Below are 228901 nucleotides of genomic sequence, written 5' to 3'. Positions count from 1 at the left end.
TCGCGGCCGCGTCCTCCAGGGCCTTCCCGTGCGTGGCGAGGAAACCCCGCTGCTCGTCGGAGCCGGGTTCGGCGGCCCCGGCCAGGGTGAGCGCCTGGTCGGCGACGTCGTTCAGGCGCGAGATCTCCGCGTTGCCCGCGCGCAGCCGCGCCCCGGCGTCACGCGCGTCGGTCTCCGCCGCCGCCAGTGCGTCCCGCAGGGCCTGGATGACGTCGGTCGAGGTGTCGACGCCGAGCGCCGGGCCGTCTTCGGTCAATCGACGCGCGCCTTCGCGTTGGTCGAGCCACCGGTCGTCGGCACCGCGTTGCGCCTGGGCGACCGCCTGTTCGGCGGTGCGCCACGCCTCGGCGGCGTCCTTCACCGCGTCCTGGGCCCGGCTCAGCGTGTCCGGCAGCTTCGCCTTCAGGAACGCTTCGACATCGGCGTCGGTCATCCGCACCAGCGCCGACGACGGCACCTTCACCTCGACCGCCGCGGTCCGCCCGCCGCCGAGGTCGGCGACCACGCGGTACTCGACGTCGAAGCCGACCAGCCCGGTGCGGCCCTTCGGCTTGCCGGTCACCGACCGGTCGCCGGCGGACGTCGACGACGTCGGGTCGGTGCTCGCGTCGGGCGAGCGGGTGTCGAGGCCGCCCCACGAGTGCGCGTTCTGCCCGGGGTCGGTGACCCCGCCGCCGCCGAGGTTGTGCTGCTGCTCGGAACTCGACGAGGCCTTGGCCTCGCCGGTGAAGGTCGCCGTCTCGGTCGCCGAGTGCTCCAGTTTCACGCTGTCGCTCAGCCCGGCGAGCTTCGGGTTGACGACCCGCGCGTAGACCTTGACCGTGCCGTGGCCGTTGCGCAGCACGGCGGCTTCGTGCAGCTCAGGGACGTCGAGCGGGCCCTTGACCAGGTCGGGCAGGTTCGCCTGGAGCATCTCGTTGGTGACGGCGGACGCGAGCGTGGTGTTGCCGATCAGGCCGTCACGCGCGCCGGCGGTCCGCAGGGCCTGCCGGGCGGCCGCGCGCACCTCGGCGGCACCGCGCAGGCCCTCGGTCGTCGCCGACGCCGGCAGCGCGCCGTGCCCGCCGTCCTGCCAGGTCTTCAGGTCGGCGTCGGTGAAGGTCTTGACGTTGGTCGCCGCCGCGTTGTGGTCCTTCGGCGCGGCCCCGGTGGTGATCTTCTGGTCGTCGGCGGCCGCCCGGACGACGAGGTCGGTGTCCTGCGAGGTGACCGGGAACGTCCTGTCGCCGCGCGTGACGACCAGGTCGAACGTCACCTTCGCCCGGTACCGCACCGCGGGCCCGCTCGAGGACGCCGTCTTCGACGTCGTCTTCGTGCCGGTGGCGGTCGTCTGGTCGGTCTTGGTGCGGGTCCCGGACACTCCCTTGTAGACACCGTCGTAACCGCTGACCTTCGCGTGGCTGTCGGTGAAGAGGCCGCGCCCGGCGCCGCGGAACTGGCCGCCGTAGGACGAGCCGTGGCCCGCGTTCTCCTTGGCCGTCGCGGTCGCGCTGACGGCGTGGTCGATCTCGCTGCCGTCGTGCGCCACGTCCAGGAACTCGGTCTCGGTGACGCGGGCCTTGAGCAGCACCTGGTAGGTGTCGGTGGTGACGACGCCCGGGTCGTGCAGGACGAGCGGCACGCCGCCGTCGAGCGCACCATCCACAAGGGACGTGACGCTCTCCGGTGACGCCGCGTCCAGCATCCGCTGCAGGTTGTTCATCGAGTCGTCCAAAACGGACTTCGGCAGCAGCCGGTCGCCGGTCTTGCCGAGGGTCGCGCGCGCATCCCGGATGAGTCCACTGAGGTCCGGCGCGTCCTCGACGACGGCCGCGCCCAGCGCACTCGACGTGCCGCCGACCAGGGCGGGCGCGGTGAGCGTGCCGGGCGCCGGGGTGCGCGGCTCGACCGACGGGAGCAGGCCCTGCTCGCGGGCCTGGTCCTCGGTCATCCGGACGAACACCGCGCCCGGCAGCTTCACGTCGGCCCCGGCCCGCGACTTGCCGCCGTTGACCACGCTCTCCTGCCGCGTCTCGGCGACGAGCCGCACGTCGGCGTCGTACTGCACCAGCACGGTCCGGCTGTCGGACGGCGCGCGGCGGACGTGGTCGACGCTCGCGCTCAGCTCGGCCGACGTGCCCTTCGTGCGGCTCCACGGGCTCCACTTGGCCGAGGTGTACAGCTGACCTTGGCCGTGCGGGTCGCTGCCGTCGGCCCGGATGGTCATGCCGAACTGGGCGTTCGCCTCGACGGCCTGCTTGCGGGACTTCTCGTACCCCGCTTTGGTACCGCCGGCGAACGTCGTGTCGCTGCCGCCCGCTTCGGAGGTCATGACGAGCTTCGGGTTGCTCAGCTCGACGTTCATCCCGAGCCCGCCGACGCGGTCGGCGACGCGACGTTCGTAGCGGAACCCGCCCGAGCGCGCACCCTGACGAAGGAACCGCGGGAGGCCGGAGCGGAACGTCTGCGGCGAGAACATCCGGTCGATCCGCTTGCGGGCCTCGCCGCCGGGCAGGCCGAGGACGCCGTCGCCGCCCGCGGCGCGGCCGAGCTGCCGGACCGCTTCGTCACGCAGGGCTTCAGTGTTCGCGACGGCTTCGACGTGCAGGAACTTCGGCGCGGGCGGCCGGTCGGCCCCGAGCAGGGCGTCGAGTTTGGGCGCGGTCTCCAGGTCGACGGCCGTGGGTTTGCCGGGCGCGAACCGCGTCGGATCCGTCTTCGGCGCCGAGCCGTCGCTGACCCAGAGGTCGACCTGACCGGCGATCTTCGGCAGGCCGTCGCCGGTCTTGGCCACTATGGACACTCGCGGCGTCTGGCGGAACGGCGATCCCGGCGTCAGCTTCTTCACCCACGGGCGGTGGCGGGTGTGGCTGGTGATCTCGACCTCGAACTCGACGTCGTGCTCGAACACCTGCGCGTCCGGGCTGCCGCCGATACCGGTGGTGGTCGTGGTGGTGGGGCCGCCGGAGTTCTTCCAGGTCGTGGTGTCGGAGTACTGCACCGGCGTGACGGTCGGGCTGATGCCGAGCGACGTCAGCGGCGTCGTCTTCGGGATCATCATCCGGCCTTCGAGCCCGACACTCCAGCCCTTCTCCGTCGTCGTGCTGCTGCTCAAGGTGGGCGACGTCGCGGTGCTGCCCTTGACCGACCGGCCGGTGGCCTGCCCGAGGTGCCGGCCCGGCGACAGCTTCGCCTTGACCGTGACGCTCAGGTACTCGTCGGTGAACAGGCCGCGCCGCTTGAGCTGCGTCGACACGCCCGGCCCGAGCAGATCGTCCATTTTGGACCGTAGCGCGGCCGGCGAGAAGGTCGCGGTGATCTTGCGGAGGTTGCCCAGCCGTTCGGCGGTGTCGGCGCCGGAGCCCTTCGAGACGTCGCGCTGGAGCTTGTCGAAGCGCGGCAGGAACTTCGCGAAGCCCGGGCGTTCGCGCAGGGTGTTCTCGATCTGGGCCTGGACCTTCGTCGCGGGAGTGAAGGTGCCCGCGCGGACGTGCCCAGCCGCCGCGGCCGCGGCGAGGTACGGCGGCTCGAACCGCTTCTCCCCCGGCGTGACCTTGTCGCGCGTGCCGTCCGGCACCGGCAGGCCCTGCGCCTTCGCCTCCGGCAGTCCCATCCGGACATACGCGGTGGCCGGCACCGTGATGGTCTCGCCGCTCGACGTCGTCACCGCGAGGTCCACGGTCACCTTGTAGAGTCCGATGTCCCCCTTGGCGTTCAGGTTGGTCTTGGTGGTGACGCTCGTGCCGCTCTGCGACGTCTGCGTGACCTTGGCCGACGCGCTCGCGCTGACGCCGGCGACCCCGCCGACGGCGCCGGGGATGTAGGCCCCGCCGCCGAAGATCCCGTTGACGTCACCGCCGGACTTCGAGGCCGCCGACGTGCTCCCACCGGCGACGGCGGAGTCCGTGAGCTTCACCTCGGAGTCGCCGGGCACGGTGCCGAGCAGCTCGACGCCGGTCGGCTTGGCTCGCAGCTCGACGGCCTCGCGGTAGGAGCCGTGCGGGCTGGCCAGGTCGTTCGACACCACCGGTGAGCCGGACAGCGCGGTGCCGAGCACCTGCCGCAGGCCGCCACCGCTGACGAACTCGCGCAGCGCCGAGCGGCCCGGCGCGCCGAACTTCGTCACCGACGGGTGCAGTTTGCCGCTGACCTGGTCGAAGAACGCCTGCTCGTCGAGGAGCACGGCTTCCGGCGCGAGGAACTCGACGCGCTCGGCCCAGTCGTCGCGCGGGGTGGCGTCCTTGGTTTCGTGGGTCTCCAGGCCGGCGAGATCGGTGGGCACCAGGAGCCGGACGCTGCCGTCCACTTCGGACCCGGTCTGCCCGCCGGTCTGGGTGGTCACGGTGATCCGGTACTTCACCGGGACGTCGGCGTTCCGCAGGTCACCGGCCGAGCGGATGACCCGCTGCTCGGTGCCGGTGCTGGTCGAGGTGTGCTCGACGGCGGGCGACGCGAGCTGCGCCGACGCGCCGACCGAGGCATAAGGCCCGGCGGGGAACAGCCAGAACACCGACGTCCCGACGCTGCCCGTCGTCGTGTCGGCGTTCGGGTCGCCGTGCGTGGTCTCGTGCTTGTTCGTGACGTCGCCGGCCGCGGGCGTCGCGTCGGTGATCTGGTCCGCGGCGACGGAGGCCAGGTCCGGTTCGGCCTGGACGCGGACCTCGAACCACTTCTCCCCCACCCGCACCATCGACGCCTTGCCCGCGCCGAGGAACGACTCGAAGCCGCCGCCCTTGAGCGAACCGGTGATGGCGTCGACACCCTCGGGCCGGCCGTCGGCCAGCGGGCTCAGCAGCTGCTCGATCCGCGTGCCGACCTCGTCGGCGCCGCGGACGTCGACCGGGGCGAGGGCGCCGAGCGCGCGGCCGTCGCGCGCGTACTCCGGCAGCCGGGCCCGGAGCGGCCGGGTGTCGGGCGCGTCGTCGACCAGGACGTCGTCGCGGTGCGCCGGGTCCCAGCCGGCGATGAGCCGGTCGAAGAACTCAGCGCGCTGCGGGGCGTGCTGCCGCAGGTGATCCGGGTCCATGAAGTAGTACTTGGCCGTCTCGGCCATGTCCTCGTGGACGTTGGTCGCGCCGTACTTGCTGATCGGGCGTTCGCCGGCGAACGCCGGGTAGCCGTCGGCGTCCCAGTGTCCGGTGTGGACGTTGAACTCGGCCTGGCTTCCCTTCACCGCCTTGAAGATCCGCTCGGCGGCCTTGCCGGACAGCTCGTTCTCGAGCCGGGTGAAGACGTCCGGGTGGGCTTCGGTCAGCCCGTTCACGAACTCCGAGCGGCGCGGCGAGCGCGTCGCGAATCCACTCGGGTCCAGCAGGTGGGACTTGAGGGCGGCCTTGAAGTCGGCGACGTCGTCGCGGATCTTGGGGTCGGCCGGCGGTTCGCCGCCGGGCTCGCGGTGCGGCGAGCCGTCGGCGTTCCAGCTGCCGACGTGCTTGCTGTAGTCGTCGAGGGCGTAGGAGAGCAGGCCGTGGGCGAGTTCGTGGGTGACCGTGCCCTCGATGCCGCGGTGGCCGCCGCCGAACTCCCTGTTGATCACGCCCATCGCGTAGAGGTTCACGGTCCCGTGCGAGGCGAGGTACTCCGCGCGGGCCGTCGGCGCGATCTGGCCGCGTTCGACGCCGAACGACACGGCCGCGAAGTGCCGGACCTCCTGCTCGGCGTGCGCGCGGCTCGAGTGCGCCCGGCGCTCACCGAGGATCGGGGCGTAGTGCTTCAGGGCGTCGTCGATCGCGCGCGTCTCGTTTTCGCTGAACTCACGCGGCTTGACGCGGGCCAGCACGGTCGGCTTGGCCTGCGGGTTCGTGTCGTGGACGGCGCGGACGCCGCGGGCCGGGTCGCGGTCGGTGCCGTCGGGGCCAGGATCGGTGTCCCCCACCAGCACGGTGCCGTCGTGCACCGCGTCGTCGAACAGCTTCGCCAGTTCCTGGTACTTCTGCTCGTACGGCGTCTTCCCGCCGTCGCGGGGGTCGTTCGAGTAGGCGAACCGGTGCTCGCCGGGGACCCGGACGTGGTCGCCACCCTCGACGGCCAGGCCGGTCAGCTTGTCGTAGCCGTCCTGGACCTCGCCGGTGGTGTCGTTGACGAACTTCGCCTGCGGGCTGTAGGAGGAGAAGTCCGCCTGGTAGTACTGGTGGAACTCGCGGAACAGGTCGCGCACGTCGGACGCGTTCGGCGTGCGGCCGTCCGGCGTCTTGGCCCTGTGGGCGAGAGCTTTGACGAACGTGTGAACGTCCGTTGCGGACACACCCATGTCGCGGAAGTAGAAGCCGAACGGGTCGGAGTCGACGAACGCCCGCGCGATCTCGAAGTCGCGCTTGGACGCCCAGAGTCCTTCGTGGCGGTTCATGTGCTGGACCGCGCCGCGGTGTTCCGGCTCGCGGTCGTGGCTGACCTGGGCGTCGCCGTACTGGTTCTTGGAGTTCACCTTGTCCGCGTCGTGGAACAGGATCGCCTTCGCGATCGCGTCCCGCGACACGAACCGGCCGGCGTCCGGCTGCCCCTGGGTCAGGGTGAGGTACTGGTTGAGCACCATCTGGGCGTGCTCGCCGAAGGTGTTCGGCTTCGTCTGGCCCGGCGCGCGGTCCGGGCGGCCGTCGGCCTGCGGCTTGACGGTCTCGGCGAACTTGCGCGCCAGCGTGCCGCCGGAGTCCACATCGGACACAAGCTGGTCGACGATCTTCTTGGCGGACTCCGGTTTCGGGTCCGCCAGCGCGTCCTCGATCGTCGAAGCCAGGGCGTGACCCGCGGTCTGGTGCCGGGCGAACACGGCCGGATCGTTCTTCTGGGTGTAGCCGCGGGTGTGCTCGGCCTGCCAGCGGCCGAACTCGTTCGCGAACGGCGTGCCGTCGATGCCGTCGTCGGTCAGGTCGGTTTCGCGGGTGTCGAAGTCGGCCTTGATCCGGCGTTCGTCGGTGGCGATGGCCGAGCCGATCTCGGCCTGGGTCGCGAAGTCGGGCAGCCGGTCCATGAAGGCGTCGGCGTCTTCGTGGGTGACGGGGTCGAACCGGGCGTTGTGCAGCAGGTCCGGGTCGCGGACCTCCGGGCCGACGGCGTTCGCGAGGTTCTTCCGGAAACCGGGGTCGGCGAGCTTGCCCGCGTTCTTGCGGCCGAGTTCCTTGGCGAGGGCGTCGGCGACGTCGTTCTGCTTGGCCTGGAAGTGGGCGCGCAGGGCGTCGGCGTCAAGGCCGACCAACGACGTCTTCGTGACCGGGTGCATCGCCTTCGGGACGACCTGGGCCTTGAGCTGCGCGGCGAAGACGTCCGGAGCGATGGTGACACCCGGCTTGGCGAGCAGCTTCTTGAGGCCGGCGTTCTTGCCGAGGTCGTCGGCGATCCCCTTGGTGAACGCCTCGGCGCGCGGACCGCTGAGGTAGCCGCGTTTGCCCTGCTTGAGGCCGTCGAGCTGGGTGCCCCGGGTGCCCTTGAGCGCGTCGAAGTGCTCGCGGACGGTCTGGTGGACGATCTTCGCGACGTCCGGTCCGAACGTCCCGGTGTCGCCGAGTTCGCTGGTCAGCCGGTCGGTGACGGCCTTGGTGACGACGTCCGCGGCCTTCGCCGCCACCTGCGGGTCGGTGGTCATCGCGGCGCGGATGTTGTCGAGGGTGTCACGCCGGGCGTCGCCCATCGCCTCGGCCAGGACCTGGTTCGGCAGCTTCAGGCTGTCCTTGACCTCGCCGAGAACGGCGTCCTTCAGCTCCTTCGAACCCACGGGGACGCCGTCGGGAGCGTGCTGCCGGACGGCCGTGTCGATCGCCGCGCCGATCCCGTCGGAGAGCTGCCCGACGGTGGCGCGCCCGGGGCCGTGGGTGTTGAGGAAGACGTTCATGTCCTCGGTGCGGCGCGCCTTGCTGTCCGGGCTCGCGTGCCCGGTGACGTCCGGGATGCTGTCGCCGGCCGGGGTGAAGAACAGGTCGGGCGAGTTCTTCCAGGTGTGGTAGTGGTTTCCGAGCGTCCGGGCGAGGCCGCGCAGCGCGGCGGGGTCGTTGCGGAAGTACTTGCGGCCGTCCGGCGTCCAGCTGAACCACGGGTCGTTCTCGCGCCCGAGGGCGGCGGAGTCGAAGTCCGGGCTGATGCCGAGCCGGTGGTAGAGGTCGGCGAGGTCCTCCTGCCGGCCCGCGACGTCGGGCATCTGCCGGTCGTGCCCGCCCGGGGTGTACGTGACGAGCGAGCCCTTGAGCGCTTGCTGCTGGAGCGCGTCGAAGTCTTTGCCCCGCAAGCCGAACTGGTTGGTGTCGCCGTTCTGGTCGACGTTCATCGAGAGGCTGTTGCCCTGGGAGTGCGCCTCGACGGTGGCCTGCTCGCTGACCTTCGTGAACGTGTCGAGCGGCACGAGGAACGACCGCAGGACCGGCTGCATCCCGGGTTTGCGGTTGACGTCGTGCTCGTACTTCGCCGTCCACTGTAGAGCCCGCAAGGGCCGTCCGCCGCCGACCCAGAAGACTTTCGAACCCTCTTTGCCGTCACCGCTGAACGGATGGACGTGGCCGTCGGCGTCCTGATGAACGTCCTTGAACTCCGAGCCGCGCGCGGCCGGCGTCAGGATCGCGGTGTAGAGACGGACGTGGTGCTGCCCCTTGACCGTCTCGATCTCGAACTCGCCACGGTGCACGACCTTGCGGCCTTCTTCCGTGCGCAGCACGGTCGAGCCGGGATAGCTCACATGTGGACGTCCGATGTGGACGTTTTCCTTGGTACCGAGATAAGCAGGCTTCCCGTCCACAGTGGTCTGGATGATGTGGACCGGGCGGCCGGTCTCCGGGCCATGACTGGTCCAGTTTCCCCGGCTGTCGAGCACGTGGACGTGAACATCGGCGGCCTCGGCGAGCGTGTCGAGGTTCGTTTCGTTCTTGTTGCCATCGAGAGCGGCAGTGATCCGGGCGTGCTCGTTGGGCGCGTTGTCGGACAGACTGGCGGCGACGGCCTCACGGAAGTTGTCGTGCGGCGTGTCCCCGCCGACGAGCACGGGATCCATGCCGTGCACGCCGAGAACGGTGTGCTGCGGCGGCGGCAGAACACGTCGATCGAGCACCTGCCCGGAATGCGGATCGTCCACGGTCACCGTGTTGACGGTGATGGGCGCCCTGGCCGGACTGTGGTGATTCGACGGCGACTTCGCTTGCCCTGACGGGGGTTCGGAACGCGGGGTGAACGTGACGCCGGGGTCGCCGAGATGATGGTCGTGAATCGTCGCGGTGTCGGAGATCTCCTGGATCTTGGCGAGGTTCTGCTCGGTGAGCGTCGAGTCGGCCCAGGCGTCCGGCCCCATCACGCCGGGCTGGTCGTCGCGGTGGAACAGCAGCCGATCGTCGTGGTAGCCCTCGCCGAGGCCGAGGTAGTGCATGACCTCGTGGGTGAGCCCGGTCTTGGCGTCGTGGACATCCCAGTGGGTCTGATCGGTCGGCCGGGCTCCATCCACTGTGGAGTCGTGCACGTCGACCGGCACGCCGCGGCCGCGGTCACTCTGCCAGTCGCCGTCGACCGGCCCTTGCGGAGTCCGGACGTCGACGGTGACGTGCAGCTGGTCGCCACCGGGCAGGCGGTTGCCCTGGTTGACGGTGGCGTCGAGGTGCTTTTGGAGGTCCTTCGCGAGCTGGGCGCGGGCTTCGGGCGTCACCGAGCCGGAGTTCGAGGTCAGGTCGAGCGGGACGGTGAAGTCCTGGACCCAGCCACCATCCTCGGTCTCGTAGCGGCGGACGTCGTAGCGAATCTGGGTGATGGTGCCGTCGAGTTCGCCGTCCTTGAGGCCGTCGCCTTCGAACTGCTGCGAGATGGACTTGGCAGGATCAAAGCGCTCGGAGACCAGCCGTGCAGGCGGAGCGGAGTCCCGACGGCGGGTGTCGGTTGTCTTCTTGGTCTCCGATGTGGACTGTCCGACGTGGACCTTCGGCGGTGCGTGGGACGGGCTCTGGTGGCCGGTCGGCGCAGGCAGATTGACGGCATTCTCGGCCCCTGGATCGCCGTTCGCACTGATGACCGGGTTCTTCGCGCCATCCTTGGTGGCCGCACCCGCTTCGGACGTGACAAAGCGGGGCACAGAATCAGTCTTGATCGCCGAGGGCGGCACAACCGGGCGAGGCTGCGCCGTGCCGGCACCACTCTTGCTCGCACCGGGACCTACATCGCTCGGCCCAGTCCCGGTCACCGACCGGAGACCACCCTTGGTAGGCCCGGTCTCAAAACCGGCCTTGGCCGACCCGACCCCGAGGGCCGGCCGCGGACCGTCCTTGGCCGTCCCGGTCACCGCCCCACCCGGCTCAGCCCCGACGACCGGCTCGGGAACAGGCTTGACACTCCCCATCGCCGAGGCCGGGTCGACACCGGTCTTGGCCGATCCTGTCGCCGCGGGGCCGGCATTCGCCGGTCCATTCCCGGTGACCGGCCGGGCATCGCCCTCGACCGGTCCAGAGCCCGTGATCGACCCGGAGTCGACCTTCGCCGGTCCATTCCCACTGACCGGCCGGACATCACCCTCGACCGGTCCAGAGCCAGTCGTCGACTCGGGCTTGACCGGCCCGGCGGCCGCCGTCGGATGTGCATCGGCCTTCACCGGTCCAGGACCGGTTGACGGGTTGGGGCTGCTCTGGGCCGGCCCGGTTCCCGTAGCCGGCTCGGAGCTGGTCTGGGCCGTCCCAGACCCGGGACCGACCTCGGCAGCTCCGACATCGGGGGTCGGGTGGGCGTTGGCCGCGGAAACACCGTCGGTCGCCGGTCCGGTGTTCGGCTGTTGAAGGCTTGATGTGAGGCCCGGCGTCGGCGAGCCTGCCGCAGCCACCCCGCCGATGCTTCCCGCCACCGACGGCGGCGCGGGTGTGGAGGAATGAGCGTCCGGTGGGGTGAGTCCCGGCAGTCCGCTTTCGGTGGTGGTCGGGCGCCCGTGCGAAGGACCGGGTGCGGGATTGCCGCCCGCGGTGTTGTTCACCCCGGTTCTGGGCGTGCCGGCTCCTGGCGGGTTTGATGTCGTACTGGAGGCGTTGCTCCCCGGGCTGCCCGTGGCGGAGGAGTTCGTGCCGGTGCTTCCGGTACCGGGAGCGCTGAAATTCGAGTTGCCGTTCGCGGACATGGTGGTGCCAGTGCCACTCGTACCCGGAGCACCGAAACGTGAATTGTCGGTCGCGGACAGGTTCGTGCCGGTACCACTCGTACCCAGTCCGGAACCGGGAGCACCGTAGCTGCCCGTGGCAGGCAGGTTCGTGCCTGCGCTGTTAGCACCCGGGCCGGTACCGGAAGCGGTGATACCCGAGTTGCCGGTGGTTGCCGGGGTAGTACCTGCGCTGTTCGCGTCCGGGCCGCTACCGGGAGCGGAGATACTCGAGTTGCCCGTGGCCGGCGGGTTCGTGCCCGCGCTGTTCGCACCCGGGCCGGAAGCGGTGATACCCGAATTGCCGGTGGTTGCCGGGGTAGCACCTGCGCTGTTCGCGTCCGGGCCGCTACCGGGAGCGGTGATACCCGAGTTGCCCGTGGCCGGCGAGCTCGGGCCTGCGCTGTTCGTACCCAGGCCGGTACCGGAAGCGGTGATACCCGAATTGCCGGTCGCTCCGGTACCGGCGGACGTGCCCGGCCCCGTGGCACCCGGGTCGGTGGCAGTCTGCGGTGCCGTGCTCGAAGTGCCGTTCTGGTCTTGCGAGCCACTGCCGCCGGTGCTGCCCGGGGCTTCGACGGGCGTCACCGCGCTGGAACCGTTCGGGCCCAGGCCGGACGGGTTGCCCGTAACCGGGTTCACCGAACCGTTTGTGCTGGTGCCCGTGTTCTGGCCGGCACCGGTTGCTTGGCTCGTCGAGCCGGTGCCGGTCGTACCGGGTCCTTGGCCCACAGAGCCGGTGCCCGTTCCTTGACTGGCGGCGGGGGCGGGCCCTGGGGAAGGTGCGGTCGCACCCTGCTCGACCGCACCTTCCGTACCCGGGCCGGAACCGCCCGGCGCCGACGGGACGCCCGTGCCGGAGCCCACCACTCCGGTCGAGCCCGGGCCGCCCGGCGAGGTGCCGGAACCGGACGAGCCCACACCCCCGGACGGCCCAGAACCACCCGTCTCCGCACCGGTACCCGTCGAGTCCGTTCCGGTTCCCACACCCGAACCGCTCGTGCCGACGCCGGAATCGGACCCGCCCGCTCCCTGCCCCACCCCGGCTGAGCCGGACGCACCTGGACCGGAGCCGATCCCACCCGAACCGGCCTGACCCGGGTTGGCGCCGGCCCCACTCGCGCTGGACTGATCCGAACCCGCGCCGGTCGAGCCAGGTTGACCCGAACCCGCACCAGCCGTACCGAGCTGACCCGAACCCGCATCGGACGAACCGAGCTGACCAGCCCCAGAGCCGATCCCACCCGCGCCGGCACCTGCTCCGCTCGAACCAGGCGCACCGGAACCGGTATCGGCTCCAGGACCGGAGCCTGTCCCACTCGAAGGAGACGCACCCATCCCCGCCGAACCAGTCCCCGCTCCGCCGGTACCAGGCGCACCCGAACCGGACCCGCCGGTTCCGGTACCCGTCCCTCCCGGAGCGGGGCCACCGACACCAACCGCACCCGGGCTGTTCCCGGACCCGCCCGAACCAGAGCCGCCCGTCCCGGAACCGGCCCCGCCCAGAGCCGGGCCGCCTGTCCCCGAACCCGCCCCGCCCGAACCCGGACCACCCGTCCCGCCCGAACCCGGACCACCCGAACCCGGACCGCCGCTTCCCGAACCGGACCCACCGGAACCCGAGCCCGGCGCCGGCGGTGCGTCGATCGGACCGATGTTCCCCTTGTCGAACCCCACGTCCCCGACGTCCTTGGGCCCAGCCCCTTCAGCCCCCGGCCCGCCCCCGGTCAGCTTGTCGTGCAGCGACTCCCCCGCGTGGTGCGCCCCGTGCGTCGCCGCGCCGCTCAAGCCGCCGTTCAGCGCGCCCCAGCCCAGGCTGTCCAGGTCGCCGCCGAAGGCTGCCGCTCCCGTCAGGCCGACCACCACCTCCGTCGCGGCCTCGTTTCCCGCCTCGCCCCAGACGTTCTTCGAGAACTTCGTGCCGAACTTGCCGTCGACCTTGCCGAGACCGTTGCCCGCCACGTGTGCGAACGCGCCGCCGACCGCGCCCAGTGCCGCCGACTGGCCGATCGACTTCCAGTCGAACCCGTTGCGGTTGCCCTGCGCGATCTGGATGAACTGCGCCAGCATGTCTTCCGCGACCTCTTCGGCCGCCTCCTGCGCCGCCTCGCGGGCGATGCGGGCCAGCAGGCTCGTCAGGCGCTGGACGAGCGTGCGCTGCACCGTCACCACCGCGGTCCGGCCGGCCGCCATGATCTCCGGGACCAGCGGCGCCGTGAACGGGTTCGTCAACGCCCACAACACTTCCGCGGCCGTCACGGCGATCGAGATCAGCATGCCGTACTTGGCGTTCTCGACGTTCAACGCTTGCTCTCGCAGCGACGCCGCCTGCGCCCGCGCGCGCTGGACGTAGTCCGCGCCCAACGTGCTCAGGTTGCGCGAGAAGTCCGAGAAGTTCTGCTGGACGTCGCCGCCGACGTTCGCCGTCACGTGCTGCGACAGCTGGTTGAAACCCTGGCCCGCCGCCGCGATGTCGCGCGCGACCTGGTCCCACTCCGCGGCCAGCTCGCGCAGCTTGTCCTCGTCGCCCTGCGGCCAGGCGTCACCCGCGATGATGTAGAAGATCCAGTTCAGGCTGGGATCCACCATCAGGCTCATCGCGAGCAACCTCCCCGGACTACGAAGAAGCCGGCGGCTTCGAGACGTCTTCCTGCAGTTGCAGGAAGTTCTTCTGCAGGTCCCGCGCCATGTCGAAGGCGCCCTGGTCGGCTTCGCGGAACGAGCCGGCCATGTCGTGGATCGCGTCCGACGTGCCGTCGACGGCCTTCGCCCACAGCCGGACGCCGTCGCGGATCTCCGCCACCGCCTTCATGTGCGTCTGGGCGAAGGCGTTGCCGTTCTTGTCGTGGCCCGCCGCCTCGGAGACGCGCCCGGAACTGCCGAGCGCCTGGATGCGCTGCGTCAGCGCCTCCAGCTCGGTCGCCTTCTCGCGGTAGCCGTTGCGGCCCGTGTCGAGCCCGTCGGCGTCCACGAAGAACTGATCAGTCATCCTCGGTCCCTCCTTCGAATCCCGGCACGCGGGCGGCGAACAACGCTTCGACGTCGACCTTCCCGGCCATCAGGTCCCGCGCGGAGAACCCCGGCGGCAGCATCGGCGCGAGCTGTTCGGCCGACGCGTCGATCGCCTGCTGCCGCGCCTGCGCGATGGTCCGGACGATCACCCCGGCCAGCTCGGCCGGCGCCATCCGCTTGTACGCGCTGGTCGGGAACGTCAGCTCGGTGACCTCACCGGTGCGCCCGACGGTCGCGGTCACCTCGCGGCGCGCGGACGTCGCCGTGCCGGTGGCCTCGTCGATCCGCTCCTTCGTCGCGGTGAGGTTCTCGCGCTGCCGCTGGTACGCGCCGAGCGCGTCCTCCAGCATCTTCTCGTAGGGCGATGCCATGACTCCTCCTTCAGCCGACCGAAGCCAGACCCTGCCCGAGCGCCAGGGGTTCGACGTCCGGCGGGCGGACGCCGCGCAGGTCCGCCGCCGCCAGCGTGCGGGACGCGGCCGTCGCCGACAGCGTGCGGGCGAGTTCGTGCGCGGCGTGCACCGTGCGTTCCGACGCCGCCGCCAGCTCGTGCGCCAGCGCGTCGCGGACGGCGTCCGGCACTTCGTGACCGCCGCGGACCAGCAGCCGCACGGCGATCTCGCCGAGTTCGTCCACTGTGTACTTCCCCAGCTCCCAGACCGCCGGGAACCGGTCACGCAGCGACGGCACCAGCCCGGCCAGCGTCCGGACGCGCCGCGGTTCGGCGGTCAGCACGACGACCGGATCGGCGGGCCGTCGTCCGACCGCTTCCGCCAGTGCTTCAAGGACTTCGTGGCCCGGAGTGTGCACAGTGGACTCCCACTCGCCGTCCAGGTCGAGCACGAGGACACCGCCGCTCGCGTCGTCCAGCGCGGTGCGGACCAGGTGCTCGGCCTGTCCCGGCCAGCGCGGCATCAGGTCCTCCGCGACCGACCGCCGGACGAGCTGCCCGACGCCGACGAGACCCAGTTCGGCGAGCCCCCGCGCGTACAGCCGGGCGAACTCCGCCCGGCCCGAGCCGCGCTCGCCGCTGAGCACGACGTTGGCTTCCTGGCCGAGCGGCTGACGGCCGTGCTTGAGCCCGCCGAGCCGGACCAGCAGGCGCTCGGCGTGCTCCCGCACCGCCTTCTGGCCGACGAGTTTGCGCAGCCGGTGCACGCTGGTCGCCGCGCCGACGGCGGCGGCCGGATCGGTGCCCACCGACACCGCGGCCTGGGCCGCCGCGGGCAGGTTCGCCAGCTCGGCGTGCAGGTCCTCGGCCGTCAGCCGGTTGAGCTCCGAGTCCTTCGACGGCGGCTGCAGCGCCAGGCGCGACGCCTGGTTGTTCACCATGGCCTCGAACAGCTTCCGCGCGACGCGGCCGTTGCCGAACGTCGAGTTCTTCGGCACCCGCTCGAAGTACTCGCGCAGCGTCGTCATCGCGTCGTCGGTCAGCTCGTAGTAGTGCTTGCGGGTCAGGCCGGTGGTGATGGTGACCAGCTCGTCGACGCTGTAGTTCGGGAACTCGATGGTCCGGGTGAACCGCGACGCCAGCCCGGGGTTGGACTCGAGGAAGACGTCCATCTGCTCGGAGTAGCCCGCGACGATCACGACGAGCGAGTCGCGCTGGTCCTCCATGATCTTCATCAGCGCGTCGATGGCCTCCTGGCCGAAGTCCGGCCCGGAGCCGCCGGAGCCCGCCGACAGCGTGTACGCCTCGTCGATGAACAGGACGCCGCCGATGGCCTTCTCGACGACCTCGGTGGTCTTGATCGCCGTCGAGCCGATGTACTGGCCGACGAGGTCCTGCCGCGCGACCTCGACCATGTGACCCTTGGACAGGATGCCCAGCTCCGCCAGGACCGTGCCGTAGAGCCGCGCGACCGTCGTCTTACCGGTGCCGGGAGGGCCCGCGAAGACCAGGTGCCGGCTCATCGGCGGCATCGGCAGCCCCATCCGCTCCCGCATCTGGGACATCCGGATGAGGTTGATCAGGCCGGTGACCTCTTTCTTCACCCCGGCCAGGCCGACCAGCGACTCCAGCTCGCCGAGCGGGCCGTCGAGCACCTCGCCCGAGGCGTCGCTCGTGCTCGGTTCGACGGTCTCCGCTTGCGGTGGCTCCCGGACGGGTTCGCTCGTCACACCGTCCACTTCGCACTCGGTGAGCGTCACGTTCGCGCCGTCGTCGGACGAGACGCCGTTGTGCACGCGGCAGCGCGACGCGGTGAGCGTGGCGCCGGCCTCGACCACGATTTCGTCGGCGATCTCGCAGTCCTGCAGCTCGGCCGTGCCGGTGACCCGGACGCCGCTCCCCCGCACGTGGAGGTCGGTTCCGGTCAGCCAGGACGATTCGGTGACCTCGACGGCGATCTCGCGTCCGGTTTCGACGGACGCGTCGGTGAGGTCCACTCGCGACTGTCCGGAAAGGACGATGCCGTGGCCCGCGAGCCGCAGCCCGGCGATCCGGACCTTCGCGTCGGCGGTGACGAGCACGCCGGTCTGGGTCGCGCCCCGGATCGTCGCGCGCTCGAAGTTCGGCGTCGCTTCACCGTCGGCCAGGATGATGACGGGTGAGTCCTCGAACGTGCAGTCCACGAAGTGCGGCGACGCGTTGCCGGTGACCTGAACGGCGTTGCGTTCCGCGCCGGCGAAGACACATTCGCGCAGCACCGGCGCGGCCGACGCGGCGACGTGCACGGCCTGCATCGGCGCCGACAGGAACCGGGAGTCCACAACGGACACCCGGCCTTCACTGGTCAGGTACAGGTCGACGTTCGCGCTGTCGCGCACGGTCAGGCCGGTGATGGTGGCGCGGCCTTGCTGTTCGACGACCATCGCGGGCTTCTCGGCGCCGGTGATCTCGCACTGCTCGACCACCGCGACGGCTTCGCCGTTCACGCAGACGCCGTTGCCCTTCGGCTGCCGCACCGCGCACCGGCGCAGCACGACCGACCCGACCTCGGCGACGACCACGCCCGATGACGCGGTGCCGGTGATTTCGGTGTCCTCGATGGTGCTCTGCGCCGGCGACGCGACGACGATCCCGGCGCCGGCGGTGCTGGTGACGGCGCAGCCGCGCAGGGCGAGGGACCCCTGGAGGCGCGCGAGGAGCGTCGCCCAGGAGGCGCCGGTGACGCGGCAGCCGTCGAGTGCGGCCTCGCCGCGCACGACGTCGACCGCGACGAGCTTGTCGTCCTGCCCGGTGAGGGTGAAGCCGCGCAGCTGGACGGCCTCGGCGTTGGCCACGAGCACGCTGCCTTCACGCGCGACGATCTCGACGTCGCCTTCGGCGACCAGGGAGACCATGCGGTCGACGACGAGGCTCTCCTCGTAGCGTCCGGAGTGGACGGTGATCGTGGCGCCGTTCTGAGCCTGCGCCAGCGCGGCGCCGATCGTGGGGTAGGCACCTTCTCCGCCGACCGTGAGCACCTGTCGGTTCATCAGTTCCGCCTCTCCCTCACACCAGCCCCGGCACGACGCCGAACCGCCCGGCGGCCGCCGTCGCGATCGGTTCGCGGCCGTCCGTCTCGGCCCACACCTCGAGTTCGCGCCGCAGCGACTCGAGCGCCAGTTCGTCGAGCGAGATCCGGTCGGCGGCGACGCGGCCGGTCTCATCCACCTCGCTCACGGTCAGTTCCCGCAGCAGCACGAGCCCGCGCTGGGTGGCGGTGGGCTCGGTGATCTCGAGGACCTTGAAGCTGGTGCCGGGCACGAAGAGCGCCCGGTTGGCGACGCCTTCGGCCGGCTCCAGCAGCTTCGTCCGCCGGGCGGTGACCGACCAGACGAGGATGTCCGTGTCACCGTCCGAAGCGGACATCGGAGTGGTCATGGCGTGCAGGAAACCCCACTCGGTGAGCACTTTCCGGCTCCGGTAGAGCGCCCACTGCCCGGCGGTCGGGCTGGTGGCGAAGCTCGCGGGCCCCCGGTGCGAGGGCAGCCGCCCGAGCCCGGCGACCACGCAGCGCGCGATGGGCACGTGCGGCCCGTTGCGCCCGGCCCGCAGCCCGGCGTCGATGGCCGCGCCCTTGGCCGAGAGGTAGAGCTGCACGGCAACGGCATCGGTGAGCACATCGGCAGGCGACGCGGCGAGCGCACCCTGGAAGCCGGGGTGCTCGGAGAGGATCCGCGCGGCGGCGTTGGACATCAGGCCGTACTCGGCACCGAGGGACTTCCGAAGCCACTCACGTTCCTTGTCGACGCCCCGCTTGGGCAGCAGAGCGGTCGCCTCGGCGGCGGGGGTCGGCTGGAGCCGAGCATGGTTGGTACCGCCGTCCGCGACCTCGAGGGGCGAACCCGCGGACGGCGGGGTCTGGGGAGTGTCCGCTTCCTGGCCGAGCTGAGTGGTTCCGCCCTGGGCAGCGGCGGGCGGGGTGGCGCTGACCGAGGTGCTGAGAACTGCAGCGGGCGGAACTGCCGGCGGAGGGGTTGTGGGACCGCCGGTTGCGGTGGGTCCACCAGGGACTCCCACCGGCGGGGTCGCGGGGGGCGGGGTCGCGGAACCGGTGGCGGTGCCGGATCCGCCGAAAGCCGCTGCCGGGGACGGTCCGGCGGGGAGATCCACGGCCGGACCACCGTGGACGCCGACCGGCGGAACCGCGGGAGGCGGCAGGGTCGCGGGGCCACCAGAGACCATGGAACCGGCCGCGGCCTCGCGGAGGCCAGCGGGCGGAACCGCCGGTGGCGGGAGGGGCGCAGGGTCGGTGGCGGCCGGTCGAGCGACCTCGGCCAGGGCTTCGGGCTCCGGGTCGATCGCAGTGGCGGAGTCGGGCGCCGGACCGTCCACACCGGCGGACGGCGGGGTGGCCGGACCACGAGAAGCGCCAGTCGCGGGACCAGTCACGCCAGCGGGCGGCAGGGTGACCGAGCTTGCCGAGCTGATCGCCGGACCATCCACGCCGACGGGCCGAACTGCCGGGGACGGAGTGGCCGGCCCCTCGGGAGCGCGGGTCGCCGGACCATCCACGCCGATCGGCGGAACCGCCGGCGGCGGGGTTGCCGGGCCACGCGATGTGAACGACTCAGGCTGGGCAGCGCCGGTTGCCGGGGCCTCCATGCCGGCAGGCGACGGAGTGGCCGCACCTGTCGAAGTGACCGCGGGCGGCGGCAGGGTGAGCGGGCCGCCGGAAACCGCCGCGGCACCCTTGTCCGCGGCAGAAGCGATGGCCGGGCCGGCAGAGACCGTCGATGCGTCGGCGGGCGAGGCGATCACCGGGCCGGCCGAAGTGCGCGACGGCGCCTTGACCGCCTCCGTTGCTCGCTCCTCCGCCGCCAGTGCCGGGATCCGGGGCGGCGCTGCCGTCGTGATGGTCACCGGGGCCAGCGATGCCGCGATCACCGCGCCCGGGTCCAGGCGCTCCGAGATGGTCAACAGCGGGGCCTCCGCCGGGGACGTGCCGCCCACTCGGGCCGGGGCCACCGCCGGGGGGACTGCGGCGGCAGGAGGCGACGCCGGGGCTTCGATCTCCGCCATCGCGCGCCGCGGGATCGTCACCCGGGCTCGCTCTGCCAGCAGCGCTGCCGCGGGGAGGATGCGGCTGATGCGGCGGGTGTGTTCGTCCAGTCTCGCCAGGACGTCCTCCGCCAGCAGGCGCATGCGCTCGACCGCGTCCGCGCCCTCCTCCGGGACGTCGTACGTCAGGTTGTGCACCGACGTGTCCAGCGTGACCTCGCGCAGCGCTTCCGCCGTCGGGCCGGCTGACGGCGGGCGCAGCAGCAGGCCCGACTGGACGACCTCCAGCACCGCGTCCGGCGAGTACCAGTAGACGGCGGGCTCGATCTCCTTCAGGCCCTCGATCGGCAGGCGGTGGTCCAGCATCCGGGGCATCGGCTGCTGCGGGACGTACGCCAGCTCGCGGGCGAACGTCGCCCAGCCGAGACCGCCGTCGTAGAGCACCGTCCAGACGTCGAGGTCGTGCGGGGTGCCGATCGGGAGTCCGCTGTAGAAACCGACTTCGCGGCCCAGCAGGTCGGCGATGGCCTGCCCCAGCGTCGTCCCGGACGGCACCGACATCGGGCCGTACTGGACGAAGCGGGCCTTGTGGCGCACCGGTTCCGGCAGGCGCATCCACAGGCGCGCCGCGTCGTCCATCGTCAAGGGCGGGCAGCCCGGGCAGCCCAGGACGATCGTCATCGTGTCCGGCAGCGCCGGCAGCCCGCGGATCAACGCCGAACGGTGGTAGCCGAGCTGGCGGTCGAAGCCCACCGGGCGGATCCAGAGGCCGCCCGGCAGCGGCTCGGCCACGCCGCGGGAGCTCGTCGACGTCAGTTCCGCCGTGACACCCGAGTCCCATGACGGACGCGGGAAGCGCTTCGCCTCCCACTTCGGCGGCCGGCCGGGCTGGAAGCGGACCCAGCCGCTACCACGTCCACTGTGGACGAACAGGGCGCCGCCCGCGCTCGGGATCACCGAGCCGTCCGGGGCCAGCACCGGACGGCCGATCCGCTCGGCCAGCCACTGCCCCGCCAGTGCCGACGTCTCCCGCGAGCGCCCGCCGATGACGAGACGCACTCCGCGACGACGCCGCGGCAGTGCCTTCGCCACCGATTCCCACAGGGAGATCGGCGAGTCCACCGGCAGGTCGACGACGACGAGGTCGTGCTCGGAGTCGGCGGCGACGCCCAGCGCGAGCGCCTGCGCCTCCTCCGTCATCCCGGCGGCGGGGTGGACGACCAGGGCGTTGCCGACCGTCTGCCGGTTCAGGTCGGTTTCCGGGCCGCCGCGGCGGCGCACCAGCGAGAGATCCATGGTGACGCTCCTTTCAGGCTCGGCGGACCGGGGGCGGCGTCGCCTGGACGGCGTGCCCGGTGTGGTGGGCGATCAGGCCGAACACGAAGAACCCCAGCACGATCAGTACCGCCAGCGCCGCGCCGACCAGCAGGCCGGTCCAGGTGCGCTTGGCGGGCACGTCGAGGTGGCTCGCGTCGCCGAGCACGAGGGCCGAGGTCATCCGTCCAATCAGGAACGAATACGCCTCGACGTGGTCCTTTTGCGTCTGCACCATGGTTTCAGCCCGTCAGTCCGATGGCCCACGCGTACGTCCCGAACAGCTGCAGCAGGATCGGGAGGATCGCGACGGCGCTCAACGTCTCCAGCCAGTTGGCCAGGTGACCCCAGATCGGCAGCAGCCGCCGTGGCGGGGGCCGCAGCATCGCCAGCACCAGCAGGAAGAACACCAGCACCACCCCGGCCGCGGCCGCGCCGCGCCAATCCGGGGTCAGCGGTTCGATCAGCGAGAACGTCAGCAGCACCAACCCGAGCGCGCCGGCGACGGCCAGCGGCACTCGCTGCCACGCGCCCAGCAGGCTGCGCGAGCGCATCAGCACCGCCGCCGCGAGCAGGCCGGCCAGGATGCCGGGGAACAGGCCTTGGCCGACCAGGAAAGGGAAGGAGCACGCGAACATGACGGCCGAGGTGACGCAGGCGATCGTGAGGTAGCCGTCGGCGTACGCGGTCTGCGCGACCATCTTCGCCGCCGGCGCGGGCTCGATGTCGTACTGCAGTTCGTCGGCCGTGCGGGGCAGCTGCGGGCCGCGGATGCGGGCGAACCGGATGCCGATCCGGGGCGCGAACACCAGCAGTCCGATGAGGACGGCCGAGACCAGCGCCGCCGACTGCACCGGCGAGAACTCCGGGCCGTAGTGCAGCCACAGGGTGATCGCGCCGGCCGCGGAAGTGGCCACGACCGTGCCGAACGGGACGAACGGCGTGACCGGCGCCCACGCGGCCCGGCCGCCGAGCATCAGGCCGCCCGCCAGACCGGAAGCCAGGCAGCCGGACAGCAGGGGCGCGGTCTGCAGGTCGAACGCCGGCCCGAGGCCCGCGACGGCGATCGCTCCCGCCACGAACGCGAACCCGCAGCCGCCCAGGCCCAGCAGCGTGATCAGCGCCGTGTCCTCGGACCGGACGCCCGAGCCGACGGCCGCGACCAGCAGGCCCAGCGCCACGACGGCGCAGCCGATGGCGGACAGGCCCAGCGCGCCCGGGTAGAGCAGCACCCGGGCCAGCACCAGCAGGCCGGCGATGGCGAAGCCGAGGAACAGGAACCGGTTGAACTCGGGCTTCCAGCGGCCGGACTGGCGGCTGACGGCGGTGGCCATGCCGTCGGCGATGTCGTCGAAGTCCAGTTCCGGCAACGGGTCCAGCCGGGGGCGGAGGTGGAACTCCTCCCCCTCCTTCCAGTCGAGCGACTCCGGCGTGCCCGCCGGGTCGAGCGGCGCCTCGCCGAGGCGCTGCAGCACCCACGAGTCGCCGAGGTCCTCGTGGCCGCCGGTGTGCCGCAGCAGCACCGGCAGCAGGCTCGTCACCGGGACACCCATCGGCACGGCCAGGTCGGCGCGCCCTTGCGGGCCGTGCACGGTGACCCGGCACAGCTCGCCCTGCTGCATGGCGGTCAACGTCCGCTCCCTTCGAGAGTGCCGAATGTGCTGCCGACGAGCTGGTCGGGACCGGGGACGAACCCGGTCTGGACGAGCTTGACGCCGCGGCGGGTGACGAGCTGGGCGCGGCCGGCCGGCAGCTTGCGCGGCGCGGCCTCGCCGAGGAACTTGCCTTCCTCCTTGGGGTAGGAGAAGACGACGCCGGGGCTGCCCAGCTCCCACAGCCGGCGGATCACCGGGTCGCTCAGCGCGCGCATCGCGCCCGACGTGCTGCGCGCGACGACCAGGTGCATGCCGATGTAGGCGCCCTGCGCGAGCAGCGACAGCAGCGGCTCGAGCGGCGAGCCCATGCCGCCGGTGAGCAGCTGGTAGTCGTCGACGACGAGGAACAGCCGGGGGCCGGTCCACCAGTCGCGGCGCTTGAGCCGGTCGGCCGTGACGCTCTGGTCCGGCACCCGCGGCGAGAGCGACACCCCGGTCTGGGTCGCGAGTTCCTGCAGCGCCTCGGTCGTCGTCGCGTAGCCGACGCGGTAGGCCTCCGGGACCTCGGCGTCGAGCTGACGGCTCGGGTCGGCGAGCACGATCTTCGCCTCGCCCGGCCCGTACCGCGCCAGCACCGAGCGCAGCACCAGCCGCAGCATGTTGGTCTTGCCGGTCTCGTTGTCGCCGAACACCAGCAGGTGCGGCGTGGCGCGGAAGTCGTGCCACACCGGCAGCAGCCGCTGCTCGTCCTGGCCCAGGGCCAGCCGCAGGTCGCCGTCGGGGCGGGGCAGCTCGGACAGCGGCAACGTCGCGGGCAGCAGCCGCACGGCCGGCGCGCGGCGGCCCGGCCAGAACGTGTGCACCTCTTCGGCGACGGCCTTGGTCGCCGCGGCGAGGTCGTCCGTGGCGGCGCTGCCGTCCATCCGGGGCAGGCCGGCGAGGAAGTGCAGGCCGTCCGGGGTCAGGCCGCGGCCGGGCTGGCTCGGCACGGTCTTCGCCTTGCGGGAGCCGATCTCCGACTCCATCGGGTCGCCCAGGCGCAGCTCGAACCGGGTCTGCAGCAGGTCGCGCAGGTACGGGCGGATCTCCGACCAGCGCGTCGACGCGATCACGACGTGGATGCCGAACGAGAGGCCGCGCGAGGCGAGCTCGCCGATCTTCTGCTCCAGCTCGGAGTAGTCATTCTTGAGCGAGTACCAGCCGTCGACGACCAGGAAGACGTCACCGAAGGCGTCCTCGACCTGGCCCCGGCGACGCAGCTGGCGGTAGACGTCCATCGACTCGACGCCGCGTTCGGAGAAGATGTTCTCGCGGTGCTCCATGATCTGCGAGATCTCTTCGATGGTCCGCACGACGCGGTCGCGCTCGAGGCGGGTGGCGACCGAGCCGACGTGCGGCAGGCCGCTGATCGACATGATCCCGCCGCCGCCGAAGTCCAGCCCGTAGAACTGGACCTCCGCCGGCGTGTGCGTCATGGCCAGGGCCAGCACCAGGGTCCGCAGCAGCGTCGACTTGCCGGTCTGCGGGCCGCCGACGACCGCGACGTGCCCGGCCGCGCCGGACAGGTCGGCCGACAACAGCTCGCGGACCTGCTCGAACGGCCGGTCGATCATGCCCAGCGGCACCCGCAGGCGGCCCAGCTGGGCCGGGTCCTGCACGCTCATGCCGCGCACGGCGTCCGGCAGCACGCCCGGCAGGAGCGCGTCCAGGCTCGGCGACTCGGCCAGCGGCGGCAGCCACACCTGACGCGCCGCCGGGCCCGCGCCGGTGAGCCGCTCGACGAAGGCGTCCGCCAGGGTCGGCCCGCTCGGCGCGGTTTCGAGGACTTCCTGGGCGGTCTTCTCGGCGGTGGGGTCCGGCTCGTCGTCGCGGACGATGAACCGGGTCGGCCGGGTCCGGGTGAAGAACGGGACGACCTCGGCACCCGCGCGGGCGACGTCGCTCGCGCCGTCACCGCCGCCGGCCGGGACCGGGCCGGAGACGTAAGCGGCCTTGAAGCGCACCAGGTTCGTCGTGTCGATCTTGAGGTAGCCGTTGCCCGGTTCGGACGGCAGCTCGTACGCGTTGCCGACGCCGATGACGCTGCGGGACTCCATCGAAGAGAACGTCCGCAGCGCGATCCGGTACGACAGGTGACCCTCGACGCGGTGGATGCGGCCTTCGTCCAGCCGCTGCGACGCGAGCAGCAGGTGGACGCCGAGGCTGCGCCCCAGCCGGCCGACCGAGACGAACAGCTCCATGAACTCCGGCTTGGCGCTCAGCAGCTCGGAGAACTCGTCGACGACCAGGAAAAGCGTCGGCATCGGCGGCAGCTGCTCGCCGGCCGCGCGGGCCTTCTCGTACTCGAACAGCGACGGGTGCCCGCTCGCGCGCAGCTGCTCCTGGCGGCGCACCATCTCGCCGTTGAGCGAGTCCTGCATCCGGTCGACCAGCGGCAGCTCGTCGGCCAGGTTGGTGATCATCGCCGAGGTGTGCGGCAGCCGGTCCATGCCGAGGAACGTCGCGCCGCCCTTGAAGTCGACGAGGACGAAGTTGAGGATCTCCGACGAGTGCGTCGCGGCCAGGCCGAGGACCAGGGTGCGCAGCAGCTCGGACTTGCCCGAGCCGGTGGCGCCGATGAGCATGCCGTGCGGGCCCATGCCGCCCTGCGCGGACTCCTTGAGGTCCAGCTCGACGATCTCGCCGTCCTCGGTGACGCCGATCGGCACCGACATCCGCGCCCGCTGCACGGCGCGCGGACGCCACTGCGCCGGGATGTCGAAGCTGTGGACGTCGCGGATGCCGAGCAGCGCGGTCAGCCCGAAGTCGCTCTCGAGGGGCTGTTCGGTGATCTCCAGGGTGCCGCTGGTGCGCTTCGGCGACAGCAGCCGGGCCAGGCCCTCGATCTGCGTCACGGACAGCTCGTCGCGGATCGCGGACCCGACGCCGGTGCCGGCCGGGAACTCGACGCGATCGTCCTTCGTGGTCAGTCGCAGCACCTTGGGGCCACCGGGAAGCGCGCCGGTGACGTCCAGCAGCACGACGTTGCGCAAGCCCGCGCCCAGCAGCCGCGACGACTCGGGGATCATGGCCAGGTGCGCGACGATCACCACGAACGGTTCGGTCGTGGTCGGGCCGACGGCCTTGTCGTGGTCGTCGCGGTCGGCGACGTCCGGGCCGAGGACGTCCATCAGGTCGTCGTGGTCGGCGGCCAGCAGCCGCAGCGGGCCGGCCGGGTCGCGCAGGGTGGCGTGCTGGTTGTGCGGCAGCCACTTCACCCAGTCCCACTGGGACTGCGCGGCTTCGGTGGTGAGCACGGCGATCCGCAGCTCGTCCGGCGAGTGGAACACGACCAGCTGCGCCAGCATCGCCCGCACCAGGCTCGCGGCGGCCTCGGGGTCGCCGTCGAACTCGACGCTGGTGAAGCTGCGCAGGCCGACCGCCGTCGGGATGCCCGAGAGCGACCGGTAGGTCTCGGTGAAGCGGCGCAGGGAGATCGCCGACAGCGGTTCGAGGTCCTCGATCGGTTTGGTGACCGGCGGGACCAGTTCGAGGGCCGACTGCTGCGAGCCGAGGCCGATGCGGACGCGGCCGAAGTCGTCGTGGCTGACGCGCCGCTCCCACAACCGGCGGCCCATCGACAGCGACCACAGCGAGTCCGGCGACGGGTTGTTCCACGCCACGGCGCGGCGCTGCTGCTCGGCCGTCGCCCGGGCCCGGGTGCGGACCTGGGCGATGTAACGCAGGTAGTCACGGCGTTCGGCGCGCATCTTGCGCTTGCGCTCCCCCACCGCGCGGGTGAGCTGGCCGACGCTCATGGCCATCATGGACAGGCCCATGCCGCCGCCGAGGACGTAGGTCATCGGCGAGCTGCCGCCGACACCGGAGAACGACAGCACCATCACCATCGACCCGATGCCCATCGGCAGCATCATGAGCAGCGAGTTGAAGTCCCGCGCCGCCGGTTCGGCGAGCACGGGCGGCTCCTGCAGCTCTTCCTGGCCTTCGGGCAGTTCGGGGCCGGACGCGCGCGGGCCGCGCTTGACGGTTTCCGTGCTCACTCCAGCACCCCCGAAGGCCGGCTCGCGGGACGGCCCCACGCGGAGTCGTCCTGGCTCAGCAGGTCCGCCATGGTGCGTTCTTCCTCTTCAGGCTCTTCTTCGGGTTCCGGCTCGGGGGCCTCGGCTTCGGTGTCGAGGGCCGGGCCGTCACCGCAGGTCGGCAGTTCGTCCGGAATGGACTCGCCGTCGCCGACCCGGATCCGCCGATACGTCTCCCGCGGCTCGTCTTCGGTGGGCCGCCACGGCTCGTCACTGCGTTCGACGAGGTCCGTGCTGACGTCCACTTCGGACTCACCGGCCGGCGCGACCGCCCCGAACGGGAGGAGGCCGGGCAGGAACTCGGCGGTGCCGACGTCCCAGGCGGAGGTGTCTTCGCTCGACTCGACGGGCCGCACGACGGAGATCCGCACGTCGTCGTCGTGATCGTCCGATGTGGACTTTCCGACGGGCGCGGTGCCCCAGCCACTGACCGGCACGGCCGTCGCCCAGCCACGCGGGGTGCCGGCGCCCGGGTCGGGTTCGCCGGGGGTGTCAGCGGTGGCCCAGGCCGAGCTGTCGCCGCCGAGCAGACCGGCGGAGTCGGGACGTTCCGCGGTGGCGCCGTTGTCGGGCGGGGTCATCGGCGGCGGCATCATCGGCATCGCGGGCACGCCCGGACCGGCGGCGGCAGGCGCCTCCGGGGTCCGGGGCGCGTCGACGCGCGGGGCGGCCGGGATCCCGCCGCCCACACCACCGGGCGGGGCGGGGTGAGACCACGAGGCCGCGCCCGGCGCCGGGGTCTCGCCGACCGAGGTCGGGTCGCCGGTCCCGCTGGGGGTGTCCGGCGTCCAGGCCGCGTCCACGCTCCCGAGCAGACCGGCCGAGTCCGGCCGCTCCGCTCCCGGCGGGTTCGCGCCACCGCCCATGCCGCCCGGAGGCGTCATCGGCATCCCCGGCGCCGCCGGTGTCGAGTCCCCGGTGGACGGTGCCGCCCACGAAGCCGGCGACGACCACGAGGCCGCCCCCAGGGCCGGAGTCTCGCCGACCGAGGTCGGGTCGCCGACGCCGGTGGGGGCGTCCGGCGTCCACGGCGCGTCGATGCCGCCGAGCAGGCCCGCCGCATCCGGGCGCTCGGCGCCCGTCGGGTTCGCGCCGCCGCCCATGCCGCCCGGCGGCATCATCGGCATGCCCGAACCCGGAAACGCTTGCTGCTGCGGAGAATTCGCCGACGACAGGCCGCCCGGCGCCTGCAACTGGCTCGCGTCGAGGCCCTTGACGCCGCCCGGGTCGACGGCGTCCGCACCGCCGATCCCGCCCAGGTCACCGGCACCGCCGACGTCCGACGGCGGCGCCGACCAGGAGGCCGACTGCAGCGCGGGAGTCTCGCCGAACGAACTCGGGTCGCCGAGACCGTCCGGCACGTCCGCCGTCCACGGCGCGTCCACGCCGCCCAGCAGACCGGCCGAGTCCGGCCGTTCCGCACCGGTGGGGTTCATGCCGCCACCCATGCCACCCGGCGGCATCATCGGCATCCCCGAACCCGGCATGCCCTGCTGCTGACCACCATTCGACGACGAAAGACCGCCCGGCGCCTGCAACTGACTCGGGTCCAGGCCCTTGATGCCACCCGGATCGGAAACGCCGGCACCGAGGTCGCCGAGGCCACCGACATCGCCCGCTCCGCCCGCGCCCCCGACGTCACCCGGAGGCGCCGACCACGAAGCCGACTCCAGTGCCGGGGTCTCGCCGAACGAACTCGGGTCGCCCAGGCCGTCCGGCAGCGCCGAATCCCAAGGCGCGTCGACGCCGCCCAGCAGACCCGCCGAGTCCGGCCGCTCCGAGCCCGCGGGGTTCATGCCCCCGCCCATGCCACCCGGCGGCATCATTGGCATCCCCGAACCCGGCATGCCCTGCTGCTGACCACCATTCGACGACGAAAGACCGCCGGGCGCCTGCAACTGACTCGGGTCCAGGCCCCTGATGCCACCGGGATCAAGAGCGCCGGCACCGACGTCGCCGACGCCACCCGCGCCGCCGACGTCACCGGCACCGCCCGCGCCCCCGACGTCACCCGGAGGCGCCGACCAGGAAGCCGACTTCAACGCCGGGGCGTCGGTCAGCGCGCTGGGGTCGCCGAGGCCGTCGGGCAGGCTGCTGGTCCACGGCTTGTCGACGCCGCCGAGCAGGCCGGCCGAGTCCGGGCGCTCCGAGCCGGCGGGGTTCATCCCGCCGCCCATGCCGCCCGGCGGCATCATCGGCATGCCACCGCCCATCGGCGAGGTGAAACCGCCGCCCGCCTTGGGGTCCTGCAGCGACGACGGCACGTCGGCCGGGTTGAGGGCGTTCGCGCCCAGGCCGTTGAGACCACCGGCTCCCGGCGGGGTGCCCAGCGCCGGCGACTTCAGGTCGCCGAGGCCGTTGAGACCACCCGCGCCACCGCCCGCACCGACGTCACCCGGTGCCGAGTCGAACGAGGGCGACTTGATGTCACCCAGGCCACCGGCGCCCACGTCGCCCGGCGGGCTGTCGAGCGCGGGCGGCTTGATGTCGCCGAGGCCGCCGGCCTTCTGGTCGTCCTTGCCCCCGGCACCGGACGGCGGCGGGGTCAGGTTCGGCGAGGTCAACGGCGGCAGGGCGCCACCGCCCGCGCCGACGTCACCGGGCGGGCCGTCGAGCGAAGGCGGGTTGATGTCCCCGAGATCACCGGGGCCACCGGTGCCGCTGTCGCCGCCCGCGCCGGGCGGCGGCGCGACGGCGAGGTTCTGGAACGGCGGGGGTGTGCCCCCGCCGTCCCCGCCCAGGCCGGAGTCACCGCCGGGTGGCGGCGGGATTTCGGCGCTGGACAACGGCGGCGGAGTACCGCCGCCACCGCCACCACCCGTGTCGCCGGGCGGGGGCGGGAGTTCGGGAGGCGGCACGTCGCCACCGCCACCACCACCGGAACCGCCGGGCGGCGGCGGGATGGCGGGCGGGGGCGGCGCGTCCGCGGGAGGCGGGATGTCCGGGGGCGGCGGGGCCTCGGGCGGCGGAGGCGGCGGCGGGACGTCCACGGGCGGCGGGGTCGCCGGCGGCGGCGCGGTGTAGCTGGCGACGGAGAACGAGTGGTACTTGCCGGACAGCTGGTTGCCGACCTGGCGCATGTCGTTCGTCATCATCTCGACGGCGTCGGGGAACTGCGAGATGTACGCGCGCCCGTCGTTGAGCACCTTGCCGCGCGCGATGACCTGCTGGGCGTAGTAGGAGTCGATGTAGCGCAGGGTGTTCTGCGCCCACTGCAGGTACGCGGCCGAGTTGGCCAGCTGGTTCGGGATGTTGCGGCCGCCGCTGCTGCCGTCGCTGATCTGGTGGACGAGGCCTTGGAACTTCGAGGCCATGTCGTTCATCATGCCCTTGAAGTTGGTCGCCGCCGTGCCCTTCCACGGGCCGTCCTCCCCGGCGAGCGCCTCGACCTGCTTCTGGACGGCCTCCGCGACGACGGCGAGGCTCATCTGCGTCGTCTGGAACACGCCGGCGGCGGCTTGCAGGGACTGCCAGTTCACGTTTCCGTAGGCCTGGTCGGCCTGGTCCTGGCCGGGCGCCATCGACCCGCCGCCGAGGATGGCGGCTTCGATCTGCTTCCAGGTCAGGCCGTCGAAGTCCTTGCCGGGGTCGCCGGTGGAGTTCGTCGGCGTGTTGCTGGAATCCGGCCAGACGCCGTTGTCGTCCTGGGTGAACCCGTGGGTGTTGTTGTCGTCGCCCATCGTCCCTCGCTCGCCCGTCCCTGGTTCGCCTCAGCCCGCCGAAACCCGCCCGCGATCAGTGCTGTTTGGACCCCGCGCCGGTGATCTCCGAGCTCAGCTGCCCGAAGTACTGGTTGTAGGCGTCGGTCGTCATCTTGTTGGCCTCGTCGGCGGAGTCGTAGGCGTTGGCCGCCTTGTCGACCGCGTCCGCCGCGTCGTGCATCGCCGTGATGAGGTCCTGCACGGTGGTGCGGGTCGAGTCGCGCAGGCCGCCCTCGCCGACGATCGGCTGGATGAGCTTGTCGTGCGCGGTGGCGAACACGCCCGGCTTGATGTTCACGGTGTCGAGCTGGCCCGGCAGCTTGGACAACGGGCCGTCGGCGAGCGTGCGCAGGTTCTGCGCGAACGTGTGCATCGCCTGGGTGTTCACCGCGGTGACGCCCTTGCCGGGGTGGTCCGCGCCGCCCGGGACCGGCGGTGCGGTGGAGACGTCACCGACCGGGATGTAGACGTTGCCCTGGTCGCCCGGGTCCTGGTGGCCGGGGCTGGTGAACGCGCCCTCGGTCGACGGCGGGGTGTCGCTGTGCTGGTTGTTCGGGTTCGCGATCTGGGCGGTTTCGAAGACCACCGGGTCGAAAGCCATGGCGGGAGGAGTCCTTTCCGGTCTGTCGCGTTCGGACGAACCGGCCGGGGCGCGGCGGCTGACTGCCGTGCCCCGGCCGGAGCGCGGGAGACTCAGCGCTGCGCGAACCGCGTCGCGTTGGCGCTCTCGGTGCTCGACGTGCCCTCGTTGACGGTCGCCAGCGTGCGGCCGGCGGCGTCGAGCGACTGCGGGAGCGTCAGCGCCTGCTGGCGGCACCACTCGTAGGTCGACTGGAACTCGTCGGCCGCGCTGCCGAGCCAGTGCTCGCGCTGCGCGGTGATGGTGCGGTTCATCTGGTCGAGCAGCTCGGTGATCTGCTGCGACTGCTGCTGCGCACGCCCGACCGTGGCTTCCATCTGCGCGAAGCTGATGGTGAACTGACCCAGAGCCATGGGTTTCCTTTCCTGAAGAGGGAGTCCGGTCAGAAGCCGGGGAGGCCGCCGATGGTCGCGGCCTGCTGGCGCACGTTCGAGGTGTTGTCCTCGTCCTGGCGGTCGTAGTCGTTCGCGCCGGTCGTGACGTGCTGGGAAAGCGTGTTCAGCCGGTCGACGATCGTCTGCACGGTGCGGTCGAACGTGCCCATCGCCTCGTGGAAGACCACGGCCGCGTCCGAGCGCCAGGTGCCCAGCAGCTCCTGCATCGTGGAGTCCACCTGGCGGTTCACGCCCGTGATGCCCTGGCCGGTGTCGGTGATGGTGCTAGCGCCTTGGCGCATGATCCCGGTGTCTACCTTGGCGCCGTTCTGAGCCGCCATTTTCGCCTCCTCGAATCCGTTGTTCTGCCCTGCCTCAACGGGGTCGGGCCGCCTCCGTCCACAAAGGAGTTCCGCGGGCCCCGGCATCGCCCCGCCCGGCACTCTCGACGCCGGAAGACGTGAAAGCCTGACGGAGACAGCACGGTGATCGTATGGATGATTTCCGAAGGGCGCGCGACGCGGTTCCCTTAAGGACACACAGGCGCGAACGGTCGGGCAGAACCGGACATTCGCGGTCACCACCCAGGAGAACGGCCCCGAAAGCCGGTCGCGGCGCCGGATGGCTGCCCCTCCGGCCACGAATGTCTGCCCGCGAACGCCCGGCGCGCGGGCGGGCAACCCTACTAAAGTCGCGGATTCATTCCACCGGTGAGGAATAAACGCGCCGGAGCCGTGTACGAATACGCGACTTGTCCGGTGTGGACATTCTTATTTCTTCGGTGCCGAAGCGGATTTGGTGCGGTACCGCATCACTCATCCGGGGGATGCCGCGAAGACGAAACCACCCCGGTCTCCGCGGAGACCGGGGTGGTGGACGAACGGGCACTCAGACGCGGCTGAAGAGCTTCCGGGCCCGGCGGCGCACCGGCAGCCGCCCCGCGACGGCGTCCTCGAGCAGGGCGCCGACCGTCTCGCGGGCGCACGCCCGGTTCGCCCCGATGCCGCCGGACGGCCCGCGCTTGATCCAGCCCGCGACGTAGGTGCCCGGGTGACCCTCGACGCGGCCCTCGACGTTCGGCACGGTCCCCGTCGCCTCGTCGAACGGCAGGCCCGGCACACCGGTGCCGCGGAACCCGGCGGCCCGGACGACCCGGCCCGCGCCGATCTCGACGTCACCCTCGACGCCGGTGACGCGCACGCCGCGGACCTCGGTGTCGCCGGTGACCGCGACTGGCGCCGAATGGAACCGCAGGACGATGCGGCGGCGGTCCTCCGGCGGCGGCGTGGACCAGTCCACGGACTCCCGCGGCAAGCCACGCAGCAGGGCCGCCTTGCCCTCCCCCTGGTCGATGGCCGCCGCGACGCGCGGGTCGTGCGTGTCGACCACGAGGTCGACGCCGGCGCGCTCGGCGAGGGCCAGCAGCTCGGGGCGCGTGTAGGCGGCGGTCTCCGGGCCGCGGCGGGCGAGCAGCACGACCTCGCGCACCTTGCTCGACCGCAGCCGGGCCAGCGCGGCCGGGGCGATCTCCGTGCCCACCAGGGTCTCGGGGTCGGCCGTGAGGATGCGGGCGATGTCGAGGGCGACGTTGCCGGTGCCGACGACGGCCACCCGCTCGGCCGAGAGGTCGACGGCGCCGGGGGCGATGTCCGGGTGGCCGTTGTACCAGCCGACGACGGTCGCCGCGGCCAGGCTGCCGGGCAGGTCCTCCCCCGGGACGCCGAGGGCCCGGGCCGCCGTGGCCCCGACCGCGTAGACCACCGCGTCGTGCCGCGAAGCCAGCTCCGCCGCGGTAACGTCGCGGCCGACCTCGGTGCCGAGGCGCAGCCGCAACCGCGGGTGGTCGTGGAACCGCGCGAACGTCTCGCCGATCTTCTTCGTCGACGGGTGGTCGGGCGCGACGCCGAAGCGGATCAGGCCGCCGGCCACCGGCAGGCGGTCGACCAGGGTGACCCGGGCGTTCGTGTGCAGCAGCAGGTCCTCGACGGCGTACATGCCGGCCGGGCCGCTGCCGACGACCGCGACGTCCAGCGGCGCGAAGTCGCTCGGGAGCACCCGGGTGAACGCCGGCTGCGCCCAGCGGTGGAAGTTGGGCGCGGCGCTCGCCCCGGCCAGCACGTCCTGGCCCGCGTAGTACCCGGCGTTGATCTCCTCGTAGGCCCGCAGCGGCCCGGTGAGGTCGCCGGCCGGGAAGATCGCGTCGACCGGGCACGCGTCGGCGCAGGCACCGCAGTCGATGCAGGTGGCCGGGTCGACGTAGAGCATCTCGGTGCGGCCGAAGTCCGGCTCGTCCGGTGTCGGGTGGATGCAGTTGACCGGGCAGACCGACACGCAGGAGGCGTCGGCGCAGCAGGTCTGCGTGATCGCGAAGGCCATCTCGTCAGATCAGGTTCGCGCGCTTGTAGAACCACAGCGCCGGCTTGGTCAGCAGCCCGGCGGAGTGGAGGAACTCCATCAGCCCGGAGCAGCTCGAGCGCAGCATCGACTTGTGGTGCTGGTTGGCCTTCGCCTCGCGCCGGGCGCGCTCGCCGTCCAGCCCGGCGTTCTCGTAGACCTGGTGGTTCACCATGCTGGTGACGATGAAGAACGACGCGATCGCGACGACCAGCGCGTTGACCTGCCGCCGCACCCAGCCGGCACCTTCGAGCCGCTGACGGGTTTCTTCGCGGGCGAACTTCATGTGCCGCGACTCTTCGACGACGTGGATGTTGTTGATGGTCCGGACGAACGGGACGACCCGCTCGTCCCGCATCCAGTCGCGCTGCATGACGTCGAGGACCTCTTCGGCGACGAGGATCGCCGCGTAGGCGGCCTCGCCGGTCGCGGTCGCCTTGAAGATCCGGCCGGCCTCGACGACGAACCGGCGCGGTCGGTAAGCGGGCGCACCCAGCTTCGCCGCGCCGCGGGCGAACATGATCGAGTGCCGGCACTCGTCGGCGATCTCGGTCAGCGCCCACTGGAACGCGGGATCGGTCGGGTCCTTGGCGTAGAAGTCCCGCAGGATCATCTGCTGCAGGATCATCTCGAACCAGATCCCGGTGCTCGCCACCGACGCCGCCTCGTGGCGGGTCAGCTCGCGCTGCTGCTCCGGGGTCATCTCGTCCCAGTAGGACGTCCCGTAGAGCGTGCTCCACTCGGGGCTGGCGCCGTGGAAGTCCTTGTCGAGCGGCGTCTCCCAGTCGACCTCCTTGACGGGGTCGTACGAGAGCTGCTCCGACGAGTCCAGCAGCCGCCGCGCGATGGTCTCGCGGTCCGACACCTCCGGCTCGCGTTCGCTGATGCTCGTCATGGCTGACCTCCTCGTCAGGGTGTTACCGCAGTTTACTGTTACCAACCGTAACACATAGATGTTCCAGTGCACACCCGTCCTCGGAGTCAGCGTTCGCGGAACTCGCTGGGTGGCGCGCCGAGCAGGCGGTGGAACATCGTGGTGAATGCGCCCGGCCCCGCGTAGCCGAGGTCCGCGGCCACCTCGGCCACCGGCGCACCCGCCGCGAGCAGCGGCAACGCGTGCAGCACGCAGGCGCGACGCCGCCACGGCGCGAGGCCGAGCCCGGTCTCGGCGCGGAACCGGCGGTGCAGCGTCCGCTCGGCGACGTGCAGCCGGGCCGCCCAGGCCGCCGGCCGGACGTCGACGCGCGGTGCGGCGAGGAAGTCCTGGCACAGCCGGCGCAGCTCCGGGTCGGCCGGCAACGGCAGGTCGAGCGGCAGCGGCGCGGCCCGGCGCAGTTCGTGCAGGGCCAGCTGCAGCAGGACGGCGTCACGCCCGCAGGCGGCGTAGCGCGGTTCGACGTCGACCGCCTCCCGCAGCAGCTCGCGCAGCAACGGCGTCACCTCGACGACCCGGCAGCGGGCCGGGAACCACGGCACCGCACGGGGTTCGACGTACAGGCTGCGCGTGCTGACGCCGGCCATCCGGACCGCGTGCGGCGTGCCGGCGGGGATCAGCACGGCCCGGTGCGGCGGGACGGTCCACGCACCGTCGGCCGTCTCGACGCGCATCGAGCCGGTGACGCCGTAGAGCACCTGGGCCCGGCGGTGGCGGTGCTCGGCGAGCACGTGCCGGGGCGGGTAGTCGGTGCCGATGGCGACGACGTCGCGGTCGAGGTCGTCCACGGTGTCGATGTGGGTGTTGCGCACACCGTCGAGCCTAAGTGGCCGGAACTCGGAGGAACGTGGCCGATCATCGAATGCCCGCCAGGCTCGTCCGGCCTAGCGTTCCGGTACGTGCTCCTCTTCGGATTGGGCGTCCTCAGCGGCGTCACCACCGCGCTCTTCGGGTTCGGCGGCGGGTTCGTGACGGTCCCGGTGGTCTACGCCGTGGCCACGACCGGCCCGGCCGCGATGCACGTCGCGGTCGGGACGTCCGCGGTGGTGATGCTGGTCAACTCGCTCGGCGCGACGATCACGGTCGTGCGCGCCGGCCGGCTGCACCGCGCGTACGTCTGGCCGCTGGCCGCGTTCATCGCCGTCGGCGCGGGCCTCGGCGCGCTGGCCGCGACGAGCGTCCCGGACGGCGTGCTGCACGCGCTGTTCGCCGCGTACCTGGCCCTGACCATTCTGGACGGTGTCCTGCGGCGCGGGTTCCTCGGCGGCGGGTCTTCCCGCCCGCTGAGCCGGGCCACCGTCACGGCCGGCGGGGTCGGAATCGGCGCGGTGGCGGGGTTCCTGGGCGTCGGCGGCAGTGTCCTGACGGTGCCACTGCTGCGACGGCGCGGCCTGCCGATGAGCGACGCGACGGCGCTGGCCAACCCGCTCAGCCTGCCGGTGGCCGCGGCCGCGACGGCCGTCTACCTGGCCGCACCGGGGCCCGCGGCGATCGACCCGGCCGCGGCGGCGCTCCTGCTGGCCGGGTCCCTGCCGACGATCGCGCTGCTGCGGCGGTGGTCCCCGGACATCCCGGACCACGCGCACGCCGTGGCCTACCTCGGGCTGCTGGGAGCGGCACTGATCACCGTCCTGGCGTGAGCCCGGCGCGCCTTGCCTCGCCCGGCGGCGCTCCGGTGTACAGTCGTTCACTCAATCGTGTGGCGAACGGCAGGAACCGGTGACCCTCCACCCTGACTCTCCAGCCGGGCCGTTCGGCTCCGGGCTGCTCGGGCCCCTCGACCAGGACGTCCCCACGCTGCGGCGGCGCGTCCAGCTGCTGCTCACCGGGACGCTGATCGCCACCAACGTCATCGGCGCGCTGGTCGTGGTCGGCCTCGCGGCCCTGCTCATGCCCGCCCCGGGCCTGTCCGGCGACCTCGTCCGGGTGACAGCGGTCGCGGTGCCCGCCTACGTCGTGTCCGCGGTGGTCGTCGGCGCGCTCTGGGGCACCCGCGGCGCGCTGCGGACGCTGCGCTGGGCCGCCGACGGCCGCCGCCCGACCGACGCCGAACGCGCCGCCAGCCTGCGCGTCCCACTGCGGCTCACGCTGATGCAGGCGGTGCTGTGGGGCGTCGCGACGGTGGTGTTCGCCGGGCTGGCCGCGCTGTTTCAGCCGCACGTCGCGCTGACCGTGTTCCTGGTGGTCGCCTTCGCGAGCGTGGTAGTCTGCGCGATCGCGTACCTCTTCGGCGAGTTCGCGCTGCGGCCGTACGCGGCCCGCGCACTGGCGGGCACGACGCCGGCGCGGCCGGTCAGCGGCGGCGTCAACCTGCGGATGCTGCTGTTCTGGTGCCTGGGCACCGGAGTGCCGGTCGCCGGGCTCGTGGTCACGGCGGTGCTGGCGTGGGTCCGCGGCGACGTCTCGACCACGAAGCTGGCCGTCTCGGTGATCGCGTTGGGGCTGGTCGTGCTGTGCTTCGGCCTGCTGGTCACGGTGTTCACCGCCCGCGCGGTCGTCAACCCGATCCGGTCGGTCCAGGACGCGCTGGCCCGGGTGCGGGCGGGCGAGTTCGACGGCGAGATCCCGGTCTACGACGGTACCGAGCTGGGCCTGCTGCAGGCCGGGTTCAACGGGATGGCCGCCGGGCTGCGGGAACGCGAGCGGATGCGGGACCTGTTCGGCCGGCACGTCGGGCACGAGGTCGCGGTCGAGGCCATGCGGGCGCCCGCGGAGCTGGGCGGGACGGTGCGCACGGTGTCGGTGCTGTTCGTCGACCTGGTCGGGTCGACGGCGCTGGCCGCGAGCCGCCCGCCCGAGGAGGTCGTCGGCCTGCTCAACCGGTTCTTCGCGGTGGTGGTCGACGAGGTGGACCGCAACCACGGCCTGGTGAACAAGTTCGTCGGCGACGCGGTCCTGGCGATCTTCGGCGCGCCGACGGTCTTGGCCGACCACGCGACCTGCGCCCTGGCGGCGGCCCGCGCGATCGCGGCCCGGCTGGCGACGGAGGTCCCGGACTGCCCGGCGGGCATCGGCGTGGCCACGGGCGACGCGGTGGCGGGCAACGTCGGGGACCCACGCCGTTTCGAGTACACGGTGATCGGCGACCCGGTCAACGAAGCGGCGCGGCTGACGGAGCTGGCGAAGAACGTCGACGGCCGCTTGCTGGCCTCGTGGACGGCGGTGGAGTCGGCGGGCTCGGCGGAGTCGGACCATTGGCAGGCGACGGAGGAGGTCACCCTGCGCGGCCGCACCCGGCCGACCACGCTGGCCACCCCGCGCACCTGACACCCGCCTTGCGCGTGAGGCGCCCGAAGTCCGTGAATGCCACATTGAGGGACACTAGGTCTCTCGATGTGGCATTCACGGACTTCCTTGCACCGGAGCCGAAAGTGCGGGTGGGCGGTCAGGCGGGTGGGCCCAGCCAGGTTGTCAGGGCTTCGCGGAGGCCTTCCGGATCCGGGCCGACGGCGGCCCAGGCCATGTGGCCGTCCGGGCGGATCAGAGCTGCCAGCTTCTGGTCCGGGAACGCCAGCGGGGTCGCCGTCACCAGCTCGACCCGGCTTTCCCAGCCCGCCGCCGCCTCCGCCGCGCCCGTGCCGGTGTCCAGCAGCACCGCGCGGCCGGAGCGGAAGTGCGGGGCCAGCGTCGTTCCGTCGGACAGGGGCAGGTCCGGCACGCGGTGGCCGATCAGCGGGAAGTCGCCCGGCAGGTCGTAGTGCTGCCAGCCGCCGCCGATCTTCGAGACGACGTACGTGGCGCCGTCCTGGGTGTCGAGCAGGTCCGCCAGCACTTCGCGCAACGCGTCCGCGCGCGGGCCGCGTGGGGTGCTCAGCGCCGTCTGCGCCATGCTCCAGCGCTGCACCCACTCGCCGATCGGGTGCCGCTCGGCGGTGTAGGTGTCCAGCAACGCGTCCGGGGCCACGCCGCGCGCGACGAGCGCGAGTTTCCAGCCCAGGTTGACCGCGTCACCGAGGCCCAGGTTCATGCCCTGCCCGCCGGCCGGCGAGTGCACGTGGGCCGCGTCGCCGCACAGCAGTACCCGGCCGCGCCGGTACGTCTCGGCCTGGCGGGTCGTGTCGGCGTAACGGGTGGCGACGTGCAGCCGCGTGACCCGGACGTCGGTGCCGCTCACCCGCCGCAGGCTGGCTTGGATCTCCTCCGCCGTCACCGGCGCGTCGCGGTCGGGCACGACCTCGTACTCGACGGTGTGCACCCGCGGCGGGCCGGAGCCGTCGTCCCAGCCACCGACCACATAGGACCCGTGCTCACCCGCTTGCCAGCCGTCCGCGACGAGCTTGCCCGGGTCGTCCAGGTCCACAATGGCCTGACGGCCGGTGAACACCGGATCCACGCCGGGGAAGTCGATCCCCGCCAGCCGCCGCACGGTGCTGCGGCCGCCGTCGGCGCCGACCAGCCAGCCGGTCCGGATCGGACGTCCGATGTGGACGGTCACACCGTCCGCATCGGACTCGAACGCGGTCAGCGAGACCCCGCGCTGCACCTCGACACCCAGTTCCGCGGCCCGCCGCTCGAAGATCGCCTCCAGGTCACCCTGGGCGATCACCCCGGCGCCGAGGAACTCCTCGCCGGGGCCGGGCGGGCGGAGCCGGTCGACGCGGATGCCGATCCCGGCGAAGTGGCCGACGAAGACGTCCGGCCGCTCCCCCGTGTCGCCGGGTTCGACCTCGGGCAGCCCGGCGCCCCCGCCGAGCCACATCGCGGCCGCGCGCTCGACTTCGGGCAGCAGGCCGCGCAGGTGCAGCGCGTGCACCGACGGCGCGTTGACCGCCCGGGCCCCCATCGACCCGAACCGCGAGCGCGGCGGCTCCGTCTCACGCTCGACGACCAGCACCCGGGCGCCGCCCAGGCGCAGCTCACAGGCCAGCAGCAGGCCGACCGGGCCGGCGCCCGCGACCACCACGTCGTAGTCCATCTTTCCCCCTTGAGAACCCGGCAACACCGTTCCCGGTATCGCCACCGTAGCGAACTGGGTACAGTGTTCGCAATATCCGAGGAGGTCTCGTGCCGGCGACCGACCGCCCGCCGCTCTGGCTGCGTCCCGAACACGGGACACGCGGGCCGAAACCGGCCCACACCCGCCGCGACGTCGCCGCCGCCGGCATCAGGATCGCCGACGCCGAAGGACTCGACGCCGTTTCGATGCGGCGGATCGCCGCCGAGCTGGGCACCGGGACCACGTCGCTCTACCGGTACGTGTCCAAAAAGGACGACATCCTGCAGCTGATGGGCGACGAGGTGACCGGCGAGCTGCGCGGCACCGTGCTGCCCGGGGGCTGGCGGGACGCCCTGCGCGTCATCGCCCGGTCGATGCGCGCGACGGCCCTGCGGCACCCGTGGTTCCCCGCGCTGGCCTCGGGCCGGCCGAACCACGGGCCGAACAGCCTGTGGTGGACGGAACTGACGTTCTCGGCGTTCGACGGCCTCGACCTCGGCACCGACGAGCTGCTCGCCAACCTCGGCACGCTCTCGTCGTTCGTCCTGGGCCACGTGCTGAGCGAACTGGGCGACCAGGAGGCGGCGCGGCTCTCGGGGCTCAGCCACGAGCAGTGGATGGAGCGCGAAGGCGAGTACGGCCCGATGATCGCGAGCAGCGGGCAGTACCCGCGGTTCACCCGGGTGATGGTCGAAGCCGAGACGCCGCACGCCGCCGACCGCCGGGACCGGTGGTTCGAGGCGGGCCTGGAGCGGGTGCTCGCGGGCATCGCCGCCCACCTGCCCTGACGACGCTCACACCGGCAGGACGCTCATGGGCGCCGGCGGCGGCAACGGCACCCCGGCGTGCTCGGCCCGGAACGAGTTCAGCAGGTAGGCGACGAGCCGCCGCGACGCCGTGCGCGTGGCCGCCGGGGAGTCCGTCGTCACCCCGTCGTTGGCCATGAGCACCAGCGCCAGGTCGGTGATCGCGAAGTCGGCTCGCAGCTCGCCCGCCGCCTTCGCGCGGTCGATCAGCTCGGTGACGCGGCCCAGCGCGCGTTCCGCGGCGACGTCGGCCGGGAACGCCGTCGCGACGGCGGCGCTGAACCCGCGGTCGCACGCCTGCATCTCCCCGACCTTCTCGACGAGCGTGACGAACCCCCGCCACGGGTCCGGGTCGGCCAGCGCGTCGTCCACGACCGAGACGCACGTGTCGAACTGGTGCGAGAACACCTCGTCGACCAGCGCTTCCTTCGTCGGGAAGCGGCGGTACAGCGTGGCCATCCCGACGCCGGCGTGCCGGGCGACGGCGGCCATCGGCACGTCGAGGCCCCGGCGCGCGAAGAGGTCGTGGGCCACCTCGACGATGCGCTCGCGGTTGAGCCGGGCGTCCCGCCGCAGCGCCGGGTGAGAAGGGTCCGCACTCATGTTTCTCACTTTACGCCAAGCGGACAGGTCTCTCCTCTTGCGCGGCTACGGTGGCGGACAAGGAAAAGGAGGTCCGATGAGGACGAACGGCCGGCTGGTCGAACGCGCGGTCGGCGGGGTCAACCGCCGGGTGCTGGCCCTGCGCTCGTCACGCCGCTGGGGCGCGGCGGTGCGGCGGCACCTGACGATCGTGACGTACACGGGACGGCGCTCGGGCCGCACGTTCACCATCCCGGTGGGCTACCGGCGCACGGGCGACGAGGTCGAGATCGGCGTCCGCATCCCGGGCCGGAAGAACTGGTGGCGCAACTTCACCGGCGAAGGCGGCCCGATCTCGGTGGAGCTGGACGGCACCGACCGCACCGGACACGCGATCGCCCACCAGGACGCGAAAGGCGCCGTGACGGTCACGGTGCGGCTGGAGCCGTAAGGGAATTGCGGTTGCCCGGGTGACGAGAGCGGAACTGGACCACACACGTGATCGGCTGAGGGTCACGGTTCCGGATCGGACCCCCGCAGGGATCCCGGGTGCGCTTTCGCATCCGGGTCCCGGCGGGTCTTGAGCAGGCTGGCCACCGTGACCACGGCGAGGATGCCGAGGATCACGCCGAGGCTGAGCGGGGTGGGGATCTCCGGGAAGCCCTCGTCGATGTCGACGTGCGCCCAGTGCAGGATCAGCTTCACACCGATGAACGCGAGGATCACCGAGAGCCCGGTCGAGAGGTACACGAGCCGGTCGAGCAGGCCCTTGACCAGGAAGTACAGCGCGCGCAGGCCCAGCAGCGCGAAGGCGTTCGCGGTGAACACGAGGTACGGCTCGTCGGTGACGCCGAAGACCGCCGGGATCGAGTCCAGGGCGAACAGCAGGTCGACGCCGCCGATCGCGACGAGCACCACGACGAGCGGGGTCACCAGCCGGCGGCCCGCGACCTTGGTCGTCAGCCGGCCGCCGTCGTAGTCGTCCGACAGCGGCAGCACCCGGCGGGCGGTGCGGACCACGACGTTGTTCTCGACGTCGTGGTCCTCGTCACGGTGGCGGAACAGCTGCACGGCGGTGTAGATCAGCAGCAGGCCGAACAGCAGGAACATGAAGGTGAACAGCGACAGCAGGGTCGCCCCGACGACGATGAAGATCCCGCGCAGCACCAGGGCCAGCACGATGCCGAAGGTGAGCACCTTGTGCTGGTGCTCCTCCGGGACGGCGAACGTGGTCATGATGATGACGAACACGAACAGGTTGTCGACCGACAGGCTCTTCTCGACGATGTAGCCGGCGAAGTACTCGGTGCCGAACTCGCCGCCGTGCGCCAGGGTCACCCACACCCCGAACACGACCGCGACGAGGATGTAGCCGACCGACCACGCGACGGCCTCGCGGAACCCGACCTTGTGCGGCCGGACCGCGGCGAGCACCAGGTCCAGCGCGAGCAGCCCGAGGATGACGGCCAGGGTGACCAGCCAGGTGCCGACCCCGATGTCCATTTCGTCCCCCGCTTCCGTTGTCACCGATAGTAGGGACATTTCCGCGTCCGCGCACGTGGAGTCCACAGTGGACGGAAGCTGGGACCGCGCGATTCCGGGTATCCTTCGCACCGGGGACGAGAGCGAAACGAGGTGCGCGGTGTCCGTGGGCGAGCGGATCCCGGAGGGGGTCGACATCAAGCTGCCCAGCGCGGCCCGGGTCTACGACTGGCTGCTCGGCGGCAGCCACAACTTCGACGCCGACCGCGTCGTCGGCGAACGGGTGATGGCCGTCCTGCCGTCGGGCCGGCAGGTGGCCGCGTCCAACCGGGCCTTCCTGCGCCGCGCCGTGCGGTACATGCTCGACCGGGGTATCACGCAGTTCCTCGACCTGGGGTCCGGCATCCCCACGGTCGGCAACGTGCACGAGGTCGCACAGGCCCTGGACCCCGCGTGCCGGGTGGTCTACGTGGACTACGACGAGGTCGCCGTCGCCCACAGCCGGCTCATCCTCGAGGGCAACCGCGATGCCGTCGTGGTCGAGGCGGACCTGTGCCGCCCGCGGACCGTGCTGGCCGACCCGGACGTGCGGGCGCTGCTGGACTTCGACCGGCCGATCGGGCTGCTCATGGTGGCGGTGTTCCACTTCGTCCCGGACGACCTGCGCCCGGCGGAGATCGTCGCCGACTACCGCGCGGCGCTGCCGCCGGGCAGCTTCGTCGCGCTGTCGCACCTGACGGCCGACCACGCGCCGCGCGAGATGGCGGCGGTCGCGGACGCGATGCGCCACAGCCGGGACCCGATGTACTTCCGCCCCTACAGCGACGTCGCGGCCCTGTTCGACGGGCTGGAGCTGGTCGAGCCGGGCGTGGTGAGCGCCCCGCTCTGGCACCCGGAACCGGGCATCCGCGACGCCGAACCGGACGACGTCTACGCCGGCGTGGGCCGCAAGCCCTAGCGCGCCCGCTCGGCGTCGGTCACTTCCTCGACCTCGTCGGCGTCCATCGCCTTCGTGTCGCGCGGCGGCAGGAACGGCTCGTCCTCGCTCTCCTGGCCGCCTTCGATGCCGCGGCCGCGGGCGAGCTCGGCGTCCAGCTCGGCGCCGAGCAGCACCGCGAGGTTGGAGATCCACAACCACACCAGGAACACGATGATCCCGGCCAGTGAGCCGTAGGTCTTGTTGTAGGAACCGAAGTTCGCGACGTACAACGCGAACCCGGCCGACGCCGCCACCCACAGCACGACCGCCAGCAGCCCGCCCGGGGTCAGCCACTTGAAGCCCGGCTGCCGCACGTTGGGGCCCGCCCAGTACAGCAGCGCGAACGTCAGGCTGATCAGGACCGCGATCACCGGCCACTTCGCGATCTCCCACACCTGCACCCCGGTCGGCCCGAGCCCGACGAGGTCGCCGAGGCGCCGCGCGATCGTGCCCGTCGCCACGACGCCCAGCGCGCACGCGGCCAGCAGCGCCACGAGGCCGATCGTCAGCCCGAGCCGCAGCGGCAGGACCTTCCACAGTGGACGGCCCTCCGGCATGCCGTAGATCGCGTTGCCCGCCCGCATGAACGCGCCGACGTACCCGGACGCCGACCACAGCGCGCCGAGCAGCCCGAGCACCGCCACCGGGCCGGCGAGGCTGCGCGAACCGGACAGCTCCTTGATCGCGCCGACGAGGATTTCCCGCCCCTGGCCCGGAACGACCTGGTTGATGTTGTCGATCACGGTCTGCGTCGGGCCGGGGCCGAGCAGGCCCAGCAACGCCGTCAGGACCACCAGGCCGGGGAAGATCGAGAGCACGCCGTAGTAGGTGAGCGCGGCCGCCCAGTCGGTGAGGTTGTCCCGGCCGAACTGCCGGACCGTGCGCCTGAGCACTTCCCACCACGAACGCCGCGACAACTCCGTCGGGCCGTCCGGTTGCTTCCGTCGTCCTGCGCGCACCCGGCACCAGCTCCTGCCTCGTCGCCGCGAGGTTTACCCGATCGGGGCGAGGAGAAACCCGGACGGGTGACTCAGCCGTCCTTGCGGGCGTCGTAGGCCTCGTTCGCCGCCATCACGTCCGGCATCTGGCCTTCGACGTCGTGGATCAGGTTCACCAGCAGCGTCGCGGTGCGCCGGCCGCGCGGGGTGAGGCTGTACTCGACCTTCGGCGGGATGGTCGGCTGGGCTTCGCGCAGCACGAAGCCGTCGCGCTCCAGGGCCTGCAGGGTCTGGGCCAGCATCTTCTCGCTGACGCCGGTGACGCGGCGGCGCAGCGCGTTGAACCGGAACGTGCCGTCGTAGAGCGCGGCCATCGCGAGGATCCCCCAGCGCCCGGTGATGTGCTCGAGCGTGGACCGGGACGTGCACGCCTGCGCGAACACGTCGAACACCACCTGCCCGTGCTCGTCGACCCACTCCGGCGCTTCCGTCATGCCCCCACGGTACCGGGCAGACAGCACAATCCCCAGTGACGGTACTCACCATCGGTTTGCACTTCCTGAAAGTTAGTACACTCTCAAGGTAAGCAACCGACCTGAGGAGTTACGCATGATCGTGGTCACCGGCGCCACCGGACATCTCGGCCGCCTGGTCGTGGACGGCCTGCTCGAGAAGACCTCGCCCGATCAGGTCGTCGCCGCGGTGCGCGACCCGCGGAAGGCCGACGACCTCGCCGCCCGCGGCGTGCAGGTCCGCGAGGCCGACTACGACCGGCCCGAGACCCTCACGGCGGCCTTCGCGGGTGCGGAGAAGGTCCTGCTGATCTCCAGCAGCACGCCCGGCCAGCGGCTCGCGCAGCACCAGGCCGTCATCGACGCCGCCCGCGAGGCCGGCGTGCGCCACCTCGGCTACACGAGCGTCCTGTACGCCGACACGACGAAGATCTTCGTCGCGCCCGACCACAAGGCGACCGAGCGGCTGATCCACGAGGCGGGCATCCCGTTCACCGTCCTGCGCAACGGCTGGTACACCGAGAACTACGCGGCGACGGTGCAGCAGGCCCTGTCCACCGGCTCGTTCGCGGGCAGCGCGGGCGACGGCCGTCTCGGCGCCGTCCCCCGGCTCGACTTCGCACAGGCGGCGGTCGCCGTCCTGACCGAAGACGGCCACGCCGGGAAGACGTACGAGCTGGCGGGCGACAACACATGGAGCTACGCCGACTTCGCCGCGGCGATCACCGAGGCGTCCGGGACTTCCGTGACGTACCAGGACGTCCCGCCGGAGGAGCACCGGAAGCTCCTCGTCGCGGCGGGCCTGCCCGACCCGGTGGCCGACATGCTGACCGACGCCGACCGCGGCATCCGCGAAGGCGAACTGACCACCACGAGCGGCGACCTGAGCACGCTGATCGGCCGCCCGACGACCCCGTTGGCCGACGCGGTCGCGGCCCTCGTCAAGGGCTGAGCCCCTGGACGGCGGTGCGGGCGTGGCCGTAGGAGACACCTACCGGCCACGCCGCGCCCGGTCACCGGCTTGGGCCGCGCCCACCGGTGCCGATCAGCCTGAACCGGGCCGGTCGCCGGATGCGCGGCGCAGAGCAAGCCGCGCCGGTTCACCGGCAGTCGAACCCGTTGGCACGCCACTCCACCAAAGCGGATGCCAATTCGCGCGCATTTAAAACCGTTGCCACGGAAGCAAAACAGCCATCCGGCGACACGGACCGTCAGTCCGTCGAACCGGCGGCGACGAGCCGCCTGGTCGTGAGCCACCGGTCCGCCAGGGCCGCGAGCACGGCCAGGCCGGTGATCGCCGCCGCTCCCAGCAGCAACGCTCGGCCGCCGAGGCCGCTCGCCGTGCCGGCGAGGGCCGCTCCCACCGCCGCCATCGCGACCTTCAGCCCGGCGCTCGTCACGAACACCTGGGCCTGCGCGCCCGCCGGGGCATAAGCGCTGCGGGAGGCCAGCGTCGCGGTGAAGGACGTCGCGTTCGCCACGCCCAGCGCGGCGAACCCCGCGACCGCGAGGCCGTACCCCGGCGCCAGTGCGCACACCGCCGTCACCACGGCCATCGCGGCGAACAGCCGGACCGCCTGCACCTCGGGTTCGCCGCGCAACGGCCACACCGTCACCAGTGCCGAGCCCAGGAGGCTGCCCGCGCCGTAGGCCACGGTCAGCGCGGCGCCCGCGGTCGCCGTGCCGTGCAGGTCCCGGCCGAACGCGACGGCGACCACCGGCAGCGCGCCCAGCTCGACCGCGCCCAGCAGCGTCAGCACCGTGACGCGGCGCAGCGGCGGGCGCGTCACCAGCATCCCGAGCCCGGCGCGCAGGCCCAGGGCTTCACGGGGCGTCCGCCCGGTGCCGAGCGGCAACGTCAGTGCCAGGCCGGCCGCGACCAGGGCCGCGGTCGCCAGCCCGAGCAGCGCGTCGACGGGGCCGGTCACCCCGGCGAGCCCGGCCGTCGCCGCGGGGCCGAGGGTGCCGCCGATCCCGTAGGACAACGCGTCCCAGCCCTGCCGGCGCCGGTTCGGGCCGAGGTCGTCGAGCACGCTGCTCAGCCCGCCGGTCAGCAGCGGCCCGCAGCACCCGGCGACGGCCACCAGCGGCACCGTCACGACCAGCGACGTCCGGCCGAGCGCCAGCGCGCCTGCGGCCAGGGCCAGACCGTAGACCAGGTAGGACGCCGCCAGCAGCCGCCGGGGCTCGCGGGCCCGGTCCAGCCGGGCCGCCAGCCACGGCCCGAGCAGGTGCGGCGCGTTGAGCGCGGCGACGAGCAGGCCGCCCACCGCCGCCGGTTGGTGCTGGTCGGCGGCGAGCAGCACCAGCCCGACCGTGGCGCCGCTGTCGGCCCCGCGGACCAGCACCGCCGCCGTCAGGTACCGCGCCAAGCCGGACATCACACCCCCGTCACCCCCTTGACTGGTGACGCCACCTTGTCAGAGAGGTGCGTCACCGGTCAATATGGTGACGTGTTCACCTTCCTCAGCGGCCGGCCCAGCCTGGACCTGACGACGACCCTGCAGGTCCGCCACCACGAGCACCCCCGCGAGCTGCTCACAGCCCCCGGGGACGTCACGCGCTGGCTGGCCGAGGCGGGCTACTCCCCCGCCGCCGTCGACGACGCCGGGCTGCGCCGGACCGTCGACCTCCGCGAGGTCGTCAACCGCTTGTGCCGCACCGCGAACCACGCCGACCGGGCCCGGCTCAACGACTTCGCGGCCGGGCCGCCGTTGGTACCGCGGTGGACCGGGACGGCGGTCGAGTACCGCGGCGACATGGACCAGGCGTTGTCCTCGCTCGCCCGCGACGCCATCGACCTGCTCGCCGGCCCGCACGCCGACCGGATCCGCGAATGCGCGCACCCCGACTGCAGCCGCCTGTTCCTCGACGCGTCGCACGCGGGACGTCGCCGGTGGTGCGGCATGACGACCTGCGGGACCAAGACGAAGTCGGCGAACTACCGGCGTCGCAGGAGCGCGGAAGTCACCTGATGCGCAGCTTCCGCATCAGCTTCAGCCCGGAAAGCATGCTCTGGACGTACTTCTCGTGGTCCTGGCCCGGCTTCGGCCCCATGACCTGCTTCTTGAGCACGGCCAGGTTCTGCACGTCGGTGTACTTGAGCAGGCCCTGATCGCCGTGGCGGGCGCCGACGCCGGAGTTCTTCACCCCGCCCGACGGCGTTCCCTTGGCGGCGAACGCGGTGGCGAGGATGTCGTTGATGTTGACGTTGCCCGATTCCAGGCGCGCGGCGACGGCCCGGGCGGCGTCGAGGTCACTGCCCCAGACCGAGGCGTTGAGGCCGTAGTCGGTGTCGTTGGCCAGCGCCACGGCTTCGTCGACCGTGCCGTACTCGTGCAGCGCCACAACGGGTCCGAAGGTTTCGGTGACGCCGCAGAGCATGTCCTTCGTGACGCCTTCGAGGATCGTCGGCTCGAAGAACGCCGGGCCGAGATCGGGCCGCGGCTTGCCGCCGCAGAGCACCGTGGCGCCCTTCGAGACGGCGTCGTCGACGTGCTCCTTGACGCGGCGCATGTGGTCCACGGACACCAGCGAGCCCATGTCGGGGCCGAAGTCGTAGGCCGCGCGGACGTCGAGAGCCTGCGTCTTGGCCACGAACGCCTTCGTGAACTCGGCGTAGCGGGACTCCGGCAGGTAGATCCGCTCGATGTGCATGCAGATCTGGCCGGTGTTGCCGAACGCGCCGAAGATCGCGCCCTGCGCGGCTTCCGCGAGGTCGGCGTCGTCGAGCACGATCATCGGGTTCTTGCCGCCGAGCTCGAGGCAACAGCCGATGAGATTGCGCCCGGCCCGCTCGCCGATCACCCGGCCGGTGGCCGTGGAGCCGGTGAACATCACGTAGTCGGCGTGGTCGATCAGTGTCGGGCCGACGTCCGGGCCCTCGCCGCACACCACCTGGAACAACCCCTTCGGCAGGCCGGCTTCCTCCAGCAGCTGGATGCCGTAGAGCGGCGAAAGGGCCGTCTTGTTGTCGGGCTTCAGCACGACGGCGTTGCCGGCCATCAGCGCCGGCACGGCGTCGGAAATGCCGGTGGCGAACGGGAAGTTCCACGGCGCGATGATGCCGACGACGCCCTTGGGCTGCCGGATCTCGGTCGACGTCGTCAGCAGCGGCACCGGCCCGCCGCGCTTGGTCGGCGCCAGCAGCTTCGCGGCCCGCCGGAGGTAGTGGCTCATCACCATCGCCGGGTCGCAGGTCTCCTCGATCGCCATCCGTCGGTTCTTGCCGCTCTCGGCCTGGATGAGGTCGGTGACGATCCGCGCCTGGTCGACGAAGAGCGTGTGCGCCCGCTTGAACACCGCGAGCCGCTGCTTGAGCGGGGTGGCGGCCCACTTGCGCTGCGCCTCGCGCGCGACGGCGAACGCCCGTTCGATGTCGGCCGGCGCCGACTGCGGCAGCTCGACGAGCGTCTCGCCGGTGTAGACCTCGGTCAGCTTCCAAGTCGCGCCGGAGGTGCCCGGCACGCGGGCCACGAGCCCCTTCAGGAACGCGTCCGTCGCCGACGCCGGCCGGGTGATCCCGAGCGGGGTGAGGGTCATGGTCGCACTTCCCGTCAGTTGCCGGAGAGGACGAGGTGCGCGCCCATCTCGCCGATCATGATGCTGGGGGCGTTCGTGTTGCCGCCGGTGATCGACGGCATGATCGAGGCGTCGCAGACCCGCAGCGCCTCGACGCCGCGGACCTTGAGGTCGGGGCCGACGACCGCGAGCTCGTCGACGCCCATCCGGCAGGTGCCGACGCCGTGGTAGACCGACGTCGCGCGGTTGAGGATGGCGTCGCGCAGGGCCTGGCCCGTCAGCGCCGGGCCCGGGTGGATCTCTTCCTTGACCGCGCCGTTGAACGCCTTCGACGCGAAGATCTCGCGCGCCAGCTCCGAACCCTCGCCGAGCACCTCGAGGTCGGCCGGGTCGGCGAGGTACTGGGGGTCGATCAGCGGGGCGGCGGCAGGATCCGCCGACGCCAGCCGCAGCGTGCCGCGGCTCTTCGGGTAGATCAGCGTCGTGAGCACGGTGAGCGCGGTGCGCTTGTCGACGTCGTGCCGGATCGGCGCGTCCTGGTTCGGCGAGACGTACGCCCACGGCAGCAGGTGCAGCTGGAGGTCGGGCACCGCGTCGGCCTGGGACGTCTTGAGGAACGCGACCGCCTCGAACACCGAGTTCGCGAGGAAGGTCGTCCCGGGCCGGAGCAGCTCCTTGACCAGGCCGCGCGCGAAGTAGGCCGGCGTGCCGGAGTTGCGGCTCGACGTCACGTGGAAGGTCAGCGCGTGGAACATGTGGTCGTGCAGGTTGTCGCCGACCGGCAGGTCCGCGACGACGTCGATGCCGTGCTCCCGGAGGTGCTCGGCGTGGCCGACGCCCGACAGCATGAGGAGCTGCGCGGACCCGACGAACCCGGCGGAGAGGACGACCTCCTTGCCGGCGCGGATCGTGCGCTGGGTGCCGTCGGCGTCGACGACCTCGACGCCGGTCGCGCGGCCGTTCTCGATGACGACCTTCTTGGCCAGCACGCCGGACTGCAGCTGCAGCGTCGGGGCCGCGAGGTGGTGGAGGTAGCCGCGCGAGGCGCTGTAGCGCAGGCCGTCGGCGGCGTTCTGCTGCATCCGGCTGACGCCTTCCTGCGACTCGCCGTTGTAGTCGTCGAGGATCTTGCAGCCGACGGTGTCGGCGGTGGCCTGGATGAACTGCAGGGCGCCCTCTTCGGGACTCTTGTTGCGGGTGACCCGGATCGGCCCGCCCGCGCCCCGGAACGCGTTCTCGCCGTCTTCGAAGTCTTCCATCCGCTTGTACGCGGCGTTGACGCTGTCGGCGTCCCAGCCGGTGTTGCCCTCGGCGGCCCAGGAGTCGAAGTTGGCGCGGTTGCCGCGGACGTAGACCATGCCGTTGATGGAGCTGGAGCCGCCGACGACCTTGCCCCGCGGCACCGGCATCCGGCGGTCGAGGGCGTGCTTCTGCGGCACCGAGTAGTAGCCCCAGTCGAAGGGTTTCTTGAGCTGGGGCACGGCATGCAGGGGTCCGACGAGGCCCGGTTTCTTGAGCAGCAGCTTCTCGTCGGTCTTGCCGGCTTCGAGCACGATCACGCTCGCGCCCGACGCCGCCAGCCGCCCAGCGATCGCGGCCCCCGAACTCCCCGACCCGACGACCACGTAGTCGGCTTCGTCGCCGCGCGGCGCCTTGTTCGCCATGTCCGCTCCTCGGTCCGGCCCGCCACCCAGAAACTATAACCTGTTCTAGTTCTGGCGTCACCGTATAGCGTTCGCCCACGACGCGCAATGTCCCCCCGGGCCCCTGGTGGGGCGCGATCGGCCGGACCACGGCTCGCGCACGTCCACGACGAGGGCGTCCACCACGCCGTGAGGTTGATCCATTCCGCCTCTCGGACCGGGCCGGCGCGCTGACTTCCCTTCATGGTGCGCTCTCTGCTCTGCCTGGCCCTGCTCGCCGGGGCCACGTGCCCGGCGCCCTGCGGACCGCCGGGGTCGGCCGCCCGGTCACGCCGGACGCCGTCGACGTCGGGGTGTCCGAAGAGCGTGACGACACCTTGCACACCGTCGCCGGCGAGCTCCTCGGCCAGGTCAGGTTCTGACTTCCCCGGCATGGTCCCGGCTGTCGTAGCGCCAGAACGGCCGCACGCTCAGCGCCCCGGCGACGACCACGACGACGCAGAGCAGCGCCGCCCCCGACCAGGCGATCGTCAACGTCGTCGCGGCGGCCATGGCGCCCGCCCGGACGTCGCCCAGGCGCGGGCCGCCCGAGACCACGACCGTGTAGACGCCCTGGAGCCGGCCGCGCATCCGGTCCGGCACGTAGGTCTGCAGGATCGTCTGCCGGTAGACGACGCTGACCAGGTCGGCCGCCCCGGCGAGGACCAGCAGCGCGACGGCGGCCCAGAGGCTGTGCACGAACCCCGCGGCGGCAACGGCGGCCGCCCAGCAGGCGACGGCGCACGTCAGCGCGACGCCTTGCCGGCGCACCCGGCCGATCCACCCGCTCAGCGAGCCGGCCAGGATCGAGCCGACGGCGATCGCCGAATACAGCGGGCCGACGCCGCCGTGGAACCGGGTGGCGGCGGCCTGCGGGAACAGCGCCTCCGGCATCGCCAGCGCCATCGCGGCGATGTCGACGGCGAACGACATCAGCAGGACCGGGTTCCCGCCGAGGAACCGCAGGCCTTCGAGCACCGATCGCAGGCCGGGACGCCCGGCCGGGGCCGCCGACGGGAAGGACGGCAGGCGGAAGGCCGCGTACAACGCCGCCGCGAACAGCACGGCGTCGGCGCCGTAAGCCCAGCCGAAGCCGCCCGGAAGTCCGATGAGGACACCCGCGACGAGCGGCCCCACCACCTGACCGACGCTGCCGGCCGTGTAGTTCAGCGCGTTGGCCGCGGGGATGTACTCGGCGGGCACCAGCAGCGGCACCATCGCGCTGCGGACGGACGCGGAGACGGCGAACCCGCCCGACTGGACGGCGACCAGCGCGAGGATCAGCGCCGGCGACCGCACCCCCAGGACGCTCTGGGCCAGCAGCGCGAGCGTCACGACCCACGTGACGAGTGACGTCAGCAGGTACAGCTTCCGCCGGTCGACGGCGTCGGCGACCGCGCCGCCGTAGAGGCCGAACACGACGATCGGGACGAACCCGACCAGGCCGCCGAGCCCGACGACCAGCGACGACCGCGTCAGCGCGTACAGCTGCACCGGGACGGCGACCGCGGTGACGGTCATGCCGATGACGGCGGTGCTCTGCCCGAGGAACGTCCGCCGGAACGCGGGCACGGCCAGCGGCCGGGTGTCCGCGACGACGCTGCGCAGGCGGTCCCGGAACCGGGGCGGCACGACAGGGGTCATCCCTCCACGATGGTCGGCATCCACCCGGCAGACTTCCGATAAACTGCCACCTCGTGTCGCAAACCCGCCATCGGCACCACCCGGGTGAGGTCATCACCCGGCACCGGCACGAGGAGCACCAGCTCATCTACGTGAGCAGCGGGGTCCTCGCCGTCCACACCGACCACGGGACGTGGGCCGCCGGCGCCCACCGCGCCGCCTGGATTCCCGCCCGCACCTGGCACGAGCACCGCGTCCACGGGCACGCCGAGGTCCACACCCTCGCCTTCGCGACGCAGGAAGCGCTGCTCCCCGGCGATTCGCCCACGGTCATCGCCGTTTCCGGGCTGCTGCGCGAACTGCTGATCGCCGCCACCGAACCCGGCCTGGCGCCGGGCGAGGCACGCCGGCTGCGGGCCGTGATCCACGACCGCGTCCGCCGCGCCCACGTCGCCCCGCTGACGCTCCCCCGCGCCCGCGACCCCCGGCTGGCCCACGCCTGCCGGCTGGTGACCGACGACCTCGCGAGCCCGCGGACCATCACCTGGCTCGCCCGTCAGGTCGGCGCGAGCGACCGTCACCTCGCGCGGCTCTTCCGCGGCGAGTTCGGCACGACGTACCCCCAGTGGCGCACCACCACCCGGGTCTTCCAGGCCATGCTCGAGCTCACCGCGGGAAGCACCGTCACGGAGACCGCGCACCGCTGCGGCTGGGCCACCACCAGCGCCTTCGTCGACACCTTCACCCGGACCATGGGCCAGACCCCCGGCACCTACCGCGCCGCGGCCGCCGGCGGTTAGCGGCTACTTGGTGCCGTACGCGCCGGCGTCCAGGTCCTCGACGAGGGTCGGCCCGGTGGGCGTCCAGCCGAGCAGCTCGCGCGTCTGCGTGCTGGTCGCGGCGAGGTCCATGGCGAAGAAGCCGCCGATCCAGCCGTAGTGGTCCTGGACGTCCCCGGCCGCGATGGAGGCGACGGGCAGGTCGTACGCGCGGCCGATGGCCTCCGCGATCTCGCGCGTCGGCACGCCTTCTTCGGCGACGGCGTGCAGGCGGCTGCCCGCGGGCGCCTTCTCCAGGCCGAGGACGGTCATCCGGGCGGCGTCGGTCACGTGCACGGCGGCCCAGCGGTTGGTCCCGTCGCCGGGGTAGCCGGAAACGCCCTTCTCCCGGGCGATCGCGGTGAGGACCGCGATGAACCCGTGGTCGGCGGTGCCGTGGACGGTCGGCGAGAACCGCAGGCTCACCGGGTGCACGCCGCGGCCGGCGAACTCGAGCGCGAGGTTCTCACTGCCGCCGCGCGGGCTTTCCAGGCCGTGGAACGGGGACGCGTCGGCCTCGGTGGCGGGCCGGCCCTGGGTGAGCGCGGCGATCCCCGACGCCAGCAGGAACGGGCGGCCGGTGCCGGCGAGCGCGTCGCCGATGGTCTGGACGGCGCCCCGTTCGGCCGCGCTCGACACGGCCGGGTTCGCGAAGTCGTGCTTGTTGGCCAGGTGGATGACGGCTTCGGCGGCCTCGGCGCCGGCCCGGATGCCGTCGAGGTCGTCGAGGTCGCCGCGGCGGACCCGGACGCCCTTGGCTTCGAGGGCCGCGGCGGAGGCGTCGGACCGGGCGAGCCCGGTGACCTCGTGGCCGGTGGCGAGCAGTTCGTCGACGACGGCGGAGCCGATCCAGCCGGAGGCTCCGGTGACGAAAACGCGCATGAGGTGTAACTCCCTCTGTGGTCGAACTCGATGTCAGCGACTGACGTCGGTGACTGACATCAACGTACTCCCGAAGTCAGTCGCTGTCATCACCTAGACTCGACGGCATGGTGCGTTGGGAACCGGGAACCCCGGAGCGGCTGCAGCGGGCCGCGCTCGAGCTGTTCGCCACCCGCGGGTTCGAAGAGACGACGGCGGCGGAGATCGCCCAGTCCGTCGGCCTGACCGAGCGCACGTTCTTCCGCCACTTCGCCGACAAGCGCGAGGCGCTCTTCCACGGGCAGGAGCTGTTCGCGCAGGCGTTCCTCAGCGGCATGGAGGCCGCGCCGCCGGACGCGTCGCCGATCGAGGTCGTCGCCGGCGCACTGCAGTCCGCGTCCACCTTCTTCCCGGACGAGCGCCGGCCGCACTCCCGCACCCGCCAGTCCGTCATCGACCGGAATCCCGCGCTGCAGGAACGGGAACTGCACAAGATGGCCGTCCTCGCCACCACGCTCGCCGACGCCTTCCGCGCGCGGGGCGTCGCCGATCCGGCGGCCTCGCTGGCCGGGCAGTCGGTCACCGCGGTGTTCGGGATCGCGTTCACGCAGTGGATCCGCGACGGCGAGGAGCGGTCGCTGGCCGACATCGCCGACGACGTCTTGGCCGAACTGCGCGCCCTGACCAGCGCGAGCCCCACGCCGGCGGGCTAACCCCGCGCCACGGCCCCCGAGATCAGCAGGGCGAGGCCGTGTTCCAGGGAGGCGGCCAGGTCGATCCGCAGCTCGGCGAGCGCCGGGTCCGTCGCGTACGCGGCGAGCGTGCTGGCCGAGGGCCGGCAGTGCGTCGAGAGGCCACCGGCCAGGATCATGGCCAGCAGGCACACCTGCTTCGCCGCGGCCCCGACCTCCGGCACGTGCCGGGCGAAGAGCTCGACCATGGCGTCGAGGCTCGCGAGCGCGGATCGCTTGTAGCGCACGACGACGTCGACGGAGACGTTGTGCTCCAGGACACCGGCCTGCGCGCTGATGAGGTCGCACAGCACGGTGCGCCCGGCCAGCGAATTCGCCACGATCGCCGCCAGCCGGTCACCGCGCTCCCGCACGGACCGGCCGGGATCGACGCCGGCGGCCAGCTCGGCCGCCACGTCGGGCAGCCAGTCCCCCAGTGCCTGGTCCAGCAGCTCGAACAGCACGGCCTCGCGGGATTCGAAGTACCGCAGCACGTTCGACTTGGCCAGCCCGACCCGGCGGCTGAGCTCGTTGAGGCTCACCTCGGCCACCGGCATCTCGTCGAGCATCACCAGCGCCGTGTCGAGGATCTTGCGGCGCCGTTCCTCCCGCTGCTCCGCGCTGCGCGCCCGCTGGAACGTCATGCGACACAGGGTAACCGTCTTGCACCCGGAGTTAAAGACCGGCAGTCTCTTGACAATAGACCGACGGTTCTTTAACGTCGGAGACATAACAGACCGCCGGTCCGCAAGGGCCGAACCCGAAGGAGCGACCGACATGGCCGAACACTGGACCGCCCGCGACGTCCCGGACCAGACGGGCCGCGTGGCCGTCGTGACCGGCGCCAACACCGGCCTCGGCTTCGAGACCGCCCAGGTGCTCGCCGAGCGCGGCGCGTCGGTGGTGCTGGCCGTCCGCGACGTCGAAAAGGGCAAGCAGGCGGCGGCCCGCTTCGGCGCCGGCGCCGACGTCACCGTGCAGGAGCTGGACCTGGCGTCACTGGAGTCGGTGCGCACCGCCGCGGCCGAGCTGCACACGGCGTTGCCGAAGATCGACCTGCTGATCAACAACGCCGGCGTGATGTACCCGCCGCGGCAGACCACCCGCGAAGGCTTCGAGCTGCAGTTCGGCACGAACCACCTCGGGCACTTCGCGCTCACCGGCCTGCTGCTGGACCTCCTGCTGCCGGTCCCCGGTTCGCGGGTCGTGGCGGTCGCCAGCATCGCCCACCGCCTCCGCGCCGCGATCCACTTCGACGACCTGCAGTGGGAGAACTCCTACGACCGCGTCGCGGCCTACGGCCAGTCCAAGCTCGCCAACCTGCTGTTCGGGTACGAGCTGCAGCGCCGGCTCGCGCCGCACGGCACCACGGCCGCCCTCGCCGCCCACCCGGGCGTCGCCCGCACCGAGCTGATGCGCAACTCCCCCGCCGCCCTCCGCGGGGTCTTCGCCGCGGTCGCGCCCCTGTTCACCCAGGACTCGGCGCGGGGCTCGCTGCCGATCCTGCGTGCCGCCACCGACCCCGGCGCCCTCGGCGGCCAGTACTACGGACCCGACGGGCTGGGCGGCTACCGCGGCGACCCGGAGGTCGTCGCCTCGAGCCCGCAGTCCCACGACCTGGCGCTTCAGCGGCGTCTGTGGCAGGTTTCGGAGGAGCTCACGGCCGTCGAGTACCCCGTCGGGTGACCCCTACCCGGTGAATTCATCTCGCACGAGGGTATTTCTACCCTCACGGTTGTAACGAGTCCCGGTGCCGCAGCGACTGTCCAGTATCGCGCGGGAAGGCTGGGGTGCCGATGAGCGAACGTCGAGCTCGGCGGGTCGATGTGGCCGCTCAGCCACGTCATGTCAGTCTCGATCCGGACCCGGACGCGGAGTTCGAGTACACCGGGATCGTGCTCCGGCGCGAGCTGGACGGCGCACCGGCCGAGGAGACCTGGCTGCCGGTCGGCGACGAGCCCAGCGAAGAGGACGACGAGCGGCTCATCGCCGCGCTGCACGACGCCTGGCTGTGGACGACCGAGTCCGAACGCGATCCGGTGACCATGCCGGAGTAGCACCCTCTAAGCTGGACGGGTACTCAACTTTTTGACTACCCGAGGTGCGATGTGAGCAGCAGCTTCCGGCAGGCCGTCGAGGCACGTGATCCCGAGGCCATGGCGGCCGCGCTGGCGCCGGAGGTGGTGTTCCGGAGCCCGGTGGCGTTCCGGCCGTACCCGGGCAAGGCGATCACCGCCGCGATCCTGCGCGGCGTGCTCCGGGTGTTCGAGGACTTCCGGTACGTCCGGGAGCTCGACGGTGGCGGGGGCCGGGACCACGCCCTCGTCTTCGAGGCCCGGATCGGCGACACCGCGGTCGAGGGCTGCGATTTCCTGCACCTGGACGAGAACGGCCTGATCGACGAGTTCACGGTGATGGTGCGCCCGCTCTCGGCCGCCCAGGCGCTCTCGGCCGCGATGGCCGCACAGTTCGAGCAGATCCAGCGCGAGGCCGTCGGCGCCTAGTCAATTCGTTGACTAGCTCACGGAGGGGAACCCGGTGGCACTGCGGAACGCGCTGATGGCCGCGCTGCTCGAAGGCGAGGCGTCGGGCTACGACCTCGCGAAGGTGTTCGACGCGTCCGTGGCGAACTTCTGGATGGCCACCCCGCAGCAGCTCTACCGCGAACTGGACCGGATGGCGGCCGCCGGCCTGGTGCACGCCCGGGTCGTCCACCAGGAACGACGCCCCGACAAGCGCCTGTTCTCGCTGACCGAAGCCGGCCGGGAGGCGTTGCACGAGTTCACGGCCGCTCCACCCCGCCCCGGCACGATCCGCGACGAGCTGATGGTGCAGGTCCAGGCCGTGGATGCGGGCGACGAACCGGCCGTCCGAACCGCACTCGAGGAGCGGGCGACCGCGGCGGAGGCGAAGATCGCCCGCTACGAGAAGCTCCGCACACGCCTGCTGGACGGCCGCTTCGAAGACGACTACCTGGTGGAGGCGGAGCGGATCGGACCGTACCTGACGCTGATGCGCGGCTTGTCATTCGAGCACGAGAACCTCCGCTGGTGCCGGCAGGCCCTCCGCACCCTGGACCTCCGCACGCAGGTGAGGCAACCGACAAAACCCTGACCACACGACGGTTTCGTTGCGCGCCTTCCAGCCGCGGTGTTGGCCACTCCGGACGCGAAGTTGGCCGCTCCGGTTGCCGAGTTGGCCGCTCCAGTCGCCGAGTTGGCCACTCCGGACGCCGTCTTGGCCGCTTGGCCGCTCCGGTTGCCGTGTTGGCCACTCCGGTTGCCGTGTCGGCCGCGCGGGTCACCGTGTTAGCCCTTCTGTCACCGTGTCGGCCGCTCCGGTTGCCGTGTCGGCCCTTCCGGTCGCCGTGTCGGCCGCTTCGGATGCCGCGTTGACCACCCCGGCGACCGAGTTGCCATCTGCGGCCGAGGTGGCTGTTCGCAGCCGACGGCCCTACCGCCAACAGCAAACACGCTGACCGGAGCGGCCAACACGACCAACGGCGAGCCCGGGCGCAGGCCCACTCTATTGATTCTGTACCTACTAGTATGTACAGTGCGACCTATGGGGACGAGAGACCAGCTGATCGACAGCACCCGGGAACTGTTGTGGGAACGCGGTTACGTGGGCACCAGCCCCAAAGCCATCCAGCAGCGCGCGGGTGCCGGGCAGGGCAGCATGTACCACCACTTCGCCGGCAAGCGGGAGCTGGCGCTGGCCGCCGTGCGGCGTAGTGCCGATGAGCTGCTCGCCGCGGCCGACGCTCAGCTGCGCGGGCCCGGGACCGCCGTCGAACGGGTCACCGCGTACCTGCGTCGTGAGCGCGAAGTGCTGCGGGGCTGCCCCATCGGCCGGCTCACGCAGGATCCCGACATCGTGGCCGACCCGCAGCTGCGGGCTCCGGTCGACGAAACCCTCACTCTCCTGCAAGCCAAACTCGCCGCGGTCCTCGACGAAGGCCGGGCCGCGCAAGAACTGCCTGCCGCGCTGGACACCGCCGCGCTCGCCGCCACCATCGTCGCCGTGCTGCAGGGCGGGTACGTGCTGGCTCGCGCCGCCGCCGCACCCGGACCGTTCGACCAAGCCGTCTCCGGCGTCCTTTCGCTGCTCGCCGCCCACACCCGTTGAACCTGGGGAGTTCCCGTGCACGTCCGTCACGTTCCGTCCGCCACCGCCGCCGCGCCCGCCGACGTCATCACCGGCAGTGCTTGGGTCACCTCGCTCGCCGTCCCCGAAGGGCCGTCTCGCACCCAGGTCGACCGCGTGCAGTTCGCCCCCGGTGCGCGTACGCGCTGGCACCGGCACCCGCTCGGCCAGGTGCTCGTCGTCACCGAAGGCACCGGCTACGTCCAGCGCCGGGGCGGTCCGGCCCAGCTGATCCGGCCCGGCGACACCGTCCGCGTCGCTCCTGGCGAATGGCACTGGCACGGTGCCACCGACACCACGTCGATGACGCACCTCGCCATCGAGGAACTCCCCGAAGACGGGACCACGGCGGAGTTCGCCGAACCGGTGAGCGCCGCCGAACCCGTGGCCGTCCCGGCCGAGCCCGTCACGCGCACGCTCGTGCTGGAGCAGCGGCTCCCCGAACCGCGCGTGGTCGACTACGTCGAGCTGCGCCGCATCACCATCGCGCCGGACTTCGGCACCGGGCTGCACGTCCACAATGGACCCGTCTTCGGCAGCATCGAAACCGGTTCGGCCGTCTACCAGATCGACGGCGAGCCGGAATCGGTGCTCACGCCCGGGGACGTCTTCTACGAGCCCGAAGCGGCCCGCATCGCGCGCTTCGACGCGCAGGGGGACGGCGTCACCTTCCTGGCCTGCTTCCCCGTCGGGCCGGGCGAAACCCCCAGCCTGACCCCGCTCGAGAGCTGACCCGACGAACGGCGGGCCCGCACCCGGCTGCCGGTATACAACCGGGCGAAACACCCGTTAGCCTCCGCGCGTGAGGATCATGAGTGCGCTGCTCACCGCGTTGCTGGCCACCGGCGTCGTCGCCCCGATCTCCGCGGCGGCGCCGGATCCCGCCCACGCGGATCCGGCGCCCTGGGCCGGCCCGCTCAGCACCCGCGGCCGCTACATCGTCGACGCGGCGGGCAACCGGTTCAAGCTGAAGGCCGCCAACTGGCACGGCGCGAGCGGCACCTGGACCGGGTCGGGCGACGTCGGCGATCCGGCCAACCACCACGCCGGCGAGATCGCCTACCAGACGCCGCTCGGGCTCGACCGCGCGTCGATCGACACCGTCATCGACGGGCTCGCGCAGCTGGGCCTCACCAGCGTGCGGCTGCAGTTCTCCAACGCGATGATCCACGACGCGACGCCGGTGCCCGACCTGCCGGCCAACCCGGACCTGCGCGGCAAGACGCCACTGCAGGTCTACGACCGCGTCGTCGAGCGGCTGACCGCGCGCGGGTTCGCCGTGATCCTCAACAACCACACCACGACGTCGCGCTGGTGCTGCGGTCTCGACGGCAACGAGCGCTGGAACACCGCGCAGACCGAGCAGCAGTGGCAGGACGACTGGCTGTTCATGGCGCGGCGCTACGCCGCGAACAAGCGGGTGGCCGGCGCCGACCTGTACAACGAGGTCCGCCGCAACACCTTCGACGACCCCAACTGGGGCTGGGGCAACGACAAGGACTGGCAGCGCGCGAGCCAGCAGGTCGCCGACCGCATCCTGACCGAGGCGAACCCGGACCTGCTGATGATCGTCGAGGGCATCAACTGGACCGGCCTGCCGATCGACGGCTTCGCGCACGGCCGGCCCACCCTCGAACCCGCCCGGACGCTGTCGCACACGCTCGTGGACTCCGGGAAGCTGGTCTATTCGGCGCACTTCTACGGCTACACCGGGCCGAACCACTCCGGCGCGACCGGCATCGGCGAAACCCACGACCCGCGTTACCGCGACCTGTCACCCCAGGAGCTGCGCGACACCCTGTACCGGCAGGCGTTCTTCGTCGAGCAGGACACCGGCAAGCACTACACCGCGCCGCTGTGGATCAGCGAGTTCGGCGAGGGCCGCAACACCACCGACCCGGCGTCCCGCGCGTTCTTCGAGACCTTCGTGAACTACCTCGCCGAGACCGACACGGACTTCGCCTACTGGCCCGCGGTCGGCTTCCAGACCGGTGGCACGGGCGACGGCTGGTCGCTGCTCGCGTGGGACAGCGCCGGGAACCGCATCGACGTGCTCGACGGCCGGGACTGGCGCGGCCCGGCGTGGCAGCGGCTGGTGGGCGCGCCGTCGCGCACCGGCCCGATCCCGCAGGCCGGCCGCTGGTCGATGCTGAACCTGGACTACGGCGACTTCCAGGAGTCCCGCGCGGTCCGCGCGCTGCCGGACTGGAATCCCGGCGCGCGCAAGGGCGTCTGCCCCGACGGCCAGCGCCTCACCGGTCTCGCCCACACCGGCAACCGCGGCCTGTGCGCGGGCACGCTCCCGGTGCCGTCCGGGTACGCGGCAGTCCGCGACGAGTCCTTTGTGGACACGGACTGGGCGTCCGGTTACACCAAGCTGCAGTGCCCGGCCGTCCACGCGGTGGTCGGCTACAGCGTGCAGGGTGCGGCGGTCTCGGCCGTGCTGTGCGGCAAGTCGGCGACCCCGCTGGGCCGCACCGGCCGCACGGTCTGGTTCGACCGCGGCGACAACCGCCCGGCCGGCGACCTCGGGGGCGACTTCGCCTCGGGCAGCTACAAGGGCCAGTGCGCCCCGGGCGAGTACGTCGCCGGGGTGGCCTACACCGGCCGCGTCGGCTCGAACCGGACGCCGGACGCGCTGCTCTGCCGCTCCTGAACCGGGGCCGGCTCAGTCGCCGTCGGGCACCGGTACCGGCTGCGCGTGCGGCGGCCGGAGGACGGCCCAGACGATCTTCCCGCCGGACTGCCGGGGTGACCAGCCCGCGGCGTGCGCGAGGTGCGCGACGAGCGGAAGCCCGCTGCGCGGCTCCGGCGACCTCTTGCCGGCCCGGGGCAGCGACACCGGACGCACGTCGTCGTCGGCGACCGCGACGGTGAGCCGGCCCAGCCGCAGCTCCAACCGCAACCGCGCCGGCGAATGCGCGTGTTCGGCGGCGTTCGCCACGAGCTCCCCCGCCACCGTGACCGCCGGCTCCCCCAGTGCGTCGATGTCCCAGTTGCCGCAGGTGTCGGTGACGAACGGCGCCGCCGCGCCCACACTGCGCGGTGAGGACGGCAACCACAGTTCCGTGCGGCGACGCGGCGGCGGGTCACCCAGCCCGGCCAGGGCGTCGAGCACGGTGGGCCGGACCGTCACGAAGCGCCGCATCGGGCCGTGCCGCGCCAGGGCCGCGTGCGCCGAGCCCGGGACGACCACCAGCGCCACCGTCGACCACTGCGAGATCCGCAGCCACACGGCGACGAAGACACTGGTCAGGTGATCCTTGGTGATCACGAGTGCCTCGAGGTCGACGATCACCGCACGGGGCTGGTCGGCCGCGCACTTGAGCAGCGCGTCACGCAGCACCCCGTAGGTGCTGACGTCCAGTACCCCGGACGGGCGAATGATCGTCGTCCCTTGCCACTCGGACAGTTCCCAGTCGAGCGGGCTGTCCGCTTGCATGCCGTAGCTCGCCGCCTTGTCTTGGTAGAGCCCGGAACGCACACCGTCCGTCCGTGCTTGACAGCTCGGATCAGAGGTGTGGAAACAACAACCGTACGTGGCCGCCAGCCGTCCGTGACTGCGAACGCTGCGGATTCACTCGATTCAGTGGTTGCAATTCTTGAATGCGTCTTTCTGTAGCGCCCGGGCGGCACCAATGGGCGTAATCCGGTGGATGCCGCTCGGTAGGCTGCCGGAATGGGGTTCGGCGAGCGAGCACGCAGAGTGCGGGACGGCCGGCTGGCCCACGGTCAGCGCGTCGCGGCACTGTGTTCGTGCGTGCGCCTCTACCACCCGATCGGCCACCGGGCGACGTTGAGCTTCCTCGCCGAGCTCGCCGGCCCGTACCAGCGGCACGAGCGGGCCCTCCTGGATGCGCTGGCGGCGCTGGAAGCCGGCCGGGCGCAGTGGCGTAGCGCCGGTGCCGCCTATGCGGACTCGCGCGTGAAGCAGAAACGGCTCGGCCGCCGGGTGCCCACCGATTCGCCGCCGGGCAAGACCGGCCACTGGTACGCGGCGACCCCGGACCTGTCACGCCGCGCGGCCGTGCACGCGCTGAAGCTGTGGGAGCAGGACCACGCCTCGGCGGACGAGGAGACGCGTTCCCTGGTGCGCCAGAGCGTCGCCACCGGCGGCCGCCTCACCGGCGAGCAGCTGGACACCGTGCTGCGCCGCCGGACCCGGGACGAGCCCGGCGACGTCCGCTGGCCGATGACCCTCATGGCGTCCGCGGCCGGTGCACACCGGTTCGGCGCGAACTAGGAAACGTCCGTCAGCCGGAGGTGTGGCCGGCCTGCTTCTGGTTCATCTGGTGCGGGGCGGAAAGCCAGTCGTGCTGTTCGAGGCGCGCGTCGACCGGTTCTTCTCCGCGCCGCAGGGCTTCGATGTAGGCGCGGTCGGCGGCGAGGCGGCCCGCCACCTCGGCGCCCTCGGCGACGGCGCCGTGCCCGGGGACCACGACGTCGACCCGCCGGGACGCCTCGGCCAGCCGGTCGAGGCCCGCCTCGTAGGCGTTCAGCTGGTCGGGGCGGCGGGGGTCGAGCAGCGGGATCAGCACGTCGGAGAGCATGTCGCCGGCGAGCAGGACGCCGCGGTCGGCGAGCAGGATCGCGGCGTGGCCGATGGTGTGCGCCTGGTGCTCGAGGATCTCGCCCGGCACCGGGCCGCCGTCCGCGGGCAGCGGGGTGAGGAGCCCGATCAGCTCGAGCGGGATGCCCGTGGCGCTCTCCTCCGCCATCTTCTGCGCCCGCTCGCGCGCTTCACCCGCGACCTGGGCGCCGGCGGCGGTGGCGTAGCGCGGGACATCGCCGAAGCGGGAGTGCCAGAGCAGGTGGTCCCAGTGGGGGTGGGTCGAGAACCCGGCGACCACCGGCACGCCGAGCGCGTCCACGTCGTCGGCGAGCTGGTTCAGGTCGGCGCCGTCGATGCCCGGATCGACCAGGACCAGCCCGGTGTCCCCGCGCACGACGACGGCGTTGCTCCAGACCCACTCGCTCTGCCGGACCCAGACCCCGTCGGCCACCTGCTTCAGCATCGGGCCACTTTGCCAGATGTCCCCGGCCGGCGCGAGAAGCGACACCCGTCGGCGGTGGCAAACTGCCGGGGTGGACCTGGACGAAGTGCGCGTAGGGCTGGTGGACCGGTTCGGTCCCGGGGCCGCGGGGTGGCTCGCCGACGTCCCCGCCCTCGCGGCCCGGCTGGCCGCCCGGTGGGGCCTCGAGCTCGGTGAGGTGTTCGCGAGCGGCGCCGCGTCCGTCGTCCTGCGCTGCCGCCGGCCGGACGGGACACCCGCGGTGCTCAAGCTCAGTCCGGATCGGACACTGCTGACCAAGCAGGCGGAGATGCTGCGCGTGTTCGCGGCCTCGGGCCGGGTGCCGGCCGTGCTGGCCACCGACCCGCGGGCCGGGGCCATGGTGCTGGAGGAGATCCGGCCCGGCACCGAGGCCGAAGACCTGCCGCAGACGGCACTGCCCCGGTTGTGGGGCGAGTTGCTCGCCGCGCTGCACGCCGTGGCCCCGCCCGCGGACTGGCCGTGGGACCTGCGCGGCCGGTTCGACGAGTCCTTCGCCCGGATCGGCCGGAAACTGGCCGACCCGGCGATCGGCGCCCGGATCGGCCAGGCCACCTGGCACCGCGCGATCCGGCGTTGCGAGGCACTGCTGGACACGCAGGACACCGTCGTGTTGCTGCACGGCGACCTGCACCTCGGCAACGCCCTGGACGGCGGCCCGTCGCGGGGTCTGGTCGCGATCGACCCGAAGGCGTGCCTCGGCGATCCGTGCTTCGACGCCGTGGACTACGTGGTCGCCGGCGCCGGGCTCGAGGGGGTCGAGACCCGGTGCCGGCGGGTGGCGGCCGCGTGCGGGCTCGACGGCGACCGGCTCTACGCGTGGAGCCGCGTGGTCGCGCCGATGTTCGCGATCGCGCACCTCACCCACGACGGTCCGGAGCCGGTGATCGACGAGCTGCTCGCCTTGACCCGGTGAACCGGGCCGGTCAGAAGCCGGGGAACACGCGGCGCAGGTCGTCGAGCGTGACGCCGCCCTCGACGGTGACGCCCTTGTCGTAGGGCGCCTTGAGCCGGCCGTTGATCAGCCGGACGAACGCCTCCGCCGGCCCGTCGAACGTCGCGGTCGGCGCCTCCAGGTGATCCACCAGGGTGACGGCGTCGTCGATCACCAGCGCGCCGCCGGGGACCGCGACCGACACCGGGTCCGCGAGCTCGGCCGGCTTCGCGAGGAAGCCCAGCAGGAAGCCCACCGGCCCGGACAGGAGCTCGACGAGCACCTCGGCCGAGCCGGGGTCCACGCCGGTGTCCGGCTCGAAGGCGACGCGCACGTCCCACGAGTGGTTGGCCACCTCGTTGAACCGCATGCCCAGCGCGGTCAGCAGCGGGACCGGCTCCGGCCAGAAGCCGAGGTCGACGGTCAGCGACGAGCGCTGCTCGGGCGTGAGCGCCTCGACCGTGTCGAGCCAGCGGGCGTTGTGCTCCAGGAAGCCCTCGGCCTGCGCGCGCGGCGCGGACGCGTCCCAGCGGGCCCAGATCGTCTGGTTGTCTTCGGCCGCCACGGTCTCCCCGGCGGCGCGGGCGATGGGTGCGCGGCCGATCTCCGCGCCGCTGCCGAGGTGGGACAGCGCCTGGGCGACGGTCCACTCGGAGGCACCGCTGGTGGTGGCGAGCTGGTCGTCGGTGAGGCCGCCGACGAGGCCGGCGAGCGTGTCGTGCTCGGAGCGGAGGGCGGCGATGGTGCGGTCCACGAGTTGACTCATGCCACGCTCAACTCCCGAGGGGACGTGTGTGTTCCACTGATCACCGTTTCCGGTGAGGAAGCGCCGCTCGCCCGAGGAGGACGCGTGACAACGGGACGTGTGCTGGTGGTCGGACTCGATCCGGCCAAGCTCGACGGCTGGGACCCGGCGCCGGTCCAGGCGGCGATCGCCCGCGGCCGGGCGCGCTTCGTAGAGCACGGTGTCGAGGCCGACTGGTGCCTGCTGACGCTCGACGGCGACGCCGAAGAAACGCTCGTGACCGCGCTGACCGCCGCAGACTACGGCTGCGTGGTGATCGGGGGCGGCATCCGCACCCACGAACCGTTGCTCGGGTTCTTCGAGAGGGTGATCAACCTGGTCCGGCGGCACACACCCGGCGCGGCCATCGCCTTCGACAGCACCCCCGAGGACTGCGTCGACGCCGCGCTGCGGTGGCTGTGATGCGCGGGGAGGTCAGTGCCGATCGGCCGGCTGGCGGTCGCGTTCGGCCAGCAGGATCGGGCGGACCTTGCGCATCCGCAGGCGCGTGTAGGCGATCATCGCCACCAGCACCGCGATCAACGGCACCTGCGACAGCAGCAGCGAGTCCGTGATCTCCGCCGGTGCGAAGCTGTAGACGATGATCACCCGCAGCACCGCGTCCAGCAGGAAGCCTGCGCCCCACACCAGCGTCACGGCGCGGATCGCCGTACGGAAGGGCTCGGACACCGCCCAGCTGCGGTCGTAGGCCTCGGCCACTCGCGGGTCGCCCCGGGTGGCGAACGGCTTTCCGGCCTCGAACACCAGCGGGCGGCCCACGAACAGGCTGCCCAGCGCGTACACCCCGGCCACGCCGACGTAGAACGCCGGCTTCAGCAGCAGCACCCGCGGGTCGTCGCTGACGAACAGCAGGACCACCGACAGCGCCACCTCGATCACCACCAGGATGCCGAAGCCGTCGAGCTTGCCCCGGCGCACGGTCGTGATGATCGCGTTCACCATCGTGGCCAGGCCGCCGATGCCCAGCGCCCAGAACGGGCTGAGCCCGGCCACCGTGTGCAGCAGCCAGTAGGCCACTATCGGCAGCACCAGGTCCAGCGCGAACGGTGCCAGTACGCGGATTCTCCCCTTCATCGGTTCTCCCCCGTTTTCACTCCGGCGGCCTGGTTGCTGCGGCGCACCACGGCCGTGGCGTACTCCCGCATTTCCGTTTCGTACGCGGCGATCGCGGCCAGCGGATCATCGCCCGCCAGCGCCGCCGCCAGCAACGCCGCGTCCCGCAGCGCCGTGTTCGCGCCGACCCCGCCCGACGGTGGCATCACGTGGATCGCGTCGCCGAGCACGGTGATCCGCCCGGCCGGCCATTCGGGGACCGGTGGCGACGTCCGGATCGGCGTGCGGAACGTCGCGGGCACGTCGGCGTGATCCACGATCCGCACCAGCTCCGGGTGCCAGCCCCGGACGACGTCCTGCGCGAACCGGTGCAGCGCAGCGGGTTCCCGCTCCTGCGGCGCCGCGCCGACCACCGCCCACATCAGGTAGTCGGCCACCGGGGTCAGCTCCGGCGGGAAGACCGGGGTGCGCGCCCGGAACGTGGCGAGGGCCAGCGTCGCCCGGCCGCCGGCCACCGCGGTGAAGCCGTCGAAGAACCGGGCGGGCAGGTCCGGCAACGCGGCCAGGGGCGTCCGGCCGTAGACGCAGCGCAGCCCGGTGTCGATCGGCGCGCTGCCGGGGGCGACCGCCACCCGGACCGCGGAGTGCACGCCGTCGGCGCCGACCAGCACGTCGCCGCGGACCTCACCGCCGTCGGCGAACCGGACGCGCACGCCGTGCTCGTCCTGGTCCGCCCCGGTCACCTTGTGTCCGAAGTGGACGTCCTGCTCGAGTCCGGTGAACAGGATCTGGCGCAGGGTCCGGCGGTTGACGGCACTGTGCTCGCCGCCGCTGCCGACGTCGAACGTCGAGAGCACGGTCAGGTCGGTGCCGAGCGTGCTGATCCGGCCCGCGCCCGGCACCGACGACGTCGCCAGGTAACGCCGGTACAGGTGCTCGGGCAGGCAGCGGCGCAGCGCTTCGCCGCCGTGGCCGTCGATGTGGATCCGGTAGCCCTGGTCGCGTTCGCCGAGGTCCGGGTCGCGCTCGAAGACGCTCACCCGCACCCCCGCCGCGCGCAGTCCCTGGGCGAGGCACAGGCCGCCGACGCCGGCCCCGGCGATCAGCACGCGCACGTCACTCGCCCCCGGTCCGCTGCTGCCACGGCCGGCCACCGGGCCGCTGGGTGCGGCGCTTGGCCTCGTCGACCGAGGTCTCGAGCCGGGTGAGCAGGCGCCCGAGCGTCCGCACGTCTTCGGCGTCCCACCCGGCCATGAAGTCGGCGAACCGGTCCAGCCCGATCCGGGTCAACGCGCGGACCTCGTCCCAGCCGGCCTCGGTGAGCGAGATCAGGCAGGAGCGCCGGTCGGCCGGATCGGCCTCGACCGCGATGAGGCCGTCGTCCTCCAGCGACCGCGTCTGCCGGGTGATCGACGACGGGTACAGATCGAGCTCGGCGGCCAGCTCGGACGGCCGCACCTGCTGCTTGACGGCCGCCTGCTGCAGGATCGCCTGCCGGGTCGGATCGACGGCCTTGTTCTGCGCGCGGCGCACCGCCTGGCCGATCCGCATCAGCGGGTAGACGACCTGCTCGAGGTCCTCGTAGTCGTGGGGCATGACCCCACCGTGCACTATTTGCGCCACGCAAACAAGTGGTTCGCGAGAAGTTCAGGGATGACCCTGATCTTTCGTCAACGCTTCAGGGCACCCGCAAGGCTTCGATCTCGGCGTCGCTCAGCAGTGCTCCGACCAGGGACGGCGGGCCGGCGACCTTGGTGGCCCACAGGTCGTAGTCGGTGCAGAGGCACCACGAGCGGTCCTCGGCCCAGAGGTTGGACGGGCTGAAGCCGACCTCGGAATCGTCGTACAAGCTCTCGGCGTCACCCAGCGTCCCCGCCCGCACGTGACGATGCTCGAAGTCGGTCGCCCCGAGCGTCAGCGGGCTGTAGTAGGCCAGGCAGCGGGTGTTCGGGCCCGCGGGACCGTGTTCGGCGAGGATGCCGATCAGCCGCGTCCAGGTCTCGCGGTCCAGGCTGCCCTCGGCAGGCGGGATGATGCCGAGCGGCCAGCTGCCGGCCTTCCTGACCGAGGGGAAACAGCGGTACGACGGCAGCAGCCCCTCGGGGACGACGGGGTCGCCGGTGCGCTGCGCGAGTTCCGCCCAGCGCAGCCGTCGCCAGCCGGCGCCGGGGTGCTCGGCGCGACCCAGTCCGCCGCCGGTGGCCACGCTCCCGGTTTCGATGTCGACGCCGCCGATCACGCGCGGCCGGGCAGTGCCGTCCGCGAGCCGCGCTTGGCGGTACTCGTCGTACGACGTCTCGCCCGGCCCTCGCTCGTGCTCGTACATCGCGTTGAGCACCCACGCCGCGTCGGGCATCGCCGGCGGCATGAACCCGGTCAGGCCGTCGCCGCACCTCTCCCGCAACCAGTCGGTGGTGCCGGACGGGGCGAGCGGCCATGGGTTCGCGTCCTCGGGCACACGGTCACCCTACGGCCGGTCCACCGGGCGGAGGCACGCCGGCCGGGCCTCACTCGTCGGCGAGGCCGTCGATCTGCCAGCCGGCCGGGGCCAGGTCACGGCGGGCGCGTTCCAGGCACTCCAGGTGCGGCTCGGCCTCGGCCCGCGGTGCGTCGTCCGCGGCGCCGGCTCGGCGAGACCCGTTCACGACCTCCGGCATCCGGCACCCCTTTTCGTTGCCCGGCAAGGCCTTCCGATCACAGCACAGAGCACCGTAGCGCCCGGGTCTCACTATGAGACAGGGGGTACTGGCGCCGGCGTCGCCTGTTTAGCTATAGTGCTAGTCACCTAGTTAAATGGAGTTGCCGATGATCGAATTCCACCTGGACGCCCGGTCGGGCCTGTCCCCCTACCAGCAGCTGGTCCAGCAGGTGCGGCACGCGCTGCGCCTGGGCCTGCTGAACGAGGGAGACCAGCTCCCGAAGGTCAAGGACGTGGTCGCGGGCCTCGCGATCAACCCCAACACCGTGCTGAAGGCCTACCGGGAGCTGGAGCACGACGGCCTCGTCTCGGCGCGGCCCGGCGTCGGCACGTTCGTGACGGCGACGCTCGGCAACGGCGTGTCGTTCGCGGCGATCGGGCCGCTGCGCCGCGACCTCAACCGCTGGCTCTCCCAGGCCCGCAAGGCCGGTCTCGACGAAGAGAGCATCGAGGCCCTGTTGATGTCCACGTTTCGCGACTCCGCAAGAGAGGACATAGCGTGACCGTCCTGCGCGCCCAGGGACTGGGCAAGAAGTACAAGCGCGAGTGGGCGTTGACCGGCTGCACGCTCGAGATCGAGGCCGGCCACGTCACCGGGCTCGTCGGCCCCAACGGCGCCGGCAAGTCGACCCTGCTGAACATCGCCGCCGGCATGCTCGAGCCGACCACCGGCACGATCGAGGTGTGCGGCGGGGTGCCCGGTAGCGGGCCCGACCAGCTGGCCAAGGTCGGGTACGTCGCCCAGAACACGCCCGTCTACCCGGGCCTGTCGATCGACGAGCACCTGCGGTTCGGCGCCCACCTCAACCCGCGCTGGGACGCCGCGCTCGCGACGAAGCGGATCGAACGGCTCGGCCTGGACCCGAAACAGCCCGCGGGCAAGCTGTCCGGCGGCCAGCGCGCCCAGCTGGCGCTCACCCTCGGCCTCGCGAAGCGTCCCGAACTGCTGTTGCTCGACGAGCCGGTCGCGGCGCTCGACCCGTTGGCGCGCCGGGAGTTCCTGCAGGTCCTGATGGAGGCGGTCGCGGAGGACGGGCTGTCGGTCGTGATGTCCTCGCACCTGGTCAACGACCTCGAACGGGTCTGCGACCACCTCGTCGTGCTGGTGGCGTCCCAGGTCCGGGTGATGGGTGACGTCGACGAGCTGCTCGCCACGCACCACCGCCTGTCCGGGCCGCTGCGCGACGTCGAGACCCTGCCCGCGGACCAGCACGTCGTCTCCGCGACGCACACCGACCGCCAGACCACGGTGCTCGTCCGCACCGAAGCGCCCATTCTCGATCCCGTGTGGACGGTCGGGCAGCTCAGCCTGGAGGACCTCGTCCTCGAGTACATGAGCAACCCGGCCGCCGCCCGTCCCGCCCTGGAGGTGCTCCGATGACCTGGTTGGCCTGGCGCCAGATCCGCGTCCCCGCGCTGGCGGTGTTCGCCGCGCTGCTCCTGATCGCCGTGATCCTCGCGATCACCGGCCCGGACCTGGTGGGCCGCACGAACTTCTCGGACCAGGACACGCTGTTCGGCGGCACGATCCTCGCGCTGTACCTGCTGCCCGCGGTCATCGGCCTGTTCTGGGGCGCGCCGATGATCACCCGCGAGCTGGAGCACGGCACGCACAACCTGGTCTGGAACCAGACGATCACCCGCAAGCGGTGGCTCACGACCAAGCTGCTGGTCGGGGTGCCGGCCGCGATGGTGGCGGCCGGGGTGCTGAGCCTGGCGGTCACGTGGTGGGCGTCCCCGATCGACGCGCTCGCGAGCTCGGCGACCAACGGCGAAACGCTGTCCCGCATCTCGCCGGTGGTGTTCGCCGCGCGCGGCGTCGTCCCGGTCGGGTACGCGGTCTTCGCACTCGTCCTCGGTGTCGCCGTCGGGATGGTGCTGCGGCGGACCGTCGCGGCCATGGCCGTCACCCTCGTCGTGCTCGCCGCCGTGCTGCTCGCCGTCCCCCTGTACGTGCGCCCGTACCTCCTGCCCGCGGTGCAGCAGGACGTCTCGATCGGGAACTCGGCCATCAGGAACATCAGCGGGAACGGCGACGGGGTGATCGAGGAGATCGGGGTGGAGACCCCGGCCGGCGTCTGGCTGCTGGCCGACGAAACCGTGGACCCGGCCGGGAACGTCGTCACGCCGCTGCCCGACTTCGTGCAGAACTGCGTGCCGAAGCCGGGCGACCGGGGCGGCCCACCGGACCCGCGCGGCGTCGACGCCTGCATGGCCCAGCTGGACACCCGGGGCTACCACCAGCGCCTGACCTACCAGCCGGGCTCCCGGTTCTGGCCGCTGCAGTGGCTCGAACTGGCGTTGCTCCTCGCCGTGTCGGCGTTGCTCACCTGGTTCTGCTACCGGCGCATCCGCCACCTGTCCTGATCCGATCCCGCTGGGGGAACCATGCGCACACTCGTTGTCGCCACCGCGTTGGGTCTCGCGTTGTCCGCGACACCCGCCGCGGCGAGCACGACACCGCACCTGCCCAGACCGACCGGGTCGCAACCGGTCGGTGTCGCCTCACTGTCGCTTGTGGACACTTCACGGCCGGATCCCTGGGTGCCGTCGGTGCCCTACCGGGAGCTGATGGTCTCCGTCTTCTACCCGGCGGCCTCGGCGCACGGGCCGGCGAAGCCGTACATGACGCCGCTGGAGTCCGAACGCAACCTCGAACGGGAGGGCATTCCCGGCCTGCCGCTGGACGCCCTGAGCACCGTGCGGACCAACGCCGTCGTCGACGCGCCGGCGGCCGGGCGGCGCCACAGCCTGCCGATGGTCGTGCTGTCACCGGGCTGGACCCAGCCCCGGGCCGTGCTCAGCGGCCTGGCCGAGGACCTGGCGAGCCACGGCTACGTCGTCACCGTCATCGACCACACCTACGAGAACCGCGCCACCACCTTCCCCGACGGCCACGTCACCGGCTGCGCCGCCTGCGACGTCGACGACCAGCCGGGGATCTGGGAGAAGGTGGCGGCGACACGGTCGGCCGACACGTCGTTCGTGCTGGACGCGCTGATCGGCCCGCACCCGAAGTGGCGTGGCAGCGCGCTGATCGACCCGCAGCGGGTCGGCATGGCCGGGCACTCCGCCGGCGGCGCCAACACCCTGCAGGCGATGCTCGCCGACCCGCGCGTCCGGGCCGGGATCGACATCGACGGCTCGACCCACGTCCCGCTGCCCGCGTCCGGGCTGTCCCGGCCGGTCCTGTTCCTGGGCAGCATGGACGACTACACCCCGGGCACGCCGAACCCGTACGACGACTGGGAAACCGACTGGCCGCACCTGACCGGCTGGAAGCGCTGGCTCATGGTGTCGGGCACGGTGCACAGCTCGTTCACCGACCTCGGCGTGCTGGCCGATCAGCTGGGCGTCGACATCGGCGCGTCGATCGAGGGGACCCGCGCGCTGGCGATCACGCGGGCCTACGCCGGGGCGTTCTTCGAGCAGCACCTGCGCTGCCGGCCCCAGCCCCTGCTGGCCGCGCCGTCGCCCGCCTACCCGGAGGTGAGTTTCATCCGCTGACGGGGAGCGAGGGCCGGCCCCGGGCCTGGGGGCCGGGGCCGGCCCTGGCGGAGCTCAGCCGCCCAGCGCCGGGCCGAGCCAGCGGCGGACGAGCGCACGCAGCTCGTCGTCGGTGGGGGCGGGGGTCGAGGGGTACTGCAGGAACGACAGGAACAACCGCATCAGGATCTCGGCCAGGCCCTGGAGGTCGTCGTCGGTTTCGACGCCGGCCGCGGCCCAGTCGACCGGGACGTTGCGCAGGATCCCCGCCCCGGCCGAGAAGGCGAGCTGCGAGGTGACGCCGGCGGTGAAGTACTCGCCTTCGCCCGCCTGCAGGAGCAGGCCGAGGTAGGGCTCGCCCGGGACCGTCCGGACGGCGAACACCACCGCCTCCACGGCGGCTTCGGCGGCGGTCCCGAACGAGGCCAGGTGCCGCGCCATCCGCCCGGCGAACTCCTCGACGCCGGCCAGGCCCACGGCGCGGAGGATGTCCTTCAGGCCCGGGAAGTAGCGGTAGACGGTCTGCCTCGTCACCCCGGCCTCGGCGGCGACGTCGGAGAGGCTGGTCTTGGCGAGCCCGGCCCGGTCGAGGCACGCCGTCGCCGCTTCGACGATGCGGCGGCGTGCCTCGTCTTCGGTGCCGGGCGGGTTGCCCCGCCAGCCGTGGTACCCCATGCGGTCCATCTTCCCCGAGCCGGAAGCCTCAGCCGGGAGCAGGTCGGCGGGCGCGGTGGAGCGCGGTCAGCAGCAGGCCGGCCGCGGCGAAGCAGCCGAGCGCGTAGAGCCCGCTGCCGATCGGGGTGCCGTCGCCGGTGACGCCGCCGGTCGCGGCGAAGTACGCCGGCAGCGCGCGGATCCAGCACACGGCCAGGCCGCCCAGGTAGACGGCGGGGTAGATCCGGACGAAGGCGGACAGGGGCTCGGGCTTCCCCCGGCTTCTGAAGACGATCCAGGCGCCCGCCGCCCAGAGCAGGGCCAGCTCGACGCCGAGCACCCAGGCCTGCGCGGTGACGTTCCCGGTGAACAGGCTCGACGGGAGGCCGCCGAGCGCCATCGTCAACGGCGTCAGGACACCGGCCACCAGCACCCGCCACGCCAGCGGCCACCCGCGTCGCGGGCCGGTGCCGGCCAGCCGGACGACGAGGTAGGTCAGGCCGCCCATCGAGACCGAGGCGAACAGCAGCATGCTGGTCATCGGCACCGACGCCAGCGCGGGGTGGTTGACGAGGTCGTTGCCCGGGTTCCACGCCCACCACCTCAGCTGCGGGCCGAGCTGGTCGAAGACCTCGTAGAACAGCTGGCACACGAACGCGACGGCCACCGACGCGAGCAGCGGGCCGCGGCGCCGGAAGACGCCGAGCGAGCGCACCACTTCGTAGGCGAGCTGGCTGATCACCGGGTAGAACGCGACGATGTAGAGCGGCAGCCGGTCCCCCATGAGCTGCACGGTGAACAGGTTGTGGGCGAAGATGAAGCCGTACACCTCATCGAGGCCGAACCACTCCGGGAAGTACAGCGGCGGTTCCGTCACGAAGAGGTAGACCAGCGAAGCCCACCACAGCGCCAGGTTGACCGGGTCGCCGGCGCGGTACCGGCGCAGCGCGTGCACCAGCGCGAACACGGCGCCGCCGACGATGAGCACCTCCAGCAGCGGCATCGTCGGATCGGCGAGGTCCCAGGGCGCGCGGACCGAGACCACCGGGGCGACGTCGTGGCAGTCGAAACCGAGGGTGCGGGTGACGGCCTCGGCGTCCGGTCCGCAGCCGTCGCTCACCGGGCGCCGGCCGGTGCCGCGGCCGGCGAGTAGTCCGTGGCCGGCGGCTCGGCCTGGGGGTCGAACCCGAAGGGCACCCGGTGCCGCCCCAGCGCGGCGCGGAGGCGGTAGCGCACGAGCCCGGCGAGCACCCGCGGGTTCCGCAGCATCTCCCCCAGCGACTCGTCGAGGTTGAACACCTTGGCGAAGTGCTCGTCGACCACTTCGTACTCCCGGGCGGCCCCGACGATGAGGCTGAACGCGGGCGCGGACAACGCCGCGACGATGCGCCGCCGCCACTCCGGCGGTTTCTCCGTGCCGGCCGCGCACGCGTAACCCTGGTCCCGCGCCATGGCCAGGGACCACGGCACGCCGAGCAGCTTGCGCTGCGCGGCCAGGAACCTCGGCACGAACCCGGCGTCGAGCGCTCCGGCGCGGGAAAGGTGCTCGCGCAGCAGCAAAGCCGAGCCCGCCGCGGAGCTGATGCCCTGCGCGTAGAACGGGTTGAACGCGCAGATCGAGTCCCCGACGGACACCAGCCCCCGCGGCGGACCGGGCAGCCGGTCGTAACGGCGCCACTTGTTGCCCGTCGAGCGCGTCAGGTGCACTTCCGAGGTGGGTGCGCACCGGTCCATCGCGGCGGCGAACAACGGCGTCCGCACGCGGCGCGCCGTCTCGACGAAGGCGTCGGTGGTGCGCGGCATCTCGAGCCCCCACGAACCCATGCACGCGATGACGCGGTCGCCTTCGATCGGGAAGAAGTTGACCAGGAAGTCGTGCTCGGCGGGGTGTTCGCCCTGGTCCGGCGTCGGCATGATCACCAGGTGCTGCCACCACCACGACGCGGGCCGTTCGGTGGGCAGGTCGTACCAGCGTGAGGTGTAGGTGACCTTGGCGTCGAGCGTCCGCGCCTCGACCTCGGGCCAGCCCGCCGCCACCAGCCACGCGCTGACCGAGGAGCCGCGGCCGAGCGCGTCGACCACGAGGTCGGCGGGCTCCTCGCCGCCATCGGCGGTGACGACACCGGTGATCGCACCGTCGCGGGTGGTCAGGCCGCTCACGGTGACGCCTTCGCGGACGACGACGTTGGCCAGGCCGCGCACCTTGTCGCGCAGCACGCGTTCGATGAGGATCCGCGAGCTGTAGATCATCGTCATCGCGCTGCGCTTGCGGGCCGACCAGCCCGCGCCGTCGAGGTAGGCGGCGTCCAGGGACGGCATCAGGTGCAGTCCCCCAGCGGCGACGAGGTCGTCCTCGAAGCCGGGGAACAGTGCCCCGATCGCGCGCCGGCCCGAGTTCAGCAGGAAGTGCGGGTGCTTGCTCTGCGGCACGCCCCGGCGGTGCTCGGCCTCGGCGGGCAGCTCGTCGCGTTCCAGCACCAGCACCTGGTCGAAGTAGGGGGCGAGCGCCCCGGCGCTGCACAGACCGGCGGCGCTGCCGCCGAGGACGACGGCCGTCTTGCCGAGCCGCATGCGGATCAACTCCCAGCGTCATTCATACAGATGGACGTCGAATGTATGAATGACGCCGGGTGCGTGTCAAGGAAGCTCGACGTCGCGGTAGAAGCGCAGCATCGCGTCCGCGAGCCGCCCGGGTGCCGCCATGGCCACGTAGTGCCCGACACCGTCGAGCGTCACGGTCGTCACGTCCGTGGCGACCTGACGCATCGTCGACGGCAGGAACTCGCCCGGCCGGCCGCTGACGGTGAGCACCGGGATCCCGAGCTTCTCTTTCGCCAGCTCACGGATCTCGTCGCCTTCGCGGAGCATCGACCGGTAGAGGCCGCTCGCGCCCCGGAACGCGCCGGGCCGCTTGTAGGTGCGGGCGAGCTCGTCGATGTCGGCGTCGGTGAACGCGTCCGGCGTGGCGTTGAGCGCGGGAATGGCGTACCCGGCGAGGAATTCCCGTTCGCGCCCGGCCAGCAGCAGCTCGGGGATCCCGGGCGCGACGAGCACGCCGATGTGCCAGGCACCGCCGTGGGTGACGTCGGCCAGCGCCTCGACGCCGAACCCGGGCAGGCCGGTCTCGATGGCCGCGTAGCTGCGCACCAGCTCCGGACGCGTGGCAGCGAGCCGGAACGTCGTGCCGCCACTGACGTCCTGCCCGGTCAGGTGGACGGGGCCGAGGTCCAGTTCCGTGATCAGGGCGGCCAGGTCGTTCGCGGCGGTGACGCTGTCGTGGTCGTCGCCCGCGACGTCGGAGTCGCCGAAGCCGCGCAGGTCGACCGCGAACACCCGATGGTGCGCGGCGAGCAGCGGGATCAGTTTGTGGAAGACCCACCAGGACTCGGGGAAGCCGTGCACCAGGAGGACGGGCGAACCGGTCGCCCCCGCGGTGACGTAGTGCAGTTCGGTGCCGTTGACGTTCACGCGGTGGTGGTCGACGCCGGGGAGGTTCATGGGACTCCTTCATTGATGGACAAGCTGCTTGTCCAAGCTACCGATAGACAAGGCGCTTGTCCATGGTGCCGGCTGTCTATGCTCTGCCCATGGAGCGATCCTCGGGTGCCGAGCTGGCGCTCCTGCTGCTGCGCGGGTTCCGGTCGATGGTGGACGACGTCTCGATGGAGCTGGCCGACCACGGGCACCCGAAGGTCCGCCCCGCCGACGAGTTCGCCCTGCGCGCGGTCGACAACGGCGCCGACACGGCGTCGGAGCTGGCCCGGCACCTGTCGGTCACCAAGCAGGCGGCGGCCCAGCGGATCGCCATCCTGGAGGACCTGGGCTACGTCGAGCGCGAAGCCGACCAGGCCGACGCCCGCCGCAAGCGCCTGCGGGTCACGCCCCACGGCCACGAGATGATGCGCATCGGCGGCACCCTGTTGGACGAGGTCCGCAACCGCTGGGCGGCGGAGATCGGCCCGGCCGAGCTGGCGGCCCTCGAAGCGCACCTGACCCGGCTCACCGCGGGAACGACCCCGGTCGTCGACGCACCCGAGTAGCGCCCGGACACCGCGGCGACAGAGTTGTATCGCTGGACGGAACGAACTCCGGCTTGCGCGCGAAAGTGCTACGATTACGCCCGAAATCGTTCCTGTCAGCGAAACGATCCGGAATTCGAGGTCTCTCGGCTTGGCCGTCAACAGTACCGCCGGGCGCAAGCCCGCCGCCGCGTCGGACAACACTGGTACCGAGGCCGCCGCGCGGGTGGCCGATGTGTTGCTGCTCTTCACCGGTGGGCCCCGGTACCTGGGCGTCAGCGCTATCAGCCGCGAGCTGGACCTCTCCAAGGCCGTCGTCTACCGGATCCTGCAGTCGCTCGTCTCGCGCGAGATGCTCGCCACCGATCCCGGCGTCGCCGGTTACCGGCTCGGGCCCGCGGCCGTCGCTCTTGGGGCGAGTGCTCTGCGCCGGTTCGACGCGCGTGTTGCCGCCACACCCGTGCTGCGGCGGCTGCGTGAGGAGACCGGGGAAACCACCACGTTGTCCGGACTGGTCGGTGACGAACGGGTGTACCTCGACCAGTTCGAGAGCCCGCGTGAGATCAAGATGACCGTGGAACTGGGCCGGCGGTTCCCGCTGCACGCCGGTTCTTCCGGCAAGGTGATCCTCGCGTCGCTGGCCGAAGACCGCCGGGAAGCGTTGCTGCACCGGGAACTTCCCGCGCTGACCGAGCACACGATCACCACCGCCGAGCAGCTGCGCGAAGCCCTCGCCGAGGTGGCCCGTGACGGCGTCGCCGTGTCGCTCGGCGAACGGCAGCCCGGCGCGGGGTCCGTCGCCGCTCCCCTGTTCGGGCCGGACGGTGAGGTGCACGGCTCCATCAGCATCTGCGGCCCGCAGTACCGCTTCACCCCCGACGCCGTGAGCCGCTACCGCGACCTCGTGCGCGAAGCCGCGGCGGAGATCCGGCAGAGCTGGGCCTGGCTGCAGGAGTCCGGCGGCCGGTAGGGAAACCCACCGGCCGCCCCCGATCACCTGCCGCGCTTGAGGTAGCGGCCCACCGGGTCGCCGGTGATCTTGCCGTCGGCGAACACGTGGTTTCCCCGGACGAACGTGTCGGTCACCTTCGCCGTCATGTCGAAGCCCTCGAACGGCGTGTACTCCTGCGTCGACTCCGACTCCGCCGCGCGCACCGTCCAGCGGACGTCCGGGTCGACCAGCGCGAAGTCGGCGTCGAAGCCCTCGGCGATCGTGCCCTTGTTCAGCAGGCCGTAGCGGCGTGCGGGGTTCTGCGACGTCAGCTGCGCGATCCGCTGCAGCGAAAGGCCCCGCTTCGTGCCCTCCCCGACCAGGCCGGGCAGCAGGTACTCGGCACCGCCGAAACCGGACTTCGCCAGGAAGACGTCCTCACGGTCCGAACCGAACTTCAGCTCGTCGCGGCAGCACGCGTGGTCGCTGACCACCCAGTCGACGTCGCCGGCCAGCACGTGCCGCCACAGTGCCTCGACGTCGTCGCGCTCGCGCAGCGGTGGGTTGACCTTGCCGCCGATGCCCGACGCGGTGTCGACGTCGGCCAGCAGGTGCCCGATCGTCACCTCGCGCCGGAAGTCGATGTGCGGGAACGCCTTCCCCATCGTCAGCGCGGCCGACAACGCCTTCTCCGACGACAGGTGCAGCAGGTTGATGTTGGGCAGCCCGGTCTCGTGCGCCAGGTAGGACGCAATGGTGACGGCCAGGCCTTCGGAGTGCGGCGGCCGCGACGCGCTGTAGGCCCGCAGGCCCGACAGGGAACCGTCCTGCTCCACCAGTTTCGTGTAGGCCGTCATGATCTCCGCCGTCTCGCAGTGTAGCGAGAGCGACAGGTGCGGCGCGTACTCCGTCAGCACTTCGCGCGCCTGCTGGACCCCGCGCATCACGAACTCGAAGTGCGCGATGTCGTAGCGCTCGTCCGGCGGGATCATCAGGAAGTCGCTCTGGCTGGTGGAGCGCCCGTGCAGGCCGTGGCTGCCGTAGAACATGAAGATCTTGAACGACGTGACGCCGAATTCCTCGACCAGGTAAGGGATCTCGGAGATGTGCTGCGAGCTCATCGGCGCGAGGTGGAAGGCGTAGTCGACGTAGGCGTTGCCCTCGGACGCGCTGAGCACCTCGGGGAAGAAGTCGCGGTAGCTGCCGCCCTTGTTCAGGTAGTACTGGCCGGTGCGCATGTACGTCAGCGACGTCGTGACGCCGCCCTGCGCGCTCGCGCGGCTCTCGGGGCGCGTGTCGGTGGCCAGCTCGTTGTAGATGCCCCAGTGCTGGTGCGCGTCGACGACGCCGGGGAAGGCCAGCAGCCCGCGGCCGTCGACGACCTGGGCGGCGTCGGCCGCGGGCTGGTCCGGCGCCACGCGCGTGATCGTGCCGTCGTTCACGGCGATGTCCAGCAGTTCCGGCTCGGCCCCGTCGGCGTCGTCGGGCCGCACGACCCGGACGTTCTTCACGAGCAGTTCCGTCGTTGCCATGTCTCTCCTCAGCTTGCGGGGTCGTTGGTTCGGCGCCGGGCGACGTCGCCGGCGGCCAGGTAGGCCAGCCCGAAGGCGGGCAGCAGGCCGTTGCCAGGCAGGTAGCCGGCGGCGCCGTGGCCGGAGATGCTCGCCGCGGCGCCGCCGGCGGCGTACAGCCCGGGGATCGGGCGGTCCTGGGGGTCGACGACGGTGGCGTGCTCGTCGACCAGCAGCCCGCCCTGGGTGTGGAACAGCGCGGGCACGACGCGCACCGCGGCGTAGCGGCCCGACAGCGGACGCTCCCAGTTCGTGCGGCCGTGCTCGTCGTCGCGTTCGCCGCGGGCGATCGCGGCCGCGGTGGTGAGTTCTTCGGCCAGCGCGTCCGGCGGCAGACCGGTTGCTTCGCCAGCCCGGCGACGTCGTCGGCCCAGACCAGCGCGCCGGAGGCGACCGTGTCCCGGAAGTCCTGGAACGGCTGGCACTGCTCGAAGATCGTCTCGTCGAGCACGATCCAGCCGGTCGAGCCCGGACGCGCGGCCAGCTCGGCGGCGTACTCGGAGTAGCCGCGGGTCTCGTTGCCGAAGCGGCGGCCTTCGAGGTCGACCAGGATCGCGCCGTGGATGATCGTCGCCCAGCCGACGAGCGTGCCCGCGTTGGCCGCGACGGCGCCGTGGCCCTGGTACGCGTCGAGGAACCCGTTGGCGGCGCCCAGTTTTTCGCCGATGCGCAACGCGTCGCCGAGCGACTGGTCACTCCCCTGGTACAGCGCCCCCGCGATCTCCGGCAGGTGCCGTTCGACGAGGTCCGCGTCGGCGCCGAAGCCGTTGGTGGCCAGCAACACCGCCCGGGTCGGGATCTCCTCCTCGGTCCCGTCCGGGTACCGGACGACGACCGCGCGCACACCGTCCACATCGGACAGGACGTCGGTCAGCCGGGCGGGCGCGAGCAGCTCGACGTTCTCGTGCTCGGTCGCGCGCCGGGCGAGGTGGTCGATGACGCCGGAGCCGTGCCGGCCCGGGATCGAGTGGCAACGGGGTACGGCGTGGCCGGGGTAGTTGAAGTCCGTGACCAGCGACAACGGCAGCCCGGCGGAGTCCGCGAGCCACTCGACCAGCGGGGCGCTCACCTCGGCCAGCGTCCGGGCCAGCCGTGGGTCGGCCTGCCCGTGCGTCTTGGCCATGATGTCGGCGACGAACTTCTCGGGTGAGTCGTCCACGCCCTCCGACGCTTGCCAGCGGGACCCGGCGCCGGGGAACATCGCCGTGGACATCGAGGTGTTGTTGCCCCGCCGGAAGTGCTCACTCGCCTCGACCACGAGGACGGAGAGCCCGAGTTCGGCCGCGCGCAGGGCCCCGGCGAGCCCGCCGCCCGCACCGGCGACGACGAGGTCGGGTCCGTCGGTCACGGCTGCTCCTCGACGGCCAGCAGCCGCATCGCCAGCGCCGTCGGGTCGACGATCCGCGCGGGCAGGTCGGCGGGCTCGACGTCGACGGCCGAGCAGCCGTTGATCACCGCCGTCGCCCCCAGGCCGGCCAGCTCGCGCACGGCCGTCCCGAGCGCCGCGTTCCACGTCTCGGTCTCGGCGATCGCGGAGAACGGCAGGTCCAGCACGCGGATCCCGGCGAGGTACTCGGTCAGCCGGTAGGCGGCGATGCGCTTCGAGAACTCCCCGGCGATCGCTTCGTTGCGCACGACCGCGCCGAACCGCACGCCCTTCGCGGCGAGGTAGGTGGCCGACAGCTTGAGCAGGCCGTGCACCGGCAACGCGGGTTCGGCGACGGCGTCGGGTACCGCGGGGTCCAGCACGCAGTCCGGGAAGGCCAGGTCCCAGCCGTCACCGGCGGTCGCGAGCACGGCGGCGACGGCGTTCTCCGAGACGCGCATGGACGCGTCCGTGTCCAGGGTCTTCGGCGCTGCCGGGCCGACGTCCCGCAGCTCGATCTCCAGGCCCGGCGGTGCGAGCCGGTCGTACCGCTCCTGGCGCCGCCGGATCTCCTCGGGCGGCAGGTGGATGGGCGTCACCGCGAGGGCACGCATCAGCTCAGCTCCTTCTCGTCGGTCCCGGCCAGCTCGCGCAGCGCCGCGCCGACGCGGGGCAGGCCGGGCAGGTCGCGCCCCAGCGCCGCGGCCTGTTCCACGACGTGCGCGGGCAGCCAGGACTCGAGCAGATCGGCCAGGTCGGGCTCGGTCAGCGGGTGGTGGTCGGCGTCGCCGACCGGGTTGGGCACCTCGCGGGTGAGCGAGGCGCCGTCGTCGAAGGCGATGGTCACGCGGGCGGCGCGCTCGTCCGGGAGCCGTGCGGTGAGGTCGGCCGCCTCGACCAGGCGTACGCGGCTCGCCAGGGCCCGCACGTCGGCGTCGTCCAGCGGGCTGGTCGGCCCGACCTCGCCGGTCAGTGCCGCGGTCGCGACCACGAACGGCGTGGAGAACATCGCCGAGAGCCGGTTGGACCAATCCACATCGGACAGTCCGACGCCCAGGACGTAGGTCTCCACCAGGACGTGCGTGATCCCGTCGGCCCGGAACGCCGGATGCGCGCGCAGGTCGAGCACGGCGTCGGCGGCGGGGTGGGTGAACGAGCACGACGCGTGGCGCTTGAAGTAACCGCGCGAGATGTCCCAGCGCGTGCCGAGGTCCGCGGTCAGCTCGGCCGGTTCGAACTCGCCGAGCACCGTGCCGAGCGAGAGCGCGGCCGTGCCGGTGGTGCGGGCCATCCCGGCCACGGCCATCCGTACGGCGGCGAGCCCGGACGTCGCCGAGGCGCCGAGCCACGCGTTGCGCACCGGGTTGCCCTGCGTCGCCGAGTCGAAGTGCCCGGCGATGCCCATTCCGGCCGCGGTGTCGATCGCGGCCGCGACCGCGCCGGGCGGGAGGCCGAGCAGCCGGGCACACCCGGCCGCCGCGCCGGGGACGCCCCAGCTGCCGTGCGGGTGCGCGCCCGCGCGCAAGGTGGTCGCGCGGCCGAACCGCGCGGCGACCTCGTAGGCGGCCAGCAGCGCCGCCGCCGTGTCCGCGCCGGTGCTGTCCAGTTCGGCCGCCAGTGCCAGCACCGCGGGGAAGCCGTGGGCGGCGGGATGGCCCTTGGCGTACTTGTGGCCCTCGTCCAGCTCCAGCGAGACGAGCGCCACGGCGTTGAGCCAGGCCGCCGCGTCCGTCGTCACCAGCCGGCCGCCGCCGATCAGCGGCGCCGGTCCGGGAGGCGCGTTCCAGGCGCCGGCCAGCGCCCGCTGTTCCGGCAGAGAAGCACCCAATGCGGTGACGCCGACGACGTCGAACAGGACGAGGGAAAGCCGGTCCAGCACCGCGGCCGGGACGCCCGTGACGTCCAGTTCGGACACCCACGCGCCGAGGTCCGCGGTGGCGGAAGCCGCTCGTTCACGTTTCACAGTCCCAGGTACGCCTTCCTGACCCGGTTGTCGCCGGCGAGCGCGGCGCCGGTGCCCTCCAGCACCGTCGATCCGCTCTCCAGCACGTACGCCCGATCGGCGATGGCCAGCGCCTGCTTCGCGTTCTGCTCGACCAGCAGCACCGCCACCCCGCTGTCCCGGATCCGCCGTACCGCCTCCAGTACGGTCCAGGTCAGTTTCGGCGAAAGCCCGGTCGACGGCTCGTCGAGCATCAGCAGCCGCGGCCCAGCCATCAGCGCGCGGCCGATCGCGAGCATCTGCTGCTGCCCGCCGCTGAACGTCTGCGCGGTCTGCGTCCGGCGCTCGGCGAGCACCGGGAACAGCTCGTAGACCTCGGCCAGCGAGGTCGCGGCCTGCGCGGGCGTGCGGGTCCACGCGCCCATCCGCAGGTTCTCCTCGACGGTCAGCGTGCCGAACAGCGCCCGGTCCTCGGGCACGTGCACCAGGCCGTCGCGCACCAGCTGGTCCGGACGGCGCCCGGCGGTCGGCGTGCCGTCGAGCGTGATCGTGCCCGACAGCGGCTTGAGCTGGCCGCAGATGCTGCGCAGGGTCGTGGTCTTGCCGGCGCCGTTCGCGCCGACGAGCGCGACGATCTCGCCGGCGTCGAGGCGCAGGTCGACGTCGTGCAGGATCCGCATCCGGCCGTACCCGGCGCACACCTTCTCAAGCGTCAGCATGGGTCGGCTCCTCACCCAGGTAGGCGTCGATGACCCGGGGGTCGCTGGTGACCTCGGCGGGCGAGCCGACGGCCAGCACGCGGCCCTGGTCGAGCACGAGCACCCGGTCGGCCAGCCGCATCACCGCGGCCATGATGTGCTCGATGAACACCAGCGTGACGCCCTCCTGCTCACGCAGGCCGGCGAGCAGGTCGAGCACCGGTTCGCGCTCGGCCGGGACCAGCCCGGCGAGCACCTCGTCGAGCAGCAGGACCTTCGGCCGGGTCGCCAGCGCACGAGCCAGTTCGAGGCGCTTGAGCCCGGCGGTCGGCAGGTCGGTCGCGGCGCGGTGGGCCCACGGCCCGAGCCCCACCCGCTCGACGACGTCCAGGGAGTGCTCCCGCAGCGCCTTGGCGCTCAGCCGGTGGTGCTGCGCGGCGAGGCTGACGTTCTGCGCCACCGTCATGCTCGCGAACGGCCGCATCAGCTGGAACGTGCGGACCATCCCGGCGCGGGCGATCCGGTCGGGCGCGTGGCCGGTGACGTCGTCGCCCGCCAGCCGCACCCGCCCGGTGTCCGGCGGCAGCGCTCCGGAGATCACGTTGAACAGCGTGGTCTTGCCCGCGCCGTTGGGCCCGATGACGCCGAGGATCTCGCCCTCGGCGACGTCGACGTCCACATCGGACAGTGCGTGCACCCCGCGGAACGCCTTGCCGACGCCGCTCACCTCGACGATGCTCATCGTCGCCACCTCGCAGCGAGAGTTCCGACGATCCCCTTGGGCAGCAGCCGCACGATGAGGATCACGAGCACGGCGTACAGCACGACGTCCAGGCCGCTGCGGCCCTGCAGGAAGTCCAGGAACCCCGGTGGCGTGCGCAGCAGGGTCGCGGTGACGTCGGTGAGCGAGCCGATGATGATCGCGCCGACCACCGGGCCCCACACCGTGCCGATGCCGCCGATGACGACGGGCACGATCGCCTGGATCGAGATGGCCGAGCCGAACCCGAGATCGGGGTTCACGAACAGGTAGTACTGCGTGTAGAACGCGCCCGCCACGGCGGTGATCGCGGCCGACAGCGCGACCGTCATCAGCTTGTGCCGCAACACCGGGGCGCCCAGGGACGCCGCCGCCAGCTCGTCGTCGCGGATCGCCGTGACGTACCGGCCGGCGCGGGAGTGCAGGAAGCCGATGCTGATCGCGACCGCCGCCCCGGCCAGGAAGAGCGCCACCCAGAAGTAGGCGGGCGAGTCGGCCGGGAACTGGATCTGCCACAACGACGAGCCCTGGATCAGCGGCACGCTGTAGCCGACGGACTTGTTGGCGAACGCGCTGCTCGTGACGATCAGCCGCAGCATCTCCGCGAATGCGAAGGTGGCCAGCGCGAAGTACGCGCCTTGCAGCTTGTAGCGGAAGGAGAAGTAGCCGATGACCACCGCGACCGCGGCGGCCACCGCCATCCCGGCCAGCATCCCGATCCACGGCGACACGTTGTGCTTCACCAGCAGGTACGCGCTGGTGTAAGCGCCCAGGCCGAAGTAGGCGGCGTGGCCGAAGCTGAACATCCCGCCGAAGCCGCTCATGATGTTCCAGCCGACGGCCATCAGCAGGAAGATCAGGATCCGCACGGCGACGGCGCCCTGCGCGGCGGGCAGGATCAGCGGCAGCGGGATCGCGACCACCACGAGGACGGCGAGGATCGCGAACTGCCGGTTCTGCGGCCGCAACGGCGGTGCTTTGACGACGTCCGCGTTGCTCGGTGGGGCGATCGTGATGGTCATGCTCGCCTCCCGAACAAACCTTGCGGGCGGAGGAAGAGCACCAGCACGAAGACCACGAACACGCCGAGCAGGGAGCTCTGGCCACCGAGGTAGATCGTCGTGAGCTGCTCGACCAGCCCGATCAGCAGGCCGCCGACGAGCGCGCCCGCGACGTTGCCCATGCCGCCGAGCACCACGACGACGAACGCCGTGATGGTGAACTGGTCCCCCAGCGTCGGCGTCACGGTCACGAGCGGGCCGGCGAGCACGGCCGCGGCACCCGCGCACGCCGTGCCGATCGCGAAGGTCAGCGTGTGCATCCGGCGGACGTTGATGCCGACCAGTGCCGCGCCCGGCGCGTTCGCGGCGACCGCGCGGATCGCCGTGCCCAGCCGGGTGCGCCGCAGGAGCCAGTACAACAGCCCGCCGAGCACGACGGCGCCGAGGAACGCGTACAGCCGCGAGCCCGCGACCACCGCGCCCAGCAACGGGAACTGGAAGTCGCCGGGCAGCGTGATGGTCTTGGGCTCGGCGCCGAAGAACATCTGCAGCCCGTTCTCCAGCAGCAGCGACAGGCCGAGCGTGATCAGCAGCTGGTTCTCCAGCGACCGGCCGCCCGCCCCGGACAGCAGCCCGCGGTGCACGGCCGCGCCGAGCAGGAACAGCACCGGGACGGCCACGACGATCGTGAGGTACGGGTGCAGTCCGGTCGCTTGCACCATGCCGAAGGAGATGAACATCGCGACCGCGAGGAACGCGCCGTGGGCGAAGTTCACGATGTCGAGCACGCCGAAGATCAGCGTAAGCCCCATCGCGATCAGGCCGTAGAGCCCGCCGGTCAGGATGCCGGTGACCACCGACTGCCAGACGACCAGGCCGCTGCCGGACTGCAGCAGCGCGACGACGACCGCGAGCACGAGGATCGCGGCGACGATGCCGGCGCGGCGGAGGAAACCCTTGCGCTCCTTCGATTTCCGGTCGGGAGGTGCGGTTTCGGGGACGACGGGCGCCCCGGTGTCGAGTTCGGTCATGGGCGCCACGCCACCCTGTAGTCGGGCCGGGATTCGGCTTTTTCGGGGGGATAGACCTGCTGGACGCGCCCGTCCCGGACCTGCATCAGCACCGGGAAGGCGTTGCGGTTGTCACCGTTGGGGGCGAACTCGATCTGCCCGCGACCGACGGTCAGCGGCGCGACCTGGGCGGCGGCGATCGCGTCCCGGACCTTCTCCGGGTCGGTGCTGCCGGCCTGCTCGACGCCGTGCGCGATGACCTGGACGGCGTCGTAGGACAGGACCGCGCCGGTGCGCATCGGGTCGCCGTACTGCTGCTGGTACTTCTCGCGCAGCGCGACGGTCTCGGGATTGGTCGCGTCGTAGTGGTAGTTGGCGCTGAAGTAGAGGTTGCCGAGCGCGGCCGCGTCGGCGACGAACTTCGGCTGGTCGTACGCGCCGTTCGAGACGCCCCAGACCGCGTTGAGATCCGGTTTCACCGAGGCGATCGCCTTGGCCGCCAGCAGGCTGTCGCGGTAGTAGCCGGCGACGGCCAGCACGTCCGCGCCGGACGCCTTGACCTGGGTGATCTGCGCGGTCAGGTCGCTGACGGTGGTGGCGTCGTAACTGATGTTCGGCCCGACGCCGATGCCGAGCTGCTTCGCGGCCGCGGTGAAGGCGTCGGCCGCGCCGGTGCCGAAGTCGCTCTGCTCGTGCAGGAACGCGACCTTGCGGACGGGCTTCCCGGCCTGCTCCGAAACCGCTTTCAGGTACTGCGCGGCGGCCGTCGCGATCGCGTTGCTGCCCGGCTGGACGCGGAACGAGTACTGGTAGCCGTGGGCGAAGATCGCGTCGGACGCGGTCACGTCCATCACGAACGGCACCCGGTTGCGTTCGGCCACGACGGCGACGTTGGTGCTCACGGCGCTCTGGTAGGTGCCGACCAGGCTCACCGCGCCGGCCGAGATCAGCCGCTGCGCCTCACTCTGGCCGATGTCGGCCTTGCCCTGGGTGTCGCCGGTGACCAGCTCGACCTTGCGGCCGCCGAGCGAGGAGATGCCGCCGGCGGCGTTGATCGCGTCGACCGCCAGCTGCGCGCCGCGGCGCATCTGCAGGCCGTCGACCGCGTTCGAGCCGCTGACCGGGTGCAGCGCGCCGATCTTCACCGGGCCCTCGTCCCGCCCCGCGGCCGCGCCGCCGGCCCCCATCGGCGCCGAGCCCCCGCACCCGGTCGCGAGCAGGGCGCACGCGCCGAGCGTCGCGACGAGTTTTCGTGCGGACATGTCACCTCTTCCCACTGGAAGGGCTGCCGTTCCGCTAAGCGAAACGCCAGATTTGTTATCGGTCATCGTGACACCCGGCCCGACGTCAGGTCAACATCTGCGCATAACTTGACGTACGCGCATGATCAGTGCGAACTTGGGGAACACGGAGAGACGTCACCACGAAACACGACGTTCACAGTTGTTCCCCCCGGCGAAACGGGCACCCACTCCCGGGCCGTCGGACGAGAAAGGCAGGTACGCCCCATGACGGGCGCTTTGTCAGGGATCCGGGTGCTCGACACCGCCACCCTGTTCGCCGGCCCGCTGGCCGCGACGCTGCTGGGCGACTTCGGCGCCGAGGTGATCAAGATCGAGCACCCGAAGGGCGACCCGGTCCGCAGCCACGGCGCGCAGCGCGACGGCGTCGGCCTCTGGTGGAAGATGCTCGGCCGCGGCAAGAAGGCGATCACCCTCTACCTCGGCTCCCCCGAGGGCCAGGAGATCTTCAAGAAACTGGTCGCCGACGCCGACGTCGTCGTGGAGAACTTCCGCCCGGGCACGCTGGAGCGCTGGGGCCTCGGGTACGACGTGCTGCGCGAGATCAACCCCGGCCTGGTGCTCACGCGCGTGACCGGGTTCGGCCAGGTCGGCCCGTACGCGAAGCGCCCCGGCTTCGGCACGCTCGCCGAGGCGATGAGCGGGTTCGCCGCGATCACCGGCGAGCCCGACGGCCCGCCGACCCTGCCGCCGTTCGGCCTGGCCGACGGCATCGCCGCGCTGACCACCGCCTACGCCGTGCTGACCGCGCTGCGGGCCCGGGATCAGACGGGCCGCGGGCAGGTCGTCGACCTCGCCATCATCGAGCCCATCCTCACCCTGCTCGGGCCGCAGATCATCGCCTACGACCAGCTCGGCACGCTGCAGCCGCGCACCGGCAACCGGTCCACGAACAACGCGCCGCGCAACACCTACCGCACCCGCGACGGCAGCTGGGTGGCCATCTCCACCAGCGCCCAGTCGATCGCCGAGCGCGTGATGCGGCTGGTCGGGCGCCCGGAGCTGATCGACGAGCCGTGGTTCGCCAGCGGCTCGGAGCGCGCGCAGCACGCCGACCTGCTCGACGACGCCGTCGGCTCGTGGATCGCCGACCGCGACCGCGACGACGTCGTCCAGGCGTTCGAACAGGCCCAGGCCGCCGTCGCGCCGATCTACACCGCCGCCGACGTCATGGCCGACCCGCAGTTCGCCGCGCTGAACAGCATCGCCACCGTCGAGGACGACGAGCTGGGGCCGGTGAAGATGCAGAACGTGCTGTTCCGGCTGTCGGAGACACCCGGGCACCTCACCACGGCCGGGGCGCCGCTCGGCGCGCACACCGCCGAAGTCCTCGGGCGCTACGGCCTGGGCGAGCCGGAACTGGCCGCCCTGCGCGAAAAAGGCGTCATCAAGTGATCCGCAGCTGGCTCTACGTCCCGGGCGACCGGCCGGACCGGATCACGAAGGCTCTGGCCGGCCCGGCGGACGCCGTCATCATCGACATCGAGGACGCCGTCGCCGCGGCCGCGAAGGACGGCGCCCGGCGGAACGCGCTGGCCGCGCTGGGCGACGGCGCGACCGCGTTCGTCCGGATCAACGCGCCGGGCACCGACGCCGGCGAGGCCGACATCGCGGCGCTGGCTCCGCTGGCCCCGGCCGGGGTGCGGGTGCCCAAGTGCGAGGACCCGGGCGAGCTGCGCCGCGTCGCCGACGCGCTCGGCGTGCCGGTGTACCCGGTGCTGGAATCGGCGCTGGGCGTCGAGAACGCGCTGGTCATCGCCACCGCGCACCCGCTCGTCGCCGGGATCTCCCTCGGTGAGGCCGACCTGGCCGCGGACCTGCGCGTCGCCGGCGGGGACGCGCTGACCTGGCCGCGGTCCCGGGTGGTCGTCGCCGCGCGGGCGGCCGGGCTGCCGAGCCCGGTGCAGAGCGTCTGGACCGCTGTGCGCGACCTCGACGGCCTGCGCGCGAGCACCGAAGCCGGGCGGCGGGCCGGGTTCTTCGGACGCTCGGTGATCCACCCAACCCAGATTCCCGTGGTGCACCAGGCTTTCGCGCCCGATCCGGCCGAGACGGCGTGGGCACGCGAGTTGCTCTCGTCGGCCGGCTCGGCCGCCTGGATCGACCACAACGGACAGTTCGTCGACGCCGCGATCGTGGCGCGCGCCCGGTGGGTGCTCGCGCTCGCGGAGGCGGAAGAAAAGGAAGGCCAGCACTCATGACACGACCCCAGGATCCGCTGCTGTCGGCGATCGCCGGCGGGGTCCGGCTGATCGAGCTCGGGCAGCCGTTCTTCACCGGCATGCCCTGCTCGCCGAACCACCCCGGGTTCCGGATGACGCTGATCCGCCGTCACGGCGACATGCGCCGCCCGGACGGCGGGTCGGCCGCCAACGAGATCATCGTGACCGGCGGGCACGTCGGCACCCACATCGACGCGCTCTCGCACGTCAGCCACGACGGCAAGCTCCACGGCGACGTCGATGCGGCCGAAGCCCAGCAAGGCGGCGTGTTCCGCACGCACGGCGCGGAGAACCTGCCCGGCCTGCTGCGGCGCGCGGTGCTGCTGGACGTCGCCGCGGTGCACGACGTCCCCACGCTGGAACCGGGGTACGGCGTCACGGCCGACGACCTGGACGCGGCCGCGAAGCTGGCCGGCACCGAACCCGGCGCCGGCGACGTCGCGCTGATCCGCACCGGCTGGGCGCGGAACTTCGACGACGCGACGACGTACCTGGGCAAGGAGACCGGTGTCCCCGGCGCGACGACGTCGGCGGCGGAGTGGCTGGCGGCACGCGGTGTCGTCGCGACCGGCGCGGACACGACCGCCTACGAGCAGATCCCGGCCGGGGCCGGGCACGCCGTGCTGCCGGTGCACCGGATCCTGCTCGTGGAGTCGGGCATCTTCATCCTGGAGCACCTGAACCTGGAGGCCGTCGCGGCCGAAGGCCTTCACGAGTTCGTGTTCGTGCTGGCGCCGCTGCGGATCGTCGGCGGCACCGGCTCCCCCGTGCGTCCCCTCGCGGCGGTGACGGCGTGAGCGCGACGATCGTCCAGCAGCTGGCCGCGTTCGCGACGTCGGTGCGGGCCAAGGGCCTGCCGCCGGAGCTGCGGGACGACGCCGCGCGGCGCGTCCTCGACGTCCTCGGCAACAGCCTGGCCGCGACGTCGGAGCGTCCCGCGGCGGCCGTCGGCGCGCTGGTCAGGGAGTGGGGCGGCACCGGCCGGGCGACGGCGATCGGCACCGGCGACCGGCTGCCGGAACCGAGCGCGGCGCTGCTGAACGGCACCCTCGCGCACTCGCTCGACTTCGACGACACGCACCTGCCGTCGGTGCTGCACCCGTCGGCGACGGTGGTGCCGGCCGCGCTGGCCGTCGCGGAGTCCCGCGGGGCGACCGGAGCCCAGCTGCTCGACGCGATCGGCGTCGGCGTCGAGATCACGGTCCGGCTCGGGATGGCGGGCTACGACGAGGAACTGGGCAACTCCGTCTTCTTCGAACGCGGCCTGCACGCGACGGCGATCTGCGGTGCCCTCGGCGCGGCGGCGGCCGCGGCGATGCTGTCCGATGTGGACGCTTCTGGCATTGCCGACGCGCTTGGCATCGCGGCCAGCATGGGCTCGGGCCTGCTGGAGGCGAACCGCACGGGCGGCACGGTGAAACGCATCCACTGCGGCTGGGCCGCCCACGGCGCCGTGACGGCGGCCGGCATGGCCCGTCACGGCATCACCGGCCCGCCGACCGTCCTCGAAGGACGGTTCGGCCTGCTGCAGGCGTTCTGCGGCGACCAGTCCGATGTGGACGCGATCGTCGACGGCCTCGGCGAGCGCTGGGAGCTGCCGGGGATCTTCTTCAAGCCGTACCCCTGCAACCACTTCACCCACGCGGGCATCGACGCGGCCCGGCGCCTGCGTTCGCTGGGTGTCGACCCGGCGGAGATCGTCGCTCTGGAGCTGGGCGCGCCGACGTCGGTGCTGCGCACGATCGCCGAGCCGCGCGCGGACAAGATCCGCCCGAAGTCGGGTTACCACGCGGCGTTCTCGGGCCCGTACACGGTCGCGGCGGGCCTGCTGGGCGGCGGCGGCCTGGGCGTCTTCCACGACGACTTCACCGACGAGGCCGCGGCGGATCCGGCGCGCCTGGCCCTGGCGGCGAAGGTGACGTGCGTCCCGGACGCGAGGTGCGACGAGATCTTCCCCCACCAGTTCCCGGCGGTCCTCCGGGTACGCCTGCGCGACGGCCGTGAGCTGGAGGAGCGGGTCGACGCCAACCGCGGCGGCCCGCAAAACCCGCTGTCGGCGGAAGAGCTGGCCACGAAGTTCCGCCTGAACGCGGCCCGAGTGCTCCCCACAGAGGTCAGCACGCGCGTCACCGAACTGACGTACGGCCTGGCCGAGCTGGCCGACCTCGGCGAGCTGACCGCACTCCTGCGCACCTGACGGTCGTGAGTGTTCAGGGCGGTTCTAACCGCCCTGAACACTCACGACGGGTCTGGGTCAGCGCCAGCCGAGCGCCGGGGCCACGTGAGTGAGGATGCTCTCCAGCACGTGGGCGTTGCACTGCGCACTAAGCAGCAGCAACACCTCTCTCCAACCTACCCGGCAGCAGTTAGTTCTTGTTAAGCGCCTTCACCTTCTGCAAGAGAGCTTCCTGGCTCTTCCTGCTCCGCACGTCGTCTTTCCGGAGGCTCCGACCTTCGGAGAGCACGGTCCGGAACAGATCGGCCGTAAGCTCCGCAGCCAATGCAATCGCACCTTCGATCTCATCAGAAAACTTCTTCTCGACCACTCGAAAGCTAAGCCTCTTCGGCCTCGCCAGCCTACTGGCCACAGCATCGATGTCTCCCGCCTCAAATAGCGGAATAAGTTCCGGGTTTACGAGCGCCGAAGCCATCATCGAAAGATGATACTTGGCAGCCTTCAACGTCGTCGACTCCGGAGTTCGAGCAAAGTACCTATCAATACGATAGATGATCCATGCTGCATAATAGTAGGTCTCTTCAGGACGCTCCCCCCATACAAATGCGTCCTCAACCTCAAGATCCTTCGGCGATCCGATAGCACGTGACGACTCCCCGAAAAGCGTAGCCGCGACAGCGCGATTCAATTCAGGTGTTGTCACCACACGCGTTCGAGCGAATTCAAGTGCCGCACCACGATTCTGACGTTCATAACGCAGCCCGTCCGCGCCCGACTGAGCAAAGTACTCTTCAACATTCTTCGCCACCTGCGAGCTGGCCTGTATATCCGAAGACCCGATCGCGGTCTGAAGGTTAGTCGCAATCGAAACGCTCGTTCGAACACCCGAATCGTTCGAACTCACAATCTTGACGGGAACCCACAGATCCAACATCAACTGAGGGAAATTCTTCACCTCTTCAGTTTCAGCCCACCGGATAAGCTGATGGCTCGTCTGCCCGCCGTTGACAATCTGATAGCCCGAGATGAAAAATCTGTCCCCGAGTCCACGGAGTTCGGTCGCAATGATCGTCAAACCATTGTTCAAAAAGGGAAAGTGCTCACGCTCCGCCGACCGCAGAGTCCCCATAATTCGACTATTGACTGAGTTTTGAGCACCGAGATCGAGGCGAACATTGTCGTCGAATATGCCAGAACGGACATCGCCGGAGTCATCCTTGAGAAGTTTCAAGAGTTCACTTGCGGACACCAACCCTATATAAGCTTCACTCACCCTGTCCGTTGCCGGGATTGTTTGACGCTTCTCGAAGTTGAATTGAACGTTCTGAGGCCCGTGGCGTTCCTTTTGTTTGGCGGCGAGTTCCTCGTACCCATGAGTGCGGAGCTTGAAATCTTCAGAGTAGGCCCCAATCTCTCGAATACGCCCTATCGCCTCCGTGACCTGAAGTTCAGCTTGTGCACTCCTACCGTCGTTGGAACTGGTCGTGACATAGTAAAGCTCGCATGGAATTCGACTATCCTGAAACTTGTCACCACTCTCGGCGATTCGGTCAATCAGGATTGCCACGTCAACCAATCGCGGAGGAAGTTTTAAACTCTTGGGCTTCATCGCATACTTTGTCACGGCCTCGACGCCATGCAGGAACTTCGCGATCAGTTTCGAATCATATGACTCACTCGTCTTCGCTTGGATGAAGATCACTTTCGCGGAGTTCGCCCCCTGCTCCGCGATGAGTTCGTCAATCTCTTCTGGCTCAAAGACGATCCTGCCGTTGACAACTACCGCGGCGATGTCGATACCCTCATCGCTACCACCGCCGAGAACTGAACGCTCAATCAGTTCCACGTCGTCGCCCACGTACTGGAACAGGTAGTTTGCCGCGACGTATCGTTCGAACTGCTCAGCCTCGGTTCCGCCGAAGCCGAAGTTTCGCGAGAACTTCACGACGCGCTTGCTTGTGAGGGTGTGCATCTACTCTCTTCCTCAAAGGCCGGCGGGGAAGCGGTTCAGCTCGAACCACTCGGCAGGGCCAAGGTGCACCCGACCTTGACCCTACCGTGACCGCAACCGGTTAGAGGTACATCAATCGATGAACGCCACCGGCGCCGTCCAACCTGCAGCGCGTGCTCAGCGCCAGCCGAGCGCCGGGGCCACGTGGGTCAGGATGCTTTCCAGCACGTGGGCGTTGTAGTCGACGCCGAGCTGGTTCGGGATGGTCAGCAGCAGCGTGTCCGCGGCCTGGACGGCTTCGTCCTCCTTCAGCTCGCGGATCAGCTCGTCCGGCTCGGCGGCGTACGAGCGGCCGAAGATCGCGCGGGTGTTCTCGTCGATCATGCCGACCTGGTCACGGGAGTTCCGGTCACGGCCGAAGTAGGCGCGGTCCAGGTCGTTCGTCAGCGCGAAGATGCTGCGGCTGACCGACACCCGCGGCTCCCGCGCGTGGCCGGCTTCCTTCCACGCTTCGCGGTAGACCTCGATCTGCTTGCGCTGCTGGACGTGCAGCGGCTCGCCCGTCTCATCGTCCTTCAGCGTGGAGCTCTGCAGGTTCATGCCCAGCTTCGCGGCCCAGACGGCCGTCGCGTTGGAGCTCGAGCCCCACCAGATGCGCTCGCGCAGGCCCTCGGAGTGCGGCTCGAGCCGCAGCAGGCCCGGCGGGTTGGCGAACATCGGGCGCGGGTTCGGCTGCGCGAACCCCTCGCCTTCGAGCAGCTTGAGGAAGACCTCGACGCGCTCCCGGGCCATGTCGGCTTCGGTCTCGCCCTCGGCCGGGGCGTAGCCGAAGTAGCGCCAGCCCTCGATCACCTGCTCGGGGGATCCCCGGCTCACGCCGAGCTGCAGCCGGCCGCGCGAGATGAGGTCGGCCGCGCCGGCGTCCTCGACCATGTACAGCGGGTTCTCGTAGCGCATGTCGATCACGCCGGTGCCGATCTCGATCTTCGACGTCCGCGCGCCGATCGCCGAGAGCAGCGGGAACGGGCTGCCCGCCTGCCGCGCGAAGTGGTGCACGCGGAAGTACGCGCCGTCGACGCCCAGCTCCTCGGCCGCGACCGCCAGGTCGATCGACTGGTGCAGGAAGTCGGCGGCCGACCGGGTCTCGGAGTGCGCGCTCGCCGACCAGTGGCCGAACGAGAGGAAACCAATCTTCTTCACGCACGTCCCAGCGTCCGGGGGCCCGGTTTGATTCCCCCGGGTAACCTGCGTCGCATGACTCGTGACGCCGAGACCCGCGCCCGGATCGAGGAGCACTGGACGGCCTCCGAGCACGGGGACGTCGACACCGAGCACGCGATCTACGCCGTCGACGCGGTCCTGGACTACCCCCAGTCCGGCGAGCGTTTCCGGGGCCGCGCCAAGATCCAGGCGCAACGCGGCGGCCACCCGGCCGAACGGCACTTCGCCATCGGCCGGATCTCCGGTGGCGGCGACTTCTGGGTGAGCGAGTGCGTGATCACCTACGACGGCGCGGCCACCCATTCGGTGAGCGTCATGGAGTTCACCGACGGGTTCGTGACGCACGAGACCCAGTACTTCGCCGACCCGTTCCCGGCGTCACCCGCCCGGGCCGAGCTGGCCGAGCCCATCCCGGGCCGCGGCTGACGAACGGGCCCGGACGTGGGCGCGTTCGCCCTGCGGTCCGAACAGGACGAGGGTCTCGACGGCCCGGCCGTCGGCCGAGCCGAGCCAGTGCGGCAGCGCCGTGTCGAACTCGGCGGCCTCGCCGGCGGGCAGGACCAGGTCGCGGTCGCCGAGCACCAGCCGCAGCCGGCCGTCGAGGACGTAGACCCACTCGTAGCCGCCGTGCGTCTGCGGTGCCGGCTCGGCGGGTTCGCCGCGAGCCGGGATGAGCATCTTGAACGCCTGCAGCCCGCCGGCCCGGCGGGTCAGCGGCACGAACGTCATGCCGTGGCGGCGGATCGGCCGCAGGTGGATCCGCGGGTCGCCGGTGCGGGGCGCGCCGACCAGGTCGTCCAGCGGGACGCCGTAGGTGCGCGCCAGCGGCAGGAGCAGCTCCAGGGTGGGCCGGCGGCCGCCGCTTTCCAGCCGGGACAACGTGCTCTCCGAGATCCCGGTCGCCGCCGTCAGGTCGGCCAGGGTGAACCCGCGTTGCCGGCGCAGCACCCGCAGCCGCGGGCCGACCGCGTCCAGGACCTCGTCGTCGATGTCGGCCATGATCGCCATCTTGCCGGAACGGCAAGTTTTCGTGCTCCCGGCGGTACCGCCGGGTGACGGTGGTGGCATGAACGTACGTTTCTGGGACGACCACTACCGGACCCCGCAGGCGGACCGGGTGAACCCGCTGCTCGCCGAGATCGCCGGCTCGCTGCCCACCGGTGACGCGCTGGACCTGGGCTGCGGCGCCGGCGGCGACACGCTCTGGCTGGCCCGCCGGGGGTGGCGGGTGACGGCCGTCGACCTGTCCGGCGTCGCCGTCGAATCCCTGCGGGACCGGGCCGAAGGCCTGCCCGTGACGGCGGTGCGCGTCGACCTGGCCGACGCGTTCCCCGAGGGCACTTTCGACCTCGTTTCCGCGCAGTACCTGCACACGCCGTTCCCGCTGCCGCGTGAGCGGGTGCTGCGCCGGGCCGCCGAAGCGCTGCGGCCCGGCGGACGGCTGCTGGTCGTCGACCACGGGTCCGCCGCGCCGTGGTCGTGGAGCCGTGAGGCGGGCGTCCGGACCACGCTCGACCTCGACCCGGCGCGGTGGGCGGTCGAGCGCGCGGACAGTCCCGAGCGCCTGGCGACCGGGCCCGCCGGCGAGACCGCGACCGTCACCGACCACGTGCTGCTCGTCCGGCGGACGCGATGACGCGCGACGCCGGGCCACCGGCCACCGGGGCCGCGGAAGTCCAGGTGCTGGTGGGTTTCCTCGACTACCTGCGCGCCGCCGTCGCCGCCAAGGCCGAGGGCGTGCCCGAGCCGCAGGTCCGCTCCCCCGGCGTCGCGTCGGGCACGAACCTGCTCGGCCTGGTCAAGCACCTCACGCACGTCGAGGCCCACTGGCTGCTCGGCGTCGCCGTCACGAACTGGCCGGCGACCTTCCGGCCGAAGCCGGCCGAAACCGCCGAGGAGATCCTCGCCGCCTACCGCGCGACCACGGCACGGGCGAACGCGGTGATCGCCGGCTGGGACGACCTCGGTGCGCCGGGGCCGCGCCGCGCGTCACGGCGCTGGACGTTGACCCATCTGGTCGAAGAGACCGCCCGCCACGCAGGGCACGCGGACATCCTCCGGGAACTCACCGACGGCACGACCGGCCGGTGAGCCTTGTGGCCCGGACCACACCACCCCTACGGTCGGAAACTCACCGGCAACACTGGAGGGTCCCGTGCGGGTGTTCGGCGCAGTCCTGATGGTGAGCGCGCTCCTGCTGTCCGGGGCCGCCACGGCGGACGCGAGCCCGTCACCGATCACCTGGGGCGCCTGCCCCGACGACCCGGACAGCCCCACGCCACCGGACGGCGAGTGCGGCACGCTGCGGGTGCCGCTGGACTGGAACCGGCCCCACGGCCCGTCGATCGACCTCGCGGTGGCCCGGCACCGGGCCACCGACCCGGCGCACCGGATCGGGGTGCTGCTGGCCGACGCCGGTGGTCCCGGTTCGTCGGGCGCGGAGTTCGCGCTGTCGGCCGGCTACTTCGGCCCCGAGGTCCGGGCCCGGTTCGACACCGTGGGCCTCGACCTGCGGGGCACCGGCCGCAGCTCGTTCATCCGGTGCGAGGACCCGGCCGCCCCGCCGGGTGACGAGCCCGCGAACCGGGCGGAGTTCGACGCCCTGCGCCGGTACAACCGGCAGGTGACCGCCGACTGCCGCGCCGCCAACCTGCCGGTCTTCGACCACGCCGACACCGCCGTCAACGCCCAGGACCTGGACGCCCTCCGCCGCGCACTCGGCGAGGACAAGATCAGCTTCCACGGCATCTCCTACGGCACGCTGCTCGGCCAGCAGTACGCCGAGAAGTACGGCGAACACGTCCGCGCGCTGGTCCTGGACAGCTCCATCGACCACAGCGTCGACCTCCGGCACTTCGCGGGCGACCGGGCCGCCGCGGCGGACGAGCTGTTCGGGCAGTTCGCCGCGTGGTGCGAGCGGACGCCGGACTGCGCGCTGCACGGCCAGGACGTCCGGGCGACCTGGGAACGGGCCTTCGCCGCCGCCGGAACGGAAGTGCGCGACCGGGTGTTCGCGGACATGCGCGGCCCGGACTGGGCCGACGCGGCGCAGGTGATCGCCGACGCCGCCGCCGGCCAGGCACCGGTGACGGCTCGGTTCGAGTACAACTACCGGTTCCTGCGCCTGGCCGTCGTGTGCCAGGACTTCGACCTGCGGATCCGGGATTTCGGGCAGTACACGGCGATGCGTGCCGAAGAGCTGCGCCGGGGGCCGATCATGCGCGGCAGCCTGACGAGCCACGAAGAGGCGACCGCGTGCCTCGGCGTCCCCGGCCCGCCCGCGAACCCGCCGCACCGGCTGGACCTCGCGCGGGCGCCCCGGGTCCTGCTGCTGAACGCCCGCTACGACCCGGCGACGCCGTACGCTTGGGCCCGCGACATCCACCGCCAAGCGCCGGCGAACACCACGCTGGTGACCTACGAAGGCTCGGGCCACGGCGTCTACCCGCGCAACACCTGCACTCGGTCGGTGACGGACGACTACCTGCTGACGCTGAAGGCGCCGCGGCACGACGTCAGCTGCCCGGCCTGATCGGTCACTCCGGGCGGCAGGCGTGGTCGCACGGCGCCTCGGCGTTCGCGATGACGGTGTCGAGCTTGTCCCGGGCCCGCGCCAGCTCGGTCAGCTGCCGGTCGATGCGCTCCCGTTCGGCGACGAGCATGGCGAGCGCCTCGGGCGTCGTCTTCCCGGTCTCGACGCACGGCAGGATCGTGAGGATCGACTTGCTGGACAGCCCCGCGGCGTAGAACTGCTGGATCAGCCAGACCAGGTCGGCCCCGCGGTCGGAGTAGTGGCGGTGGCCGCCGGAGCTGCGTTCCGGCACGAGCAGGCCCTGCTCCTCGTAGTACCGCAAGGCCCGGACGCTCACGCCCGCCTTCGCGGCCAGTTCCCCGATCCGCATCGCCGTTCCCTCCCGGAGTGATCTGTCGCACTCGACGTTGAACCTCACGTCCACGTGAGGTTCTAGCGTAACAGGGAACCTCACGAAGGAGAGCGATTCCTGTGACGCACACCCTGTCCCGCCCGCTCGTGCTCGGCGACCTCACCGTCCCGAACCGCGTCGCGATGGCGCCGATGACCCGCGCGCAGTCACCCGGCGGCGTACCGACCGAGCAGCTCGCCGCCTACTACGCCCGGCGCGCGGCCGGCGGCACCGGGCTGATCATCACCGAAGCCAGCTACGTCGGGCACCCGTCGTCCGGCGAGCACGACCAGGTGTCACGCCTCTACGGCGACGCGGCCCTGGCCGGCTGGACCCGGGTCGTCGACGCCGTCCACCAGGCCGGCGGCGTGATCTTTCCGCAGCTCCAGCACGTCGGGATGACCCGCAAGGGGGCCGCGGTGCCGCACCCGGACGCTCCCGCGATCGGCCCGTCCGGCGTGCCCGTGTCCGGGGACGGCAGCCCCGGCGAGCCGGGCCGGACGATGACGCGGGGCGACATCGACGACGTCGTCCGGGCGTTCGCCGAGGCCGCCGTCACCGCCGAACGGCTCGGCTTCGACGGCGTCGAACTGCACGGCGCCCACGGCTACCTGATCGACCAGTTCCTCTGGTCGGGCACCAACCACCGCACCGACGCCTACGGCGGCGACCTGCGCGCCCGGACCCGGTTCGCCGCCGAGGTCGTCGGCGAGATCCGCCGCGCGGTGTCCCCCGGTTTCCCGATCGTCGTGCGGCTGTCCCAGTGGAAGATGAACGACTTCACCGCCCGGATCGCCGAGAGCCCCGAGGAGTTCGGCGTCATCCTCGGCGCGCTGGCCGACGCGGGAGCGGACGCCTTCCACGCGTCGACCCGCCGCTACTGGCAGCCGGCCTTCGACGGCTCCGACCTCAACCTCGCGGGCTGGGCCAAGAAGCTGACCGGCAAACCGGCCATCACGGTCGGCTCGATCGGCCTGGACACCGAGTTCACGTCGAGCGCCTCGGCGTCCCCGACCGGCATCAAGGACGTCCTGCACCGCTTGGAGGCCGACGAGTTCGACATGATCGCCGTCGGCCGCCCGTTGCTGGGGGACCCGGAGTGGGCGACGAAGATCGTGACCGGCCGCGAGGAGGCCATCACGCCGTTCTCGCCGGCGGCGCTGGGCGTGCTGCACTAGCCGACGCAGGTTGTTTCGCGGACGCTGCCGCTGCCGAGCGCCCGGCTCCGCGCGCTCGGGTTCGGTCGCCGAGCCGGGCGTGCTGCATCAGCCGACAGGCGCCCCGATGGTGGTGAAGGTGTTGAGCGTGCCGAGCCCGTCCTTCCGGCCGCGGCGGCCGGTGAGCGCTTGGTTGCGCGCGTCCGGGTTCGGTGCCGCCGAGGTGATCATCGGCGGGCCGATCGGGTCCTCGGTCTCCGAGAACGTGTTCTCGTGCATGGTGTTCTCCCCTTCGAAGTGACCTTCAGGAACGCCTCGGACACGGGCGGCCCCGCGGCGTCGAGCGTGCGGCGCTAGTCGGCGCGCAGGCTGATGGTCGGCCAGGTGGTGAGTGTGCCGAGCCCGTCGTTGCGGGTCCGCCAACCGGCGAGCGCCTGGTTGCGGGCGTCCGCGTTCGGCCCCACTGGGCCGATCACCGGCGGGCCGACCGGGTCCTCGGTCTCCGTGACTGCGTTCTCGTGCATGACGTCTCGCCTTCTCGGCCGATGCTCAGTCGGTGCGCACGCTGATGGTGGTGGTTTGGATGAGCGTGCCGAGGCCGTCCTTGCGAACCCGGCGGCCGGTGAGGGCCTGGTTGCGCGCATCCGCGCTGGGCAGCCCCGAGGTGATCATCGGCGGGCCGATCGGGTCTTCGAACTCCGGGACCGTGTTCTCGTGCATGACGTCTCGCCTTCTCGGCCGATGCTCAGTCGGTGCGCACGCTGACGGTGGTGGTGGTGATGATGAGCGTGCCGAGGCCGTCCTTCCGGCCGCGGCGGCCGGTGAGGGCCTGGTTGCGCGCATCCGCGCCGGGCAGCCCCGAGTTGATCATCGGCGGGCCGATCGAGTCTTCGAACTCCGGGACCGTGTTCTCGTGCATGACGTCCTGCCCTTCCGGGGTCGCGATCAGGAACGTCTCGCACACGCCTGCGGGCCGCGGGCGGTTGAGCCGCACAGCAAGGCCGCACCCGGATGGCGTAAACGCGGGTCGGCGCGCCGAGGGGGAGGGAGCGCGCCGACCCGCGGGCACGACGCTACCGAGTACCGGCGCCGTCCGCGCGCTGTTCGGCCAATTTCGTGGTCCGGAGCCGCTTCGGCTCCTTGTTCGGGAAGTGGATCAGGTCAGCGCAGCGGCTCGAGCGCCTTCGCCAGCGGCTCGAGCACGGCCGGGGTGTGCGGCGGCGGCAGGTAGACGATCGCCAGGTCGAGGCCGGCTTCGCCGAGCGCTTCGGCTTCGGCGGCGACCTTGGCGTAGTCGGCGTCCGGGCCGAGCCGGACGTGCGAGGACAGCGTGATCTCGCCCGGGTCGCGGCCGATGTCCGCGCAGTGGCGGTGCAGCACCTCGCGCTTGTGGGCGAACTCTTCGGGCGTGCCGCCGACGAAGTTCCAGTGCTGGGCGTACTTCGCGGCGGTGCGCAGGGTGCGCTTCTCGCCGCTGCCGCCGATGCAGATGGGCGGGTGCGGCCGCTGCACGCCCTTCGGCTCGTTGCGCGCGTCGGTCAGCTGGTAGTACTGCCCCTGGAACGTCGTGGTCTCCTGGGTCAGCAGCCCGACGAGCACCTCGCAGCCCTCCTCGAACCGGTCGCTGCGCTCCTTGACCGTGCCGAGCTCCATGCCGTACGCGCCGGACTCCTCCTCGTTCCAGCCCGCGCCGATGCCGATCTCCAGCCGGCCGCCGGAGACGATGTCGAGCGTCGCGGCCATGTTCGCGAGCAGCGCGGGGTGGCGGTAGTGGATCCCGCTGACCAGCGTGCCCAGCCGCAGCCGCTTCGTCGCCTGCGCGAGCGCGGTGAGCGTGACCCACCCTTCCAGGCACGGACCGGTCGAATCGGAGAAAATGGGATAGAAGTGGTCGAACGTCCAGCCGGACTCGAACAGCTCGATCTCATCGGCGGCCTGCCACACGGCGAGCATGTCCGCCCAGACGGTGTTCTGGGGCGAGGTCTTGATGGCGAATCGCATGATCACGAGCGTAACCCTGGAGTTCCTCCAGGGCGGGTCATCGCGGGCGGTCACAGCCGATGCAGCGGTAGCCGTGCCCGATGAACGCCAGGATCCCCGCGACGACGATGCCACCGACGGCCCAGACCCCGGCCTCGAAGACGTGGGCAGGATGCGGGACACCGCCGTGCGCCGCGGCGAGCACACCGCTGCCGATGACGGCTTTCGCAATGGCTCCTTCGTCGCTGTCGCCAGTGCCGGATTGCGGAGCCACGGAAACGGCGGTTGATACACCGGCGTCAGACCAGGTCACGGCTTTTTGTCGGACCCCGTCGCTAGGCTCCGTCGCGTGACGACGGGGGACGCCGGGTACGGCGACATCGCGAAGGACATGGCCGCGGCGCTGCGTGCGGGCGCGGGTGAGCTGTGGTCGGCTGCCATCCTGCAGCTGCGCCACACGGGTGGCTCGGTTTCGTGCACCGCGTGGAGTGATGTGCGGGAGAGCCTGCGCGTCGACTACACGTCGATCGCGCGGCGGCTGTTCGAACGGCCACCGGCGGTGCTGGAGGTCAGACTGGCCGCCGGCGGCGAGTACGTCTTCACGGCGCGGCCGGACATCGCGGCCGTGTCGCCCGGGCGGCTGGTGTTCGACGAGGCGTTCCGCTACCCCGGGCACCCCCTGCCCGGCCTGCCCCGGCCCGCGGTGCCGACCGGAGCGCCGACGGACCCGGCGGTGCTCGCCGAGGTCACCCGGCTCGCCGGGGAGTTCGCCGAGCTGTACGCCGGGATCAAGGGCACTCCCCCGCCGTGGCCGCCCGGGCGCACCGAGGCGGACCTGGCCGCCGCCGAGGCGCGGATCGGCGTCCGGCTGCCCGAAGACCTGCGCGCGCTGTACCTGCTGGCGGACGGCGACCCGGACGAGACCGGGCTGCTGAGCCCGTACTCCTACGACTCCCTCGACCAGCTCGTCGGCAACTACACCGAAGGTGATCCGGGTTCGTACGGCTGGGAAGACGACGTGGAGGACGACGGCGTCGTGTTCGAGACGGTACCGTTCGGCCGGGTGAAACGCCTGTCCCGCAACGACTCGTGGGTCACCTTCGGCGGCGACCGCGCGATGAACTACCTCGCGGTCGACCTCGACCCGGCCGAGCGGGGCCACGCCGGCCAGGTCCTCGAGTACGGCCGGGACATCTACGGCCCGCTGCGGTACGTGTCGGCGTCGCTCACCGCGATGCTCACCGAGGTCGTGGAGACGCTGCGGGCCGGGAAGTACGAGGATCCGGGTGAGCAGTACCTGTTCGCCGAAACCAGCCTCCGCGACGGCGGGGAACGCTCCTACAGCGAGGTCATCTCCAGGGCGTCGGAGCTGAGCCTGCCCGCGGTGGTGGCCGGGCTGCGCGATCCGGAGCTGGTCCAGGAGGTCTACCTCAACGACCCCGCCGACACCGACCTCGCGGTGTTCGAGCCGCTGACGTCGCTGCGAATGCTCAAGGTCAACCGCGCGGCGGCGGTGACCCCGTCGATCGGCGGGCTCGGGGCCCTGGAGTCGCTGCGGATCAGCGGCGGCCGCGTCGACCTCGGTGTCCTGGCCGGGCACCCGGTGCTGTGGGACCTCCAGCTGGCGGAGATCCGGTTGCCGCTCGACCTCGCGGTGCTGACCACCCTGCCCCGCCTGACCCGGCTCAACCTGTCCGGCTCGGCGGTGCCGGACCTGGGCCAGGTCTGCGACCTGCCGGAGTTGCGCGTGCTCAAACTGGACGGCGACCAGGTGCGCCGCCTGCTCGACGCGGGCCGCCCGCTGCCCCGGCTCGCCGCGCTGCTCGTCACCGGCCGCACGACGCTGCCGGAGATGGCCGAACTGCGCGAAGCCTTCGGTGGCGGCGACTCGACGGGAGAAGTCATCGAGATCTCCGCCGTCCTGTCCTGAGTGGACGGACACCTGCCGGTGCCCGCCCACCCGGGGAACAGAGCCGATCAGCTGTGCGACACGGTCAGCCCGTAGAAGGCGACCTTCGCACCCTTCGTCGTGCTGTCCGAAGAGGACTGGTTGTAGGAACCGGCCTTGAAGTACTGCTTGTACGCCTTGAACGACGACGGGATGCTGTAGTGCGTGGTGCTACCGTTCACCGTCAGGTCGATCGTGTTGCCGCCGGAGATGCCGATCGTGTAGGTCCACGTCTTGCCGATGGCCACGTGACCGACGGTGTGCGCGGTCTGGCCGCCGTCGGGCGAGTTCTCCGTGCCCAGCACGATGTCGCCGTTCGAGTGGTAGTACAGCTCGAGCAGCGGCTTCGTCGACGAACCACCGGTGCCGAGGTGGACCTGGCCGACGCAGACGTTGGACGTCACCGACACCACGCGCAGGGTGGCGCTCAGCTTGTGCGACCCGCTCAACGACCAGTTCGCCGCGGAGCCGCTCTTGTTCATCTCACGCAGCTCGGATCGCGCGTAATTCGAGTTGGGTGTGGTGACGCCTTTTTCCGGCGCCCAGAATGTCATCGCGCCATCGCGCGTGTCGGTGTAGAAGTAGGAGTCCTGGAATCCGTTCGAGCCCTGCAGCCGGGACGACGAGATCGTCGTCGGCGAACCCGGTGAACCCACCGGCTCCTGCAGCTGCCAGGTCGAGAGGTCGAAGTTGCCACCGGGGGCAACTCCCGGGTTGGCCATGGGGGCCAACGCGATTCCGCTGACTTCGGCACTGGGGAATGCCTCGGCGGAAATCGCGGTCCCGGCCAGCAATGCCGGGATCGCGAGAAAGGTGAGCATAGCGCGCACACGCATGGTGGCGTCCTTTCACGGCGAGCAGCGAAGCGGGGAGAGGACTTCGCTCACTCATTTGTTCACGTATGTGTTTGTTCACGTATGTGAATAAATGCGTTTCCGAAAAGAGAGTAACGATGAAGGAGATTAAGTTCGGTGTTGCTCGCTGTCAAGGTGAGGTTCACATTGAGTGGGACACTCACTTCCCGCGGTGGACGCAGAGCGGGCCGGTGCGGGGCAGCGCGATGCGCGCGCGGAAGGCCCGCGCGACCGGGCCGTCCGGCACCGGCGCCGTCCACGTGTAGCCCGGCGCGCGGAAGAGGGCGGCGCTCACCAGCGTGCGCCCGTACCCGAGACGGCGGTGGGCGGCCTCGACGTGGACGTAGTCCAGTGTGGCCGTGCGGCACGGCGAACACGACGTGAGCGACGCCGTGCCGGTGGCCCGCCCGTCGAGGCGCAGTTCGATCTTCCCCGTCGCCGACCCGGCGGCCGGCGGGACCGCGACGAGGACCAGGCCGTCCTGCGGCGCGGCGCCCGGCGCGTGCTGGACCTTGACGTCGAGGTGCGCCCACTCGGCGAGCCGGCGTTCGCCCGGATCGGGCGCCTCCTGCTTGCGGCAGGTTTCGCAGAGCGTGGTGTGCAGCCGGTAGCGGGGGCTGTGGCTCTTGATCATCCCGAACAGCGCGAGGTAGTGGCCGCGCAGGCACACCACCGGCGGCGCCGCGGTCGCCGGGCGCACGGGGAGGAGCTCGCCGTACTCGCCGCGCGTCCCGGACGCCGGCCCGCCGACGGTCGCCCGGCTCACCGGAAGTCACGCGACGGCCCGGTCGCCATCGAGAGGTCGAGCCGTTCCAGCCGGTCCGCGACGAGCGTGACGACGCCTTCGGCCGCCTGCACCTGCCCGCGGACCAGCAACGCCGCACTCGTGCGCGCGACGAGGCGCTGCCGGTTCCAGAGTCCGGGTGAGACGAGGACGTTGGCCATGCCGGTCTCGTCTTCGAGGTTGAAGAACGTGATCCCGCCCGCGGTCGCCGGCCGCTGCCGGTGGGTCACCGCTCCCCCGACCCACACGCGCGTCCCGTCCTTCGCCCGCGTCAGGTCGGCGACCGTCAACGCGCCCCGCTTGTCGAGGTACTCACGCAGGTACTGCACGGGGTGGCTGTCCGGCGAGACGCTGGTGGCCCACAGGTCGGCCGCGGTGACCTCGAACCGGGTCATCCCGGGCAGGGCGGGCGCGTCCAGGCCGGGCGCGAGGCCGGGCAGGTGCCCGGGCCGGGTCGCGGCGGCGGCCCCCGCGGCCCACAGCGCCTGGCGCCGATCGAGGGTGAAGCCGCTGAACGCGCCGGCCGTGGCCAGGGCTTCGACGGCGGTCTTCTTCAGCTGGACGCGGCGGGTGAGGTCACCGATCGACGCGAACGGCCCGTGCGCGTCGCGCTCGGCGACGATCGCTTCGGCGACGTCGTCACCGAGGTGGCGGACGCCGGCGAGCCCGAGCCGGAGCGCGACGGCGCCGGTGCTGTCGGCGTCGGGTTCGAGGGTGGCGTGGGCGAGGCTGGCGTTGATGTCCGGTTCCCGCACCAGGACGCCGTGGCGGCGGGCGTCGGCGACCAGGGACTGCGGGCTGTAGAAGCCCATCGGCTGCGCGCGCAGCAACCCCGCGCAGAACGCGGCCGGGTAGTAGAGCTTGAACCACGCGCTCGCGTAGACCAGCAACGCGAACGACATCGAGTGCGCCTCGGGGAAGCCGTAACCGGAGAACGCGTGGATCTGCTCGAAGATCCGCGTCGCCAGCTCGCGGTCCAGGCCGTTGGCCTCGCACCCGGCGAAGAACCGCGCCATCAGCGCGTGCATCCTCGCGCTGGATCGCTTGGCCCCCATGGCCCGGCGCAGCTGGTCGGCCTCGGCGCCGGTGAAGGACGCGACGTCGACGGCCATCTGCATCACCTGCTCCTGGAACAACGGCACGCCCAGCGTCCGGTCCAAGCTGCCGGCCAGCAGCGGGTGCGCGTGCTGCCACTGCTCCTCACCGCGCCGGCGCCGGATGTAGGGGTGCACTGAGCCGCCCTGGATCGGGCCGGGCCGGATCAACGCGACCTCGACGACCAGGTCGTAGAACTTGCGCGGCCGCAACCGCGGCAACGTCGCCAGCTGCGCACGCGACTCCACCTGGAACACCCCGACCGCGTCGGCTTCGCAGAGCATGTCGTAGACGCCCGGATCGGCCAGATCAAGCTTGCCGATGTCCACAGTGGACTCGTGGTGTTCGGTGACGAGGTCGATCATGTAGTGCAACGCCGACAGCATCCCGAGGCCGAGCAGGTCGAACTTCACCAGGCCGACGCTGGTGCAGTCGTCCTTGTCCCACTGCAGGATGCTGCGGTCGGCCATCGTCGCCCACTCCACCGGGACCACTTCGGACACCGGCTGCTTCGAGATCACCATCCCGCCGGAGTGGATGCCGAGGTGACGCGGGAAGTCCTCGAGCCGCGCGGCCAGGTCGAGGACGTCGTCGGGGATGTCGCCCGCAGCTTGCTGTTTCGTGGCGGCGACGCCGCCCCAGCGATCGACGAGCTTGCCGTAGGCGTCCTGCTGCCCGACGCTGTGGCCGAGGGCTTTCGCGGCGTCGCGGATCGCCGACGGCGCCCGGTAGGTGATGACGTTCGCGACCTGCGCGGCGTGGAAGCGGCCGTGTTTCTCGTAGACGTACTGGATGGCTTCCTCGCGGCGGTCGGACTCGATGTCGATGTCGATGTCCGGCGGCCCGTCGCGCTCCGGCGCCAGGAACCGCTCGAACAGCAGGTTCCACTTCACCGGGTCCGCGTGGCAGATCCCCAGCGCGTAGCAGACCGCGCTGTTGGCGGCGGATCCCCGGCCCTGGCACAGGATGTTCGCCTCGCGGCAGAACCGGACGATGTCCCACACCACCAGGAAGTAGCCCGGGAACTCGAGCTGCTTGATGACGTCCAGCTCGTGGTCGAGCTGGGCGTAGGCCTTCGGGTTGTCCTCACGGCGCCCGTAGCGCGTGATCGCGCCGGCCCAGGTCAGGTCGCACAGGAAGGACATCTCGTCGTGGCCGGGCGGGACGTCGAACGGCGGCAGGTCCGGCGCGACGACCTGCAGGTCGAACGCCACTTCGACGCCGAGCAGGGCAGCCCGCCCGACCGCGCCGGGGTACCGGTGCTCGAAACGGCGTCGCTGCTCGGCCCCGGACCGCAGGAACGCCTGCCCCGACGGCGGCCGCCACCCGTCCAGCTCCTCGGCCGACCGGCGGGCGCGGACCGCGGCCACCATCTCGGCCACGACGGCGTCGTCCGGGCGGGCGTAGTGCGCGTTGTTCGACACGATCGTCGGCAACCGCAGGTCGGCGGCCATTTCGGCGAGGACGTCGTTGGCGGCCGAGTCGTGCGGGAGCCGCTGGTCGATCAGCTCGACGGCGACGTGCCCGCGCCCGAACCAGCCGGCCAGCCGGGTCAGCTCGGCGCGCGCGGCCGCGGGGCCACGCTCGGCGAGGGCGCGGCGGACGGCGCCTTTGCGGCAGCCGCTCAGGACCACGACGTGCCCGGCCAGCTCGTCGACCAGCTCCTCGACGTCGTAGACCGGGCGGCCCTTCTCGCCGCCGGCCAGCTGCGCGCGGGAGATCACCCGGCAGAGCCGGTGGTAACCCTCCTGCTGCCGCGCGATCACGAGCAGGTGCGACCCGGCCGGGTCCGGCTCACCCCCTTGCGGTGCCGGGAGGTCGAGCGACAGCTCGGCGCCGAAGCCGACGCGGACGCCGAGTTCGCGGGCGGCGTCGTTGAACCGGACCGCGCCGTACATCCCGTCGTGGTCGGTCAGGACGAGGGCGTCCAGTTCGAGGCGGGCGGCCTCCTCGACGAGCGTCTCGGGGTGGGAGGCGCCGTCGAGGAAGCTGAAGTTGGAGTGAACGTGCAGTTCCGCGTACGGCGCCCGGAGCCGCTCGCCGCCGTCGTCGCGGCCGCGGCGGTTGCGCAGGTCGTCCGGCGCTCCGGCGTAGCCGTCCCGCTTGCGCGACCACGCGGGCGAGTCGCTGCCGTCCCCCGGGAAGGGGGCACGACCGGACGCGACCCGCTCGACCTCGGACCACGGCACGTTCGGGTTGTTGAACGCCAACGCCAGCTCCCCACGACACGAGTTCGCTGCGGGGAAGTCAGCGACTACTGTTCGAACACACGTACGACTCTCGCCCTTGATCCTGGGCCGGGGAGGGCGCGCTGTCAACCCGGCGTGACATCGATAACCGCAGGTAGACGGTCCGGTGAGGGCTGTGGTCGAGGGCGTCGGGGCGCTGTTACGCTGAGTTCGCGACCGCCCTCACCGGTGGCCGCGCGGCGGTGGGGCCCGCCGTACCCGAACCGCGGCGATCCGCCGCCAACGGTCCCTGCCTGAACCACGCCGTACGAGGCCGCCCTCGTGCCCCGATCAGGTAGGAGCCTGCCCGCCGTGCCCCACTCCGAGCCCGCTTCCCCGCAGCGGCGCCGTCACCTCCAGACCGTCGCCGTCGTCGCGGCCGGCGGAGTGCTCGGCGCCTGCGCCCGCTACGGCGCCACCCTGCTGTGGCCCACCGCGTCCGGCGGGTTCCCGTGGACGACGTTCTGGATCAACGTCACCGGCTGCGCGGCCATGGGCGTCCTGATGGCGGTCATCACCGCGATGCCGGCGGCCCACCCGCTGGTGCGGCCGTTCCTCGGCACCGGCGTCCTGGGCGGCTACACGACGTTCTCCACCTACGCGGTCGACGCCGAGCACCTGCTCGACGGCGGCCACGCCCCGACCGCCCTGCTCTACCTCGTGGCCACGGTCATCGCGGCCGTCGCCGCGGTGTGGGCGACGGGCGCGCTCACCCGCCGCGCCCTGAGCCTTGGGAGCCGCTCGTGAACTGGCTCATGGTCATCGCCGGCGCCCTGGTCGGCGCCCCGCTGCGCTACTTGACCGACCGCGCGGTCCAGGCCCGCCATGACACCGGCTTCCCGTGGGGCACCTTCACGGTGAACCTCATCGCCTGCACGGTGCTCGGCTTCCTGACCGGCGCCGCCACCGCGACGACCGTGCCCCAGCCGCTGCAGCACCTGATCGGCCCGGGGTTGTGCGCCACGCTCAGCACCTATTCGACGTTCTCCTACGAAACGCTCCGGCTGGCCGAAACGGGGGCGAGGTTCTCCGCCGCCGCGAACGTCATCGCGAGCGTGTTCGCCGGACTGGGCGCGGCTTACCTCGGCACGGCGGTGGCCCAGGCGGTGTTCGGGTGAGTCAGTCGTAGCTGCCCTCGACCGTCCACTGTGGAGTACCGCCGACGGTGACGGTCAGCAGCAGGGCGACCTCGTCGGTCTCGTCCTCGACCACCACCTGCAGCCGCGCCAGGCGGCGGCCTCGGGTCGTCAGCGCCGGGTGGTGCAGCCAGGGGCCGGCCCAGGCGAGCACCGGCCGCGGTGATCGGCCCTCGACGGCGACGGTTGCCGGTGGGCCGGTCAGCTCGCCGCGATCGGTGCAGGCGACGACGGCGCCGCGGTCGTCCAGTACCCGGGCCGGGTGGGCGGCGAGGACGGCCGGCGACGGTGCCGGCAGCCGTCCCGGCCAGGGCGCGTCCGGCGAAACCGGCGTCCGCGGGTCGCCCCACGGGATGAGCCGCACGCGCTCGGCGGGGCCGCGGCCGCCGTCCAGCAGCGGGGTGACGACGGCGTCCGGGCCGAGCAGGCCCTGGATCCGGACCAGCGCGCGGGCCGCGCGTTCGGCCGCGTCGGCGTCGCGGCCCATCGACCCGAGCTGCAGCTGCAACGCCTGCCCGCCGACGACCTCCTCCGGGTCGAGGCGCAGCCGGACGATCCCGGCGGTGGGCCGGCCGTCGCGGGCGGTGAGCCAGCCTTCGCACTGCCACCGCACGCGGTCCGCCGTCGCCCGCGCGGTCAGCGGCTCGGCGCAGCGCCAGACGCGGACCCGTTCCTCGCCCGCCTCCGTCACCGCCACGATCGCCAGCCGCGTGCACGCCATCCCGTGCCGCGCCAGCCCGGTGAAGAACCGCTCCCCCAGCGTCTTCGCGACGAACGCGGCTTCGTCGACGCGTTCCAGCGGGTGCTCGAACTCCTCGGTGATCGACAGCTCCGGCGGCAGGGCCCGCCGCAACGGCGGCCGCTCCGACAGCCCGCGCGCCAGCCGGTGCGCGGTGATCGCGTCGCGCGGGAAGCGGCCCGCGACGTCCCGTTCGGTCAGCGCGGCGAACGCGCCGAGCGTCCGCAGTCCGAGCCGCTTGAGCAGGCCGACCAGCTCGGCGCGGTCGTCGCCGGGCTGGTTCAGCTCGGCGATCGACAGCGGCGCCAGGAACCCGGCCGCCCCGCCGGCCGGCACGAGCGCGGAGCGGCGGGCGGCCAGCGTCGCGGCGAAGAGGCCGTCGGCGATCCCGACCTGGCACTCCACGCCGGCGTTCGCCGACACCTCGTCGAGCAGCAGCTCGGCCAGGGCTTCCTCGCCGCCGAAGTACCCGGCCGCGCCGGTGACGGGCACCGCGACGATCCCCGGCCGCACGACCTCCACACCCACGGCCTGCCCCTCGACGGCGGCGGCGACCGGCTCGAACAGCCGCGCGTCCCGTTCCGGATCGTGCTGGTGCACCGCGAGATCCGGGCAGCGGGACTGCGCGTCGCGACGCCGCATCCCCCGCACGACACCGTGTTGCCGCGCGACCGCGGAACAGGCGACGACCCGGTTGGCGGAGAACACCGCGGCCGGCGCGAGGGGCGGCGTCCCCGCGACGGCCCCGGCGGCGACGACCGGCCAGTCCGGGCACCACAGCACCAGCAACCGCGGCGCGTCACTCACCCGGCTGCCACAGGAACGCCGCGACCCGACCCCGAGCGGCGCCCGCGACCGTCGAACCGCCGCGCACCAGCCCGGTCGGGACGCCATCCGGCCGAGCGGCCTGGCCGCGCGGCCGGTGTCCGAGCCTCGCCGCCCCACTCGCCGAGCGGCCTAGGTGCGCGCGATCGCTTGGCCACCAAAGAAATCCCGCAAACGGCCCGGCCGCCCCGGCGACCACCTGACCGCGGCAGCGCGTCACTCACCGCGCACTTCCTTGGCCGCCGACGAAACCCCGCACCGACCGCACCGCTCACCCGGTCACCTCGACCAACCGCCGTCCGGCCGGGGGGTCGCCCGGCGCGACCGCGCCTCCGGGGCCCGGCAGTTGCAGCGCCACCGTCTGCGGGCGGGCCGCCGCGCCGCGGCCTTGGCTGGTCGCCATGATGTCGCGTGCCCGTAGGTGGCCGTGGCCGTCCGTGGTGGCTCCTCGCCAATGGCGCCGGGAGACGCGCAGTTCCAGGTCCACGCCCGGCCAGGGGCCGGCCGCCAGCAGGACCGCGCCCCGGTTGCGGACCCGGCCCGCCAGGCGCCGGGCCACCTGGGGCTGGACGCCGCGGGCGACCACCGGGCCGACCACCACCAGGTCGAACCCGTCCACCAGGGCCGACAGCACCGCGACCACCTCGGCGCCGGGGCGGGGCACCAGCGCGATCCGGTCGAGGTCGACGCCGAGTTCCGCGGCCGCCGCCAGGCCCAGGTCCGGCAGCCCGGCCACCGCCGCCCACGAGCCGGCCCGCGTCGCCTCGGCCAGGAGCGCCAGCACCAGTGACGTCGACCCCGCGACCGACACCGTGCTGCCGCGCCGCAAGCCGCCGGCCGGGAACAGGCCGGCGAGCGCCGGGGTCAGCGGCAGAGATCCACCCGTATGGGTGACGTCCGAATGCGGCTCGCGCAGCTGCGAAGCCACCCGGACGCCGGGGATGGACGTGAGCGCTTCCGGTACCGCCACCGCCGCTCACCTCCAGCACCACGAACCCGTACCGGAGACACCCGCAAGGGACCCGCGGGCGAACCCAGGACTACTATCGAACACCTGTTCGCATCCTGCGAGACGGCAGCGGCCACTGTCAAGTCGAACGCGTCAAGAGAGCCTCTCGGCCCACTCCCCGACCGTCGCGACGTCGCCGCGGCGGGCGAAGAGCTGGGTGACGAGGGTGTCGTGCAGCTCGGGGCTGGGGTCGACGCACGCGTCGGACAGCACCGTGACGCCGTAGTCGAGGTCGGCGGCCTGCAGCGCGGTGGACAGGACGATGCCGCTGGTGGCGATCCCGGCCAGGACGAGGTGGCCGATGTCCTGGGCGCCGAGGATCTGGTGCAGGTTGTTGCCGGCGAACGCGCTGACGCGGTTCTTGTACACGACGATCTCGCCGTCGAGGGGCGCGACGCCGGGGTGGATGGCCGCGCCCTCGTCGGCCGCGGTGTACCGGCCGGCGGGCACGGCGCCGAACATCCGGTTGCGCGGGTGGACGTCGGCGTGGTCCGGCCGCAGCCGGAGCGCGACGTGGATCACCGGGACGTCGTGACCGCGCGCCGTCTCCAGCGCCCGCGCGGCGCGCGGCAGGTAGCCGTCCGGGACGCGCGCGAGGTGGGTGTTCTGGAGGTCCATGGCGAGCAGGGCGGTGCGGGACAAGGTCGTGCCTTTCGTTCCGGACAAGGGGATTCAGACGTGGCGCAGGCCGCGGTCGGCGACCGTGAGCAGCAGGAACAGGACGCCGGCGGCGAGCATCACCCAGGCCAGGGTGTGCATGCCCGCGGTACTCGCGTGCGGGCCGAAGGCCACCGCCGTCGTGGCGGAGGCGACCATCGAACCGACGTAGGCGAAGGTGCGCAGCAGCCCGGCCGACGAGCCGGTGCGCTCGGGATCGGCCTGGTGGTACACGGAGTTCTGCAGCGCCAGGCTGACCGCGCCCTGCGGGATGCCGAAGACCACGGCGATCAGCAGCAGCATCCACAGTGGACTCTCGCCGGTGAGCACCAGCATCAGCACGCAGGCGGCGATCTGCGCCAGCGCGCCGAGCAGGAGCTTTCCCCGCACGCCCCGGCGCCGTCCGGTGGTGATCGAAATGACGATCGCCACCAGGAACATCGGGATCTGCACCAGCCCGGCGTAGAACGGCGAGAGCCCGAAGCCCTCCTCCGTCCACTGCGTGAAGCCGTAGAGGAAGGCGTAGGAGACGATGTAGGCGACCAGCGCGCGCCCGTAAGTGACCAGCAGCGGCGCGTTGCCGCCCAGCACCCGCAGGTCGATGAACGGGATCGCGGCCCGCAGCTCCCGCACGGCGAAGGCGGCGCCGGCCGCGACGGCGATCAGCAGCAGGTACCAGCTGCTGGGCCGCAGGTTCATCAGGAACAACAGCAGCGCCACCAGCGTCACGGCGAACAGGCCCATGCCCGGCAGGTCGAGCCGGGCGGTCCAGCGTTCCCGGGTGGACGTCTCCCGCGCGCGGGGCAGCCGCAGCAGGCCCAGCACGACCGCCGCCGCGGCCAGCGGCACGTTGAGCGCGAAGGTGGCGCGCCAGCCGCCGAGGCCGATCAGCAGGCCGCCCAGCAGCGGGCCGATGACGGCGATGGTCTGGTTGGCCACGGCCAGCGCCGTCAGCACGCCGGCGGGGTTGTCCTCCCCCGTGCGCTCGGCTTCGCTGCGCAGCAACGCCATCGCGGCCGGGTAGCCGGCGCACGTGCCGAAGCCGAGCAGCACCCGCGACGCGATCAGCACGCCGAGGCCCGGGGCCACGGTCCCGATGACACCCGCGACGCCGACCAGGCTCGTGCTGATCAGGAAGAGCTTGCGCGGGCCGAAGATGTCGATCAGCCGGCCCACGATCGGCTGGCCGAGCGCCGTGGCCAGGTACAGGGCCGAGACGAGCCACGCGGTCTGCGAGGGCGGGGCGCCGAGCGCCGCGCCGATCGGGACGAGCGCGACGGCCATGATCGTGGAGTTGACGGGGTTCAGGATGGAACCCAGCAGCATCGGCGGGATCAGCCCGCGGTCGAAGCCGGTTTTAGTGGCTTCCGGTGCCCGGTCGTCCGTGGTCCGGTCAGCCGTGGTCCGGTCAGCCGTGGTCCGGTCACTCATGGACGAGCCGATCCAGCACGGCCATCGCGGCCAGGACGGTCTGCCGTTCCTCCTCCGTGCACTCCTCCTGCAGCCTCGCGGCGAGCCACTCGCCACGAGCCTGCCGGCCCGCATCGACGTGCCGGCGCCCCTTGGCCGTGACGGTGACCAGCAGGCGGCGGCCGTCCCGGGGATCCGGCCGCCGCTTGACGAGGCCGAGGTCGAGCAGCGCGGCGACCGTCGAGGTCATCGACTGGTGCCGCACCCCGTCGGCCGCGGCGAGGTCGCTGGTGGTGCGGCCGTCGCTGTCGGCCAGCCTGGTCAGCACCGTGGCCTGCGACAGCGTGACGTCACCGGGATCCGAGGCACCGGCGATGCCCCGCCGCAGCCGCCGGATGACGGCGCGGACCCGCTGTGACGCCTCGACGGCCGACGGAGACAGTTGATCACCCATGCCCGTCACCGTAACCGCGGCGGCAAGAAATGTACAGTCAGACTGTACAGTTACCTGTATGTCTCGTCGGTCACACCGGCGGCCCGAACCGTGCCCCGCGTGATCGGAGACGTGATTCGCGTGATCGGAGACGGAACTCGTGAGTTCCGGCCCCCATCACGCGAGTTACGTGCTCAAGCACGCGGGTCACGTGCCTGAGCACGTGAGTTACGGGTCAGACCACGGTGAAGGTTGACGTCAGGGTGGCGGCCGAGCTGGTGCCGACGTAGACCTCGATCTTGCCCGGCTCCACCCGGAACTTGGCCGCGTTGTCGTAGAAGCCGACGTCTTCGGGGGTGAGGGTGAACGAGACCGTCGTCGACGCGCCCGCGGCCAGGGTCACCCGCTGGAAGCCGCGCAGCCGGCGGACGGGCTGGACGATCGAGGCGACCGGGTCGCGCACGTACAGCTGGACGACCTCGTCGCCGGCGCGGCCGCCCGTGTTGGTCACCTTGGCGCTCACCTGGACGCGGCCGCCGCGGGCCGGCAGCCGGGTGTCCGACAGGCGCAGGCCGTCGACGCGGAACGTCGTGTACGACAGGCCGAAACCGAACTCGTAGAGCGGGCCGGACTCCAGGTCGAGGTACTTGGACGTGTACTTGTTCGCCGGGTCGGCCGGGCGGCCGGTGTTCTCGTGGTTGTAGTAGATCGGGATCTGCCCGACCGCGCGCGGGAAGCTCACCGGCAGCTTGCCGCCCGGGTTGACGGTGCCGAACAGGACGTCCGCGACCGCGTGGCCGCCCTGCACGCCCGGCGCCCACGCCTCGAGGATGGCGGGCGCGTTGTCGTGCAGGTACGGGATCGTCAGCGGCCGGCCGTTGACCAGCACCACCACGAACGGCTTCCCGGTGTCCTTGATCGCGGCCACCAGCTGCTGCTGGACGCCGGGGAGGTCGATGGTGCTGCGCGCGGCCGCTTCACCGCTCATCGCGGCCGTCTCGCCGACGACCACGACGGTGACGTCGGCCGCGCGGGCCGCCTGTTGCGCGGCGGCGAACCCGCTGGTGTCGGTGCCCTCGACGGCGCAGCCGGCGGTGAACGTCACCGCCGCCCCGGGCGCCGCCGCCTTGATCCCGTCGACCACGGTCACCGGCGGTGTCGTGGCCGCGCCGGTGCCGAGGCCCGACCAGGTGCCGTTGAGGTCGTAGGTCGCGTTGCCCAGCGGGCCGACGACGGCGACCGAGCCGACGGTCTTGGCCAGCGGCAGCACCAGCCCGTCGTTCTTGAGCAGCACCATGCACCGCCCGGCCGCCTGGCGCGACGCCGCGAGTGCGGCCGGCGACGGCGCCTTGACCTCGACGGCCTCGTCGGCGTACGGCCGTTCGAACAGGCCCAGCTTGACCTTGACCAGCAGGATCCGGCGGACGGCGTCGTCGATCTGGTCGCGTGTGATCCGCCGCTGCGCCAGCAATTGCTGGCCGTACTGCACGTAGTTCGTGCTGACCATCTCCATGTCGACACCGGCCGGCAGCGCGGCCGCCGCGGCGTCGGCGCCGTCCCCGGCGAGCCCGTGCAGGATCAGCTCCTGGACGCCGGTGTAGTCGCTGACGACGAACCCGCGGAAGCCGTAGGCGCTCTTGAGGACGTCGTGCAGGACGTAACCGTTGCCGTGCGCGGGGACGCCGCTGATGGTGTTGAAACTGGCCATCGCCGTCGCCACGCCGGCTTCGACGGACGCCTTGAACGGCGGGAGGTAGAAGTTGTGCAGCCGCTGCAGCGAGACGTCGACGGTGTTGTAGTCGCGCCCGCCTTCGGCCCCGCCGTAGGCGACGAAGTGCTTGGCGCAGGCGGCGAGGCGGTCCGGCGACGAGTAGTCGTCACCCTGGTAGCCGCGGACCTTCGAGACGGCGAGTTTCGTGGCCAGGTAAGGGTCTTCGCCGTACCCCTCGGCGATGCGGCCCCAGCGCGGCTCGTGGGTGACGTCCATCATCGGCGCGTACGTCCAGTGGATGCCGCTGCGCCGGGCCTCCTTCGCCGACACCGACGCGTCGGCGCCCGCCACGGCGGGGTCGAAGCTCGAACCCTGGGCCAGCGGGATCGGGAAGTTGGTGGTGTACCCGTGGATGACGTCCAGGCCGAAGATCAGCGGGATGCGCAGGCGCGTCCGCTCGACGGCGATGTGCTGCAGCGCGTTGAGCTTCGCCGCGCCGACCACCGAGAAGACGCCGCCGAGCCGGCCGGTCGCCAGCGCCGTGCGCGCGTCGTTCTCGTTGCCGAGCAGCTGCAGCTGGCCGAGCTTCTCGGCGAGGGTCATCTTCTTGAGCAGGCCCTCGACCCGGTCGTCGCGCTCCGGCTTGGCGGCCACGGGATCGGCGGCGGCGGGTGGCGCGAGCAGGCCGCTCGACGCGACACCACTGGCGGCGAGGAGGCCGCCGACCCCGGCGAGCAGGCTGCGCCGGTTCACTCCGTCTGTCGTGGTCGGACGATCGGTCTGTTCCATGGCGGGGACCCTTTCGCGAGCGAAACCGGCCAATCAGGATAGACACGTTCCCGCCCGCCCGGGCGCGTCAATTCGGCCGGTCGCCGCGACCGCGGGTCAGGCGATCCAGACCGTCTTGGCGTTGACGAACGTCCGCGGCCCGAACGACGCCAGTTCCCGGCCGTACCCGGAGTTCTTGGCGCCGCCGAACGGGACTTCCGGCGTGGACTGGGTGAACTCGTTGAGGTACATCATCCCGGTCTCGACCTCGGTCACGAACCGCTCCTGCTCCCCCGGGTCCGCCGTCCACGCGCTGCCGCCGAGCCCGAACGGCGAGTCGTTGGCGACGCGGATGGCGTCGTCGACGTCGCGGACCGCCCAGATCAGCGCCACCGGGCCGAAGAACTCCTCGTGGTGGCCCGGCGAGCCGTCCGGGATGTCGGCCAGCACGGTCGGCGGGTAGTAGTGGCCCGGGCCGTCGAGGGGTTTCCCGCCGGTGAGCAGCCGCGCGCCGGCCCGGACGGTGTCGCTCACCTGCTGGTGGATCGTCTCGACGGCGTCGGCCGACGACAGCGGGCCGAGGTCGGTGTCGTCCTTCATCGGGTCGCCGACCGTCAGCGCCGCCATCTTCTCGGTGAACTTCCGGGTGAACTCCTCGGCGACGTCCTCGTGGACGATGAACCGCTTGGCGTTGACGCAGGACTGGCCGTTGTTCAGCGTCCGCGAGCCGACGCCGGCTTCGACGGCTTTGTCCAGGTCCGCCGAGGGCATCACGATGAAGGCGTCGGCGCCGCCCAGTTCGAGCACGCTCGCCTTGACGTTGCGGCCCGCGGCGGCCCCGACCTCACGGCCCGCCGGCTCGCTGCCGGTCAGCGTCACCGCGCGGACGCGCTCGTCGCCGATCACGGCCTCGATCGCCGAGGACGGCACGAGCAGCGTCTGGAACACGCCCTCGGGGAAACCGGCGCGGCGCAGGACGTCTTCGATCGCCAACGCGCACTGCGGGACGTTCGACGCGTGCTTGAGCAGGCCCACGTTGCCCGCCACCAGCGCCGGCGCGGCGAACCGGAAGACCTGCCAGTACGGGAAGTTCCACGGCATCACGGCGAGCACCGGCCCGAGCGGCTCGTACCGGGTGAAGACCTTCGCGCCCTCGACCGGCCAGGGTTCGTCGGCGAGCATCTCCGCGCCGTGGTCGGCGTACCAGCGGCACCCCTTCGCCGACTTCTGCACCTCGGCGACGGCGGCGACGTGGGTCTTCCCCATCTCGAGCGTCGCGAGGCGGCCCAGCTCGTCCGCCTCGGCCTCGAGGATGTCCGCGGCCCGGCGCAGCAACGCGGCGCGATCGCCGGGCGACGTCCTCCGGTAGGCGCGGAAGGCCTCCGCGGCGAGCGCCAGCTTGCCGTCCAGCTGCTCCTCGGTGAGCGCGTCGAACTCCCGGACCCGCTCGCCCGTCGCCGGGTTGACCGTCGCGATGGCCACAGTGCACTCCTCGCTCGTCGAAAGATCGTCGCTTCCGCGTACCCAGGCGGGGAACGCCGGAAACGCCGGTCACCCGGCGTGGTCCTGGGCCGATTGGCCCAGCCTCGAGCGGGTACCCGGGCGGGATCCACGACGGAAGGACGTCATGACGGAACCACTGCGAGTCCTCGCCCTCGGCTGCACGCTCAAGCCGTCGCCCGCCGCGTCGAGCAGCGACCTGATCGCCGGGCAGCTGCTCGACCTGTTCCGCGGTCACGGCGCGACCGGCGAGCTGGTGCGGGTCGTCGACCACGACGTCAAGCCCGGGGTCGAGGCCGACATGGGCGACGGCGACGCGTGGCCGGCGCTGCGCCGCAAGGTCCACGACGCCGACATCCTGCTCGTCGCCACCCCGACCTGGATGGGGCACATGTCCAGCGTCGCCCAGCGCGTCCTGGAGCGCCTCGACGCCGAACTGTCCGAAACGGACGATCAGGGCCGGCCCGGGATGTTCGGCAAGGTCGCGGTGGCGGCCGTGGTCGGCAACGAGGACGGCGCCCACAAGATCATCGCCGACCTGTTCCAGGCCCTGAACGACACCGGCTTCAGCGTTCCCGCCCAGGGCGGCACCTACTGGAACGGCGAGGCCATGCGGGGTGGCGACTACAACGACCTCGACGAGACCCCCGAAGCCGTCGCGTCGGCCAACGCGACGCTGGTGCGCAACGCCGTCCACCTCGCGCACCTGCTCCGCGAACGGCAGTACCCGGCGGCCTGACCGGCGTTACCCGGTGACCCCGGTGACCCCGGTGACCCCGACGGTGCCCAGCACCGCCAGCCACTCCCGGGCGGCGGCGAGGCTGGGCTGCACCTGCAGGAGGTGGTCCAGCCCGAGCACGGCGATCGGGCGCAGGACCGCGCGCTGGTCGCTGACGAGCACGCACGGGATGCCGGCCGCGTGGGCGTCGGCCGAGGTCGTGAGCAGCACGCGCAGGACGCGGGCCGAGCAGAAGGCCACCCGGCTCAGGTCGATGACCAGCGCCCGCGGCCGCAGGGCGACCTCGTCGGCGAGGCGGCCGAGCAGGTGCTCGGCGACGGCGCCGTCGAGATCACCGGTCGCGGCCACGACCGTCGAGTCGTGGGTGGTCGTCACGGTGAGCGTCGAAGTGCTGCGGTGGAAGCGGTCCAGGGGATCGCGCATGATGGCTGTCACCTCCGTGGCGGACGGCGACTCCGCGGACCGAGCCGTCGCCGCGAGGCCGGTGCGGGGGCACCGGCGAATGGGACAACGGCTACTCGGCTGAACCGCGGACACCCGGGATGTACCCGGATCGGGTGAACTTCAAGCATCACGGACGCCCGGGCAGCGGCACCGCCCACACGACCCGGGTGCCGCCCTCGGCCGGGCGTTCCACCCGGAAGGACCCGCCCGCTTCCGCCGCGCGCTGCCCGAGGTTGCGCAACCCGCTGCGCGCCACGGCTTCCGGCATCCCGATCCCGGTGTCCGAGACCTCGACGACCAGGTCGCCGTCCAGGGACACGGTGATCGTCAGCTCGGCGGCGCGCGCGTGCCGCAGGACGTTGCTGACGGCTTCGCGGACGACGGCCTCCGCGTGCTCGGCCAAGGCCGCGGGCACCCGGTCGAACGCGCCCGACAACCGCACGGTGGTGCGGATCGCGGAGTCGGCCGTCGTGTCGGTGATGGCGTCCTGCAGCCGCGCCCGCAGGCCGCGCACGGCGCCCGGTTCGGCGTGCAGGTCGAAGATCGCGCCGCGGATCTCCTCGATGACGTCCTGGAGCTGGTCGATGTGCTGGGTGAGCCGGACGACGACCGCGGGCGAGTCCGTGCGGCGGCGGGTGCCCTCGATGCCGAGGCCGACCGCGAACAGCCGCTGGATGACCTGGTCGTGCAGGTCGCGGGCGATCCGGTCGCGGTCGACGACGACGTCGAGCTCGCGGCGTGCGGCCTGGCTCTCGGCGTCGCGCAGGGCGAGGGCGGCCTGGTCGGCGAAGGCGGAGACGATCTGGAGCTCGTGCTCGTCGAACGCCGCCGCCCCGGGCGCGCGGATCGCCAGGAGCACCCCGGCGGTGGACTCCCCCGACCGCAGCCGCACCGCCAGCGCCGGCCCGAGGTCGACGCCCAGGCCGTCGGCCAGGTCGAACGCCAGGCTCGGCACGCTGCGCGGCACGTGGTCGGCCAGCACCGCACCGGACGTCGACCCGTCGAGCGGGATCCGGCGGCCGGTCAGGGCGTCGGCGTCCGGGCCGGCGCACACCGTGACGACCAGGGCGCCGCCGACGTCGGCGGGCAGCGCGATGAGCGCGTCGTCGGCGCCGGTGAGCTCGACCGCCCGGCTCGCGATCAGGCGCAGCACCTCGTGGACGTCGGTGCCGCCCAGCAGCTCGGCGGCGATCTCCCCGGTGGCCTCCAGCCACCGCTGCCGGCTGCGGGTCTGCTCGTGGAGCCGCGCGTTGTCGACGGCGATCCCGGCCGCCGCCGCGAGCGCCACGATCGCCCGTTCGTCGTCGGCGGTGAACGGCCGCTCGCCGCTCAGGTACAGCCGGCCGAGCACCTCGCCGCGGACGAGGAGGGGGACGCCGAGGAAGGTGCGCATCGCCGGGTGCCCCGGCGGGAACCCGGCGGCGCCCAGGTCGGCCCGGCGCACCGGATCCCGGCCGGCCACGAGCGCGCCGAGCAGGCCATGACCGGCAGGCGGCGGGCCGATCCGGACGCGGGTGGCGTCGTCGACGCCGGTGACGGCGAACCCGGTCGTCCGGCCGTCCTCGTCGAGCAGGGCGAGAGCGCCGTACCGGGCGTCGACCAGCCCGGCCGCGGCCGCCACGATCCGGCGCAGCGTGGTCTCGAGCTCCAGCCCGGCGGAGAACGCGAGGACGGCCGCCGGCAGCGCGGCCATCCGGTCCCGGCCCGACACACTTCGTTCGGGCATGCCCCCACCCTCGCACAGCCACCGGGACCGCGACGGGATCCGGCCGAACCGCAACCGACGACCTTCGCCCGGCCGCCGGAGGCCGTTCGGCACTTGGCCCGCCCCCGGCCGTGGCGGACGGTGTGCGGGAAGCGTCATCCCGGGTACCCACAAGTTCGGAGCCGTCCATGAAGACCGGTGTCATGCCCGTCGGGCACCTCAGCGCCAGCCAGGTGCGATCCGTCCTGCTCTCGGCGACGGCTCCCCCGCCGCTGCGGAACTCCCGGCCCTGGCGGTTCCAGTGCACCCCGGACTCCATCGAGCTGTACGCGAACCCGCTCACCGGCAACGACAGCGACCAGCGCGAGCGGCTCCTGGACTGCGGCGCGGCCCTGCTGAACCTCCGGCTGGCGATCAAGGCGCAGGGCAGCCACGCCGACGTGCGGCTGTTCCCCACCGCCGGCCGGCCCGAGCTGCTCGCCATCGTGCGGCCGCACGGGTACGAGACGATCTCCCCGCACGACGAGGAGCTCGTGACGGCCATCGCCGACCGGCACAGCAACCGCCGTCCGTTCACCGCCGCCGTCGTGCCGTCATCGGTGCAGCGGCAGCTGCGCCGCGGCGCCGAGATGGAACGCGCGTGGCTGGCCACCGTCACCGCCGACCAGGTGCCGCAGCTGCGCGAGATCATGCGCCGCTCGGAGCTCCCGCCGGCGACGCCCGGGCCCGGCAGCGGGACGGACCTCGACGTCGAACCCGAGCGGCTGGTCGTGGTCATCGGCTCGCTGCACGACACCGCGCTCGCCCGGCTGCAGGCCGGCCAGGCCATGCAGCGGGTGCTGCTGACGGCCACCGCCGCCGGGATCTCGGCGTCGCTGTCCTCGCAGCCGATGGCGGCGCCGGCTACCCGGCGCGAACTGCGGCAGCTGATCGGCGGCGGGCTCTGGCCCCAGATCATGCTGCGCCTCGGCCACGGCACCGCCGTGCCGGTGTCCGCGCAGGCGCTGCTCGAAGACGTCGTGATCAGCGACGAGCACCCGTTCGCCGCTAGCCGCCCGGACGGCGCTGCGCGCCGTGAAGCCCGGTGACGAGCACCGCGGCCTGGGACCGCCGCTCCAGCCCCAGTTTCGCCAGCAGCCGGGACACGTAGTTCTTGACGGTCTTCTCCGCCAGGAACATCCGCTCGGCGATCTGCCGGTTGGTCAGGCTCTCCCCGAGCAGGTCCAGCAGGACGAGTTCCTGCTCGCTCAACCCGGCCAGCGGGCCCGGTTTCCCGGTCGTGGCCCGCAGTTCGGCGACGAGCGCGGCGACCGCCCGGCCGTCCAGCAGCGTCTCGCCCGACCCGACCCGGCGGATGGCGTCGACCAGCTGCAGCCCCTTCACGTCCTTGATCACGTACCCCTCGGCCCCGGCGAGGACCGCGTCGACCATGGAATCCGCGTCGGTGAAGGAAGTCAGCATCAGGCACCGCAGGCCGGGCAGCGCCGTGCGCAGGTCCCGGCAGAGCTCGACGCCGTTGCCGTCGGGCAGCCGGACGTCGAGCACCGCCACGTCCGGGCGCAGCGCGGGGATCCTGGCCAGCGCTTCGGCGACGGAAGAGGCCTGCCCCACGACGGTGAGGTCCGGTTCGTCGTCGACGAGCTCGGCGACGCCGCGCCGCACGAGCTCGTGGTCGTCGACCAGGAAGACGGTGATGACGGGCCGGTCGTGCCGAGTGCGGTCATCCACCGCCCCAGGCTACGCCCGCGCGCCGAACGACCCCGGAAGAAAGGGTCCCGCGACTCTAGGCCGCGCGCCGCGCGGGGGAAACGCTGGAGCTATGACACAGATCCAGCACAGGCCTGATCACCAGCTCAAGACCGCGGTGACCGATGAGCTCGCCTGGACTCCCAGCGTCAACGCCGAAGAGATCGGCGTGGCCGTCACCGACGGCGTCGCGACCCTCTCGGGACACGTCGGCACGTACCCGGAGAAGGAAGAGGCCCTGCGCGCGGCCACCCGCGTCCACGGCGTGACCACGACCGCGGACAAGATCCAGGTGCGCCACGGCACGGACATCCCGGAGGACGCGGACCTCGCCCGGGAGGCCATGATCGTGTTCGACCGCCGCACCGTCGTCGTGCCGAAGGAATCGGTGCAGGTCGAGGTGCGCGACCAGGTCATCACCCTGCGCGGCTCGGTCGACTGGCAGTACCAGCGCGAAGCCGCCCGCCGCGCGGTCTCCTCGCTCCCCGGGATCAGCGGGGTGCGGAACCTGATCACCCTGAAGGCGTCGACGTCGATCTCGCCGGCCGACATCAAGCTGAAGATCACCGCGGCGCTGGCCCGCCACGCGCCGGGCTTCGCGCAGCACGTCGAGGTCGGCATCGACGACGGCCAGGTCACCCTGACCGGCGAGGTGCTCACCCCCGCCGAACGCCGGTCGGCCGAGCAGACCGCCTGGTTCGCCCCCGGCGTCACGTCGGTCGACAACCAGGTGAAGCTCTCGGGCTAGCGGGAACCGATCGCGGCCGGCCGGCCCCCGGGACTCCGCAGTGTTCTGTGCGAAAAGGACAGAGCACTGTGGACCCGGGCCGTTCGTTCAGCGGGCCAGTTCGTTCAGCGGGCCGGGAAGCCGAGCAGTACCTCGGGCCGGCCCGGGAGGAGACGCCATGACCACCGCGACCCCACCGGCGCGCGCCCTGCTCCCCGACGGCGAGATCGCCTGGGTGCGCAAGCTGGAAGCCGCCGACACCGCGGCCGTCCTCGCGCTGCGGGCCCGGCTCGCCGACCGCGACCGGCACCTCCGGTTCTTCGGCCTCGGCGCGACCGGGCTGACCGGCCTCGCGGCGCAGCTGTCCCGCAACGCCGGGGTCGGGCACACCGCGATGGGCTGCTTCCTGCACTCCCGGCTGGCCGGCGTCGCCCGCTACGACATCCTGGCCGACTCCGCCGAGGCGGCGGTCGTCCTGGTCGTCGACGGCGGCGCGCGGGCGCTCGGCGTGGCGACCCTGCTGCTCGAACAGCTCGTCGTCGCGGCGGAGCACGAAGGCGTCCGCGCCCTCGTCGTCGACGTCGGCGCGGAGAACGCGAAGCTGCTCGGCGTCTTCGCGGCCCTGGGCATCCCGTGCCGGCCCGGTACTCCGGTCACGGAGACCGAGCCGGCCGGCTGAGGCCCTCGTCAGTCGGTCTTGGGGGCCTCCGGGTCAGCGTCGAGGCGTGCGTGCAGTCGTTCACGGATCTCGTCCGGGGTGTAGGCGCGCCGCCGGCGCTCCTGCCGGGCGACGACCACTCCGGTCGCGGCCACTCCGACGAGCCCGGCCAGGCCCACTGTCTTCCACCAGCGCATCGGCCTAGGCTACTGCCCGTGCCGGGCACCGAGCTGGATCTCGACGAAGCAGTAGCCGTGACGCGCACCGGCGACCTCTGGTTGTTCCGCGGGTCATCGGCGGCCGACCGCACCATCCGCGTGGTCACCAACAGCCCGGTCAACCACGTCGGCATGGCCGTGGTGATCGAGGACCTGCCGCCGCTGATGTGGCACGCGGAGCTGGGCCGGTCGCTGCCCGACGTCTGGTCGGGCACGCACCAGCGGGGTGCCCAGCTGCACGACCTGAGCCGGGCGGTGCAGGTGTGGGCGGAGAAGTACCACCAGCGGGTCTGGCTGCGCCAGCTCGTCCACCCGGTCACCGCGGAGATGGAGGACGCGGCCCTGCGCACGGTCGCCCGCCTCGACGGCACGCCGTTCCCCTCGACCGCGCGCCTCGCGTCGCGCTGGCTGGGCGGCCGGGTGCCGTCCTGGAAGCGGGAGGGCCGGGAGCCGCGGGAGGTCGACCTCGAGTCGGGGTACTGCGCGGAGATCGTCGCGGTCACGTACGAGGCGATGGGCCTGCTGCCCAAGGGCCGCCGCCCCAACTGGTACGACCCGGGCCGCTTCTGGAGCGGCGACCACCTGGAACTCGACGACGGCGCCGAACTGGGCGACGAGATCGCGGTGCGCCTTCCGGGCTGATCGTCCCTTGTGGACTCAGCGTGGGACTTCCGTCGGCAGCCGCGGTTCGCGGTGCAGCAGCTCCAGCGCCTCCGTCTCGGCCACCGCGCCGAACTTCCGGTAGCTGTTGCGCACCGCGTGCACCCACGCCGGCGTCCGGAGGCAGACCACCTGGTCCACCTCGCGGGCGAGCCGGTCGAGGACGCGGGCCGGGGCGACCGGGACGGCCAGCACGATGCGGCCGGCCTGGCGGGCGCGCAGGACGCGGATCGCCGTGTGGGCGGTCGTGCCGGTGGCGGCGCCGTCGTCGGCGAGGACGACCGTGCGGCCGGCGATCGGGGCCGGGGCCACGGTGTGGCGGTAGACGGCGACCTGCCGGGCCAGCTCGGACCGCGCGCCGCCGGCCAGGCGGGTCAGCTCGTCGGCGGTGACGTCGAACCGTTTGATGGCGTCGTGGTCCGAGACGAGCAGGCCGCCTTCGCCGACCGCGCCGAGGGTGGTCGCCGGGGGGCCGTCGTACTCGATCCGGCGCGTCAGCAGGATGTCCAGGGGCGCGCCGAGGACGTCGGCGATCTCGCCGCCGACCACCAGCCCGCCCGCGGACAGGCCGAGGACCACGGCCGGGTGCCCGCGCAGCGGGCGCAGCAGGAGAGCCAGTCGCTCGCCGGCTTCCCGGCGATCACGGAACCGCATGGCCACTCCCGTCGAAGGCTGGTCCCAGCATCACCCGGCGGGCCCCGGCGCACGAGGGCCGTTGGTCACCGGGGCGCGCCGCGTTCGGCACCCGGCGGACCGACGCGGGGCGAGGACCGCCGGTGCCGTGTAGCGTGGGTGGCGTCCGAGAGCACCTCGTGCGCGGGTGGTCGAGCCCGTGCCGTCCTCGGCTCACCAGCCCCGGCCGGCGAACCGGCCCGGAAGGTTCCACAATGGACAGTCACAGCCCCGACGAGCCCGTCCGGCCGGGCGCGCTCGTCAAACCCCAGGACGAGCGGTACGGCGGCCTGTTCCTCGAACCGCTGTCGCCGCCGCCCGGTGACGAGGAGCCGATCAGCGACGATGATCAGCCTTCGCCGGGGCCAGCACGAGCCGCGGGTCGAGGTCGTGGTCGGCCAAAGCCCGGGCGACGTCGCTGAGCCGGCGGTTGTTGCGGCGGGCGTAACCGCGCAGGGCCGCGAACGCCGCGTCCATGCCCAGCTGCCCGCTGATGGCGAGCACCCCTTTCGCCTGTTCGATGATCACCCGGCTGTTCAACGCGGTCTGCAGCTGCTCGGACAGGATCTCGCCCTGGCGCAGGGCGCGTTCGTGCAGGATGCCGATGGTCGCGGTGTCGGCCATCCCCTGCGCCAGCGCCACGTCGTCCGCCGACAGCTCGCCCGGCTGGGGCCCGAAGAGGTTCAGCGCCCCGATCGTGTGCTTGCGCAGCCGCAGGGGCAGCGCGTGCACCGACGCGAAGCCCTCCCGGGCCGCTTCTGCCGCGAACCGCGGCCAGCGCGCCGCCTGCGCGGCGATGTCGGCCACCAGCACCGGTGCGCTGCCGGTGAAGCAGTCGACGCACGGTCCTTCGTCGATGTTGAGCTGGAACAGTTCGAGCAGGCGCGCCTGCTCGGTGGACGACGCGAGCACCTGCAGGCCACCGCGCTCGTCCACGAGCGTCAGCCCCGCGGCCGTGATGTCGAGCAGATCCACGCATTCCACCACCATCGTGTGCAGCAGATCCGCGACGTCGTAGTCGTCGACCAGCGTGTCGGCCAGCGCGACGAACGCCCGGATCACCTGCCGTTCACGGTCGGGCATCTCCACCATCTCCTCGTATGCCGGCGGTCACCAGGGTGCTCCTCACCGGAACTCCCCGTCCAATCCCAGCCGCCCGGTCACGACGTCGGCGGTGACGTCGAGCAGGGGCCGGCCGTGCCCGAACGCGTAGGACCGCAGCCGGGCCAGCGCCGCGGAAGCGGGCAGGTCGAAGTACGCGATGAGCATGCCGGTGGCCTGGTGCACCTCCCGGTGGCGCATCCCCGCCCCCGCCATCCACCGGCCGTCCCCGTCGAGCCAGCGGTCGCCACCGGCCTGCAGCCCGGACAGGGCGAGCGCGGCGACGTCGGCGACCTGCAGGGCCGTCGACAGTTCGCCGGGCAGCAGGGAACCCGGGGTCGTGCGGTAGGTGTCGAGGGTCGCCACCCGGACGGCCCCGATCTGCACCGGGAAGGTGAACAGCGCGGCCACCGGGTGCGTGCCGGCCTCGGCGGCGAACGTCGGCCACGCGGGCGGCAGCCCGGCCGCGAGATCCGGCACCAGGACCGGCCCGCCGACGGCGTACGCCTCGAAACACGGCCCCTCGCCGAGGGAGAACTGCAGTTCCGCCAACGCGGCGCTCACGGCGTCACTGGCGTAGACGACTTCCCGGTGCCCGGCGTCGACGGTCACCGACACGGCGGCGCCGTCCACCGGCAGCAGCCGCACGCAGGCCCGGCACACCCGGCCGACGACGTCGACCCCGGAACCGCTGCCGTGCTCGCGCAACGCGGCCAGCACTCCGGCGCGCAGCACCTCGACCTCAGCCACCGCGCACCACCCGCGGTGCCCCGTCCGGGTCCGGCATAGCGTCCTTTCCGTGCGTGAGTCCACTGAGGACGGTCAGCTCCGGGTGGTCAGGTAGGGGCCGGGATCGCCGCCGGCGCGGGCGCCGCTGTCGAGCCAGCGGCGGAAGCCGCGGCCGTCACGGCGTTCGATCTCGTCGAGGAACTCCTGCCGCCGTTGCACGACCAGGCGGCGCGCCGGCTCGTCGGTGGCCAGGACCAGCTGGTAGTAACTGCGCCGCCAGGCCACGCACAGCTCCTCCGTGCCCATGTCGGCGACCAGCGTCGACGACGCGGGGAGCGTGACCGCCGCGAGGACGTCGTGCGGGTTCGCGACCGGCGTCGCGCGCGCCCGTCGCCGGTGGTGGTTCCCGGCCCACAGCCCGGAGACGGCGAACAGGAGCAGTGCGGCCGTTGTGAGGCCGCCGCCGAACGCGGCCAGCATCCCGGCGACCACCAGGCACACCGTGACGAACGTGGCCGCGGCGGCCCCGCCCAGCGGCAGGTCGGGCCCGTGCGTCCCGACCTGGCGGCCGCGCCGCAGCCGAGGCGCGGCGACCGCTACGAGGATCCCGGCGCCGAGCCCCACCAGGCTCCAGCCGATCAGGGCGTCCGCCGAGGTGTGCGCCGCGCCGATCACGGCCAGGACGCAGACCGGGGCGAGCAGGACCACCCCTGCCACGCGTGCCACCATGGTGCGCCTCGCCGTCCGGGTCGGACGCGGGCCGGCGGGCCCGCGCCGCGGAAACCACGATGCCGGGGTCCGGGGCGTCGACCTCACTATAGCCCCGGGAGCAGCGGGAAACCGGGCCGAGCGACCCGGGCCGCGACCGGACTGCGGTTTCCCGGACCCGGCCGAAAGCCCGGCTGAACAACAAAAGCCCGCCGCCCTGCCCCGCGACGGCCGGCCAGGACGACGACGGCCCCCGGGCGGTGAACCACTCGGCTGGCCGAACCCCACCGGCGCCGGCGCCCCTACGCTGGGAAGAACCGCGCCCCGGACCCCGGCGACCGATGGCGGTGCGCCGCTCGCGCACCGGGAGTGAAAGCGGGCACCGGTGGACGACGAGCAGACCGATCCGCACCCGGCGGGGAGCGCGCACCGGGCCTGGCCCACACGTCACGGCGGTGGCTACCCGCTCGGCTGGCACGTCCGCTACCGGTTCCGCGGCCGCGTGGGCCGCGCGCGGTCCGCCTCGTGCGCGACACCGGTGTGGCACGAGCGGCTCGGGACCGTCGCCGGGCGCAGCCTGCGCGACGAGCACACCAGCACCACCTGGGTGCCGGTCCGCCCGCAGGGCTCCGCCACCGACACGCCGGTCAGCCTGGTCCGGGCCACCGACATCCTCGACGCGCGCCCGCCCGGTCCCGCCGACCGGGACCGGACCTGAGCTCCCACCCGTTCGCCGGCCCAGCCCGCCCGCGCGGAGGACTACATTGGCGGGTCCGGGTGCCGGTGCACAGCCGGCGGCCCGGAACCGCCCCGGCCCCCGGCGGCCGGCACCCACGTGGCCGACCGAAGGGGCCCGCAATGACAGGAACACCGGACGCGATGACCGCGGATCCGTTCAACCTCGACGACGGGCAACGGCGCCGGGCCGCCCGCGTGGTCGCGTCGAAGGCGCACGACGCCGCCGACTGCGGGCTGCTGCTCGCCGTCCTCGGCCTCAGCCCCGCCGACGGCCTCCCCGCGGTGGACGTCCCGGCGCAGGCGACGGAACCGACGCACCTCCTCGGCCGGCGGCCGCACACCGCACAGCCGAGGAGGCGGTGAGCGGACGCCTTCGTCCGGTCATCGCGGCGCCGCGATCGCCGCGGCCCGGGACGCGTGGACGACCAGGCGTTCGTGCATCCTGGTGAGCTCCAAGGGCCGCCACGTCGCGCGGGTCGTCGAGACCAGCCGCAGGTCGGTGGCCGGTCCGGCCCGGTGGTGCGCGTCGAGCAGCACCTCCAGCCCGGCGGTGTTCAGGAACCGGACGAAGGACAGGTCCACGACGATCCGCCGCGGTGTCCGGGCGAGGGCCTCGTCGAGGGCGTGCCGGAGCATGGGCGCGGTGCTGAGGTCGACTTCGCCGACCACGGCGACGACCAGCGTCCAGCCGGACCGCTCCACGGTGATCGCCAGGTCGTGGTAACGCGGCACCGGCGGCTCACCGCCACCGGAGGCGGTGAAGACCGCGTGGATGACACTGTGTCCGTCACGGTCGCCACGGTTTCCGGGGACCGGCGGCGACGCCGGTGCGGATTCCGGCAGCGGACGGCGGGGGCGGGGGAAGTCGAAGACGTTGGGTTTCACGATCGGAGCTCCTGACCGGCCGCTCCGGTGCTCACCGCGGCCGCCTTCGGTGGGTTCGTCGCGAGGCGGGGACTGGGCGCTCCGGCGCTGGTACGGCTGAATCATACCCCGCGACCGGGCGCGGAGGAGTCCTTTGAGGACAGTCGACCGTGGTGACCGACGCCCGCCACGCACGATCCGGATCGGCTCGGGGCGTCCTCTCGACGGCCCGCCGCTCCCGGTCCATCGTCCGCACCGGGTCCGGCGGCGCCCAGGGTCACGCCGGGCTGCCCCGGACCTCGGCTCCGCAGTCACCCCACGCGGGCCACCGGCGCACTGTCCCTTGTGGACAGTGCGAAGCGTCGGCCGTCACCGGGGAACCGGGGCGTGCTCCGCGCTCCGCTCCCCCGCCGCCGGGCCGGTCACCGGTTCCGTCAGCAGGCCCGCCAGCTCGTCGACGACGGCGGTGAGGCCGCCGGCGGCCGCGGTCGCGCGTTGCCGGGCGGCGCCGCCGGCCAGCACCGGGGGCAGCAGCGCGTCGACCGCCAGGACGTCCCCGGTGTCCTCCAGTGCCGGGCGGACCCGGCGCAGCAGGGCCGCCAGCAGCGTGCGGGCGGGCACCCGGCGGCCGCCGATCGTGTCGATCCCGTGCCCGTGGATGCCGTAGCGGGCGGCCGACCACAGGGCGCCGGCGGCGAGCTGGCCGTCGACCTCCGGGGCTTCGCGGCCGAGGGAGAGGTCGTCGAGCGCGGCGCGGACCAGGCCGCGGACGAGGGCGGCCTGCAGCAGCGCCCCGTCCGGCGACGCCGCGACGTCGGCGACCCGGACCTCGACCGTCGCGTACCGCGGTGAGGGCCGGGCCGCCCAGAACGTCATGCGCTCGTCGACCAGGACACCGCAATCGACGAGCTGGTCCAGGCACCGCTCGTAACCGGCGAAATCACCGAACCGCGGCGGCACCCCGCCGCCGGGGAACCGGGCCTGGTCGATCGTCCGCCAGCTCGCGTACCCGGTGTCGCGGCCGTGGTGGAACGGCGAGTTCGCGGACAGCGCCAGCAGCGTCGGCAGCCACGGGCGGAGGTGGTCGACCACCGCGACGGCCAGGTCGCCGCCGGGCACGCCGACGTGGACGTGACAGCCGCAGGCCTCGTAGTCCGCGAACGCTCCCTGGTAGGTCCGGGCGACGAGCCGGTACCGGTCGTCGCCGGTGGACAGCACGGGCGGCGGCCCGGCCAGGACCGGCGTGCCGACGCCGACCGCGGCCACCCCTTCCGCCGCCGCCGCGCGCGCGAGCGAGGCGCGGCTCGTGACCAGTGACCGGGCCGCGTCGGCCAGGCTCGTCAGCACCGGGGTGACCGCCTCGACCTGGGACTCGTACAGCTCCGGCTTGATCCCGCCGGCGTCGCCGTCCAGCCGGGCGAGCACCGCGGCCGCCGTCGGCACGGGACGCCGTGACCCCGTGTCGACGACCAGGAACTCCTCCTCGACGCCGATCGTGGTGCCCGGGCCGCGGGCGGTCATCGGGCGCCCGCCGGTTGGGCGCCGGCGCGCCGGGGTACCCGCCGCCGATGGAACACCAACCCGCCCCGGCGACCATCACGCCCTACGAAGACGGGCCGCTGCTGGTCCGCGGCGACGTCGAAATCCGGTCTCAGGACGGCGAAGTCCTGCGCCCCGGCGGCACCGTCGTCGCCCTGTGCCGGTGCGGCCGCTCGGCCGTGAAACCGTTCTGCGACGGGACGCACAAGGTGCCCAGCCGCGGAAAGTGACCTCACGCCGCACCGGAGAGCGCGCGGGTGCGCAGGCTCGGTGACCCGGCCGCCCAGCGCTCCAGCAGCCGCGCCCCGAACTCGGCCTCCACCGCCAGCGCGCACGCGGCCCCGAACAGGACGTCCCCGGCGGCCTCCGGGTGCTCCGCGACGTAGCTGCCGCACAGGTCGTGGGCCGCGATCTGCTCGTGCACCGCGTCGGCCTCGACGTGCTCGTCGAAGAAGCGGGTCGCCACCGGGTCACCGCCGAGGCGGCGCAACCCGTTGCCGTAGCGGCGGTTCGGCAGCGACGACGTCATCTCGAACGCCGCGAGGTGCCCGAGCGCGGCGCCGAGCCAGCGCCGGTTCATCCCGAACAGGGACATCAGGTTGCTCACCGCCAGCGTGACGGCCGGCACGTCGTCGACGAAGTGGCCGTAGGTGTCGTCCAGTCCCAGTGACCGCATGGTCGTGCGGAACAGCTCCGAATGCATGCGTTCCACGCGCCCGCCGCCGTACTCGTCGGCCTGGATCTCGACCAGCGCGGCCTTCGCCCGCCCGCTGAGGCGCGGGATGGCCCAGCTGTGCGGGTCGGCCTCCTTGAGGTGGTACACCGACCGGTGCGCGACGAACTCGCCGAACTGCGCGGCGGAGGCCTTGCGCTGCAAGAACTTCGCCAGCGGCGGACCGTCGTCGGCGGCGACCAGCCGGGCCAGCGCGCGCGGGACGCCGGCCGGGTCGGTGGCGACCGGCTCGACGAGCTCGGTCAGCCCGGTGAGCCACCGACTTTCGAGGTCTTTCCGGAGGGCGTGGAGCGCGAGCCCGCCGTCCTGGTCCGGTTCGAGGTCGTCGAAGCCGCGGTAGCCGAGCTCGTAACAGATCCACAGGGACAGCTGCAGGTCCTCGTCGTGCACGGCCGGCTGGGCGGGCCCGTGGTCGAGGTCCTCGGCCGGGGTCGCGCCGCGCAGGAGGCGGACGACCTCCTCGCTGACGGGCCCCCGGGTGGCGGGCAGGCGCATCGGACCTCCAGATAGGTTCAGGAAATCTCCGGATACCCCGTGATCGCGCACCCCACGCCTCGGGGCGCCGACCGGACGTGAGTGTCGAGGACCACAGTATTTAGCTAACCTAGTTAGTAACTTCTTCAGTAGTCTTCTTGTCATGACTTCCTGGCACGTCGACGCCCCGGGCGTGGGCAACGCGGTGATGGAGCGCCTCCAAGAGGTGGGCGCGCTGACACGCGTCATCGAGAAACGGCTCAGCGGCGCCCTGGGCGTCAACCCCACGGACCTCGCGGCGATGGAGCACCTCGCCGGCGAAGGCCCCTTGACCGCGAAGGAGCTCGCGGACCGGCTGCGGGTCTCGACCGCGGCGAGCACACACATCGTGGACCGGCTCGAGCAGGCCGGGCACATCACCCGCCGCCCGCACGCCACCGACCGCCGCAAGGTGCTCATCGAGCCCGTGCCGGAGTCGACGACGCGGATCTTCGGGCACCTGCACCCGCTGCTCAGCGGCGTCGAGGACCTCGTCGGGGCGCTGAGCCCCGGCGAACGGGACGTCGTCGAGAACTTCCTGGCCGGTGTCGTCCGGATCTACACCGGGACCGCCGATTCCCTGGGGAGCACCGCATGACCGGGAAGAAGACGATGTGGTGGCTGCTGGCCACGGTCCTCGTCGTCGAGCTGATGGACCTGCTCGACTCGACGATCGTCAACGTGGCGGGCCCGGCGCTGGAACGCTCCCTCGGGGCGAGCCCGGTCGGGCTGCAGTGGGTGATCGGCGGGTACGCCCTGACGCTCGGCGCCGGGCTCGTGCTCGGCGGGCGGCTCGGCGACCGGTACGGCAGGCGGCCGATGTTCCTCGCCGGTCTCGCGGCCTTCGCGCTCGCGTCGCTGCTGTGCGCGCTCGCGCCGAGCACCGGGCTGCTGATCACCTTCCGGCTGGTCCAGGGCGTGGCCGGGGCGATGATGCTGCCGCAGGGGCTGGGGATCCTGCGGGACAACCTCACGCCCCGCGACCTGACCAAGGCCCTCGCCGTCTTCGGCCCGGTGCTCGGGCTCGGCGGTGTGCTGGGCCCGGTGCTGGGCGGCGCGCTCGTCGACTGGGACCTGTTCGGCCTCGGCTGGCGGCTGGTGTTCCTGGTCAACGTGCCGATCGGGCTCGCGGCGTTCGTGCTGGCCCGGCGGCTGGTGCCCCGCGGCGGCCGGACCCGGGGCCTGCGGGTGGACGTCGCCGGGGCCGCGCTCGTCGCCGGGGCCTCCGCGCTGCTGGTCCTGCCGCTCAACGAGGGCCAGTCGTCGGGGTGGCCACTGTGGACGTGGCTTTCCCTGGCCGCCGCGGCGCTCGGCTACGTCGCGTTCGCCCGGTGGCAACGCCGGATCGTGCGCCGGGACCGCACTCCCCTGGTCACCCCGACGCTGTTCGGGAAGTCCGCTTTCACCGTCGGGCTGGTCGCGATCGCGCTGTTCTTCGGCGGGCTGATCGGCACCCAGCTGGTGCTGACGTTCTTCCTGCAGCTCGGCGAGGGCTTCACCGCCGGGCAGGCCGGGCTGGGCAACCTCCCGATCGCGCTGGGCACCGCCGTCGGCGGCGGCATCAGCGGCGGGCTGCTGGCGGCCAAGCTCGGTCGGCGCGTCCTGCAGGCCGGGGCGGTCGTCCAGCTGGCCGGGGTCGCCTGGCTGTGGTTCGCCCTGGCCGGCGACGGCGCCTTCACGATCTGGCGGATCGTGCCGGGCAGCGTCGTCACCGGAATCGGCGCGGGCATCGTGATCGCGGCGGTCTTCACCACGGTCCTCGGCGCGGTCGCCGACGACGAGGTCGGCTCCGCCTCCGGCGTGCTCTCGGCGGTCCAGTCGATCGGCGGCTCGGTCGGCGTAGCGGTGTTCAGCACGGTGTTCTTCGCCGGCGCCGTGGCCGGCCGGGTGACCGAGAGCTTCCGCGACGCCCTCGTGGTCCAGGCGCTGGTCATCGGGCTGTTTCTGCTGATCTCCCCGCTGTTCCCCCGCCGGGCCCGCCCCGACGAGGCCGAGCTGCCCGCCGAGCCCGCCGAGGTCGTCGCCCCCTGAACCAGGCTGCCGTGTGCCTCAGCTTGCCACGATCCTCCAGAACGTTTCGCGTTCGCGCGCGCTCAGCGGCACCCTCGGCACGTCGGCGTCCGGGCGTGGGAGCGGGACGACGGTGCCGAGGTCGTACGGCCCGGCCGGGGGTGTCAGCACCCAGCCGAACGCGGTGAAGGCCCTCGCGAAGGCCCGGAGGATGCGCATGGCGACCCCTTTCCCGCCGGCAAGCCGGATGCGGGTCATTGTCGGCGCGGCGGCGGGCGCCGGACAGGCCGTCCACATCCTGAACGCGCGTGCGGCCGGGTTCCGGAGCCGATACCTGTGGAAGGGAACGAAAAGGGGGGTTCATGACCAGCCTGCACCTCGCGGTGGAACTCGACGGCGACGGCGCGCGGGTGTCTCCGCGCGCACTGGCCGACGCCGTCACCGCCGCCGAATCCAGCGGCTTCACGCTGGTCACCTTCGACGACTCGCCGCTCCCGCCCGGCGGCGGTTTCCGGCTCGACGCCACCGGCCGCGCCGCCTACGTCTCGACCCTGACCGACCGAGCCGGGCTCGCGGCGACGGCGAACGTCACGACGGCCGAGCCGTTCCACCTGGCCGCCCAGCTCGCGAGCCTCGACCACGCTTCCCGCGGCCGCGCCGCCTGGATCGTCGCCGCGGACGGCTCCGCCGAAGCCCTCGCCACGATCGGCGGGAGCAAGCTCGGCCCGGCCGCACTGCACCGCGAAGCCGCCGACGTCGTCGAAGCCGTGCGGCGGCTGTGGGATTCCTGGGACGACGACGCCGTCGTCAAGGACGTCGCGACCGGCCGCTACCTCGACCCGGACCGGGTGCACCACGTCGACTTCACCGGCGCCACGTTCTCGGTCAAGGGCCCGCTGATCACGCCGCGGCCACCGCAGGGGCGGCCGGTCGTGCTCGCGCCCGACGACCTCGCGGAGGCGGTGCGCCCCGACGTCGTGCTGATCGGCGGCACGGGACTCGAGGACGTCCGGCGCCGCGCCCAGCGGGCCCGCGAATCCGGCGCGCCGCTCGTCTTCGCCGAGGTGGAGGTCCTGCTCGACACCGACGTGCCCGCCGGCCGCCGGCCGCACGATCGGCTGCGCTACACCGGATCCGCGGCCGGCCTGACCGAGCTGCTGGGCTGGCTGGCCACGAGCGTCGACGGCGTCCGGCTGCACGCGGGCGTTCACACGACCGGCCTGACCGCGCTGATCGAGGAGGTGCTTCCGGCTTTGCGCAAGGAAAATCTGCTCGTCCCCCCGCAGTCCGGGGCGACGCTGCGCGCGTCGCTCGGCCTGCCGCGCCCGGCGAGCGTGTTCGCGGCGGGTGCGGCATGAGCGCCCGGCTGCACCTCGGGGTGTTCTACACCGGCGTCGGCCCGCAGTTCCTGTGGGACGACCCGGCGAACGCGGACCACACCGCGATCGAGACGTACGTGGCGGTCGCGCGGACCCTGGAGCGGGGCCTGTTCGACGCCTTCTTCCTCGGCGAAGGCCTGCGGGTGCGGGAGAACCGCGGCCGGGTGCACGCGCTGGACGTCGCCGGCCGCCCGGACGCGATCACCCAGCTGAGCGCGCTCGCCGCGGCGACCAGCCGGATCGGCCTGGTGGCGACGCAGAACACGACGTACAACTTCCCGGCCGACCTCGCCCGCCGGCTGTCCACATTGGACTTCCTGTCCGGCGGCCGGGCGGGCTGGAACATCGTCACCACGGACAACGCCTGGACCGGCGCCAACTTCCGCCGCGGCGGCTGGCTCGACCACGAACGACGCTACGAGCGGGCGGAACAGTTCGTCGAAGCGGCCCTCGCGCTGTGGTCGGCGACCGGCCCGGTCGCCCGGCACACGGACCTCGTCGGCCTGCGGGCGACGCCGACCGTGCCGCCGAGCCCGCAGGGCCGGCCGGTGCTGTTCCAGGCCGGGGACTCCGCCGGCGGCCGGGAGCTCGCGGCGAAGTACGCGGACGTCGTCTTCTCGGCCAACACGGCCTACGACAAGGCGCTCGCCTACGCCGAGGACCTGCGCGCCCGGCTCGCCCGCCACGGCCGGCCCGCCGACGCCGTCCGGATCCTGCCCGGGGCAACGGTCGTCCTGGGCGACACCCCGGCGGACGCGGCGGAGCGCGCGGAGGACATCCGGCGCCGGCAGATCTCGCCGCAGCGCGCGGTCGCGTTCCTGGAGCAGTACTGGGGCCAGGACCTCTCGGCCTACGACCCGCACGGGCCGCTGCCCGACGTCGAGCCGATCGACGGCGAGCTGGACCCGTCCCGCGGCACGATCTCGATCGCCGACCGCACCGGCAAGCTCGACCGGATCCGGCAGTGGCGCGAGCTCGCCGAGGCGAAGAAGCTGTCCATCCACCAGCTCGTCCTGGAGGTCCAGCCGCGTCAGCACGGCTTCGTCGGCACGCCGGGCCAGGTCGCCGACGAATGGGCGCGCTACGTCCGCACCCGCGCGGTCGACGGCTTCAACATCAGCCCCCACCTGGTCCCGGCCGCCCTGGACGACATCGTCGACCGGCTGGTCCCGGAACTGCAGAACCGCGGCGTGTACCGCACGGAGTACGAGGGGACGACGCTGCGGGAGCACCTGGACCTGGTTTGACGCCGGCGGGAACCGCGGCCCCGCCGCGCACGACCTGTGGGATGAGAACTTCGACCACGGGGAGAAACACATGGAACGCAGGGACTTCCTCCGGGGGTCCGCGGCCTCGACCGGGGCCGCGGCCCTCGGCGGCCTCGCCACGGCCGGGACGGCGGCCGCCGGTCCGGCCCGCTCCGGACCGCTGGAGGTCCGGGTCCTGGTGTACGACGGCGTCGAGGAGCAGGACGTCATCGGTCCCGTCGCCGTGTTCGGTCACGCCGGCCACGCGGGCGGCGAGGTCCGGCTCACCCTGGTCAAGCCCGGCGGTCCCGGCGAGGTCGCGGGCACGTTCGGGACGAAGCTCGCCGTGCCCGGCACCTGGGAACCGGCCGCGGGCGACGTCCTCGTCGTCCCCGGCGGCGGTTATGCCGCGAAGGACGGGCCCGGCGTGAACGCCCTGATCAAGCAGCCCGGCGTGCTGCGCGGCCTGGTTCGCGCGCAGCGGTCGGGTGTCCTGGTGGCCGGCGTCTGCACCGGCGTCATGGCGCTCGCCGCGGCCGGCCTGACCCGCGGGCGCCCGTGCACCACCCACCACCTCGCGAAGGCGGATCTCGCCGCTCAGGGCGGCCAGGTGGTCGACGCCCGCGTCGTCGACGACGGGGACCTGGTCACCGCGGGCGGCGTCACGTCCGGGCTGGATCTCGCGCTCTGGCTGGTCACGCGGTACCTGGGCGCCGCGGTGGCCGTCGGGGTCGAGTCGGTGCTGGAGTACGAGCAGCGCGGCGCGGTCTGGCGCCGCTCCTAACGCAGCAGGCGCCAGGCTTCCCGGCGCAGCCGTTGCGCGTCCGGGTCGGCCACCGGGGCCGCCGACAGCAGCCGGCGCGTGTAGGCGTGTGCCGGTGCCGTCAGGACCTCCTTGGTCGGGCCCTGCTCGACGACGTGGCCGCGGTGCATCACCGCGACGCGGTCGGCCAGCTGCTCGATCACCGCGAGGTCGTGGCTGATGAACAGGCACGCGAACCCGAACTCGTGCCGCAGCTCGCGCAGCAGGTCCAGGATCCGGGCCTGGATGGTGACGTCGAGGGCAGACGTCGGCTCGTCGGCGACCAGCAGGTCCGGGCGCAGCGCCAGCGCCCGCGCGATGCAGGCGCGCTGGCGCTGCCCGCCCGACAGCTCGTGCGGGTAGCGCGTGCGCAGCGACGGCGACAGCTGGACCGCCGACAGCAGCTCGACGACCCGTCCGTCCACTTGGGACGATCGCACGGCCTTGTGCAGCCGCAACGGCGTCGCGACGCTCTCCCCCACCGTCGTGCGCGGGTTGAGCGAGGACAGCGGGTCCTGGAACACGACGCCGATGCGCCGCCGCAACGCCTTCGCCGCCCGGCCGCGCGCCCGGGTGATGTCGACGTCGCCGATGCGGACCGAGCCCGCCGTCGGCGCGAGCAGGCCGGTGACGGCGCGGGCGACCGTGCTCTTCCCCGAACCGGACTCCCCGACCAGGCCGAGGACCTCCCCCGGCTCGACGTGCAGGCTCACACCTTCGGCGGCGTGGACGGCCATCGCCCGGAACCGGCCGCGGTAGGTGACGGCGAGATCTTCCACGCGCAGCAACGGTGTCTCGGCCGGGACGTCCGGGACCGACGCCACCGCCGGGTGTCCGGCCGCCGCGACGTGTCCCGGCGAGACCTCGATGTCGGCCGCCAGCGCCCGCTGGAGCCCGGTCGTGGCCGCGGTGCTGAGCGAGACGACCGAGCCGAGCAACTGGCGCGTGTAGGCCTCGGCGGGCGCGGTGAAGACCGTCCGGACGTCACCCTGCTCGACGACGACGCCGTCGTGCATCACCACGACCCGGTCGGCCAGGTCGGCGACCACACCCATGTCGTGCGTGATGAGCAGGATCGCCGTGCCGAGCCGGGAGCGCAGGTCCCGCAGCAGCTCGAGGATCTCGGCCTGGACGGTGACGTCCAGGGCCGTGGTCGGCTCGTCGGCGATCAGCAGCTTCGGGTCGTTGGCCACCGCCATGGCGATGACGACGCGCTGCAGCTGCCCGCCGGACAGCTCGTGCGGGTAGGAGCGGAACCGCTCGCGGGGCGCGGGCAGCCCGACCAGGCCGAACAGCTCGATCGCCCGTTCGCGGGCCGTCGCGGGTGTCAGCGGCTGGTGCGTCCGGATCGCTTCGACGAGCTGGTCGCCGATGGTGAACACCGGGTTGAGCGCGCTCATCGGCTCCTGGAACACCATGCCGACGTCGCCGCCGCGGACCTCCCGCAGCTCGGCCGGGGCCATGGCGTAGAGATCGCGCCCGGCCAGCTCCGCGCGGCCGGACACCTTCGCCGTGGGCGGGAGCAGGCCGAGCAGGGACATCGCGGTGACCGTCTTGCCCGAGCCGGACTCCCCGACCACCGCGACGACCTCGCCCGCGTGGACGGCGTAGCCGACCCCGCGGACGGCTTCCACGTCACCGAAGGAGACGGCGACGTCGTGCAGCGACAGCAGGGCCTCGCCGGCCGAGCCGGCCGGACCGACCGGCTCGGCCGGCGAGGCCGCCGTCACGAGACGATCCCGAACTTGCGGTAGTCGACGTAGGCCGGGAACTTGCCGATCTCGACGTCGCCGACGTTCGACCCGTGGAGGAACGAGTTGCGGTTGTAGAGCAGCGGGACCACCGGCGAGTCGGCGAGGATCTTCTTGTCCAGCGCCGCCCACTTCTTGCCGGCCTCGGCCGGGTCGATGGTGGCCTGCGCCTCGGCGATCAGCCGGTCGACGTCGGGGTTGCTGTAGCGCGACTCGTTGTACCCGCCGTTGCCGATCTCGGTCGACTGGAACAGCGGCTGGATGTTCGCGTTGGCCGACGGGATGTCCGGCTGCCACGAGGTGAGCGTCAGGTCGTAGTCCGACAGGCCCTTGGTGTCCACTTCGGACGTGTAGGTGTCCTCGTCGAGCGGCTTGATCGTCACCTTGATGCCGGCCCGCGCCAGCGAAGCCTGGATCGCCGCGGCCTTCTCCGGGTAGCCGTTCTCGTTGTGCGTGGCGAGAACCAGGCCGTCGAGCCCGTTGGGCAGGCCCGCCTCGGCGAGCAGCTGCTTGGCCTTCGCCGGGTCACCCGACGGCGGCGCCGGGTAGAGGTCGTACTGTTCGCGGCCCTGCAGGCCGGGCGTGATCAGCGTCGTCGCGACATCGCCGGCGAGCTGGGCGTTGCCCGCACTGGCCACCTGGTAGGCGGCCTTGTCGACGGCGTACTGGAACGCCTGGCGCACCTTCGGGTCCACCAGCTTGCCGCGCTGGGTGTTGAGCGAAAGGTACGACAGCGCCCCGGATTCCGACGTGACGAGCCGGGCCTTGGCCGACGGGCTGCCCTGGATCTGCGCCAGCTGGGCCGGCGAGGCGAAGGACATGCCGAAGGCGTTGCGGTCCTTGCCCGTGTCGTCGATCAGGCGCTTGGAGATGACGCTGGTGTCCTGCCCGAGCTCGAAGTCGACGGTGTCGGCGTTCGCCTTGCGCGTCGGGTCGGTCGCGCGGTCCCAGTTCGGGTTGCGGACCAGCTTCGCGGACTTGCCGCGCTCGTAGCTCTGGATCTGGTACGGGCCGGACGCGATCGAGTGGTCACCGTAGTTCGCCTCGGCGCCCTTGCCCTTCGGCACCGGCGAGAACGCCGGGGTGCTGGCGACCCAGTTCCAGTCGCCGTACGCGCGGGCGAGGTGGAAGACGATCGTCTTCGCGTCGGGCGTCTGGATGGAGTCCAGCTCCTTGCCGCCGTCGAACGGGCCCTTGTACGCCAGGCCCGGCGAGAGCAGGTCCTTGTGGTAGGACAGGCCGCCGGAGAACGCGGGCGCGAACGAGCGCTCCAGGCCCCACTTGACGTCCTCGGACTTGATCGGCGTGCCGTCGCTGTACTTCAGGCCGTCCTTGAGGGTGAACGTCCACGTCTTGCCGCCGTCGCTGGGGCGCCCGGTGTCGGTGGCCAGGTCCGGCACGACCGTGGTGTCCTTGCCCGGCGCGACGTCCCACGACGTCAGCCGCCGGTGGACCAGCCCGAGCGTGGTCACGACGAGGTTGGAGCTCTTCGCCGGGTCCCAGGTGATCGACGGCGCGTCGTTGAGCAGGACCAGGTCCCCGCCCGGCTTGACGGAACCGCCTTGGGTGGCGGGCGTGTCGTTGGCCCCGCACGCCGTCAGCAGCATGACGGCCGCCGTAGCCCCCGCGACGAGCCTCAGCTGTGACAACCGGGGCTTCGCCCCGAGCCGGGGGCTCCGCCACCCGGAGCCCCCGAAAAGCTGCCCATGTCCCCGTTTCATCAATTCCCCTTCAGACGAGGCGGGCTCGCGGATCGAGCGCGCCGTAGCAGAGATCGACCAGGAAGTTCAGGAAAGTCACCAGCAGCGCGGAGAACAGCGTCACGCCGAGGAGCACCGGGAGGTTGAGCGAGGAGATCGCGTCGACCAGCAGCCGGCCGACCCCGGCCATGCCGAAGATCCGCTCGGTGATCACGGTGCCGGCCAGCAGCGAGCCGAGGTCGACGCCGAACACGGTGACCACCGGCAGCAGGACGTTGCGCAGCGCGTGCCGGCCCACCACCTTGCGCTCGGTGAGGCCCTTCGCCCGCGCGGTGCGGATGTAGTCCTCGCCGAGGGTCTCCAGCATCTGCCCGCGGGTCAGCCGGGCGTAGATCGCGGCGTGCAGGAACGCGAGCACCAGCCACGGCAGCACGAGGTGCCACGCCCACTGCGCGGGATCCTCGGTCAGCGGCACGTACCCGTTCTTCGGCACGACGTCGAGGGCGAACGCGAAGATCGTGATGCCGATCATCCCGGCCAGGTAGGCGGGCATGGACACCCCGGCCATCGCGGCGGCCATCGTGATCCGGTCGACGGCGGACCCGCGGCGCAGCGCCGAAAGCACGCCGAGCCCGACGCCGAGGACGATCCAGATCACGGCCGCGCCCAGCGCCACCGAGAAGCTGACCCCGATCCGGCCGCCGATCTCGCTGAGGACGTCGACGCTGTTCTGGAAGTCGTAGCCGAAACACGGCGCGGTGCAGTGGATCGCGGAGACGCCGGTGCCGAACGTGCGGCCGCCGAAGATGCCGCCGAGGAAGTCGAAGAACTGCTGGTACCACGGGCTGTTGTAGCCCATGAACTCCCGCGCCATCGCGAGGCTCTCCGGCGAGCACGGGCGGCCGCAGGCCATCCGGGCCGGGTCGGCGGGCAGGACGTAGAAGACCACGAACGTCACGAAGGCGACGACGAACAGGACCAGCAGCATCCCGGCGAACCGGGTCGCGACGAAGCGGGCGGTGCGCATCAGGCCGCGCCCCCGGACCGCGGGTCGAGCGCGTCGCGGATGGCGTCGCCGACGACGTTGAACGCCAGCGTGATCAGGAACAGCAGCAGGCCGGGGAAGACGAGGTACATCGGGTCCGTCTCGAAGAAGTCGATGGCCGTGCTGATCGTGCGGCCCCAGCTCGGGGTCGGCGGCAGCACGCCGACGCCGAGGAACGACAGCGCGGCTTCGCTGCCGATCATCGACGGGATGGACAGGCTGGCCACGACGATGATCGGCGCCCACAGGTTGGGCAGCAGTTCCTTGGTGAACACGTGCCACGGCCCGCCGCCCATCACCCGCGCCGCGGCGACGAAGTCGCGTTTGCCGAGGGTGAGAGCCTGGGACCGGACGATGCGCGCGACGCGCGGCCAGCCGAAGAGCCCCAGCACGACGACCAGCGTGAACTGCCGTGGGAAGTCGACCGGCAGCACCGCGCCGAGCGCGATCATGAAGATCAGGTACGGGAAGCCGAGGATGACGTCGGCGGTCCAGGTGACGAGCCGGTCCCACCAGCCGCCGAGGTACCCGGCGCTGACGCCGATCACGACGCCGAGCGCGGTGGCCAGCACGGTGGCGCCGAGCCCGACGAGCAGCGACGTCCGGGCCCCGTGCGCGGCGAGCGCGAAGAGGTCGACGCCGGTCAGCGGCTCGACCCCGAACCAGTGCGCGCCGCTGACGCCGCCGAGCGTCCCGGCGGGCAGCCCGGTCGGTCCGAGGGTGGCGATGTCCGGGTCCAGGCTCTGCCCTTCGGCCAGCACGAACAGATCGGCCGCGGCGGCGAGCAGCACGATGAGGACGATCAGGACCGCACAGGTGGAGGTCCACCACCCGGAACGGACGGCACGCCACACCGCGGACGGCAGGGAACGCGCCGCGACGGGCGAGACACCGCTGGCGGGTGTCGGCGGAGGGTTGGCCACAGCACCTTCAAGTTCAGCCGATCGAGTGACGATCAGGGACCTTAAGGAAGTTCGCGGTGATCGCCCCACTGTCTCACGATCTGGACGGGAAGTAACCCGCACTTGCGGTGGTTTCCTGGCGGTTTGTGACCTGGTGACCGATTTTCTGTCCACCACGCGGACGTTGTCAGGCACGGGTCCCGCTTCCGCGGCGCGGCCGGTCCGGCGCTCTCACGCTCCAGCGGCTCCCGCCGCGAGTCGACTCGCGAGTCCGACCGTGCCGTGTCGGCCGCTCCGGCCACCGTGTTGGCCACACCGGTCGCCGTGTTGGTCACTCCGGCCGCCACATTGGCCGCTCCTGCCGCGAGGCGACTCGCGTGTTGACCTTGCCGTGTTGGCCGCTCCGTCGCCATGTTGACCGCTCCGGCCGCGGTGGCGGCCCTTCCGATCACCATGTTGACCACTCCGGCCGCCGTGGCGGCCGCTCCGTCGCCACGGTCGCCGCTCCAGTCGCCGCGTCGGCCGCTCCAGTCGCCGCATTGGCCGCCCGATCGCCGTGGTGGTTGCTCTGCCGCCGTGGTGGTTGCTCCGCCGCCGTGGTGGTTGCTCTGCCGCCACGTTGGCCGCTCGGGGTCGCGTGGCAGCCGCTCCCCGGTCACCACGTCGACCACTCCGGCCACCACGGCGGCCGCTCGCGAACGACCGAGTGCCCGGCAACGGCCACCCCGCTGACCGGAACGACCGGCACGGGCACCGGACACAAACCGCGGCTCAGGTGTGCGCCTCACCCAGCAACGCCCGCCGCGACCGCACCCCGGTCTTCTGCATCGCGCGGGCCACGTGGTGCTCCACCGTTCGCTGGGACAGGTGCAGTGTCTCCGCGATCGCCCGGTTCGTCAGGCCCCCCGCGGCCAGCTCGGCTATTTCGTGCTCTCGCGGGGAAAGACCGTCGTGGTAGGACGGGCGGCCTCGGTAGCGGCCCGGCGGGACCTCGGCCGCCCGCAGGCGGCCGCGGACGCGGGTGGCGTCCCACGCCGCGCCCAGGCGGGTGAACGTGTCCAGCGCCGAGGCGAACCGGCCGGCGCCCTCCTGCGTCAGGGCCGCCGGGTAGGGCGCGGGCAAGCGCGCGAACAGGGCCGACGCTCGCTCGTACAGACCGCTCGCGGCCGGATCGTTCGTGTGGTCGGCCAAGAGGGCCCGGGTCCACAGCAGTGCGGCGGCCGCCGCCGGGCTGTCGTGGCCGCGCAGGCCCCGGCCGAACTGCGCCACCGCCGCGACGGCCCGGTCGTGGTCACCGGCGGCGAGCCACGCCTGCACGGCCGGCGGGGCGAGGCGGGCCGCCCAGACCCAGATGTCCTTCGCCGCGATCGACTCCCAGGCTTCCTCCACCGCCGTCACGGCTTCGGCCGTCCGGCCCTGGGCCAGGTCCATGCGCACCCGCGCCGCGACGGCCGTCGCGTCGTACGGCACGAACGCGAACCCGCCCCGCGCGGGCCAGATCTCCTCGGCCTCCGCCCAGTCGCCGCGGGCGAGGGCCAGCTGGACCAGCACCAGCCGCGCGTCGGCCTGGACACCGGCGTCGGACAGGCTGCGCCGGCTCCGGTCGGCCAGCCCGTCCCACGCGCCGCGCTCGAAGTCGAACAACAGCCCGGTGCCGCGGTCGCACTGCTCCAGGAACGGCGAACCCAGCACGGCCGAGCACTGCCGCGCCCGCTCCAGCAGCGCCTCGGCGCCGCGGAAGCGGCCCGCGAAGACCGCGGCGACGGCGGTGTTCGTCAGGCCCCGCGCGAGGTATTCGTTGTGCCGCACCTCGAACTCGGCCTGTGGCACGCGTGGGCGGCCGGGGCACCGCCGCCCGCACGCCACGTCCAGGGTGATCCGCGTCGACTCCACCGCCGCGCGCGACGTCTCGTCACCGGCCCGGGCGGCGACGTCCTGCGCGCGGGCCAGCCAGGTCTCGTGGTCCGCGCGGGCGGCGCCGGCCTGGAACGGGTTGGCGAGCGCCGTCATGGCCCGGACGAGCAGGGCCAGCCGGTCACGCAGCTCCGTCGCGGCCCGTTCCAGCTCGGCCCGGCCCTCGGCCTGGTTGAGCTGGTTGTGCAGCAGCAGCCCCAGTTCGAGGCGGATCTCACCGCGCACGCCCGGGGCGAGACCCGTCTGCCCGACGATCTCCCGCAGCACGGCCACCGTGCGCGGCGACGGCAGCGTCAGCACGGCGTTTCGGGACACCCGCAAGGCCAGCCGGGCCCGCACGTCCTCGGCGATCTCCGTGGACGCGAGCACCGGCCGCACGGTGTCGATCACCGACTCGGGGTCGCCGAACGCGGCCGGGTCGCTCGCGGCGCGTTCGACCGCGCGCAGCCAGCCCCGCGGGGACGCGCCCCGGCGCCGGTGCTCGGCGACGTGCACCCACGGCACCGGCCGGCGGCGGCACAGCACGTCCGCGGCCCGCAGGTGCAGCCGCCGCCGCTGCGCCCCGGCCAGCCGCGCGCGCACGGCGGCCGCGGCGAGCGGGACGGCGAAGTCGCACGAGCCGCGCTCGTCTTCGGTGAGCAGCGCGGCGGCGACGGCCTCGGCGACCGCCCGCTCGCCGTCGCCGGGCGCGAGACCGGCCGCGCTGCCCAGGTCCGCGCCGCTCGCCGGGCCGCCGAGCACGGCGGACACCGCGGTCACGGCCCGGGCGTCCGGCGACAGCGCCGCCAGCCGGCCGGCCGTCAACTGCGCCAGCCGGGCCGGGACGCCGGCCGCGTCGACGTCGGCGAGCGAGAACGGCTCCCCCGGCGCGCCGGCGTCGGCCAGCAGGTCGAGCAGGTCGGCCACCACCTGCGGGTTGCCGCCGGAGAGCCCGGCGATCCGCGCCACGACCTGGCGGGAGCAGCGCTGCGGACCCAGCCGGTCGTGCACGGCGTCGCGGACGCGGTCGCCGTCCCAGCCGGCCAGGTGCTCGTGGCGCACCACGACGGCCGACGGCAACGCGAGTCCCGCGCCCAGCGGCAGCGCGGGGTCCGCGAGTTCCTCCGGACGCGCGGTGACGACCGTGACGCAGCCGCCCCGCGCGCGTTCCACCCAGTCGCGCACCAGGGCCACGAACCCGGCCGGCGCGCGCTGGACGTCCTCCACCACCAGCAGCGCGGGCACCTCACGCGCCAGCCGGTCGCGCCACTCCCGGACGTCGTCGCGCAGCGCCGGGTCGGGCGGCGGGCCGACGCCGGACGCGGACCGCACGACGAGGCTCCCGGCCGAGGTGAACGACAGGTCCAGCGACGACACCGGCGCGGCGCGCGCGAGAGCGACCAGGCCCGCGGTCCGGACGGTCTTGCCCGTGCCCGCGGCCCCGGTGACGTGCAGCAGCAGCGGCCGGGCCTGGTCCCCGGCGAGGGTCCGCCGCACGGCCTCGGCCACGAGGTCGCCCGGCGCCGTGGGCGGGCTCATCGGCGCAGCCTAGATCGGCCGCGACACCCGCGCACCGAACGAAAGGCGGGGATTTGATTGGGTATCCGTAGTTTCGCCGGCGCGCATGGTCACCGGCCGGACGGCGGTTCAGGATCGGTCCCGCAGCGTCCCGGAGCCGGCGGAAGACCCCGTCCCCCCGATCCGCGACCGGGCGGCCCCGGACCTGCCGGCACGACGACGTCACCGCGATCCGTGCCCGGGTGCGGTGCCCGGTCCCCGAGCCGGGCACCGCACTCCCTCTCCTCCCCTTCTCCTCTTGGAGCACGTCCATGAAACGCATGGCACCGGGCCTCGGCCTGAAACGCGCCGCCGTCCCCACCCTCGCTCTGTGCGCGACCCTCACGCTCGTCACGGCCCCGCCGGCGTCGAGCCTCACCGCCCGGCCCGGCGTCCCGGCCACCACCACCGCGGCCCACCCGTTCGGCCCGGCCGCCGACATCGGCACCGCGGTGACACCGGCGAAGGCCGCCGTGGACGTCCTGCCGGTGACCCGCTCCTGCACGACGTCGCTGCGGATCCGCGCCCAGGCCATGACGGCCGCCCAGCTGTCCGCGACCTGCACGAGCCTCACCGGGCAGGACGGCTACTTCCACCGGCTGGTGAGCGACAGCGGGCCGGTGGCCGGCGACAAGAACACCTCGCTGGAGGTCGACGTCTTCAACTCGCGGGCCGACTACCAGTACTACGCGCCGTCGATGTTCGGCGTCAGCACCGACAACGGCGGCGTCTACCTCGAGGGCAACCCGGCCGCGACGGGCAACCAGGCCCGGTTCGTCGCCTACCGCGACGACACGAAGCCCGCGTTCGAGATCAAGAACCTCAACCACGAGTAAACCCACTACCTCGACGGCCGCTTCGACCTGTACGGCGACTACCAGGCCAACATCGCCACGCCGACGCAGTGGTGGATCGAGGGGCTGGCCGAGTACGTCGGCTACGGCTACCGCGGCGTCTTCAACAGCCAGGCCGCCACCGAAGCGCCGAAGCGGACGTACGCGCTGAGCACGGTCTTCGACAACGCGCCCGGCAACGACCAGACCCGCACGTACGTGTGGGGCTACCTGGCGGTCTGGTACATGGTGGAGAACCACCCGGCCGACGTCACCAAGCTGCTCGGCTACTACCGGACCGGCGCCTGGACGGCCGCGCGCACCTTCCTCAAGCAGACGATCGGCACCCGGTACGACACCGACTGGTACCGCTGGCTGCTGACGTGATGACCGGGTTCGAGCACGCCGGGCGAACCGGCGTGCTTGAACCGGCCGCGGAGTGGGTACCTCCCGGCGTTGCCGAACCACGAGGGGGACCCGGGTGACGTCCGACGACAGGTACGAAAGCCCACTCACCGCCCAGGCCGCGGTGCACTGCGACATGAGCCTGACCGACCGGGACGACCTGCCGCAGGCGCACCAGTGGACCCGGGCCGTGCTGGAGGGCCGGCTGCCGGGCATCGACCAGGACCGCGTCGTCGACGTGCTGCTCGTGCTGGACGAGCTCGCCTCGAACGCGCTGCTCCACGGCGCCGGCCGCCGCCGGATCGGGCTGACCGTCGACGAGGAGCACGCGCTGCTCGAGGTCGTCGACGAGAGCACCCGCCCGGCCATCCCCGACGGCGGCCTCGGGCTGCAGCTGGTCAAGTCGGTCAGCGCGAGCTGGGGCCAGCAGGTCCGCGACGGCCGCAAGACCGTGTGGGCGCGGGTCGCGCTGAGCTGAGCGCGCTCGCGCGTTCGGGACGGCGGACGCGCTGAGGGTTCAGCCCAGGATCGAGCGGCCCAGCCCGGTCAGCACCGCGTCGTCCTGCGGGGTGTGGACGCGGCTGCACAGCACGTCGCGGTAGTGCCGCTGCAACGGGTTCCCGTGCGTCAGGCCGGGATTTCCCGCCAGCGCCACCGCCTGCTCGACCGCCTCGATGAGCAGCCGGGTCGCCAGCACCTTGGCCACCCCCGCGTGGGCGATGGCGTCGGGAGCACCCTCGTCCACCCGGGCGGCCAGGCCGAAGAGGATCTCCTGGGCGCCCGCGATCCGGGCGGCGATCTCCCCCACCCCGGTCTGGAAGCGCGGCAGCGTCGACAGCGGCTTGCCCAGCCCGCTCGGGACGCGCTCGCGCAGGAACCCCGTGAGCCACTCGAGAGCATTCCTTGCCACACCGAGGTAGAGCGCCGGGAGGGCCAACGGAAACGTGAGCACCGGCGGCCGCTGAGTGTCCGGTGTGGACAGTCCGGCCGTGGCACCCGCAGGTACCGGGACGTCCGTGAACACGACGTCGTGGCTCGCGCTCGCTCGCAGACCCAGGTGGTCCCACGTCGGCTCGATCGTGATGCCCGGGGCGTCCGCCCGGATCAAGAAGCCCCCGACGCGGGGTTCGGGCTCGTCGGTGCGGGCCCAGACGATCATCCAGCGCAAGCCGACCGAGCCCGTCGAGTAGATCTTGCGGCCGGTCAGGCTCCAGCCGTCCGCTGCGCGGCGGGCGATCGTCGCCGGCAGGCCGCCGCGGGTCGGTGAGCCCAGTTCCGGCTCCACGCGCAGCGCGTTGATCAGGACCGGCCGCTCCGCCGACTCCGCCAGCACCTCGCGGTAGACGTCGTCGGGCCACGACGGCGTACTCGCCTGGCCGGCGTGGACGAACAACGTCATCGCCGTGACCAGCGCGACCGACGGGTCGCCGCGGCCGAGTTCGGCCAGCAGCCGGGCCGTGTCGAGCACGCCCGCGCCCGGGCCGCCGTAGCGCGGGTGCACGGTCGTCGTCAGCAATCCCGCCGCGTGCACCAGTTCGACGCCCTCGTGCGGGAACGTCGCCTCGCGGTCGTGCTCGCCGGCGCGCGCGGCCAGCCCGGCGACGATCGAGGGCAACGCGGCCAGGTCGGGCGCGGGCACGGTGGCGACGCTCGTGGTCACGAGTTCCTCCGGAGGGGTCGGGTGCGGCGAGACGATAAGCCGCCCGGCGCGCCCGGGGCCAGGGGCGTCCAGCAAATGGACACCTGGAGATGCCCAATTGACAGCGGCGGTGCTCGTGCCGTTCCCTGACGCCTGCGTTTGTCTTGCGGCGAAAGGAAAGCAGATGCCCGTCGAGTTCGTCGGCATGATCGGCACCCGGGACGCGAGCGAGACCCGGCCGGCCAGGGGGCCGGTCATCGACCCGGCCTACGTCCGGCGGTTCGCCCGCGCCCACGAGGACGGCGGCTTCGACCGCGTGCTGATCGGCTACGGCGCGGGCTGGCCGGAAGGCCAGCAGGTGGCGGCCTACGCGGCCGCCCACACCGAGCGCCTCGGCCTGCTCATCGCCCACCGCCCCGGGTTCGTCGCGCCGACGCTCGCGGCGCGCGCGTTCGCCACCCTCGACCACTTCAGCGGCGGCCGCGTCGCCGTGCACACCATCACCGGCGGCAGCGACGTCGAGCAGGCCCGCGACGGCGACTACCTCGGCAAGGACGAGCGCTACGAGCGCACCGACGAGTACCTGGAGATCCTCAAGCGCTCCTGGACGTCCGGCGACGCGTTCTCCCACCACGGCAAGCACTACCGGCTCGACGACTACACCCCGCAGGTCCGGCCGCTGCAGAACCCGCGGATCCCGGTGTACTTCGGCGGCTCCTCGGAAGCCGCCTACCGGGTCGGCGGCAAGCACGCCGACGTCTTCGCGCTCTGGGGCGAGCCCCTGAAGGAAACGGCCGAGCAGATCGCCGCCGTCCGCGCCGCGGCCAAGGCCGCCGGCCGGCTCACGCTCCCGGGGATCAGCGTGTCGTTCCGCCCGATCCTCGGCCCCACCGAGGACCTCGCCTGGGAACGCGCGCAGCGGATCCTCGACACCATCACCGCCTCCGGCGCGGCGAAAGCGGCCCGCGAGTGGCGTGACGGCGGCACGCCGACCAACGTCGGCAGCGTCCGGCTCCTGGCCGCGGCCGCGAAAGCCGACCGCCACGACCGTGCACTGTGGACACCCACGGCCACGGCGACCGGCGCCGCCGGCAACTCCACCGCGCTCGTCGGCACCCCCGAAACGGTCGCCAAGGCCCTGCTGGACTACGTCGACATCGGCGTCACCACCCTGCTGATCCGCGGCTACGACCCGCTGGACGACACGATCGACTACGGGCGGCACCTGCTGCCGCTGGTCCGTTCGGAGCTGGCCCGCCGCAACCGGCAGCCCGCCACGGCGGCCGCCGTATGACCCTGGCCGAAGCGATCCGCTGGGCCCCGGCCGCGGGCGTCCCGGTCCGCGGCACGGTGGTGCTGCTGCCCGGGCGGGGCGAGCACCCCGCGCACTACGCCCGGCTCGGCACGCGGCTCGCCTTCGACGGCTACCGCGTCACCGTCCCCGAAGCCGACCTCCCGGTGAAGGTCACGGCGGGCCCGGGTCCCGTCGTGCTGCTCGGCCACGACACCGGCGCCGTCCGGGCCCTCGACCTCGCCGCGAAACTGCCGGTCGACGCGGTGATCGCCAGCGGGCTCCCGCTCGGCGGTTCCACCGGCTGGGACGACGAGCTGGACGCGCGGACCGCGTGCCCGGTCCACCGCGCCCTGCTCGACGCCGACGACCGGTTCGCCCCCGGCGAGCTGCACCCGCCCGTCACGAGCCCGCTCGCGGAGCCCGCGGTGCCCGTCCTGGTCCTGCACGGCGAGGCCGACAAGGTCGCCGGCCCCGAGGCCGCCCGGGCGTACGCGGCGAAGCTGCCGGAGGGCCGGTTCGTGCTCGTCGGCGGCGGCCGCCACGACGTGCTCAACGACGTCGACCACCGCAGCGTCGCGGCCGAGATCGTCCAGTTCCTGGAATGGCTGCGGGCCGGAACGGGCACACCGGCGCTGGTCCGGGGATGATGGCGGGCATGCGCATCTCGGCCAGGGCGGACTACGCGATCAGGGTCCTGCTGGAGCTCGCCGCGGACACCACGCGGCCGATCACCTGCGAAGCCGTCGCGTCCACCCAGGACATCCCGGCGCGGTTCATCAAGGCCGTGCTGCGCGACCTGCGCCAGGCCGGGCTGGTCCGCAGCCAGCGCGGCTGCGAGGGCGGCTACTGGCTGGCCCGGGCCGCCGCGGAGATCACCGTGCGGGACGCCGTCGTGGCGGTCGACGGCGAGTTCCTGAGCGTCCGCGGCGAATCGCGCCCGGCGCTGGCCTACCACGGGACGGCCGCCGGGCTCACGCCGTTCTGGTCCGGGCTCGAGTCCGGCCTGGCCGCCATCCTGCGCGCGACGACCATCGCCGACCTGCTCACGGACGCGGCCGCCGAAGCCGTCACCTGAAGGGATCCCGATGACCGACCTCTGGCACCAGCCCCTGCGCCACATCCGCGGCGCGGACCTCACCGGCGACACCAACCAGACCACCGGGATGAAGCGCCTGGAGGCGATCTCCGGCAAGACCGTCGGGTCGCAGAAGGTCTGGATGGGCGAGACGCACGTCGCGCCGGTGACCAACTCCGGCGACCACCACCACGGCGAAGCCGAGACGGCGATCTACGTCAAGTCGGGCCACCCGGTGTTCGTCTTCGCCGACGGTGACGAGGAAATCCGCCTCGAGACCGGGCCCGGCGACTACATCTTCGTGCCGCCGTACGTGCCGCACCGCGAGGAGAACCCGACCGACGAAGAGGCCGTCGTGATCATCGCGCGCAGCAGCCAGGAAGGCATCGTGGTCAACCTGCCGAGTCTCTGGTCCCCGGTCGACGTCCCCACGGAGTGACCCGTGGCGCTCGAAGTCGTCGAGTACACCGACCCCGCCTGCCCGTGGGCGTGGGGTTCGGAGCCGAAGTTCCGCTGGCTGCGCGGAAACCTCCCCGGCGCCCGGTGGCGCCGGGTGTTCGGCATCCTCTTCGACGACGACGAGGACCCGGCGCCGGATCCGGCCGCCGAAGCCGCCTGGTACGCGAAGTTCATCGACGGCGTCACCGAGCACACGGGCGCCCCGAAGGCGCCGCACCTGGCTTGGGTGGCGCGGACGAGCTGGCCGGCTTCCCTGGCCGCGAAAGCCGCTGAGGCCCAAGGGGAAACCGTCGCCGAGGACGTCCTGAGCCGGCTGCGCGAGACGACGTTCGTCCTCGGCACCCCGGCCGACGACACCGATCGCGTGCTCGCCGCCGTCGACGGCGTCCCCGGCCTCGACCTCGCGGCGTTGCACGCGGCCATGCTGAGCGACGCCGTCCGCCAGGCCGTGCGCGAAGACTGGCGCGAAACCCGGAACCCGTGCCCGGAAGTCCTCGACATCACCGCGCCCGGACCGCACAGCGGCCGCGCGAAGCACCTCGAGCACCACGTCCGCTACGCCCTGCCGACGCTGACCTTCACCGGTCCGGGCGGCCGGTTCGTCGTGCCCGGCTGGCGTCCGCTGCGGGAGTACGCCGACGCCGTGCGCGCGGCGGGCGGCGGCACGCTCGACTGTCCACTGTAGAGCTTTCCCGGTTCGTGGGAACCCGCCCGGGAGCGTTGACTCTCCCCGGCCGCCGAGCAGAATAGACACATGCCGGTGACCATTTGGTCCGCGCCACCGGCTTTCCTCCGGCGACACCGTTTTGGGGAGTTCCCGCATGCCTTCGAAACCCCGGCTCGCGCTGCTACTGCTGGCCGCCCTGCTCGGCCTCGCCACGCTCACCGCGTGCGGATCGTCCACTTCGGACGCTTCCGGTGAGGTGGTGCTGCGCGTCGGCGACCAGACCGGCGCCACGCAGTCCCGGCTGAAGGCTGCCGGGCTGCTCGACAACCTGCCGTACAAGATCGAGTGGTCGCAGTTCGCCGCGGCCGTCAACCTGCACGAGGCCCTGCGCGCCGACGCGATCGACATCGGTGGCGCCAACGACTCCCCCACCGTCACCGCGATCGCCGGCGGCTCGAAGATCAAGGTCGCCGCGGCCTGGAGCAACGGCGGCAGGGGCACCTACATCCTGGTGCCGAAGGACAGCCCGATCCGCACGCTGGCCGACCTCAAGGGCAAGCGGGTCTCCCCGACCACCCGCGGCAGCGTCGCGCACTACCTCGTGATCGGCGCACTGAAGCAGGCCGGGCTGAGCGACAAGGACGTCACGCTGAACTTCCTCGCCCCGACCGAGGCGAACTCCGCCTTCGCGACCGGCAGCATCGACGCCTGGGCCACCTGGAGCGTCTACGCCGCGCGTGCCCGCGGCGAACTCGGCGCGCGCGTCCTGTCCGACGGCGCGGGCATCAACAGCGGCCTCAACGTGCTGTCCGCCACCGACACCGCGCTCGCCGACCCGCGCAAGCGCACCGCGATCCAGGACTTCGCGAGCCGCGTCGACAAGGGCTACGCGTGGTCCAAGGACAACCCGGACGCGTTCGACAAGTGGTACGCCGGCTTCGCGCACCAGCCCCTGGCCGTCGCCACCCAGGTCCGGCCGGACGAGACGACCTACCAGCGCATCCCGGTCGACGCCACGCTCGCCGGCCAGCTGCAGAAGACGTACGACACCTGGGTCCAGCAGGGGCTGTTCCCGGGCGGCAAGGACTTGAGCAAGTACATCGACTCCGGGATCGATCCGCGGTGACGCGCGCCGTGGTCGTCCCGTCGGCGGCGCTCCCGGCGAGTACGCGCGCCCGGAGCCGCGGGTTCCCGTACCGCGCCGCGTCGTGGCTGACGCCGGTCGCCGTGCTCGCGCTCTGGGAACTGCTGGCGCGGCTGGGCGTCCTGCCCAAGCAGGTGCTCCCGGCGCCGAGCAGCGTCCTGGCCAAGGCGGGCGACCTTCTCGCCGACGGCGAGTTGGTCACGAACCTGCTGGCCAGCCTGCAGCGCTCGGCCACCGGGTTCGCCATCGGGGCGAGTACCGGCGTCGCGCTCGGGCTGCTCGTCGGACTGTCCAAAGTGGCCGAAGCGCTGCTCGACCGCAGCATCCAGATGGTGCGCGCGGTCCCGTTCCTGGCGATCCTGCCCCTGGTCATCGTCTGGTTCGGGATCGGCGAGGCCGGGAAGATCTTCCTGATCTCGCTGGGGTCCGCCGTCCCGCTGTACCTGACGACGGTGCTCGGCATCCGTCAGATCGACCCGAAGCTGCTGGAGATGACCGACGTCGTCGGCCTGGGCCGCGCGGCGCAGATCCGCTGGGTGGTCCTGCCCGGCGCACTGCCCTCGATCCTGGGCGGGCTGCGGCTGTCGCTCACCGCGGCCTGGCTCGCCCTGGTCATCGCGGAAACTCTCGGCGCCGACGCCGGGCTCGGGTTCATGGCCACCAACGCCCGGGAGTTCCTGCAGACCGACGTGATCGTCCTCGTCGTGATCATCTACGCCGTGATCGGGATCCTCTGCGACCTCGTCACCCGGCTGCTCGAACGCCGCCTGCTGCGCTGGCACCCCACCTACGCCCGCCTGACCGCCTGACCGCCTGAGGAATCCGCCATGACGCTTTCCCGACGCACCTTCCTGACCGCGGCCGGCCTGGCCGCCGTAGCCGCTCCGCTCGCCGCGTGCGCCACCGGTTCGGCCGGCGGCGCCACCCAGGGCAAGGTCCGGCTGACCTACAGCACGATCTCGCTGCCCAAGGCCCGCGGCGTGCTGGAGAAGACGCTCAAGGACCAGGGCCTCACGGTCGAGTGGGTCGGGCCGTTCCCCAACCACGCGCCGACGCTGCAGGCCGTCGTCGGCGGCACCGCGGACTTCAGCTTCGGCGGCAGCACCACCCCCGCCGACCAGGCGATCCTCTCCGGCGCCGACCTCGTCTACGTCGCCTGGGCCGCGTCCACCCCGCGCACCACGGCGATCGTCGCGGGCGCGAACACCGGGATCCGGAAGGTGACGGATCTCGTGGGCAAGACCGTGGCGGTCAACAAAGCCGGGCTCGGCGAGTTCCTTCTTGTGGCGGCGCTGGAGAAGTACCAGGTGCCGCGCGAATCCGTGAAGGTCACCTACCTCAACCCGCCCGAGGCGTCCGCCGCGTTCGGTGCCGGGAAGATCGACGCCTGGGCCATCTGGCAGGGCTTCCGCGAGATCGCCGAGGTGCAGTACGGCGCCAAGGCCATCTTCGTCGACGGCGACGAGCTGGACTTCCAGATCGACTTCACCAGCTACCTCGTCCGCCGTGAGTACGCCGAGCAGAACGCCGACACGATCCGCAAGGTGATCAAGGCGTTCCAAGCCGACCAGGACTGGCAGAACCAGAACTACAAGCAGTCCCTGGACATCGGCAACGCCGTCTCCCACTACCCGCAGGCGGTGCTGGACAAGATGGCCGCGAAGAACGTCCAGACGAAGCTGTCGCTCATCAACGACGACGGCATCGCGCAGCTGCAGCGCGGCGCCGACTGGCTGAGCCGGCGCAAGATCCTGAGCGGGCCGATCACCGTCGCCGACCACTCCGTCAAGCTGTGAGCACCGCTGTGCGCGTGCGCGCGCTGACCAAGAGCTTCGGTGACCGGACCGTCCTCAACGGACTCGACCTCGACATCGCGCCCGGCGAGTTCGTCGCCCTGATCGGCGAAAGCGGCTGCGGCAAGACGACGTTGCTGCGGCTGCTGGCCGGGCTCGACGAGTCCGACGGCGGCGATCTGGCCGCGCCGCCCGAGCGGGCGGTGGTGTTCCAGGAGCACCGGCTGCTGCCGTGGCGGCCGGTGTGGCAGAACGTCGCGGTCGGCCTCCCCCGCGCCGGGGCGCGCGACGCCGCGACCCGGGCGCTGGCCGAGGTCGGCCTGACCGGCCACGCCGACGCCTGGCCCGCGACGCTGTCCGGCGGTGAGGCCCAGCGCGTCGCCCTCGCCAGGGCGCTGGTCCGCGAGCCGCGCCTGCTGCTGCTCGACGAGCCGTTCGCCGCCCTCGACGCGCTCACCCGGATCAAGATGCACGCACTGGTCCGGCGCCTGGTCGCCGTCCACCGCCCGGCCGTCCTGCTGGTCACCCACGACGTCGACGAGGCGATCCTGCTCGCCGACCGCGTCGTCGCGCTGCGCGAAGGCCGGCTGGCCGCCGAACACCGCGTCGCCTTCGACGGCGAACGCAACCGCCGCAACCCCGAGTTCGAGCAGCTGCGCTACCGGCTGCTCGCCGAACTCGGCGTCGCCGCCGACGCCGAACTGGCGGAGTCGCGATGAGCGGCAATCCCGATCCCGACCTCGATCTCGCCGCCGACGTGCTCGTCGTCGGCGGGGGCCTCGCCGCGACCTGGACCGCCTTGGCCGCGGCCCAGGCCGGCGGGGCCGTCGTCCTCGCGGACAAGGGGTACTGCGGCACCAGCGGCGTCACCGCCACGGCCGGGGTGACGCACTGGTTCGTGCCGCCGGAGCGCCACGAAGAGGCGGTCGCGGGGCGGCACGCGCACGCCGGCGGGCTCGCGGATCCCGAACAGGCGTTGCGCGTCCTGCGCACCACCTGGGAACGACTGCCCACTTTGGACAAGTACTACCCGTTCCCGGTTCGCGACGGGCAGCCCGACCGGACCAACAACGTGCGCGGCCCGGAATACCTGCGCGCGATGCGCGGGCTGATCCACCGGGCGGGCGTCCGGATCCTCGACCACCACCCGGCCCTCGAACTGCTGCTGCGCCCGGACGGCTCGGCGGGCGGCGCGGCCGGGGTACGCCGTCAGGCCGGGGGCTCCTGGCGCGTCCGCGCGGGCGCGGTGGTGCTGGCCACCGGCGGGACGGCGTTCCGCTCGAACCTGCTCGGCTCGCGCGGCAACACCGGCGACGGGCACCTGATGGCCGTCGAGGCCGGGGCGCGCCTGTCGGGCCTGGAGTTCTCGAACTACTACACCCTCGCCCCGGCGTACTCGACGATGGCGCGGTCGATGTCGTACCTGTTCGGGACCTACACCGACGTCGACGGCGCCGAGATCGCGCTGCCGCCGGGCCCGGACCGCAACCGCGTCCTCGGCGCGGCCCTGCTGCGCGGGCCGGTGTTCACGACGCTGGACCGGACGCCGGAGTGGGTGCGCCGGAAGATGCCGGTGGTGCAGCCGAACTTCCTGCTGCCCTTCGCCCGGCGCGGCATCGACCCCTACACCGACCGCTTCGAGGTCACGCTGCTCGGCGAGGGCACGATCCGCGGCGTCGGCGGCCTGGTCGTCACCGGCCCGGACTGCACCACCGACGTGCCCGGGCTGTTCGCGGCGGGTGACGTCGCGAGCCGGGTGCCGGTGGTCGGCGCGATCTCCGGCGGCGGCTCGCCGAACTCGGCGTGGGCCGTGTCGTCGGGCACCTGGGCCGGGCGGGCCGCGGTCCGGCACGCCCGGTCGGCGGGCTCGGCGCCACTGCACGCGGCAGGCCGCGCGGGGATCCGCCCGAGCGGCCGGACGACCACCGTGGACACCGCCGGCGTGGTCGACGCCGTGCGCGAGGAGCTGAACGCCTACGACAAGAACATGTTCCGGGACGAGCCGGGTCTCCGCGCCTCGCTGTCCACATTGGATCCCCTGTGGACGATCATCGAGGGCGGCCTGACCGGAACCGGCCGCGACGCCGTCACGGCCCGCGAAACCGCGTCGCTGGTGGCCATGGGCCGCTGGGTCAAGAAGGCGGCCCTGCGCCGGCCCGAGACCCGGGGCATGCACTGGCGCACCGACGACCCCGCCTGGAAGGAGGCCGTCGCGTGATCGAACTGGTTCTCGCCGACCGGTGCATCGAGTGCGACAAGTGCGTGCGGGTCTGCCCGACCGACGTCTTCGACGCCGTCCCCGGCGCACCACCCGTCATCGCCCGCCAGACCGACTGTCAGACGTGCTTCCTGTGCGAGCTGTACTGCCCGGTCGACGCGCTGTTCGTCGACCCCGACTGCCGGACCCCGGTGTCCGCGGACGAATCCGCGATCCGCGACACCGACTGGCCCGCCCAGTACCGGCGCGACTCCGGCTGGGGCCGGGCGCGCCGCACCCACCCGAACGAGAGCTGGCGGATGGGCGACATCTTCGCCACCGCCCGCGCCTTGGGACAGGAGACCCCGTGAGCGGGCCCACCGCCCCGGCCACCGCACAGCCCATGCGCCCCAATGTGGCGTTGGGTGCGTCCAACGCACCCAACGCCACATTGGGTGCATCCAACGCACCCAACGCCACATTGGGTGCGTTCCCCACTCCGCCCAGCGAGGAGACCCCGTGAGCGTCGAATTCATCGGTTACGCCGCCGGCCGCCAGGCCAGCGAGATCGTCGCGCCGGACGGGCCGGTCATCCAGCCCGGCTACCTGCGCGAGGTCGCCCGCGCCCACGAGGCGGCCGGCTTCGACCGCGTGCTGATCGCCCAGTCCGCGAGCAGCCCGGACGGGTTCGTGCTCGCCGACCAGGTGCTCGCCGCCACCGAGCGGCTCGGCGTGCTGCTCGCCCACCGGCCCGGCTTCGTCGCGCCCACCCAGCTGGCCCGCAAGTTCGCCACGCTCGACGCGTTCCACCCCGGCCGGATCGCCCTGCACGTGATCACCGGCGGAGACGACGCCGACCAGGCCCGCGACGGCGACTTCACCGACAAGCCCACCCGCTACCGCCGCACCGACGACTTCCTGTCCGTGGTGCGCAAGACGTGGGACTCGGCCGAGCCGTTCGACCACGAAGGCGAGTTCTACCAGGTCCGCGGCGCGCGCTCGGACGTCCGCCCGGACGGCGGCATCCCGGTCTACTTCGGCGGCGCGTCGGGCGACGCCATCCGCGTGGGCGCGAAGCACGCCGACGTCTACGCCTTCTGGGGTGAGCCCTTGGCCGGGATCGCCCAGCGCATCGAGGAAGTCCACGCCGCCGCCGCGCCGCACGGGCGCACCCCGGCGTTCAGCGTCAGCCTCCGCCCGATCCCGGCGGCGACCGAAGCCGAGGCGTGGGACCGGGCCCGCGACATCCTGCGGCTCACCCAGGACCGCGTCAGCGAGTTCAAGGGCGTCCGCGACTCCACTGCCGCCGTCGGCTCGCAGCGGCTGCTCGAAGCCGCGGCGACCGGCGAGGTCCACGACGAGCGGCTGTGGACGGCGGTGGCCAGGACGACCGGCGCGGCCGGGAACTCCACCGCGCTGGTCGTCAGCTACGAGCAGGTCGCGGACTCGCTGCTGGACTACCTCCGGCTCGGCGTCGGCACGCTGCTCATCCGCGGGTTCTCGCCGCTGGCCGACGCGCGGGACTACGGCACGCTCGTGCGTCTCGTCCGGGAGCGGGCCGGCGCGGTTACCGTCGGAGCGTGAAGCCGAGCACATCGCACTGGGGCGCGTTCTCCGCCGAGGTGACCGGCGGCCGGCTGCGGGTGGTCCCGCACCCGGCCGACCCGGCGCCGTCACCGCTGCTGGGCAACCTGGCCGCGGCGCTGGACCACCCGACCCGCGTCGCCCGGCCCGCGGTGCGCCGCGGCTGGCTGGAGGACGGTCCCGGGCCCGATGAGCGGCGCGGGCGCGACGAGTTCGTCGAGGTGCCGTGGGACGAGATCCTCGACCGGCTCGCCGCCGAGCTCGACCGCGTCCGGGGCGAGCACGGCAACCAGGCGATCTTCGGCGGCTCGTACGGCTGGGCCAGCGCCGGGCGGTTCCACCACGCGCAGAGCCAGCTGCACCGGTTCCTCACCACGATCGGCGGCTACACGTCGTCCCGCGAGAGCTACAGCAACGGGACGTCGACGGTGCTGCTGCCGCACGTCGTCGGCGACGCGCACGCCGTGCTGCGCCAGGCGTCGACCTGGCCGACGATCGCCGAGCACACCGAGCTGATCGTCGCTTTCGGCGGCGTGCCGGAGAAGAACGTGTTCGTCACGCCCGGCGGGGTCACCGAGCACGGGACACCCGGGCACCTCGCCCGGCTGGGCGCCCGGGTCGCGCTCGTGAGCCCGCTGCGCGACGACCTGCCGTCCACAGTGGACGCCCGTTGGTACCCGATCCGGCCGGCGACGGACACCGCGTTGATGCTGGGGCTCGCGCACACACTGGTCGTCGAAGGCTTGCACGACCGCGACTTCCTGGCCCGGTACTGCGTCGGGTACGCGACCTTCGAACGGTACCTGCTGGACACCGGCAAGGACGCGCGCTGGGCGAGCGGGATCACCGGGATCCCCGCCGCCGACATCGTCGCGCTCGCCCGGGAGATGGCCGCGCACCGGACGCTGGTCACGGTGACGTGGTCGCTGCAGCGCATCGAACACGGCGAGCAGCCGGTGTGGGCGGGCATCACCCTGGCCGCGATGCTCGGGCAGATCGGCCTGCCGGGCGGCGGGTTCGGCCACGGTTACGGCTCGATGGGCGACGTCGGCGACACCGGCCCGGAGATCCGGACGCCGTACCTGCCCCGGGGCGTCAACCCGGTCAAGGAGTTCATCCCGGTCGCCCGGATCGCGGACCTGCTGCTGCACCCCGGCGCGACCTACGACTACAACGGTGAAACCCGGCGGTACCCGGACACCCGGCTCGTCTACTGGGCGGGCGGCAACCCGTTCCACCACCACCAGGACCTCAACCGGCTGCGGCGCGCGTTCACCCGGCCGGACACGGTGGTGGTGCACGAACCGTTCTGGACGGCCACCGCGCGGCACGCCGACGTCGTCCTGCCGGTCACGACGACCCTGGAGCGCGAGGACCTGGGGTCCGGGCGCCGTGACACGCACCTGATCGCGATGCACCGGATCGCCGAGCCCGCCGGGCAAGCGCGTGACGACTACGCGATCTTCGCGGGTCTCGCCGCCCGGCTCGGCGTCGCCGCTTCCTTCACCGAAGGACGCTCACGGCGGGAATGGCTGGAACACCTCTACGAGGCCTGGCGTGCTTCCTCCGGTGCGCCGCCGTTCGCCGAGTTCTGGGCGGCCGGCGAACTGCGGCTCCCGCCGGGGCCGACGCACCACACACTGCTGGCGGACTTCCGCGCCGACCCGCTCGCCCACCCGCTGAAGACCCCCAGCGGCCGGATCGAGATCACGTCGGCCGTCGTGGCCGGGTTCGGGTACGACGACTGCCCCGGGCACCCGGTCTGGTTGCCACCACGGGAATCCGGGCCGCTGTGCTTGATCGCGAACCAGCCGCGCACGCGCCTGCACAGCCAGCTCGACGGCGGCGACGTCAGCCGAGCGGGCAAGGTGGCGGGCCGCGAGGCGATCCGCCTCAACTCGTCCGACGCCGCGGCGCGGAGCATCGCCACGGGCGACGTGGTCCGGGTGTACAACAAGCGCGGCGCGTGCCTGGCGGGCGCGGTCCTGGACGACGCCCTGCGCCCGGGCGTGGTCCAGCTCCCGACGGGAGCGTGGTTCGACCCGGTCGAAAACCACCCCACGGGCCCGCTGTGCGCCCACGGCAACCCGAACGTCCTGACGGCGGACATCCCGTCATCCCGGCTGTCACAGGGCTGCGCGGGCCAGCACGCGGTGGTGGAGGTGGAGCGGTTCGAGGGCGCGATCCCGGAGGTCACGGTGCTGCGGCCGCCGCCGCTCACACCACGATGACGGCGGCTGCGGCCGCCGTCCGGTACGGCGACCGTCGAGAACGAACGCCACGCGAGCCCGGTCCGGCGTCACCACGCTGCGGCCACCGCTCACACCACGATGGCCTCCGCCGAGCGCGGATCTCGACACCACGAGCACCGCAAGAACCCGTCGCCGGGACCGCTTCGCGTACACGGCGATGGCCTCGGCACCACAAACCGCCGTTCCGCCGGTCGCCGCCCGCCAACCGACGATGACCTCCGCCGAGCCGCGGCCGCCGTCCGGCACACGACGATCGTCGAGACCGAACGCCACGCGAGCCCGCCCCGGCGTCACCACGCTGCGGCCACCGCTCACACCACGATGACCTCCGCCGAGCTGTCGAACCGATAGCCGACTCCGCGGACCGTCGTGATCGGGGCCGGTTCCGGCTCGAACTTGTGGCGCAGCTTGCGGACGTGGACGTCCACCGTGCGCTCGCCGCCGTGGTGGGGCGCGCCCCAGACCTCCGTCAGCAGGGTGCGGCGGCTGAACACCACGTCCGGGTGGCGGCCCAGGAACAGCAGCAGCTCGAACTCCAGCCGCGTCAGCTCCAGCGCCGTTCCCCGGACCAGCACCCGGCGCGAGCCCGCCTCGATCCGGACGGCCGGGCGGCGCGTCGCCAGGTCCACCACCTGCGCGTCCGGGCGCTCGTCGAACCGGACGCCCAGAGTGTCCTCAAAGGACTCCAGCAGCCGGGCGGTGAGGCCGGCCGCGTGCCCCGGGTCGATGCGGATCCGGACGGCCACGGTCAGCTCGACCGCCGGCCGGGCTTCGTCGGTCCAGACTTCGTCCGTCCACGCTGTCATGCCCGCATTCTGGACACCCGCGCCCGCGTCCGGCCAGCGCGTCCAGGGAGCGGAACGGACCGAGACGACCGGCGGCTCAGGCCAACACGGCCTCGGCGACCCCGCGGAGGGTGCCGATCGGGTCGTCGCCGAGGGGGTAGATGCCGACGTGGTCCGCGCCCGCGTCCAGGTGCGCCCGCACACCCGCGACGATCGTGGCGGGCCCGCCGTGCAGGACGAGCGCGTCGATCAGGCGGTCGCTGCCGTGGCCGGCGAAGTCGTCGTCGGTGAAGCCGAGCCGGCGGAGGTTGGCGACGTAGTTGGTGACCACGAGCGCCGTCCCCGGCGGGGCGGAGCGGGCGGTCGCGCGGGCGCGGTCGACGTCGTCGTCCAGCAGCACGAAGTGCCCGGGCAGCACCAGCTTCCCCGCGCCGAGGGCGGCCCGGGCCCGCCGGGTGTGCTCGGTGGTGATCATGCACGGCACGGTCCCGGCGGTGCGCTCGCCGGCCAGCCGCAGCATCTTCGGGCCGAGGGCGGCTAGCACCACCCGGTCGGCGGGCACGCCGGCCGCGGTCAAGGTGTCCACATAGGACGCCAGCTTTTCGTACGGCGACGCGTATCCGGTGTCGACTTCGCGGTGCCCGATGCCCACGCCGAGCAGGAACCGATCGGGGTGCCGAGCCACGATCCGGTGGTAGGACGCGGCGACGGTCGCCGCGTCGGCGGTCCAGACGTTCACCACGCTCGTCCCGACGGCCAGCCGGGTGGTCGCGTCGAGCAGCTCCTCCACCAGCTTCAGATCGGCCGGCGGCGACGCGTCCAGCCACAGCGTGCCGTAACCGGCCGCCTCGAGTTCGGCGGCCCGTTCCGGGGACACCTCGTGCTCGCGCAGGTGGGCGCCGAGCAAACCCAGGTCGATACTCATGGGACGACTTCAGCACCGCGCCCCACGGCGAACCAGGTCCAGTGCGCACGCGCAGCGATAAGGTGGCCTTATCGTCGCAGGTGGGAGGACCAGTGGAACTGAGGGCGTTGCGGTACTTCGTCACCGTCGCCGACGAGCTGCACTTCGGCCGGGCCGCCGAGCGGCTGCACATCGCGCAGCCCGCGGTCAGCCAGCAGATCGCCCGGCTGGAACGCGAGCTGGGCGTCCGGCTGTTCGACCGCTCGCCGCGCCGGGTCCAGCTCACGGAGGCCGGCCGCCGGGTGCTCGACGCGGCGCGCGGCGCCCTCGCGGCCGCCGACCAGGTCCGGCTCGCCGCCACGACGGCCGCGGGCACCATGCGCATCGGCACGGCCGCCGGGTTCACCACGCGGCTGGAGCGCGGCATCGACGCGTTGCGCGAAGCCGGCTCGCCGTTCGACGTCGTGCTCGTCGACCTGCCGCTCGACGCCCGCCTGAACGCGCTGCGCCAGGGCGAGCTCGACGTCGCGCTGGCCCGGGGCGTGCTCTCGGCCCCCGGGCTCAAGGTGCTGCCGACCTGGACGGAACCGCTGTTCGCGGTCATGTCCCGGCAGCACCCGGCCGCGGACCGCGCGGTCGTCGGCATCACGGAGCTGGCCGAGAGCGTCCTGCGGCTCCCGTCGCGACAGCACGACCCGCCGCTGCACGACGCCCTCACCGCCGCGCTGCGCGAGGCCGGCGTCAGCCCCCGGCTCGGCCGGCCGGTGGGCACGACCCAGGACACGATCGTCGAGGTCGGCTCCGACCCGGGCAGCTGGGCGGTGCTGCCCGCCGGGCAGGTCGCCGAGATCGGCTCGACCCGCGTCAGCGCGATCCCGCTCAAGCCGGCCATGACGATCACCGGCAGCGTCGTCATCCCCGCCGACCTCCCGACCGAGTGCGCCGCAGCCCACGTCGAGGCCTTCCGCGACGCCGTGACGACCTGACGCCCTCCGCATCGCCCCCAGGGCTCAACGCCCTGAAGGGCACCCTCAGGGACCACACGTCCCTGAGGGTGCCCTTCAGGACATCCGGATCCCGGCCGCGCGCGCCCGGCGCGTCTCCAGGAAGGTTCGTTCCGTTTCGTTGGTGGCCAAGGCGATCGCCGCGTCGTAGACGGTGATCGCCTCCTGCGTGCGGCCCAGGCGGGTGAGCAGGTCCGCGCGGGTGGCCGGCAGCAGGTGGTAACCCGGCAGGTCCAGCTCCTCGATGGTGGCGAGGGCCAGTGCCGGGCCGTGGACCTCGGCGACGGCGACCGCGCGGTTGAGCGCCACGATCGGTGTCGGCGTGTGCCGCAGCAGCTGGTCGTAGAGGGCCAGCACCTGCGTCCAGTCGGTGGCCGGGCCGTCCGTGTGCACGGCGTTGATCGCGGCCTGGATCTGGTACGGGCCCGGCTGGTCACGACGCAGGCACCGGCGCACCAGGTCGTGCCCTTCGGCGATCAGCTCGTGGTTCCACCGCGAGCGGTCCTGCTCCGCGAGCACCACCAGCTCCCCCGCCGGCCCCACCCGTGCCGGCCGGCGGGCTTCGGTGAGCAGGAGCAGCGCCAGCAGCCCGATCACCTCGGGCTCGTCCGGCATCAGGTCGGCGAGCGCGCGCGTCAGCCGGACGGCCTCCAGGCACAGGTCCGTCCGCAGCAGCTCTCCCGACGTCGAGGTGTACCCCTCGTTGAACACCAGGTACAGCACGGTGAGCACCGAGCCCAGCCGGTCGGGGAGCTCGGCGGCGCCGGGTACCCGGTACGGGATGCCGGCGTCGCGGATCTTCTTCTTCGCCCGGACGATCCGCTGCGCGACGGTCGCCTCCGGCACCAAGTAGGCCCGCGCGATCTCCGCCACCTCCAGCCCGCCGAGCAGACGCAGCGTGAGCGCGGTCCGCGCGAGCGGCGACACCGCCGGGTGGCAGCAGGTGAAGATCAGGCGGAGCTGGTCGTCGCGCACGGGTCCGGCCTCCTCCGGCTCGTCGGGCTGGTGCAGCAGCAGGGCCTGCGCGTGGCGGGCCTCCCGGGTGGATTCCCGGCGCAGGCGGTCGATCGCGCGGTGGCGGGCGGTGGTCACGATCCACGCGCCGGGGTTGGCCGGCGGCGCCTCGGCCCACTTCACGGCGGCGACGGCGAACGCGTCCTGGACGGCCTCCTCGGCGAGCCCGATGTCCCCGAGCAGCCGCGTCAGCGTGGCCACGCACCGGCCGTACTCGGCCCGGTAGACGCGGTCGAGGTCCATCTCAGTCCTGCGAGAAGTCGTCGAACGGGCGGACCTCGATCGGCTGCCCGCAGGCGAGCGCGCACCTCCCGGCCCAGGCCAGCGCCTGGTCGAGGTCGGCGCACCGGATCACCCAGAACCCGCCGAGCTGTTCCTTCGTCTCGGCGAACGGGCCGTCGGTGATCGTGGTCGTGCCGCCGCCGGGGCGGACGACGGTGGAGGCGTGCGACGGCTTCAGGCCGCCGACGAACACCCACACCCCGGCGGCCTTCATGTCGTCGACGACCCGGCCCGTCCGCGCCATCTGCGCCTGGGTCTCTTCCTCGGTCTCCGGCACGCTTTCGTCGAGCTGGACGGCGAGCAGGTACTGCGTCATGACGAAACTCCTAAACGGACACGCGGTGGGCGAGGTCGGCCAGGTGGTGCAGCGAGTCGATGAGGTGCGCGGGACCGAACGGCGGGAACTGGATGCCGCGCTCCCGGACGGACCGCGGCACCCCCGACCAGTCGTAGGTGAGCGTGACCTCGGTGCCGGCCGGGCCGCGCGGCGTCAGGTCGTAGCGCCAGATCCAGCCGCCGTACTCCACCTCGCCGTCGCCCTTGGCGGACCCGGTGAGCCAGGCGATGGCGCGCGGCGCGTCGAGCACCGCGACCTTGTTGACGACCTGGTAGTCGCCGTCCGGGTGGCCGGAGTGGTGCATGTCCATCCGGAAGATCTGCCCCACGGCGGTCAACGGCGCCTGTTCGACGGGTTCCCGGACCCAGCCGGTGCCGTCGATCGCGGCGTGGGCCGCCGGGTCCGCCAGCACGGCGAACACCGTCGCGGCGGGCTCGGCGATCGTCAAGGTGGCACGCACGCTTTCGTGGTCCACGGCGGTCACGCCCGCGCGGCGGGGGTGCGGCGGGCGAGCGCCGGGATGACGATCGCGGCGGCGACCACGTGGGCCAGCATCAGCAGCACCTTCGTGCTCGCCGGCGCGTCCGCGAGCACGTCCGGGACCAGCGACAACGCGGTGAGCGCGAGCGTGGTGCGGAGGAACACCGCGCGCGGGTGGCCCACCGTGCGGGCCAGCACCAGGGCGAGCACCACGCCCACCGTGGAGAAGACGGCGGTCAGCACGGCGAACCCGGTCACCGGGATCGGCGCGCCGCCGACCACGGCGCCGATGCCGGCGAACTCGGCCGCCGCGGCCAGGAGCGACGTCGCCGCGGTGGCGGCGACCACGGCGGTCAGACCGCCGGTGAGCAGGGACTTCGCGGGAGTGACGGTGATGACGGACATCGCGGGCCTCCGGTGTGGGGGCGACCGGCCCGGTGCCGGTCTCTCACTGGGGCGACGAACGGCCGCGGCCCCATTCGACATCGCCGCGAAAGAAATCTACTTCGGGCGCAGGGCGTCGACGACGAGGTCGAGCAACCGCCCGATCCGCTCCGGGTCGCGGTCGTCCACCGTGGACAGGAAGATCCCGAGCACGATCAGCGTGAAGTCCTCGGGGTCGGCGTCGGCGCGGAAGACGCCGGCCGCCGCCCCGGCGGTGAGGATCGTGCCGATCGCGCCGGTGATCCGCTTGCGCGTCACCGGGGTCGCGATGCGCCCGGACGCCACCCCGGCGCGGAAGACGTCGCCCATGCCGCGCTTGGTCTGGAAGAAGGCGGCGTAGCGGTCCAGCCAGGCGCGCAGGGCGGCCTCGGGCGGGAGCTTGCCGAGCAGCGCCGGGGCGCTGGTGGCGACGTCGTCGAGTTCGGCGGCGTAGACGGCTTCGACGAGGGCTTCGCGGGTCGGGAAGTGCCGGTAGAGCGTGCCGATCCCGACGCCGGCCTCGCGGGCGATCGCTTCGAGCGCGACGGGGCCGTCGGCGGCGGCGAAGGCGGCCTGCGCGACGCCGACGAGCTTCTCGCGGTTGCGGCGCGCGTCGGAGCGGACCGGGCGGTCGGCGGCGGCCGGATCGGGTGACGACAAAACGGAGGCACCTCCGGTTGTGCTACGGTCGACTTAACGGAGGTTCCTCCGCTTCGCCATCATCGCACGACTGACGGGATGCCCATGCCCCCCATCGCCACCACCGCTCCGCTCGCCGGCCGCACCGTCAACCGCGTCGGGTACGGGGCGATGCAGCTCGAACGCCTGCACGACGACCGCGACGCGGCCGTGACGCTCCTGCGCCACGCGATCGACCTCGGCGTGAACCACCTCGACACCGCCGAGTTCTACGGCAACACCTTCGTCAACGGCGTCATCCGCGACGCGCTCCGGCCCGGGGACGACGTGCTGGTCGTCAGCAAGGTCGGCGCCGACCCCAACCCCGGCGGGCCGATCCGGCTCCGCCCCGCGCAGCGCCCCCACGAGCTGCGCGCGAGCGTCGAGGACAACCTCAGGACCCTCGGCACCGAGCAGATCGGCGTCGTCAACCTGCGCCGCCTGGACACCCGGCCCGGCCTGAAGGCCGAAGGCGACCAGCTGGTCGACCTCGACGACCAGCTCGAGGTCATGACGGCGCTGCGCGACGAAGGCAAGATCGGCGCGATCGGGCTCAGCAGCGTCACCCTGGAGATCCTGCGCCGGGCGCTCCCGGCGGGCATCGCCTGCGTGCAGAACGCGTACAGCCTGGTGAGCCGCGAGGACGAGGACATGCTGGAGCTCTGCGTCGCCGAGGACATCGCCTGGGTGCCGTTCTTCCCGCTCGGCGGCGCGTTCCCGGGCCTGCCGAAGGTGACCGACGAGCCGGCCGTGCACACCGTCGCGGAGTCCCTCGGCGCCACGCCGTCGCAGATCGGGCTGGCCTGGCTGCTGCACCACGCGCCGAACGTCCACCTCATCCCCGGCACCGCGACCGCCGGGCACCTCGAGGAGAACGTCGCCGCCGGTTCGATCGGGTTCGACGGCGCGACGCTCGCCACGCTCGACGCCGTCCCGTCGCGCTCCCAGGACATGGCGCTCGGCTGAGCCGTCGGTATGTCCGGAGTGCCGGGCCCGACCGCGGCGTGAGATGCTCCTCTCGCTGGAAGGTCCTAGGCGAGAGGCGGAGCGGGTGACCACCTGGACCGATGTGATCAACTTTGTCCGGACGCGGTACGAAGTCCTGGAGGAGCAAGGCGACTGGCTGCGGTTCCGCCTCGCCGGGCCGCAGGACCGGACGCAGCAGGCGACGGTGCACCACCTGCCCGAGCTGGACGGCGGCGCGTGGGTCGAGATCTCCTCGCCGGTCGGCTGGGCCGACAAGATCGACCTGCGGCAGCTGCTGGAGCTGGCCGGAGCCTCGGCCGCCGGCGGCGCGGCGGTCGTGGACGGGGTCGCGCTGCTCAAGCACACGCTGCCCCTGGAGGACCTCAGCATCGAGCTCGAGTTCGAGCGCCCCCTCAAGACGCTCGTCGCCCGGGCGGACGCCTTCGAGCACGAGCTGACCAAAGCGGACGAGTTCTGATCCCGCGCCACCGCGCGTAGGTCGTTCGCACCGTGCGCGAGTTCGAGCGTCGGTGACGCTGCCGTCCGGAGCTCCCGGACGGCAGCGGGTCCGCTGCGCACGCCCTCGGACTGCACCGGGTGCGGCAAGGCCCGACCTGCGCGACAGCCCGGCTCACCCGAGATACCGGACCAGGGCGTGCGCCTGATCCCGCGCTGGTAGGTGGCCGGGGTCAGCCGGCCAGGCCGCCGATCAGGAGGTCCACGACGCCGCGTGCCAGCGCGTGGATCTCCTCGGCCGGCTGGCCCTCGATCCGGCGGAACCACGTGTCGACCGCGTTAAGGTTGCTCAGCAGGGTCCGCGTGGCCAGTGACGCGTCGACCGCGCGCAGGGAGCCGTCGGCGAGGCCGGCCTCCACCACCTTCCGGAACAGCTGCTCGTAGTCGCTGCGCAGCTGGTTCAGCTCCTGCAGCGCCTCGACCTGGCGCGCCTTCAGCGCGGTCGCCACCTGGCCGCGCACCGCCTGGTGGACGACGTGGTGGTAGGCCAGGTCCTGCATCAGGTTCACCACGTGCGCCTCCGACATCGCCACGAGCCGGTCGCGACCCGTGCCGTCGCCGTGGGCGAGCACCTCGATCCGCTCGCGCACGCGCCCCATCGCCTCCTCGTAGACGGCGAGGAAGATGTCGAACTTCGACCGGAAGTGGTAGTACACGAGGCCTTTGGTCGCACCCACGTCGCGCGCGATGTCGTCGATCGTGGCGTTGGCGAACCCGGTCGCCATGAAGGCCTCCGCCGCGGCGTCGAGGATCCTGCTCCGCGCACCGGGTTCGACGTCGGGGCTCGCGCTCACCTGGTCGTCCTCCTCGTTCCTGGGCGTCCCATCATCCCATGTCAGGGACGGGCGGTTGACACCAACACGCGCCGAACCCTACCGTGATACTCCGTAGTATTGCAGGTCAGACGGTATCAGCGTGAGAAGTCACCTGAAAGGCGTCCAATGACGAACGCACGAGACCTCCTGCACGAACTCGCCACCAAGAAGGCCGTCACCCGGCTGCTGCCGGTGCTCGGCCTCGCCTACTTCATGTCTTATGTGGACCGGACGAACGTCGCGCTCGCCAAGACCTCGCTCGCGGCCGACATCGGCCTCAGCGCGGCCGCCTACGGGCTCGGCGCCGGCCTGTTCTTCATCAGCTACGCCTTGCTCGAGGTGCCAAGCAACCTGATCCTCTACCGCGTCGGCGCACGCCTGTGGATCACGCGCATCGCGATCACCTGGGGCATCGTCTCCGCCGCGATGATGTTCGTGGGCGACGACGTGTCGTTCTACATCCTGCGGCTGCTGCTCGGCGCCGCCGAGGCGGGCCTGTTCCCGGCGATGATGTACATGGTCACGCAGTGGTTCTCGCAGAAGCACCGCGTCACGATCGTCGGCCTGATCTACGTCGCGCCCTGCGTCGCGGTCATCATCGGCTCCCCCCTCGGCGGCGCGCTGATGGAACTGCAGGGTGTCGCCGGACTGCGCGGCTGGCAGTGGATGTTCCTCGTCGAAGGCCTGGTCACCGTCCTCATCGGCATCGTCGTCTGGTTCGCGCTGCCCAGCCGGCCCACCGACGCGAAGTGGCTCACGGCGGAGGAAGCGGCCATGCTCTCGGAGCGGGCCGTCGGCGACACCGCGGCGTCGCCGACGCGGGTGCGCGGGAACCTGCGCCGGGCGTTCGGCCACCCGACCGTGCTGCTGCTCGGCGCGATCTACCTGATCAACCAGTCGATCGGCGGCGGGATCGGCTTCAACTTCCCCGCCTACATCCAGTCTCTCGGCCTGCAGAGCCCGTTCCTGATCGGCCTCGTGGCGGGCAGCGGCGGCATCTCGGGGCTGGCCGGCGTGCTGTTCTTCCCCTGGTTCAAGCGCCGGTACGGCCACGAGGTGACGCTCATCGGGATCTGCGCCGGCGCCGTGCTGCTGGTCCTCGTGGGCTTCCTCGTGTCGCGGAACCCGGTGTGGAGCATCAGCTTGCTCTTCATCTCGAACTTCTTCGCCTTCGGCACGCTGCCGCTGTTCTGGTCGGTCGCGATGTCACGCCTGTCCGGCCTGATGGCCGCGGCCGGGCTCGCGTTCATCAACATGCTCGGGATCACCGGCGGCTTCGTCGGGCCGTACGTCTACGGCCTCATCGAAGGCTCGACGGACAGTCTCGTCGCGCCGTACTACGTGTTCGCCGCCGCGGCCTGCGTTGCCGTCGCCCTGGTGCCGGTGCTGGGCATGTCGATCCGGCGCGCCGCGGTGCAGGACCAGGCCGCCGCGCCGAGCGAAGGGCAGCCGGTCCAATGAGGTACGTGCTGGTGCTGGTGCTGCTGGCCTGCCTGGCCGCCGCACCGGCGGAAGCGAGCGGGCGGATCCGGTACGTGGCGCTCGGCGACTCGTCGGCCGCGGGTCCCCTGATCCCGGACCAGATCGACGCGACGTGCTTGCGCTCCGACCGGAACTGGCCGCACGTCCTGGCCGGCCGGCTGGGCGCGACGCTCACCGACGTGACGTGCTCCGGCGCGACGACCGCCGACCTCACCGGGCGGCAGGCCGGGATCGTCGCGCCGCAGTTCGACGCGCTGCGCCGGGACACCGGCCTCGTCACGCTCGCGATCGCCGCCAACGACATCGTCCTCAGCTCGGCGTTCGTGACGTGCGCGAGCCCGGACGGACCCGTCGTCCCGTCGTGCCGGGACCAGTACACCACCGGCGGCGTCGACCAGTTCCAGGCCAGGATCGCCGCCACCGCACCGAAAGTGGCCGCCGCGCTGACCGAGATCCACCGCCGCTCCCCCGCCGCCCGCGTGGTGGTCGTCGGCTACCTGACCTACTGGCAACCGGGTGGCTGCTACCCGGCCGACCCGTACACCACCGCCGACGCGAACTACATCCAGGCGACGTTCGACCGGCTGATGGTGATGCTGGCCGGCCAGGCGGCCCGCACCAAGGCGTCCTATGTAGACATCCGGAACCCGAGTGCCCGGCACGGTTTGTGCGCGGCACCCGCGACCCGGTGGCTGGAAGGCGCGGTGCCGGCGTCCCCGGCGTACCCGTACCACCCGAACGCCGCGGGCATGGCCGCGGCGGCCGCGATCATCGCGGCCGCCGGGGTCGCCCGCTAGGAGGTGAGCAGGCCGCGAATCCGGTCGTACTCCGCGGCCATCTCGGGGGTGGCCAGCATGTCGTCCAGATCGGCGGACACCTGGAAGTCGACGTCCTCGATCGAGCGGATCGCCAGTTCGTAGAGCTCGCCGCGCCGGCCGCCCTGGAGGTAGCTGTTCCAGTGCATCAGGGCGGTCAGCGCGGCGACGATCCCGCGGTCGAGGTCGTCGTCGACCAGGATCCCCGCGTCGATCCGTTCGATCAGGGCCCCCAGCTCACCGGCGTCGACGGTCAGGATCGACGCGCGGGCGGCGGCCAGCGCGGCCCAGGCGTCTTCGGAGAGTTCGTCCGGCACGGCGTCTTCCACGGCTTCTTCCCGGAGCAGCCGGGTGATCGTCGCGGCGCCGAACGCCGCGGCGTTCTCGTCGCTCGCCGCGATGACGAGGTTCAGGATCGCCGTTTCCAGTTCCGGGTATTTCACCCGCCGGACCCTATCCGGTCCCCTTCCGCGACCGCCGCCGGCCGGGCGGCCCGGCGACGCTCCACCGCCACGCCTGCCACGGCCAGCGCGAACCCGATCGCGCTCACCACGACGCCGGCCCACGCCGTCGCGCGGTAGCCCAGGCCGACCGCGATGACCACGCTGCCCAGCGCCGCGCCGATGCTGTTGGCCGCGTTGAACGCCGACTGGTTGAGCGCCGCCCCCATCAGCTGGGCGCCCGGCGCCACCGCGATCAGCCGCGCCTGCAGGACCGGGCCCAGGAACAGGATCGTCCCGCCGATCAGGAAAGCGCCGGTGAACAGCCCGAACGCCGAGCCGGCGGTCAGTCCGAAGTAGACGTTCGCGACGATCACCGCGCCGAAGCCCGCCACCATGGCCCGGTGCAGGTTCCGGTCGGCGGACCAGCCGCCCAGGACGTTGCCGACGGTCATGCCCAGCCCGACGGCGACCAGGACCCAGGCGACCGACCCGGACGGCAGCCCGGTGACCGACGTCGTGATCGGCGCGAGATAGCTGTCCACCGCGAAGAACCCGGCGATCCCGATCGACGCGGTCGCCACGACCAGCCACACCTGCGGCCGCCGCAACGCCCGCAGCTCGTCGGCCGGCGACCCGCCCGAGGCCGGCGCGTCCGGCACCGTGAGCGCCACGGCCAGCAGCGCGAGCAGGAACACCCCGGCGATGACCAGGTACGCCGTCCGCCAGCCGACGGCCTGCCCCAGCCGCGTGATCACCGGGACGCCGGCCACGTTGGCGACGGTCAGCCCGCTCAGCACCACCGCGAACCCCCGGCCTTCGCTGCCGGGCCCCATCAGCGACGCCGCCAGCAGCCCGGCCGCCCCGAAGTACGCGCCGTGCGGCAGCCCGGCGGCGAACCGGGCCGCCAGGACCAGCCCGAACGTCGAGGCCAGCGCGGACGCCGCGGTGCCGAGCACGAACAGCACCAGCAACCCGAGCACCAGGCGTTTGCGCCGCAGCCGCGCGGTGATCGTGGCGATCAGCGGCGCGCCGACGACCACGCCCAGCGCGTACGCGGTGATCATCCAGCCGGCGTGCGCGACGGCGTCCGGTTCGGACCGGGCGTACTCGTCCCCGAGCACGCTGCGCGCGATGTCCGGCAGCAGCCCGGCCGGCACGAACTCGGTCAGCCCGATCGCGACCGAGCCGAGGGCCAGGGCGAGCAGCGCGGCCCAGCGGCGCCGGCGGGTGAGATCCTCCATTCCGGCGACTTTAGCAACGCTGTTGCGTTAGTTCCAGACGCCGGCGGTAAGGTGACGCGGTGCACCTGGCTTTCCTGCGGGACTACCACGAGGCCCTGGTGATCGCGCTGGCGCGGACCTTGCCCACCCTCGAGCGGGGCACGGTCGCCGAGGTCACCGGGCTGACCCCGCAGGCGGTGTCGAAGGTGCTGGCGCGCCTGGTCGAGGAGGGCCTGCTCGCCCCGGCGGGCGTACGGCGGCCGGCGCTGGGCAAACCGGCCGCGGTCTACCGGCTCGTGCCCGAAAGCCGCTGGGCGATCGGCGCGCAGGTCACCCGCCGCGAGCTGCGCCTGGCCCTGACGGACCTGGCCGGCACCGTCCGCGCGTCCGCCACGACCCCGCTGCCGGACGACTTCACCCCGGAGCAGCTGCTGGTCCGGCTCGCTGCCGGCGTCACGACGATGATCGCCGAACACCGCCTGAGCACGCCCGAGCCGGCCGCCGGCGCGGACCCGGCCCGGATCCTGGCGGGCGTCGGCGTCGGCATGATCGGGCCGCTCGACCAGTCGAGCGGCACCGTCCGCGGCGCGCACCGGCTGCGGCACTGGCGCGACGTCCCGCTGGCCGAGCTCGCCGAGCGCGAGCTGGGCCTGCCGGTGGTGGTGGACAAGGACGTCACGGCCGGGGTCACCGCCGAAGCCTGGCGCCGCGGCCCCGCCTTCCGCGACGCCGCCCTGGTGGTGGTCGACGCCGGGGTCGGCGCCGGCCTGTGGCTGCGCGGCGCCGCGCACCGCGGCGCGCACACCAACGCCAGCGAGTTCGGCCACACGGTCGTCCAGCTCGACGGGCCGCGGTGCGCGTGCGGCCGGCACGGCTGCCTGGAAGCCGTCCACGAACGGGCCGCCGACCCCGCGGCGGCCGCGGCCGTGCTCGCGACCGGCGTGGTGAACCTGCTGCAGACGCTCGACCTGGGCCACATCGTCCTCGGCGGCGCCGACCTGCTCCGCCACGGCGACGTCTACCGGGACGCCGTCGAGCACGCGGTGCGCACCCAGCTCCCCGGCGCGGACTGGCTCACCGTGGACGTCAGCTTGACGACGCTGGGCACCGACGTGGTCGCGGCCGGCGCGGCGATGCAGGTGCTCAACACCCGCTACGGCCTGCCCGACCCCGCGGGCCTGCAGCCGCTCACCGGCCGGCCGGCCTGACCGGCGACCACCGGCCGAGCCACTGCCGAGCGCCGTACGCCTCGTACCGCTCCACCTCGGTGAACCCCAGCTTCGCCGCGAGCCGCATCGAGGCGACGTTGGCGGTCTGGGTGCGCAGCGCCACCGGCTCGCCGGGACGAGCGCCGGCGAACCAGCCGAGCGCCGCCGCGCACGCCTCGGTGGCGTACCCGTGGCCCCACGCCGCCGGCAGGAACAGGTAGCCCAGTTCGGTTTCCGCGTCACGCCGGTCGAGCGTGATCATGCCGATCATTGCGCCGTCCAGGTCGACCACGAAGAGGCCGAAGCGCCGCCCGGGCACCGCGGCCACCGTGCGCTCCAGCTCGTCGCGTGGCTGCGCGCCACCGATGTAGCTGCCGACCTCGAGCGAGGCGAACAGCTCGACGAACGCCACGCGGTCCCGGGCTTCGGACTCGCGCAGCACGAGCCGCTCGGTCCTGATCGGGGCCGGGGGCCAGGGTCCGGGCTCGGTCATGGCGGGCAACCTATCGCGCGGACCGGACCGGCCCGGCCACACTGGACTCATGGAGTACGTCGGCCAGGTGCCCGCCCCGCCGCTCGACCGGTTCGTCGACGACGTCTACTACCAGACCGGCGTGCCGGGCCACCGGCTGATGACCGTCCCGCCGATGCCGTCGGCGCACCTGTTCCTCAACCTGGGCGCGCCCGTCCGGCTGTACGACTCCGACCCTTCGGTGCCGCCGGCGGTGGTCGCCGACGGGTGGTTCATGGGGATGTGGACCCGGCGCTTCCGCGTCGAGTTCCCCGCGCGGGTGCGGCTCGTGGGGGTGCACTTCAAGCCGTGGGGGCTGTCGCCGTTCGTCGGTGTGCCGGCGAGTGAGCTGCGGGACCGGTGGGTGCCGGTCGACGCCGTCTGGCACCGGTCCCTCGACCGGATCCGTGACCGGCTCGGGGAGCTCGCGTCGGCCCGCGAGACGTTGCGGGTGGTCGAGGAGGAGCTGCGCGCCCGGCTCGCCGAAGCGCCGGCGCGCGGTCTCGACCTGGTCCGGCACACCGGCGGACGGCTGGCGACGTCCCACGGCGCGGTCCCGGTCGGCGCGCTGACCGAGGCCGCCGGGGTGAGCGGCAACCACCTGGCCGCGCAGTTCAAGGCCCACGTCGGGATCACCCCGAAACGGGTGGCGCGGATCTACCGCTTCGCGCGGCTGATCCTCTCGGTGGACGCGCTGGGCCCGGCCGGCTGGGCGGATCTCGCCCACCGCGTCGGCTACTTCGACCAGGCGCACTTCGGCAAGGAGTTCAAGGACTTCACCGGCCACACCCCGACGGAGTTCCTGGCCCTGCGGCGCCGGTTCCCCGCCGAAGGGCCGTTCCCGCCGATGCCCGCCGAGTGATTTTTTACAAGCCCGGCCGGGGCCCGGGACACCAAGATCGGACGAGACGACCCGAGGAGGGCCCGTGGGCACGGTGATCATGCAGAACGTGGTGTCGGTGGACGGCTTCATCGCCGACGAGCGCGACGACGTCGGCCCGCTGCACGAGTGGTACTTCTCCGGCGACACCCCGATCACCGAGACGTCACCCGACGAGGAGTTCGACCATTCCGGGACGGGCGGCGGCTTCCGGGTCTCGAGCGCGTCGGCGCCCTACGTCCGGGCGATGTGGGAGAGCATCGGCGTGATCGTCATGGGCCGCACGCTGTTCGACCTGGTGAACGGCTGGGAGGGGAAGCCGCCCGCGGGCGAGCACGTGGTCGTCGTCTCCCACCGGCCCAAGCCGGAAGGCTGGCACCCCGAGGCGTCCTACCACTTCGCCGACGGCGCGAAGGCGGCGATCGCCAAGGCCCAGGAGCTGGCCGGGGACCGGACGATCGCGGTGAACGCGGGCGAGGCGGGCAGCCGGATCTTCGCGGCCGGGCTCGTGGACGAGGTGGCGATGGACGTCGTGCCGGTGGTGTTCGGGTCGGGCAAACGCTTCTTCGCCGGCATCGAGGGACAGCAGCTGCTGGAGGATCCGCACCTGGTCATCCAGGGCGACCGGGTGCTGCACCTGAAGTTCAAGGTGCGCCGCTCACCAGCCGGCGGGGCGTAGGTGGGGCAACGACTTCGGCCGGTCCAGGTCGAGCCGGGCGGCGATGTCCGCGGCGGCCCGCTCGTGGTCCCGCGCCGCTGACGGGTCGTCGCCGGTGCGGGCGAGTTCGGCGTGGGCCTGGGCTCGTTCGTGGAGGTGCTCGCCCCGGACCACGATCGTGAACTGCTCGACGGCCTCGGTTCCGTTGCCCAGCGCGAGAAGGGTCCGGCCCAGCTCGATCCGGGCGCAGGCCTGGAGGCGGACGTCGTCGTCGAGCATGGTCACCGCGGCGCGCTGCGGCCCCAGGGCGTCGTGGGCGCGTCCCGCCGCGCGGTGGGCCGTGCCGATGAGCACCAAGGCCTCGGCTTCGCCTTCCCGGTCGCCGATCCGCTGCCGCAGGTCACGGGCCTGGCGGAGGTGGCCGAGGGCCTCCTCGCCGTCGCCGAGCGCGATGAGGCACCGGGCCAGCGCGGTGAGCACGTGGTCGTTGGGGCTGAACCGGCCCAGCTCTTCGCAGCCGGCGTAGGCCGTGCGCAGGAAGGCCAGCGCCGGCTCGTAGTCGCCGTTCAGCCAGCGGACGACGCCGCGGGTCCAGCAGGTGATGATCCGCGCGTCGAGGCCGAGCGGGGACAGGCGCGCGAGGACGGCCAGCTCATCGGCCGCCGCCTGCGCGTGCCGCGCCGCCGGCTCGTGGTCGCCGCGTTGCAGGTGCATCAAGCCGAGCAGGGCGAGGGTGTGCGCGTGGGACTCGGTGTTCTCCGGCTGCTTCGCCGACGCCGTCAGCAGGTCGAAGGCCCGCGAGGTGTGGCCGGCGGACCAGTGGGCCAGCGCCAGCAGCGTGCTCAGCAGGCCCTCGCCGCCCTCGGCCGTCTCCTGCGCCGCGGCCAGGCTCTGCTCCAGCAGTTCGATCGGGTCGCCGCCGAGGTCGCGCTCCAGGAAGTGCCAGAAGGAGATGGCCAGCTGCCAGGCGTGGGTGCCGTAACCCTCGGCCGCGGCGCAGCGCGTCGCGGCCAGGAGGTTGCCGCGCTCGGCCAGCAGCCAGGCGTGCGCCGCCGCCGCTTCCGGGCCGCCGGCCTCGAAGCAGGCCGCGGCGTCGGTGACGGCCGCCAGGTAGTGGTCGAGCATCTTCCCGGTCATCCGCGGGTCGTCGGACAGCCCGCGCGCGTATTGCCGCAGCAGGTCGTGCTGGCGGTACCGGCCGGGCACGGCCTCCTCGGCCAGGTGGACGTCGACCAGCCGCTGCAGGGCGTCGTCGGCCCGCCCCACCGGCGTGCCGGTCATCGCCGCGAGAACGGCGGTGTCCGCGTCGGCGCCGGGGTGGCGGCCCAGCGCGTAGAAGAGCTGCTGGTCCTCCGGGGGCAGGTGCTCGTGGGACATCCGGAACGCCAGCGCCACCTCGCGGTCGGCGAACAGCTTCGGCAGCCGCCGGCGCGCGTCGGCCAGCTGCGCGGACAGGTACGCGATCGGCCAGGCGGTGCGGTGCGCGAGCCGGGCGCCGGACAGCCGCAGCGCGAGCGGCAGGCCCGCGCACAGGCGGACGATGCGCGCCACGGCCTCGGGTTCGGCGGCCGCCCGGTCGGTGCCCACCAGCCGGGCGAAGAATGCCGTGGCTTCTTCCTCCGGCAGGACGGCCAGGGAGATCGGCCGCGCCCCGGCGAGGTCCGGCAGCCGGGCCCGGCTCGTCACGATCACCAGGCCGGGACCGGCGGGCAGCAGCGCGGCCACCTGCGTCTCGTCCACGGCGTTGTCGAACACGACCAGCAGCCGCAGCGCCGCGGTCTTCGCCCGCCACTGCGCTTTGGCGTCGCCGGTCGCCGCGAGGCCCAGCTGGCCCAGCAGCACCTCCAGCGCCTCGTCCGCGGTCAGCGGCGTCTTCCCCGCGCTGTGCCCCTGCAGGTCCACGAAGACGACGCCGTCGGGAAAGCGGCCGGCCAGCAGGTGCCCGGCGTGGACGGCGAACGCCGTCTTGCCGACCCCGGCCATCCCGTCGACCGAGTAGACGGTGGCCCGGTCGCCGGTCGACGTCGCCAAGCGGGCGAGCTCGGCGGCCCGCCCGGTGAAGTCCGGGAGATCGCGGGGCAGGCAGTTGCGGCGGGCCGGGGTCTTTCCTGCACCGCCGGGCGGACGCGCTTCGCGATCCCGCCCCAGCAGCCGCCGGTGCGTGTCCACCAGCGCGGCGGTCGGGTCGATGCCCAGGTCCTCGGACAACCGGGCGTGGACCTCCCGGTAGTGCTGGAGGGCGTCGGCCGTCCGCCCGGCCCGGTGCAGGGCCGTCATGTACAGGCCGGCGATGCGCTCGTCGTACGGGTGCCCGGCGGCCAGGGCGGCGAGCCCGGCGACCAGCTCGGTGCCTTCGCCCAGCCGCAGCCGCGTCTCGGCCAGGTCGAGCTGGGCCGCCAGCCGGGCCCGCTCCAGCCGGTCGCGCTCGGCGTCGGCCCAGTCGCCGGTCAGGCCGGTCAACGCCGGTCCGTGCCACAACGCCAGCGCCTCGGTGAGGGTCGAGACCACGCGCGCGTCGTCGCTGTCCGCGCCGGCCCGCGCGCAGAGGTCCTGGAAAACGTACAGGTCGACCGGGAGCGGCGTGGCGTCGGCGATCAGCGCGTAGCCGCCGGACCGGCGGACGAGGCTCACCCCCGGCACCGCGCTCACGGCGCGGCGCAGCCGGGAGATGTAGCTGTGCACGGTTTCGCGGCCGCGCAACGGCACCGCGGCGCCCCACACCCGCTCGGCGAGCCGGTCGGTCGACACGACCCGGCCGCGCTCGACGACCAGCGCGGCCAGCACGCACCGCTGCCGCGGGTGCCCGAGGTCCACCGGAGCGCCGTCGACGGACGCGGCCACCTCCCCCAGCAACCGCAGCACCGCACTCACCTCCCCGAGCGTCACGGAAACCGGACACAGCGTATACGCTCAGTCAGAGGCCTGGCACCGCCTGTTCGTCAGCCGGTCAAGTCGGCCAGCAGCGCCGCCGCCGCGCGTTGCCCGGACACCAGCGCTCCCTGCACCGACGGCGTGTCGCGGTGGTCGCCGCAGACGTACCGGCCGGGGGCGAGCCGCACCGGACGTCGCAGCGGCGCACCGGGCCCGAACACCGGCAACGCCCGAGGCAGCGCGTAGGCGGCCAGCAGGTCCCAGCCGCCGGTCCCGGTGCCGTAGATCCGGGCCAGTCTGCGCCTGACCTGCGGCTCCAAGCCGGGGTCGGCGCGATCGGGCACCGACGCGGAGATCAGCGCCGAGCCGCCCGGGGCGTACCCCGGGGCGACCTCGCTGAGCACCGCGGTGTTGAGCAGCAGCTCGTCGAGCCCGTCGACCAGCAGCGTCGGCGACCGCAACGGCGTCGTCGCGGCGCGGTAGTAGAACGTCGTCACCGCGTGCCAGGCGGGCGCCTCGACGCCGGGCAGGAGCCGGGCGGCGGTGTCGCCGTCGGTCGCCACGATCACGGCCCTCGCGGGCAGGTGCTCGCCGTCGCCCGTGCGGACGCCGTCGGCGGTGATCTCGGCGACCTCGACGCCGGTGCGGACCGTGCCGGGCGGCAGGCCGCCGGCCAGCTGACGCGGCAGGGCCTGCATGCCCTCGGCCGGCAGTACCCCGCCGCCACGCAGGAAACTGCGCCACAGCAGGTGGAACATCCGCGCGGACGTCCCCAACGACGGGTCGAGGAACACCCCCGCGAGGAACGGCCGCAGCACCTGCTCGACCGTGGCCGCGCTCAAGCCCCAGCGCCGCAGCTCCTCGGCGGTGCTTCGGCCGGTGTCGGCCCGGACGGTCGCGTCCGGCGCCAGCAGGTCCCGGGCGGCCAGGGCCGCCATCCGCGCGGCGTCACCGGGGTGGCCGACGGCGAACGCGGCGGCCCCGCCCACCGCGGGCAGCCCGTGCCACGGACCCGCCAGCCACCGGCGGCCCGTTTCGGTCACGGCGATCGTGCCGCGGGTGAACGGCTTGGGCCGCAACGCTTTCACGTCGACCAGCCGCCGCACCGCGGGGTACGCGGGCAGCAGGACCTGGAACCCGCGGTCGAGCCGGAACCCGTCGACCACGTCGGTGCGGACCCGGCCGCCGACGTCGTCGCCCGCCTCCAGCACGGTGGTCCCGATCCCGGCCCGGTGCAGCCGCGCGGCGGCGCTCAGCCCCGCCAGCCCACCCCCAACGACGATCACACCCGATTCTCCGGCCACGTGCGCTCCCTCCGTCACGGGTGCGGGGTTCCCGGCCCGGCCGAGTCCAACCGCGCCGGTCGCGAACCTCACCCACGCGAGGCGGGGATCGCCGGTCCCCCGATGTCCGCTCTCTGCCACCGCGCGGGCGGGTGCGCGATGCTCGAAGCATGGACATCACCGGAAACACCCTCTTCATCCCCGGCGCCACCAGCGGTATCGGGCTGGCGCTCGCGCTCGCCCTCCGGGAGCGGGGCAACACCGTGATCGTCGGCGGCCGGCGCACCGACCGGCTGGAGAAGATCGCCGCCGAGCACCCCGGCATCGGCACCGTGCGGATCGACACCACCGACGCCGCGAGCATCCAGGCCGCCGCGAAGGACGTGCTCGCCCGCTACCCCGAGCTGAACGTGCTCGTCACCATGGCCGGCGTGATGCGCGTCGAGGACTGGCACCGGCCGGAGTCGTTCCTGGAGTCGGCCGAAGAGGTCGTGACGACCAACGTGCTCGGCCCGATCCGGCTGATCGCCGCGTTCGTCGAGCACCTGCGGAGCCGGCCGGACGCCACCATCGTGACCGTCTCGTCCGGACTGGCCTTCACCCCGCTCAAGGTGACCCCGAGCTACAACGCGTCCAAGGCGGCGATCCACATGCTCAGCGAGTCCCTGCGGCTGCAGCTGGCCGACACCACCGTGGACGTGCTGGAGCTCGTGCCGCCGTCGGTGCGGACGGACTTGCTGCCGGGCCAGGCCGAGAGCGACCACGCCATGCCGCTCGACGAGTTCGTCACCGAGGTCATGACGCTCCTGGAGACCCGGCCGGAGGCGAAGGAGATCCAGGTCGAGCGCGTCAAGTTCCTCCGCTACGGCGAAGCCCGCGGCGACTACGACCAGGTCGTCGCGGCGCTCAACCAGGCCGATCCCCACTGAGCACGCGGAACTCGGTGCCGTCCGGATCCGCCAGCACGACGGTGCCGTCGTCGCGGACGCCGAGCCGCGCGGCGCCGAGGGAGATCAGCTCGTCGACCGCCGCTCGCTGGTCGCCGTCCGCCGGGAGCAGCTCGAAGCGCTGCCGGTTCGGCTCCACGGGCGTGCCGTCCCAGGTGTCCCACGCGAGTTTCGTGCCGCCGCGCGGTGACTGGATCGCGGTCTGCTCGCCCTGGTCCCACACCAGGGGCCAGCCCAGCGCCTCGCTCCAGAACCGCCCGGCCTGCCGGGTACCGGCACAGGTGAGCTCACCGAGCGGGCCGCACCCGGCGAGGTAGTCGTTGCCGGGCTCGATCACGCAGAACTCGTAACCGGCCGGGTCACCCAGGACGACGTGCCGCTCCTCGGGTCGCTGCCCGACGTCGACGTGACGGCCACCGAGCCCGATCGCCGTGTCCACCGTGTACCGCTGGTCGTCGAGGTCGGCGCTGGTCAGGTGCAGGTGCATCCGGTTCGCGCCGAGCCGGCCGGCGCGGCCCGGGACGAACCGCAGGCCGAGCTGGGCGTCCCCACCCGGGAGCAGCACACCGCCGCCGTCCTCGACGACCTCCCGGCCGAGCAGCCCGGCCCAGAACCGGGCCGGTTCAGCCGGGTCGTCCGCCTCGAAGGCCACCGCCAGCAGTCGTGAACGCATCACCGGAACGTAGACACCGCCCCTGGGAGAGGGCAAGGCGATATCGAACCGGCCGCCATAGGACTTCCCTATGGCGGCCGCTGACATTTCGTCTTTGCTTCCCCTGCTTTTCCGGACCTACCGTGGCCAAGACGAACACGGAAAGAAAGGACCGGTGGCATGACCACGATCGGAAACGGATCGGGAGCGCGGGAACTCGCGGGAAAACGAGCACTGGTCACGGGTGGCACTCGCGGCATCGGCGCGGCCGTCGTGCGGCAGTTCCTGGACGCGGGCGCCGAGGTGCTCACGACCGCCCGCTCGGCGACGAGCACGGCGCCGGAGGGAGCCGCCTTCGTGGCGGCCGACGTGCGGACACGGGCCGGTGCGGAAGCACTCGCCGCGGCCGCGGAGGAGGTGCTCGGCGGGGTGGACGTCCTGGTCCACAACGCGGGCGGAGCGCGACCGCACGCGGACTCGTCGGCCATCACCGACGAGGAGTGGCAGGACGCGCTGGACCTGAACTACCTGGCTTCGGTCCGGCTGGATGCGTTGCTGCTGCCGGGAATGCGGGACCGGCGCGCGGGGACGATCGTGCACGTCTCCTCGGCCGCGGTGCTCACCCCGGTCGGGCCGTTCCTGCACTACACGGCGGCGAAGGCGGCGCTGGAGAACTACAGCCGGGGCCTGGCACTGGAACTGGCCCCGCTCGGCATCCGCGTCAACACCGTTTCCCCGGGCCGCACCGCCACTCCCGGCGGTGAAGCGACGCGGGAGCAGTGGGCGAGCCTGAGCGTGGCGCCGGCCGAGACCAACGCCGGCGACACCACACCGCTGGGGCGCGACGGCCGGCCCGAAGACATCGCCGAGGCGGTGCTGTTCCTCGCGTCCGACCGGGCGAGCTGGCTGACCGGCCGGAACCTCATCGTCGATGGCGGGGAATTCCCGATGGGCTGACGCCGTCCCGGGGAATTGTTCCCGGCCGTCAGGACACCGGCGCAGAAGAATGCGACCAGGTTTCCCGGCGCAGCAGTTCGAGCAACGCCGTTTCCGCCGGTCCCGGGCCTTTCCGGAGAACGGCGACGACGGGCTGGGTCACGGCCGGGAAGACCGGGCGGACGAGGTGCGCGTGGCCCTCGGGCACCGCCGAGGCCGGGACGAGCGTCACGCCCAGCCCGGCGGCGGCCCAGCGCACGGCCGTCGCCGTCTGGGACACCCGGGCGACCGCGCTCGGCGTCAAGTCGTTGTCCCGCAACACGTTCAGCAGCACGGCGTCGAGCGCGCCGTCCCGGTCGAAGCGCACCCACGGCTCCCCCGCCAGCCCGCTCAGCTCGACCCGGTCCGCGGCGAGCCGCGGGTGCCCGGCGCCCAGCACCACGACGAACTCCTCGTCGCCGAGGTGGTGGGCGTCGTCGGGGGTCTGCTCGCAGGCCGCCATCAGGGCGAGGTCCAGCACGCCCCGGCGGCCCAGCCGGTCCAGCTCGGCGGAGCTCGGCTCCTCGAAGACGGTGACCTCCAGCCGCGGGAAGCGGCGGCGCAACGCGCCCAGCGCGCCCGGCAGCTGCCAGGTGCCGAAACCCAGCTGCACCGCGACCGTCAGCTCGCCGACCAGCTCGTCGGCCCCGGCCCGGGCCGTCGCCCGCGCCCGCCGCGACGCGTTCACCGCGACCTGGGCCTCCCGCAGGAACGCGCGGCCGACCACCGTGGGCACCAGGCCGGACGGCGTGCGGGCGAACAACTGCACGCCGAGCTCCCGCTCCAAGCCGCGGATCTGCTGCGACACCGAAGGCTGGGCGACGCGCAGCCGTTCCGCCGCCGCCGTCACCGAACCCTCGTCGGCCACGGCCAGGGCGTACTCGTACTGCCGGAGGCTCACCGGGCGCTCGTGGCGAACGAGTGGATGTAGGCCAGCGCGGCGTTCATCGACGCTTCGAGCGGGCGCACGTGGAGCATGGTCTGCGAGAGCAGGACCCCGCCCTGCAGGGCGGCGAGCAGCGAGAACGCGAGCTCGTCGAGGTCGGCGTCGGCCCGCAGCTCGCCGCGGTCGCGCATCGCGCGCAGGCCCTCCAGCAGGAGGTCCTTCCAGCGGAGGAAGCCGTCGGCCAGGTCGGTCCGGGACTCCTCGTCGCTGACGCTCAGCTCGCCGGCCAGGGCGCCGAGGTTGCAGTCGCTGCGGCAGCCGTTCTCGCGCTGCCGCTCGATCCCGGCGTCGGCCCAGGCGCGCAGCGCCTCGAAGCTGTCGAGCGCCGAGATCCGCGGCAGGCCCGAGTCCGCCTGCCGGGTGATGACGGCCCGGATCAGCGCCTGCTTGCCGTCGAAGTAGTGGTAGAGCTGCGAACCGCTCACGCCGGCCGCCGCCCGCACGTCCTCGATCCCGGTGCCGGCCACGCCGTGGCGGGCGATGAGCTCGGTCGCGGCTTCGATGATGCGGTCCCTGGTGGCGCGGCCCTTCGGGGTCAGGCGACGCGGTTTCGGCGCTTCGGTCACGGCGTCAGCCTACCGCAAGATTGGGTTGCGCAATCCAGAAACCGTCCCTACTGTTCTGGACAGAACAACCCAGAAAGTGAGGCCTACCCATGTCCCCCACCCGCACCGCCCTCGTGACCGGCGCCACCGCCGGCATCGGCCGGGCCGTCGCGCTCGACCTCGCCGCCCACGGCATCGACGTGATCGCCCACGGCCGCGACCCCGAACGCGGCGCCCAGCTCGTCAAGGAGATCACCGCGGAAGGCGGCACCGCGCGCTTCGTCGGCGCGGACCTGACCGACCCCGGCGAGGTCGTCGCGCTCGCCGCGGCCGCCGGCGACGTGGACATCCTGGTCAACAACGCCGGCAGCTACGCGTTCACGAGCACACCGGACACGACCGCGGACAGCTTCGACCGGCAGTTCGCCCTCAACACCCGCGCGCCGTTCCTGCTGGTCGGCGCGCTCGCGCCGGCCATGGCCGAGCGAGGTCACGGCACGATCGTCAACATCACCTCGACCGCGGCGACCTCGCCGGCGCCGATCGGCGGCGCCTACGGCGCGTCCAAGGCGGCCGTCGAACTGCTGACGCGCTCGTGGGCCACGGAGTTCGGCGGCCGCGGCGTCCGGGTCAACGGCGTCTCCCCCGGCCCGGTCCGCACCGCGGGCACCACCGCCATGCTCGGCGACAACGTCGACGTCCTGGGCCGGGCCAACCTCCGCGAGCGCATCGGCGAACCCGAGGAGATCGCCCGGGTGGTCCGGTTCCTCGTGGACGCCGACAGCAGCTACATCAACGGCACCGTCGTCGTCGCCAACGGCGGCGAGCCGAGCGGGCTGCCCGCATGAGCACCTACGAATGGCTGCCCGAGGGCTTCGACGTCCGCACCGCCGACACGAACGGCGTCCGGCTCTCGGCCGCGGTGGGCGGCCACGGTCCGCTGCTGGTGCTGCTGCACGGCTGGCCCCAGACCGGCCGCGCCTGGGCCCGGGTGCTGCCCGCCCTCGCCGAGGACCACACGGTGGTCGTCCCCGACCTGCGCGGCACCGGGGCCAGCGAGCGGCCCGCCGGCGGCTACACCAAGGTCAACCAGGCCGACGACGTGCGCGGCCTGCTCGCCGCACTCGGCCTGACCGGGCCCGCGGTGGTCGTCGGGCACGACATCGGCAGCATGGTCGCCTTCGCCTGGGCGCTGCACCGGCCCGCGGACGTCGCCGCCGTCGTGCTGCTCGACGCCTTCCTTCCGGGGGTCGACCTCGAGGAGTCGATGAACGTCGTCACCGGGGGCTCGTGGCACTTCGGGTTCTTCATGGCGCCGGTGTTCCCCGAAATGCTCCTGGACGGCCACGAGCGGGAGTTCGTCGAGGCGACCTTCACCGCCCGGAGCACGCCGTCGACGTTCACCAGTGAGGAACTCGACTTCTACGCGTGCTCCTACCGCGGCCGGGACCGGCTGCGCGGCGGTTTCGGGCACTACCGGACCCTGCTCGACGACGGCGTGCAGAACCGGGGCGTCCTCGCCGAACGCGGGGTGAGCGTGCCGGTCCTGTCCATCGGCGGCCGGGACTCGGTGGGCGGCCAGACCACGGAAGCCCTGCGCCCGTACGTCAAGGACCTCACCGGCTTCATCGCCCCGACCGGCCATTTCGTCGCCGAAGAGGCCCCGGAGTGGTTCGTGCGCACCCTGCGCGAGTACCTCGCGGGGGCCCGGCCGTGAAGGTCCTCGTCATCGGCGCGACGGGCTTCGTCGGCGGCGGCGTCGCGCGTCACCTCGCCGGAGCGGGCCACGACGTCACCGGCCTGGCCCGCTCCGGCGAAGCGGCCGGACGCCTGACGCGCCAAGGCATCACGCCGTTGCGCGGCGACGTCGACGGCGGCCTCGCCGAGGTCGTCGCGGCCGCCTCGGCGTCCGGCGCGGTCGTCTTCGCCGCCCAGCTCGACGCGGAGGCCGAAGAGCGCGTCGTCGCGCACCTGCTCGACGCGCTCGCCGGCTCCGGGAAGACGTTCCTGTTCACCTCCGGCAGCGGGGTCCTCCTCCAGCGCACCGGCGGTGCCTGGAGCGAAGACGTCTTCGCCGAGGACGACCCGTTCACGGTCGAACCGCTGGCCGCGCGGCGACTGGCGGTCGAGGAGCTGGTGCGGGCCGCGGCCGGCCGGGACGTGCGCGCGATCGTCGTGCGGCCCGGCATGGTCTGGGGTCCGGGCGACCACGGCCACGTGCCGCTGATCCGCCGGTCGGCCGAGGAGACCGGTGCCGCGTGCTACGTCGGCGAAGGCCTCAACACCTACTCCCACGTGCACCTCGACGACGTCGCCCGGCTCTTCGGGCTCGCGCTGGCCCGGGGCACCGCCGGCGCGCTCTACCACGCGGTCGCGGGCGAGACCCCGACCCGGTGGATCGCCGAAGCCGTGGCCCGGGAGCGGGGGTGCGCCACGCGCAGCCTCACCCCGGCGGAGGCCACGACCGTCTGGGGTGCTTTCGACGCGCTGATCCTCGCCGCGTCGAGCCGGTGCCGCGCCCCGCGCAGCCGCCGGGAGCTGGGGTGGGCACCCCGGCACACCGACCTGCTGGGCGCGGTCGGCGCACCCCCGTCCGGCCGTGCCGATGCACGCCCGTTCGCGGGCCTCCGGGACACCGCACTCCCTTGAGCTGCAACGGAACTTCATAGATCCGTCAGGTGACGGATGTCTGTTGTGGTCCGATCGCGAAGCATTGCTTCACGGGGCTCCACGCTCCGGCCTCGATACCGAGGAGGAGCGATGTCCCGTGCTACCCCTGTTTCGACCGTCGTGATCTTCATCTTGGCCCTCAATCTGCGCCCGGCCGTGACGAGCCTGGGCGCGGCCCTGCCGGACATCTCGGTCGCCGGGAGCCTGGTCGCCGCCGTGCTCGTCGCGCTGCCCCTGTGGGCGATCGGCCTCGGCGGCTGGGCGTCGCCCTGGCTGTGCGCCCGGATCGGGACGCACCGGATCGTCACCGTGTCCCTCCTCGGGCTGGCGGCGTCGCTGTTCGCACGGGTCCTCGGCGGCCCGGTGCCGCTGCTGGCCGGGACGGCGCTGGCGTGCCTGGCCATCGCCGCGCTCGGCACCGTGCTGCCGATGCTGGCGAAGGGGTCGGCCGCGTTCACCCTCGGGCTCGGGCTGGGCAGCACGGCGGGGGCGCTGATCACGCCCCTGGCGGTGCTGTCGTCGTCGTGGCGGGTCGGCCTGGGCGTGTGGGCGCTCACGGCCCTGCTGGCCCAGCGGGTGTGGCGGCGCACACACGTCGAGTTCCTGGCGCCGAAGGTCGCGACCGGACCGGTGCGGGCCCGCGCCCTGACCCTCCACTTCGGACTCATCTCGACGGTCACCTTCCTGGTCATGGGCTGGCTCCCGGGAATCCTGCGCAGCGCGGGTGTGCCGCCGGCGAGTGCCGGCGCGTACCTCGCGCTGTCGATGGCCATGGGGCTGCCCATGATGTGGCTGGTGCCCGGCTGGACGCGCCGGTGGCGCAACCAGACCCTGCTCGTGGTCGTGCTGGCCGTACCCAACGTCGTCGGCGTGGCCGGCCTGCTGATCGCACCGGCGGCGGCGCCCTGGCTGTGGGCCGCGGCCACCGGCGCGGGCATGGGCTCGCTCGCGTTCGTCCTGACGACGATCTCGTTGCGCAGCAAGGACAGTTCCCTGGCGCTGTCCGCGGTGGTCCAGGGCGTGGGGTACGTCATCGCCGGCTTCGGCGTGCTGGCCTGCGGCTGGCTGCACACGCACACCGGCGGCTGGCAGGTTCCGCTGGTGCTGGTGCTGGTGATCCTGCTCGGCCAGGTGGCCAGCGGGCACATCACGGTGTCCCAGCGGGTTCCGGCGGAACCGGAACCCGAACCGGCGCCCAAGCCGGAACCGGCTCCGGAGCCGGCACCGACGCCGGCTCCGCACGTCCTGCTCCCGGTGCACCAGCAGGACGCGCCCGAGGCCGCGGCCTGATGTCCCGGGCACGCCCTTGGTCGGGGCGTGCCCGGAGTTCACCCGTTTCAGCGATGGCGCTCGCTCATCAGTTCGATAGCGTGGAGGGCGTGACGACAACCAAGTACGTTCCCGCGAATCGGCCGAGCACCCTCGGCCCGTTCGTGACGACCGTGCGCGGGTGGTTCCGGCGTTTCCGCCGCGCCGCGTCAGCCCGAAGCGGACCGGTGCCGGGCCGCTTCCCGCGCGATGTCGATACGCGAGTGGACATCGAGCTTGGTCAGGCGGAGGGCGTGACGACAACCACGCGCATTCCCATGGATCGGCCGAGCACCCTCGGCCCGTTCGTGGCGACCGTTCGCGGGTGGTTCAGGCGCTTCCGCCGCGCCGCGTCAGCCCGAAGCGGACCGGTGCCGGGCCGCTTCCCGCGCGATGTCGATACGCGAGTGGACATCGAGCTTGGTCAGGATGTGCGACACGTGCGTGCCGACCGTGCGCGGGGACAGGTACAGGCGGGCCGCGATCTGCGGGTTCGACAGTCCTTCGACGACGAGCGCGGCGATCTTGCCTTCGGTCGGGGTCAGGCTGTCCCAGCCGTGGGTGATCTGGCGGTGCTTCACCGTCGGGCCGCGCCGGATGCCGAACGCGCGGAACCGCGCACGCAGCCTGGCCACGTCCCAGTGCGCGCCCAGCTCGGCGTAGAGGTCGAGGGCGTAGGTGAAGGCGGCCCGCGCCGAGCCGCGGTCGTCGGACCGGGTTTCGGCGAAGGCGATCGCGGCGGCTTCCAGGGCCTTGGCCCGCGAGAGCGGGCGGCCCGCGTCGCGGTAGCCGTCGGCGGCCTGCAGCAGCGTCGCCGCGTCCAGCTCGAGCAGGCCGTGGCAGTACGAGGCCAGCGCGAGGCGGTGCGGCACGGTGGAACCGGCGGCGATCTTGCGGACCCGGGCGTCGATCTCCACCGCGGTCCGCGTGTCGCCGGTCGCCGCGGCCAGCCGGGCGGCGTCGGCGAGCAGGTCCTCGCCCTCGTCTTCACCGGCCAGCGCGTCGGTGAGCGCGGCGAGCGCCCGCTCGGGCAAGCCGTCGTGCTCGAAGGCGAGGCTGCGGGCCCGGGCCAGGGACTCCACGACCCGGCCGCCGATGCGTTCCGAATACGGCGACGCGACGTCGAGGTGCTTGCGGGCCGCGGGGCCGTCGCCGCGGTGGAAGTGGATGATCGCGGCGACCCCGTGGTCGCAGCACGCCACGCTCGGGTCTTTGAGGTCGTCGGGGACGACATCCACCTCGGCCAGCGCGTCGTCCCAGCGGCCGGTGCCCAGCAGCAGCTGCCCGAGCGCGCTCTGGGCCTGGGTCAGCCGCACGACACTGCCGGTGCGGTCGGCCAGCTCGCGGGCTCGCGTGGCGGCGGCGAGCGCGTCGGTGTAGCGGTCGAGCGCCCCGAAGGTGACCGACTGGTTGATGCGCAGCAGCAGGCCGAGGTCGATCAGCGCGGGATCGCCCTGTGCCTTGGCCATCGCGCGCTCGAACAGCGGCAGCGCCGCGGTCCACTCGCCGCGCATCATCGCCACCAGGCTCAGCACGTGCAGCGCCCACCCGGTGGCCCAGCGGTCCTCGACCTGCCCGGCCTCCTCCAGCGCCTCGGTGGCCACCCGGCTCGCGGTGACGACCTGACCGAGGTCGCGGTGCGTGCGCGCGATGAGCACGAGCAACCGGGCCCGGTGCCGGGGTTGCAGGCCCGGCCGGGCGACCGCGTCGTTCAGCGCCGCAAGGGACTCGGCGGAGCGGCCGGTCATCCCGCGGCACTGGGTGACCGTCGTGTGCAGGTCGACGAGCAGGTCGGGGTCGTCGAGGTGCTCCAAGGCGCGGCACGCGATCCGCTCGGCTTGGCCGAAGTTGCCCAGCCGGTAGTGCGCGTCGGCCAGCCGGCAGGTCAGCGCGGCGGTCACGGCGTCGCCGGGCCGCGCGTCCCGCACCGCGCGGCGCAGGAGCGCGACGGCCACCGCGGGCGCCTGGCCGATCAACGGCGCGGCCACCTCCAGCAGCCACTGCACGGCCCAGGCCGGCACCGGCACCCGGCTGTCGGTGGTCGACACCATCGGCAGCAGGTGCAGCGCGACCCGCTCGACCGGTGCGCCCGCCTCGGCCAGGGACCGCGCGGCACCCTGGTGCCAGGCGACCCGGACCGACGTCGGCATCTCGTCGTACAGGGCCTTGCGGATCAACGGGTGCCGGAACGCCAGATCGTCGCCGGCCGCCACCAGCACCCCGGCGGTCCGGGCCTCGTCGAGGGCGGGCAGCAGACCGGGAAGCGGGGAGCCCGTCACGGTCACGAGGTCCCCGACCGAGAAGCCGACCCCGAGCAACGCCGCCGCCCGCAGCACCGCCCGCGTCGGCTCCGGCAGGAAGCCCAGCCGGTCCGCGATCGCCTCCGGCAGGGAGTCCGGGGTGTCCCCCTCGGCGAGCTGGGCGACACCCGCGTCGTCGACGTCCAGGCACGAGCCCCTGGTCAGGGCGTCGAGCAGTTCGGTGAGGTACAACGGGTTCCCGGCGGCGTCGTCGGCCAGCCGCTCCAGCTCGGCCCCCGGTCTGCCGCCGGCCAGCGCGGTCACCAGCTCGATCACCGCCGGTTCGGCCAGCCGGCCCAGTCGTAACCGCTCGGCCGGGCCGACGATCCGGTACAGCGAGCGCAGGTCGTCGCGGCGCGGGACCGGGCGCAGCACGCCGATCAGCAGCAGCGGAAGCTGCCGCACCGAGCGGGCGAGCCGGCCCCACACGGCCACCGTCGTGCGGTCGGCCCACTGCAGGTCGTCGACGACCAGCACCACCGGTCCGTCCTGGCAGAGCTCGTCCACCAGCGCGAGCAGCTGCTCGGCGGCCGCGGCGGCGAGGTCGGCGCCCTTGCCCGCGACCGCGCTCCCGTGCAGCAGCCCGGAGATGGCGCCACGGCGGGAATCCTTCGCGGACGGCGTGATGTGCAACGCGTCCAGCAGCGGCAGCAGCGGCAGCGCCTGCCCCAGCTCGTCGCCGGCGCCCCAGTAGACCTGGCAGCCCATCCCGGTGGCGGCACCGCCACCGGCGCGGACCAGCGCGGACTTGCCGATGCCCGGTTCGCCGTCCACGAGCACGGCGCGACCACGGCCCGCGACCACCTCACGCACCCAGCCGACCAGCCGGGAGACCTCGTCGTCCCGGCCGATCAGGAGCTCGGCACCCTCCGTGAGCGGTCGCACAGGGGAGATAATAGGAGGGAAACTGTTACCCAACAAGATGTACACTGTGGTTGCCGGAACGTCGGCCGGGGTTGCCGAACCCTCCTCACGGGATAATAACAATTCGGCAATTGATCGGCTTTCCGGTTGAGCTCCACTCCGCCACTTGTCGTTGGGGGGTCATTAACCGCCCGTTGACCACCGGTTGCCCCGGCTCTGCGATGGTCCATCGAGGCCCGAACAGATCAGTCACGTACAATTGACCACCGGAGGAATCGATGCGGGTTCACCGAGCGGTCGCCGTCGGCGCCGCAGTTGCCCTGAACGTTTTAGCCCTGGCCGTCCTGGGTACTTCCCCCACGGCTGCTGCCCGTGACGAGAACGTGACATCGGCCCTCGTGATCACGGCCGTTCCGGACGAAATGGGGTACAACCGCGTTTCGACCGACGAAATGGGTTACAACTAGGTCTCCCCGGCCTCCCCGGCCACAGAATGGGTTACAACTCGGTCTCTCCGACCCGACGGCCGCAGCCGGATCAATTCCCGGCTGCGGCCGTTCCGTGTCTGCGGAGCGGCCCGTTCGATGATTTCGATGAATCGCCCCGGACTTCCCGTATCGTTTGCCGCGTCCGCGCCGGGTTGCCGATTAATCCGCGGGCAACCGGGTCAGCGTTCGAAAACGCCGGTCAGCCGGCCGCGGGCGAGAACGGGGCCGGTGATCACGGGCAGCAACGTGCGGGGCCGCGCCCGCTCCGGTGACGGTGAGTCGGGAACCGGCGCGGACAACGCGAAGAGCTGGAAGACGTAGTGGTGCGGCCCGTGCCCCTTGACCGGCGCGGGACCGTGGTAGCCCCGGCCGATGGTGGATCGCAGCACCCGAACCCCGGGACCAGGCTCTTTCGCCGCCAGGGCACCGGTTTCCAGCGGTCCGGCCGACGGATCGGCCAGCGCGACGCAGTGCACGGCGGGCTTGCCCAGCGGGACGTCGACGTCTTCGACGACCACGAGGAGCTGGGCGGTGCCGGGCGGAAGCGTCGTCCAGGCCAGCTGGGGAGAGCGGTCCGCGCCGCCGACGTGCTTGGCGCACTGCTCCAGCGGCAGCGGGCCGCCGTCGTCGAAGTCCCGGCTGGTGAGTGTCAACTGGTCGGGCCCCTGGAGGTTGGGCAGGTTCCAGGCCAGGTGGGCGTCTCCGGCCCGGCGGTCGCGCAGGAGCCGGCCGAGCAGCGTCATCGGGTCGCCTCGACCATGCCGATGACCTCGGCGGTGGTGGCGGTTTCGCCGAGCTTGGGGAAGACGCGGTCGACGCTGTGCCGGTGGGCGACGGCGTCGGGGTCGGTCATCGCGTCGGTGGCCAGGACGACGTGGTAGCCGTGGTCGGCGCCCGAGCGCGCGGTCGACTCGACGCCGGAGCTGGTCGAGATGCCGGCGAGGACGATCTGGGTGACGCCCAGGTCCCGCAGGAGCGTGTCGAGCCCGGTGTCGTGGAACGCGCTGCGCCGCCGTTTGGTGATCAGGTGGTCGGTCGGCCGGACGTCGAGGTCGTCGACGAGGTCGGCCCAGCCGGCCGGCGGCGGGGCGGTGCTCGCGGCCCGGCCGGCGTCGGTGCGTCCCGGCGCGCGGCCGGTGACGTTGACCAGGACCACGGGCAGCTCGTGCCGCCGGAACTCGGCGGCCAGGTAGGCCGCCTGCTTGACGGCCGCGGTGACGGCGGGGTCGCGGTGGGCGTCGACGATCCCCTGTTGCAGGTCGATCACGACCAGCGCGGACCGCGAGTCGATGGTGGTCAGTGGCACGGTGGTTTTCTCCTGTGAGGGTCGGCTGGTGGCGCCGCGCAGCAGGGACGCGATCGCGGCGAGGAAGGCGAGGGCGGCACCGAAGGCGAACACGATGACCAGCCCCGAGTGGAAGGGCCCGGAGATCAGGTCCGGGAAGAACTCGCGTCCGGTCAGGGTTTCTCGCTGGTCAGCGGTCAGGCCGGCCAGGGTGCCGCTGGGTTCGAGCAGGTGCTGGATCGGGTTGACGCCCAGCTGGGCGGCGAACAGCGACGACACCGGCGGCAAGGCGCCGATCTGGCCCGCGACACCGGCCGGGACGCCCTGCTGCTGCAGGCCGGCGGTGAGCGTGTGCGGGAGGTCGCTCGCCAGTCCGGCGATCATCAGCGAGAAGAACACGCCGATGGAGACGGCGGTGCCGGAGTTCTGGAAGGTGGCGCGCATGCCCGAGGCCACGCCGCGCAGGTCCGCGGGCACGCTGCCCATGATCGACGACGAGTTGGGCGAGGCGAACATGCCGCTGGCGATCCCGTTGACCGCGATCAGCAGTGCGAACACCCCGTAGCCGAAGTCGATCGGCAGGAGCATCAGGCCCAGGAAGCTGGCCCCGAACAGCGCCGCGCCGCCGGTGGCCAGGCCCCGCGAGCCGAGCCGGTCGGACAGGTAACCGGAGACCGGTCCGGCCGCGAGGAACCCGGCCGTCAGCGGCAGCATGAAGATGCCGGCCCACAACGGGGTGCTCTCGTAGTCGTAACCGTGCCGGGGCAGCCAGATCCCCTGCAGCCAGATGATCAGCACGAACTGCATGCCGCCGCGGCAGATCGAGATGGCCAGGCCCGCCAGGTTGCCGAAGGTGAAGGCGCGCAAGCGGAAGAGGCTCAGCTGGATCATCGGGGCCTTGACGCGGTTCTCGATGACGACGAAGGCGGCCAGCAGCACCAGTCCCCCGGCGATCAGGACCTGGACGAGCGGGTTGCTCCAGCCCATGGTGTGGCCGCCGTGGGGCTGCAGCCCGAGGGTGATCGCGATCAGGACCGCGCTCAGGCCGACCGCGAAGGTGACGTTGCCCCACCAGTCGATCCGGCCGCCGCCGCGCTTCCCGGTCTCGCGCAGGGTGCGGTAGGCCCACACCGTGAAGAACACGCCGATGGGCACGTTCACCCAGAACACCGCGCGCCAGTCCCACGCCGCGAGCAGGCCGCCGGCAACCAGGCCGAGGAACATCCCGCCCAGGCCGGCCACCTGGTTGATGCCGAGGGCGAACCCGCGCTGCTCCTCCGGGAAGGCGTCGGTCAGGATCGCGGCCGAGTTCGCGGTCAGCATCGACCCGCCGACGGCCTGCAACACCCGCCAGGCGATCAGCCACGTGGCACCGCCGCCGCCGTCGAAAGGGTCGAAGGACAACAGGATCGAGGCGAAGGTGAAGACCGCGAAGCCGGCGTTGTAGATCCGGACCCGGCCGTACATGTCGCCCAGGCGGCCGACGGTGACCACGAGGACGGCCTGGACCAGCCGGTAGCCCATGATCATCCACAGCAGGTAGGCGATGTTGCCCGGGGCCAGCGGATCCAGGTGCACGCCCGTGAAGATCGAGGGCAGGGCGATCAGCACGATGGAACTGTCCAACGCGGACATGAAGACGGCGGCGGTCGTGTTGGTCAGCGCCGTCCACTTGTACCGGTCGCCGGCCGCGCGCGTCTCGGTCATCGGCGTGCTCCCTCGTGGTTTCGCGGTGTCAGAGGTGCTGGGCCAGCCGGTCCAGCAATGGCGCGGTCGCCGCGAGCCGCGCCAGCTCCGCCGGCGTGAACTCGCCACCGGTCAGGGCCCGCGCGATGAGCTCGGCGCGCGCGTTCCGCTTGTCCCGCAAGGCCTGCCGCCCCGCGTCGGTGACCAGCAGCACCACGCGCCGGCCGTCGTCCGGGTCCGGCCGGCGTTCGACGAGACCGCGCTCCCGCAACGCGCCGAGCGTCGCCCCCATCGCCTGCGCGGTGATCTGCGCTTCCCGGGCGAGCGCCGAGGAAGTCGTGGGACCCGAGCGGTCCAGAAGCGCCAGCGCGGAGCGCTCGGGCATCGTGAGGCCGCCCTCGGCGGGCACCTGCCGCACCCGTCGCACCAGCACGCTGACACTCGCCAGCAGGACGGCGGCAACCTCGCCGGGATCCGGATCAACGGTCATGTACTAAGGCTACCTTATCAACCTACCTTAGTAAATTCCGGGCGCTCTCACGTCGGCCTTGGCGAGGTGCGCGGCCGGTCCTACCCGGCGCTCGCCCGGGGTTCGTCCGGGACCACGACCAGGCTGACGACGCGCCGGACGCGGCCCTCGCGGACGTTCTCGAACCGCGAGACGACCGCCTTCTCGATCTCCTCGACCATGACGGCGAACTCTTCTTCCGTCAGCCACACCGCCGCCTGCCGGTAGACGACGCCGTCCGCGTGCGGGTCGGCGTCCGGGTGGGCCAGGTAGCGGTCGAAGTCCCCCAGCAGCGATGCCGCGAACGTCGTGTACGACCGCAGGTGGTCCTCCTTCGACATCGCCGCGCGCGCCTCGGGGTCGACCACCGCCTCCTCCTTGCGCACCCGGTAGCTGCGCTCGATCGTGCCGCGCACCCGCCGCTCCTGGGCCACCTCCAGCACCCCGGCCTCGGCCAGCACCGCGATCTGCCGGTACATCGTGGCCGGCGCCACGTCGGGGATGCGCTCGCGCAGCTGCGCGGTGGTCAGCGGATCGGCGTCGAACAGCGCTTGCAGGATGCGCATCCGGACGGGGTGCAGGAGGAGATCGGCGGTCGCCATGGACCAATGTTCTCACATGCGATACTGTTCTCACAGTCGAGAACATTTGCACGATCGAGAATGATGGGGGACGACTCATGCGGGACGTCGACACGACGGTCACCGCGGACGACGGACTGCCGCTGGCCGGCACCCTGACGCTGCCCGCGGGCGCCGGCCCGCACCCGGCCGTCCTGCTGCTGCACGGATCCGGACGGCTGGACCGGGACGCCGGCACCCGCCGGCTCCGCACGGGGGCCGGGCCCGCGCTGGCCGAAGCCCTTGCGCGCCAAGGGATCGCCTCGCTGCGTTACGACCGGCGCGGCGTCGGCGCCACCCCCGGCGACTGGCTCGCGACCGGGTTCGCCGACAACCGGCGCGACGCGGCCGCCGCCGTGCGCGCCCTGGCCGCCCGGCCGGACGTCCGGGCCGACGCCGTCGGCGTGGTCGGGCACAGCGAAGGCGCCCTCCACGCCATGGCCCTCGGCGCGCACGCCGACGTCGCCGCGGTGGTGCTGCTGGCCGGGTTCGCCCGTCTCGGCGAGGACGCCCTGCGGTGGCAGGCCGGGATGATCGTCCGCGACCTCCCCGCGTTCGTGCGACCGGCGCTGCGGGCCTTCGCCCGGCGACAGCTGACCCGGATCAAGACCACGGACGCCACCCGGGTCGCCGGGTTCCCGGTCAACGCCCGGTGGATGCGCGAACTGCTCGCCCACGACCCGCGCCCGGACCTCGCGGACATCCGGGTGCCCGTCCTGGCGATCACCGGCGGGAAGGACGTCCAGGTCGACGCCGCGGACCTGGCCGAGATCCGCCGGCTGGTGCCCGGCGAGGCCGAGGTCCACCGGATCCCCGACCTCACCCACCTGTTGCGCCGCGACGCCGGCCGCGCGTCGGTGCGGTCCTATCGCCGGCAGCTGCGCCGTCCCGTCGACGCCGACCTGCTCGCCCAGGTGTCCGGCTGGCTCGCAAACCGACTCGAGTAACTCTGAAAACGAATTGTTCCCGGGCTCGATGCTGTCCATTTTCGAACGAAAGGCACAAGCGTGACCACCATTTCCCCGGTTCGACGGAAAAGCGGGCTGACCCTTTTCTGGACCGTCACGTTCACGACGAGCTGGGCGTTCTGGCTCGTCGCGATCCTGCTCGGCGGACCGCCGACCAGCTCCCCCACCGTCGTGCCCTACCTGCTCGGCGGCTTCGGCCCGGTGTTCGGCGCGATCGCCGTCCGGGTGCGGCGCGCCCGCCGCGGTGAACCCGCCCCGGCGCACGCGGTCGGCTCCCGGCCGGGCGTGCGGTGGTTCTGGATACTTCCCTTGCTGGTACTGGCATCCGCGACCGTGGTGGCCGCCGTGCTGCTCGCCGACGTCCTCGGCGGTCCCCCGCTGAGCCTGACGGCGGGACAGCACCTGGTCACGACCGCCGGCGGACCCGTGGCCTTCGTGATCAGCATGCTGATCGGCGGTCCGCTGGCCGAGGAGCCCGGCTGGCGCGGCACGGCTTATCCGCGCCTGCGCGCGTCGATGACGCGCCTTCAGACCGGTTTGCTGCTGGGTGTCATCTGGGCCGTTTGGCACCTGCCGTTGTTCTTCATCACCGGCACGATCCAGGCCTCTTTCGGCCTGTTCAGCTTGAGCGGACTGCTGTTCATTCTCAGTGTCGTCCCGATGGGGCTGCTGACCGTTTTCGCCTACGAACGCGGTGGTGTTCCGGCGTCGATCGCGGTCCATTTCGGTGTCAACACGACCGTCGCGTTGCTGACCGTCAACGCGCCACCGGCGCAGGCGATCGTCCTGGTGGTGCAAGCCGTCGTCGCGCTCGTGTTGCTCGGCCGCGGTCCCCGCCCGGCGCGGGCCTGACGCGGCCGGAGCCGGCCGGCGGTCGCCGTCGAGGCGACCGCCGGCCTCTTGTCACCGGGCCGGGGTTCTGCCTACCATCATCCTCGCCACGCGGGTTGAAACGATTCATTTCGTCGGGGATCGACCGCCGCCCTGTCAACGGAGAGAGGAACGCGATGTCTTCGCGCCTGATGACGGCTTCGTTGGCCCTGCTGACCTTCCTGGTCCTGGGGGTGGCGCCCGTCGAGGCGGTTCCCGCGCTCGGCGACGTCCAGGCCGGTGGCCTGCAGGTCGAGCACCAGACCGACCCGCTCGGGGTCGACGTCGCCCGGCCGCGGTTCGGCTGGGCGCTGACCGCGAAGGACACCGCGCGTCAGTCGGCGTACCGGATCGTGGTGTCCACCGAGCCCAACGGGCCCGGGAACGTCTGGGACAGCGGCGAAGTGCGGTCGTCGCAGTCCTTCGACGTCACCTACGCCGGCCACGCCCTGAAGGCGCGGACCCGCTACTTCTGGCGCGTCCAGGTCTGGGACGCCGCCCGGCACGCTTCGCGGTGGAGTCCATCGGCGTCGTTCGAGACGGCGTTCCTGGCGCCGGGCGAGTTCCAAGGTGACTGGATCGGCGCGCAGACCACCGCGACGCCGCCGTCGCTGACCGGCGCGAGCTGGATCTGGTACCCCGAGGGGAATCCGGCCGACTCGGCACCCGTCGGCACGCGGTACTTCCGGCGCGCGTTCGACCTGCCCGCCGGCGACCGGATCACGTCGGCCCAGCTCGAGCTCACGGCCGACGACAGCTTCACCGTGTCCGTCAACGGACAGCAGGTCGCCGCCTCGCCGCACGTCGGCGACTCCTGGCGGACGGCGACCGTCGTCGACGTCTCGACGGCGCTGCGTCCCGGCCGCAACGTGATCGCGGCCGAGGCGACCAACGCCCAGCCCGGGCCGGCCGGCTTCCTCGGCAAGCTCCGGGTCGAAAGCTCGGGCGCCCCCTTCGAACTCGTCACCGACGCCTCCTGGAAGTCCGCGAACACCGCCGCGACCGGCTGGCAGCAACCGGACTTCGACGACGCGGCCTGGCCGCAGGCGCTGGTGGCCGCCGCGTACGGGTCCGGTCCGTGGGGCAGCTCGGTCTCCACGCCTCCCCCGCCGGAACCGCTGCTGCGCAACGAGTTCACCCTCACCAAGCCGATCAGGTCCGCGCGCGCGTACATCGCCGGTCTCGGGTACTACAAGCTCTACCTCAACGGCGCCAAGGTCGGGGACCACGAGCTCGACCCGGGGTTCACCGTCTACGACAAGACCGCGCTGTACACGACCTACGACGTCACCGCGGCCCTGCGCGCGGGCGGCAACGCGGTGGGCGTGAGCCTGGGCCGCGGGTACTACGCGATGACGAACCCCGACGAGTGGGTCGCTTCGCCGTGGCACAGCGAGCCCAAGCTGAAGCTCGAGCTCGACGTCACCTACCAGGACGGCAGCACCAAGCGGGTCACCAGCGACAACACCTGGAAGGTCGCCGACGGGCCGACGCGCACGGAGTCGCTCTGGTTCGGCGAGACCTACGACGCGCGGCTGGAGCGGCCGGGCTGGACCACCACCGGGTTCGACGCCACCGGCTGGCGGCCGGCACTGCCGGTGACCGGACCCGCCGGGACGCTGCGCGCGGAGGCGTTCCCACCCATCAAGGTGACCGACGACCTGCCGATCACCGCCGTCACCGCGCCGCGCGACGGCGTGCACGTCTACGACGTCGCCGGCCCGACCGCGGGCTGGGCGCGCGTCGGCCTGCGCGGGCCCGCCGGCGCCCAGGTGACGATCACCTACGGCGAGAAGCTGAACCCGGACGGCACGGTCGACAACGTCGGCGGGTTCGGCATGCAGCTGCAGTCCTACGCGTTCATCCTCAAGGGCGACGGGCTGGAGAGCTACCAGCCCAGCTACAGCTACGCGGGCTTCCGCTACGTCCAGGTCGCCGCGCCGGCGGGGGTCACCGTCGCCTCGGTCGACGCGGAGCGCGTCCACACGGCGGTCGCCACCACGGGCGACTTCACCAGCTCCAACCCGCTGCTCAACCGCTACGACGACGCCGAGGCGAACACGATCCTGAACAACCTGCACTCCGTCCCGACCGACACCCCGATGTACGAGAAGCGGCCCTACACCGCGGACGCGCACCTGTCGGCCGACTCGGCGATCGCCCACTTCGACATGCAGGACTTCTACGAGAACTGGATGCGCGAGCACCGCGACGACCAGAACCCGGACGGGTCGATCGGCCAGACCGTGCCCGCGACGGTCGGCGGCAAGCAGGTCAAGGACCCGGTCTGGTCGGCGAGCTTCGTCCTGATCACGTGGGACCTCTACTGGTACTACGGCGACACCCGCGCCCTCGCCGAGAACTACGACGCGATGAAGGCGTGGCTCGCCTTCTACGAGCAGGACATCGCGAAGACCGGGAACATCTACACCGGCTTCAGCTACGGCGACTGGCTCGCCCCCGGCGCCGCGAACCCGCCCGAGGGCACCCGGCTCTCCGGCACGGCCTACATCGACAAGACGGCCACGACCATGGCCAAGATCGCCCGCGCCCTGGGTCACGAAGCCGACGCCAAGCACTTCGACGCCTTCGCGGGCACAGTCGCGAACGCGCTCAACACGACGTTCCTCGACAAGGCGTCCGGCGCGTACTACGACGACCGCGCGGCCGGCTACCGCCAGACGTCGAACCTGCTGCCGCTGAGCCTCGGCATCGTCCCGGCGCCGAACCGCCCGGCCGTGGTCGCGAACCTCGTCAACGACGTCAAGACGCGCGGCGTCCACCTCAACACCGGGGCGCTGGGCACGAAGATCATCCTCCCGGCGCTCACCGACGCCGGGTACGGCGACCTCGCCTACCAGGTGGCGACGAACCCGACGTACCCCGGCTGGGGCTACTGGTTCACCGGTCTCGGCGCCACCACGATGTGGGAGGAGTGGCAGGCCACGTCGCGCTCGCACGACCACGCCTTCCTCGGCACCGTCGACGACTGGCTCTACCAGCGCGTCGCCGGGATCGAGCCGGCGGCGCCCGGCTACACGGCGGTCAAGATCCAGCCCCACCCGGTCGGCGACCTCACGACCGCGTCCGCCCACGTCGAGTCCCCGCTCGGCCAGGTGAGTTCGGCGTGGACCCGCGACCACGGCCGCTTCACCCTGCGCGCCGGAGTGCCGGTCGGAGCGACGGCCGAGATCTCGGTGCCGGCCCGCGACGCCCGCGCCGTCCAGGCACCCCCGGGCGCCCGGTTCGCGGGGACGCAGAACGGTTACGTCACCTACCGCGTCGGCTCGGGCGACTACGTCTTCCGCTCGACCGTGTGAGGACCGGCCGGGAACGGGTCAGCTGACCCCGTCACCCGCGTGACCCGGCCCGTCACCGACGTGATCAGGGCCGGAACTCGCGTGATCAGGGCCGTGACTCGCGTGATTGGGCCCGGAAGTCGCGAGTTCCGGCTTCGATCACGTGGGTTACGGGCTCGGTCACGTGAGTTACGGGCTCAGCGCAGCGTGCCGGTGGCGGTTTGCCGTCCGTGGCGGTCGCGGACGGCCGTCGTGACGCCGTCCGCCGCGATGTCGGCGCGGGCGATCAGGCCCTGGTGGTCGAACAGCGGCGAGACAAGGCGGTAGTCGAAGGTCCGGTCGCCCTTGCGGCCCATCGCGCGGGCGGCTTCCGCCATCGCCAGGGCCTGGAGCGGGCCGTGGGTGAGCAGGCCCGGATAGCCCTCGACGTCGCGGCTGTAGTCGCGGTCGTAGTGGATGCGGTGGGCGTTGTAGGTCAGGGCGGAGAAGCGGAACAGCAGCGTCGGCGTCACGTCGAGCGCCCGGTCGCCGGCGGCGGGCGGGACGACCGGGCCGTCTTCGGGCAGGCTCGGTAGGCCGGCTTCGCGGTAGACGACGTCCTGCCGCTCGTCGACCACGACCTGCCCGCGCTGCGAGATCCGGTGCGCGACGACGACGAACGTCAGCGCACCCGACCGGCCGTGTTTCTCCGTCTTGGACAGGACTTCCGAGTGCCGGGTCGCGGGTTCGCCGCAGCGCAGCGCCCCGGACGTCCGGACCCGGCCGCCCGCCCACATGCGACGTCGTCCCGGTCCCGACGGGGCGAGGACCCCGCCGCGCACCGGGTGCCCGTCAGGGCCGAGATCCGCCTGAGCGGGGCGCTCCAGCAGGTACAACCAGTGCCACAGCAACGGAAGCCCGGCCTCGACGTCCGGCAGCGGCACCCCGAGCAACGCGGCGAGCGCCTCGGCCGGTTCCGGCTGGATCAACTCCATGTGTCTCCTTCCGCGCGAGGGTTCAGGACAGGATCGGGTGCCGCTTGACGAGCTGGCGCGCGATCACGTTCCGCTGGATCTCGTTGGTGCCCTCGCCGACGATCATCAGCGGCGCGTCGCGGAAGTACCGCTCGACGTCGAACTCGGTGGAATAGCCGTACCCGCCGTGGATCCGCACCGCGTCGAGGGCGATCTCCATGGCCGTCTCCGACGCGAACAGCTTCGCCATCCCGGCTTCCAGGTCGGCGCGCTCGCCGGAGTCGTACCGGCGGGCGGCGTGGTGCACCAGCTGGCGCGCGGCCTCGAGCTTGGTGGCCATGTCCGCCAGGAGGTTGCCGACGGACTGGTGCTGCCAGATCGGCTTGCCGAAACTCTCGCGTTCCTGGGCGTAGCGCAGGGAGTCTTCGAGGGCGGCGCGCCCGACACCCAGCGCCCGGCAGGCGACCTGGATGCGGCCGATCTCCAGCCCTCGCATCATCTGCGTGAACCCGCGGCCTTCCGTCCCGCCGAGCAGCGCCGTCGCCGGGACGCGGTAGTCGTCGAAGGCCAGTTCGCAGCTCTCGACGCCCTTGTAGCCCAGCTTCGGCAGGTCGCGCGAGACGTGGAAGCCGGGGCCGGGCTCGGCGAGCAGGATGCTGATGCCGCTGTGCGCCGGGTCCGCCGCGGGATCGGTCTTGCACAGCAGGGCGATGAGCTGGGAGCGGCGGGCGTTCGTGATCCACGTCTTCGCGCCGTCGACGACGTAGGCGTCGCCGTCGCGGCGGGCGGTGGTGCGCAGAGCCTGCAGGTCGGAGCCGCCGCCGGGTTCGGTCAGGGCCATCGTCGCGCGGATCTCGCCGGTCGCCATCTTCGGCAGGTAGGCGTCCCGCTGCTCCGGCGTCCCGTGGTCGAGCAGCAGCTTCGCCACGACGGTGTGCCCGCCCATCGCGCCGGCCAGGCTCATCCAGCCGCGGGCGAGCTCCTCGGTGACGGCGGCGTAGCACCGCGCGGACACGTGCGCCTCGCCCCACGGCCCGGGGATCGCGAGGCCGAAGATGCCCATCGCCTTCATCTGCTCGATGAGCTGCTCCGGGTAGACGTCGCCGTGGTCGAGCTCCCGCGCCACGGGCCGCACTTCGCGGTCGACGAACTCCCCCACCAGCGCGACGATCGCCACTTCCTCTTCGGTGAGCCCGTCCATGACGACTTCCTCTCTGTGGCCGGCCTGCCAGGTAATGGTGGCCCAGCCGGCGGGTGAACGTGCACCAGCCGCCCGTTCCGCGGCGGCGGGGTGCTCCCGCCGGGGATCAGCGCGTAGACCCGGGCCACACCCACGAAGATCCACCTGTATCGTGAATCAAGCAGTTGCTTTAAACGCTGGAAGGGGACCCATGACCGGCTTCCGGGCTCGGCGGCTGACCCGGCCCGCACCCCTGCGGGGGTCGAACGGCATCGCCTTCGGGCCGGATGGGCGCCTGTACGCGGCGCAGTTCCTGGCCGGGCAGATCAGCGCCGTCGACCTCGCCTCCGGTGACGTCGAGGTGATCGTGCCGGCCGGCGGGCCGGTGCAAGCGCCCGACGACCTCGCCTTCGGCGCGGACGGCTCGATGTACGTCACCGACCTGGTCCCCGGCCGGGTCTGGCGACGCCGGCCCGACGGCACGTTCAGCCTGGTCACCGACCAGGTGCGGCTGCCCAACGGGATCGCCTGCGTCGGCGACCGGCTGTTCGTCAACGAGATGATCCCGGGCGGGCGCCTGCTGGAGCTGCGCGACGACGGGCCCGTGGTGCTCACCGGCGGGCTCGCCATGGGCAACGCCATGCAGCTCGGCCCGGACGGCCACCTCTACTACCCGCACATGATGACCGGCGAGGTCTTCCGGATCCCGCCCGACGGCGGCGAGCCGGAGCTCGTCGCCGCGAACGTGCACGAGCCCGTCGCCGTCCGCTTCGACCAGGCCGGCGTGCTGCTGGTGCTCTCCCGTGGTGTCGCCGGCATCGTCACCCGCGTCGACCTGCACGGCGCCGGCACCGAATCCCTCGTCACCAGCGGGATTCCCGGGCTCGACAACGCCGCGTTCGACGACGGGAACCGGATGTACGTCTCCAGCTACACCGGCGGCGGCATCACCGAGCTGCACCCCGACGGGCGCACCCGTGAGATCACGCCCCGCGGCCTCGCCGGCCCGTTCGGGGTGACGATCGACCTCGGCGGCGGCGTGCACACCGCCGACCACTACCGCGTCGCCCGCCCGCGCACGCCGGACGACGACGTCGCCACCACCGGGCTGCTCACCTTCGCCCACGGCATCACCGCCGACGGCGACCTGCTCCACCTCACCTCGCAGTACGGCCAGGTCCGGACGTACGACCGGACGACGCGGGCCGTGCGCACCCGGGCGTCCGGGCTGGACCAGCCGCTGGGGATCGCGCTGCGCCAGGACGGCGTGCTCGTGGTCGCCGAGGCCGGGGCCGGGCGGGTGCGGACCATCGACGCCGACGACACCGTCGGCGTGCTCGCCGAGGGACTCGGCCGCCCGGTCGACGTCGCGGTGGCCGGCGACGGGCGCTGGTACGTCAGCGACGAGGACCGCGGCGCGGTGTACCGGCTCGACGGGGAGACGCCGGCCGTGCTCGCCGACGGGCTCGACCGTCCACAGGGGATCGTCGTGAGCGACGGCCGGTTGTTCGTCGCCGAAACCGGGCGGAACCAGGTCATCGAGATCGACCTGGTGACCGGGGAAAGCCGGACCGTGGCGGACCTTCCCGGGACCGGACCGTCCACAAGGGACCAACCCGCGCTGTTCACCCACGGCATGCCCGGCGTGCCGCGGCCGTTCGCCGGCCTCGCCGCGGCGGCCGACCACAGCCTCTACCTCGCCGCCGACGGCGTTCTCCTGCACCTCACCCCCGCGGAAACGCCGTGACCGCGCCGGGACGCCGGCAGATCCTCCAGGCGCTCACCGGCCTGCTGCTCGCCCTGTTCGTCTCGACGCTGAGCAGCACCGTGGTCGCCACCGCGCTGCCCCGGATGCTGCGCGACCTGCACGGCTCGCCCACCCAGTACGCCTGGGTCGTCACCGCGACCCTGCTCGCCGCCACCGCCGCGACGCCGATCTGGGGCAAGCTCGCCGACCTCTACAGCAAGAAGACCCTCATCCAGCTCACCGCCGGCGTGTTCATCGCCGGTTCGATCGCCGCGGGCCTGGCCCAGGACGCGGGGCAGCTGATCGGCGCCCGCGCGCTGCAGGGCATCGGCGTCGGTGGCCTGCAGTCGCTGGTGCAGATCGCCATCGCCACGATGATCCCGCCCCGCGAACGCGGCCGGTACGCCGGTTACCAGAGCAGCGTCACGGCGTTGTCCACGATCGGCGGGCCGCTGCTGGGCGGCTACCTCGTCGACACGTCGTGGCTGGGCTGGCGGTGGTGCTTCTTCATCGGCGTGCCCTTCGCGGTCGTCGCCATGATCCTGCTGCAGCTGACCTTGCGCCTGCCCGTCGTGCGTCGCGACAACGTCCGCATCGACTACTGGGGCGCGACCCTGATCACCGGCGGGGTGAGCCTGCTGCTGATCTGGGTGTCGTTCGCCGGCGACTCGTTCGCCTGGGTCTCGTGGCCGAGCGCCGTGATGGTCGGTGGCACCCTGGTGCTGCTCGCGCTGGCCGTCCGGGTCGAGCTGCGCGCCGCCGAACCCGTGGTGCCGCCCCGCATCATCCGGCAGCGCACCACCGCGCTGGCCGTGCTCGGCAGCCTCGCCGCCGGCACCGCGATGTACGGCGCCGCCGTCTTCCTCAGCCAGTACTTCCAGGTCAGCCGCGGGCACTCCCCCACCGAGGCCGGGCTGCTGACCATCCCGATGATGGCGGGCATCCTGGTCTTCTCGATCGTCGCCGGCCGCCGGATCAGCCGCACCGGCCGGCTGAAGCCGTTCCTCGTCACCGGTGCCGTCAGTCTCGCCGCCGGGTTCGCCGGGCTGGGGCTCATCGACGAGCACACGCCGCTGGTCCTCATCGGCGTGGCCATGCTCCTGATCGGCGCCGGGGTCGGCATGACGTTGCAGAACTTCGTCCTCGTCGTGCAGAACGTCGTGCCGCTGCAGGACATCGGCGCGGCGAGCGCCACCGTGTCGTTCTTCCGGTCGCTGGGCGGCACGATCGGCGTCGCCGTGCTCGGCGCGATCCTCGCCCACCAGGTCGCCGGCAGCACAGCCGAAGGTGTCCCGGCGCCGGCCGCCTACGGGGCCGCCACCGGGCACATCTTCGCCATCTCCGCGGGCGTCGCGCTGCTGGGCGTGCTCGCGGCGGTCCTGCTCAAGCCGGTTGTGCTGCGCACCAGCCTGGACGTGCCCGCCCCGGCGAAGGACTCGTCCACGACCGGGTGACGTAAACGTTTGCGGGCCCAGCCGGGTTCACGCCGGCCGGGCCCGCAAACGCGTCGATCAGGAGGTTTCCGCCGCGCAGGACGTGTCGTGCGCCGGGCGCTCGCCCGTGACCAGGAAGTCGGTCACCGCGGTGTTGCCGCACTTGTTCGGGGCGACCACGTAAGCGCCGTGGCCACCCTGGTCGATGGTGACCATCCGGGCCCGGTCACCGAACGCCGCGCGCAGCTTGCGGGCGTTCACCAGCGGGGTGCCCGGGTCGCGCCGGTTCTGCACCAGCAGGACGTTCGACGGCCCGTTCCCGGTGATCCGCACCTTCGGCTCCGCCGCCGGGGCCTGCCAGTACGCGCACGCCGAGATGTTCGCCGAAGCCGCGCCGAGCATCGGGTAGCGGACCCGGTCGACCGCGACGTCACGCTGGTAGCCCGCCACCGACTTCGGCCAGACCGAGTCGGTGCAGATGACGGCGAACCGGGCGGCGAAGGCGTTCTCCGTGGCGGCCTCCCCGGCCAGCGTCGGCACCTTGCCCTGGTCCAGCGACTGCCACGCGGCCGCCAGCATGGGGAACGAGGTGTCGCCGTAGGTGAAGCTGAAGTTCAGCCCGCGGAAGATCCCGCCGGTGAACTCGCCGACCGGCTTCTTGTCCAAGCGGGCGGCCAGGTCGTAGAACTTCGCCGTCACCTGGGCGGGCGTGGAGCCCAGCCCGTACTCCGGGTGCGCCGCGGCGAACTTCGCGAAGTCCGGGAACCGGTCTTCCAGGCCCCGGCCGAACGCCCGCATCGCGTCGACGTCGTAGCCGTCCGGCCCGAGGTTGCTGTCCAGCACGATCCGGTCGCTGCGCCGCGGGAACATCGTCGTGTACACCGCGCCCAGGTACGTGCCGTACGAGCCGCCCAGGTAGGAAACCTGGGTCTCGCCCAGCGCCTCGCGGATGCGGTCCATGTCCCGCGCGGTGTTCGCCGTGGTCACGTGCGGCAGCATCCACCCGGTCTTCGAGGTCGCGCACTGCTCGGCTTCCGCCTTCGCGACCTGCGCCTGCTTCACGACGTCGGCCGCGTCCTTCGCGTAGGGCAGGTTGCCGATCGCCTGCTGCTCCGGCGTCAGGTCGCAGGTCACCGGCGTGCTGTGCCCGACGCCGCGCGGGTCGAACCCGATCACGTCGTACGCGTCGCGCACGCTCTGCGGCAGCGGGGCCGGCAATCCCCGGAGTGTCATCAGCTGCGGGTAGTCCCAGCCCCCGACGCCGGGCCCGCCCGGGTTCGTCAGCAGCACCCCGCGCCGCTTCTCCGGGTTCTTGCTCGGCATCTTCGAAACCAGGAGGTCGATCTGGCGCCCGCCCGGGTCCCGGTAGTCCAGCGGCACCTTCAGCGTCGTGCACTGCAGGTCCGGGGTGGGGAACGTGGTGGCCGGACAGGTTCCCCACTTCAGGGTGGCCGGCGGCGACGGCGCGGCGGACGCGCTCGGCACCAGGGCCGTCGCGGCGACCGCGGCGATCGCCGCGGCCAGCAAGAACTTCTTCATCGGTGTCCCTTCTCGTGGCGCCCCCTCGGCGCCAGGCGATGGTCGAATCCCATCGCGGACAGGGCTCACCGAACAGTGCGAAGGCATCACCAGCGCACGTGACGTGACGTCACTGGTGGCGTTGCCTCGAGTGCGGGACGCTGGGCCCGGCCGCGGTGTGCACGCCGACCGCGTCCGACAGCCGCGCGTAGACGGGGACACGCACGTCGAGGGCGAACAGGCGCAGCACCCGGTTGACGGAGAAGGAGCGCGTCACGAGGGCGATCCGGCGCTGTTCGGCCCGGGCGCGGGCCGCGGCGCCTTCCAGGACGCGCACGCCGGCGATGCCCAGGACGGGGACGTCCGACAGGTCGACCACCGTCGTCGCGGGCAGGTCCCGCCAGAGAGCGCGCTGCAGCAGCCACGCCGTGGTCCCGTCGAGGATGCCGGCCGCGGCGACCACCAGCACCCCGGCCCCGGCTTCGCTCTGGCGCACCAGCAGCCGCGGCCCGGCGGGCCGAGGCTCCCGATCGGCAGGCGTTCCAGGGAATGGCTGTGCAGGAATCATGGCGCGGTCTCCCGGAGGCGTGGACAGAACCGTCCGCGCGGGGCCTGGGCGCCGACCTTCACTCTCCCGCCACCGTAATGCCCGCGACGGCGCGTCACAAACGCTGACGACGGGTGAGCGGCCAGGTCAACCCGTGCGGCCGACACGGTTCGCCCGGTCGGCTGACGCCCGTGACCGTACGGTGATGCGCCGGCCGGTCCCGGTAGCCGTGATCACCACGCCTCGAACACTGTCCTAAGTGGACTAGTGCGCCACGCGGAGCGGTGCGCTGACGTCGTGCAGGTACCGCAGGACGTAGTAGTACGTTTTGAACAACCCGCACTGGGCGTAGTCGATCCCGTGGTCGTCGCAGAACTTCCGCACCAGCGGCTGCGCGCGGCGCAGGTTGACCCGCGGCATGCTCGGGAACAGGTGGTGCTCGATCTGGTAGTTCAACCCGCCGAGGGTGAAGTCCACCCACGGGCCGCCGCGGACGTTGCGGCTGGTGAGCACCTGCTTGCGCAGGAAGTCGAGCTTCGTCTTGTCGGTGTAGGTGGGCATCCCCTTGTGGCCCGGCGCGAACGAGCAGCCCATGTACACGCCCCACAGCCCTTGGTGCACGGCGATGAACGCCAGCGCCACCGGCGGGGACAGCACCACGAACACCGCACCGAGGTAGCCGCCGATGTGGGCGAAGAGCAACACCGCTTCGAGCCGGCGGTGCTTGACCTCGTCGTCGCGCACGGCCTGGATGCCGGCCCAGTGCAGGCTCAGCCCTTCCAGCAGCAGCAACGGGAAGAACAGGAACGCCTGGTACTTCGACGTCCAGCGCACGAGCCCGCGCTTGTTACCCGTCTGCCCGCGGGTGAAGGCGAGCAGCGGGATGTCGATGTCGGGGTCCTCGTCCTCGTGGTTGGGGCCGGCGTGGTGGCGGGTGTGCTTGCCCATCCACCAGCCGTAGCTCATGCCGACGATCCCGCCGAGGGCGTAACCCAGCCGGTCGTTGGCCCGGCCGGTGCGGAAGATCTGGTTGTGCCCCGCGTCGTGGCCGAGGAACGCGATCTGGGCGAACATCACGGCGAAGAACACCGCGGTCGCCAGCTGCCACCACGAGTCGCCCAGCAGCACGAACGCCACGCAGCCGCCCGCAAAGGCGAGCAGTGTGAGGCTGATTTTCACCGCGTAGTAACCGTAACGCCGGTCGAGCAGCCCTTCGCTGCGCACCAGGCGGCCGAGATCACCGAAGTCGTTGCGCGACGTCGCGCGCGCGCCGGCCTCGGCGCTCGTCGGAGACGTAGTCATGTGTTTCCTTCCCAGTCCTGCGGCGCCGAGGACCGGGGCGACGACTTGCCTACCCGCGGCGGATTCCCGGACGCGGCTCGCGCTAAACAAGATCACGCTGTGCCGCGCCTCTCCGGTCCCGTTTATCGGGGAACCGTCCGGGTAGCCGACAGCACTACAGACCGATGTCCGCGTCGGTGCCGCCGAGGCACGGATTTGCCTCTACCCCCGGAGGTTCGCATGACCCAGGACCACGACCAGTCACCGCCGCAGCAGGACAGCGAGTCGCCCCCGACGCCGGAAGCGGCGGAGGACGAAGCTCGCGAGGCGGCCGCTCCCCCGGTTCCGCCCGTGGCGCCCTACTCGGCCGCGCCGCCGCCCTCGGCGCCGCCCGTGGCACCGGCCGCGACGCCACCCGTCGCGCCTTACTCGGCTGCGGCCGGACCGGGCGGGTTCGCCGCACCGCAGCCGCCGGAACCGCCGGAACATTCCTGACCCACGGCCCGGGGCCGCGTCACTCGCCCATCACCAGGCCTTCGATCGTGTGCTTCTGGGTGATGGGCGTCAGGGTGCCGACGATCGGGCAGCGCAGGTGGGCGCGCAGGGACGCCGGCAGCGACGCCCAGTACCCGCGCGTCACGGCGGTGTCGTGGTGGGCGTCGTGGCCCGCGCCCGGCGCGTCGAGGCCCAGCACGAGGACCGGACGGGCCTTCTTCGACCGGTTCGCGGTGCCGCGGTGGACGGTCAGCGCCGACCGGATCGAGATGTCGCCCATCTTCGGGAACTTGCGCGTCGCGCGCTCCCGGTAGCGCGGGTAGGTCTCACGCGCCGGGAACATGCCGTGCTCGAACGCGCCGCCGTCGTCCCGGTGCGTGCCGGGGGCGATCTCGAACGGCCCCATGTCCGGTTCGGTGTCGACGGCGGTGACGTTGACGGCGAGCGAGGTCAACGCGGTCCCCTCCGGGGCCGGGAAGTCGCGGTGCCACGGCTGGTCGGCCGCGCCGGCCAGCGGGACGTCGAAGCCGACCTCGACGATCCGGTACTCCGGGCCCAGCACCGCCTCGGCGATCGCGGTGATCCACGGGTGGGTGGCCAGGTCGGCGAACCCGCGCAGCTGCTCCGGGTGGATCTCGACGTAGAAGCGGTTCGGGCCGCGGCCGACGGCACCGCCGCGCCGGGCGCGGGCCTCGGCGAACGCGGTGTCGATGTCCTCGCCGAGCCGCGTCACCCAGTCGCGGGTGAAGGCGCCCGGGAGGCCGATGATGCCGTCCTCGTGCAGGCGCTCGGTGTGGGACTCGACTTCGGTGGCGGTGAACGGGGTCATCGGGGCCTCCTCACGGCGTGGCACTCAGTTTGCAACGTGGCATGCCACGTTGCAAGGGTTAAGGTATGAGGATGAGCCCGAAGCTGCGTGACGTGGCCGAGCACGCCGGGGTGTCGGTGCGGACGGTGTCCAACGTCGTCAACGGGTTCCGCTACGTCGCCCCGGCGACCCGGGAGCGGGTGCAGGCGAGCATCGACGCGCTCGGCTACCTGCCGAACCTGGCCGCCCGGACGCTGCGCCGCGGCCGCACCGGCCTGGTGGCGCTGGTGATCCCCGAGATCGACTCGCCGTACTTCGCCGAGCTGGCCGCGCGGACCGTGCGCATCGCCGGCGCCCGGGGGCTGACGGTGCTCATCGACCAGACCGACGGCGACGCCGAGCGCGAGAAGCAGCTGCTGCACGGCAAGCGGAGCCAGCTCGTCGACGGCGTGCTGTTCAGCCCGTGGGCGGTGGCGCCCGCGGAGCTGGCCGCCCGCACCGACACGGTTCCCCTGGTGCTGCTGGGCGAGCACGACGGCACGGCGGGCGTCGACCACGTCGCGATCGACAACGTCGCGGCCGCGCGCGAGGCGACCGGGCACCTGCTGGCGTCGGGACGCCGGCGCGTCGCGGCGGTCGGCATCCAGCCGGAGTCCCTGAACGCGACCGCCCGCCAGCGGCTCGCGGGCTACCGGGCCGCGCTGGCCGGCGCGGGTCTGCCGGCCGACCCGGAGCTGGAGGTGCCGGTCCCGCGGCTGCACCGCGCCGACGGCCACCGCGCGATGCTGCGGCTGCTGGACCTGCCGCAGCCCCCGGACGCGGTGTTCTGCTTCACCGACGAACTGGCGCTGGGCGCCCTGCGCGCGGCGGCCGACCGGGGCGTCGCGGTGCCGGATTCCCTGGCGCTGGTGGGGTTCGACGACATCGAGGACGGCCGCTACAGCGTCCCGTCGCTCACGACGGTGGCCCCGGACAAGGACCGCATCGCCGAGCTGGCCCTGGACCGCCTCACCCGGCAGGCGGGCGCGGCGGAACCACCGCGGTCGATCATCGCGCCGCACCGCCTGGTCGTGCGCGGCACGAGCTGACCGGCCGCGGGGACCGGTCGATCGGCGCGCCCCACCAACTGACCGAGCGCGGCACGAACCGACCGGCCCGGCCGGTCCACTGTGGATGGTCGGGACAGCCGCGCTCCGCAGGCGGACATCCGGCCCACGCGGCCGGACGGCCGAGACCTACGCTCGCCGGCCGCGGGGACCGGTCCCCGCAGCGGCGGGATACAACCTGCCGATTGATCCACCGCGCGGTGCGCGACCCGGGCAAGACCGTAAGGAAGCAGCACATGACTCATCTCGCCCGCCGGATGTTCGAGCTCCTCGAGCCGATCTGCCTGGTCACCTTCTTCGCCGACGAGAGCAACGAGGAGCAGGCCGCGCTCGGCCACCGCACCTACTGGGACGGTTACTTCGCCGGCCGGGCCGCGCCGCTGGGGCGGGTGCCGGCGCAGGTCGTGCACGCGGCGTTCTACAACTTCGCCGACGGCGAGGCCGCGCGGCACATCCCGAGCGCGTGGGAGACGATCCCGCCCGAGGCGTCGCTCGCCGCGCGGGAGCGGGGCAGCGCGGCGTCCCTGCGGCGGATCCTCGGCGACGAGCTGGCCGGCTCCCCGGGCCTGGTGCGCGCCGCCGACCTGATGACCAAGGCCGCGACGAGCGCGCCCACCGCGGGCCGGGTGATGTACGCCGGGATGCGCACCGTCGCGGTGCCGGGCGACCCGGTCGCCCGGCTGTGGCACTCCGCGACCATGCTTCGCGAGCACCGCGGTGACGGGCACATCGCCGCGCTCGTCGGCGCGGGCATCGGCGGCACGGAGTCGCACGTGCTCAGCGCGCTGGACATGGACATCCACCCGGCGGAGTCGTTCGGGCGCATCCACCACCTGCCGAAGGAGCGGCTGGCCGAGGTCATGGCGGGCTTGCGCAAGCGCGGGCTGGTCGACGCCGAGGGCCGGTTCACCGACGCGGGCCGCGAGACCAAGTACCGCATCGAAGCCCTGACCGACGCTCTCGCCGCCCCGCCGTACGAAGCCCTGTCCCCCGCCGAACTCGACGAGCTGATCACCGAACTGGAACCCATCACCGCGCGGCTGGTGGCCACGGGATCCCAGTGACGACAGGGTTTCAGCCGACGACGACCGGGACGTCGGTCAGCGCCCGGATCGCCGCGGCGATCTCTTCGGGCGACGCGTCGACGGTGTTGGTGAACACGACGAAGGAACTGCCGTAGCGCTTCGCGTGCGATTGCGCGAATCGGTTGGACGTCGTGCTGCGCCGGGACATCGCGTCGAAGACCGCGATCGCGGGCACTGTCGCCCGGTCGCGGGGCACGAACGCCACCACCCGGCCCGGGGCCGGGGCCGGGAAGAACAGCCAGCGGGGCTTGAGCCGGCTGATCCGCACCTCCGCGAGCGCCGGCCACGGCACCGTGGCGAACCCCCGCGCTTCGACGCCGTCCGGGCCGCACCGCAGCTGCCACGGCTTGCCGCGGGTCCGCACCAGCGAAACCCCGCTCAGAGCCAGCGCCACGACGAACACCGCGGGACACGCGATCGCCAGCCACGGTGCCAGCAGGCCGCGCAGCGCGATGAAGACCTCGAACGCGAGGAACACGATCAGCAGGCCGAGGGACGGCAACTGTCCCTTGATCGACGGTCTCAGCAGCAATTCCCGCGACTCCCCCATGCCGTCATCATGCCCGAAGGAACTCACGGATGGCCCGGACCACCTCACCCGGTGCCTGTTCGGCCTGGTGGTGTCCGGAATGGACGTCGACGCCGCGGAGTTCGCCGGCGATCCAGGGGCGCCAGATCTCGAGGGGGTCGCCGTGGATGTCGATGTCGTCCTCGGTCGCGGCCAGCAGCAGGGTCGGGCAGCGCACCTGGCGCCCGGCCGCGCGGTCGGCCTCCTCGTGCTCGCGGTCGATCCGCAGGCCGGCGCGGTAGTCCTCGCACATGCCGTGGACGACGGCGGGGTCCCGCAGCGCCGCCCAGACGTCGGCGTGGTTGTCCTCGCCCATCTCGTACGGCAGCGGCGTGCGGTACCAGGCGCCGGGGTCGGCGTTGATGACCCGCTCGGCGGGTTTGTCGGTCTGGGCCAGGAACCACCAGTGCCACCACGCGCGGACGAAGTCCTCGTTGAGCCGTTCGAGGTGCTCGCTGACGGGCAGCCCGTCCATCACGACGAGCCGGTCGATGGTGCCCGGGTGGTCCATCGCGGCCCGGAAGGCGACGAGCGAACCGCGGTCGTGGCCGACGATCGAGAACCGCTCGTGCCCGAGGTGGCGCATCAGGGCCACGATGTCGCCGGCCATCGCCCGCTTGGCCGACTGCGTGTGCCCGGGCTCGTCCGGCGGCAGCGTCGACTGCCCGTAGCCGCGCAGGTCGGGGCAGACGACGAAGTGGTCGTCGGCCAGCTCCGGCGCGACCCGGTGCCAGGTGGTGTGGGTCCGGGGGTGGCCGTGGACCAGGACCACCGGCGTCCCCGACCCGCCGTGCCGCACCCGCAACCGCACCGGCCCGACGTCGACGGTCTCCAGCGTGAAGCCACTGAACACGCGTGCTCCTCTCCCGCGAAACGGCGCACTGCCGCTCTGACGGACTACCCATCCGCTCCGCGCCGTAACGGGCCGCCGGTGACTGTCCGGTTCCTGACAAAAGCCTGGCGATCAGCACGTCTTGACCCTGCGCGGATCCGGGTCGTAGGCTCAGCGGACTTCGATTGAAACGTTATAAGTCCGGTTCTGGACGCGGGTTCGTCGCGCGCAGAATTCCGAGAGGATCACGCATGCCCCTGCTCACCGGCGAGCACCGGCCCGGCCGTTCACGGCGACGTTGGACCGCTGGGGTACTGGCGGCGCTGCTCCTCACCCCGGCTGTGCCCGCGGCCGCGGCGGAATCACCCCAGGCGGCCTGCCCGTGGCTCGGATCCACAGCCGCGCCGGCCGAGCGGGCCGCACAGGTGCTGGCGCAGATGACCACCGACGAGAAGCTGTCGATGACGCACGGCTCCCAGCTCCCCGGGTACGCCGGTGTGGTGGCCCCGATCCCCCGGCTGTGCGTGCCCGCGCTGAACCTGAACGACGGCGGTGCCGGCGTGGTCATGGGCGGGACGACGGCGCTGCCGGCCCCGGTGGCCGCCGCGGCGAGCTGGGACCCGGCCGCCGAACTGGCCTACGGCAAGGTCGTCGGCGCCGAGGCCAAGACGAAGGGCGTCGGCGTCAACCTCGGGCCCGACGTCAACCTCGTGCGCGACCCGCGCGGCGGGCGCGTCTTCGAGATGGCGGGCGAGGACCCCTACCTGGCCGGCGCGATGGCGACGCAATACGTCCAGGGCGTGCAGTCCCACGACGTGATGACCGACCTCAAGCACCTGGTGGCCAACGACACCGAGCAGAACCGCAACAACGCCGACGCGATCATCGACGAGCGCACCCTCAACGAGATCTACTACCCGGCGTTCAAGCAGGCGGTGCAGCAGGGCAACGCGGCGTCCATCATGGCCGCCACCAGTCTCGTGAACGGCGTGCACGCCAACGAAAACGCCACCCTGCTCAAGGACACGGCCAAGCAGGACTGGGGCTTCGACGGCTTCGTCGTCACCGACTGGGACGGCGCCCGCAGCACCGTGCAAGCGGCGAACGCCGAACTCGACCTGACCATGCCCACCCCGGGCAACTTCGGGCAGCCCCTGGCCGACGCCGTCCGCTCCGGAGCGGTCAGCATGGCCGTGCTCAACGACAAGGTCGCCCGGCTGCTGACCGAGGAGTTCGCCTACGGCCTCTTCGACACCGCCGCCGGATCGCCGGCCGCGACGGCCACCACCCCCGAGCACGTCGCCACGGCCCGCGACATCGCGGCGGCGGGCACCGTCCTGATGAAGAACCAGGGCGGCGTCCTCCCGCTGAACCCCTCGGCGACGCCGTCGGTCGCGGTGCTCGGGGCAGCCGCGAAGGGACGCGCCGATCACCGGCGGTGGCGGCAGTTCGCACGTCCCGGTCGACCCGTCGGCGGTCGTCACCGTCGCCGACGGCATCGCCGCCCGGCTGGGCACCGCGGGCCGCGTCGACTACGCCGGTTCCTGGGCGGCGAGCGCGTCGTCCTCGGCGAGCGCGGGCGACCAGCCGCGCAACATGGTCGACGGCAACCCGGCGACCCGGTGGTCCAGCGGCGTCCCGATGGCGCCCGGGCAGTGGGTTTCGGTCGACACCGGCGCGCTCCACCCGATCGACCGGGTCACGATCGACGCGGGCAACGGCACCGACTACGCCCGCGGCTACGAGGTCTCCCTCTCCACCGACGGGACGTCGTGGGGTGCCCCGGTCGCGGCCGACACGGGTACCGGCCAGCTGATCACGGCGACGTTCCCGGTCCAGCAGGCGCGGTACGTCAAGGTCGCGCAGACCGGCACGGCGAGCAGCTGGTGGTCGATCACCGAACTGAACATCTACAGCGGCGGCACCCCCTTGGCGCACAACGGGCTCACCGTGCCGGGCGTGACCGACAAGCTGCCGACCGTCCCGGCGGCGCAGTTCAGCACCACAAGCGGGCAGCCGGGCCTGACCACCGAGTACTTCAACAACCTCGACCTGTCGGGCAAGCCGGCGCTGACGCGCGTCGAGCCGAACGTCGACGACCACTACACCCAAGCCCCGGGGCCCGGCGTCAACCCGGCCGGGTTCTCCGTGCGGTGGCGGGGTTTCCTCACCGCCCCCGTCACCGGCACCTACACCTTCTCGATGGCCGACACCGGCGGCGTCCGGATGACGGTGGGTGGCCAGCCGGTCTTCCAGGACTGGGCGCAGTACGGCCCCGGCGTCTCCGCGATCCGCCTGCAGGGCGGCGTCAAGACGCCCATCACCGTGGAGAACTACCAGCCGGTGAACGGCCCGACCGGGCCGGTGGCCGGGACGCCGACCAGCCCGCCCGGCAACGGGTCCGTCACCCTCGGCTGGCAGGTCCCCGACGTCGCCGCGATCGCGGCCGCCGCGGCGCTGGCCAAGCAGGACAGCGTCGCCGTCGTCGTGGTCAACGACGACGAGAGCGAGGACGGCGACCGGCAGAACCTCACCCTGCCCGGCGCCCAGGACGACCTGGTCGCCGCCGTCGCCGCGGCCAACCCGCGCACGATCGTCGTGCTCAACACCGGCGCGCCGGTGCTCATGCCGTGGCTCGGCTCGGTGAGCGGCGTGCTCGAGTCCTGGTACGGCGGCCAGCAGAACGGCGCCGCGCTCGCGTCCGTGCTGTTCGGCGACGTCGACCCGTCGGGCAAGCTGCCGCAGACGTGGCCCGCGAGTATGGCGCAGCTGCCGACCGCCGACCCGGCGCGTTACCCCGGCGTCGTCGACGTCGCGACCAACACGACCGCGTTCCACTACAGCGAAGGCCTGGACGTCGGCTACCGCTGGTACGACGCCCACAACCTGACGCCGTTGTTCCCCTTCGGTTTCGGCCTGACGTACTCGTCGTTCGCCTTCAGCGACCTCGACGTCTCACCGCGTCTGGCGCTCACCTCCGGCCCGGTGAAGGTCACGGCGACGGTGAAGAACACCGGCACGCGCACGGCGTCCGAGGTCGCGCAGCTCTACGTCGGCGACCCGGCGAGCGCCGGTGAGCCACCCAAGCAGCTCAAGGGGTTCCAGCGCGTCACGCTCCAGCCGGGCCGGTCCCAGCGCGTCACCTTCACGGTCGCGCCGTCGGACCTGCAGACGTGGGACAGCAAGGCCCACACCTGGACGACGAACCCCGGCACCTACCGGCTGTTCGTCGGCGACTCGTCCCGGAACCTGCCGCTGACGTCGTCCTACACGCTGCTCCAGTCGACCGGCGCGCGGACCGTCACGGCGGCCGCGCCCCCGACGCTCGATCCCGCGCACGGCAACGTGGTCACCACGACGCTCACCCCCGGTGGGACCCAGCTGCTGACCCACGTCCAGCTCGGCCTCGACCTGCCGAGCGGCTGGCAGGCGAAGCCGCTGACCCCGGCGACGTTCCCCCTCGTCACCCCGGGCGCCCGGCTGCAGACGTCGTGGCTGGTGACTCCGCCGGCCGACGCGCAGAGCCGGTTGTGGCGGCTGACCGCCTCGGCGACCGCGAGCGGGGGCTTCCACTCGACGTCCGGGCTCCAGGTCACCGTGGGGCCGCTGGTGGCGGCGCAGTTCACGTCGGCGACCAAGATGGCCCAGCCGGGCACGAGTTTCGGCGCCACCCTGACCTTGCGCAACACGACCGACGCGCCCGTCACGGTGGCGGCGCGCATCGACGCTCCGGCCGGGGTGACCGTCACGCCCGCGCAGGTGCCGGTGGTGCTGCGCCCGCGGTCGACGTCGACCACGCCGCTGACCGTCGCGGTCGGCAGCGGCGCGAAGTCCGCGTCCCTGGATCTGTCCGGCACCGTCAGCTCGTCGGGACGTGACCGGCCGCTGCAAGGCAGTTCCCTCGCCTTGCCGTTGTTGTTCGGGTCGCTCGCCGACGCGTACGACAACACCGCCGTCAGCGCCGACGCGGCGCCGCAGAGCGCGAACTTCGACGGCTCGGGCTACAGCTACTCCGCCCAGGCGCTCGCCGAGGCCGGTATCGCGGCCGGGAAAGCCGTCACGCACGGACCGGTCACCTTCACCTGGCCGTCGGCCGCGCCCGACAACGTCGTCGCGGCGGGCCAGCACATCGCCGTCGGCAAGAGCGGGTCGCAGCTGTGGTTCCTCGGCTCGGCGAACAACGGGAGCGGGTCGGGCGCCGGGACGATCACCTACACCGACGGCAGCACCGCGCCGTTCACGCTCGGGCTGACCAACTGGACGCCGAGCACTCCCCTGCCCGGCAACGAACTCGTCGCCACCGCGTCCCGGTGGAACCGGCCCGCGGGCAGCCCGTACCCGGCGGAGACCGCGGTGAGCGTCTACGCGACGCCGGTGCCGCTGACCGCAGGCAAGACGGTCGCGTACGTGACCCTGCCGACCGCGGTCACCGGCGACCAGGCCGGTACCCGGCTGCACGTGTTCGCCCTGGCCGTCGCATGAGGCGCCGGACGTCCGTCGTCGCGCTCGCTTTGCTCCTCGTGGCGTCGCTCCAGCCGGTGGCGTCGGCGGCGGTCAGCGGACCGGATCTCGGGCGGAGTGACTGGGTCGGCCTGCCCGCGACCGACGCGACGTGGGCCGACTACACCGTCGACGTCGACTTCACCGTCGTGCGCGAGGCGGCGAGCGTCTACCTCCGCACGCAGGGCAACGCCGCGAACTCCTATATGTGGCAGGTGAATGTCACCGGCGCGGTGCCCGTGCTCAAGAAGCACGTGTGGGCCGGCGGCGGGGTCTCCTCGGTGACGGAGACGCCGTTGGACATCGGACCCGACGCGCTCCACACGTCACACCACCTGCGCATCACGGCGGCCGGGAGCACGATCACGACCTTTGTGGACGGTGTCCAGGTCGACACGACCCAGGAGTCCGCCTACACCAAGGGAAGCATCGGCTTCCGCGAGTCGCCCACCGAGGAGGCGACCTACCGCGGGCTCACTGTGTCGTCGCTGTCCGGGACGCAGCTCTTCCACGACGCGTTCACCCCCGGCGAGCCGAACGCCTTCAGCGCGGGCTCGATCGGCGCCGACGGGCTGGCCGTCACGGGGGCCGATGCCCTGCTGAAGCCGGACAACCAGACCCCGCGGCTGCGGGCCGAGTTCACGCTGCGCAAGCCGGTCCGGAACGCCCAGCTGTTCTCCTCGGCGCTGGGCGTCTACGAGATCGGCATCGACGGCCGGCGCGTCGGCGACGACCTGTTCGCGCCCGGCTGGACCGACTACCGGACGATGATCCAGTACCAGAGCCACGACGTGACCGGCCTGCTGAGCCGCGGCCGCAACGCGATCGCCGCGCAGCTCGCGCCCGGCTGGTACGCCGGGGACGTCGGCTGGTTCGGGCCCGGCCAGTACGGCTCGGCACCGGCGCTGTGGGCGCAGCTGCGGATCACCTACACCGACGGCTCGACGAAGCTCGTCACCACGGACAAGTCCTGGCGGGGCAGCACCGCCGGCCCGGTGACCGCCGCCGACAACTACCAGGGCGAGTCCTACGACGCCCGCGAGGAGCAGCCGGGGTGGGACCGGCCCGGGTTCGCCGCCGCCGGCTGGTCGCCGGTGGACGTCCAGCCGAGCCGGTCGAGCACGCTGGTGCCGCAGATCGGCCCGCCGGTGCGGGTGACCGGCACCGTCAGGCCCGTCCGCGTCACGCAGCCGAAGCCGGGGACGTACGTTTTCGACCTCGGCCAGGACATCTCGGGCGTCGTGCGGTTGCGGGTGCGCGGCGCCGCCGGGACCACCGTCACGCTCCAGCACGCGCAGGCCGTCAACCCGGACGGGACGCTGTACACGGCCAACCTCGCCGCCGGGCCCGCGCCGTACCGCTACGCCGCCCAGACGGACACCTTCACGCTGCGCGGCGGCGGTGCGGAGACGTTCCAGCCGGACTACACCTACCACGGGTTCCGGTACGTGGCGGTGACCGGTTATCCCGGCGCACCGAGCCTCGCCGACGTCACCGGCGTCGTCGAAGGCACGGACGCGCCGGTGATCGGCGGCTTCTCGACGTCCGACCCGATGATCAACCAGCTGCAGTCGAACATCACCTGGAGCGAGCGGGACAACCTGTTTTCCGTCCCGACGGACACCAACGCGCGCACCGAGCGGCTCGGCTGGGCCGGGGACGCCGACTTCTTCGCCCCGACGGCGACGTTCAACCGCGATCTCGACGGCTTCTACACCAAGTGGGAACGCGACCTGATCGACAGCCAGACCGCGGACGGGATCTTCGGCAACGTCGCTCCACTGTGGACCGCGCCCGGCGGTTACGGCGGCGGCTGGGGCGACGCGGGCGTCGTGATCCCGTACGTCACATGGCAGAGCTACGGCGACCTCGACATCGTCCGGACCAGCTACCCGGCCATGCAGAAGTACGTCGCCGCGATGCGGACGAAGAGCACGGGCCTGATCCTGCCCGCCGACTTCGCCCCGGCGGGCGACTGGATGAACGTGAACCAGCCGACGCCGAACGACCTGATCGCGACGGCCTACTTCGCCTACGACGCCCAGATCCTGGCGCGGATGGCCGACGCGATCGGGAACCACGCCGACGCCGTCGCGTACGACAGCCTGTTCACGCGGATAGCGGCCGCGTGGCAAGCGAAGTACGTCGCGGCTGACGGCTCGATCGCCGGGAACAGCCAGACGGCGTACGTGCTCGCGCTCCACCTGGGACTGTTGCCGCAGCAGCAGCGTGCTTCGGCGGCGGACCGGCTCGTGGGCCTGGTCCACGCGGCCGGCGACCACCTCACGACCGGGTTCGTCGGCACCCAGTGGCTGCTGCCGGTGCTGTCCGATACGGGCCACACCGACGTCGCCTACACGCTGCTCGAACAGACCACTTACCCGTCGTGGGGTTACGAAATCGCGCACGGCGCGACCACGGTCTGGGAACGCTGGGACGGCATCGTCCCCGGCGGCGGCTTCAACCCGAACCTGAACGGCAACTCCTTCAACCACGCGGTGGACGGCGCGGTCGGGACGTGGCTGTACACGACCATCGCGGGCATCACCGGCGATCCGGCCTACCCTGGTTACCAGCGGTTTTCGGTGCGCCCGCAGCCCGGTGGCGGGCTCACGCACGCCACCGGGAGCCTGCGGACGCGGTACGGCACGATCGGCAGCAGCTGGCGGCTCGACGGCCGGAACCTCGTGCTGGACGTCACGGTCCCGCCGGGCACGACCGCGACGATCGACGTCCCGGCCGCGTCGGCGAACCGCGTGAACGGCGGCCGGGGCGCACGGTTCCGGACGTACGCCGACGGTCACGCGACGTACACGGCGACCGGCGGGCACTACACGTTCGTGGCGTCCCAGGGGTGAGGGCTCAGTCCCGCCACTGCTCCGCGGGTGAGACGCCGGGGAGCGGCTTGCCGATGAGGGCGAGCGGGATGAAGAAGCCGACCTGCCCGAGCGCGACGGCGAGGGTGGCGATCGCCTTCTCGTCGTAGTGCGCGGACGCCCGCGCGTACAGCTCGTCGGGGACGCGTTCGCCGTGCGGGCTCGCGGTGAAGACGGCTTCCGCGAGCGCGAAGGCGACCCGTTCGGCGTCGGTGAAGTGCGGCGCGTCCCACCAGGACGCGACGGCGGTGATGCGCGCCTCGGACTCCCCGGCCTTGCGGAGGTTTCCGGCGTGGAAGGCGGTCAGGTAGGTGTTGCCGACGATCTGCCCGGCCCGCAGCTGCACCAGGCTGATGGTGGTCTGCGGGATCGCGCCGTTGCCGGTGGCTTTGAACAGCGCTCCGCCGATCTGCCCCAGCTCGGGCACGAGCTCGGTGGGATCGGAAAGGCGCGACTGCGGGGTGTCCTGGTCGGTGGTCATGGGTGGACGTTCCTTTCGGTTCTCGGTCTTGCCACCCCTATGACGCACCCCGGCGGGGCGTTGTGACCGGCACCGGCCCGTGTCGGCGATGCCTGGTACGGGCTCACTCCTGAAGCTGTGCGCCGATCAGCGAAGCCAGCTCCGCCAGCGCCTCGGCCGACCGGCTTCTGAACTCAGCTCAGCGCTTGCACCTCCGCGTCGCTCAACGCCCGGCCGTACAGCCTGAAGTCGGCGACCGCGCCCTTCAGGTACGGATGCTTCGGGTTCTGCGAGCGGCCCAGGTAGTTCAGCTGGGTGGCGCCCAGCAGGAGCGGGCTCATCAGCGGTGCCGGGTTCGCGCCGGTCGGCTCGCCGTCGAAGTACAGGCGCATCCCGGCGCCCACGGTGACCGCGACGTGCGTCCACACGCCCGCCGGGAGCGCGACGGCGGCGTCCACGAAGTCCTCTGTCTCCATGCCGCCCAGCTTCATCGCGCAGCGGGCGACACCGAGGCCCGTGCGCGGGGTCAGGAACAGGTACGACTGCGCGTTGAACCCGAGGTCGAACACCCGTGCCGAGTTGACGATCGTGTCCGGGCGCACCCACATCGACACCGTCAGCTCGGTCAGGTTCGCCGGCAGGCCCGGGGCCAGCCGCACGTGCCCGTCGACGCCGTCCAGCTCGATGCCCCGCTCCCCCGCTGTCGCGCCGCCGGCCAGGACGGCGTCGGGCCAGCGGCGGGTGCTCTCGGCGAGGTTCCGGCCGAGCGGGTACAGCGCGACGTTCTTCGGCGCCGGGCGGTCCGGCGGCGAGGCGAGGTAGACGCTGTAGTGCTCGTGCTGCACGTCGAGGAACGGGCTCAGCCGCAGCCGCCGCTCCCCCGCCCGCACGCTGAACTCGGCCCGTCCGGGCTCGCGCCGCAGGGTGCGCGGGTCCACCGTCGGGATGACCGGCGGCCCTTCCGCGCCGTGCCGGACGGCGAGCACCAGCGGGCCGTGGGTGAGCGCCTTCACCGCCGGGTTGTCCGGCGCGGGCAGCCACCGCGGGGCCATCGGCAGGTGCAGCTCGACGACGTCGCCCGCGCGCCACCGCCGCCGGATCGACGCGAAGCTCCCGGGCGACGCGGCCACCGGCGCGCGGTTCACCGTCAGCCGGGGGTTCGAGACCCACGACGGAATGCGCACGCGCAGATCGAACGAGCCGGAGCCGTCGACGCGCAGCCGGACCGTCTCGTCGTAGGGGTACTCGGTCTCCAGCCGCACGCGCGCGCCGCGGAAGTCCACTGTGGACGGGATGAACAGGTTGACGGACAACGTGTCGCCCGTCGCGAAGTAGATGTTCTCCGCGTACTTGACGTGGGTTTCCAGGCCGGTGCCGTGGTCGCAGGTGAAGTTGCCGTAGTCGCTGCTGTACGTGCCGGCGTCGGAGGTGACGCCCTCCTTGGGCTTGCGCTCGGTGCCCGGCGTCAGCCCGGTGTAGTAGGTGACGAACCCGTGCGGCGAGTCCGGGTCCTGCTCGCCGAGCAGCTGGTTGAGCAGCGTCCACTCGTAGTGGTCGAAGTACCCGGTGCGGCTCGGGTCCTGCAGGAACAGCAGGCGGCCGAGCTTGAGCATGTTGTAGCTGTTGCAGTTCTCGCAGGTGTTCTCGCCGAGCTGGCTGACGATCTGGTCGGGCGGGCCGAAGAACTCCGCGTTGGCGTTGCCGCCGATGACGTAGCTGTGGTGGTGCACGACCTGGTCCCAGAAGTACGTCGCGATCGTGCGGTAGCGCTGCTCGCCCGTGACGTCGTACTCCGCCGCCGCGCCGACGATCTTCGCGATGTCGGTGTTGGCGTGCCGGCCGGCGAGGGTGTCCGTGCGCGCCGCGAGCGGCGTGAAGATCTCGTCGTGGTCGAAGCGGCGGGCCAGCGTGAGGTGCAGTGGGTCTTTCGTGATGGCGTAGAGGTTGGCCAGGGCTTCGTTCATCCCGCCGAACTCGGTGTGCAGGACCTGCTGCATGGCGTCGTGGGACAGCGGTGCCGTGCGGGCGTCGATCCAGCGCGCGATGCCGCGGGCGACGTCGAGGGCGCCCGCGGTGCCGAGCAGCCGGTGCTGGTCGAGGAGCCCGGCGAGGATCTTGTGGATCGTGTAGTACGGCGCCCACACGGACTTGCCGGCTTCGAGGTTGACGAAGTCCTGCTCCGAGAAGGCCGAGAGGTAGCCCTCGGTGAACCCGGCGGCCGGGGCCGCCGCCTGGCACGCGGCCAGCTCGTGCACCAGCCGCGCGCCCTTCGCGGCCAGCTCGGCGTCGCCGGTGTTCGCGGCCGCCAGGGCGAGGCCGGAGAGCAGGTGCCCGGTGGTGTGCCCGCGCAGCTGGATGCCGGGCGCTTCCCAGCCGCCGCACGGCTCGGCGGAGGTCGGGAGGCCGACGTTCAGCCGGAAGGTGTGCAGCAGCCGGTCGAGGTCGACGAACTTCAGGTACGCGACGGTCCGCCGCATGTTCGCGAGGTACCGGCTTTCCAGCAGCCGGACGCCACCGAGCGCGACGGGCCGCACCTTCTCCGAAGCAGCGGCGGCACTCCACGGGACGACGGCGGCCAGGCCGAGCGCGGCTCCGAGGCCGAGTGCGGTGCGCCGGGTGACGTTCATCGGACCTCCACCTGCCGGTACGGCGTCAGGCGCACCGGGCCGACCAGGCCGTACGCCTGGCGGGCCGCGATCGCGAACACCTCGGGACGGCTCACGCGGAGCCGGT

The 228901-nt window shown here is 72.6% G+C and carries 207 protein-coding genes and 4 pseudogenes (2 of these 211 only partly in view); 92 read left to right on the top strand and 119 right to left on the bottom strand.

Annotated features, from left to right (window positions below; genetic code table 11):
• The 15 genes from MUY22_RS30920 to MUY22_RS30850 form a co-directional block, all read right to left on the bottom strand.
• Window positions 1-13654 carry the 5' portion of a hypothetical protein gene (locus MUY22_RS30920; RefSeq protein WP_247050446.1) on the bottom strand. It extends 3083 nt beyond the left edge of the window, so 13654 of the gene's 16737 nt are visible here — the first part of the coding sequence; its start codon is at window positions 13652-13654; its stop codon lies off the left edge, out of view.
• Between the two features lie 19 nt (window positions 13655-13673).
• Entirely contained in the window at window positions 13674-14045 is a 372-nt protein-coding gene (locus tag MUY22_RS30915; protein WP_247050444.1) for a hypothetical protein, read from the bottom strand.
• Window positions 14038-14439, bottom strand: coding sequence for a YbaB/EbfC family nucleoid-associated protein (locus tag MUY22_RS30910; protein WP_247050442.1), 402 nt, complete (start codon window positions 14437-14439; stop codon window positions 14038-14040). Before MUY22_RS30910 ends, MUY22_RS30915 begins: the two co-directional genes overlap by 8 nt.
• A 10-nt stretch (window positions 14440-14449) precedes the next feature.
• Window positions 14450-17488, bottom strand: coding sequence for a right-handed parallel beta-helix repeat-containing protein (locus MUY22_RS30905; RefSeq protein ID WP_247050440.1), 3039 nt, complete (start codon window positions 17486-17488; stop codon window positions 14450-14452).
• Between the two features lie 16 nt (window positions 17489-17504).
• Window positions 17505-20792, bottom strand: coding sequence for a hypothetical protein (locus tag MUY22_RS30900; RefSeq protein ID WP_247050438.1), 3288 nt, complete (start codon window positions 20790-20792; stop codon window positions 17505-17507).
• 13 nt (window positions 20793-20805) lie between these two features.
• A complete protein-coding gene (locus MUY22_RS30895) occupies window positions 20806-21048 on the bottom strand; it encodes a type VII secretion protein EccB (RefSeq protein ID WP_247050436.1) in 243 nt (80 codons plus the stop codon).
• 4 nt (window positions 21049-21052) lie between these two features.
• Complete coding sequence (eccD, locus tag MUY22_RS30890) at window positions 21053-22432, bottom strand: type VII secretion integral membrane protein EccD (protein WP_247064209.1); 1380 nt, start codon at window positions 22430-22432, stop codon at window positions 21053-21055.
• 5 nt (window positions 22433-22437) lie between these two features.
• Complete coding sequence (gene eccCa / locus MUY22_RS30885) at window positions 22438-26445, bottom strand: type VII secretion protein EccCa (protein WP_247050433.1); 4008 nt, start codon at window positions 26443-26445, stop codon at window positions 22438-22440.
• The gene (locus tag MUY22_RS30880) at window positions 26442-30164 is read right to left on the bottom strand and encodes a hypothetical protein (RefSeq protein WP_247050431.1); all 3723 of its coding nucleotides are present in this window, start codon (window positions 30162-30164) and stop codon (window positions 26442-26444) included. The genes eccCa and MUY22_RS30880 overlap by 4 nt, the downstream gene beginning before the upstream one ends.
• Window positions 30165-30219: 55 nt before the next feature.
• The gene (locus tag MUY22_RS30875; protein WP_247050430.1) at window positions 30220-30786 is read right to left on the bottom strand and encodes a hypothetical protein; all 567 of its coding nucleotides are present in this window, start codon (window positions 30784-30786) and stop codon (window positions 30220-30222) included.
• A gap of 92 nt (window positions 30787-30878) precedes the next feature.
• A complete protein-coding gene (locus MUY22_RS30870; RefSeq protein WP_247050428.1) occupies window positions 30879-31178 on the bottom strand; it encodes a WXG100 family type VII secretion target in 300 nt (99 codons plus the stop codon).
• 29 nt (window positions 31179-31207) lie between these two features.
• Window positions 31208-31540, bottom strand: coding sequence for a WXG100 family type VII secretion target (locus MUY22_RS30865; RefSeq protein ID WP_247050426.1), 333 nt, complete (start codon window positions 31538-31540; stop codon window positions 31208-31210).
• 547 nt (window positions 31541-32087) lie between these two features.
• Window positions 32088-33575 carry an FAD-dependent oxidoreductase gene (locus tag MUY22_RS30860; protein WP_247050425.1) on the bottom strand — a complete coding sequence of 496 codons (1488 nt, stop codon included), beginning with the start codon at window positions 33573-33575 and terminating at the stop codon, window positions 32088-32090.
• A gap of 4 nt (window positions 33576-33579) precedes the next feature.
• Complete coding sequence (locus tag MUY22_RS30855; RefSeq protein ID WP_247050423.1) at window positions 33580-34488, bottom strand: diiron oxygenase; 909 nt, start codon at window positions 34486-34488, stop codon at window positions 33580-33582.
• Between the two features lie 86 nt (window positions 34489-34574).
• Window positions 34575-35339, bottom strand: coding sequence for a helix-turn-helix transcriptional regulator (locus MUY22_RS30850; RefSeq protein WP_247050421.1), 765 nt, complete (start codon window positions 35337-35339; stop codon window positions 34575-34577).
• A gap of 87 nt (window positions 35340-35426) precedes the next feature.
• Between MUY22_RS30850 and MUY22_RS30845 the strand changes: the two genes are divergently transcribed.
• On the top strand, window positions 35427-36167 hold the full coding sequence (locus MUY22_RS30845; RefSeq protein ID WP_247050420.1) for a sulfite exporter TauE/SafE family protein: 741 nt from the start codon (window positions 35427-35429) through the stop codon (window positions 36165-36167).
• A 79-nt stretch (window positions 36168-36246) separates the two neighbouring features.
• Entirely contained in the window at window positions 36247-37794 is a 1548-nt protein-coding gene (locus MUY22_RS30840; protein ID WP_247050418.1) for an adenylate/guanylate cyclase domain-containing protein, read from the top strand.
• A gap of 118 nt (window positions 37795-37912) precedes the next feature.
• Here the strand turns inward: MUY22_RS30840 and MUY22_RS30835 are convergent, their stop codons facing one another.
• A complete protein-coding gene (locus tag MUY22_RS30835; RefSeq protein WP_247050416.1) occupies window positions 37913-39442 on the bottom strand; it encodes an FAD-dependent monooxygenase in 1530 nt (509 codons plus the stop codon).
• A gap of 89 nt (window positions 39443-39531) precedes the next feature.
• Between MUY22_RS30835 and MUY22_RS30830 the strand changes: the two genes are divergently transcribed.
• Window positions 39532-40251 (top strand): TetR/AcrR family transcriptional regulator, encoded by a 720-nt coding sequence (locus tag MUY22_RS30830; protein WP_247050414.1) that lies wholly within the window; start codon window positions 39532-39534, stop codon window positions 40249-40251.
• A gap of 6 nt (window positions 40252-40257) precedes the next feature.
• Here MUY22_RS30830 and MUY22_RS30825 read toward each other — a convergent pair whose 3' ends face one another.
• Window positions 40258-40872, bottom strand: coding sequence for a TetR/AcrR family transcriptional regulator (locus MUY22_RS30825; RefSeq protein WP_247050413.1), 615 nt, complete (start codon window positions 40870-40872; stop codon window positions 40258-40260).
• A 76-nt stretch (window positions 40873-40948) separates the two neighbouring features.
• On the opposite strand from MUY22_RS30825, the gene MUY22_RS30820 reads away from it, so the two are divergent.
• Window positions 40949-41302, top strand: coding sequence for a hypothetical protein (locus MUY22_RS30820; protein ID WP_247050411.1), 354 nt, complete (start codon window positions 40949-40951; stop codon window positions 41300-41302).
• Between the two features lie 62 nt (window positions 41303-41364).
• Here the strand turns inward: MUY22_RS30820 and MUY22_RS30815 are convergent, their stop codons facing one another.
• Window positions 41365-42354 (bottom strand): TerC/Alx family metal homeostasis membrane protein, encoded by a 990-nt coding sequence (locus tag MUY22_RS30815; RefSeq protein WP_247050409.1) that lies wholly within the window; start codon window positions 42352-42354, stop codon window positions 41365-41367.
• 145 nt (window positions 42355-42499) lie between these two features.
• On the opposite strand from MUY22_RS30815, the gene MUY22_RS30810 reads away from it, so the two are divergent.
• Complete coding sequence (locus MUY22_RS30810; protein WP_371827505.1) at window positions 42500-43291, top strand: SAM-dependent methyltransferase; 792 nt, start codon at window positions 42500-42502, stop codon at window positions 43289-43291.
• Here the strand turns inward: MUY22_RS30810 and MUY22_RS30805 are convergent.
• Together MUY22_RS30805 and MUY22_RS30800 are read right to left on the bottom strand one after the other, a co-directional pair.
• Entirely contained in the window at window positions 43288-44271 is a 984-nt protein-coding gene (locus MUY22_RS30805) for a YihY/virulence factor BrkB family protein (protein WP_371827504.1), read from the bottom strand. The genes MUY22_RS30810 and MUY22_RS30805 overlap by 4 nt on opposite strands.
• A gap of 71 nt (window positions 44272-44342) precedes the next feature.
• On the bottom strand, window positions 44343-44744 hold the full coding sequence (locus MUY22_RS30800) for a helix-turn-helix domain-containing protein (RefSeq protein WP_247050403.1): 402 nt from the start codon (window positions 44742-44744) through the stop codon (window positions 44343-44345).
• Window positions 44745-44859: 115 nt separating this feature from the next.
• On the opposite strand from MUY22_RS30800, the gene MUY22_RS30795 reads away from it, so the two are divergent.
• Complete coding sequence (locus MUY22_RS30795) at window positions 44860-45714, top strand: SDR family oxidoreductase (RefSeq protein ID WP_247050401.1); 855 nt, start codon at window positions 44860-44862, stop codon at window positions 45712-45714.
• 259 nt (window positions 45715-45973) lie between these two features.
• Here the strand turns inward: MUY22_RS30795 and MUY22_RS30790 are convergent, their stop codons facing one another.
• Window positions 45974-47143, bottom strand: coding sequence for an MFS transporter (locus MUY22_RS30790; RefSeq protein WP_247050399.1), 1170 nt, complete (start codon window positions 47141-47143; stop codon window positions 45974-45976).
• A 72-nt stretch (window positions 47144-47215) separates the two neighbouring features.
• Here MUY22_RS30790 and MUY22_RS30785 point away from each other — a divergent pair, with 72 nt between their 5' ends.
• A complete protein-coding gene (locus tag MUY22_RS30785) occupies window positions 47216-47737 on the top strand; it encodes an ABATE domain-containing protein (protein WP_247050397.1) in 522 nt (173 codons plus the stop codon).
• On the opposite strand, the gene MUY22_RS30780 is transcribed toward MUY22_RS30785, so the two are convergent.
• Both MUY22_RS30780 and MUY22_RS30775 read right to left on the bottom strand, forming a co-directional pair.
• Window positions 47730-49304: a succinic semialdehyde dehydrogenase gene (locus MUY22_RS30780; RefSeq protein WP_247050395.1), complete on the bottom strand. Its 1575-nt coding sequence runs from the start codon at window positions 49302-49304 to the stop codon at window positions 47730-47732. The two genes, MUY22_RS30785 and MUY22_RS30780, sit on opposite strands and share 8 nt — an antisense overlap.
• A 14-nt stretch (window positions 49305-49318) precedes the next feature.
• Window positions 49319-50947: a GMC family oxidoreductase gene (locus tag MUY22_RS30775; protein ID WP_247050393.1), complete on the bottom strand. Its 1629-nt coding sequence runs from the start codon at window positions 50945-50947 to the stop codon at window positions 49319-49321.
• Between the two features lie 266 nt (window positions 50948-51213).
• Between MUY22_RS30775 and MUY22_RS49510 the strand changes: the two genes are divergently transcribed.
• Window positions 51214-51348 (top strand): hypothetical protein, encoded by a 135-nt coding sequence (locus tag MUY22_RS49510; RefSeq protein WP_256474703.1) that lies wholly within the window; start codon window positions 51214-51216, stop codon window positions 51346-51348.
• Here the strand turns inward: MUY22_RS49510 and MUY22_RS30770 are convergent.
• Window positions 51338-52609, bottom strand: a complete 1272-nt coding sequence (locus tag MUY22_RS30770) for an MFS transporter (RefSeq protein ID WP_247050392.1) — start codon at window positions 52607-52609, stop codon at window positions 51338-51340. The genes MUY22_RS49510 and MUY22_RS30770 overlap by 11 nt on opposite strands.
• Before the next feature lie 53 nt (window positions 52610-52662).
• Between MUY22_RS30770 and MUY22_RS30765 the strand changes: the two genes are divergently transcribed.
• Window positions 52663-53388 carry a helix-turn-helix transcriptional regulator gene (locus MUY22_RS30765; RefSeq protein ID WP_247050390.1) on the top strand — a complete coding sequence of 242 codons (726 nt, stop codon included), beginning with the start codon at window positions 52663-52665 and terminating at the stop codon, window positions 53386-53388.
• Window positions 53389-53391: 3 nt separating this feature from the next.
• Here MUY22_RS30765 and MUY22_RS30760 read toward each other — a convergent pair whose 3' ends face one another.
• Window positions 53392-54288, bottom strand: coding sequence for an SDR family oxidoreductase (locus MUY22_RS30760; protein WP_247050388.1), 897 nt, complete (start codon window positions 54286-54288; stop codon window positions 53392-53394).
• Window positions 54289-54395: 107 nt separating this feature from the next.
• Here MUY22_RS30760 and MUY22_RS30755 point away from each other — a divergent pair, with 107 nt between their 5' ends.
• A complete protein-coding gene (locus MUY22_RS30755) occupies window positions 54396-54980 on the top strand; it encodes a TetR family transcriptional regulator (RefSeq protein ID WP_247050387.1) in 585 nt (194 codons plus the stop codon).
• Here MUY22_RS30755 and MUY22_RS30750 read toward each other — a convergent pair.
• Window positions 54977-55642 (bottom strand): TetR/AcrR family transcriptional regulator, encoded by a 666-nt coding sequence (locus MUY22_RS30750; protein ID WP_247050385.1) that lies wholly within the window; start codon window positions 55640-55642, stop codon window positions 54977-54979. The two genes, MUY22_RS30755 and MUY22_RS30750, sit on opposite strands and share 4 nt — an antisense overlap.
• 133 nt (window positions 55643-55775) lie before the next feature.
• Here MUY22_RS30750 and MUY22_RS30745 point away from each other — a divergent pair, with 133 nt between their 5' ends.
• The 7 genes from MUY22_RS30745 (at window position 55776) to MUY22_RS30715 (ending at window position 61800) form a co-directional block, all read left to right on the top strand.
• Window positions 55776-56684 carry an SDR family NAD(P)-dependent oxidoreductase gene (locus MUY22_RS30745; protein WP_247050383.1) on the top strand — a complete coding sequence of 303 codons (909 nt, stop codon included), beginning with the start codon at window positions 55776-55778 and terminating at the stop codon, window positions 56682-56684.
• Window positions 56685-56794: 110 nt separating this feature from the next.
• Window positions 56795-57055 (top strand): hypothetical protein, encoded by a 261-nt coding sequence (locus tag MUY22_RS30740; protein ID WP_247050380.1) that lies wholly within the window; start codon window positions 56795-56797, stop codon window positions 57053-57055.
• Window positions 57056-57106: 51 nt separating this feature from the next.
• Window positions 57107-57502, top strand: a complete 396-nt coding sequence (locus MUY22_RS30735) for a nuclear transport factor 2 family protein (RefSeq protein ID WP_305879315.1) — start codon at window positions 57107-57109, stop codon at window positions 57500-57502.
• Window positions 57503-57536: 34 nt separating this feature from the next.
• A complete protein-coding gene (locus MUY22_RS30730) occupies window positions 57537-58112 on the top strand; it encodes a PadR family transcriptional regulator (protein ID WP_247050378.1) in 576 nt (191 codons plus the stop codon).
• 450 nt (window positions 58113-58562) lie between these two features.
• Window positions 58563-59126 carry a TetR/AcrR family transcriptional regulator gene (locus MUY22_RS30725; RefSeq protein WP_247050376.1) on the top strand — a complete coding sequence of 188 codons (564 nt, stop codon included), beginning with the start codon at window positions 58563-58565 and terminating at the stop codon, window positions 59124-59126.
• Between the two features lie 15 nt (window positions 59127-59141).
• Window positions 59142-59876: a cupin domain-containing protein gene (locus tag MUY22_RS30720; RefSeq protein WP_247050374.1), complete on the top strand. Its 735-nt coding sequence runs from the start codon at window positions 59142-59144 to the stop codon at window positions 59874-59876.
• Window positions 59877-59955: 79 nt separating this feature from the next.
• Window positions 59956-61800 carry a glycoside hydrolase family 5 protein gene (locus MUY22_RS30715; RefSeq protein ID WP_247064205.1) on the top strand — a complete coding sequence of 615 codons (1845 nt, stop codon included), beginning with the start codon at window positions 59956-59958 and terminating at the stop codon, window positions 61798-61800.
• A gap of 12 nt (window positions 61801-61812) precedes the next feature.
• Here the strand turns inward: MUY22_RS30715 and MUY22_RS30710 are convergent, their stop codons facing one another.
• On the bottom strand, window positions 61813-62628 hold the full coding sequence (locus MUY22_RS30710; RefSeq protein WP_247050373.1) for a hypothetical protein: 816 nt from the start codon (window positions 62626-62628) through the stop codon (window positions 61813-61815).
• Window positions 62629-62823: 195 nt separating this feature from the next.
• Between MUY22_RS30710 and MUY22_RS30705 the strand changes: the two genes are divergently transcribed.
• Window positions 62824-63387: a hypothetical protein gene (locus MUY22_RS30705; protein WP_247050371.1), complete on the top strand. Its 564-nt coding sequence runs from the start codon at window positions 62824-62826 to the stop codon at window positions 63385-63387.
• Window positions 63388-63397: 10 nt separating this feature from the next.
• Here the strand turns inward: MUY22_RS30705 and MUY22_RS30700 are convergent, their stop codons facing one another.
• The gene (locus tag MUY22_RS30700; RefSeq protein ID WP_247050369.1) at window positions 63398-64159 is read right to left on the bottom strand and encodes an MBL fold metallo-hydrolase; all 762 of its coding nucleotides are present in this window, start codon (window positions 64157-64159) and stop codon (window positions 63398-63400) included.
• Between the two features lie 70 nt (window positions 64160-64229).
• Between MUY22_RS30700 and MUY22_RS30695 the strand changes: the two genes are divergently transcribed.
• Window positions 64230-65111, top strand: coding sequence for an aminoglycoside phosphotransferase family protein (locus MUY22_RS30695; RefSeq protein ID WP_247050367.1), 882 nt, complete (start codon window positions 64230-64232; stop codon window positions 65109-65111).
• Window positions 65112-65121: 10 nt separating this feature from the next.
• Here the strand turns inward: MUY22_RS30695 and MUY22_RS30690 are convergent, their stop codons facing one another.
• Window positions 65122-65895, bottom strand: coding sequence for a maleylpyruvate isomerase family mycothiol-dependent enzyme (locus tag MUY22_RS30690; protein WP_247050365.1), 774 nt, complete (start codon window positions 65893-65895; stop codon window positions 65122-65124).
• A gap of 84 nt (window positions 65896-65979) precedes the next feature.
• Here MUY22_RS30690 and MUY22_RS30685 point away from each other — a divergent pair, with 84 nt between their 5' ends.
• A complete protein-coding gene (locus MUY22_RS30685; RefSeq protein WP_247050363.1) occupies window positions 65980-66336 on the top strand; it encodes a hypothetical protein in 357 nt (118 codons plus the stop codon).
• Between the two features lie 12 nt (window positions 66337-66348).
• Here the strand turns inward: MUY22_RS30685 and MUY22_RS30680 are convergent, their stop codons facing one another.
• The 5 genes from MUY22_RS30680 to MUY22_RS30660 all read right to left on the bottom strand — a co-directional run bounded on the left by MUY22_RS30680 (window position 66349) and on the right by MUY22_RS30660 (window position 69644).
• Window positions 66349-67008, bottom strand: a complete 660-nt coding sequence (locus MUY22_RS30680) for a VC0807 family protein (protein WP_247050361.1) — start codon at window positions 67006-67008, stop codon at window positions 66349-66351.
• Window positions 67005-68102, bottom strand: a complete 1098-nt coding sequence (locus tag MUY22_RS30675; protein WP_247050359.1) for an NAD(P)/FAD-dependent oxidoreductase — start codon at window positions 68100-68102, stop codon at window positions 67005-67007. The genes MUY22_RS30680 and MUY22_RS30675 overlap by 4 nt, the downstream gene beginning before the upstream one ends.
• Before the next feature lies 1 nt (window position 68103).
• Complete coding sequence (locus tag MUY22_RS30670) at window positions 68104-68583, bottom strand: MarR family winged helix-turn-helix transcriptional regulator (RefSeq protein WP_247050357.1); 480 nt, start codon at window positions 68581-68583, stop codon at window positions 68104-68106.
• An 82-nt stretch (window positions 68584-68665) separates the two neighbouring features.
• Window positions 68666-69445: a hypothetical protein gene (locus MUY22_RS30665; protein WP_247050355.1), complete on the bottom strand. Its 780-nt coding sequence runs from the start codon at window positions 69443-69445 to the stop codon at window positions 68666-68668.
• 49 nt (window positions 69446-69494) lie between these two features.
• Window positions 69495-69644 (bottom strand): hypothetical protein, encoded by a 150-nt coding sequence (locus tag MUY22_RS30660; protein ID WP_247050354.1) that lies wholly within the window; start codon window positions 69642-69644, stop codon window positions 69495-69497.
• 148 nt (window positions 69645-69792) lie between these two features.
• Between MUY22_RS30660 and MUY22_RS30655 the strand changes: the two genes are divergently transcribed.
• Genes MUY22_RS30655 through MUY22_RS30640 form a run of 4 tightly spaced genes read left to right on the top strand, consistent with a single transcriptional unit; the run spans window position 69793 to window position 73192 of the window.
• Window positions 69793-70188 (top strand): GntR family transcriptional regulator, encoded by a 396-nt coding sequence (locus tag MUY22_RS30655; protein ID WP_247050352.1) that lies wholly within the window; start codon window positions 69793-69795, stop codon window positions 70186-70188.
• Window positions 70185-71066 carry an ABC transporter ATP-binding protein gene (locus MUY22_RS30650; protein WP_247050350.1) on the top strand — a complete coding sequence of 294 codons (882 nt, stop codon included), beginning with the start codon at window positions 70185-70187 and terminating at the stop codon, window positions 71064-71066. Before MUY22_RS30655 ends, MUY22_RS30650 begins: the two co-directional genes overlap by 4 nt.
• Entirely contained in the window at window positions 71063-72052 is a 990-nt protein-coding gene (locus MUY22_RS30645; protein WP_247050348.1) for an ABC transporter permease subunit, read from the top strand. Before MUY22_RS30650 ends, MUY22_RS30645 begins: the two co-directional genes overlap by 4 nt.
• Before the next feature lie 21 nt (window positions 72053-72073).
• Window positions 72074-73192 (top strand): alpha/beta hydrolase, encoded by a 1119-nt coding sequence (locus MUY22_RS30640; protein WP_247050346.1) that lies wholly within the window; start codon window positions 72074-72076, stop codon window positions 73190-73192.
• 54 nt (window positions 73193-73246) lie between these two features.
• On the opposite strand, the gene MUY22_RS30635 is transcribed toward MUY22_RS30640, so the two are convergent.
• From MUY22_RS30635 to MUY22_RS30620, 4 genes are all read right to left on the bottom strand, one after another.
• Window positions 73247-73846, bottom strand: coding sequence for a TetR/AcrR family transcriptional regulator (locus MUY22_RS30635; RefSeq protein WP_247050344.1), 600 nt, complete (start codon window positions 73844-73846; stop codon window positions 73247-73249).
• 28 nt (window positions 73847-73874) lie between these two features.
• Window positions 73875-74945, bottom strand: coding sequence for a hypothetical protein (locus MUY22_RS30630; RefSeq protein WP_247050342.1), 1071 nt, complete (start codon window positions 74943-74945; stop codon window positions 73875-73877).
• Complete coding sequence (locus MUY22_RS30625) at window positions 74942-76396, bottom strand: NAD(P)/FAD-dependent oxidoreductase (RefSeq protein WP_247050340.1); 1455 nt, start codon at window positions 76394-76396, stop codon at window positions 74942-74944. Before MUY22_RS30625 ends, MUY22_RS30630 begins: the two co-directional genes overlap by 4 nt.
• A gap of 66 nt (window positions 76397-76462) precedes the next feature.
• The gene (locus MUY22_RS30620; RefSeq protein ID WP_247050338.1) at window positions 76463-77323 is read right to left on the bottom strand and encodes an alpha/beta fold hydrolase; all 861 of its coding nucleotides are present in this window, start codon (window positions 77321-77323) and stop codon (window positions 76463-76465) included.
• An 89-nt stretch (window positions 77324-77412) separates the two neighbouring features.
• Between MUY22_RS30620 and MUY22_RS30615 the strand changes: the two genes are divergently transcribed.
• Together MUY22_RS30615 and MUY22_RS30610 are read left to right on the top strand one after the other, a co-directional pair.
• Window positions 77413-77865 (top strand): MarR family winged helix-turn-helix transcriptional regulator, encoded by a 453-nt coding sequence (locus MUY22_RS30615; RefSeq protein WP_247050336.1) that lies wholly within the window; start codon window positions 77413-77415, stop codon window positions 77863-77865.
• Window positions 77866-77995: 130 nt separating this feature from the next.
• On the top strand, window positions 77996-78814 hold the full coding sequence (locus tag MUY22_RS30610; RefSeq protein WP_247050334.1) for an IclR family transcriptional regulator: 819 nt from the start codon (window positions 77996-77998) through the stop codon (window positions 78812-78814).
• Window positions 78815-78837: 23 nt separating this feature from the next.
• Here the strand turns inward: MUY22_RS30610 and MUY22_RS30605 are convergent, their stop codons facing one another.
• Together MUY22_RS30605 and MUY22_RS49505 are read right to left on the bottom strand one after the other, a co-directional pair.
• Window positions 78838-80307, bottom strand: a complete 1470-nt coding sequence (locus MUY22_RS30605; RefSeq protein WP_247050332.1) for a dihydroorotase family protein — start codon at window positions 80305-80307, stop codon at window positions 78838-78840.
• An 8-nt stretch (window positions 80308-80315) separates the two neighbouring features.
• Window positions 80316-80636, bottom strand: coding sequence for an FAD-binding protein (locus MUY22_RS49505; protein WP_256476003.1), 321 nt, complete (start codon window positions 80634-80636; stop codon window positions 80316-80318).
• Here MUY22_RS49505 and MUY22_RS49500 point away from each other — a divergent pair.
• Window positions 80607-80852 carry a hypothetical protein gene (locus tag MUY22_RS49500; RefSeq protein WP_256476012.1) on the top strand — a complete coding sequence of 82 codons (246 nt, stop codon included), beginning with the start codon at window positions 80607-80609 and terminating at the stop codon, window positions 80850-80852. The genes MUY22_RS49505 and MUY22_RS49500 overlap by 30 nt on opposite strands.
• 35 nt (window positions 80853-80887) lie before the next feature.
• Here the strand turns inward: MUY22_RS49500 and MUY22_RS49495 are convergent.
• The 8 genes and pseudogenes from MUY22_RS49495 to MUY22_RS30565 all read right to left on the bottom strand — a co-directional run.
• Window positions 80888-81694 (bottom strand): annotated as a pseudogene (locus tag MUY22_RS49495) (FAD-binding protein); the annotation flags it as partial.
• Window positions 81691-82326: an aspartate/glutamate racemase family protein gene (locus tag MUY22_RS30595; RefSeq protein WP_247050330.1), complete on the bottom strand. Its 636-nt coding sequence runs from the start codon at window positions 82324-82326 to the stop codon at window positions 81691-81693. The pseudogene MUY22_RS49495 and the gene MUY22_RS30595, both read right to left, overlap by 4 nt.
• Window positions 82326-83675: an MmgE/PrpD family protein gene (locus tag MUY22_RS30590; protein ID WP_247050328.1), complete on the bottom strand. Its 1350-nt coding sequence runs from the start codon at window positions 83673-83675 to the stop codon at window positions 82326-82328. The genes MUY22_RS30595 and MUY22_RS30590 overlap by 1 nt, the downstream gene beginning before the upstream one ends.
• Window positions 83672-84373 carry an ABC transporter ATP-binding protein gene (locus MUY22_RS30585; protein ID WP_247050326.1) on the bottom strand — a complete coding sequence of 234 codons (702 nt, stop codon included), beginning with the start codon at window positions 84371-84373 and terminating at the stop codon, window positions 83672-83674. The genes MUY22_RS30590 and MUY22_RS30585 overlap by 4 nt, the downstream gene beginning before the upstream one ends.
• Window positions 84360-85094, bottom strand: a complete 735-nt coding sequence (locus tag MUY22_RS30580; protein ID WP_247050324.1) for an ABC transporter ATP-binding protein — start codon at window positions 85092-85094, stop codon at window positions 84360-84362. Before MUY22_RS30580 ends, MUY22_RS30585 begins: the two co-directional genes overlap by 14 nt.
• A complete protein-coding gene (locus MUY22_RS30575) occupies window positions 85091-86134 on the bottom strand; it encodes a branched-chain amino acid ABC transporter permease (RefSeq protein WP_247050322.1) in 1044 nt (347 codons plus the stop codon). Before MUY22_RS30575 ends, MUY22_RS30580 begins: the two co-directional genes overlap by 4 nt.
• Window positions 86131-87144 (bottom strand): branched-chain amino acid ABC transporter permease, encoded by a 1014-nt coding sequence (locus MUY22_RS30570; RefSeq protein WP_247050320.1) that lies wholly within the window; start codon window positions 87142-87144, stop codon window positions 86131-86133. Before MUY22_RS30570 ends, MUY22_RS30575 begins: the two co-directional genes overlap by 4 nt.
• On the bottom strand, window positions 87141-88385 hold the full coding sequence (locus MUY22_RS30565) for an ABC transporter substrate-binding protein (protein WP_247050318.1): 1245 nt from the start codon (window positions 88383-88385) through the stop codon (window positions 87141-87143). The genes MUY22_RS30570 and MUY22_RS30565 overlap by 4 nt, the downstream gene beginning before the upstream one ends.
• Window positions 88386-88631: 246 nt before the next feature.
• Between MUY22_RS30565 and MUY22_RS30560 the strand changes: the two genes are divergently transcribed.
• The 4 genes from MUY22_RS30560 to MUY22_RS30545 are packed head-to-tail and all read left to right on the top strand — an operon-like array spanning window position 88632 to window position 92843.
• Window positions 88632-89819, top strand: a complete 1188-nt coding sequence (locus MUY22_RS30560) for a CaiB/BaiF CoA-transferase family protein (RefSeq protein WP_247050316.1) — start codon at window positions 88632-88634, stop codon at window positions 89817-89819.
• Window positions 89816-90625 carry a CoA ester lyase gene (locus tag MUY22_RS30555; RefSeq protein WP_247050314.1) on the top strand — a complete coding sequence of 270 codons (810 nt, stop codon included), beginning with the start codon at window positions 89816-89818 and terminating at the stop codon, window positions 90623-90625. Before MUY22_RS30560 ends, MUY22_RS30555 begins: the two co-directional genes overlap by 4 nt.
• Window positions 90622-91443, top strand: coding sequence for a cyclase family protein (locus MUY22_RS30550; RefSeq protein WP_247050312.1), 822 nt, complete (start codon window positions 90622-90624; stop codon window positions 91441-91443). The genes MUY22_RS30555 and MUY22_RS30550 overlap by 4 nt, the downstream gene beginning before the upstream one ends.
• Window positions 91440-92843: an MmgE/PrpD family protein gene (locus tag MUY22_RS30545; protein ID WP_247050311.1), complete on the top strand. Its 1404-nt coding sequence runs from the start codon at window positions 91440-91442 to the stop codon at window positions 92841-92843. The genes MUY22_RS30550 and MUY22_RS30545 overlap by 4 nt, the downstream gene beginning before the upstream one ends.
• A gap of 169 nt (window positions 92844-93012) precedes the next feature.
• Here MUY22_RS30545 and MUY22_RS30540 read toward each other — a convergent pair whose 3' ends face one another.
• Window positions 93013-94794 (bottom strand): AIPR family protein, encoded by a 1782-nt coding sequence (locus tag MUY22_RS30540; RefSeq protein WP_247050309.1) that lies wholly within the window; start codon window positions 94792-94794, stop codon window positions 93013-93015.
• 156 nt (window positions 94795-94950) lie between these two features.
• Window positions 94951-95973: an LLM class flavin-dependent oxidoreductase gene (locus tag MUY22_RS30535; RefSeq protein ID WP_247050307.1), complete on the bottom strand. Its 1023-nt coding sequence runs from the start codon at window positions 95971-95973 to the stop codon at window positions 94951-94953.
• Between the two features lie 54 nt (window positions 95974-96027).
• Here MUY22_RS30535 and MUY22_RS30530 point away from each other — a divergent pair, with 54 nt between their 5' ends.
• Entirely contained in the window at window positions 96028-96420 is a 393-nt protein-coding gene (locus MUY22_RS30530) for a nuclear transport factor 2 family protein (protein ID WP_247050305.1), read from the top strand.
• On the opposite strand, the gene MUY22_RS30525 is transcribed toward MUY22_RS30530, so the two are convergent.
• Window positions 96373-96993, bottom strand: coding sequence for a helix-turn-helix domain-containing protein (locus MUY22_RS30525; RefSeq protein ID WP_247050303.1), 621 nt, complete (start codon window positions 96991-96993; stop codon window positions 96373-96375). The genes MUY22_RS30530 and MUY22_RS30525 overlap by 48 nt on opposite strands.
• 67 nt (window positions 96994-97060) lie before the next feature.
• Here MUY22_RS30525 and MUY22_RS30520 point away from each other — a divergent pair, with 67 nt between their 5' ends.
• The 3 genes from MUY22_RS30520 to MUY22_RS30510 all read left to right on the top strand — a co-directional run bounded on the left by MUY22_RS30520 (window position 97061) and on the right by MUY22_RS30510 (window position 99526).
• Window positions 97061-97630, top strand: a complete 570-nt coding sequence (locus MUY22_RS30520) for a bifunctional 2-polyprenyl-6-hydroxyphenol methylase/3-demethylubiquinol 3-O-methyltransferase UbiG (RefSeq protein ID WP_247050301.1) — start codon at window positions 97061-97063, stop codon at window positions 97628-97630.
• On the top strand, window positions 97627-98085 hold the full coding sequence (locus MUY22_RS30515) for a DinB family protein (protein ID WP_247050299.1): 459 nt from the start codon (window positions 97627-97629) through the stop codon (window positions 98083-98085). The genes MUY22_RS30520 and MUY22_RS30515 overlap by 4 nt, the downstream gene beginning before the upstream one ends.
• Window positions 98086-98155: 70 nt before the next feature.
• Window positions 98156-99526, top strand: a complete 1371-nt coding sequence (locus MUY22_RS30510; protein WP_247050297.1) for an alpha/beta hydrolase — start codon at window positions 98156-98158, stop codon at window positions 99524-99526.
• Between the two features lie 4 nt (window positions 99527-99530).
• Here the strand turns inward: MUY22_RS30510 and MUY22_RS30505 are convergent, their stop codons facing one another.
• Window positions 99531-99896 carry a MerR family transcriptional regulator gene (locus tag MUY22_RS30505; protein WP_247050295.1) on the bottom strand — a complete coding sequence of 122 codons (366 nt, stop codon included), beginning with the start codon at window positions 99894-99896 and terminating at the stop codon, window positions 99531-99533.
• A 101-nt stretch (window positions 99897-99997) separates the two neighbouring features.
• Here MUY22_RS30505 and MUY22_RS30500 point away from each other — a divergent pair, with 101 nt between their 5' ends.
• Window positions 99998-101095: an NADH:flavin oxidoreductase gene (locus MUY22_RS30500; protein ID WP_247050294.1), complete on the top strand. Its 1098-nt coding sequence runs from the start codon at window positions 99998-100000 to the stop codon at window positions 101093-101095.
• 87 nt (window positions 101096-101182) lie between these two features.
• Here the strand turns inward: MUY22_RS30500 and MUY22_RS30495 are convergent, their stop codons facing one another.
• From MUY22_RS30495 to MUY22_RS30470, 6 genes are all read right to left on the bottom strand, one after another.
• Complete coding sequence (locus MUY22_RS30495; RefSeq protein WP_247050292.1) at window positions 101183-101353, bottom strand: hypothetical protein; 171 nt, start codon at window positions 101351-101353, stop codon at window positions 101183-101185.
• A 74-nt stretch (window positions 101354-101427) separates the two neighbouring features.
• Complete coding sequence (locus tag MUY22_RS30490; RefSeq protein WP_247050290.1) at window positions 101428-101598, bottom strand: hypothetical protein; 171 nt, start codon at window positions 101596-101598, stop codon at window positions 101428-101430.
• Window positions 101599-101623: 25 nt separating this feature from the next.
• Window positions 101624-101794, bottom strand: coding sequence for a hypothetical protein (locus tag MUY22_RS30485; RefSeq protein ID WP_247050287.1), 171 nt, complete (start codon window positions 101792-101794; stop codon window positions 101624-101626).
• A 25-nt stretch (window positions 101795-101819) separates the two neighbouring features.
• Entirely contained in the window at window positions 101820-102068 is a 249-nt protein-coding gene (locus tag MUY22_RS30480; protein ID WP_247050285.1) for a hypothetical protein, read from the bottom strand.
• Between the two features lie 167 nt (window positions 102069-102235).
• Window positions 102236-103075, bottom strand: a complete 840-nt coding sequence (locus MUY22_RS30475; protein ID WP_247050283.1) for an LLM class F420-dependent oxidoreductase — start codon at window positions 103073-103075, stop codon at window positions 102236-102238.
• A gap of 37 nt (window positions 103076-103112) precedes the next feature.
• Window positions 103113-103367 (bottom strand): hypothetical protein, encoded by a 255-nt coding sequence (locus MUY22_RS30470; RefSeq protein WP_247050281.1) that lies wholly within the window; start codon window positions 103365-103367, stop codon window positions 103113-103115.
• Between the two features lie 36 nt (window positions 103368-103403).
• Between MUY22_RS30470 and MUY22_RS30465 the strand changes: the two genes are divergently transcribed.
• Entirely contained in the window at window positions 103404-104984 is a 1581-nt protein-coding gene (locus MUY22_RS30465; protein WP_247050279.1) for an SMI1/KNR4 family protein, read from the top strand.
• Window positions 104985-105031: 47 nt separating this feature from the next.
• Here the strand turns inward: MUY22_RS30465 and MUY22_RS30460 are convergent, their stop codons facing one another.
• From MUY22_RS30460 to MUY22_RS30450, 3 genes are all read right to left on the bottom strand, one after another.
• Window positions 105032-105838, bottom strand: coding sequence for a polysaccharide lyase family 7 protein (locus tag MUY22_RS30460; RefSeq protein WP_247050277.1), 807 nt, complete (start codon window positions 105836-105838; stop codon window positions 105032-105034).
• A 178-nt stretch (window positions 105839-106016) separates the two neighbouring features.
• Entirely contained in the window at window positions 106017-106622 is a 606-nt protein-coding gene (locus MUY22_RS30455; protein ID WP_247050275.1) for a GNAT family N-acetyltransferase, read from the bottom strand.
• On the bottom strand, window positions 106619-109945 hold the full coding sequence (locus MUY22_RS30450) for an error-prone DNA polymerase (RefSeq protein WP_247050273.1): 3327 nt from the start codon (window positions 109943-109945) through the stop codon (window positions 106619-106621). Before MUY22_RS30450 ends, MUY22_RS30455 begins: the two co-directional genes overlap by 4 nt.
• 330 nt (window positions 109946-110275) lie before the next feature.
• Here MUY22_RS30450 and crcB point away from each other — a divergent pair, with 330 nt between their 5' ends.
• Together crcB and MUY22_RS30440 are read left to right on the top strand one after the other, a co-directional pair.
• Complete coding sequence (crcB, locus tag MUY22_RS30445) at window positions 110276-110710, top strand: fluoride efflux transporter CrcB (RefSeq protein ID WP_247050271.1); 435 nt, start codon at window positions 110276-110278, stop codon at window positions 110708-110710.
• A complete protein-coding gene (locus MUY22_RS30440) occupies window positions 110707-111081 on the top strand; it encodes a CrcB family protein (RefSeq protein WP_247050269.1) in 375 nt (124 codons plus the stop codon). Before crcB ends, MUY22_RS30440 begins: the two co-directional genes overlap by 4 nt.
• 1 nt (window position 111082) lies before the next feature.
• Here MUY22_RS30440 and MUY22_RS30435 read toward each other — a convergent pair whose 3' ends face one another.
• The 7 genes from MUY22_RS30435 to MUY22_RS30405 form a co-directional block, all read right to left on the bottom strand.
• On the bottom strand, window positions 111083-112645 hold the full coding sequence (locus tag MUY22_RS30435) for a DNA polymerase Y family protein (protein WP_247050268.1): 1563 nt from the start codon (window positions 112643-112645) through the stop codon (window positions 111083-111085).
• A 289-nt stretch (window positions 112646-112934) separates the two neighbouring features.
• Window positions 112935-113633, bottom strand: coding sequence for a DNA recombination/repair protein RecA (locus tag MUY22_RS30430; protein WP_247050266.1), 699 nt, complete (start codon window positions 113631-113633; stop codon window positions 112935-112937).
• A 132-nt stretch (window positions 113634-113765) separates the two neighbouring features.
• On the bottom strand, window positions 113766-114314 hold the full coding sequence (locus MUY22_RS30425) for a cysteine hydrolase (protein WP_247050264.1): 549 nt from the start codon (window positions 114312-114314) through the stop codon (window positions 113766-113768).
• Between the two features lie 30 nt (window positions 114315-114344).
• Window positions 114345-115655: an MFS transporter gene (locus MUY22_RS30420; RefSeq protein WP_247050262.1), complete on the bottom strand. Its 1311-nt coding sequence runs from the start codon at window positions 115653-115655 to the stop codon at window positions 114345-114347.
• A gap of 97 nt (window positions 115656-115752) precedes the next feature.
• Complete coding sequence (locus tag MUY22_RS30415; RefSeq protein ID WP_247050260.1) at window positions 115753-116193, bottom strand: MarR family winged helix-turn-helix transcriptional regulator; 441 nt, start codon at window positions 116191-116193, stop codon at window positions 115753-115755.
• A gap of 214 nt (window positions 116194-116407) precedes the next feature.
• A complete protein-coding gene (gene bglX / locus MUY22_RS30410) occupies window positions 116408-118636 on the bottom strand; it encodes a beta-glucosidase BglX (protein ID WP_247050259.1) in 2229 nt (742 codons plus the stop codon).
• A gap of 132 nt (window positions 118637-118768) precedes the next feature.
• Window positions 118769-120133 carry an NAD-dependent succinate-semialdehyde dehydrogenase gene (locus MUY22_RS30405; protein WP_247050257.1) on the bottom strand — a complete coding sequence of 455 codons (1365 nt, stop codon included), beginning with the start codon at window positions 120131-120133 and terminating at the stop codon, window positions 118769-118771.
• Between the two features lie 145 nt (window positions 120134-120278).
• Between MUY22_RS30405 and MUY22_RS30400 the strand changes: the two genes are divergently transcribed.
• Window positions 120279-120890, top strand: a complete 612-nt coding sequence (locus MUY22_RS30400; protein WP_247050255.1) for a flavodoxin family protein — start codon at window positions 120279-120281, stop codon at window positions 120888-120890.
• Between the two features lie 6 nt (window positions 120891-120896).
• Here MUY22_RS30400 and MUY22_RS30395 read toward each other — a convergent pair whose 3' ends face one another.
• Both MUY22_RS30395 and MUY22_RS30390 read right to left on the bottom strand, forming a co-directional pair.
• Window positions 120897-121313, bottom strand: coding sequence for an STAS domain-containing protein (locus MUY22_RS30395; protein ID WP_247050254.1), 417 nt, complete (start codon window positions 121311-121313; stop codon window positions 120897-120899).
• Between the two features lie 148 nt (window positions 121314-121461).
• Window positions 121462-123060 carry a GAF domain-containing sensor histidine kinase gene (locus MUY22_RS30390; RefSeq protein WP_247050252.1) on the bottom strand — a complete coding sequence of 533 codons (1599 nt, stop codon included), beginning with the start codon at window positions 123058-123060 and terminating at the stop codon, window positions 121462-121464.
• A gap of 167 nt (window positions 123061-123227) precedes the next feature.
• Between MUY22_RS30390 and MUY22_RS30385 the strand changes: the two genes are divergently transcribed.
• Window positions 123228-124127, top strand: coding sequence for a hypothetical protein (locus tag MUY22_RS30385; protein WP_247050250.1), 900 nt, complete (start codon window positions 123228-123230; stop codon window positions 124125-124127).
• On the opposite strand, the gene MUY22_RS30380 is transcribed toward MUY22_RS30385, so the two are convergent.
• The gene (locus MUY22_RS30380; protein ID WP_247050248.1) at window positions 124087-124767 is read right to left on the bottom strand and encodes a response regulator transcription factor; all 681 of its coding nucleotides are present in this window, start codon (window positions 124765-124767) and stop codon (window positions 124087-124089) included. The two genes, MUY22_RS30385 and MUY22_RS30380, sit on opposite strands and share 41 nt — an antisense overlap.
• 91 nt (window positions 124768-124858) lie before the next feature.
• Between MUY22_RS30380 and MUY22_RS30375 the strand changes: the two genes are divergently transcribed.
• Entirely contained in the window at window positions 124859-125533 is a 675-nt protein-coding gene (locus tag MUY22_RS30375) for a BON domain-containing protein (RefSeq protein ID WP_247050246.1), read from the top strand.
• A gap of 157 nt (window positions 125534-125690) precedes the next feature.
• Window positions 125691-126191, top strand: a complete 501-nt coding sequence (locus MUY22_RS30370; RefSeq protein ID WP_247050244.1) for a GNAT family N-acetyltransferase — start codon at window positions 125691-125693, stop codon at window positions 126189-126191.
• An 8-nt stretch (window positions 126192-126199) separates the two neighbouring features.
• Here MUY22_RS30370 and MUY22_RS30365 read toward each other — a convergent pair whose 3' ends face one another.
• Window positions 126200-126367 (bottom strand): hypothetical protein, encoded by a 168-nt coding sequence (locus tag MUY22_RS30365; RefSeq protein ID WP_247050242.1) that lies wholly within the window; start codon window positions 126365-126367, stop codon window positions 126200-126202.
• A gap of 18 nt (window positions 126368-126385) precedes the next feature.
• Here MUY22_RS30365 and MUY22_RS30360 point away from each other — a divergent pair, with 18 nt between their 5' ends.
• Window positions 126386-127030, top strand: coding sequence for a hypothetical protein (locus MUY22_RS30360; protein ID WP_247050240.1), 645 nt, complete (start codon window positions 126386-126388; stop codon window positions 127028-127030).
• 15 nt (window positions 127031-127045) lie between these two features.
• Here MUY22_RS30360 and MUY22_RS30355 read toward each other — a convergent pair whose 3' ends face one another.
• From MUY22_RS30355 to MUY22_RS30340, 4 genes are all read right to left on the bottom strand, one after another.
• Complete coding sequence (locus tag MUY22_RS30355; protein WP_247050238.1) at window positions 127046-127702, bottom strand: phosphoribosyltransferase; 657 nt, start codon at window positions 127700-127702, stop codon at window positions 127046-127048.
• Between the two features lie 354 nt (window positions 127703-128056).
• A complete protein-coding gene (locus MUY22_RS30350) occupies window positions 128057-128803 on the bottom strand; it encodes a GAF and ANTAR domain-containing protein (RefSeq protein ID WP_247050236.1) in 747 nt (248 codons plus the stop codon).
• Window positions 128804-128845: 42 nt separating this feature from the next.
• Window positions 128846-129571, bottom strand: a complete 726-nt coding sequence (locus MUY22_RS30345) for a GAF and ANTAR domain-containing protein (protein WP_247050235.1) — start codon at window positions 129569-129571, stop codon at window positions 128846-128848.
• Between the two features lie 72 nt (window positions 129572-129643).
• Window positions 129644-130267 carry a hypothetical protein gene (locus tag MUY22_RS30340; RefSeq protein WP_247050233.1) on the bottom strand — a complete coding sequence of 208 codons (624 nt, stop codon included), beginning with the start codon at window positions 130265-130267 and terminating at the stop codon, window positions 129644-129646.
• A 376-nt stretch (window positions 130268-130643) separates the two neighbouring features.
• On the opposite strand from MUY22_RS30340, the gene MUY22_RS30335 reads away from it, so the two are divergent.
• On the top strand, window positions 130644-130976 hold the full coding sequence (locus MUY22_RS30335) for a hypothetical protein (protein ID WP_247050231.1): 333 nt from the start codon (window positions 130644-130646) through the stop codon (window positions 130974-130976).
• A gap of 140 nt (window positions 130977-131116) precedes the next feature.
• Window positions 131117-131359 carry a hypothetical protein gene (locus MUY22_RS30330; RefSeq protein WP_371827503.1) on the top strand — a complete coding sequence of 81 codons (243 nt, stop codon included), beginning with the start codon at window positions 131117-131119 and terminating at the stop codon, window positions 131357-131359.
• Between the two features lie 18 nt (window positions 131360-131377).
• Here the strand turns inward: MUY22_RS30330 and MUY22_RS30325 are convergent, their stop codons facing one another.
• Window positions 131378-131881 carry an STAS domain-containing protein gene (locus MUY22_RS30325; protein ID WP_247050229.1) on the bottom strand — a complete coding sequence of 168 codons (504 nt, stop codon included), beginning with the start codon at window positions 131879-131881 and terminating at the stop codon, window positions 131378-131380.
• Window positions 131882-132229: 348 nt separating this feature from the next.
• Window positions 132230-133381, bottom strand: coding sequence for a glutamate--cysteine ligase (locus MUY22_RS30320; protein WP_247050226.1), 1152 nt, complete (start codon window positions 133379-133381; stop codon window positions 132230-132232).
• A 47-nt stretch (window positions 133382-133428) separates the two neighbouring features.
• On the opposite strand from MUY22_RS30320, the gene MUY22_RS30315 reads away from it, so the two are divergent.
• The gene (locus MUY22_RS30315; protein ID WP_247050224.1) at window positions 133429-133629 is read left to right on the top strand and encodes a CDGSH iron-sulfur domain-containing protein; all 201 of its coding nucleotides are present in this window, start codon (window positions 133429-133431) and stop codon (window positions 133627-133629) included.
• 2 nt (window positions 133630-133631) lie between these two features.
• Here MUY22_RS30315 and MUY22_RS30310 read toward each other — a convergent pair whose 3' ends face one another.
• On the bottom strand, window positions 133632-134627 hold the full coding sequence (locus MUY22_RS30310) for an iron-containing redox enzyme family protein (protein ID WP_247050222.1): 996 nt from the start codon (window positions 134625-134627) through the stop codon (window positions 133632-133634).
• Window positions 134628-134769: 142 nt separating this feature from the next.
• Between MUY22_RS30310 and MUY22_RS30305 the strand changes: the two genes are divergently transcribed.
• Both MUY22_RS30305 and MUY22_RS30300 read left to right on the top strand, forming a co-directional pair.
• On the top strand, window positions 134770-135243 hold the full coding sequence (locus tag MUY22_RS30305) for a MarR family winged helix-turn-helix transcriptional regulator (RefSeq protein WP_247050220.1): 474 nt from the start codon (window positions 134770-134772) through the stop codon (window positions 135241-135243).
• Window positions 135240-136676, top strand: a complete 1437-nt coding sequence (locus MUY22_RS30300; RefSeq protein ID WP_247050217.1) for an MFS transporter — start codon at window positions 135240-135242, stop codon at window positions 136674-136676. The genes MUY22_RS30305 and MUY22_RS30300 overlap by 4 nt, the downstream gene beginning before the upstream one ends.
• Before the next feature lie 18 nt (window positions 136677-136694).
• Here MUY22_RS30300 and MUY22_RS30295 read toward each other — a convergent pair whose 3' ends face one another.
• Window positions 136695-136874 (bottom strand): hypothetical protein, encoded by a 180-nt coding sequence (locus MUY22_RS30295; RefSeq protein ID WP_247050215.1) that lies wholly within the window; start codon window positions 136872-136874, stop codon window positions 136695-136697.
• 143 nt (window positions 136875-137017) lie between these two features.
• Here MUY22_RS30295 and MUY22_RS30290 point away from each other — a divergent pair, with 143 nt between their 5' ends.
• From MUY22_RS30290 to MUY22_RS30280, 3 genes are all read left to right on the top strand, one after another.
• Window positions 137018-138013: an LLM class flavin-dependent oxidoreductase gene (locus tag MUY22_RS30290; protein ID WP_247050213.1), complete on the top strand. Its 996-nt coding sequence runs from the start codon at window positions 137018-137020 to the stop codon at window positions 138011-138013.
• Window positions 138010-139281 (top strand): LLM class flavin-dependent oxidoreductase, encoded by a 1272-nt coding sequence (locus tag MUY22_RS30285; RefSeq protein WP_247050211.1) that lies wholly within the window; start codon window positions 138010-138012, stop codon window positions 139279-139281. Before MUY22_RS30290 ends, MUY22_RS30285 begins: the two co-directional genes overlap by 4 nt.
• Window positions 139282-139351: 70 nt before the next feature.
• Window positions 139352-140065 (top strand): DJ-1/PfpI family protein, encoded by a 714-nt coding sequence (locus MUY22_RS30280; RefSeq protein WP_247050209.1) that lies wholly within the window; start codon window positions 139352-139354, stop codon window positions 140063-140065.
• Here MUY22_RS30280 and MUY22_RS30275 read toward each other — a convergent pair.
• The 5 genes from MUY22_RS30275 to MUY22_RS30255 form a co-directional block, all read right to left on the bottom strand.
• The gene (locus MUY22_RS30275; RefSeq protein WP_247050208.1) at window positions 140062-141813 is read right to left on the bottom strand and encodes an ABC transporter ATP-binding protein; all 1752 of its coding nucleotides are present in this window, start codon (window positions 141811-141813) and stop codon (window positions 140062-140064) included. The two genes, MUY22_RS30280 and MUY22_RS30275, sit on opposite strands and share 4 nt — an antisense overlap.
• The gene (locus MUY22_RS30270) at window positions 141810-143441 is read right to left on the bottom strand and encodes an ABC transporter substrate-binding protein (RefSeq protein WP_247050206.1); all 1632 of its coding nucleotides are present in this window, start codon (window positions 143439-143441) and stop codon (window positions 141810-141812) included. Before MUY22_RS30270 ends, MUY22_RS30275 begins: the two co-directional genes overlap by 4 nt.
• Before the next feature lie 124 nt (window positions 143442-143565).
• Window positions 143566-144561 carry an ABC transporter permease gene (locus tag MUY22_RS30265; RefSeq protein WP_247050204.1) on the bottom strand — a complete coding sequence of 332 codons (996 nt, stop codon included), beginning with the start codon at window positions 144559-144561 and terminating at the stop codon, window positions 143566-143568.
• A complete protein-coding gene (locus tag MUY22_RS30260) occupies window positions 144561-145502 on the bottom strand; it encodes an ABC transporter permease (protein ID WP_247050202.1) in 942 nt (313 codons plus the stop codon). The genes MUY22_RS30265 and MUY22_RS30260 overlap by 1 nt, the downstream gene beginning before the upstream one ends.
• 750 nt (window positions 145503-146252) lie before the next feature.
• Window positions 146253-148913 carry a LuxR family transcriptional regulator gene (locus tag MUY22_RS30255; RefSeq protein WP_247050200.1) on the bottom strand — a complete coding sequence of 887 codons (2661 nt, stop codon included), beginning with the start codon at window positions 148911-148913 and terminating at the stop codon, window positions 146253-146255.
• Window positions 148914-149203: 290 nt separating this feature from the next.
• Between MUY22_RS30255 and MUY22_RS30250 the strand changes: the two are divergent.
• Both MUY22_RS30250 and MUY22_RS30245 read left to right on the top strand, forming a co-directional pair.
• Window positions 149204-150151: pseudogene (locus MUY22_RS30250) on the top strand (collagenase).
• A 94-nt stretch (window positions 150152-150245) separates the two neighbouring features.
• Window positions 150246-150647, top strand: a complete 402-nt coding sequence (locus MUY22_RS30245) for an ATP-binding protein (RefSeq protein WP_247050198.1) — start codon at window positions 150246-150248, stop codon at window positions 150645-150647.
• A gap of 39 nt (window positions 150648-150686) precedes the next feature.
• On the opposite strand, the gene MUY22_RS30240 is transcribed toward MUY22_RS30245, so the two are convergent.
• The gene (locus MUY22_RS30240) at window positions 150687-151829 is read right to left on the bottom strand and encodes an acyl-CoA dehydrogenase family protein (protein WP_247050196.1); all 1143 of its coding nucleotides are present in this window, start codon (window positions 151827-151829) and stop codon (window positions 150687-150689) included.
• A gap of 163 nt (window positions 151830-151992) precedes the next feature.
• Here MUY22_RS30240 and MUY22_RS30235 point away from each other — a divergent pair, with 163 nt between their 5' ends.
• The 13 genes from MUY22_RS30235 to MUY22_RS30175 all read left to right on the top strand — a co-directional run bounded on the left by MUY22_RS30235 (window position 151993) and on the right by MUY22_RS30175 (window position 164252).
• Window positions 151993-153102 (top strand): LLM class flavin-dependent oxidoreductase, encoded by a 1110-nt coding sequence (locus tag MUY22_RS30235; RefSeq protein ID WP_247050194.1) that lies wholly within the window; start codon window positions 151993-151995, stop codon window positions 153100-153102.
• Window positions 153099-153749, top strand: coding sequence for an alpha/beta hydrolase (locus tag MUY22_RS30230; protein ID WP_247050192.1), 651 nt, complete (start codon window positions 153099-153101; stop codon window positions 153747-153749). The genes MUY22_RS30235 and MUY22_RS30230 overlap by 4 nt, the downstream gene beginning before the upstream one ends.
• Window positions 153750-153757: 8 nt before the next feature.
• Window positions 153758-154177, top strand: coding sequence for an Rrf2 family transcriptional regulator (locus MUY22_RS30225; protein WP_247050190.1), 420 nt, complete (start codon window positions 153758-153760; stop codon window positions 154175-154177).
• 10 nt (window positions 154178-154187) lie between these two features.
• Complete coding sequence (locus MUY22_RS30220; protein ID WP_247050188.1) at window positions 154188-154616, top strand: cupin domain-containing protein; 429 nt, start codon at window positions 154188-154190, stop codon at window positions 154614-154616.
• A gap of 3 nt (window positions 154617-154619) precedes the next feature.
• Complete coding sequence (locus tag MUY22_RS30215; protein ID WP_247050186.1) at window positions 154620-155321, top strand: DsbA family protein; 702 nt, start codon at window positions 154620-154622, stop codon at window positions 155319-155321.
• Window positions 155322-155457: 136 nt separating this feature from the next.
• Window positions 155458-156429 carry an ABC transporter substrate-binding protein gene (locus MUY22_RS30210; RefSeq protein ID WP_247050183.1) on the top strand — a complete coding sequence of 324 codons (972 nt, stop codon included), beginning with the start codon at window positions 155458-155460 and terminating at the stop codon, window positions 156427-156429.
• The gene (locus MUY22_RS30205) at window positions 156426-157256 is read left to right on the top strand and encodes an ABC transporter permease subunit (RefSeq protein ID WP_247050181.1); all 831 of its coding nucleotides are present in this window, start codon (window positions 156426-156428) and stop codon (window positions 157254-157256) included. The genes MUY22_RS30210 and MUY22_RS30205 overlap by 4 nt, the downstream gene beginning before the upstream one ends.
• A gap of 18 nt (window positions 157257-157274) precedes the next feature.
• Window positions 157275-158243, top strand: a complete 969-nt coding sequence (locus tag MUY22_RS30200; protein WP_247050179.1) for an NrtA/SsuA/CpmA family ABC transporter substrate-binding protein — start codon at window positions 157275-157277, stop codon at window positions 158241-158243.
• The gene (locus tag MUY22_RS30195; protein ID WP_247050177.1) at window positions 158240-158959 is read left to right on the top strand and encodes an ABC transporter ATP-binding protein; all 720 of its coding nucleotides are present in this window, start codon (window positions 158240-158242) and stop codon (window positions 158957-158959) included. Before MUY22_RS30200 ends, MUY22_RS30195 begins: the two co-directional genes overlap by 4 nt.
• Window positions 158956-160458 (top strand): FAD-binding protein, encoded by a 1503-nt coding sequence (locus tag MUY22_RS30190; protein WP_247050174.1) that lies wholly within the window; start codon window positions 158956-158958, stop codon window positions 160456-160458. The genes MUY22_RS30195 and MUY22_RS30190 overlap by 4 nt, the downstream gene beginning before the upstream one ends.
• Window positions 160455-160808 (top strand): ferredoxin family protein, encoded by a 354-nt coding sequence (locus tag MUY22_RS30185; protein WP_247050173.1) that lies wholly within the window; start codon window positions 160455-160457, stop codon window positions 160806-160808. Before MUY22_RS30190 ends, MUY22_RS30185 begins: the two co-directional genes overlap by 4 nt.
• 148 nt (window positions 160809-160956) lie before the next feature.
• Window positions 160957-162021, top strand: coding sequence for an LLM class flavin-dependent oxidoreductase (locus MUY22_RS30180; RefSeq protein ID WP_247050171.1), 1065 nt, complete (start codon window positions 160957-160959; stop codon window positions 162019-162021).
• A complete protein-coding gene (locus MUY22_RS30175; protein WP_247050169.1) occupies window positions 162018-164252 on the top strand; it encodes a molybdopterin-dependent oxidoreductase in 2235 nt (744 codons plus the stop codon). The genes MUY22_RS30180 and MUY22_RS30175 overlap by 4 nt, the downstream gene beginning before the upstream one ends.
• A 332-nt stretch (window positions 164253-164584) precedes the next feature.
• Here the strand turns inward: MUY22_RS30175 and MUY22_RS30170 are convergent, their stop codons facing one another.
• Both MUY22_RS30170 and MUY22_RS30165 read right to left on the bottom strand, forming a co-directional pair.
• On the bottom strand, window positions 164585-165079 hold the full coding sequence (locus tag MUY22_RS30170; RefSeq protein WP_247050167.1) for a winged helix-turn-helix domain-containing protein: 495 nt from the start codon (window positions 165077-165079) through the stop codon (window positions 164585-164587).
• 76 nt (window positions 165080-165155) lie between these two features.
• Window positions 165156-165983 (bottom strand): TIGR03620 family F420-dependent LLM class oxidoreductase, encoded by an 828-nt coding sequence (locus MUY22_RS30165; RefSeq protein WP_247050165.1) that lies wholly within the window; start codon window positions 165981-165983, stop codon window positions 165156-165158.
• 92 nt (window positions 165984-166075) lie between these two features.
• On the opposite strand from MUY22_RS30165, the gene MUY22_RS30160 reads away from it, so the two are divergent.
• Window positions 166076-166948 (top strand): LysR family transcriptional regulator, encoded by an 873-nt coding sequence (locus MUY22_RS30160; RefSeq protein WP_247050163.1) that lies wholly within the window; start codon window positions 166076-166078, stop codon window positions 166946-166948.
• A gap of 75 nt (window positions 166949-167023) precedes the next feature.
• On the opposite strand, the gene MUY22_RS30155 is transcribed toward MUY22_RS30160, so the two are convergent.
• The 5 genes from MUY22_RS30155 to MUY22_RS30135 all read right to left on the bottom strand — a co-directional run bounded on the left by MUY22_RS30155 (window position 167024) and on the right by MUY22_RS30135 (window position 170162).
• On the bottom strand, window positions 167024-168223 hold the full coding sequence (locus MUY22_RS30155; protein ID WP_247050161.1) for an RNA polymerase sigma factor: 1200 nt from the start codon (window positions 168221-168223) through the stop codon (window positions 167024-167026).
• Between the two features lies 1 nt (window position 168224).
• The gene (locus tag MUY22_RS30150) at window positions 168225-168578 is read right to left on the bottom strand and encodes a YciI family protein (RefSeq protein ID WP_247050159.1); all 354 of its coding nucleotides are present in this window, start codon (window positions 168576-168578) and stop codon (window positions 168225-168227) included.
• A gap of 10 nt (window positions 168579-168588) precedes the next feature.
• Entirely contained in the window at window positions 168589-169059 is a 471-nt protein-coding gene (locus MUY22_RS30145) for an SRPBCC domain-containing protein (protein ID WP_247050157.1), read from the bottom strand.
• A gap of 20 nt (window positions 169060-169079) precedes the next feature.
• Complete coding sequence (locus MUY22_RS30140) at window positions 169080-169484, bottom strand: DUF6069 family protein (RefSeq protein ID WP_247050156.1); 405 nt, start codon at window positions 169482-169484, stop codon at window positions 169080-169082.
• Window positions 169485-169580: 96 nt separating this feature from the next.
• Window positions 169581-170162 carry a TetR/AcrR family transcriptional regulator gene (locus MUY22_RS30135; RefSeq protein ID WP_247050155.1) on the bottom strand — a complete coding sequence of 194 codons (582 nt, stop codon included), beginning with the start codon at window positions 170160-170162 and terminating at the stop codon, window positions 169581-169583.
• Window positions 170163-170240: 78 nt separating this feature from the next.
• Between MUY22_RS30135 and MUY22_RS30130 the strand changes: the two genes are divergently transcribed.
• Together MUY22_RS30130 and MUY22_RS30125 are read left to right on the top strand one after the other, a co-directional pair.
• Window positions 170241-171146, top strand: coding sequence for an aldo/keto reductase (locus tag MUY22_RS30130; RefSeq protein WP_247050152.1), 906 nt, complete (start codon window positions 170241-170243; stop codon window positions 171144-171146).
• Window positions 171147-171231: 85 nt separating this feature from the next.
• Window positions 171232-171624: a hypothetical protein gene (locus MUY22_RS30125; RefSeq protein ID WP_247050150.1), complete on the top strand. Its 393-nt coding sequence runs from the start codon at window positions 171232-171234 to the stop codon at window positions 171622-171624.
• A gap of 211 nt (window positions 171625-171835) precedes the next feature.
• Here MUY22_RS30125 and MUY22_RS30120 read toward each other — a convergent pair whose 3' ends face one another.
• A complete protein-coding gene (locus tag MUY22_RS30120; RefSeq protein ID WP_247050148.1) occupies window positions 171836-172456 on the bottom strand; it encodes a TetR/AcrR family transcriptional regulator in 621 nt (206 codons plus the stop codon).
• A 147-nt stretch (window positions 172457-172603) separates the two neighbouring features.
• On the opposite strand from MUY22_RS30120, the gene MUY22_RS30115 reads away from it, so the two are divergent.
• Both MUY22_RS30115 and MUY22_RS30110 read left to right on the top strand, forming a co-directional pair.
• Complete coding sequence (locus MUY22_RS30115) at window positions 172604-173938, top strand: MFS transporter (RefSeq protein ID WP_247050146.1); 1335 nt, start codon at window positions 172604-172606, stop codon at window positions 173936-173938.
• Complete coding sequence (locus tag MUY22_RS30110; RefSeq protein ID WP_247050144.1) at window positions 173935-174756, top strand: SGNH/GDSL hydrolase family protein; 822 nt, start codon at window positions 173935-173937, stop codon at window positions 174754-174756. The genes MUY22_RS30115 and MUY22_RS30110 overlap by 4 nt, the downstream gene beginning before the upstream one ends.
• On the opposite strand, the gene MUY22_RS30105 is transcribed toward MUY22_RS30110, so the two are convergent.
• Both MUY22_RS30105 and MUY22_RS30100 read right to left on the bottom strand, forming a co-directional pair.
• The gene (locus MUY22_RS30105) at window positions 174753-175217 is read right to left on the bottom strand and encodes a hypothetical protein (protein ID WP_247050143.1); all 465 of its coding nucleotides are present in this window, start codon (window positions 175215-175217) and stop codon (window positions 174753-174755) included. The genes MUY22_RS30110 and MUY22_RS30105 overlap by 4 nt on opposite strands.
• Window positions 175214-176458 (bottom strand): MFS transporter, encoded by a 1245-nt coding sequence (locus tag MUY22_RS30100; protein WP_247050141.1) that lies wholly within the window; start codon window positions 176456-176458, stop codon window positions 175214-175216. Before MUY22_RS30100 ends, MUY22_RS30105 begins: the two co-directional genes overlap by 4 nt.
• A 59-nt stretch (window positions 176459-176517) precedes the next feature.
• Here MUY22_RS30100 and MUY22_RS30095 point away from each other — a divergent pair, with 59 nt between their 5' ends.
• Complete coding sequence (locus MUY22_RS30095; RefSeq protein WP_247050139.1) at window positions 176518-177645, top strand: ROK family transcriptional regulator; 1128 nt, start codon at window positions 176518-176520, stop codon at window positions 177643-177645.
• Here the strand turns inward: MUY22_RS30095 and MUY22_RS30090 are convergent.
• Complete coding sequence (locus MUY22_RS30090) at window positions 177626-178138, bottom strand: GNAT family N-acetyltransferase (RefSeq protein WP_247050137.1); 513 nt, start codon at window positions 178136-178138, stop codon at window positions 177626-177628. The genes MUY22_RS30095 and MUY22_RS30090 overlap by 20 nt on opposite strands.
• 49 nt (window positions 178139-178187) lie before the next feature.
• On the opposite strand from MUY22_RS30090, the gene MUY22_RS30085 reads away from it, so the two are divergent.
• Both MUY22_RS30085 and MUY22_RS30080 read left to right on the top strand, forming a co-directional pair.
• Window positions 178188-179018: an AraC family transcriptional regulator gene (locus tag MUY22_RS30085; RefSeq protein ID WP_247050135.1), complete on the top strand. Its 831-nt coding sequence runs from the start codon at window positions 178188-178190 to the stop codon at window positions 179016-179018.
• A gap of 64 nt (window positions 179019-179082) precedes the next feature.
• Window positions 179083-179715, top strand: a complete 633-nt coding sequence (locus tag MUY22_RS30080) for a dihydrofolate reductase family protein (RefSeq protein WP_247050133.1) — start codon at window positions 179083-179085, stop codon at window positions 179713-179715.
• Here the strand turns inward: MUY22_RS30080 and MUY22_RS30075 are convergent.
• Window positions 179695-182580, bottom strand: a complete 2886-nt coding sequence (locus MUY22_RS30075) for an AfsR/SARP family transcriptional regulator (RefSeq protein WP_247050131.1) — start codon at window positions 182578-182580, stop codon at window positions 179695-179697. The two genes, MUY22_RS30080 and MUY22_RS30075, sit on opposite strands and share 21 nt — an antisense overlap.
• Before the next feature lie 53 nt (window positions 182581-182633).
• Entirely contained in the window at window positions 182634-183869 is a 1236-nt protein-coding gene (locus tag MUY22_RS30070; protein ID WP_247050128.1) for an NAD(P)/FAD-dependent oxidoreductase, read from the bottom strand.
• Between the two features lie 149 nt (window positions 183870-184018).
• Here MUY22_RS30070 and MUY22_RS30065 point away from each other — a divergent pair, with 149 nt between their 5' ends.
• Complete coding sequence (locus MUY22_RS30065) at window positions 184019-184777, top strand: SDR family oxidoreductase (protein WP_247050126.1); 759 nt, start codon at window positions 184019-184021, stop codon at window positions 184775-184777.
• Here the strand turns inward: MUY22_RS30065 and MUY22_RS30060 are convergent.
• Window positions 184755-185468, bottom strand: a complete 714-nt coding sequence (locus tag MUY22_RS30060; RefSeq protein WP_247050124.1) for a VOC family protein — start codon at window positions 185466-185468, stop codon at window positions 184755-184757. The genes MUY22_RS30065 and MUY22_RS30060 overlap by 23 nt on opposite strands.
• Before the next feature lie 159 nt (window positions 185469-185627).
• Here MUY22_RS30060 and MUY22_RS30055 point away from each other — a divergent pair, with 159 nt between their 5' ends.
• Window positions 185628-186404 (top strand): oxidoreductase, encoded by a 777-nt coding sequence (locus tag MUY22_RS30055; protein WP_247050122.1) that lies wholly within the window; start codon window positions 185628-185630, stop codon window positions 186402-186404.
• Window positions 186405-186432: 28 nt separating this feature from the next.
• Here MUY22_RS30055 and MUY22_RS30050 read toward each other — a convergent pair whose 3' ends face one another.
• Entirely contained in the window at window positions 186433-187323 is an 891-nt protein-coding gene (locus MUY22_RS30050; RefSeq protein ID WP_247050120.1) for a LysR family transcriptional regulator, read from the bottom strand.
• Window positions 187320-187934, bottom strand: coding sequence for a TetR/AcrR family transcriptional regulator (locus MUY22_RS30045; protein WP_247050118.1), 615 nt, complete (start codon window positions 187932-187934; stop codon window positions 187320-187322). The genes MUY22_RS30050 and MUY22_RS30045 overlap by 4 nt, the downstream gene beginning before the upstream one ends.
• A gap of 89 nt (window positions 187935-188023) precedes the next feature.
• On the opposite strand from MUY22_RS30045, the gene MUY22_RS30040 reads away from it, so the two are divergent.
• The 4 genes from MUY22_RS30040 (at window position 188024) to MUY22_RS30025 (ending at window position 191873) form a co-directional block, all read left to right on the top strand.
• A complete protein-coding gene (locus MUY22_RS30040; RefSeq protein WP_247050116.1) occupies window positions 188024-188761 on the top strand; it encodes an SDR family NAD(P)-dependent oxidoreductase in 738 nt (245 codons plus the stop codon).
• Entirely contained in the window at window positions 188758-189630 is an 873-nt protein-coding gene (locus MUY22_RS30035) for an alpha/beta fold hydrolase (RefSeq protein WP_247050115.1), read from the top strand. Before MUY22_RS30040 ends, MUY22_RS30035 begins: the two co-directional genes overlap by 4 nt.
• Window positions 189627-190562, top strand: coding sequence for an NAD-dependent epimerase/dehydratase family protein (locus MUY22_RS30030; RefSeq protein ID WP_247050113.1), 936 nt, complete (start codon window positions 189627-189629; stop codon window positions 190560-190562). Before MUY22_RS30035 ends, MUY22_RS30030 begins: the two co-directional genes overlap by 4 nt.
• A gap of 111 nt (window positions 190563-190673) precedes the next feature.
• Window positions 190674-191873: an MFS transporter gene (locus tag MUY22_RS30025; protein ID WP_247050110.1), complete on the top strand. Its 1200-nt coding sequence runs from the start codon at window positions 190674-190676 to the stop codon at window positions 191871-191873.
• A gap of 371 nt (window positions 191874-192244) precedes the next feature.
• Here the strand turns inward: MUY22_RS30025 and MUY22_RS30020 are convergent, their stop codons facing one another.
• The 6 genes and pseudogenes from MUY22_RS30020 to MUY22_RS30000 form a co-directional block, all read right to left on the bottom strand.
• Entirely contained in the window at window positions 192245-195076 is a 2832-nt protein-coding gene (locus MUY22_RS30020) for a LuxR family transcriptional regulator (protein WP_247050108.1), read from the bottom strand.
• Window positions 195077-195722: 646 nt separating this feature from the next.
• Complete coding sequence (locus tag MUY22_RS30015; RefSeq protein WP_247050107.1) at window positions 195723-196286, bottom strand: YbhB/YbcL family Raf kinase inhibitor-like protein; 564 nt, start codon at window positions 196284-196286, stop codon at window positions 195723-195725.
• The gene (locus MUY22_RS49795) at window positions 196283-196810 is read right to left on the bottom strand and encodes an isochorismatase family protein (RefSeq protein WP_371827697.1); all 528 of its coding nucleotides are present in this window, start codon (window positions 196808-196810) and stop codon (window positions 196283-196285) included. Before MUY22_RS49795 ends, MUY22_RS30015 begins: the two co-directional genes overlap by 4 nt.
• Before the next feature lie 72 nt (window positions 196811-196882).
• Window positions 196883-198535: pseudogene (locus MUY22_RS30010) on the bottom strand (MFS transporter); the annotation flags it as partial.
• Between the two features lie 28 nt (window positions 198536-198563).
• Complete coding sequence (locus MUY22_RS30005) at window positions 198564-199004, bottom strand: MarR family winged helix-turn-helix transcriptional regulator (protein WP_247050104.1); 441 nt, start codon at window positions 199002-199004, stop codon at window positions 198564-198566.
• Window positions 199005-199084: 80 nt separating this feature from the next.
• Entirely contained in the window at window positions 199085-199624 is a 540-nt protein-coding gene (locus MUY22_RS30000; RefSeq protein ID WP_247050102.1) for a helix-turn-helix domain-containing protein, read from the bottom strand.
• Window positions 199625-199701: 77 nt separating this feature from the next.
• Between MUY22_RS30000 and MUY22_RS29995 the strand changes: the two genes are divergently transcribed.
• The 3 genes from MUY22_RS29995 (at window position 199702) to MUY22_RS29985 (ending at window position 204800) form a co-directional block, all read left to right on the top strand.
• Window positions 199702-200589 (top strand): S9 family peptidase, encoded by an 888-nt coding sequence (locus tag MUY22_RS29995; RefSeq protein WP_247050100.1) that lies wholly within the window; start codon window positions 199702-199704, stop codon window positions 200587-200589.
• Window positions 200590-200649: 60 nt separating this feature from the next.
• Window positions 200650-201462 (top strand): CPBP family intramembrane glutamic endopeptidase, encoded by an 813-nt coding sequence (locus MUY22_RS29990; protein ID WP_247050098.1) that lies wholly within the window; start codon window positions 200650-200652, stop codon window positions 201460-201462.
• A gap of 170 nt (window positions 201463-201632) precedes the next feature.
• A complete protein-coding gene (locus tag MUY22_RS29985; protein WP_247050096.1) occupies window positions 201633-204800 on the top strand; it encodes a family 78 glycoside hydrolase catalytic domain in 3168 nt (1055 codons plus the stop codon).
• A gap of 176 nt (window positions 204801-204976) precedes the next feature.
• On the opposite strand, the gene MUY22_RS29980 is transcribed toward MUY22_RS29985, so the two are convergent.
• A complete protein-coding gene (locus tag MUY22_RS29980) occupies window positions 204977-205753 on the bottom strand; it encodes a MaoC family dehydratase N-terminal domain-containing protein (RefSeq protein WP_247050094.1) in 777 nt (258 codons plus the stop codon).
• A 22-nt stretch (window positions 205754-205775) separates the two neighbouring features.
• Window positions 205776-206933, bottom strand: a complete 1158-nt coding sequence (locus MUY22_RS29975) for an acyl-CoA dehydrogenase family protein (RefSeq protein ID WP_247050092.1) — start codon at window positions 206931-206933, stop codon at window positions 205776-205778.
• Between the two features lie 190 nt (window positions 206934-207123).
• On the opposite strand from MUY22_RS29975, the gene MUY22_RS29970 reads away from it, so the two are divergent.
• Together MUY22_RS29970 and MUY22_RS29965 are read left to right on the top strand one after the other, a co-directional pair.
• Window positions 207124-208659 (top strand): hypothetical protein, encoded by a 1536-nt coding sequence (locus tag MUY22_RS29970; protein ID WP_247050090.1) that lies wholly within the window; start codon window positions 207124-207126, stop codon window positions 208657-208659.
• Window positions 208656-210113 carry an MDR family MFS transporter gene (locus tag MUY22_RS29965; RefSeq protein ID WP_247050088.1) on the top strand — a complete coding sequence of 486 codons (1458 nt, stop codon included), beginning with the start codon at window positions 208656-208658 and terminating at the stop codon, window positions 210111-210113. The genes MUY22_RS29970 and MUY22_RS29965 overlap by 4 nt, the downstream gene beginning before the upstream one ends.
• A gap of 57 nt (window positions 210114-210170) precedes the next feature.
• Here the strand turns inward: MUY22_RS29965 and MUY22_RS29960 are convergent, their stop codons facing one another.
• From MUY22_RS29960 to MUY22_RS29950, 3 genes are all read right to left on the bottom strand, one after another.
• The gene (locus tag MUY22_RS29960) at window positions 210171-211631 is read right to left on the bottom strand and encodes an alpha/beta hydrolase (RefSeq protein ID WP_247050087.1); all 1461 of its coding nucleotides are present in this window, start codon (window positions 211629-211631) and stop codon (window positions 210171-210173) included.
• Window positions 211632-211740: 109 nt separating this feature from the next.
• Window positions 211741-212106: an STAS domain-containing protein gene (locus MUY22_RS29955; protein WP_247050085.1), complete on the bottom strand. Its 366-nt coding sequence runs from the start codon at window positions 212104-212106 to the stop codon at window positions 211741-211743.
• 315 nt (window positions 212107-212421) lie between these two features.
• Window positions 212422-213459 (bottom strand): acyl-CoA desaturase, encoded by a 1038-nt coding sequence (locus tag MUY22_RS29950; protein WP_247050083.1) that lies wholly within the window; start codon window positions 213457-213459, stop codon window positions 212422-212424.
• A gap of 219 nt (window positions 213460-213678) precedes the next feature.
• On the opposite strand from MUY22_RS29950, the gene MUY22_RS29945 reads away from it, so the two are divergent.
• The gene (locus MUY22_RS29945; RefSeq protein WP_247050081.1) at window positions 213679-213933 is read left to right on the top strand and encodes a hypothetical protein; all 255 of its coding nucleotides are present in this window, start codon (window positions 213679-213681) and stop codon (window positions 213931-213933) included.
• A 19-nt stretch (window positions 213934-213952) separates the two neighbouring features.
• Here the strand turns inward: MUY22_RS29945 and MUY22_RS29940 are convergent, their stop codons facing one another.
• A complete protein-coding gene (locus MUY22_RS29940) occupies window positions 213953-214762 on the bottom strand; it encodes a phytanoyl-CoA dioxygenase family protein (protein WP_247050080.1) in 810 nt (269 codons plus the stop codon).
• A 71-nt stretch (window positions 214763-214833) separates the two neighbouring features.
• Here MUY22_RS29940 and MUY22_RS29935 point away from each other — a divergent pair, with 71 nt between their 5' ends.
• Window positions 214834-215829, top strand: a complete 996-nt coding sequence (locus MUY22_RS29935; RefSeq protein WP_247050077.1) for a LacI family DNA-binding transcriptional regulator — start codon at window positions 214834-214836, stop codon at window positions 215827-215829.
• A gap of 254 nt (window positions 215830-216083) precedes the next feature.
• On the top strand, window positions 216084-216911 hold the full coding sequence (locus MUY22_RS29930; protein ID WP_247050075.1) for a MarR family transcriptional regulator: 828 nt from the start codon (window positions 216084-216086) through the stop codon (window positions 216909-216911).
• 10 nt (window positions 216912-216921) lie between these two features.
• Here MUY22_RS29930 and MUY22_RS29925 read toward each other — a convergent pair whose 3' ends face one another.
• Together MUY22_RS29925 and MUY22_RS29920 are read right to left on the bottom strand one after the other, a co-directional pair.
• Window positions 216922-217482 (bottom strand): hypothetical protein, encoded by a 561-nt coding sequence (locus tag MUY22_RS29925; RefSeq protein WP_247050073.1) that lies wholly within the window; start codon window positions 217480-217482, stop codon window positions 216922-216924.
• A 7-nt stretch (window positions 217483-217489) separates the two neighbouring features.
• A complete protein-coding gene (locus MUY22_RS29920; protein WP_247050071.1) occupies window positions 217490-218353 on the bottom strand; it encodes an alpha/beta fold hydrolase in 864 nt (287 codons plus the stop codon).
• Between the two features lie 230 nt (window positions 218354-218583).
• Here MUY22_RS29920 and MUY22_RS49790 point away from each other — a divergent pair.
• From MUY22_RS49790 to MUY22_RS29905, 3 genes and pseudogenes are all read left to right on the top strand, one after another.
• Window positions 218584-219498, top strand: a pseudogene (locus MUY22_RS49790) (glycoside hydrolase family 3 protein); the annotation flags it as partial.
• 262 nt (window positions 219499-219760) lie between these two features.
• On the top strand, window positions 219761-222814 hold the full coding sequence (locus MUY22_RS29910) for a glycoside hydrolase family 3 C-terminal domain-containing protein (protein WP_247064203.1): 3054 nt from the start codon (window positions 219761-219763) through the stop codon (window positions 222812-222814).
• Window positions 222811-225690: a family 78 glycoside hydrolase catalytic domain gene (locus MUY22_RS29905; protein WP_371827502.1), complete on the top strand. Its 2880-nt coding sequence runs from the start codon at window positions 222811-222813 to the stop codon at window positions 225688-225690. Before MUY22_RS29910 ends, MUY22_RS29905 begins: the two co-directional genes overlap by 4 nt.
• A gap of 4 nt (window positions 225691-225694) precedes the next feature.
• On the opposite strand, the gene MUY22_RS29900 is transcribed toward MUY22_RS29905, so the two are convergent.
• From MUY22_RS29900 to MUY22_RS29890, 3 genes are all read right to left on the bottom strand, one after another.
• The gene (locus tag MUY22_RS29900) at window positions 225695-226189 is read right to left on the bottom strand and encodes a carboxymuconolactone decarboxylase family protein (RefSeq protein WP_247050065.1); all 495 of its coding nucleotides are present in this window, start codon (window positions 226187-226189) and stop codon (window positions 225695-225697) included.
• Between the two features lie 173 nt (window positions 226190-226362).
• Complete coding sequence (locus tag MUY22_RS29895) at window positions 226363-228795, bottom strand: beta-L-arabinofuranosidase domain-containing protein (protein WP_247050064.1); 2433 nt, start codon at window positions 228793-228795, stop codon at window positions 226363-226365.
• Window positions 228792-228901 carry the 3' portion of a glycosyl hydrolase gene (locus MUY22_RS29890; protein WP_247050062.1) on the bottom strand. It continues 2800 nt past the right edge of the window, so the window shows 110 of its 2910 coding nt (coding positions 2801-2910); its start codon lies off the right edge, out of view; the stop codon is at window positions 228792-228794. Before MUY22_RS29890 ends, MUY22_RS29895 begins: the two co-directional genes overlap by 4 nt.

This window comes from Amycolatopsis sp. WQ 127309 (assembly GCF_023023025.1).
Lineage (GTDB): Bacteria > Actinomycetota > Actinomycetes > Mycobacteriales > Pseudonocardiaceae > Amycolatopsis.
This window is presented reverse-complemented; position numbering and strand designations above follow the sequence as displayed.

Bases quoted from the DNA above. Each gene is read 5' to 3' on its own strand.
- MUY22_RS30915 (WP_247050444.1), bottom strand. From the start codon at position 14,045: ATGACTGATCAGTTCTTCGTGGACGCCGACGGGCTCGACACGGGCCGC.
- MUY22_RS30910 (WP_247050442.1), bottom strand. From the start codon at position 14,439: ATGGCATCGCCCTACGAGAAGATGCTGGAGGACGCGCTCGGCGCGTAC.
- MUY22_RS30905 (WP_247050440.1), bottom strand. From the start codon at position 17,488: ATGAACCGACAGGTGCTCACGGTCGGCGGAGAAGGTGCCTACCCCACG.
- MUY22_RS30900 (WP_247050438.1), bottom strand. From the start codon at position 20,792: ATGGATCTCTCGCTGGTGCGCCGCCGCGGCGGCCCGGAAACCGACCTG.
- MUY22_RS30895 (WP_247050436.1), bottom strand. From the start codon at position 21,048: ATGGTGCAGACGCAAAAGGACCACGTCGAGGCGTATTCGTTCCTGATT.
- eccD (WP_247064209.1), bottom strand. From the start codon at position 22,432: ATGCAGCAGGGCGAGCTGTGCCGGGTCACCGTGCACGGCCCGCAAGGG.
- MUY22_RS30880 (WP_247050431.1), bottom strand. From the start codon at position 30,164: ATGGGCGACGACAACAACACCCACGGGTTCACCCAGGACGACAACGGC.
- MUY22_RS30875 (WP_247050430.1), bottom strand. From the start codon at position 30,786: ATGGCTTTCGACCCGGTGGTCTTCGAAACCGCCCAGATCGCGAACCCG.
- MUY22_RS30870 (WP_247050428.1), bottom strand. From the start codon at position 31,178: ATGGCTCTGGGTCAGTTCACCATCAGCTTCGCGCAGATGGAAGCCACG.
- MUY22_RS30865 (WP_247050426.1), bottom strand. From the start codon at position 31,540: ATGGCGGCTCAGAACGGCGCCAAGGTAGACACCGGGATCATGCGCCAA.
- MUY22_RS30860 (WP_247050425.1), bottom strand. From the start codon at position 33,575: ATGGCCTTCGCGATCACGCAGACCTGCTGCGCCGACGCCTCCTGCGTG.
- MUY22_RS30855 (WP_247050423.1), bottom strand. From the start codon at position 34,488: ATGACGAGCATCAGCGAACGCGAGCCGGAGGTGTCGGACCGCGAGACC.
- MUY22_RS30835 (WP_247050416.1), bottom strand. From the start codon at position 39,442: ATGGACTACGACGTGGTGGTCGCGGGCGCCGGCCCGGTCGGCCTGCTG.
- MUY22_RS30825 (WP_247050413.1), bottom strand. From the start codon at position 40,872: ATGAGTGCGGACCCTTCTCACCCGGCGCTGCGGCGGGACGCCCGGCTC.
- MUY22_RS30820 (WP_247050411.1), top strand. From the start codon at position 40,949: ATGAGGACGAACGGCCGGCTGGTCGAACGCGCGGTCGGCGGGGTCAAC.
- MUY22_RS30815 (WP_247050409.1), bottom strand. From the start codon at position 42,354: ATGGACATCGGGGTCGGCACCTGGCTGGTCACCCTGGCCGTCATCCTC.
- MUY22_RS30800 (WP_247050403.1), bottom strand. From the start codon at position 44,744: ATGACGGAAGCGCCGGAGTGGGTCGACGAGCACGGGCAGGTGGTGTTC.
- MUY22_RS30795 (WP_247050401.1), top strand. From the start codon at position 44,860: ATGATCGTGGTCACCGGCGCCACCGGACATCTCGGCCGCCTGGTCGTG.
- MUY22_RS30790 (WP_247050399.1), bottom strand. From the start codon at position 47,143: ATGTCCGGCTTGGCGCGGTACCTGACGGCGGCGGTGCTGGTCCGCGGG.
- MUY22_RS30780 (WP_247050395.1), bottom strand. From the start codon at position 49,304: ATGACCCTCACCCCGCTCGGGATCACCCGGCCGGCGTCGGCGACGGAC.
- MUY22_RS30775 (WP_247050393.1), bottom strand. From the start codon at position 50,947: ATGGCGAACAAGGCGCCGCGCGGCGACGAAGCCGACTACGTGGTCGTC.
- MUY22_RS30770 (WP_247050392.1), bottom strand. From the start codon at position 52,609: ATGACCCCTGTCGTGCCGCCCCGGTTCCGGGACCGCCTGCGCAGCGTC.
- MUY22_RS30760 (WP_247050388.1), bottom strand. From the start codon at position 54,288: ATGCGCGTTTTCGTCACCGGAGCCTCCGGCTGGATCGGCTCCGCCGTC.
- MUY22_RS30755 (WP_247050387.1), top strand. From the start codon at position 54,396: ATGGTGCGTTGGGAACCGGGAACCCCGGAGCGGCTGCAGCGGGCCGCG.
- MUY22_RS30750 (WP_247050385.1), bottom strand. From the start codon at position 55,642: ATGACGTTCCAGCGGGCGCGCAGCGCGGAGCAGCGGGAGGAACGGCGC.
- MUY22_RS30745 (WP_247050383.1), top strand. From the start codon at position 55,776: ATGGCCGAACACTGGACCGCCCGCGACGTCCCGGACCAGACGGGCCGC.
- MUY22_RS30740 (WP_247050380.1), top strand. From the start codon at position 56,795: ATGAGCGAACGTCGAGCTCGGCGGGTCGATGTGGCCGCTCAGCCACGT.
- MUY22_RS30725 (WP_247050376.1), top strand. From the start codon at position 58,563: ATGGGGACGAGAGACCAGCTGATCGACAGCACCCGGGAACTGTTGTGG.
- MUY22_RS30715 (WP_247064205.1), top strand. From the start codon at position 59,956: ATGAGTGCGCTGCTCACCGCGTTGCTGGCCACCGGCGTCGTCGCCCCG.
- MUY22_RS30705 (WP_247050371.1), top strand. From the start codon at position 62,824: ATGGGGTTCGGCGAGCGAGCACGCAGAGTGCGGGACGGCCGGCTGGCC.
- MUY22_RS30700 (WP_247050369.1), bottom strand. From the start codon at position 64,159: ATGCTGAAGCAGGTGGCCGACGGGGTCTGGGTCCGGCAGAGCGAGTGG.
- MUY22_RS30690 (WP_247050365.1), bottom strand. From the start codon at position 65,895: ATGAGTCAACTCGTGGACCGCACCATCGCCGCCCTCCGCTCCGAGCAC.
- MUY22_RS30680 (WP_247050361.1), bottom strand. From the start codon at position 67,008: ATGAAGGGGAGAATCCGCGTACTGGCACCGTTCGCGCTGGACCTGGTG.
- MUY22_RS30670 (WP_247050357.1), bottom strand. From the start codon at position 68,583: ATGCCCCACGACTACGAGGACCTCGAGCAGGTCGTCTACCCGCTGATG.
- MUY22_RS30660 (WP_247050354.1), bottom strand. From the start codon at position 69,644: ATGCCGGAGGTCGTGAACGGGTCTCGCCGAGCCGGCGCCGCGGACGAC.
- MUY22_RS30655 (WP_247050352.1), top strand. From the start codon at position 69,793: ATGATCGAATTCCACCTGGACGCCCGGTCGGGCCTGTCCCCCTACCAG.
- MUY22_RS30645 (WP_247050348.1), top strand. From the start codon at position 71,063: ATGACCTGGTTGGCCTGGCGCCAGATCCGCGTCCCCGCGCTGGCGGTG.
- MUY22_RS30640 (WP_247050346.1), top strand. From the start codon at position 72,074: ATGCGCACACTCGTTGTCGCCACCGCGTTGGGTCTCGCGTTGTCCGCG.
- MUY22_RS30635 (WP_247050344.1), bottom strand. From the start codon at position 73,846: ATGGGGTACCACGGCTGGCGGGGCAACCCGCCCGGCACCGAAGACGAG.
- MUY22_RS30625 (WP_247050340.1), bottom strand. From the start codon at position 76,396: ATGCGGCTCGGCAAGACGGCCGTCGTCCTCGGCGGCAGCGCCGCCGGT.
- MUY22_RS30620 (WP_247050338.1), bottom strand. From the start codon at position 77,323: ATGAACCTCCCCGGCGTCGACCACCACCGCGTGAACGTCAACGGCACC.
- MUY22_RS30615 (WP_247050336.1), top strand. From the start codon at position 77,413: ATGGAGCGATCCTCGGGTGCCGAGCTGGCGCTCCTGCTGCTGCGCGGG.
- MUY22_RS30605 (WP_247050332.1), bottom strand. From the start codon at position 80,307: ATGGCAACGACGGAACTGCTCGTGAAGAACGTCCGGGTCGTGCGGCCC.
- MUY22_RS30595 (WP_247050330.1), bottom strand. From the start codon at position 82,326: ATGCGTGCCCTCGCGGTGACGCCCATCCACCTGCCGCCCGAGGAGATC.
- MUY22_RS30585 (WP_247050326.1), bottom strand. From the start codon at position 84,373: ATGCTGACGCTTGAGAAGGTGTGCGCCGGGTACGGCCGGATGCGGATC.
- MUY22_RS30580 (WP_247050324.1), bottom strand. From the start codon at position 85,094: ATGAGCATCGTCGAGGTGAGCGGCGTCGGCAAGGCGTTCCGCGGGGTG.
- MUY22_RS30575 (WP_247050322.1), bottom strand. From the start codon at position 86,134: ATGACCATCACGATCGCCCCACCGAGCAACGCGGACGTCGTCAAAGCA.
- MUY22_RS30570 (WP_247050320.1), bottom strand. From the start codon at position 87,144: ATGACCGAACTCGACACCGGGGCGCCCGTCGTCCCCGAAACCGCACCT.
- MUY22_RS30565 (WP_247050318.1), bottom strand. From the start codon at position 88,385: ATGTCCGCACGAAAACTCGTCGCGACGCTCGGCGCGTGCGCCCTGCTC.
- MUY22_RS30560 (WP_247050316.1), top strand. From the start codon at position 88,632: ATGACGGGCGCTTTGTCAGGGATCCGGGTGCTCGACACCGCCACCCTG.
- MUY22_RS30550 (WP_247050312.1), top strand. From the start codon at position 90,622: ATGACACGACCCCAGGATCCGCTGCTGTCGGCGATCGCCGGCGGGGTC.
- MUY22_RS30540 (WP_247050309.1), bottom strand. From the start codon at position 94,794: ATGCACACCCTCACAAGCAAGCGCGTCGTGAAGTTCTCGCGAAACTTC.
- MUY22_RS30530 (WP_247050305.1), top strand. From the start codon at position 96,028: ATGACTCGTGACGCCGAGACCCGCGCCCGGATCGAGGAGCACTGGACG.
- MUY22_RS30525 (WP_247050303.1), bottom strand. From the start codon at position 96,993: ATGGCCGACATCGACGACGAGGTCCTGGACGCGGTCGGCCCGCGGCTG.
- MUY22_RS30520 (WP_247050301.1), top strand. From the start codon at position 97,061: ATGAACGTACGTTTCTGGGACGACCACTACCGGACCCCGCAGGCGGAC.
- MUY22_RS30515 (WP_247050299.1), top strand. From the start codon at position 97,627: ATGACGCGCGACGCCGGGCCACCGGCCACCGGGGCCGCGGAAGTCCAG.
- MUY22_RS30505 (WP_247050295.1), bottom strand. From the start codon at position 99,896: ATGCGGATCGGGGAACTGGCCGCGAAGGCGGGCGTGAGCGTCCGGGCC.
- MUY22_RS30495 (WP_247050292.1), bottom strand. From the start codon at position 101,353: ATGCACGAGAACACGTTCTCGGAGACCGAGGACCCGATCGGCCCGCCG.
- MUY22_RS30490 (WP_247050290.1), bottom strand. From the start codon at position 101,598: ATGCACGAGAACGCAGTCACGGAGACCGAGGACCCGGTCGGCCCGCCG.
- MUY22_RS30485 (WP_247050287.1), bottom strand. From the start codon at position 101,794: ATGCACGAGAACACGGTCCCGGAGTTCGAAGACCCGATCGGCCCGCCG.
- MUY22_RS30475 (WP_247050283.1), bottom strand. From the start codon at position 103,075: ATGCGATTCGCCATCAAGACCTCGCCCCAGAACACCGTCTGGGCGGAC.
- MUY22_RS30460 (WP_247050277.1), bottom strand. From the start codon at position 105,838: ATGCGTGTGCGCGCTATGCTCACCTTTCTCGCGATCCCGGCATTGCTG.
- MUY22_RS30420 (WP_247050262.1), bottom strand. From the start codon at position 115,655: ATGCTGCTGGGTTCCATCCTGAACCCCGTCAACTCCACGATCATGGCC.
- MUY22_RS30415 (WP_247050260.1), bottom strand. From the start codon at position 116,193: ATGGGTGATCAACTGTCTCCGTCGGCCGTCGAGGCGTCACAGCGGGTC.
- MUY22_RS30400 (WP_247050255.1), top strand. From the start codon at position 120,279: ATGACGGAACCACTGCGAGTCCTCGCCCTCGGCTGCACGCTCAAGCCG.
- MUY22_RS30395 (WP_247050254.1), bottom strand. From the start codon at position 121,313: ATGCGCGATCCCCTGGACCGCTTCCACCGCAGCACTTCGACGCTCACC.
- MUY22_RS30390 (WP_247050252.1), bottom strand. From the start codon at position 123,060: ATGCCCGAACGAAGTGTGTCGGGCCGGGACCGGATGGCCGCGCTGCCG.
- MUY22_RS30385 (WP_247050250.1), top strand. From the start codon at position 123,228: ATGAAGACCGGTGTCATGCCCGTCGGGCACCTCAGCGCCAGCCAGGTG.
- MUY22_RS30375 (WP_247050246.1), top strand. From the start codon at position 124,859: ATGACACAGATCCAGCACAGGCCTGATCACCAGCTCAAGACCGCGGTG.
- MUY22_RS30370 (WP_247050244.1), top strand. From the start codon at position 125,691: ATGACCACCGCGACCCCACCGGCGCGCGCCCTGCTCCCCGACGGCGAG.
- MUY22_RS30365 (WP_247050242.1), bottom strand. From the start codon at position 126,367: ATGCGCTGGTGGAAGACAGTGGGCCTGGCCGGGCTCGTCGGAGTGGCC.
- MUY22_RS30355 (WP_247050238.1), bottom strand. From the start codon at position 127,702: ATGCGGTTCCGTGATCGCCGGGAAGCCGGCGAGCGACTGGCTCTCCTG.
- MUY22_RS30350 (WP_247050236.1), bottom strand. From the start codon at position 128,803: ATGCCCGACCGTGAACGGCAGGTGATCCGGGCGTTCGTCGCGCTGGCC.
- MUY22_RS30330 (WP_371827503.1), top strand. From the start codon at position 131,117: ATGACAGGAACACCGGACGCGATGACCGCGGATCCGTTCAACCTCGAC.
- MUY22_RS30320 (WP_247050226.1), bottom strand. From the start codon at position 133,381: ATGACCGCCCGCGGCCCGGGCACCACGATCGGCGTCGAGGAGGAGTTC.
- MUY22_RS30315 (WP_247050224.1), top strand. From the start codon at position 133,429: ATGGAACACCAACCCGCCCCGGCGACCATCACGCCCTACGAAGACGGG.
- MUY22_RS30310 (WP_247050222.1), bottom strand. From the start codon at position 134,627: ATGCGCCTGCCCGCCACCCGGGGGCCCGTCAGCGAGGAGGTCGTCCGC.
- MUY22_RS30305 (WP_247050220.1), top strand. From the start codon at position 134,770: ATGACTTCCTGGCACGTCGACGCCCCGGGCGTGGGCAACGCGGTGATG.
- MUY22_RS30300 (WP_247050217.1), top strand. From the start codon at position 135,240: ATGACCGGGAAGAAGACGATGTGGTGGCTGCTGGCCACGGTCCTCGTC.
- MUY22_RS30295 (WP_247050215.1), bottom strand. From the start codon at position 136,874: ATGCGCATCCTCCGGGCCTTCGCGAGGGCCTTCACCGCGTTCGGCTGG.
- MUY22_RS30290 (WP_247050213.1), top strand. From the start codon at position 137,018: ATGACCAGCCTGCACCTCGCGGTGGAACTCGACGGCGACGGCGCGCGG.
- MUY22_RS30285 (WP_247050211.1), top strand. From the start codon at position 138,010: ATGAGCGCCCGGCTGCACCTCGGGGTGTTCTACACCGGCGTCGGCCCG.
- MUY22_RS30280 (WP_247050209.1), top strand. From the start codon at position 139,352: ATGGAACGCAGGGACTTCCTCCGGGGGTCCGCGGCCTCGACCGGGGCC.
- MUY22_RS30270 (WP_247050206.1), bottom strand. From the start codon at position 143,441: ATGCTGCTGACGGCGTGCGGGGCCAACGACACGCCCGCCACCCAAGGC.
- MUY22_RS30265 (WP_247050204.1), bottom strand. From the start codon at position 144,561: ATGCGCACCGCCCGCTTCGTCGCGACCCGGTTCGCCGGGATGCTGCTG.
- MUY22_RS30255 (WP_247050200.1), bottom strand. From the start codon at position 148,913: ATGAGCCCGCCCACGGCGCCGGGCGACCTCGTGGCCGAGGCCGTGCGG.
- MUY22_RS30235 (WP_247050194.1), top strand. From the start codon at position 151,993: ATGCCCGTCGAGTTCGTCGGCATGATCGGCACCCGGGACGCGAGCGAG.
- MUY22_RS30230 (WP_247050192.1), top strand. From the start codon at position 153,099: ATGACCCTGGCCGAAGCGATCCGCTGGGCCCCGGCCGCGGGCGTCCCG.
- MUY22_RS30225 (WP_247050190.1), top strand. From the start codon at position 153,758: ATGCGCATCTCGGCCAGGGCGGACTACGCGATCAGGGTCCTGCTGGAG.
- MUY22_RS30220 (WP_247050188.1), top strand. From the start codon at position 154,188: ATGACCGACCTCTGGCACCAGCCCCTGCGCCACATCCGCGGCGCGGAC.
- MUY22_RS30210 (WP_247050183.1), top strand. From the start codon at position 155,458: ATGCCTTCGAAACCCCGGCTCGCGCTGCTACTGCTGGCCGCCCTGCTC.
- MUY22_RS30200 (WP_247050179.1), top strand. From the start codon at position 157,275: ATGACGCTTTCCCGACGCACCTTCCTGACCGCGGCCGGCCTGGCCGCC.
- MUY22_RS30190 (WP_247050174.1), top strand. From the start codon at position 158,956: ATGAGCGGCAATCCCGATCCCGACCTCGATCTCGCCGCCGACGTGCTC.
- MUY22_RS30170 (WP_247050167.1), bottom strand. From the start codon at position 165,079: ATGACAGCGTGGACGGACGAAGTCTGGACCGACGAAGCCCGGCCGGCG.
- MUY22_RS30165 (WP_247050165.1), bottom strand. From the start codon at position 165,983: ATGAGTATCGACCTGGGTTTGCTCGGCGCCCACCTGCGCGAGCACGAG.
- MUY22_RS30155 (WP_247050161.1), bottom strand. From the start codon at position 168,223: ATGGACCTCGACCGCGTCTACCGGGCCGAGTACGGCCGGTGCGTGGCC.
- MUY22_RS30150 (WP_247050159.1), bottom strand. From the start codon at position 168,578: ATGACGCAGTACCTGCTCGCCGTCCAGCTCGACGAAAGCGTGCCGGAG.
- MUY22_RS30140 (WP_247050156.1), bottom strand. From the start codon at position 169,484: ATGTCCGTCATCACCGTCACTCCCGCGAAGTCCCTGCTCACCGGCGGT.
- MUY22_RS30130 (WP_247050152.1), top strand. From the start codon at position 170,241: ATGCCCATGCCCCCCATCGCCACCACCGCTCCGCTCGCCGGCCGCACC.
- MUY22_RS30115 (WP_247050146.1), top strand. From the start codon at position 172,604: ATGACGAACGCACGAGACCTCCTGCACGAACTCGCCACCAAGAAGGCC.
- MUY22_RS30110 (WP_247050144.1), top strand. From the start codon at position 173,935: ATGAGGTACGTGCTGGTGCTGGTGCTGCTGGCCTGCCTGGCCGCCGCA.
- MUY22_RS30100 (WP_247050141.1), bottom strand. From the start codon at position 176,458: ATGGAGGATCTCACCCGCCGGCGCCGCTGGGCCGCGCTGCTCGCCCTG.
- MUY22_RS30090 (WP_247050137.1), bottom strand. From the start codon at position 178,138: ATGACCGAGCCCGGACCCTGGCCCCCGGCCCCGATCAGGACCGAGCGG.
- MUY22_RS30085 (WP_247050135.1), top strand. From the start codon at position 178,188: ATGGAGTACGTCGGCCAGGTGCCCGCCCCGCCGCTCGACCGGTTCGTC.
- MUY22_RS30065 (WP_247050126.1), top strand. From the start codon at position 184,019: ATGGACATCACCGGAAACACCCTCTTCATCCCCGGCGCCACCAGCGGT.
- MUY22_RS30060 (WP_247050124.1), bottom strand. From the start codon at position 185,468: ATGCGTTCACGACTGCTGGCGGTGGCCTTCGAGGCGGACGACCCGGCT.
- MUY22_RS30055 (WP_247050122.1), top strand. From the start codon at position 185,628: ATGACCACGATCGGAAACGGATCGGGAGCGCGGGAACTCGCGGGAAAA.
- MUY22_RS30040 (WP_247050116.1), top strand. From the start codon at position 188,024: ATGTCCCCCACCCGCACCGCCCTCGTGACCGGCGCCACCGCCGGCATC.
- MUY22_RS30035 (WP_247050115.1), top strand. From the start codon at position 188,758: ATGAGCACCTACGAATGGCTGCCCGAGGGCTTCGACGTCCGCACCGCC.
- MUY22_RS30025 (WP_247050110.1), top strand. From the start codon at position 190,674: ATGTCCCGTGCTACCCCTGTTTCGACCGTCGTGATCTTCATCTTGGCC.
- MUY22_RS30015 (WP_247050107.1), bottom strand. From the start codon at position 196,286: ATGACGCTGCTCGGCCGGCTCCTGCGCGACCGCCGGGCCGGAGACGCC.
- MUY22_RS30005 (WP_247050104.1), bottom strand. From the start codon at position 199,004: ATGACCGTTGATCCGGATCCCGGCGAGGTTGCCGCCGTCCTGCTGGCG.
- MUY22_RS30000 (WP_247050102.1), bottom strand. From the start codon at position 199,624: ATGGCGACCGCCGATCTCCTCCTGCACCCCGTCCGGATGCGCATCCTG.
- MUY22_RS29995 (WP_247050100.1), top strand. From the start codon at position 199,702: ATGCGGGACGTCGACACGACGGTCACCGCGGACGACGGACTGCCGCTG.
- MUY22_RS29985 (WP_247050096.1), top strand. From the start codon at position 201,633: ATGACGGCTTCGTTGGCCCTGCTGACCTTCCTGGTCCTGGGGGTGGCG.
- MUY22_RS29980 (WP_247050094.1), bottom strand. From the start codon at position 205,753: ATGGAGTTGATCCAGCCGGAACCGGCCGAGGCGCTCGCCGCGTTGCTC.
- MUY22_RS29975 (WP_247050092.1), bottom strand. From the start codon at position 206,933: ATGGACGGGCTCACCGAAGAGGAAGTGGCGATCGTCGCGCTGGTGGGG.
- MUY22_RS29970 (WP_247050090.1), top strand. From the start codon at position 207,124: ATGACCGGCTTCCGGGCTCGGCGGCTGACCCGGCCCGCACCCCTGCGG.
- MUY22_RS29960 (WP_247050087.1), bottom strand. From the start codon at position 211,631: ATGAAGAAGTTCTTGCTGGCCGCGGCGATCGCCGCGGTCGCCGCGACG.
- MUY22_RS29950 (WP_247050083.1), bottom strand. From the start codon at position 213,459: ATGACTACGTCTCCGACGAGCGCCGAGGCCGGCGCGCGCGCGACGTCG.
- MUY22_RS29945 (WP_247050081.1), top strand. From the start codon at position 213,679: ATGACCCAGGACCACGACCAGTCACCGCCGCAGCAGGACAGCGAGTCG.
- MUY22_RS29940 (WP_247050080.1), bottom strand. From the start codon at position 214,762: ATGACCCCGTTCACCGCCACCGAAGTCGAGTCCCACACCGAGCGCCTG.
- MUY22_RS29935 (WP_247050077.1), top strand. From the start codon at position 214,834: ATGAGCCCGAAGCTGCGTGACGTGGCCGAGCACGCCGGGGTGTCGGTG.
- MUY22_RS29930 (WP_247050075.1), top strand. From the start codon at position 216,084: ATGACTCATCTCGCCCGCCGGATGTTCGAGCTCCTCGAGCCGATCTGC.
- MUY22_RS29925 (WP_247050073.1), bottom strand. From the start codon at position 217,482: ATGGGGGAGTCGCGGGAATTGCTGCTGAGACCGTCGATCAAGGGACAG.
- MUY22_RS29905 (WP_371827502.1), top strand. From the start codon at position 222,811: ATGAGGCGCCGGACGTCCGTCGTCGCGCTCGCTTTGCTCCTCGTGGCG.
- MUY22_RS29900 (WP_247050065.1), bottom strand. From the start codon at position 226,189: ATGACCACCGACCAGGACACCCCGCAGTCGCGCCTTTCCGATCCCACC.
- MUY22_RS29895 (WP_247050064.1), bottom strand. From the start codon at position 228,795: ATGAACGTCACCCGGCGCACCGCACTCGGCCTCGGAGCCGCGCTCGGC.